At 42.1% G+C, this 230,686-nt stretch carries 214 protein-coding genes, 1 tRNA gene, 1 pseudogene and 3 riboswitches (2 of these 219 cut by a window edge); of the genes and pseudogenes, 157 read left to right on the top strand and 59 right to left on the bottom strand.

What is annotated here, in order from left to right:
- The 3 genes from EV146_RS04570 to EV146_RS04560 form a co-directional block, all read left to right on the top strand.
- A protein-coding gene (locus EV146_RS04570) for a glycoside hydrolase family 3 N-terminal domain-containing protein (protein WP_132002478.1) crosses the window boundary here: on the top strand, positions 1-869 show its 3' portion. It extends 1,417 nt beyond the left edge of the window; only the last 869 of its 2,286 coding nucleotides appear in the window; the start codon falls outside the window, past its left edge; the stop codon is at positions 867-869.
- A 240-nt stretch (positions 870-1,109) separates the two neighbouring features.
- Positions 1,110-2,333, top strand: coding sequence for an alpha-L-fucosidase (locus EV146_RS04565; RefSeq protein WP_132002475.1), 1,224 nt, complete (start codon positions 1,110-1,112; stop codon positions 2,331-2,333).
- Positions 2,334-2,374: 41 nt separating this feature from the next.
- Positions 2,375-4,108, top strand: a complete 1,734-nt coding sequence (locus EV146_RS04560) for a glycoside hydrolase family 35 protein (RefSeq protein ID WP_132002473.1) — start codon at positions 2,375-2,377, stop codon at positions 4,106-4,108.
- Positions 4,109-4,636: 528 nt separating this feature from the next.
- Here EV146_RS04560 and EV146_RS04555 read toward each other — a convergent pair.
- Positions 4,637-5,572 carry a ribokinase gene (locus EV146_RS04555; protein ID WP_199232655.1) on the bottom strand — a complete coding sequence of 312 codons (936 nt, stop codon included), beginning with the start codon at positions 5,570-5,572 and terminating at the stop codon, positions 4,637-4,639.
- Between the two features lie 12 nt (positions 5,573-5,584).
- Entirely contained in the window at positions 5,585-6,469 is an 885-nt protein-coding gene (locus EV146_RS04550) for an SIS domain-containing protein (protein WP_132002470.1), read from the bottom strand.
- A 257-nt stretch (positions 6,470-6,726) separates the two neighbouring features.
- Between EV146_RS04550 and EV146_RS04545 the strand changes: the two genes are divergently transcribed.
- The 9 genes from EV146_RS04545 to EV146_RS04505 all read left to right on the top strand — a co-directional run bounded on the left by EV146_RS04545 (position 6,727) and on the right by EV146_RS04505 (position 16,550).
- On the top strand, positions 6,727-7,683 hold the full coding sequence (locus EV146_RS04545) for a sugar phosphate isomerase/epimerase family protein (RefSeq protein ID WP_132002467.1): 957 nt from the start codon (positions 6,727-6,729) through the stop codon (positions 7,681-7,683).
- Positions 7,684-7,708: 25 nt separating this feature from the next.
- Positions 7,709-8,953, top strand: a complete 1,245-nt coding sequence (locus EV146_RS04540) for an MFS transporter (protein ID WP_199232654.1) — start codon at positions 7,709-7,711, stop codon at positions 8,951-8,953.
- A 442-nt stretch (positions 8,954-9,395) separates the two neighbouring features.
- Positions 9,396-11,504 (top strand): BglG family transcription antiterminator, encoded by a 2,109-nt coding sequence (locus EV146_RS04535; RefSeq protein WP_132002461.1) that lies wholly within the window; start codon positions 9,396-9,398, stop codon positions 11,502-11,504.
- 152 nt (positions 11,505-11,656) lie between these two features.
- Positions 11,657-11,965: a PTS sugar transporter subunit IIB gene (locus tag EV146_RS04530; protein ID WP_132002458.1), complete on the top strand. Its 309-nt coding sequence runs from the start codon at positions 11,657-11,659 to the stop codon at positions 11,963-11,965.
- A 33-nt stretch (positions 11,966-11,998) separates the two neighbouring features.
- A complete protein-coding gene (locus EV146_RS04525) occupies positions 11,999-13,288 on the top strand; it encodes a PTS sugar transporter subunit IIC (RefSeq protein WP_132002455.1) in 1,290 nt (429 codons plus the stop codon).
- 36 nt (positions 13,289-13,324) lie between these two features.
- Positions 13,325-13,723, top strand: a complete 399-nt coding sequence (locus EV146_RS04520) for a tetratricopeptide repeat protein (protein WP_132002452.1) — start codon at positions 13,325-13,327, stop codon at positions 13,721-13,723.
- A 38-nt stretch (positions 13,724-13,761) separates the two neighbouring features.
- Positions 13,762-14,628: a class II fructose-bisphosphate aldolase gene (locus EV146_RS04515; RefSeq protein WP_132002449.1), complete on the top strand. Its 867-nt coding sequence runs from the start codon at positions 13,762-13,764 to the stop codon at positions 14,626-14,628.
- A 106-nt stretch (positions 14,629-14,734) separates the two neighbouring features.
- On the top strand, positions 14,735-15,349 hold the full coding sequence (locus EV146_RS04510; protein ID WP_132002446.1) for a P-loop nucleotide/nucleoside kinase family protein: 615 nt from the start codon (positions 14,735-14,737) through the stop codon (positions 15,347-15,349).
- A gap of 868 nt (positions 15,350-16,217) precedes the next feature.
- Entirely contained in the window at positions 16,218-16,550 is a 333-nt protein-coding gene (locus EV146_RS04505) for a hypothetical protein (RefSeq protein ID WP_132002443.1), read from the top strand.
- A gap of 497 nt (positions 16,551-17,047) precedes the next feature.
- Here the strand turns inward: EV146_RS04505 and EV146_RS04500 are convergent, their stop codons facing one another.
- Positions 17,048-18,556: an MFS transporter gene (locus tag EV146_RS04500; protein WP_199232653.1), complete on the bottom strand. Its 1,509-nt coding sequence runs from the start codon at positions 18,554-18,556 to the stop codon at positions 17,048-17,050.
- 617 nt (positions 18,557-19,173) lie between these two features.
- Between EV146_RS04500 and EV146_RS04495 the strand changes: the two genes are divergently transcribed.
- The 5 genes from EV146_RS04495 (at position 19,174) to EV146_RS04475 (ending at position 25,260) form a co-directional block, all read left to right on the top strand.
- Complete coding sequence (locus EV146_RS04495; RefSeq protein WP_132002440.1) at positions 19,174-20,343, top strand: ROK family protein; 1,170 nt, start codon at positions 19,174-19,176, stop codon at positions 20,341-20,343.
- 623 nt (positions 20,344-20,966) lie between these two features.
- Positions 20,967-21,740 (top strand): sugar phosphate isomerase/epimerase family protein, encoded by a 774-nt coding sequence (locus EV146_RS04490; RefSeq protein WP_132002437.1) that lies wholly within the window; start codon positions 20,967-20,969, stop codon positions 21,738-21,740.
- A 45-nt stretch (positions 21,741-21,785) separates the two neighbouring features.
- Positions 21,786-22,949 (top strand): Gfo/Idh/MocA family protein, encoded by a 1,164-nt coding sequence (locus EV146_RS04485; RefSeq protein WP_132002434.1) that lies wholly within the window; start codon positions 21,786-21,788, stop codon positions 22,947-22,949.
- Positions 22,950-23,334: 385 nt separating this feature from the next.
- On the top strand, positions 23,335-24,039 hold the full coding sequence (locus EV146_RS04480) for a DUF1961 family protein (RefSeq protein WP_132002431.1): 705 nt from the start codon (positions 23,335-23,337) through the stop codon (positions 24,037-24,039).
- Positions 24,040-24,648: 609 nt separating this feature from the next.
- Positions 24,649-25,260, top strand: coding sequence for a type 2 periplasmic-binding domain-containing protein (locus EV146_RS04475; RefSeq protein ID WP_132002428.1), 612 nt, complete (start codon positions 24,649-24,651; stop codon positions 25,258-25,260).
- 297 nt (positions 25,261-25,557) lie between these two features.
- On the opposite strand, the gene EV146_RS04470 is transcribed toward EV146_RS04475, so the two are convergent.
- Positions 25,558-26,202 carry a serine/threonine protein kinase gene (locus EV146_RS04470; RefSeq protein WP_132002425.1) on the bottom strand — a complete coding sequence of 215 codons (645 nt, stop codon included), beginning with the start codon at positions 26,200-26,202 and terminating at the stop codon, positions 25,558-25,560.
- 359 nt (positions 26,203-26,561) lie between these two features.
- On the opposite strand from EV146_RS04470, the gene EV146_RS04465 reads away from it, so the two are divergent.
- Together EV146_RS04465 and EV146_RS27410 are read left to right on the top strand one after the other, a co-directional pair.
- On the top strand, positions 26,562-26,786 hold the full coding sequence (locus EV146_RS04465) for a hypothetical protein (RefSeq protein ID WP_132002422.1): 225 nt from the start codon (positions 26,562-26,564) through the stop codon (positions 26,784-26,786).
- Positions 26,787-26,974: 188 nt separating this feature from the next.
- Positions 26,975-27,151, top strand: a complete 177-nt coding sequence (locus EV146_RS27410; protein ID WP_181215821.1) for a hypothetical protein — start codon at positions 26,975-26,977, stop codon at positions 27,149-27,151.
- Positions 27,152-27,346: 195 nt separating this feature from the next.
- Here EV146_RS27410 and EV146_RS04460 read toward each other — a convergent pair whose 3' ends face one another.
- The 3 genes from EV146_RS04460 to EV146_RS26780 all read right to left on the bottom strand — a co-directional run bounded on the left by EV146_RS04460 (position 27,347) and on the right by EV146_RS26780 (position 31,192).
- Positions 27,347-28,789 (bottom strand): glycoside hydrolase family 1 protein, encoded by a 1,443-nt coding sequence (locus tag EV146_RS04460; protein ID WP_132002419.1) that lies wholly within the window; start codon positions 28,787-28,789, stop codon positions 27,347-27,349.
- A gap of 90 nt (positions 28,790-28,879) precedes the next feature.
- Positions 28,880-30,742 carry a beta-glucoside-specific PTS transporter subunit IIABC gene (locus EV146_RS04455; RefSeq protein ID WP_132002416.1) on the bottom strand — a complete coding sequence of 621 codons (1,863 nt, stop codon included), beginning with the start codon at positions 30,740-30,742 and terminating at the stop codon, positions 28,880-28,882.
- Between the two features lie 294 nt (positions 30,743-31,036).
- Complete coding sequence (locus tag EV146_RS26780; protein WP_158286995.1) at positions 31,037-31,192, bottom strand: hypothetical protein; 156 nt, start codon at positions 31,190-31,192, stop codon at positions 31,037-31,039.
- 197 nt (positions 31,193-31,389) lie between these two features.
- On the opposite strand from EV146_RS26780, the gene EV146_RS04450 reads away from it, so the two are divergent.
- The 14 genes and pseudogenes from EV146_RS04450 to EV146_RS04385 all read left to right on the top strand — a co-directional run bounded on the left by EV146_RS04450 (position 31,390) and on the right by EV146_RS04385 (position 54,366).
- The gene (locus EV146_RS04450; RefSeq protein WP_132002413.1) at positions 31,390-33,390 is read left to right on the top strand and encodes an IucA/IucC family protein; all 2,001 of its coding nucleotides are present in this window, start codon (positions 31,390-31,392) and stop codon (positions 33,388-33,390) included.
- Positions 33,387-35,501 carry an IucA/IucC family protein gene (locus EV146_RS04445; protein ID WP_241993802.1) on the top strand — a complete coding sequence of 705 codons (2,115 nt, stop codon included), beginning with the start codon at positions 33,387-33,389 and terminating at the stop codon, positions 35,499-35,501. The genes EV146_RS04450 and EV146_RS04445 overlap by 4 nt, the downstream gene beginning before the upstream one ends.
- Positions 35,502-35,605: 104 nt before the next feature.
- Positions 35,606-36,859: a type III PLP-dependent enzyme gene (locus EV146_RS04440; RefSeq protein ID WP_132002410.1), complete on the top strand. Its 1,254-nt coding sequence runs from the start codon at positions 35,606-35,608 to the stop codon at positions 36,857-36,859.
- Positions 36,860-37,163: 304 nt separating this feature from the next.
- A riboswitch (cyclic di-GMP riboswitch) is annotated at positions 37,164-37,251 on the top strand.
- 1,235 nt (positions 37,252-38,486) lie between these two features.
- Entirely contained in the window at positions 38,487-39,521 is a 1,035-nt protein-coding gene (locus tag EV146_RS04435) for a LacI family DNA-binding transcriptional regulator (protein WP_158286993.1), read from the top strand.
- Positions 39,522-39,688: 167 nt separating this feature from the next.
- On the top strand, positions 39,689-42,826 hold the full coding sequence (gene lacZ / locus EV146_RS04430; protein WP_132002404.1) for a beta-galactosidase, LacZ type: 3,138 nt from the start codon (positions 39,689-39,691) through the stop codon (positions 42,824-42,826).
- Between the two features lie 661 nt (positions 42,827-43,487).
- On the top strand, positions 43,488-44,357 hold the full coding sequence (locus EV146_RS04425) for an ABC transporter permease (protein WP_373566049.1): 870 nt from the start codon (positions 43,488-43,490) through the stop codon (positions 44,355-44,357).
- A gap of 15 nt (positions 44,358-44,372) precedes the next feature.
- On the top strand, positions 44,373-45,275 hold the full coding sequence (locus EV146_RS04420) for a carbohydrate ABC transporter permease (protein WP_121613394.1): 903 nt from the start codon (positions 44,373-44,375) through the stop codon (positions 45,273-45,275).
- Between the two features lie 72 nt (positions 45,276-45,347).
- The gene (locus EV146_RS04415; protein WP_132002398.1) at positions 45,348-46,910 is read left to right on the top strand and encodes an extracellular solute-binding protein; all 1,563 of its coding nucleotides are present in this window, start codon (positions 45,348-45,350) and stop codon (positions 46,908-46,910) included.
- A gap of 115 nt (positions 46,911-47,025) precedes the next feature.
- Positions 47,026-49,395, top strand: a complete 2,370-nt coding sequence (locus EV146_RS04410) for a glycoside hydrolase family 2 TIM barrel-domain containing protein (RefSeq protein ID WP_132002395.1) — start codon at positions 47,026-47,028, stop codon at positions 49,393-49,395.
- A 112-nt stretch (positions 49,396-49,507) separates the two neighbouring features.
- Positions 49,508-50,500, top strand: coding sequence for a glycoside hydrolase family 43 protein (locus tag EV146_RS04405; protein WP_132002392.1), 993 nt, complete (start codon positions 49,508-49,510; stop codon positions 50,498-50,500).
- A 361-nt stretch (positions 50,501-50,861) separates the two neighbouring features.
- Entirely contained in the window at positions 50,862-51,170 is a 309-nt protein-coding gene (locus EV146_RS04400; RefSeq protein ID WP_132002389.1) for a hypothetical protein, read from the top strand.
- Between the two features lie 480 nt (positions 51,171-51,650).
- Positions 51,651-52,586 carry an HPr(Ser) kinase/phosphatase gene (gene hprK, locus EV146_RS04395; protein ID WP_132002386.1) on the top strand — a complete coding sequence of 312 codons (936 nt, stop codon included), beginning with the start codon at positions 51,651-51,653 and terminating at the stop codon, positions 52,584-52,586.
- Between the two features lie 360 nt (positions 52,587-52,946).
- A complete protein-coding gene (locus EV146_RS04390; RefSeq protein ID WP_132002383.1) occupies positions 52,947-53,462 on the top strand; it encodes an RNA polymerase sigma factor in 516 nt (171 codons plus the stop codon).
- 428 nt (positions 53,463-53,890) lie between these two features.
- Positions 53,891-54,366: pseudogene (locus tag EV146_RS04385) on the top strand (small multi-drug export protein).
- A 294-nt stretch (positions 54,367-54,660) separates the two neighbouring features.
- Here the strand turns inward: EV146_RS04385 and EV146_RS27405 are convergent.
- Positions 54,661-54,834 carry a hypothetical protein gene (locus EV146_RS27405; protein WP_181215820.1) on the bottom strand — a complete coding sequence of 58 codons (174 nt, stop codon included), beginning with the start codon at positions 54,832-54,834 and terminating at the stop codon, positions 54,661-54,663.
- A gap of 568 nt (positions 54,835-55,402) precedes the next feature.
- On the opposite strand from EV146_RS27405, the gene EV146_RS04380 reads away from it, so the two are divergent.
- The 11 genes from EV146_RS04380 (at position 55,403) to EV146_RS04330 (ending at position 65,601) form a co-directional block, all read left to right on the top strand.
- Positions 55,403-56,062, top strand: a complete 660-nt coding sequence (locus tag EV146_RS04380; RefSeq protein WP_132002380.1) for a GntR family transcriptional regulator — start codon at positions 55,403-55,405, stop codon at positions 56,060-56,062.
- 24 nt (positions 56,063-56,086) lie between these two features.
- Positions 56,087-57,541, top strand: a complete 1,455-nt coding sequence (locus EV146_RS04375) for a circularly permuted type 2 ATP-grasp protein (RefSeq protein WP_132002377.1) — start codon at positions 56,087-56,089, stop codon at positions 57,539-57,541.
- Entirely contained in the window at positions 57,534-58,499 is a 966-nt protein-coding gene (locus EV146_RS04370; RefSeq protein ID WP_132002374.1) for an alpha-E domain-containing protein, read from the top strand. Before EV146_RS04375 ends, EV146_RS04370 begins: the two co-directional genes overlap by 8 nt.
- Positions 58,500-58,573: 74 nt before the next feature.
- Positions 58,574-59,428 carry a transglutaminase family protein gene (locus tag EV146_RS04365; protein ID WP_132002371.1) on the top strand — a complete coding sequence of 285 codons (855 nt, stop codon included), beginning with the start codon at positions 58,574-58,576 and terminating at the stop codon, positions 59,426-59,428.
- A gap of 414 nt (positions 59,429-59,842) precedes the next feature.
- Positions 59,843-60,640: an alpha/beta fold hydrolase gene (locus EV146_RS04360; RefSeq protein WP_132002368.1), complete on the top strand. Its 798-nt coding sequence runs from the start codon at positions 59,843-59,845 to the stop codon at positions 60,638-60,640.
- Positions 60,641-60,678: 38 nt separating this feature from the next.
- Positions 60,679-61,119 carry a YwnF family protein gene (locus tag EV146_RS04355; RefSeq protein ID WP_132002365.1) on the top strand — a complete coding sequence of 147 codons (441 nt, stop codon included), beginning with the start codon at positions 60,679-60,681 and terminating at the stop codon, positions 61,117-61,119.
- Between the two features lie 166 nt (positions 61,120-61,285).
- The gene (locus tag EV146_RS04350; protein WP_132002362.1) at positions 61,286-62,251 is read left to right on the top strand and encodes a bile acid:sodium symporter family protein; all 966 of its coding nucleotides are present in this window, start codon (positions 61,286-61,288) and stop codon (positions 62,249-62,251) included.
- Between the two features lie 158 nt (positions 62,252-62,409).
- A complete protein-coding gene (gene queC / locus EV146_RS04345; RefSeq protein ID WP_309136086.1) occupies positions 62,410-63,090 on the top strand; it encodes a 7-cyano-7-deazaguanine synthase QueC in 681 nt (226 codons plus the stop codon).
- A gap of 4 nt (positions 63,091-63,094) precedes the next feature.
- Entirely contained in the window at positions 63,095-63,577 is a 483-nt protein-coding gene (gene queD, locus EV146_RS04340; protein WP_132002356.1) for a 6-carboxytetrahydropterin synthase QueD, read from the top strand.
- The gene (gene queE, locus EV146_RS04335; protein WP_132002353.1) at positions 63,570-64,298 is read left to right on the top strand and encodes a 7-carboxy-7-deazaguanine synthase QueE; all 729 of its coding nucleotides are present in this window, start codon (positions 63,570-63,572) and stop codon (positions 64,296-64,298) included. The genes queD and queE overlap by 8 nt, the downstream gene beginning before the upstream one ends.
- A gap of 328 nt (positions 64,299-64,626) precedes the next feature.
- Entirely contained in the window at positions 64,627-65,601 is a 975-nt protein-coding gene (locus EV146_RS04330) for a VanW family protein (RefSeq protein ID WP_241993801.1), read from the top strand.
- Between the two features lie 65 nt (positions 65,602-65,666).
- Here EV146_RS04330 and EV146_RS04325 read toward each other — a convergent pair whose 3' ends face one another.
- Positions 65,667-66,077, bottom strand: coding sequence for a VWA-like domain-containing protein (locus tag EV146_RS04325; RefSeq protein WP_132002347.1), 411 nt, complete (start codon positions 66,075-66,077; stop codon positions 65,667-65,669).
- Between the two features lie 241 nt (positions 66,078-66,318).
- Between EV146_RS04325 and EV146_RS04320 the strand changes: the two genes are divergently transcribed.
- Positions 66,319-67,002 carry a uracil-DNA glycosylase family protein gene (locus tag EV146_RS04320; protein ID WP_132002344.1) on the top strand — a complete coding sequence of 228 codons (684 nt, stop codon included), beginning with the start codon at positions 66,319-66,321 and terminating at the stop codon, positions 67,000-67,002.
- A gap of 49 nt (positions 67,003-67,051) precedes the next feature.
- Here EV146_RS04320 and EV146_RS04315 read toward each other — a convergent pair whose 3' ends face one another.
- Entirely contained in the window at positions 67,052-68,155 is a 1,104-nt protein-coding gene (locus EV146_RS04315) for an NAD(P)/FAD-dependent oxidoreductase (RefSeq protein ID WP_132002341.1), read from the bottom strand.
- Between the two features lie 339 nt (positions 68,156-68,494).
- On the opposite strand from EV146_RS04315, the gene EV146_RS04310 reads away from it, so the two are divergent.
- The 5 genes from EV146_RS04310 (at position 68,495) to EV146_RS04290 (ending at position 72,814) form a co-directional block, all read left to right on the top strand.
- Positions 68,495-69,121, top strand: coding sequence for a TetR/AcrR family transcriptional regulator (locus EV146_RS04310; RefSeq protein WP_132002338.1), 627 nt, complete (start codon positions 68,495-68,497; stop codon positions 69,119-69,121).
- Between the two features lie 24 nt (positions 69,122-69,145).
- On the top strand, positions 69,146-70,030 hold the full coding sequence (locus tag EV146_RS04305; protein WP_132002335.1) for an ABC transporter ATP-binding protein: 885 nt from the start codon (positions 69,146-69,148) through the stop codon (positions 70,028-70,030).
- 3 nt (positions 70,031-70,033) lie between these two features.
- Positions 70,034-70,831: an ABC transporter permease subunit gene (locus EV146_RS04300; protein WP_132002332.1), complete on the top strand. Its 798-nt coding sequence runs from the start codon at positions 70,034-70,036 to the stop codon at positions 70,829-70,831.
- A 16-nt stretch (positions 70,832-70,847) separates the two neighbouring features.
- A complete protein-coding gene (locus EV146_RS04295; RefSeq protein WP_132002329.1) occupies positions 70,848-71,645 on the top strand; it encodes an ABC transporter permease subunit in 798 nt (265 codons plus the stop codon).
- 527 nt (positions 71,646-72,172) lie between these two features.
- Complete coding sequence (locus EV146_RS04290; protein WP_338419207.1) at positions 72,173-72,814, top strand: YitT family protein; 642 nt, start codon at positions 72,173-72,175, stop codon at positions 72,812-72,814.
- Between the two features lie 13 nt (positions 72,815-72,827).
- Here EV146_RS04290 and cysC read toward each other — a convergent pair whose 3' ends face one another.
- From cysC to EV146_RS04265, 5 genes are read right to left on the bottom strand one after another with little or no spacing between them, the layout of a single operon-like run.
- The gene (gene cysC / locus EV146_RS04285) at positions 72,828-73,427 is read right to left on the bottom strand and encodes an adenylyl-sulfate kinase (RefSeq protein WP_132002321.1); all 600 of its coding nucleotides are present in this window, start codon (positions 73,425-73,427) and stop codon (positions 72,828-72,830) included.
- A 13-nt stretch (positions 73,428-73,440) separates the two neighbouring features.
- A complete protein-coding gene (sat, locus tag EV146_RS04280; RefSeq protein ID WP_132002318.1) occupies positions 73,441-74,589 on the bottom strand; it encodes a sulfate adenylyltransferase in 1,149 nt (382 codons plus the stop codon).
- A gap of 55 nt (positions 74,590-74,644) precedes the next feature.
- Positions 74,645-75,355, bottom strand: coding sequence for a phosphoadenylyl-sulfate reductase (locus tag EV146_RS04275; RefSeq protein WP_132002315.1), 711 nt, complete (start codon positions 75,353-75,355; stop codon positions 74,645-74,647).
- 14 nt (positions 75,356-75,369) lie between these two features.
- Positions 75,370-75,909 carry a histidine phosphatase family protein gene (locus EV146_RS04270; protein ID WP_132002312.1) on the bottom strand — a complete coding sequence of 180 codons (540 nt, stop codon included), beginning with the start codon at positions 75,907-75,909 and terminating at the stop codon, positions 75,370-75,372.
- On the bottom strand, positions 75,866-76,660 hold the full coding sequence (locus EV146_RS04265) for a phosphosulfolactate synthase (protein WP_132002309.1): 795 nt from the start codon (positions 76,658-76,660) through the stop codon (positions 75,866-75,868). The genes EV146_RS04270 and EV146_RS04265 overlap by 44 nt, the downstream gene beginning before the upstream one ends.
- Before the next feature lie 191 nt (positions 76,661-76,851).
- On the opposite strand from EV146_RS04265, the gene EV146_RS04260 reads away from it, so the two are divergent.
- The 5 genes from EV146_RS04260 to EV146_RS04240 all read left to right on the top strand — a co-directional run bounded on the left by EV146_RS04260 (position 76,852) and on the right by EV146_RS04240 (position 81,667).
- Positions 76,852-78,072 (top strand): MFS transporter, encoded by a 1,221-nt coding sequence (locus tag EV146_RS04260; protein ID WP_241993810.1) that lies wholly within the window; start codon positions 76,852-76,854, stop codon positions 78,070-78,072.
- 98 nt (positions 78,073-78,170) lie between these two features.
- Positions 78,171-78,452: a hypothetical protein gene (locus tag EV146_RS04255; protein WP_132002303.1), complete on the top strand. Its 282-nt coding sequence runs from the start codon at positions 78,171-78,173 to the stop codon at positions 78,450-78,452.
- 121 nt (positions 78,453-78,573) lie between these two features.
- Complete coding sequence (locus EV146_RS04250) at positions 78,574-79,338, top strand: sulfite exporter TauE/SafE family protein (protein ID WP_132002300.1); 765 nt, start codon at positions 78,574-78,576, stop codon at positions 79,336-79,338.
- A gap of 355 nt (positions 79,339-79,693) precedes the next feature.
- Positions 79,694-79,791: riboswitch (yybP-ykoY riboswitch) on the top strand.
- A 74-nt stretch (positions 79,792-79,865) separates the two neighbouring features.
- A complete protein-coding gene (locus EV146_RS04245; RefSeq protein WP_132002297.1) occupies positions 79,866-80,564 on the top strand; it encodes a TerC family protein in 699 nt (232 codons plus the stop codon).
- Between the two features lie 284 nt (positions 80,565-80,848).
- A complete protein-coding gene (locus EV146_RS04240) occupies positions 80,849-81,667 on the top strand; it encodes an ABC transporter ATP-binding protein (RefSeq protein WP_132002294.1) in 819 nt (272 codons plus the stop codon).
- An 88-nt stretch (positions 81,668-81,755) separates the two neighbouring features.
- Here the strand turns inward: EV146_RS04240 and EV146_RS04235 are convergent, their stop codons facing one another.
- Positions 81,756-82,544 carry a TIGR00266 family protein gene (locus tag EV146_RS04235; RefSeq protein WP_132002291.1) on the bottom strand — a complete coding sequence of 263 codons (789 nt, stop codon included), beginning with the start codon at positions 82,542-82,544 and terminating at the stop codon, positions 81,756-81,758.
- 365 nt (positions 82,545-82,909) lie between these two features.
- On the opposite strand from EV146_RS04235, the gene EV146_RS04230 reads away from it, so the two are divergent.
- Positions 82,910-84,763: an LTA synthase family protein gene (locus EV146_RS04230; RefSeq protein WP_132002288.1), complete on the top strand. Its 1,854-nt coding sequence runs from the start codon at positions 82,910-82,912 to the stop codon at positions 84,761-84,763.
- A gap of 102 nt (positions 84,764-84,865) precedes the next feature.
- On the opposite strand, the gene EV146_RS04225 is transcribed toward EV146_RS04230, so the two are convergent.
- From EV146_RS04225 to EV146_RS04215, 3 genes are all read right to left on the bottom strand, one after another.
- Positions 84,866-85,390, bottom strand: a complete 525-nt coding sequence (locus tag EV146_RS04225) for a spore coat protein (protein WP_277873204.1) — start codon at positions 85,388-85,390, stop codon at positions 84,866-84,868.
- Positions 85,391-86,305: 915 nt separating this feature from the next.
- Positions 86,306-86,626 carry a hypothetical protein gene (locus EV146_RS04220; RefSeq protein ID WP_121613355.1) on the bottom strand — a complete coding sequence of 107 codons (321 nt, stop codon included), beginning with the start codon at positions 86,624-86,626 and terminating at the stop codon, positions 86,306-86,308.
- A 256-nt stretch (positions 86,627-86,882) separates the two neighbouring features.
- Positions 86,883-88,064 carry a polysaccharide deacetylase family protein gene (locus tag EV146_RS04215; protein ID WP_132002282.1) on the bottom strand — a complete coding sequence of 394 codons (1,182 nt, stop codon included), beginning with the start codon at positions 88,062-88,064 and terminating at the stop codon, positions 86,883-86,885.
- Between the two features lie 305 nt (positions 88,065-88,369).
- Between EV146_RS04215 and EV146_RS04210 the strand changes: the two genes are divergently transcribed.
- The 12 genes from EV146_RS04210 to EV146_RS04155 all read left to right on the top strand — a co-directional run bounded on the left by EV146_RS04210 (position 88,370) and on the right by EV146_RS04155 (position 101,790).
- On the top strand, positions 88,370-88,699 hold the full coding sequence (locus EV146_RS04210) for a hypothetical protein (protein WP_132002279.1): 330 nt from the start codon (positions 88,370-88,372) through the stop codon (positions 88,697-88,699).
- A gap of 147 nt (positions 88,700-88,846) precedes the next feature.
- Entirely contained in the window at positions 88,847-90,343 is a 1,497-nt protein-coding gene (locus tag EV146_RS04205) for a glycine betaine uptake BCCT transporter (RefSeq protein WP_132002276.1), read from the top strand.
- A 372-nt stretch (positions 90,344-90,715) separates the two neighbouring features.
- The gene (locus EV146_RS04200; protein WP_132002273.1) at positions 90,716-91,486 is read left to right on the top strand and encodes an IclR family transcriptional regulator; all 771 of its coding nucleotides are present in this window, start codon (positions 90,716-90,718) and stop codon (positions 91,484-91,486) included.
- Between the two features lie 374 nt (positions 91,487-91,860).
- Positions 91,861-92,685 (top strand): transketolase, encoded by an 825-nt coding sequence (locus tag EV146_RS04195; RefSeq protein WP_132002270.1) that lies wholly within the window; start codon positions 91,861-91,863, stop codon positions 92,683-92,685.
- Positions 92,686-93,633: a transketolase family protein gene (locus EV146_RS04190; RefSeq protein WP_132002267.1), complete on the top strand. Its 948-nt coding sequence runs from the start codon at positions 92,686-92,688 to the stop codon at positions 93,631-93,633.
- A 33-nt stretch (positions 93,634-93,666) separates the two neighbouring features.
- Positions 93,667-95,106, top strand: a complete 1,440-nt coding sequence (locus tag EV146_RS04185; RefSeq protein WP_132002264.1) for a four-carbon acid sugar kinase family protein — start codon at positions 93,667-93,669, stop codon at positions 95,104-95,106.
- Between the two features lie 19 nt (positions 95,107-95,125).
- A complete protein-coding gene (locus EV146_RS04180; protein ID WP_132002261.1) occupies positions 95,126-96,859 on the top strand; it encodes a thiamine pyrophosphate-binding protein in 1,734 nt (577 codons plus the stop codon).
- Positions 96,860-96,891: 32 nt separating this feature from the next.
- Positions 96,892-97,830, top strand: a complete 939-nt coding sequence (locus EV146_RS04175; RefSeq protein ID WP_132002258.1) for a sugar phosphate isomerase/epimerase family protein — start codon at positions 96,892-96,894, stop codon at positions 97,828-97,830.
- A gap of 127 nt (positions 97,831-97,957) precedes the next feature.
- Positions 97,958-98,251 carry a hypothetical protein gene (locus EV146_RS04170; RefSeq protein ID WP_132002255.1) on the top strand — a complete coding sequence of 98 codons (294 nt, stop codon included), beginning with the start codon at positions 97,958-97,960 and terminating at the stop codon, positions 98,249-98,251.
- Positions 98,232-99,473 carry an allantoate amidohydrolase gene (locus tag EV146_RS04165; RefSeq protein ID WP_132002251.1) on the top strand — a complete coding sequence of 414 codons (1,242 nt, stop codon included), beginning with the start codon at positions 98,232-98,234 and terminating at the stop codon, positions 99,471-99,473. Before EV146_RS04170 ends, EV146_RS04165 begins: the two co-directional genes overlap by 20 nt.
- A gap of 20 nt (positions 99,474-99,493) precedes the next feature.
- Positions 99,494-100,747 carry an ArgE/DapE family deacylase gene (locus EV146_RS04160; RefSeq protein WP_132002248.1) on the top strand — a complete coding sequence of 418 codons (1,254 nt, stop codon included), beginning with the start codon at positions 99,494-99,496 and terminating at the stop codon, positions 100,745-100,747.
- 176 nt (positions 100,748-100,923) lie between these two features.
- Positions 100,924-101,790, top strand: a complete 867-nt coding sequence (locus tag EV146_RS04155) for a class II fructose-bisphosphate aldolase (protein ID WP_132002245.1) — start codon at positions 100,924-100,926, stop codon at positions 101,788-101,790.
- 449 nt (positions 101,791-102,239) lie between these two features.
- On the opposite strand, the gene EV146_RS04150 is transcribed toward EV146_RS04155, so the two are convergent.
- Positions 102,240-103,616: a nucleobase:cation symporter-2 family protein gene (locus EV146_RS04150; protein ID WP_132002242.1), complete on the bottom strand. Its 1,377-nt coding sequence runs from the start codon at positions 103,614-103,616 to the stop codon at positions 102,240-102,242.
- A gap of 339 nt (positions 103,617-103,955) precedes the next feature.
- Here EV146_RS04150 and EV146_RS04145 point away from each other — a divergent pair, with 339 nt between their 5' ends.
- Entirely contained in the window at positions 103,956-105,149 is a 1,194-nt protein-coding gene (locus tag EV146_RS04145; RefSeq protein ID WP_132002239.1) for a PucR family transcriptional regulator, read from the top strand.
- 44 nt (positions 105,150-105,193) lie between these two features.
- Here the strand turns inward: EV146_RS04145 and EV146_RS04140 are convergent, their stop codons facing one another.
- Complete coding sequence (locus EV146_RS04140; protein WP_132002236.1) at positions 105,194-106,381, bottom strand: PucR family transcriptional regulator; 1,188 nt, start codon at positions 106,379-106,381, stop codon at positions 105,194-105,196.
- A gap of 258 nt (positions 106,382-106,639) precedes the next feature.
- On the opposite strand from EV146_RS04140, the gene uraD reads away from it, so the two are divergent.
- The 11 genes from uraD (at position 106,640) to selB (ending at position 119,713) form a co-directional block, all read left to right on the top strand.
- A complete protein-coding gene (gene uraD, locus EV146_RS27780; RefSeq protein WP_241993800.1) occupies positions 106,640-107,113 on the top strand; it encodes a 2-oxo-4-hydroxy-4-carboxy-5-ureidoimidazoline decarboxylase in 474 nt (157 codons plus the stop codon).
- Between the two features lie 12 nt (positions 107,114-107,125).
- Positions 107,126-108,100, top strand: coding sequence for a factor-independent urate hydroxylase (gene pucL / locus EV146_RS04135; protein ID WP_241993799.1), 975 nt, complete (start codon positions 107,126-107,128; stop codon positions 108,098-108,100).
- On the top strand, positions 108,100-108,462 hold the full coding sequence (gene uraH, locus EV146_RS04130) for a hydroxyisourate hydrolase (protein WP_132002233.1): 363 nt from the start codon (positions 108,100-108,102) through the stop codon (positions 108,460-108,462). Before pucL ends, uraH begins: the two co-directional genes overlap by 1 nt.
- Positions 108,463-108,491: 29 nt before the next feature.
- Positions 108,492-109,031 carry a thiol peroxidase gene (gene tpx, locus EV146_RS04125; RefSeq protein ID WP_132002230.1) on the top strand — a complete coding sequence of 180 codons (540 nt, stop codon included), beginning with the start codon at positions 108,492-108,494 and terminating at the stop codon, positions 109,029-109,031.
- Positions 109,032-109,128: 97 nt separating this feature from the next.
- The gene (gene hemA / locus EV146_RS04120) at positions 109,129-110,478 is read left to right on the top strand and encodes a glutamyl-tRNA reductase (protein WP_132002227.1); all 1,350 of its coding nucleotides are present in this window, start codon (positions 109,129-109,131) and stop codon (positions 110,476-110,478) included.
- A 69-nt stretch (positions 110,479-110,547) separates the two neighbouring features.
- Entirely contained in the window at positions 110,548-110,985 is a 438-nt protein-coding gene (locus EV146_RS04115; protein WP_132002224.1) for a Fur family transcriptional regulator, read from the top strand.
- A gap of 554 nt (positions 110,986-111,539) precedes the next feature.
- On the top strand, positions 111,540-111,740 hold the full coding sequence (locus tag EV146_RS04110) for a cold-shock protein (RefSeq protein ID WP_121613335.1): 201 nt from the start codon (positions 111,540-111,542) through the stop codon (positions 111,738-111,740).
- A gap of 424 nt (positions 111,741-112,164) precedes the next feature.
- Positions 112,165-113,310 carry an exonuclease SbcCD subunit D gene (locus tag EV146_RS04105; protein ID WP_132002221.1) on the top strand — a complete coding sequence of 382 codons (1,146 nt, stop codon included), beginning with the start codon at positions 112,165-112,167 and terminating at the stop codon, positions 113,308-113,310.
- On the top strand, positions 113,307-116,444 hold the full coding sequence (locus EV146_RS04100; RefSeq protein ID WP_132002218.1) for an AAA family ATPase: 3,138 nt from the start codon (positions 113,307-113,309) through the stop codon (positions 116,442-116,444). The genes EV146_RS04105 and EV146_RS04100 overlap by 4 nt, the downstream gene beginning before the upstream one ends.
- Positions 116,445-116,950: 506 nt before the next feature.
- Entirely contained in the window at positions 116,951-117,754 is an 804-nt protein-coding gene (gene coaW / locus EV146_RS04095) for a type II pantothenate kinase (RefSeq protein ID WP_132002215.1), read from the top strand.
- 75 nt (positions 117,755-117,829) lie between these two features.
- Positions 117,830-119,713: a selenocysteine-specific translation elongation factor gene (selB, locus tag EV146_RS04090; RefSeq protein WP_132002212.1), complete on the top strand. Its 1,884-nt coding sequence runs from the start codon at positions 117,830-117,832 to the stop codon at positions 119,711-119,713.
- A gap of 194 nt (positions 119,714-119,907) precedes the next feature.
- Here selB and EV146_RS04085 read toward each other — a convergent pair whose 3' ends face one another.
- Positions 119,908-120,591, bottom strand: coding sequence for a hypothetical protein (locus tag EV146_RS04085; protein ID WP_132002209.1), 684 nt, complete (start codon positions 120,589-120,591; stop codon positions 119,908-119,910).
- A gap of 533 nt (positions 120,592-121,124) precedes the next feature.
- On the opposite strand from EV146_RS04085, the gene EV146_RS04080 reads away from it, so the two are divergent.
- The 4 genes from EV146_RS04080 to EV146_RS26770 all read left to right on the top strand — a co-directional run bounded on the left by EV146_RS04080 (position 121,125) and on the right by EV146_RS26770 (position 124,087).
- On the top strand, positions 121,125-121,832 hold the full coding sequence (locus EV146_RS04080; RefSeq protein ID WP_132002206.1) for a DUF421 domain-containing protein: 708 nt from the start codon (positions 121,125-121,127) through the stop codon (positions 121,830-121,832).
- 228 nt (positions 121,833-122,060) lie between these two features.
- Entirely contained in the window at positions 122,061-123,065 is a 1,005-nt protein-coding gene (locus EV146_RS04075; protein ID WP_132002203.1) for a C40 family peptidase, read from the top strand.
- Positions 123,066-123,184: 119 nt separating this feature from the next.
- Positions 123,185-123,568: an SMU1112c/YaeR family gloxylase I-like metalloprotein gene (gene gloA2 / locus EV146_RS04070; protein ID WP_132002200.1), complete on the top strand. Its 384-nt coding sequence runs from the start codon at positions 123,185-123,187 to the stop codon at positions 123,566-123,568.
- A gap of 357 nt (positions 123,569-123,925) precedes the next feature.
- Positions 123,926-124,087: a hypothetical protein gene (locus tag EV146_RS26770; RefSeq protein ID WP_158286992.1), complete on the top strand. Its 162-nt coding sequence runs from the start codon at positions 123,926-123,928 to the stop codon at positions 124,085-124,087.
- Between the two features lie 95 nt (positions 124,088-124,182).
- On the opposite strand, the gene EV146_RS04065 is transcribed toward EV146_RS26770, so the two are convergent.
- Positions 124,183-124,608: a CBS domain-containing protein gene (locus EV146_RS04065; RefSeq protein ID WP_132002197.1), complete on the bottom strand. Its 426-nt coding sequence runs from the start codon at positions 124,606-124,608 to the stop codon at positions 124,183-124,185.
- A 164-nt stretch (positions 124,609-124,772) separates the two neighbouring features.
- On the opposite strand from EV146_RS04065, the gene ltaE reads away from it, so the two are divergent.
- A complete protein-coding gene (gene ltaE, locus EV146_RS04060; RefSeq protein WP_132002194.1) occupies positions 124,773-125,819 on the top strand; it encodes a low-specificity L-threonine aldolase in 1,047 nt (348 codons plus the stop codon).
- A 53-nt stretch (positions 125,820-125,872) separates the two neighbouring features.
- On the opposite strand, the gene EV146_RS04055 is transcribed toward ltaE, so the two are convergent.
- Positions 125,873-126,655, bottom strand: coding sequence for a GNAT family N-acetyltransferase (locus EV146_RS04055; protein WP_132002191.1), 783 nt, complete (start codon positions 126,653-126,655; stop codon positions 125,873-125,875).
- Between the two features lie 200 nt (positions 126,656-126,855).
- On the opposite strand from EV146_RS04055, the gene EV146_RS04050 reads away from it, so the two are divergent.
- From EV146_RS04050 to EV146_RS27400, 6 genes are all read left to right on the top strand, one after another.
- Positions 126,856-128,121 (top strand): S8 family peptidase, encoded by a 1,266-nt coding sequence (locus tag EV146_RS04050; protein ID WP_132002188.1) that lies wholly within the window; start codon positions 126,856-126,858, stop codon positions 128,119-128,121.
- A 145-nt stretch (positions 128,122-128,266) separates the two neighbouring features.
- Positions 128,267-129,487 (top strand): helix-turn-helix transcriptional regulator, encoded by a 1,221-nt coding sequence (locus EV146_RS04045; RefSeq protein WP_132002185.1) that lies wholly within the window; start codon positions 128,267-128,269, stop codon positions 129,485-129,487.
- A gap of 14 nt (positions 129,488-129,501) precedes the next feature.
- Positions 129,502-129,636 carry a hypothetical protein gene (locus tag EV146_RS28090; protein ID WP_258235849.1) on the top strand — a complete coding sequence of 45 codons (135 nt, stop codon included), beginning with the start codon at positions 129,502-129,504 and terminating at the stop codon, positions 129,634-129,636.
- Positions 129,637-129,750: 114 nt separating this feature from the next.
- A complete protein-coding gene (locus EV146_RS28085) occupies positions 129,751-129,879 on the top strand; it encodes a hypothetical protein (protein WP_257535595.1) in 129 nt (42 codons plus the stop codon).
- Between the two features lie 119 nt (positions 129,880-129,998).
- Complete coding sequence (locus EV146_RS04040) at positions 129,999-132,278, top strand: ATP-dependent DNA helicase (RefSeq protein ID WP_132002182.1); 2,280 nt, start codon at positions 129,999-130,001, stop codon at positions 132,276-132,278.
- Positions 132,279-132,480: 202 nt separating this feature from the next.
- Positions 132,481-132,627, top strand: a complete 147-nt coding sequence (locus EV146_RS27400) for a hypothetical protein (protein ID WP_181215818.1) — start codon at positions 132,481-132,483, stop codon at positions 132,625-132,627.
- 119 nt (positions 132,628-132,746) lie between these two features.
- Here EV146_RS27400 and EV146_RS04035 read toward each other — a convergent pair whose 3' ends face one another.
- Positions 132,747-134,429 (bottom strand): AAA family ATPase, encoded by a 1,683-nt coding sequence (locus tag EV146_RS04035; RefSeq protein ID WP_132002631.1) that lies wholly within the window; start codon positions 134,427-134,429, stop codon positions 132,747-132,749.
- 824 nt (positions 134,430-135,253) lie between these two features.
- Positions 135,254-136,156: a YsnF/AvaK domain-containing protein gene (locus tag EV146_RS04030; protein WP_132002179.1), complete on the bottom strand. Its 903-nt coding sequence runs from the start codon at positions 136,154-136,156 to the stop codon at positions 135,254-135,256.
- A 177-nt stretch (positions 136,157-136,333) separates the two neighbouring features.
- Between EV146_RS04030 and EV146_RS04025 the strand changes: the two genes are divergently transcribed.
- Entirely contained in the window at positions 136,334-137,080 is a 747-nt protein-coding gene (locus tag EV146_RS04025; RefSeq protein WP_132002176.1) for a hypothetical protein, read from the top strand.
- Between the two features lie 135 nt (positions 137,081-137,215).
- Entirely contained in the window at positions 137,216-137,539 is a 324-nt protein-coding gene (locus EV146_RS04020) for a hypothetical protein (RefSeq protein ID WP_132002173.1), read from the top strand.
- 323 nt (positions 137,540-137,862) lie between these two features.
- Here the strand turns inward: EV146_RS04020 and EV146_RS27775 are convergent, their stop codons facing one another.
- Together EV146_RS27775 and galU are read right to left on the bottom strand one after the other, a co-directional pair.
- Complete coding sequence (locus EV146_RS27775) at positions 137,863-137,994, bottom strand: DUF6254 family protein (RefSeq protein WP_219916227.1); 132 nt, start codon at positions 137,992-137,994, stop codon at positions 137,863-137,865.
- A gap of 117 nt (positions 137,995-138,111) precedes the next feature.
- A complete protein-coding gene (gene galU / locus EV146_RS04015; protein ID WP_132002170.1) occupies positions 138,112-138,972 on the bottom strand; it encodes a UTP--glucose-1-phosphate uridylyltransferase GalU in 861 nt (286 codons plus the stop codon).
- Between the two features lie 144 nt (positions 138,973-139,116).
- Between galU and EV146_RS04010 the strand changes: the two genes are divergently transcribed.
- The 4 genes from EV146_RS04010 (at position 139,117) to EV146_RS03995 (ending at position 143,673) form a co-directional block, all read left to right on the top strand.
- On the top strand, positions 139,117-140,811 hold the full coding sequence (locus EV146_RS04010; protein ID WP_132002167.1) for a DUF6044 family protein: 1,695 nt from the start codon (positions 139,117-139,119) through the stop codon (positions 140,809-140,811).
- Positions 140,812-140,846: 35 nt separating this feature from the next.
- Entirely contained in the window at positions 140,847-141,905 is a 1,059-nt protein-coding gene (locus EV146_RS04005; RefSeq protein ID WP_132002163.1) for a glycosyltransferase family 2 protein, read from the top strand.
- Entirely contained in the window at positions 141,841-142,305 is a 465-nt protein-coding gene (locus EV146_RS04000; protein ID WP_241993798.1) for a GtrA family protein, read from the top strand. The genes EV146_RS04005 and EV146_RS04000 overlap by 65 nt, the downstream gene beginning before the upstream one ends.
- 507 nt (positions 142,306-142,812) lie before the next feature.
- Positions 142,813-143,673 carry a manganese catalase gene (locus tag EV146_RS03995; RefSeq protein ID WP_132002160.1) on the top strand — a complete coding sequence of 287 codons (861 nt, stop codon included), beginning with the start codon at positions 142,813-142,815 and terminating at the stop codon, positions 143,671-143,673.
- Positions 143,674-143,727: 54 nt separating this feature from the next.
- Here the strand turns inward: EV146_RS03995 and EV146_RS03990 are convergent, their stop codons facing one another.
- Positions 143,728-143,880, bottom strand: a complete 153-nt coding sequence (locus tag EV146_RS03990) for a YpzG family protein (protein WP_121613313.1) — start codon at positions 143,878-143,880, stop codon at positions 143,728-143,730.
- Between the two features lie 111 nt (positions 143,881-143,991).
- Entirely contained in the window at positions 143,992-144,678 is a 687-nt protein-coding gene (locus tag EV146_RS03985; RefSeq protein ID WP_132002157.1) for an FMN-dependent NADH-azoreductase, read from the bottom strand.
- Positions 144,679-144,875: 197 nt separating this feature from the next.
- On the opposite strand from EV146_RS03985, the gene EV146_RS03980 reads away from it, so the two are divergent.
- The 3 genes from EV146_RS03980 to EV146_RS03970 all read left to right on the top strand — a co-directional run bounded on the left by EV146_RS03980 (position 144,876) and on the right by EV146_RS03970 (position 147,370).
- On the top strand, positions 144,876-145,808 hold the full coding sequence (locus EV146_RS03980) for an ABC transporter ATP-binding protein (RefSeq protein WP_132002154.1): 933 nt from the start codon (positions 144,876-144,878) through the stop codon (positions 145,806-145,808).
- Positions 145,805-146,749: an ABC transporter permease gene (locus EV146_RS03975; RefSeq protein ID WP_132002151.1), complete on the top strand. Its 945-nt coding sequence runs from the start codon at positions 145,805-145,807 to the stop codon at positions 146,747-146,749. Before EV146_RS03980 ends, EV146_RS03975 begins: the two co-directional genes overlap by 4 nt.
- An 84-nt stretch (positions 146,750-146,833) precedes the next feature.
- Positions 146,834-147,370, top strand: a complete 537-nt coding sequence (locus EV146_RS03970) for a DinB family protein (protein ID WP_132002148.1) — start codon at positions 146,834-146,836, stop codon at positions 147,368-147,370.
- 47 nt (positions 147,371-147,417) lie between these two features.
- Here the strand turns inward: EV146_RS03970 and EV146_RS03965 are convergent, their stop codons facing one another.
- From EV146_RS03965 to corA, 3 genes are all read right to left on the bottom strand, one after another.
- The gene (locus EV146_RS03965) at positions 147,418-149,559 is read right to left on the bottom strand and encodes a PBP1A family penicillin-binding protein (protein ID WP_132002145.1); all 2,142 of its coding nucleotides are present in this window, start codon (positions 149,557-149,559) and stop codon (positions 147,418-147,420) included.
- A 181-nt stretch (positions 149,560-149,740) separates the two neighbouring features.
- Positions 149,741-150,577: a manganese catalase gene (locus EV146_RS03960; protein WP_132002142.1), complete on the bottom strand. Its 837-nt coding sequence runs from the start codon at positions 150,575-150,577 to the stop codon at positions 149,741-149,743.
- A 940-nt stretch (positions 150,578-151,517) separates the two neighbouring features.
- Positions 151,518-152,468 (bottom strand): magnesium/cobalt transporter CorA, encoded by a 951-nt coding sequence (gene corA, locus EV146_RS03955; protein ID WP_132002139.1) that lies wholly within the window; start codon positions 152,466-152,468, stop codon positions 151,518-151,520.
- A gap of 120 nt (positions 152,469-152,588) precedes the next feature.
- Here corA and EV146_RS03950 point away from each other — a divergent pair, with 120 nt between their 5' ends.
- The 9 genes from EV146_RS03950 to EV146_RS03910 all read left to right on the top strand — a co-directional run bounded on the left by EV146_RS03950 (position 152,589) and on the right by EV146_RS03910 (position 162,724).
- Positions 152,589-153,575: a DUF3231 family protein gene (locus EV146_RS03950; protein ID WP_132002136.1), complete on the top strand. Its 987-nt coding sequence runs from the start codon at positions 152,589-152,591 to the stop codon at positions 153,573-153,575.
- A gap of 306 nt (positions 153,576-153,881) precedes the next feature.
- Positions 153,882-154,115, top strand: a complete 234-nt coding sequence (locus EV146_RS03945; protein WP_132002133.1) for a group-specific protein — start codon at positions 153,882-153,884, stop codon at positions 154,113-154,115.
- Between the two features lie 235 nt (positions 154,116-154,350).
- Positions 154,351-154,929 carry a glycerol-3-phosphate acyltransferase gene (locus EV146_RS03940; RefSeq protein ID WP_132002130.1) on the top strand — a complete coding sequence of 193 codons (579 nt, stop codon included), beginning with the start codon at positions 154,351-154,353 and terminating at the stop codon, positions 154,927-154,929.
- Positions 154,913-156,523, top strand: coding sequence for an aminotransferase class V-fold PLP-dependent enzyme (locus EV146_RS03935; RefSeq protein WP_241993797.1), 1,611 nt, complete (start codon positions 154,913-154,915; stop codon positions 156,521-156,523). The genes EV146_RS03940 and EV146_RS03935 overlap by 17 nt, the downstream gene beginning before the upstream one ends.
- A 115-nt stretch (positions 156,524-156,638) precedes the next feature.
- The gene (locus EV146_RS03930; RefSeq protein ID WP_121613301.1) at positions 156,639-156,905 is read left to right on the top strand and encodes a phage holin; all 267 of its coding nucleotides are present in this window, start codon (positions 156,639-156,641) and stop codon (positions 156,903-156,905) included.
- Between the two features lie 86 nt (positions 156,906-156,991).
- The gene (locus EV146_RS03925) at positions 156,992-157,189 is read left to right on the top strand and encodes a hypothetical protein (RefSeq protein ID WP_121613300.1); all 198 of its coding nucleotides are present in this window, start codon (positions 156,992-156,994) and stop codon (positions 157,187-157,189) included.
- A gap of 262 nt (positions 157,190-157,451) precedes the next feature.
- The gene (locus EV146_RS03920) at positions 157,452-160,658 is read left to right on the top strand and encodes a DEAD/DEAH box helicase (RefSeq protein ID WP_132002127.1); all 3,207 of its coding nucleotides are present in this window, start codon (positions 157,452-157,454) and stop codon (positions 160,656-160,658) included.
- Between the two features lie 148 nt (positions 160,659-160,806).
- A complete protein-coding gene (locus tag EV146_RS03915) occupies positions 160,807-161,622 on the top strand; it encodes an STAS domain-containing protein (RefSeq protein WP_132002124.1) in 816 nt (271 codons plus the stop codon).
- Between the two features lie 733 nt (positions 161,623-162,355).
- Positions 162,356-162,724 carry a carboxymuconolactone decarboxylase family protein gene (locus tag EV146_RS03910; RefSeq protein ID WP_132002121.1) on the top strand — a complete coding sequence of 123 codons (369 nt, stop codon included), beginning with the start codon at positions 162,356-162,358 and terminating at the stop codon, positions 162,722-162,724.
- 58 nt (positions 162,725-162,782) lie between these two features.
- Here the strand turns inward: EV146_RS03910 and EV146_RS03905 are convergent, their stop codons facing one another.
- Both EV146_RS03905 and EV146_RS03900 read right to left on the bottom strand, forming a co-directional pair.
- The gene (locus EV146_RS03905) at positions 162,783-162,968 is read right to left on the bottom strand and encodes a type Z 30S ribosomal protein S14 (protein WP_132002118.1); all 186 of its coding nucleotides are present in this window, start codon (positions 162,966-162,968) and stop codon (positions 162,783-162,785) included.
- A gap of 155 nt (positions 162,969-163,123) precedes the next feature.
- Complete coding sequence (locus EV146_RS03900) at positions 163,124-163,885, bottom strand: SDR family oxidoreductase (protein WP_132002115.1); 762 nt, start codon at positions 163,883-163,885, stop codon at positions 163,124-163,126.
- 252 nt (positions 163,886-164,137) lie between these two features.
- Here EV146_RS03900 and EV146_RS03895 point away from each other — a divergent pair, with 252 nt between their 5' ends.
- Positions 164,138-164,323: a hypothetical protein gene (locus EV146_RS03895; RefSeq protein WP_132002112.1), complete on the top strand. Its 186-nt coding sequence runs from the start codon at positions 164,138-164,140 to the stop codon at positions 164,321-164,323.
- Between the two features lie 231 nt (positions 164,324-164,554).
- Here EV146_RS03895 and EV146_RS03890 read toward each other — a convergent pair whose 3' ends face one another.
- Entirely contained in the window at positions 164,555-164,821 is a 267-nt protein-coding gene (locus EV146_RS03890; protein WP_132002109.1) for a DUF2188 domain-containing protein, read from the bottom strand.
- Between the two features lie 120 nt (positions 164,822-164,941).
- Here EV146_RS03890 and EV146_RS03885 point away from each other — a divergent pair, with 120 nt between their 5' ends.
- The 3 genes from EV146_RS03885 (at position 164,942) to EV146_RS03875 (ending at position 167,606) form a co-directional block, all read left to right on the top strand.
- A complete protein-coding gene (locus tag EV146_RS03885; protein WP_132002106.1) occupies positions 164,942-165,535 on the top strand; it encodes a dihydrofolate reductase family protein in 594 nt (197 codons plus the stop codon).
- Between the two features lie 184 nt (positions 165,536-165,719).
- Complete coding sequence (locus EV146_RS03880; RefSeq protein WP_309136085.1) at positions 165,720-166,718, top strand: NAD(P)H-dependent flavin oxidoreductase; 999 nt, start codon at positions 165,720-165,722, stop codon at positions 166,716-166,718.
- A 351-nt stretch (positions 166,719-167,069) separates the two neighbouring features.
- Positions 167,070-167,606, top strand: a complete 537-nt coding sequence (locus tag EV146_RS03875; protein ID WP_181215817.1) for a ribonuclease H-like YkuK family protein — start codon at positions 167,070-167,072, stop codon at positions 167,604-167,606.
- A gap of 61 nt (positions 167,607-167,667) precedes the next feature.
- On the opposite strand, the gene EV146_RS03870 is transcribed toward EV146_RS03875, so the two are convergent.
- Together EV146_RS03870 and EV146_RS03865 are read right to left on the bottom strand one after the other, a co-directional pair.
- Complete coding sequence (locus EV146_RS03870; RefSeq protein WP_132002100.1) at positions 167,668-168,234, bottom strand: DUF2238 domain-containing protein; 567 nt, start codon at positions 168,232-168,234, stop codon at positions 167,668-167,670.
- Positions 168,235-168,254: 20 nt separating this feature from the next.
- Entirely contained in the window at positions 168,255-168,821 is a 567-nt protein-coding gene (locus EV146_RS03865) for a DUF2238 domain-containing protein (RefSeq protein WP_132002097.1), read from the bottom strand.
- 140 nt (positions 168,822-168,961) lie between these two features.
- Between EV146_RS03865 and EV146_RS03860 the strand changes: the two genes are divergently transcribed.
- The 6 genes from EV146_RS03860 (at position 168,962) to EV146_RS03835 (ending at position 173,199) form a co-directional block, all read left to right on the top strand.
- Positions 168,962-169,312: a hypothetical protein gene (locus EV146_RS03860; RefSeq protein ID WP_132002094.1), complete on the top strand. Its 351-nt coding sequence runs from the start codon at positions 168,962-168,964 to the stop codon at positions 169,310-169,312.
- Between the two features lie 268 nt (positions 169,313-169,580).
- Positions 169,581-169,997 carry an aminotransferase yhxA gene (locus EV146_RS03855; protein ID WP_241993796.1) on the top strand — a complete coding sequence of 139 codons (417 nt, stop codon included), beginning with the start codon at positions 169,581-169,583 and terminating at the stop codon, positions 169,995-169,997.
- 23 nt (positions 169,998-170,020) lie between these two features.
- Positions 170,021-170,419: a DUF350 domain-containing protein gene (locus tag EV146_RS03850; RefSeq protein WP_132002091.1), complete on the top strand. Its 399-nt coding sequence runs from the start codon at positions 170,021-170,023 to the stop codon at positions 170,417-170,419.
- A 31-nt stretch (positions 170,420-170,450) separates the two neighbouring features.
- A complete protein-coding gene (locus EV146_RS03845; RefSeq protein ID WP_132002088.1) occupies positions 170,451-170,909 on the top strand; it encodes an RNA helicase in 459 nt (152 codons plus the stop codon).
- Positions 170,910-172,184: a glutathionylspermidine synthase family protein gene (locus tag EV146_RS03840; RefSeq protein WP_132002085.1), complete on the top strand. Its 1,275-nt coding sequence runs from the start codon at positions 170,910-170,912 to the stop codon at positions 172,182-172,184.
- Positions 172,168-173,199, top strand: a complete 1,032-nt coding sequence (locus tag EV146_RS03835) for a potassium channel family protein (protein WP_132002082.1) — start codon at positions 172,168-172,170, stop codon at positions 173,197-173,199. Before EV146_RS03840 ends, EV146_RS03835 begins: the two co-directional genes overlap by 17 nt.
- A 43-nt stretch (positions 173,200-173,242) precedes the next feature.
- Here EV146_RS03835 and EV146_RS03830 read toward each other — a convergent pair whose 3' ends face one another.
- A complete protein-coding gene (locus tag EV146_RS03830) occupies positions 173,243-173,761 on the bottom strand; it encodes a MerR family transcriptional regulator (protein WP_132002079.1) in 519 nt (172 codons plus the stop codon).
- A gap of 270 nt (positions 173,762-174,031) precedes the next feature.
- Here EV146_RS03830 and nadE point away from each other — a divergent pair, with 270 nt between their 5' ends.
- Positions 174,032-174,850 carry an ammonia-dependent NAD(+) synthetase gene (gene nadE / locus EV146_RS03825; RefSeq protein ID WP_132002076.1) on the top strand — a complete coding sequence of 273 codons (819 nt, stop codon included), beginning with the start codon at positions 174,032-174,034 and terminating at the stop codon, positions 174,848-174,850.
- A gap of 51 nt (positions 174,851-174,901) precedes the next feature.
- Here the strand turns inward: nadE and EV146_RS03820 are convergent, their stop codons facing one another.
- Positions 174,902-175,465: a GNAT family N-acetyltransferase gene (locus EV146_RS03820; RefSeq protein WP_158286989.1), complete on the bottom strand. Its 564-nt coding sequence runs from the start codon at positions 175,463-175,465 to the stop codon at positions 174,902-174,904.
- A 463-nt stretch (positions 175,466-175,928) separates the two neighbouring features.
- Between EV146_RS03820 and EV146_RS03815 the strand changes: the two genes are divergently transcribed.
- From EV146_RS03815 to EV146_RS03775, 9 genes are all read left to right on the top strand, one after another.
- A complete protein-coding gene (locus tag EV146_RS03815; protein ID WP_132002070.1) occupies positions 175,929-176,906 on the top strand; it encodes a ring-cleaving dioxygenase in 978 nt (325 codons plus the stop codon).
- 489 nt (positions 176,907-177,395) lie between these two features.
- Positions 177,396-177,521, top strand: coding sequence for a hypothetical protein (locus EV146_RS28080; protein WP_277873203.1), 126 nt, complete (start codon positions 177,396-177,398; stop codon positions 177,519-177,521).
- A gap of 344 nt (positions 177,522-177,865) precedes the next feature.
- Positions 177,866-179,818 carry an elongation factor G gene (locus tag EV146_RS03805; RefSeq protein ID WP_132002067.1) on the top strand — a complete coding sequence of 651 codons (1,953 nt, stop codon included), beginning with the start codon at positions 177,866-177,868 and terminating at the stop codon, positions 179,816-179,818.
- Positions 179,819-180,017: 199 nt separating this feature from the next.
- On the top strand, positions 180,018-181,265 hold the full coding sequence (gene urtA, locus EV146_RS03800) for an urea ABC transporter substrate-binding protein (protein ID WP_132002064.1): 1,248 nt from the start codon (positions 180,018-180,020) through the stop codon (positions 181,263-181,265).
- 78 nt (positions 181,266-181,343) lie between these two features.
- A complete protein-coding gene (gene urtB, locus EV146_RS03795) occupies positions 181,344-182,243 on the top strand; it encodes an urea ABC transporter permease subunit UrtB (protein ID WP_132002061.1) in 900 nt (299 codons plus the stop codon).
- Between the two features lie 15 nt (positions 182,244-182,258).
- Positions 182,259-183,332 carry an urea ABC transporter permease subunit UrtC gene (gene urtC / locus EV146_RS03790; RefSeq protein ID WP_132002058.1) on the top strand — a complete coding sequence of 358 codons (1,074 nt, stop codon included), beginning with the start codon at positions 182,259-182,261 and terminating at the stop codon, positions 183,330-183,332.
- Positions 183,307-184,050: an urea ABC transporter ATP-binding protein UrtD gene (gene urtD / locus EV146_RS03785; RefSeq protein ID WP_132002055.1), complete on the top strand. Its 744-nt coding sequence runs from the start codon at positions 183,307-183,309 to the stop codon at positions 184,048-184,050. The genes urtC and urtD overlap by 26 nt, the downstream gene beginning before the upstream one ends.
- Positions 184,051-184,052: 2 nt before the next feature.
- Positions 184,053-184,754 (top strand): urea ABC transporter ATP-binding subunit UrtE, encoded by a 702-nt coding sequence (urtE, locus tag EV146_RS03780; protein WP_132002052.1) that lies wholly within the window; start codon positions 184,053-184,055, stop codon positions 184,752-184,754.
- 106 nt (positions 184,755-184,860) lie between these two features.
- Positions 184,861-185,043, top strand: a complete 183-nt coding sequence (locus tag EV146_RS03775) for a hypothetical protein (protein WP_121613273.1) — start codon at positions 184,861-184,863, stop codon at positions 185,041-185,043.
- A 98-nt stretch (positions 185,044-185,141) separates the two neighbouring features.
- Here the strand turns inward: EV146_RS03775 and EV146_RS03770 are convergent, their stop codons facing one another.
- On the bottom strand, positions 185,142-186,209 hold the full coding sequence (locus tag EV146_RS03770) for a D-alanyl-D-alanine carboxypeptidase family protein (RefSeq protein ID WP_132002049.1): 1,068 nt from the start codon (positions 186,207-186,209) through the stop codon (positions 185,142-185,144).
- Between the two features lie 480 nt (positions 186,210-186,689).
- Positions 186,690-187,517 carry a Cof-type HAD-IIB family hydrolase gene (locus EV146_RS03765; RefSeq protein WP_132002046.1) on the bottom strand — a complete coding sequence of 276 codons (828 nt, stop codon included), beginning with the start codon at positions 187,515-187,517 and terminating at the stop codon, positions 186,690-186,692.
- A gap of 222 nt (positions 187,518-187,739) precedes the next feature.
- Between EV146_RS03765 and EV146_RS03760 the strand changes: the two genes are divergently transcribed.
- Complete coding sequence (locus EV146_RS03760) at positions 187,740-188,594, top strand: glycerophosphodiester phosphodiesterase (protein WP_132002043.1); 855 nt, start codon at positions 187,740-187,742, stop codon at positions 188,592-188,594.
- Between the two features lie 52 nt (positions 188,595-188,646).
- On the opposite strand, the gene EV146_RS03755 is transcribed toward EV146_RS03760, so the two are convergent.
- Together EV146_RS03755 and EV146_RS03750 are read right to left on the bottom strand one after the other, a co-directional pair.
- Complete coding sequence (locus tag EV146_RS03755) at positions 188,647-189,018, bottom strand: DUF2500 domain-containing protein (protein WP_181215816.1); 372 nt, start codon at positions 189,016-189,018, stop codon at positions 188,647-188,649.
- Between the two features lie 137 nt (positions 189,019-189,155).
- Entirely contained in the window at positions 189,156-191,219 is a 2,064-nt protein-coding gene (locus EV146_RS03750; RefSeq protein WP_132002040.1) for a peptidoglycan D,D-transpeptidase FtsI family protein, read from the bottom strand.
- A gap of 122 nt (positions 191,220-191,341) precedes the next feature.
- On the opposite strand from EV146_RS03750, the gene EV146_RS03745 reads away from it, so the two are divergent.
- Complete coding sequence (locus tag EV146_RS03745) at positions 191,342-192,106, top strand: TatD family hydrolase (protein WP_132002037.1); 765 nt, start codon at positions 191,342-191,344, stop codon at positions 192,104-192,106.
- A 195-nt stretch (positions 192,107-192,301) separates the two neighbouring features.
- Positions 192,302-192,485: riboswitch (Lysine riboswitch) on the top strand.
- A 165-nt stretch (positions 192,486-192,650) separates the two neighbouring features.
- Positions 192,651-194,237 carry a Na+/H+ antiporter NhaC family protein gene (locus EV146_RS03740; protein ID WP_132002034.1) on the top strand — a complete coding sequence of 529 codons (1,587 nt, stop codon included), beginning with the start codon at positions 192,651-192,653 and terminating at the stop codon, positions 194,235-194,237.
- A gap of 94 nt (positions 194,238-194,331) precedes the next feature.
- Here the strand turns inward: EV146_RS03740 and EV146_RS03735 are convergent, their stop codons facing one another.
- Entirely contained in the window at positions 194,332-195,213 is an 882-nt protein-coding gene (locus EV146_RS03735; protein WP_132002031.1) for a VanW family protein, read from the bottom strand.
- A 198-nt stretch (positions 195,214-195,411) separates the two neighbouring features.
- Between EV146_RS03735 and EV146_RS03730 the strand changes: the two genes are divergently transcribed.
- The 12 genes from EV146_RS03730 (at position 195,412) to EV146_RS03675 (ending at position 207,269) form a co-directional block, all read left to right on the top strand.
- On the top strand, positions 195,412-195,801 hold the full coding sequence (locus EV146_RS03730; protein ID WP_132002028.1) for a GntR family transcriptional regulator: 390 nt from the start codon (positions 195,412-195,414) through the stop codon (positions 195,799-195,801).
- Positions 195,794-196,693 carry an ABC transporter ATP-binding protein gene (locus tag EV146_RS03725; RefSeq protein ID WP_132002025.1) on the top strand — a complete coding sequence of 300 codons (900 nt, stop codon included), beginning with the start codon at positions 195,794-195,796 and terminating at the stop codon, positions 196,691-196,693. Before EV146_RS03730 ends, EV146_RS03725 begins: the two co-directional genes overlap by 8 nt.
- On the top strand, positions 196,668-198,647 hold the full coding sequence (locus tag EV146_RS03720) for a DUF6449 domain-containing protein (RefSeq protein WP_132002022.1): 1,980 nt from the start codon (positions 196,668-196,670) through the stop codon (positions 198,645-198,647). The genes EV146_RS03725 and EV146_RS03720 overlap by 26 nt, the downstream gene beginning before the upstream one ends.
- A gap of 64 nt (positions 198,648-198,711) precedes the next feature.
- Positions 198,712-199,233: an RNA polymerase sigma factor gene (locus EV146_RS03715; protein ID WP_158286988.1), complete on the top strand. Its 522-nt coding sequence runs from the start codon at positions 198,712-198,714 to the stop codon at positions 199,231-199,233.
- 83 nt (positions 199,234-199,316) lie between these two features.
- On the top strand, positions 199,317-199,856 hold the full coding sequence (locus EV146_RS03710) for a GNAT family N-acetyltransferase (RefSeq protein ID WP_132002016.1): 540 nt from the start codon (positions 199,317-199,319) through the stop codon (positions 199,854-199,856).
- Positions 199,857-199,936: 80 nt separating this feature from the next.
- Positions 199,937-200,749, top strand: a complete 813-nt coding sequence (locus EV146_RS03705; RefSeq protein WP_132002013.1) for a hypothetical protein — start codon at positions 199,937-199,939, stop codon at positions 200,747-200,749.
- 1,368 nt (positions 200,750-202,117) lie between these two features.
- Positions 202,118-202,570 (top strand): NUDIX hydrolase, encoded by a 453-nt coding sequence (locus EV146_RS03700; RefSeq protein ID WP_479684628.1) that lies wholly within the window; start codon positions 202,118-202,120, stop codon positions 202,568-202,570.
- Positions 202,571-202,644: 74 nt separating this feature from the next.
- A complete protein-coding gene (locus EV146_RS03695) occupies positions 202,645-203,736 on the top strand; it encodes a metallophosphoesterase (RefSeq protein ID WP_132002010.1) in 1,092 nt (363 codons plus the stop codon).
- Between the two features lie 95 nt (positions 203,737-203,831).
- On the top strand, positions 203,832-204,569 hold the full coding sequence (locus EV146_RS03690; RefSeq protein WP_132002007.1) for a class I SAM-dependent DNA methyltransferase: 738 nt from the start codon (positions 203,832-203,834) through the stop codon (positions 204,567-204,569).
- A 225-nt stretch (positions 204,570-204,794) separates the two neighbouring features.
- Entirely contained in the window at positions 204,795-205,286 is a 492-nt protein-coding gene (locus EV146_RS03685; RefSeq protein ID WP_132002004.1) for a hypothetical protein, read from the top strand.
- 120 nt (positions 205,287-205,406) lie between these two features.
- Complete coding sequence (locus tag EV146_RS03680; RefSeq protein WP_132002001.1) at positions 205,407-205,754, top strand: hypothetical protein; 348 nt, start codon at positions 205,407-205,409, stop codon at positions 205,752-205,754.
- A gap of 264 nt (positions 205,755-206,018) precedes the next feature.
- Complete coding sequence (locus tag EV146_RS03675; RefSeq protein WP_158287003.1) at positions 206,019-207,269, top strand: CYP152 family fatty-acid peroxygenase CypC; 1,251 nt, start codon at positions 206,019-206,021, stop codon at positions 207,267-207,269.
- A 58-nt stretch (positions 207,270-207,327) separates the two neighbouring features.
- Here EV146_RS03675 and EV146_RS03670 read toward each other — a convergent pair whose 3' ends face one another.
- Positions 207,328-208,032 (bottom strand): YwaF family protein, encoded by a 705-nt coding sequence (locus EV146_RS03670; RefSeq protein WP_132001995.1) that lies wholly within the window; start codon positions 208,030-208,032, stop codon positions 207,328-207,330.
- 548 nt (positions 208,033-208,580) lie between these two features.
- Here EV146_RS03670 and putP point away from each other — a divergent pair.
- The 5 genes from putP to EV146_RS03645 all read left to right on the top strand — a co-directional run bounded on the left by putP (position 208,581) and on the right by EV146_RS03645 (position 214,253).
- The gene (putP, locus tag EV146_RS03665) at positions 208,581-210,056 is read left to right on the top strand and encodes a sodium/proline symporter PutP (protein ID WP_132001992.1); all 1,476 of its coding nucleotides are present in this window, start codon (positions 208,581-208,583) and stop codon (positions 210,054-210,056) included.
- 173 nt (positions 210,057-210,229) lie between these two features.
- Positions 210,230-211,771, top strand: coding sequence for a spore germination protein (locus EV146_RS03660; RefSeq protein WP_373566045.1), 1,542 nt, complete (start codon positions 210,230-210,232; stop codon positions 211,769-211,771).
- A 26-nt stretch (positions 211,772-211,797) separates the two neighbouring features.
- A complete protein-coding gene (locus EV146_RS03655; RefSeq protein WP_132001986.1) occupies positions 211,798-212,958 on the top strand; it encodes a Ger(x)C family spore germination protein in 1,161 nt (386 codons plus the stop codon).
- 3 nt (positions 212,959-212,961) lie between these two features.
- On the top strand, positions 212,962-213,183 hold the full coding sequence (locus EV146_RS03650) for a hypothetical protein (protein WP_132001983.1): 222 nt from the start codon (positions 212,962-212,964) through the stop codon (positions 213,181-213,183).
- Positions 213,183-214,253: a GerAB/ArcD/ProY family transporter gene (locus EV146_RS03645; RefSeq protein ID WP_132001980.1), complete on the top strand. Its 1,071-nt coding sequence runs from the start codon at positions 213,183-213,185 to the stop codon at positions 214,251-214,253. Before EV146_RS03650 ends, EV146_RS03645 begins: the two co-directional genes overlap by 1 nt.
- A gap of 113 nt (positions 214,254-214,366) precedes the next feature.
- On the opposite strand, the gene EV146_RS27770 is transcribed toward EV146_RS03645, so the two are convergent.
- The 4 genes from EV146_RS27770 to EV146_RS03630 all read right to left on the bottom strand — a co-directional run bounded on the left by EV146_RS27770 (position 214,367) and on the right by EV146_RS03630 (position 216,295).
- Positions 214,367-214,441 carry a hypothetical protein gene (locus tag EV146_RS27770; RefSeq protein ID WP_241993805.1) on the bottom strand — a complete coding sequence of 25 codons (75 nt, stop codon included), beginning with the start codon at positions 214,439-214,441 and terminating at the stop codon, positions 214,367-214,369.
- A 23-nt stretch (positions 214,442-214,464) separates the two neighbouring features.
- Positions 214,465-214,611 (bottom strand): hypothetical protein, encoded by a 147-nt coding sequence (locus tag EV146_RS27765; RefSeq protein ID WP_241993795.1) that lies wholly within the window; start codon positions 214,609-214,611, stop codon positions 214,465-214,467.
- Positions 214,598-214,810, bottom strand: a complete 213-nt coding sequence (locus tag EV146_RS03635) for a hypothetical protein (protein ID WP_309136083.1) — start codon at positions 214,808-214,810, stop codon at positions 214,598-214,600. The genes EV146_RS27765 and EV146_RS03635 overlap by 14 nt, the downstream gene beginning before the upstream one ends.
- Before the next feature lie 315 nt (positions 214,811-215,125).
- Positions 215,126-216,295, bottom strand: a complete 1,170-nt coding sequence (locus EV146_RS03630) for a pyridoxal phosphate-dependent aminotransferase (protein ID WP_132001977.1) — start codon at positions 216,293-216,295, stop codon at positions 215,126-215,128.
- 88 nt (positions 216,296-216,383) lie between these two features.
- Between EV146_RS03630 and EV146_RS03625 the strand changes: the two genes are divergently transcribed.
- The 3 genes from EV146_RS03625 to EV146_RS03615 all read left to right on the top strand — a co-directional run bounded on the left by EV146_RS03625 (position 216,384) and on the right by EV146_RS03615 (position 217,925).
- Positions 216,384-217,160 carry a carbon-nitrogen family hydrolase gene (locus tag EV146_RS03625; RefSeq protein ID WP_132001974.1) on the top strand — a complete coding sequence of 259 codons (777 nt, stop codon included), beginning with the start codon at positions 216,384-216,386 and terminating at the stop codon, positions 217,158-217,160.
- Positions 217,161-217,402: 242 nt separating this feature from the next.
- Positions 217,403-217,476, top strand: a tRNA-Arg gene (locus EV146_RS03620).
- 206 nt (positions 217,477-217,682) lie between these two features.
- The gene (locus tag EV146_RS03615; protein WP_121613246.1) at positions 217,683-217,925 is read left to right on the top strand and encodes a hypothetical protein; all 243 of its coding nucleotides are present in this window, start codon (positions 217,683-217,685) and stop codon (positions 217,923-217,925) included.
- Positions 217,926-218,014: 89 nt separating this feature from the next.
- On the opposite strand, the gene EV146_RS03610 is transcribed toward EV146_RS03615, so the two are convergent.
- Both EV146_RS03610 and EV146_RS03605 read right to left on the bottom strand, forming a co-directional pair.
- Positions 218,015-218,833 (bottom strand): GDSL-type esterase/lipase family protein, encoded by an 819-nt coding sequence (locus EV146_RS03610; protein ID WP_132001971.1) that lies wholly within the window; start codon positions 218,831-218,833, stop codon positions 218,015-218,017.
- Positions 218,834-219,077: 244 nt separating this feature from the next.
- Entirely contained in the window at positions 219,078-219,956 is an 879-nt protein-coding gene (locus EV146_RS03605) for a DNA/RNA non-specific endonuclease (protein WP_309136082.1), read from the bottom strand.
- Between the two features lie 995 nt (positions 219,957-220,951).
- On the opposite strand from EV146_RS03605, the gene EV146_RS03600 reads away from it, so the two are divergent.
- Complete coding sequence (locus tag EV146_RS03600) at positions 220,952-221,302, top strand: avidin-fold protein (protein WP_181215815.1); 351 nt, start codon at positions 220,952-220,954, stop codon at positions 221,300-221,302.
- Between the two features lie 63 nt (positions 221,303-221,365).
- Here the strand turns inward: EV146_RS03600 and EV146_RS03595 are convergent, their stop codons facing one another.
- Entirely contained in the window at positions 221,366-222,562 is a 1,197-nt protein-coding gene (locus EV146_RS03595) for a chromate transporter (protein ID WP_132001965.1), read from the bottom strand.
- Between the two features lie 329 nt (positions 222,563-222,891).
- Between EV146_RS03595 and EV146_RS03590 the strand changes: the two genes are divergently transcribed.
- Complete coding sequence (locus EV146_RS03590; RefSeq protein WP_132001962.1) at positions 222,892-223,518, top strand: metal-dependent hydrolase; 627 nt, start codon at positions 222,892-222,894, stop codon at positions 223,516-223,518.
- A 240-nt stretch (positions 223,519-223,758) separates the two neighbouring features.
- Positions 223,759-224,409 carry an RNA polymerase sporulation sigma factor SigH gene (gene sigH, locus EV146_RS03585; RefSeq protein ID WP_121613239.1) on the top strand — a complete coding sequence of 217 codons (651 nt, stop codon included), beginning with the start codon at positions 223,759-223,761 and terminating at the stop codon, positions 224,407-224,409.
- 62 nt (positions 224,410-224,471) lie between these two features.
- Here the strand turns inward: sigH and EV146_RS03580 are convergent, their stop codons facing one another.
- Positions 224,472-224,708 (bottom strand): helix-turn-helix domain-containing protein, encoded by a 237-nt coding sequence (locus tag EV146_RS03580; protein ID WP_121613238.1) that lies wholly within the window; start codon positions 224,706-224,708, stop codon positions 224,472-224,474.
- A gap of 124 nt (positions 224,709-224,832) precedes the next feature.
- Complete coding sequence (locus EV146_RS03575) at positions 224,833-225,678, bottom strand: YitT family protein (RefSeq protein ID WP_373566048.1); 846 nt, start codon at positions 225,676-225,678, stop codon at positions 224,833-224,835.
- 282 nt (positions 225,679-225,960) lie between these two features.
- On the opposite strand from EV146_RS03575, the gene EV146_RS03570 reads away from it, so the two are divergent.
- The gene (locus EV146_RS03570) at positions 225,961-227,028 is read left to right on the top strand and encodes an FUSC family protein (RefSeq protein ID WP_132001959.1); all 1,068 of its coding nucleotides are present in this window, start codon (positions 225,961-225,963) and stop codon (positions 227,026-227,028) included.
- Between the two features lie 233 nt (positions 227,029-227,261).
- Here EV146_RS03570 and EV146_RS03565 read toward each other — a convergent pair whose 3' ends face one another.
- Genes EV146_RS03565 through EV146_RS03555 form a run of 3 tightly spaced genes read right to left on the bottom strand, consistent with a single transcriptional unit; the run spans position 227,262 to position 229,555 of the window.
- On the bottom strand, positions 227,262-227,996 hold the full coding sequence (locus EV146_RS03565; RefSeq protein ID WP_132001956.1) for an amino acid ABC transporter ATP-binding protein: 735 nt from the start codon (positions 227,994-227,996) through the stop codon (positions 227,262-227,264).
- Between the two features lie 28 nt (positions 227,997-228,024).
- A complete protein-coding gene (locus tag EV146_RS03560; RefSeq protein WP_132001953.1) occupies positions 228,025-228,726 on the bottom strand; it encodes an amino acid ABC transporter permease in 702 nt (233 codons plus the stop codon).
- Entirely contained in the window at positions 228,713-229,555 is an 843-nt protein-coding gene (locus EV146_RS03555; RefSeq protein ID WP_277873202.1) for an amino acid ABC transporter substrate-binding protein, read from the bottom strand. The genes EV146_RS03560 and EV146_RS03555 overlap by 14 nt, the downstream gene beginning before the upstream one ends.
- A gap of 260 nt (positions 229,556-229,815) precedes the next feature.
- Here EV146_RS03555 and EV146_RS03550 point away from each other — a divergent pair, with 260 nt between their 5' ends.
- Complete coding sequence (locus EV146_RS03550) at positions 229,816-230,625, top strand: AAC(3) family N-acetyltransferase (RefSeq protein WP_132001947.1); 810 nt, start codon at positions 229,816-229,818, stop codon at positions 230,623-230,625.
- A 59-nt stretch (positions 230,626-230,684) separates the two neighbouring features.
- Here EV146_RS03550 and EV146_RS03545 read toward each other — a convergent pair whose 3' ends face one another.
- A protein-coding gene (locus EV146_RS03545; RefSeq protein WP_132001944.1) for a glycosyl hydrolase family 28-related protein crosses the window boundary here: on the bottom strand, positions 230,685-230,686 show a 2-nt sliver of it. The gene runs 1,690 nt beyond the window's last position; just 2 of its 1,692 coding nucleotides fall inside the window; the start codon falls outside the window, past its right edge; the stop codon is cut by the window's right edge — 2 of its three bases fall inside, at positions 230,685-230,686.

Raw genomic sequence — 230,686 nt, 5'->3', positions numbered from 1 at the left:
AGAAGGCTGTTCATCTCGCCGGCGATTCAGACGTGGCCATCGTCGTTTTAGGCGGTTCAAGTGCAAGGAATTTTGATGCACAGTTTGACCTGAATGGAGCGGTCGTCAATACAACCGGTGAGGAAGAAATGGATTGCGGTGAAAATGTCGATGTCGCGAATTTAGAATTGGGTGGCCTTCAGCTCGAGCTGCTGCAAAAAGTGATGGAAACAGGAACACCAACAGTAGTTGTGCTGATCCAAGGCAGGCCACATGCGATTCCATGGATAGCGGAACATGCCCCAGCCATTTTATCTGCATGGTATCCCGGACAAATGGGGGGCCAGGCCATAGCAGAAATCTTATTTGGAGACGTAAACCCTAGTGGACGATTGCCCGTTTCGATCCCTAGGTCATCCATGCAGCTGCCTGTTTATTATAATTACAAGGACGGGGGATACAAGAAGGACTTTTTTGATATGTCCGGAAATGCCTTGTATCCGTTTGGCTTCGGACTGTCCTATACGGAGTTCAACTATGAAAATCTTCTGGTCACCAAGCCAACAATTTCAGCTGACCAATTGTTGGCTGGAGAAACGTTCAGCATAACCGTTGACGTTACCAATAAAGGGAATCATGATGGCTATGAAGTGATTCAGCTTTATCTGAAGGGGAAGGGCTCTAGTATAACAAGAAGAGTCAAGGAATTAAAAGGTTTTAAGAAGGTATGGCTTGCCGCCGGGGAAACAATAGAAGTAACGTTCGAGCTCGGAGCGGAGGAACTACAAGTATTCAGCAGCCGAAATACCTATGAGCTTGAACCGGGATTGTTTGAAATTGAAGTTGGAAACCCTGTGACCTGCTTAAATGCCATTTTGAAAATTGGCTAATTTACTTGAAAAAATGCAACCATTAGGATTGAGCGGTTCCTTAAGATCGACGTAATGCTTCATCATGATAATATAGACATAAAACCCTCGTTGGCTCCAATAGGATTTACCGAGGGTTTTATGTAATTATGAAGTGGTTCATATAAATGGCCAGAGGATTTAGATTAGTGTAGAAGCCGTGATACTAGCGAAATTTAAGGTTAATCATTAAAGGTTTTCTACTGGAAGGGAGCAGTGAAAATGAGTTTTGAGGAGCTTGCACTTCCAACGAAAAATCAAATTGCCTGGCAAAACCTGGAGCTGGGTTTTTTTGTTCACTTCGGAATGAACACCTTTTGTGATCAAGAATGGGGAGATGGTACGGATTCTCCAGAAAAATTTAATCCCATTTCTTTAGATGCCAGACAATGGGTGAAGCTGGCGAAAAAGGCTGGATTTAAGTACTTTATTTTAACTGCAAAGCATCATGATGGATTTTGTTTATGGCCAACTAAGACAACGGATTATTCAGTAAAGGCCAGCCCTTGGAACCTTGGAAAGGGTGACGTTGTCTTAGAATGTGCAAAGGCGTGTAAAGAGGAGGATATGCCATTCGGGGTCTACATTTCCCCTTGGGACCGTCATGAAAAATGTTACCCTGACAAAGAGAAGTATGATGATTTTTACTGTGAGCAGTTAACAGGGATCTTGACGCAATACGGCCCCCTAGTGGAACTTTGGTTTGATGGAGCGGGTTCAGAAGGACGGGAATACGATTGGGCAAGAATTATTGGCATCGTGAAAAAGCATCAACCAGACGCCATGATCTTTAATATGGGGCAGCCAACTATCCGCTGGGTCGGAAATGAAAATGGAGTAGCTCCGTATCCTTGCTGGAACACACGGAGTAACGCAAAGATTAGTATGTTTTCAGATGATAAGGTTAATTGGCTTCCGGCTGAATGTGATGTTCCGATCAGAGGGGATCATTGGTTTTGGCATCCGAATGATGAACAAAGTTTACGCTCCTTAGACAATTTACTATCGATTTATTATCAGTCTGTTGGGCATGGAACAAATCTATTATTGAATGTTGCACCAGATAACAGGGGACTAATCCCTGAGGAAGATTTTAACCAGGTCTTGGAATTTGGAAATGAGATACGCAGAAGGTTCTCGAATCCAATTGCTGTTACAGAAGGGAAAGGACATGAACATATTTTGGAACTCCCTGAAGAGATATTCATTAATACAATATCCCTGCAAGAAGATATAGCCCGTGGAGAACGCGTACGAAAATACGAAATCGATTTCTGGCAAGAAAACCAATGGACAATCATTGCGGAAGGTTCAGCCATTGGGCATAAAAGGATACAATGTTTACCAAGAATAAAGACAAGTAAACTAAGATTGAGAGTATTAGAGAGTATCGCCGAACCATTAATCTTATCATTTTCATGTTTTAATACAACGAAAGATGTGTAATCCCATTCATCCAGGGAAGATTTATACTTTGGAGGTTTGTAATGCCAACATTCAAAACGAGAAACCAACATTTTATCCTCGATAACGAGCCAATTCAAATCATTTCAGGAGCCATCCATTATTTTAGAATTGTTCCACAATATTGGGAAGATCGATTACTAAAATTGAAAGCCTGTGGATTTAATACGGTAGAGACATATGTACCTTGGAATCTTCATGAACCTCGAGAAGGAGAGTATAACTTCGAAGGAATCCCAAATGTAACTGAATTTATTCAGACTGCTCAGAAATTAGATTTAATGGTCTTTGTTCGGCCAAGTCCCTACATATGTGCCGAATGGGAGTTTGGAGGGCTGCCATCCTGGTTGCTAAAAGATGCGAACATCAAGCTGCGATGTTATTACGAACCATATTTAGAAAAAATTAGAGCCTATTATAACGTATTACTCCCAAAGCTAAAGCCGTTTCTTTGTACAGAGAACGGACCGATTATCGCGATGCAAATTGAAAACGAGTATGGCAGTTTTGGTAACGATACAAGGTATTTAGAATATATAAAAGATTTATTTGTTGAACATGGAATAGATGTTCTATTATTTACATCCGATGGGCCTGCGGATCATATGTTACAAGGAGGAATGGTACCCGGAATTCTTGAAACGGTAAATTTCGGCTCTGCAGCGAAAGAAGCGTTTAATAGTTTGCGTAGGTATCAACCGGATGAACCCATCATGTGCATGGAGTTTTGGAATGGCTGGTTTGACCATTGGATGGAAGAGCACCATGTTAGGGACCCAGAGGATGTGGGAAGAGTTTTTGAAGAAATGTTGGGCATGGGTGCATCGGTCAATGTTTACATGTTCCACGGGGGAACGAATTTTGGTTTTTATAATGGTGCCAACCATATTAAACGATATGAACCAACCGTCACAAGCTATGATTATGACGCGCCGCTTAATGAGTATGGTGAACCAACGAAAAAGTACTTTTTAATGAGAGAAATCCTGACAAAACATACCGGTAAAGCACCACTAGATTTACCCAAACCCATTGAACGAAAGAGTTTTGGGACAATAGAGATGACCAAGTCTATTAACCTTTTTGATTCCTTACACCAATTGAGTGAGCCGATTACATCCGTTTTTCCTAAGACGATGGAGGAACTTGGACAAGATTATGGGTTTATTTTGTATGAAACCATGATTTCAGGTCCAAGACCTAAGCAGCAACTGTTTATACGAGAAATACATGACGGTGCCCTTATCTTCTTAGATAACCAATTCCTTGGTACCTACGAGCGGTGGGAAAATAAACAGCCACTCACACTCGAGATTCCTAAAGAAGGCGCAAAACTTTCTATATTAGTAGAAAATATGGGACGGATCAATTATGGTCCCTTGTTAAAAGATCATAAAGGTATTATAGAAGGTGTACATTTAGATAATCAGTTACTTTTTAATTGGACGATGTATCCATTAAGACTTGATAACGTAAATCAACTTCATTTTGCCAAGAATCCTTCTATAGAATATGGACCGACGTTTTTTAAAGGGGAGTTAATCATTGATAAACCGGCGGATACGATTGTTCATCTAGACGGATGGGCAAAAGGGAATCTTTTTATCAATGGTTTTAACCTCGGACGTTATTGGGAGGTGGGTCCGCAAAAAACACTCTATTTACCAGGTCCATTATTAAAAAGTGGGATGAATGAAATCATCCTATTTGAATTGCATGGTACAAAAAATAAAAAAATACATTTTGAATGTAATTAAGCTTTAATATCTAGTGTTCCATTTATCTTTTGTACCTTTAAAAGAAAAATAGACAGCCTAATCTAAACAGAACTTTTTTCTGTCATGGGTTACCATCGCAATTTTATGGGGACGTAAATAATAATGCGTTGATCGTTGTTAAGAACCTATAGCAAGTACTAGCAGAATTCTACCAGGTACTATTAATAGGAATTCATTGTTCCAGGTCTTGCTTTATGGTTCCCTGCTTTAGTTATAAAAGGAATAATAAATAGTTAAAACTATTGGGCTCCCTAAAATGGGAAGCTCTTTTTCTGTCTGCCCCATTATAAATTCCCTCGCTTTCAGGAAACTTCCCCAAGGCGAAAGTTAACCTATTGGCATCTTCCTTAAATTTCGTAAACTCGAATTAACTAGAGGGTCATCAGTCATCGTTTGATCTACACTATTTGGAGGGGAAATTAGACAGCTATTATTCCAAAGAAGCTGAGTAATAGCCGTCTAAAGAGTGTAGATGTACCTTATATCTATAGTTGAAAGTGTAAGGTATTATGTTTCTAACGGTTGATGGATTGACGCGAGTTTTTTTAACTCACTTAAAGTTGGAAAGGATTCACTTCCCCCGGTTATTGACACCGTAATGGAGCTTGCTAAAGTAGCTAGTTCAGTGGCTTTTTGCAAAGTGTATCCTTCTATCAATCCGAACACAAATGCTCCGATGAAAGAATCTCCAGCCCCCGTAGCATCCACAGCTTCTACTTTATTAGCAGGAGTATAAATAGATTCCTCTCTTGTGGCGACAACAACGCCCAGTGCACCTAATGTTAAGATAACCGTGTTCTTAACTTTTTGTACAAGATTTTGAGCTACTTCATGGGCAGATTCAACTGAATTGACTTTACATCCGCTCATGAATTCAGCTTCTGTTTCATTAACAACAAGAATATCAACAGCAGCAAGACTTGTCTCACTTATGTCACGGGCAGGTGCATTATTTAATACAATTTTGCATTCTGAATCTCGTGTTTTCTCAATAATATAATCTACAATTGACTGTGGTATTTCTTGCTGCAGCAAAATATATTGACAGCCAGTAATGACTTCTAGGCTTCGATCGATATCTTCTTTTGTAACTAAATAATTTGCTCCTCGTAATAACGTACTGTGATAGTCTCCATCAGGAAGAACATTTACAATACCCATTCCGGTTGTTCCTTTTTTGCCTACATGATCAACATTTACTCCGAAGGCTTGCAAAGACCCGATCAAAGCGTCGCCAAATCGATCTTCACCAACCTTGCCAATCATTGATGTGGATAATCCTAATTTAGCGCATTGAGCAGCTTGATTTGCTCCTTTTCCTCCCGGTCCTTGAATCAAGTCATGAGCCGTGAACGTCTCCCCCTTTTTAGGTAAGCGCTCCTGCTTTAGCAATAGATCGTAGTTAAGGCTGCCAATAACAGCCACTTGTTGGTTTTTCATCATCTTTTTTCCTCTCTATTCACGATATTGTTTAACTGCATCACTTGTCAGCGATAATTTTTTGTAGGACTCCCCAGAATCCTTTAAGGCTAAACTCGTATATAAAGCATCTAAAATGCTAAGCTGCACAATTCGCGCTGCGGCGTTTTCACCAGTAATTGGATTATTTTTTGCGGTAGAAACCAGACTCACCTCAGAAACTTCAGTGATCGGGCTGTTCATATAATTAGTAAGGCTGATTGTACAAGCCCCTTGAAGTTGGGCCAATTTAAGTATTTGTACAATGTTTTTTGTGGCACCTGTATGGGAAATCCCCAACACAATATCTCCTTTTTGTATGAGAGAGGTAGCCATTAATTGCATATGTGTGTCTTTATAAACATGAGCAAATATGCCAATCTTTAGCAATTTATGCTGGAAGTCTTCACAAAGGATAGCGGAGCCGCCTTTTCCGACTAAAAAGATCTTATTGTCCTCGGGTTTATTACGAAAGATCTCCGCAACCTTGTCAAACGCTGCATAATCTACAATGTCCAGCATGTCCTGGACAGCGACAATAGCATTAATTAAAACCTTCTCCAAGATGACTTCATTGGAATCCTCTAAAGTAAATTCTGAGTCTAAATCACTGCTATCTTCTTCTTTCTGTCCATTTACGTATAATTCAATCGCTCTTTTCAATTCATAGAAGCCCTTACATTTTATTTTTTTGCACACCTTTGTGATGGTTGCTTCGCTGACATTCAGATGGAGAGCCACTTCACTGATCGTACTTTTTGCTAATTCTTGATAGTTATTGCTGATAAATTGTGTAACTCTTCTCTCCTTATTACCAAGAGAGGGAGAGATGCTGCGCGCAAATAGGATACACTCTTTACCTGACAGGGGCTTATTGCTCATTCTTCTAGTAGCTCCTTTCTATAGATTAATTTGAGTTCATCATATCATCATTTCAAATAAATGAAAACAATAAAATTACTATCATAATTACAATAGTAAAATTTTTATGTGTATTTTCGGGTAATATAAATATTTTCGGTAGTTTATTTTATTTTCGTTTACAAATAAGTAAAATATTTATAGACTGTGAGTACATTCATATCGAGTTGCTTAGGCAATCTGATATGTAATCTTAAAGCGAAAGGTGATAAAAAGGTATGATATTTTCTACACGATTGAATTCATTTAAGGCACAAAAAGAATTATTCTTTCCCCGGGATAAACAGCTTACCACAGTCGATCTCATTAAAAGAATGGCCACAGTCAGTGGGTTAACACACGTCGAGCTAAACTATCCTGAGCACTTTAAAACGAATACGCTGGATGAAATTAAGGATGTAATTTCTCAATCAGGGCTGCAAGTAAGCGGTATCGCTTTACGATTTGATGATACTTACTTAAATGGGGAATTTACAAATAGCAATGAAGAAATCAGAAGGAAAGCAATCAACACGACAAAAGAAGCAGTTGAAGCGTGTCAACAGCTTGGAGGGAAAACCACAACGATTTGGCTTGCGAATGACGGATTTGATTACTCTTTTCAGCTGGATTATGAAGAAGCATGGAATCAAACTGTATCCGCTTTAAAAGAAGTAGCTTCCGAATATCCAGAAACGGATATCAGCTTTGAATACAAGCCTTACGAACCAAGATCGTTCTCTCTCGTTGGAGATATTGGTTTATCTCTTTTACTCGTAGAAGAAGTAGGACTACCGAATGTCGGTATTACATTAGACTTTTGTCACATGTTAATGAAAAAAGAAAATCCTGCTTACTCTGTTGCACTTGCTGCCCGGAAAAACCGTCTAATGGGCTTCCACTTAAATGATGGGTACAAAGACGCGGACGATGGAATCATGTTAGGCAGCGTTCACCTTATGCAAACATTAGAATTCATCTATTATGCAAAAAAATATAACTACACAGGGCTGATCTATTTTGATACATTCCCACTTCGAGAAGATCCTGTTGCCGAGTGCGAGCAAAATATAAAAGTGTACAAAGCACTGGATACATTGATTTCAAAAATTGGAATGGAAACGATCGAGCAATTAATTAAAGAGAAAAATGGTGTGAAAGTACAGCAATTTTTGCTAAATTCTTTCCTTGCATAACATTTAACCTAGCCAAAACACGGAGATGATAACAATGATAGAAAAAATCGGATTACCTAAGAATCTATTGTGGGGATACATCGGTTTAATGCTATTTATGATTGGTGATGGTATTGAGCAGGCATGGATTGTTCCGTATTTGGTTGAGGAGGGCATGAGTGTCACTCATGCCTCCTTGCTAATTACTGTATACGGTGTCACAGTTACAATTTCCGCGTGGCTATCAGGCGTCTTCGTTCAGACACTTGGGCCGCGTAAAGCCATGCTGTTTGGCTTTATCGCATTCTTTATAGGAAGTGTTGGGTTTATTGGATTAGGAATGTATACACTGAATCTTTCTATGATGATTCCATTCTATGCGATTAGAGGGTTTGGATATCCTTTGTTTGCTTATTCTTTCCTTGTATGGATTAACTATAGTACGCCAATAGAACGTCGCAGCAGTGCTGCAGGCTGGTTTTGGTTTATGTTCTCTCTAGGTCTTAGTGTAGCAGGCCCATTTTATGCCTCTCTCTTTATCCCGGTCATGGGTCATATTAATGTGCTTTGGTCAGGTATCGTATTCACTGTAGTTGGTGCTTTTCTAGCGATTGTTGTAAACAAGGACAGAGTTCCAGCTTCTGAAATTACAAATTTCTCTTTATCGGAATTTGCGAAAGCAATAACAATTTTAAAGAGACCGGTTATTGCATTAGGCTTAGTAGTAAAATCAATAAATGGCTTTGCCCAATACGGGTTACTTCTATTTTTGCCAATATATCTGCTTGATTTTGGTTATTCAACAACAGAATGGCTTCGTATGTGGTCCACAGTTTTCACTGTCGCTATATTTGCGAACCTATTGTTTGGTTATCTAGGTGATAAATGGGGCTGGAGAACAACGATTAAATGGGTTGGTGGATACTTCTATGCCGCCGTTCTAATCTTAGTATACTTTATGCCGCAAATGGTTGGTCATAACTACTGGCTCATGACGGCAACCCTTAGTTTATGTGGTGTTGCAATGGCTGGATATGTGCCACTTTCAGCATTGTTCCCATTATTAGCACCGGATAATAAAGGTGCCGCAATGTCGATCCTTAACTTAGGAGCAGGGCTGGGTACATTTATTGCGCCAGCTATTGTAACCCTTTTCTTTGAACCGTTTGGTGCCGGCGTTGTCATTTTCATTTATGCAGGATTCTATGTTTTAAGTGCTATCTTAACACCTTATCTTAAAACTCCAGAAGAACTAGAGGCGAGTGCCAAACCGAAAGCAAAAGTAAGCTAACAAATTTTATTAAAACAAAATAAAAAAACACCTCCTGAATTTGTTTTACCAACTAAACGATTTCGGAGGTGTTTTTTAAATGGATAAAATTCAAGGGAAGATACTCTGATTAAAGAGGTAACCGCTATGGATGGACTGGATGCCGAACTGGCAAAATGCGAACATAACACCAAACTTCAAGTTCAAGTGATCCATGTCGGTCGCAAGATATCTTTCTTTTTTTTCGTCAGTTGCATCGACAGTGCCAAGTACCATGCATTCAATGGTCCTGCGGAATATAATTTGATCGGGATTAAAAGCATTTCCCTGTGTTTCCGATAACAGGAATTTATAGTCATAAATTTGTTAACGCTTACACTTTTGCAAATTGAAGTTGCAAAAACATGTACTAAACTATTTAAATATTACAATTTATAATCAGATTAAGAAAGGAGTTACTCTTATGAAAGATCGGACTCAACGAATACTAACTAGATTTTTATCAGTAAATACCTTTTTGACTTGTGAGGATTTAAGTAAAGAATTCTCTATTAGTGAGCGTACTTTTCGTAATGAATTGGTTGTGATTAATAACTATTTGGATGAAAATAATTATCCCTCCATTACGACTACAAGAGGAAAAGGGATGAAATTAGTCCTTTCTGATTTAGAACGTGAAAAGCTCCTGGCGAAAATAAGTGATGATAAGGAAACAGATTATTTAAGGCCCAATGAACGGTTCCTTGCCCTGCTTTTAGATATTGCCGATACCACAAAAACGACACTGCTCTATGAAATGGAAGAGAAGCTGCAGGTATCCAAAAGTACAATGGATGAGGATATGCGAAAACTCCGTCAGTTTTTAAAGGAATATGCCATTTCTGTTGTGAGTTTACCGAAACAAGGGATTGTATTAAAAGGTGATGAGCGATCGATACGGTCCATGTTGTACGACGTAATTAACAGTTTGACAGATATAGATTATTTAATGGGCTATCGAGATATCGAAGCAGTGAATTCTTTTGCTGATCAATTGGTATTGGATTATATGGATGCAAATGTATTAAGGCTCATTGGAAATCTTTATGACGACGTCTTGGAAATGTCCAGAGTTGAGATTAATCATGTATATCGAAACCAAAGCATTCTTTTCTTAGGAATATGGGTAAGACGGCTGCAAGAAGGAAACACCCTAAGTGAATTATCCAAAGTGAGAGCAGAAATAAAAGAAGATCCTATCAGAAATTTTATCGATTCCATCTGTATGGAGTTTGATTTATATCCATCATTAAATGAAATCAAATATACCACCTTCACAATCGAATCGTTTAATCCCAAAGACATGAATAATTCATTCGATTGGGTTACGGCCCAATTATTAGCCATTCAATTAATTGATCATGTAGAGAAAATAACCAAAATTCCTTTTTCGCAGAGAGAAGAAGATCTATATGAAGGTTTGTATAAACATATCACAGGTTTGTTGAGCCGGGCTAAGAACGATTTACAGGTATTTAACCCCTTAAAAGACACTATTAAGGAGTCCTATGCCGAGATTTATCAGGCAGTCAACAGCTTCAATAAGCGAATTAAGGATTACATCAAGAAACCATTATCTGAAGATGAGATTGGGTTTTTGACCGTCTATTTTTCAACTTCTGCCAGTCAGATCAAACAAAAAGAACAATATGTCTATCAGGCGGTTGTCCTTTGTAATCATGGAATTTCGACTGGCAAGCTGTTAGCAGCGAATTTGAAAGAGCAATTCAATATCGAGATTGTAGCAGTGTTGAGCTCATATGAATTAGACTTTATCGACAAGTTGGATGTTGATTTGGTTTTTACGACGATTTCCATCGATTTTCCGAGAAAACCAGTATTATTCCTTAATCCTATATTAAGAGAAAGTGATAAAAAGGAAATCAATGCCTTTTTGCTGGAAAATTCGAATAAGAGGAGAACCGTATCCAAAAAGTTAGATGCAACAAGTTTAATGCAGGATATCCTCAAGTTAATTGTAGAAAGCGGCGGGACCGTAACCAAGGAAAGCTACCAGAAAGTAGAAGAGACGTTCAAAGAACATCAATTGAAAATAAATACAAGGGAGATACAGCCGATGTTACAGGATATTTTGAGGGATTCCAACATACTGCTCAAGCAGGAATGTAAAGATTGGCGAGAAGTGATTGCAAAAGCGGCTCAGCCATTGTTAGAAGAGGACATCATTGAAGAGCGATATATAGACGCGATGATTAAGTCCGTCGAGGAGTACGGACCATATATCGTGGTAGGAAAGCACTTGGCGCTAGCTCATGCCCGGCCTGAAGATGGTGTAAATAAATTAGGCGTTAGTGTCATGACTTTAAAGGAACCAGTGAATTTTGGAAATCCCGAAAATGATCCCGTGAAAATTGTTTTTTGCCTAGCAGCAGTGGATTCATATTCCCATCTAAATGTGATGAAAAATTTAATTGAATTAATTAATGATGAAGGCAGATTAGATCAGTTAATTACTTCGCAAGATGTAAGCCTGTTTAATCAGGTGTTATACGGAAGCGAAGTAATCGAGTGAGTCACATCAGTTATTGAGTCTAAGTTACTAAGGAACATACAGTTATAGAGCTGTACGTAATGGTTATCTCATTTCGTATAACTGAAAACAAGGGCTTAATAGAAACAAATGAATATATGCCAAAAAAATGATGGATTAAAGGAGAGAGTGTTATGAAAAAGGTCAATATTTTATTTGTATGTGGAGCAGGTTTAGGAAGCAGTTTTGCTTGTCAAATGGCGGCAGAGGATGTATTAAGCAAGTTAGGTGTCAACGCGAAGCTGGATCATAGTGATATTTCATCTGCCATTTCAGTAAAGCCCGATATTATTATCACAGCCCAGAATTTCCGTTCCCAATTTGAGAAATTCTCCGTTGACCCCAAACAGACCACCATTGTCTATTTGAAAAATATTGTATCAAAACCTGAGATCGAAGAAAAAATTGCTCCGGTCTTAAAGGAAAAAGGGGTTTTAGTTTAATATAACGGGACAGCAGAGATGGAGGGGTAAAAAATGAGTGTAGTGAACTTTATTATTCAGAATATTTTGACTCAGGCATCCGTCACCATTGCCTTGATTGCTATGTTGGGTTTAATCCTACAGAAGAAATCGGCAGGACAAGTTATTTCTGGATCGTTAAAGACTATGCTAGGGTTCATGGTTTTGTCAGCCGGCTCCACCATTATTGTAGGGAGTCTGACGTATTTTGGGGAGATTTTTACTGAAGGTTTCAATATGCAAGGGATTATTCCTTCGATTGAAGCCATAAATGGTCAGGCAATGAATGAGTTAGGATTGGGACGTGATATCGCCTTAACATTCTTGGCTATCTTTGTCTTCAATATCATAATTGCTCGGTTTACTAGATGGAAATACATCTTTTTAACGGGTCAGGCTATTCTTTGGATGGCTACTATGACAACTGTATTTGGGTACTTTGCCGGTTTGCGTGGTCTTGCACTAATTTTAGTCGGAGGATTCATTGGGGGCGTTTTTGCAGTAGCCATGCCTGCCATTGCACAACCATTTGTCCGAAAGATCACTGGTATGGACGATATTGCCTTAGGACATTTTTGTACTGTCGGATATGTGTTTGAAGCTGGTGTAGCGAAACTATTCGGAGAGAAGGGCGAAAAGAAAAAATCGGTTGAAGACCTAAAATTACCCGCCCAATTTGAGTTCCTACAAGATACCTATCTGTCCTTAATGGTGGTTATGATTCCTCTTTATATTGTTACCGCTGCGTTTGCGGGTGAAGCGTTTGCTTCGGAACTGTCGGGAACTACCAACTATTTAATGTTCGCCTTCATACAATCCATCCAATTCGTGGTAGGAGTGTATGTATTATTATCAGGGGTTCGACTATTACTAGGTGAAATTGTTCCAGCATTCAGGGGAATTGCAATGCGCCTGGTTCCCAATGCAAAGCCTGCGTTGGATTGCCCAGTGCTGTTCCCATATAGTCCGAACGCAGTCATTGTAGGGTTTATCACAACGACTATAGGTTCAGTTGTAGCCATGTTAGTGCTGCCTGCCTTTGGCTTGGCCATGATCCTACCAGGAATGCTGACAGCTTTTTTCGCGGGAGGCACCGCTGGCATCTTTGGTAACTTAACAGGTGGTGCGCGTGGCGCTATTATCGGTGGTGTTGTACATGGGTTCTTCATTACATTGTTACCTGCATTGTTAGTAACGACGTTCAACTCTATGGGTTTTGTCAATGCTACCGCAACCGACGTGGATACAGTAACATCTGCATTACTATACGCATGGATCATTGGGCCACTTTTAAAAGCGCTTTAAAATTTGAGAAAGAGAAAGAAGGAGGTTCTTCTAAGAATGTTTGGATTCGGTAAGAAGAAAGCGAAAGAACCGAAAATTGAAAGCACTGAATTTGTACTCTTAACCGCTGAGCGAAAAGAAGAATTACAACAGACCATTTCCATTAAGAAAGAAGAAATAAATCATAGCACTGGAGAGCAACAAGCAAAAATTTATGAGGAGATTGGTTTAGCGTTTTATGAGCTTGGAGAAGAAGACAACGCTATTGACTCATTTGAAAAAAGCATCCAGGCCAAAAAATCACTAGGCACTGCCTACAAAACCTTATTAAAACTCTATAACAAGAAGCGCGCAGAGGCAGCTCAAGCAAATGATGAAGAATCGTTACAGTTATATTTGAAGAAAATGGATCAAATGATGCAAGTTTCTAAAGAAGTTACGCGTGGTGTGTTCTGAGCAAACTCAAGACTAATGTAAAGGGAGAGGTATAGATTATGTATACAACACTAAAGGAAGTAACACTTAGAGCGGAAGAATTGAATTATACAGTGGGGTCCTTCAATGCCCATAATTTAGAGATGCTACCAGACATGATCCGAGCAGCAAAGGAGCAAGGGGCTCCAATTATTATTCAAACGAGTGTAGACACTGCAAAGTATATCGGCCATGAAAATATTGTTGCCGTATGTAAATCTATGGCTACGAAAGAAATGGTAGACGTAGTATTGCATTTGGACCATGCAAGGGACTTTGATGATATTAAAGAGGCAATCGATAAAGGATATACGTCAGTCATGTATGATGGTTCTCATTTACCATTCAAAGAAAATATTATGAAAACAAGTGCCGTAGTTGAATATGCACACAAATACGGAGTTTCCGTTGAGGGCGAATTAGGGACGATTGGTGGGACCGAAGAAGGGATTCATGTAGACGAGGATGATAAGGTTTATACGGACCCAAAAGATGCAGCAGAGTTTGTAAGAGCAACTGGGGTAGATGCGTTGGCTATTGCAATCGGTACGAATCATGGTCAATATAAATCCAAAACAGAAGTAAATGTACCTCTTTTAAAAGAAATCAATGCTGCAGTGGACGTACCATTGGTTATACATGGAGGTACTGGTGTTAAGGAAATGGACATTCACGAATTAATTAATAATGGGATCCGTAAATTTAATGTAGGCACTGAGTTGTTGGTAGCATGGACAAAAACCGCCAAAGAAACATTCGGCGAAACAAAAGTAACAAAATCTTTACGGCATAATATTATTCCGTGTAATCAGGCGGTAAAAGAAATTGTCAAACATAAAATTGGTATCTTCATGAATAAAGAAGACCGTACCCTTCAAGTAAGATAATCACAAAAGCAAAAAGTATTTCTCATAGTGGTTAAGATGATGTCAGTCAGAGTACGGGGAGTTCCTTGTACTCTTTCTTTTATTAGGAAGATGATGAGGTGGTCATATGGATAAAGTCTTGATTTTATTAGCAGGTTTGCCTGGGACAGGGAAAACCTACCTAGGTGATATCATCAAAAATGAGTTGGGTGCGTTTTATCACCTATCTCAGGATGAGTTGAAAGAAAACTATAGTGATACTTATGGATACCGAAATTTAGAAGAAAAGCAGTATGTAGAATTGATGGCATGGGCCAAGTACTATGAAATAATGGAACAGAAGATGCAAGCTGGTAGCAATATAATTTCTGACTATCCTTTTAGCCAGAAACAGAAACCTCATATTGAGCGGTTAGTAGACAAATATGGCTATAAAGTTGTTACTATTCGATTAATTGCAGACTTAGATGTATTGTTCGAAAGGCAAAAGAACCGAGACCTAGATCCAACAAGGCATTTGAGTCATATTGTCACTTCTTACAAGAAAGGGGATCATTTAGCGAATAGAAGCATTGCAGATAATCTATTGACCTATGAAGATTTTATTGAAAGATGTACAACCAGAGGATATGACACATTCGAATTAGGAAGTTTATATGAAGTGGATGTAACAGATTATTCAAAAGTAAATTACCCTAAGTTGTTGAAAGATATAAGAGAAAATTTAAATTCAATAGTATAGCTCATATAGGCAATAAATTACTACTCCTTCTTTGTATAAAAATAAAGCTTTTGTGATTGGCTATGGAAAGGACAAGAACTTAGCTGTAGTAATATCAAGCGACATAGTATCAACAAAAATATTAATGAATGAATCTGTATAAAACTTATGCCAAAGAGTATTTTGATGGCACTGGAGAATTCGGCAATGAATCGAGTCATTGGGATGAAAGGTTGAAAGGTCTTTAACGTCTAATTTAACAATGTTTTGAAAATAAAAAACAATGCTCATTCCGGCATTGTTTTTTTAAATATATTAATATTAATACTATTAAAGATGTTATTATCATTAGTTTTTTAGGAGAAAGGAGATCGTTCTTCTATATATATTTAACACAAGACGAAACCATCTTTTTAGGACTGTTTGCTGCGTTGGCGGTTAATAGTCCAATGTTTAAAAACTAAGGCAAAACTAAGATTCGTTTTGGGCTACCAATAGACATTTGAACACAAAAAGAAACCCATTGCGAAAGTGATCAATGGATTCCTATAAGGGGAATACACTATTATTATTACCAATCTATAAAGTTATTATACATTCATAGGTTTATCAAAATTTGGTAGCAGGTACCTGATTGCTAATCAATAACCATTTACATAATTATTCCCAGAAACTACAGTAGCTAATGGTGGCTAGTTAGTGAATTTGAGAAACAGGTGTAAGAATAATAGCAAAAATTAAGAGTACCTTTAAAGCGTTTATTTTTAAATTGAAGGATGAAGCTCTAGAAGATTATTTAATTCGTTCCTTAAATATTAATACTTCAAAGGGGTTATGAAAACAACAAGCTAAATTAGTTAATAGCAAAAAAGACAAGGAGGGCATAGGCTTGAATCCGTTTATGAAATTCGTATACTATTACGGGAAAACGATCAGTATCACCTTGATTGTGGTGGGAATCCTTGGAGCCTTGGCAGGGGTGTCCGCCTATGTGGTGGGGGCAATCCCCGGGTTGCTAATGGCTTGGCTAGGGTGGAAAGGGTACAAATTAACGTCCAGGCAGGAAGAGCTTTCCCTGAAAAATGGGGACGCAGCCGAAAAAAAGAACCGTTGGATCAATGGGGTGCTCGCGGTTTCCGTCACTGGCATTGTGATTGCAGGAATTATTTTTGGTGTCATGCTCGTGCTGGGCATCTATGCTATCGTCACATATAAACCCTGACGATTGCGGGTCTCTTCTAATGGTCAAGGAAGTAGTTGCGCCTTTATTTTTTCCAAAACAGAGGCTTAAAAAATATCAACTGTTAAACCCCTATTTGTTTATAGTCTATATTTACTAGTTATTAACCGGGATGAGATAATGGAGTCCCTGGAATTTTATAGATTATGAGGGGAGGAAAATTCCAAATTCATGGACTCCTTTTATTATTATTCATGAAGGTTTTAGTAAAGACTTTATGTTTAAATCGCTGAAAATTCCTGCATAGGGATACTGGAATTATTTTAAATGATGGGCTGTCTTATGTGTTGGTCAAAGGATAGGGGATGTTTTCCTGAGAGGGATTCTATATTTTTTTAAATGCTATTAGACAAAATTAATCAGAGATAAAGGCCAGGTATCTAAACCTGGCCTTCTTTTAACACAGTCATTTCTTTCTTAGAAAGCTGCTATGCAGGGATATATTTCTTGTTGTTAAGAAATAAATTCATGCTAATAACTTATTCAGCTGCTTTTGCTTTAGCGCGAAAAGCATCGAGTTTTTTATTGATATCCCTGACGTCTTTATCTGACAGTGGGTAAAGGGCCATAACAATCATTGCAACGATAGCAAGCGCTATTGGAATCCAGATAGCCGTTAAATTGATACCGGAAAGAGCGCTTGCTGTTTGCTTCACTGCATTTCCATCGAAGCCGTAGGCCGCAAGCACCCAGAGTGGAATGGCACCACCAAGAGTAAAGCCTATCTTGAAGAAGAGACCCATGATAGCGTTGATGATAGCAGCGTTACGTTTGCCAGACTTCATTTCACCATAAGAAACAACTTCCGGAACGAGAGCCCACATAAAACCGGTTGCTGAAGTGAGACCCCATTGTTTGATGAAGGTTGCAACATAAGCAAGGGCGAGTGAGTCGTGCATTCCTTCTAACGACCATACCCAAGTAAGAAGTTCACCAACAATAAACATACCTAGGAAGAAATAGAAGAATCCCTTTTTACCAAAGATGTGCTTCACTTTTGGCCAGAAGACTGGGAAGAGGATACCAGGGATAGAAGCGATAAGACCTACAGCACCCATCCAGTCTGAGTGATTGACCGTGTACTGGTTAAAGAAACCATTTACTGTGTTCATGAAGAACATGAAGGTGAAAGAAAGCATGAAAAACAGACCAAGAATAACGAGTGGCTTGTTATGCTTCAATTCAACGAACAGGTCGTATGCTTTCACTTGTGCAGTTTGTTCAGCAGTTGCGACAACGGTTTCTTTCGTGAGACGGTAGCAAGCGAACAAAGCGATGGCCCCGATGACCATGTAAACCATAAAAATCCAAAACCATGCGTTACCTGCTGATGCATCCGTATAAGTCCCCATGTTGAGCTTGAGACCAAAAAAACCTGTGTCTTTCAGTTCGCGGTCTTTTGGTGCAGCCATTTGGACAAACATTGGGAATAGTGTGTAAACCATTAGGTTAGCAACATTTGACAGCATCATACGAGTCGTTGTGATTTTATCTACTGATTGCGGATTTCGTGTTAGTGATGCATTCAGTGAACCGTAAGGAATATTTACGAGAGAATAAACCAAGTCAAGCAGCAAATAAGTGATAAAGGCTACTGTCACTGAACCGCGAATGGCTGGAATTGGAATAAAGAGCATCGCGGATAAGATCACAAGTGGAATACCTGCATACAGAAGCCAAGGACGATATTTACCGCTCTTGAACGTTCGTTTATCGACGTAGGTTCCAACCATCGGATCCCAGACAACGTTGACGATACGGACAAACAAGAAGATGAACCCTGCTGCTGCCGTACCAATGGCATTAACGGTAGTCAAGTAGAGTGCAAGGAATCCTCCGACTGTACCAAATACGAGGTTTTGGGCAAAGTCCCCCAGACCGTAACCGATACGTTCAGCAAGGCCGACCTCGCGATACTCGTTTTCTTGAATGTTGTGTGTGTTTTCGCTATTGTTCATTTGTTTAACTGTTGATTCCATTAAACCCATGTCATACATCTCCTTTTCGGATAAATCTTAGTCCGATTTATCCGCTTACAATAATAAATAGAAGAAAATTGTCTATTTGAAAAATAAGCCTCTCGAACTTTTTAAGACAAAAATTTAAGGTTAATCGCTTTCAATGAGGATTAAAAATAAAAAACTTTAGATTACCCAATAATAATAGGTAAATATAGTAAGTGAATGATTGATTCCATAGCCAACTAGAAATATGTCGGTTAGGGGATTAAAAAACAATCATATACTTTCTTTGTTTATTTGTATAAACAAACTATTAGATCTTTATACAAAAAACCAAATATCTTTAACCAAATCTGAAAAACAAGTAAACGGTAAATATGCACCGAATTTTAATTTAAAGCCTTTTTTCACCTCGTTCACTAGTAATTTTACTTTGAAACCGTCTTCACTTTGTTAAAAAAATTAAACCATTAATCTTTACTTTGTTTGTTTATCCAATAAACTAACTGTTGTTTTATGCTAGCATATATTTTTAAAATAAACAATATACTAATTTATAAATTTTTTGGATATAATAAAAGAATAGTCAGAAAAAGGGTTAGGTACTTTGTTTTAATGGGATAAATAAAGAGAGGAGGCGTATAGTGAATTTAATAGATGAAAATCATGTTAAGATGCATAGCCAAAAAGTTATTCTAAGTACCATTATTAAACACTACCCGATCTCCAGAGCAAAACTGTCGGAAATTACAAACCTAAACAAAGCAACCGTTTCTTTGCAAACGCATTCATTAATCCAAAAACATCTCGTTTCAGAAATTGGGGTTGGCGTTTCGAACGGGGGGCGAAAACCTATCTTGCTAGTTTTTAATAAAAATGCGGGTTATGCCATCGGAGTTGAGCTTGCTGCCAATTATATTTTTACAATTTTAATTGATTTAGAGGGGAATAAGCTTTTCTCTGATTACCTTGAATTTGCAAATGAATCAATGGAAACGCTTAAATCCCTTTTAATTGAAAGAATTGATCTGGTGGCTAATCATGCACCGGAATCTCCGTACGGCATTATTGGTATCGGGGTAGGGGTACATGGATTTGTTAATGAGAATCAAACAATCGTATATACTCCCCATTCAAATTGGGATAAGTTGGACTTGAAAAATTTGCTGGAAGAACAATTTCACCTTCCTATTTTCATTGATAATGAAGCGAATGTCGGAGCATTTGGCGAGAAATTGTATGGTTTGATAAAGAGTAACGAGAGCAGCATTTACGTAAGCGTGGGAACTGGTATCGGTCTGGGGATTATTCTAAATGACAAACTTTACCGTGGCTCTAATGGATTTTCAGGCGAAATGGGACATATGACCATTGAATCCAATGGGAAAAAATGCGGCTGTGGTAACCAAGGATGCTGGGAACTGTATGCATCTGAAAGTGCATTTTATAAGAATCTTTCCAGATTAAAGAATGGAGAGGTAATAACACTCGAAAAGGCTAATAAGATGATAATGGAGAACGATGGGGATATATTGATGGAAATAGAAAAATTCGGTCATTATTTAGGGATTGGGTTAATGAATTTAATCATCACTTTTAACCCTGACTCGATTATCCTGAGAAGCAACTTGATTGAGGCTAATCCAATCATATTAAAGTCGATTAAGAAGGCGATTTCAAATAGGATATCAAGATATATACCACTAAAAAGTGAGGTTTTCATTTCCCAACTCAATAGAAATGCTGCAGCTCTCGGAAGTGCTTCGTTTATGATAAAAAAATTCCTCATGGAGTCCAATGAAAAAGGGATTTGAGACCTCGCCCTTCAGGCAGCAGTCCAGTAAAAAAGACCTTTGAAGCTAGTAATGAGCTTTTTTCAAGGTCTTTTTATTATGTATTAATTGACTTTACTTATTATCTGCTCAATTTGAGTAAGGTGCAATAGCAGATCCTTTCCTGTGGTCGGTTTGCATCAAATGTAGACGCACACATACAGGTCCATCCAGACTCACTTTTATTTTTGATTTGCAAATCGGTTCTTGAGATTTTAGTCTATTTAGATCACCAAAAAAGACTCTCAGATAATTTTGGGTAATGAATATACTGACTATTTAAACTATAATGATAACTATAATGATAATAGTATTTGAGGGTTGGTATTATTTCATTGAATCGGTAAAGCTGTTTTTCGGTTAAATGTGATACTGCGTTTCCTATTTTAAATGATCCTTGGGAGGATTTTCAAAACATTTGTTGAAAATAGATTCTCCTGAAAACATCATCATGATTATGATCACTGGTCATAGATATTCCGGTTAAAATGTAAACGCTTCATGCCTCGGCGAGAGAAACTGGTTTAAAAAACGCTACAGTGATTTGCTATCCAATACCATTGCCAAGTCCTTAACTAAAATTCTTGTAAGGGGAAGTGTTTAGGGTGGACCACAAATTTGCAGCACAATTATATACGGTTCGAGAACAATTAAAAGAAGAAGGAATCCGTCCAGTATTCAAAAAACTAAAGGAGATGGGCTGGGCAGGCGTTCAAATTTCAGCCTTGCCAAAGGACTATGATCTGAATGAGGTTGCTTTGGCTTTAAAAGAAAGTGATTTACAGGCAGCAGGCATGCATGTGTCGTTAACTCGTATAAAAAATGATCTTAAGGGTGTGTTAAGAGAAGCAGATTTATATGGCACGAAAGATATCATCCTTCCCTTTGTAGCAGAGGATTTACGTCATCCTGAAACTTATAAAGAAATAAAAGAATTATTGAACGAGGCTGCAAAGAAAGCATCTGAATACCGATTTTCTTACCACAATCATGCATTTGAGTTTGATATTGAAATAGACGGTCAGGACGCTCTTCGCTATATGCTTGATCCTTCAGATGATAATCAAATTTCAGCAGAAATTGATGTCTATTGGCTGAAAAAAGCCGGTAAAGATCCGTTGACCTACATAGCTCCATATGCAAATCGGATGCCAATTATTCATTTGAAGGATATGACAAATGATCATCGGCAAACCTTTGCAGAAGTGGGGGAAGGCATCATAGATTTCATTCCGATTTTACAATGGGGAGAAAGGAATGGAGTCGAATGGTACGCCGTTGAGCAGGACGTCTGTGAAGGACCGCCATTGGAATGTCTGGAGACTAGTTTAAGAAACCTGAAGAAAATTGCAAAACAAGCAGGCCAAATAGTTCGTTAAAAATATTAAAAAGTGAATTCAATAAACGTGTATGGGGTGAAATAGTTGAGTGTAATTAAAGTTGGTGTTATGGGCATTGGAAATATGGGAAGATCGCATGTTCAGCTGTTAGGTAAAGGGAAAATAAATGGAGCGATTCTGACTGCCGTATGCGACCCTTTTCAAGATAACCTGAAAGAGTTACTAAAAGATACAGCAGGTGATGTACAGATTTTTAAAGATGAAGACGCATTTTTGAACGAATCCGATATAGATGCAGTTCTTATTTCCACACCTCATTATGATCATCCAAGGCTGGCCGTGAAGGCATTCGCAAAAGGCATGCATGTTCTCGTTGAAAAGCCGGCTGGTGTTTATACGAAAAGTGTAGCGGAGATGAATAAAGCAGCCAAAGAAAGCGGCAAGGTCTTTGGCATCATGTATAACCAGCGCTGCAACCCGATCTATCAAAAGTTGCGCGAATTGATTCAATCTGGCGAACTCGGTGAAATAAAACGGACCAATTGGATTATTACGGATTGGTACCGCTCACAAAGCTACTATGATTCTAGTGAATGGCGGGCAACGTGGAAAGGGGAAGGGGGCGGAGTTTTACTAAACCAGGCACCGCACCAGCTGGATTTATGGCAATGGACGACAGGTCTTATGCCTAAGAAAGTCCATGCTTTTTGCAGCTATGGAAAATATCACGATATAGAAGTTGAGGACGAGATTACTGCCTATGTAGAATATGAAAACGGTGCGACAGGAATTTTCATTACGTCGACGGGTGAAGCACCTGGAACAAACCGTTTTGAGATTTCGGGCGACCGCGGAAAAATGGTTGTTGAAAATGATAAACTCATCTTTCACCGATTGACTCAATCAGAACGTGAATTCAACGCGACTTATAAAGGCGGATTTGGAAAACCAGAATGCTGGACGATCGATATTCCCATAAAGGGAGAAAGAACCGATCATCAGGGAATCATGCAAAACTGGATCGATTCAATTGCCAAAGGCACGCCTCTATTGGCACCAGGTGAAGAAGGAATAAAAGGGCTTGAAATTTCAAATGCCATTTATTTGTCGTCTTGGTTAAAAGAGCCGGTTGAATTGCCGATTGATGCCGAGCTTTTCTATAAAAAACTGCAGGAAAAAATAAACCAATCTTCTTTTCAAAAAAAGAATGTGGAAAAAGTGATTTTCGATGTATCGGAAACACATTAAAAACCAGGAAAAGAGGTTCTTATTTTTAGAGTGAAAGAGAAAGGTTTTGTCAATTTGAAACTAAAGTGGCTAAATCAATCCCCCCAAAAACGACCGGCGTTTCCTGGGGGGCCATGGGAGAGGGGTGCTCTAATAGGAGAAGACTTTTTAACGATGATCGACGAGCAATGTTATGGGTTCAATTAAAGGATAACACCGGCAAGGCAGGGAATTAACAAGTCTGATACCGTTAATTATTCAAAGTGCAAAACTGGCGGCTACTTAAATTAGCCGTCTATTTGTTTGTTACACAGTACAAATTAAATAAGCGTATAGGACCTGAAAGCAATTTCATTTAAGATAGGAATAGTAGTTGGTTTTTTCATTTACGAGGAGGGACTTGTTTATGGTGCATAGTCATTTTTTTGAAAGAGGGAACAGCTTATATCATAACGCATTAACATCCGCAGCGGACATTGCTGATTGGGAGCTGGAAGGTAAGGCCAGAACTAGTTTTGAAGAAAGTCGACTCATTCTGGAAAATGAATTATCTCCTTCTTTGCATGGAGACAATGCCCACTGGGTATTATGGTGCCCGGTAGAATTTCCCGATAAAGTGATGATTGAATGGGAATTTTTCCCGATCAGAGAACCTGGTCTCTGTATGATATTTTTTTCTGCGAAAGGACGTAATGGTGAGGATTTGTTCAGTTCCAGTCTTTCTGAACGAAATGGTAGGTACCCACAATATCATTCAGGGGATATAAATGCCCTGCATCTCTCCTATTTTCGGCATAAACATGCTGACGAACGCGCATTCCGAACATGTAATTTGCGGAAAAGCCATGGCTTTCATTTAGCAGCCATGGGGGCTGATCCATTGCCCCCAGCAGATGATGCAATTCCACCCTATCATATGAGACTGGTTAAATATGAAGGAATTGTTCAATTTACCATCAATGATCTTCCTGTCCTTGAATGGGAAGATGACGGAAAATCCTATGGTGAAATTTTATCCGGCGGGAAAATTGGCTTTCGACAAATGGCTCCGATGAAAGCAGCTTACAGTAATTTTCGTGTCCATGAGGCTGTTTTAGTTAACAGCAGATAAGTAGAGTATAGATAAATTCCGGGGGAACCAAACATTAGGGAACTATAATAATATTATGTAAACATTCATCCCGAAATTCAGGGCAACATCCAAATTTGAAAGGCACAGTGAAACAGCTTACTAAATCATTATTTTTTTCTCGGAACCATTTTTAGTATAAATATTGCTCTTGTTTATCATAATATTGTAATCTACAGAAAAAAATCAATAAAACAATAAAGGCTTTAATAGGTGTTGAATAACTTTTGCAGCTCCTAACTATAATCAACCTTTAAATTGTTTAAAATACATATAGAAAAGAAACTTTTCCAGTAAACTTATTGGTATAATAATAGTTAAGTGCAGTTTACCTTTGAATATTAATTTTAAGTTCATTCTTGCATCCTAATATCTTTATTAATGTTTACATTGGGTCTGTTTGAAGATAAAAATTAAAAGTGATAGACTCTTATCTTTTTTAGTAATTATATAATTCATATTGAATGTTTTTCATGACTATAAATTTAGCTAACCCTATAGAATCCTAGTGTAAACCACAACAGCAGTGCTGTTCATTAATTAGTACAAACAACAGGATACCCAAGAGCTGAAGTATGAGGTGAATGAGATATGCCAAAGTTAACAGAACAACTGAAAGGTATGACTTTTAAACAGAAAGCAGAACATATATGGGAGTATTACAAATTGCATATGATTGCGACATTGGCTGTGGTGGTCCTAGGTATATTGTTTGTGAGCTCCTTTACTGGAAAGGAAGAAAGTTTCGATATTACTGTAGTTGGTAGAAGCCCGGTTGTTGATTCAATTACTGCTTCCGATCAGTTAAATGATTCCTTTAAGGATTTTAATATTGCCGTTGATGTCATTCATTCTCCGGAATCCACCTTTTCGTCTATTTCCAATCAGCAAGCACAAAAGATGTTAGTAAGAGCAGCTGCTGGAGAGATTGACTTGTTGATTCTGGACGAGAATATTTATCAAGAATTAAGCCAGCAAGATCCATTTACTCCATTGGAGGATTTCATCGCCTCGAGTAACCTGGAGATACCCGATGAATCTCTTTACTCCGGCAAGCAAAATATGGTTTACGGTATTAATACTTCAAGTATTCCGTCTTTAAAAGAATTTAGTTATTTACAGAATAAAGTTTTGTGCGTTTTTAGTAGTGCCAGTGAGAAGGATGAAGTTAAACAATTTTTAACTCTGATACTAAAAGAATAGAAAAAACTATGGTCTTCTCTGGCCACCATTGTTACATGGAATATTTCATTCGCATTGCCATTCAGTCTTTGGAATGAAGACAAAACGGTTGATGTTCTCATATAGAATACGGACTCCCCCCTATCCAACAGTACAGGAAGGGGGAATCCTATTTTGTTGAGATAAATAGCGATACCACATTTATTTTAAATACTATTGCCCTTAAATTAGTAAATCTAAATGATTAGAACAAACAATTATATTTTTAGGTTGAGTATAAACCGTACGTTCAAAATTTTATATACTTATTGATGATGCTTACATAATTTTAATCCTTCGATATAGTCTATAAGAATGTCTGATAAAATCCAGTAATTTTAAAGGAATTGGTACAGGATATTTATATAATGTTTTTTTATATATTTTATAATAGGCCTTTACTAAATCATTCCACTTTTCGTCTTTTCCTTCTTTGTAAAAGTCCGATACATCCACGACATATCCTTTTCCATCCTTCATCATTACATTCCTGCCATGAACATCATAGGGATTAAGATCTCGTTCAATGGCATATTCCAAAGCATGATTGATATCTTGAATGACTGTTTCAGGTATGCGAATCCCTCTTGCAACAGCATCATAAAGGGTGATGCCTTCCAGCCTTTTTAATACTAGATAGGTTGGTCCCTGGTGTATCAGCCTGGAGTATGCTTGGTGATCACCCAACTGTCTGTAGACATTTGCTTCTTTTTTCAATGCTTGATCATCTATGGCTGCTACTTTCACAACAAAATCATGCTCTGACTTATGAACAAAAACAGCAGCATAATTGCCTGTTCCAATACATGTCCACCCTGTAGGAATATTGTGAACGATAATTGGATCGTGCACATTTTTACTCTCAAGACTAATATGATGGATTAACTCTTTTTCGATCATTTTCACAAATTCTTCCTTGTGCATTTGTTAGAACCTCGTTTGCTATTTCATTCATTCTTCTTAATATACCCAATCCGACGGTGCCAGGGCTCCGTTTTTATTTTACCCATAACCAATATTCAGGAATGAAAGAGAAAAGGCTTTCTATACTGGATTTTAACTATGGTTCATACAAATTTTCCGTTTAGACAATTATTAAGTATATACCTTAAATAATGCTTAAACATTATTATTTTGGTCCTCAATTTTGATCATTAAAATTGCGTAGAGCAATCCTCGACATGATTCTTCGTATTTTGTTTGTGAGAAAATCTGACATGAAGCTATTCTTTTTTTCAATACTTGATATGTTTATATATAAAACTGTAAAAGGGGCTGAATATATGACTTTATATGATAAGCTGCCAAATGACTTTTTAATACAGTTTTATGATGAAATTAAGAGGAACATTGAAAGTGGCATTGTGTCGAATAGTATGTATTATGAATTAGCCTTATTGATTACAGTGGCCTTGGAGCGGGGGCTTGACTTGGAGGAACCTCAGGGATTTGAACGTTTTATTGACCAGCAAATATTAAATGCTCTAGCCAATGGTGCAAGTCTTTAATACTACCCCTTGGAAATGGGGTGAAAATTCGGTCCGTACAGCCAAACAAGGTATTTTATATAAACTTGTGATTTACCACAAATTCCTGGGATCCAGCAAACAACTAAGATGGAATAACATTAGAAGGATCATAATAGAGAAAGTAGTTCGGGCACACAGAATCATTTAAATGAAAGGAGAAGGGGAATATGCTAACCTTAAAACGCTATTTTCTTAAGGATAATGAAAGGTATGCGATGGAAGAGATCATTCTAACCTATAATAGTGAACTAAGCAGGGAGGAAGTTTACAAAATGGATGATAAGGAATTAATCACGATGTATAAAACATGTAAGAATGAAGACTGTATTGCATCCTCATATTAAATATATTCTTAAAGATCGAACAAAAAACGATGATTAAGCAAGTTCAACACATAAAAATTCGGTAGAGTTAAATCATGAGCAAGAAAAAAAGGAAAGAATGAAAAAAGGATGGACAAGAACGATTTATAAAGGTGGAATAATAAATAATTTTGTACATAAAAAAGAGGGGAGACCCCTCTTTTTTAGTGATGTGATTTAAAGTTTTTTCCCGTTTGTTTCGATTACTTCCTTATACCAATGGAAAGATTTTTTCTTTTTGCGATCTAAAGTGCCGGTTCCGTCATCTTGCTTATCAACATAGATAAAACCGTAGCGTTTAGACATTTCTCCTGTAGAAGCACTTACCAGGTCAATGCAGCCCCAAGGTGTGTAACCCATTAATTCCACACCATCTTCAATTGCCTCTCCCATTGCCTGAATATGTTCGCGTAAATAGTCAATTCTGTAGTCGTCGTTAATGGAACCATCTTCTTCAACTTTGTCATAAGCGCCAAGCCCATTTTCTACGATGAACAGAGGCTTTTGGTAGCGGTCATAAAGCTGGTTTAAACCGATGCGCAATCCCGTCGGGTCGATTTCCCAGCCCCAGTCACTCGCATTCAGGAAAGGATTTTTTACGCCGCCGATTAAATTGCCCTGTCCAATTTCCTCTGGTGTTTTATTCTTTTTCTCTGTACGTGACATATAGTAACTCAGTGAAATGAAATCAACTGTTCCTTCTTTCAAGAGTTCTAAGTCGCCTTCTTTAATATCAAGGGTAATGTCGTTTTCCTTAAAGAAACGATTTGCGAATGCTGGATATTCACCTCTGACTTGTACATCGCCGCAGTAGTTGTTAAAAAGGCGTTCCTCTTGCAGGGCGTGCATGACATTTTCCGGATTTGAGTCATAAGAATAAGTTGGTACATACACCAGCATACAGCCGATCTGGCTTTCTGGAATGATTTCATGTCCAGCTTTCACGGCGAGTGCACTTGCTACGAATTGATGATGCAGGCCTTGGAAACTATCCTGTAATTTTGTTTCTTCGCTCTCTGGCGAGAAACCCAGTCCCAAGATAGGCATGTGTGTTGCACCGTTGATTTCGTTGAATGTTAACCAGTATTTCACTTTGTTTTTATAATGCTTGAACAATGTTGTAGCATAATGCTCAAAGAATTCAATTACTTTACGGTTGCGCCATCCACCATACTCCGTAATCAGGTGCAGTGGAATCTCATAATGAGAGATGGTGACAACCGGTTCAATGTCGTATTTTTTTAATTCATCAAATACACGGTCGTAAAAGGCTAAACCTTTTTCGTTTGGTTCTGACTCGTCGCCATTAGGGAAAATCCTGCTCCATGCAATACTCATTCTGTATGTTTTAAATCCCATTTCGGCGAAAAGAGCGATATCTTCTTTGTAGCGGTGATAGAAATCGATTCCATCATGATTTGGATACACATATTTTTCTTTGTCGATTTTAAAATCAAAACCTGGTTCGGAAATCACTTTTAATCGCACTTTTCCGCCTGGCATGACATCCGCCAGGTTCATGCCTTTTCCATCTTCAAGATAGGCTCCTTCCAACTGGTTGGCAGCTGTAGCTCCTCCCCATAGAAATCCTTTAGGAAAATTATAAGTAGTTTGTGTCATCGTCTGTTTCCTCCTAATTTTTATCGGAAAGACATCCGTTATGATACCGGAAATCCTTCAGGAATTTTGCAATCATTTATTGTAAGTTAGTTAACTAATTGCCAATAATTTTTCATTTCTATCAACATGGTCTTTCTTTAGTGCTGTAATGTCTGTGTAATCGGGGGTATTAGTCACGATGATTGGAGTAACCACCTCGTATCCAGCTTCTTTAATCGCCTCGATATCAAACTCTACCAATAGCTCTCCAGCTTTTACAGTTGCATCCTGTTCGATGTGAGATGTAAAGTGTTTGCCGTCAAGCTGAACTGTATCGATCCCTACATGGATAAGAACCTCTGCACCGTTATCGGTTTTGATTCCAATCGCATGTTTAGTAGCAAATAAGGTTGTTATGACTCCGTTTGCAGGGGCTACAACTTTTCCTTCACTTGGAATGATTGCAAGGCCTTTTCCCATTGCTTCAGAAGAGAAGACTGCGTCCGATACGTCCTTTAATTCAACAACTTGACCTTTAAGAGGACTTACTAATTCTTCTTGAGTAACACTCAATACTTCTTTATTTAGTTCTGTTTTTGTTACTGTTTCTTCAGATGTTTCTTCTTCTTCAATGTCATCAAAACCTAAAAGGAATGTAGCAAGAGCACCAGCGATAAAGGCAATAGGCACACCGAGCAGAGCCAGGAAGAAAGTATCGCCAATAAAAGATGCAAGTCCTGGCAAACCAACGTTTCCGCCTAAGATGAAGTATTTAACTCCTACGGCACTAAAATAAGCTCCACCAACTGCGCCGCCGATTAAAGCACCAATGAATGGCTTCTTTAATCTCATATTAACTCCGTACATGGCAGGTTCAGTGACACCCATCAAAGCGGTAATGCTAGTACTCATAGCAATGGATTTAAACGACCTGTTTTTGGAACGCAATGCTACAGCAAAGGCAGCACCAGCTTGTCCCATGTTAGCGACCAACATATGAGGAATAAGCATGTCATATCCTTTGGTGGCTAGGTTATTTACGATGATTGGAGTAAGTGCATAATGCATGCCAGTCATGATAATCAACGAAAAAGTTCCGCCGAGCAGCAAACCTGCCAGGATTCCTGTGTGCTCAAACAAGAAATCAACACCGATTGACAGCCAGTTGCCCAGGATGGTTCCTAGCGGCCCGATTGCAATCAATGTAACAGGAACCATTACTAATAAGGTAAAAGTTGGAACGAAAATCAGCTTTAACATACTTGGGATGATTCGGTCGAAAGCCTTTTCTACATAAGTAGTCAGCCAGATTGCCAGTAAAATTGGAATGACGGTTGAAGAATACGTCACCGCCGTTACCGGTAAGCCAAGAAATTCAACAGGCTCGCCTGCACCTAAAAGCGCTGTCATTGTTGGATGCAATAACGAAGTTGCAATCGCACCCGCTACATAAATATTGCTTCCAAATTTTTTAGCAACGCTTAGAGCCAGTAAAATCGGCAGGAAGTAAAACGCTCCGTCTCCTATGGCATTCAGGATAATGTAAGCCTGACTTTCGGGAGAAACCCAATTAAGTGCCGCAAGAATGGCCAGGATCCCTTTTATCATACCTGCGCCCGCGATCGCTGGTAAGAGCGGGGTAAAGGAACCGGAAATGACATCAAAAATCGAACTGATCACATTAACCTTTTTCTTTTCGCCATTTCCTCCAGACCCGGAAGAAATGTGAGCAATCTTTGTAAGTTCCTCATAAACCTTCGGGACATCATTACCAATGATGACCTGGAATTGGTCTCCGCTTACGTTGACACCCATAACTCCTTTGATTGCTTCGATTTTTGCTTTGTTTTGTTTTGCTAAACTTTGGTCGTGCAGATTGAAGCGCAGCCTTGTTATACAATGGATAACATGCTGAATGTTTTTTTCTCCGCCAACTAATTCTAAAATTTGTTCTGCCGTTTTCTGATGGCTCATGCCACGACACCTCCGAATAATGTTGACAATAAAAAAAACCCAAACCGCTCACTATGTAAAAGACGCTGCGTCTCATTACAAAAAAAGAGCGATTTAGGTTTTGCCTGCATAACCAGTAACAATCCTGAGAGTAATTTTATTGTTCGCGTTAAATATACTCGCATAATTTTTAAATGTCAACGGTTTCACCCGAATTTTTTTTCGCTTGCTGCTATTATATTAAAATATTTGTTTGCAGAGTGTTATAGGAACACTGAAAATTATAGGAAAGCTATGAAGTAGAGTAATGTTCACCTAATCTAAAATAATATTATTCCAAAAACCAAATTCAAGAAGGCTTACTATGAGAATTTGCGAGGGATGGGCATACATTTTTTTGCATTCCTTTCGCTGCAAATCACCATAAATTCTTCTTTCCTTGATGGATCTATTCCTGTATTCATTGACCATTGGCCTCCCTCCTTTTAAGCTATAAATATATGTACGTATTGTGACCTTCAAAATCATCTTTTTTACTACTTAGACTGTGGTGAGTTGACAGTAGGAATCTATATCATTTAACATGAAACCGATTATATTGATTGATAATAATTATCATTATCAACTTAAACGTTATAGTGAAAATTGGGGGCAAAGGAAGAGAGACTATGAGTACGATAAAGAATGATAGCACTCCGAAGATACAAGAAAAGGTTTTAGATGAGGAAGAAGCCAAAACCATAGCCTATCTTCAAAGTGTGGACCCTGAATTGGAAAAAATGTACCTATTGAATCTTCACTTAGGAAGGAGAGGGATCCTTCAACGACTTTTCCAGTCACTCATACGGGAAAACCTAATACATGAAAAAAGAATTTCATGGGAAGAGGGAGGACCAATGAGAATCTCCATTGAACTTCCAAGTGGGAGAACACTGCAGGCTGCCGTTTCGAAATGCCATTCACTTGGAAGGTTTGATGTGGAGGGAGACCCTGTCGTCCATGGCGATGATGGTTCATCAATGCTTGCTCACCCCGCAGAGCTCCTGGAATTGTTAAGGGCGGAAGGTTTGTTGGGGGAAGCAACGGAAGAACAGTTTAATAGATTTAAAATAGAAACCCAAAACGGGGTGGCGAACCTGACACTGGCACTGGCAGGGGCTAACCAGAGAAAGAATGAGTTAACCGCCTTAACCCGATCTCATCAAATACATACATCTTTGGATTGGGCACTTCACCAAAGAAAAGAACAGATGAACTTTAGCATCCTTGCTTTTTATGAGCAATGGGTGGTTGAGGGGCATCCTCTGCACCCTGGAGCCAAAACAAAGCTGGGTCTTAAACCGGATGAGGTCATGCAATATTCACCAGAATGGGGGACAACCCTCAAACTTGCCCTGGTGGCTGTTCACAAACAATCCTGCATAACCAAATCGATTGATGGACAGAACTTAACTTCCCGTCTTTATCGTGAATATCAGGGGTTGCAATCATCGGTAGAAGAGACAATGAATGCCCAAGGGCTGGATGCCGCTGATTTCGATCTGATTCCTGTGCATCCATGGCAGTTTGAACATTCACTGAATTCTCTTTATGGAGAGGAGATAAGGCAAAAAAAGATTGTTCCGATCACCGAATTCCATATTCTCGCCCAGCCATTGGTATCGTTCCGCTCATTTGCTCCAATTCAGAAGCAGGGGCAGGAAAGGCACCATATAAAAACAGCGGTGAATGTACAAACGACGAGTGCAGTGCGCACGGTGTCACCTAATTCTGTTGAGAACGGGCCTGTTCTCTCAAGAATATTGGCGGGCATTCATAAAAGGGAGAATGAATTTAACGGCCGTTTCATTGTCCTGAAAGAAGTAGCTGGAAGCCACTTCAATCCCGGAAATCCAGATCTGCCAGAAGATGAGCGTTGGACCCTGCAAGCCAACTTGGCGTCTATCTTACGGGAGAACCCCGAAAATTATATCAGGGATGAAAAAGAAATTCCCATGCCAGCCGCAGCCTTGCTTGCAGAGTCACCTGTTAGCGGAAAGTCGATTGCTATTGAATTAATTGAGCAGATTGAGAAGAAATATAATTCGAGAGATTTAACTGAGGCCGCTATATTATTTATTCAAAGGTATGCCGAGACCTCGCTGCCAGGCTTCTTGTCACTGATGGTAAGGTATGGGATCAGCCTGGAAGGCCATATGCAGAACAGCGTTGCAGTGTTTCTTGATGGCGAGTTAACACGGATCCTTCTAAGGGATTTTGGAGGCGTACGGATTTTAGCTGAAAGGCTCATCAAGCAAGGGTATCATGCAGAGTTTTACCCAGGCTCATCAATTGTGACAAATGTAGCCGAAGAAATGCGCAGCATCATTTCATATTCCGTCATGCAAAACCATTTCGCTGAATTGATTTCCTGTATCGTCCGGGAATTGAATATTGAGGAAAGTTGTCTCTGGAAGCCAGTTGCAGAGGTATGTAAATCGGTGTTCAAGGAACTAAGGAAAGACCCGAACATTGCAGAACAGGCTGCCGAAGACGAGCTAAGCCTTTTTCATCCGGTGATACACTTAAAGGCTTTGACGACCATGAGGTTACGAGGGGATAGCACAGCCTATTCCTTCGCGAAAGTCCCTAATCCTTTAGCGGAATGGAAAGGAGAGATCCACTTTTGAAATTCAGCACAATGGCAGTACCCCAGGATGAACTCAGCTGCGCCTATGAAACGGTAAGGAACGGGGACCTGCTGGAAGAGGAAATAGAAATCCTATCATTTTTGAAGGTTCTTTATCCAGATCGTGTTTTGAACTATAAGCCCTTTATTAATAAAGGTCGCCAAGGAATACTACTCAGGCTGGCAGGTTCTATGTTGCGTGAGGATATCATGGGCCTTACTTCAAGTTCCTATGACTTATGTGCAGCTGACGTTGCCCATTCTTTAAATGTCCCAGCCCTGGATGAGTCTTTTCGCAAAATGATGGAAGACGTCCTTAAGTTATACGGATTAAATAGAAAAAAAGTCTATAAGTTATATCCACTTTCAGGTGAGGATTGTCTCGTTTTTCCTGTTATTAATATGTATGCATTTGATCGGACAGAGGTTGACAGGGACATTTTATATGTTTCCAGAGAAGGAGTCAGAACGATCGAACATGCCATTGAATTGCTTCAGCTTATGAGGACGAAAGAAAAAGCCAACCACGCTGGAGAGAAAAACTCATGGGTAAAGCTGGCTTCAGAAGTGAGGAACGGAAGTGCAAATCTCGCCCTTTCCTATGCCTATTGGGATTATAAAAAAAAGGACCTTCAAAACAATGCCTCCGAGTATGGTGTGGCCAATGTGATTGATTGGGTATTTCTCCAAAAGAAAAGAAATCATCAATTCGATTCAAGCTTATTTTTTGAACAGTTATCCTTAGAAGGGCATAATCTCCATCCTGGTGCCAAAACGAAAATTGGCCTGGAACCGGACGATGTTTTTCGTTACTCTCCTGAATTTGATGGTGTAGTTGGTATTCAGTTTGTCGGAATTCATAAGGATTTTGCCGAATGGAGCTACATAGACAAAGAGGAAGAGAAGCCAAATGCTTTTCTCTTTAAGCAGTATCCGCAATTGCAGATGGCTGTCGAACAGCAGTTCAAAAGGGAGTTGGCTGACGATTACGTATTTGTCCCGGTCCATCCTTGGCAGATGGAAAACACGTTACCTGTGATCTACAAACAGGAAATCAAGGAGGGGGTTGTAATCCCTGTCGACGGGATGAGCATTCCGAGCGGGGCGACATCTTCTTTCAGGACACTCGTTCCCCAAACGGGGGAGGGAGGGACAAAATATGCGATAAAGGTAGCTGTCAACAGCCAGATGACATCAACGGTTCGCTCCATATCGCCCAATACAACAAATAATGCAGCGGTATTTACCTCTATGATCTCTTCCATTTTGAAGAAGGAAAAGAGCCTCTCGGAAACGTTTGTACCAGTGTGTGAATGTGCGGGATTTAACTTTAAGGTGGGAGATGAGGAGAAGAATAAAGAACTTCATGAGCTGAAAAGCCGAAACCTGTCCGCCGTGATCCGTGAGAATGTTGAAAACTTTGTTGGAGCCGACGAAGTAGCAATTGTAGGAAGCTCACTGTTTGCGGAGTCACCCTTCTCGGAGGGTCCAGTATTTGCTGAGATTGTTCAATACTATGCCGAGGAACGGGGAGAGCCGTCCCTCCAAAAGGCGGCATTTCAATTTGTATTAGATTATCTTTCTGTCGCCTTGCCGGGTTTCCTCACCCTTATGGTTAAGTATGGTGTAGGATTGGAAGGTCATTTGCAGAACAGCGTAATGGTTTACAGGAAGGGACGCCCAACCCGGATGCTTTTCAGGGATTGGGGAGGAGCAAGAATTTATCAGGACAGGCTGCAGCAGCATCAGATAGAACCTCCGTTTTATCCTGGCTCAGCAACTGTGACAGACAATCTTAAGGACATGCACAATAAGGTGTTTTATACGGTATTCCAAAATCATTGCGGTGAATTGATTTTGCAGGCATGTGAACATTTTGGACTCCAGGAGGATGACCTGTGGAAAGAGGTTTACGACATCTGTGAGACGGTGTTCGACAAAATCGAAATTATTCCGCGATATGCCGAACAGGTGCGCATAGACAGGGAGACCTTGTACCAGGCAGAAGTAGACCATAAGGCACTGACAAAAATGCGGCTGGAACCAGAGGGGCATGGATACTCGTACTCCATCGTTCATAATCCCCTGCACAAATATTGGGGGCAAAAGTAGTTGTGTATTTTTAACAGATCCCCTTATAACACAAAGGTTCAACATTTTTTTGTGGCAGCCTGCTGAGAAGTTATTTTTACTAAATTGGAGTGAATGGAACGACGATGGAAACAATCATACAATCTCTGAAGGCGGAAAGGGAGAAACCTTTTTGTGCTTATTTATATGATTTGCCGAAATTGCGGCAGCATGTCAGTCAGTTACTAGCCACCATGCCACCACCATGTCAATTATTCTATGCGATTAAAGCTAACTCCGATGCTACTCTGCTGAAAACCTTGGCTCCCTTAGTCCATGGGTTCGAAGTGGCTTCATTGGGAGAGATTGAAAAAGTAAGGGCAGTGGATAAGAACATAGCTATTTTGTTTGGCGGTCCCGGTAAAACCCGTGAGGAAATGGAAGGAGCTATCCATCACAGGGTGCAGCTCCTGCATGTGGAGAGTCTTCATGAATTGCAGCTGCTCAATCACATTGCCGGTCAAAAGGGAGTCGTTGTAACGATCTTGCTCCGGGTCAATTTACGTGATGCAGTTCCAAACGCCAAACTTAAAATGGCAGGTGTACCGACACAATTCGGCATCGATGAATCCGATATTCATGCGGCAATTGCATTAGCAAACCAGCTGCCAAATATCAAACTTGCTGGTTTTCATTTTCATGCAATGTCCAATAATTGTGATGCCAGAACTCATGCCGAGTTTGTCGAGCATTGTTTTGGAAAGGCGGACAAATGGGGAACGGAATGGGACATCGACATTACTTATGTAAATGTTGGCGGTGGAGTCGGAATCAACTACAAGGATATTGAAAATCAGTTTGACTGGGCTGACTTAATGGCGCGTCTGGAAAAAACATTGGCAAAGTATCAAGGCTCAAATTGGAATGTGCTTTTTGAATGCGGCCGTTTCATCACTTCGTCTTCAGGCTATTATGCAGCAGAGATTTTAGATATTAAAAAGAACCATGGTCATCATTTCTGTGTCATTCGCGGGGGAAGCCATCATTTTCGACTGCCGGCAGCCTGGAAACAAAGTCACCCTTTTACGATTGTGCCTATAGAAAACTGGCCGTATCCTTTTGTTCGCCAGGAAGTGAGTGGTGCTTTGGTTACAGTGGCAGGGGAGCTGTGCACCCCGAACGATATACTTGCGAGGGATATAAGAGTTCCAAAAATGAGGGTGGGGGATATTCTTCTGTTCAGTTATGCAGGGGCCTACGCATGGTCGATCTCCCATCATGATTTCCTGAGCCACCCGCATCCCGAGCACCTGTACATTGAAGAGGATTCAATACTCGGCGAGGAAAAAGCAGCAGGCACAAATATATGGGCATTACATGATAGTATCAACCTCGTTTAGAAATTCAAAAGAGATTGAGTGACTTTAAAAAATCACTATAGGCGGAATTCTTATTTTAATAAAATAGAAACCAAGTGAATCTGCCTGTTGTCTATATGAGAGATCCAAGTCTATAAAAACAATTTTGTAAGTTCCAGATAATATTTTATAATAAAGAAAGCAAAGTATGAGATTCCTCGTTTTATATATGGTAAACTAAATTTAAGAACACATGTATGCAGAGGTAGGATAAACACTGAAGTGAATTGAAGAAGAACTATTCCAAAAAGCATAATAGCAAAGAGAATACTTATAAAATTAAAACCTAAGATAATGGCAAACTTATTGAAAAGTAAGGACGCAAAGCTACGGGTCTAAAGCTAATAATTAGCAATGATCGCCGGGTTACCTAATATGGTTGGATGTAAGCTCACCAATCTTATTTGGTGAGCTTTTATTTTTAATTAAAATAAAGCAATAAAATTTTTTGTGAGGTATTCTATGCATTCAGAAGAGTATTATTTATATATTATTGAGGAAATAGGACGGCTTATTAATGAATACAAAAAGATTACTTGCCCTAAAGCAAAATTGGCGATCGATAAAAAACTAAAACTGTTAGGCGATGAATTGCTGGTGTAGGATTGTACTTCATCAGGTTTGGCTTTTCTAAATGTGATTGATGAGGGAAAGAACATTCCCTATTCAAGGATGATTCTATTGTAATTAACTTATAAAGATGAATAACATTATTGAGAAGAATCGCTGTAAAGATACTTTTAAAAATGGTTTTTACAAATTTAGGTGAAACTGAAATTCATATTTTAGCCGCGATCGCCCGTTCCTATGCGCCCGAGGTAGTTAAATTTATAGGATTGCTCCAGGTACAAGTTCTTCTTGTTATTTTCACAAGCTGGACACAGGTTTTTCAATAAAGCAGAAGAATCGATGCATAAACGAAAATAATCAATGCATAAAGTCTAATAATCTATGCATAAGTTGAAAAAATCGAAGCATAAAAGCCAGTAACGGTTTTTATAACGCTCAACAATTCAATTAAAAGTGTTCTCCTCACCCAGTTTTGGCCACTAAACTAAGGCACCACCCTGCCTAGTCCCCAATGGATCAGCTGCAAAGCTGGTCCTTTACCTGTTTTCACAGGCCGGACACAGGTTTTTTAATAAAGCAGAAGAATCAATGCATAAACGAAAATAATCGATGCATAAAATTCAAGAATCGATGCATAAGTTGAAAAAATCGATGCATAAAGACTAGTAACCGTTTTACAACGCTCAATAAATCAATTAAAAGTGTTCTCCTCACTCAGTTTTAGCCACTAACCTAAGGCACCACCCTGCTTAGTCCCCAATGGATCAGCTGCAAAGCCGGTCCTTTACCTGTTTTCACAAGCTGGACACTGGTTTTTCAATAAATAAAGCGGTTTTTTACTCTTATTAGCTGACATAATTGTTTCTGGAATAGTTAATTGAATAATTCTATACCAAGGGTCCCAAACAGGTTCTCCCACCTTGCCGACATACCGATTGTTTTGTGTTGACTAATGGCTGATATCGCATTACAATTGGGTGAAATCGGTTTCATTTCCTATACGGAAACGATGAAATCATCCTGGCGGTGGAGGATAGTTATGAAGAAGGAAAATGTAACAATATATGACATTGCTAAAGAATCTAATGTGTCCCCAGCTACTGTTTCGAGGGTTTTAACCGGAAATGCGAAAGTTCGGCCAAAGACCATGCAGAGAATCATTGATGTTATTGAAAAACATAATTTCAGGCCTAACAGTTTAGCAAGAAGTTTATTGCATAAGTCCTCCAAAACAATTGGTTTTATTTTGCCGGACATTAATCATCCGTTTTTTTCAACACTGGTTCAAAAAGGAGAAGCATATGCTTTGGAACTAGGGTATACCACATTTTTGTGCAATACCATGAACAATTCAGAAAATGAATCTAAATATTTGCAGAGTTTAGTAGAAAAACAGGTGGATGGGATTATCTACCTTGGCGGAAGAATCAATGCCACGGACACCGATGAGCAATATGCCGAGGAAATAAAGAAAGTGATGGAAAGGGTTCCTGTTGTTTTTGTTAATGGCCAAATGACGGGGGTAGATGCCCATATTGTCAGAACGAATGAGGAAATAGGGATTGAAAAGCTTGTTGAACTATTGGTCAATTTAAATCATAAAAAGATAGGCTTTCTTGGCGGAGTAGAAGGAATCAGTTCAACGGACCTTAAAAAGAATACTTTTTTGAATGTGATGAAAAACAAAGGGTTAGTCGTCAACAGCGATTGGATGATTGGTGATGGATTTAATATTGAATCAGGTGAGGAAGTTGCCTCAAAATTGCTTTACTTAAAAGAAAGGCCGACAGCAGTAATCTGTGCGAATGATTTAGTCGCCATTGGGGTCATAAGGGTTCTTACCAAATTTGGGTTAAAGGTTCCAGATGATATTTCAGTTGTGGGCTTTGATGATATCTATTTGGCACAGTATTTCCCTCCTGGTATTACGACTGTAAACCAGAACTATGATCAGCTGGGTCAAACGGCCATTAATGTATTAGTAGATTTGATTAATGGGAAAGAAGCAGAGAAAGAAACGGTTGTTCCAACATCACTCATATTAAGGGATTCTTGTAAATTTTACACAAAGTGACAAAATAGTATATTGAATTTTTCTAAAATTCGGTATACTATTTAGTGGTAAACATATTTACCAGGAAAAGAGAAATATCTCTTTTTTCGGTCGTAATGAAACGGGTTTCAAAATTTAAACCTTAATAGGGAAGTAGGCAAGTCAATATAGGGAAGAGGGGTAGTTTTATGCTCAAACAGTTGAATAAATATAGGTATACTCCACCTGAGAATGGTTACCCAGAGTGGAATAACAACCCGGAAATATTTCAGTTGAATCGGTTGGATGCTCATGCCACCTTAATGCCATACCGGACAGTTGAGGAAGCATTAAAAGGGGACAGAACTTCATCGGACTTTTATCAGTCGCTGAACGGAAACTGGAAATTTTCCTTTTATGAGAATCCTGAAAAGAGAAATCAAGATTTTTATAAGATGGACCATGATGTCAGTGAGTGGGATGAGATTGAGGTGCCTTCACACTGGCAGTTGCAGGGCTATGATTATCCACAATATACGAATGTCAGATATCCATGGGAAGGAAAAGAAGATATAAAGCCGCCTTTTGCACCAATTAACTATAATCCTGTCGGGCAGTATACTCGAAATTTTACGGCACCGGAGGATTGGAAGGACCAGCCCGTCTATATCAGCTTTCAGGGAGTAGAATCGGCCTTTTATGTATGGGTGAACGGCGAATTTGTTGGATACAGTGAGGATACGTTTACACCGGCTGAGTTTGATTTAACACCTTATTTACAGGATGGAGAAAATAAATTGGCCGTTGAGGTCTATCGATGGTGTGACGCGAGCTGGCTGGAGGATCAGGACTTTTGGAGGATGAGTGGAATCTTTCGTGATGTCTACCTTTATTCCACCCCGCAGGTTCATATTAATGATTTCTTCGTGACTACAGAGCTGGATCAGGAATACAGAGATGCTGAATTGAAAATCAAGGCAAAAATCAACAATGCGTTTGAACAAAAAGTTAGTGGCTATACAGTTGAAGCGATGCTTTATGACCAGGAAAATAACCCGGTTCTGGGGAATCCGCTTCAAATAAAGGTGGACATGGATCATCAATCCGTTATTTCAATCTCTGAATCTGCCATTGTACGAAACCCTTTTAAATGGAGTGCAGAAAGTCCATACCTGTATACTCTTGTTTTAATTTTAAAAAATGAAAGCGGAAACATTGAAGAGACGGAAAGCTGCAGGGTAGGATTCCGTACATTTGAAATAAAAGACGGGCTCATGAAAATCAACGGCAGACGAATTGTTTTTAAAGGTGTCAATCGCCATGAGTTTGCATCAGATAAAGGTAGGGCAGTTGGTTACGATGATATGCTTAATGATATTACATTAATGAAGCAGCATAATATTAATGCTGTCCGCACTTCCCACTATCCGAATAATCCGTTATGGTACGAATTATGTGATCAGTATGGTTTGTATGTGATTGATGAAACAAATCTTGAAACCCACGGGACATGGAAATACGGACAAAAAGAGGAAGGCGATGCGGTCCCGGGAAGCAAGGCTGAATGGCGGGAAAATGTCCTTGATCGGTGCAATTCTATGTTTCAGCGAGATAAAAACCATCCTTCGGTCATTATCTGGTCCCTTGGTAATGAATCGTTTGGCGGGGATAATTTTATTGAAATGCATGATTTTTTAAAGGAACATGATCCAACCAGAATCGTTCATTATGAAGGAGTTTATCATTATCGCCAATCAGAGGCAGCTTCAGATATTGAGAGCACGATGTATATAAATCCGGAAGGCGTCAAAAAGTACGCTGAGAATCCAGAAAATTCAAAACCCTATATCCTCTGCGAGTATAGCCATGCAATGGGAAATTCCTGCGGAAACCTCTACAAGTACACAGACCTTTTTGAACAATATCCTATTATTCAGGGAGGGTTCATTTGGGACTGGAAGGATCAAGCCTTGCTGACAAAGACAAAGGACGGGGTGCCTTACTTAGCGTACGGCGGTGACTTTGGAGAAACTCCCCATGATGGGACTTTTTCAGGAAATGGTTTAATCTTTGCGGATGGTACAATCTCACCAAAGATCATTGAGGTGAAGAAATGTTATCAGAACGTTCGTTTTACAGCAAACAATTTGGAAGAGGGCCTTGTTGATGTAGCCAATTATAATTTGTTTACCAACCTTAATGAATACGAACTGGCCTGGCAGCTGGCAGAAAACGGTGTGGTTATCCAGAAGGGCACTTCAGAAATTGATGTGAAACCTTGCTCTACAGAAAGTATTCAGCTGGCCTATTCTGTTCCGGAAGCTGGTAAAGGGTCAAATGAATATATTTTAACTGTCAGCCTCCATTTGAAAAATAGCACTCTGTGGGCTCAGAAGGGCCATGAAGTTGCTTTTGAGCAATTTGTGATTCCTGCCGTGAAAGCAGACAACGACAGCAGGAAGATCAGCTTGCCACAAATAACACTATTGAGGGAAGAAAATTACGTAACGGTATCCAGTACTGCCTTTAAAGCCGTTTTTAACAGTAAGAATGGCGCCCTGTTGTCCTATACCTTCAATGGCCACCCACTGTTCGAGAACGGGTTAGGTCTAAATTTCTGGCGTGCATTGACAGACAATGACCGTGGAAATAAATTGAATGAACGCAGCTCTGTCTGGAGAGAAGCGGGGATGAATAAAGTTCTCACATCATTTATAGCGGAAACGGACAGCAACTCGGCGGCTGTCGTTACAACAGAATTCAGTATGCCAACAGCCATGTCCTCCTGCAGGATTGTGTACACGATTACAGGGGACGGAGAAATATCAGTAGACTATCAGCTAAAACCAGGAAATGGACTTCCCGAAATACCTGAGATTGGAATGATGACCATATTAGATGGCCAGTTTGACACCATCACCTGGTATGGAAAGGGCCCATATGAAAATTATTGGGATAAACAGACAGGAGCAAAAATTGGAATCTATACTGGTAAAGTAATAGATCAGTATGTACCATACTTAAGGCCACAGGAATGCGGAAATAAAACAGATGTCAGATGGGCATTGCTGTCCAATCAGCAGGGTACAGGACTGAAGATTTCCGGAAGTCCTACCGTTGAAGTTAATGCTTTACCATATACTCCTTTTGAGCTTGAAGAACACGATCACGGATATAAGCTGCCGCCGAGTGCCAAGACGGTTGTAAGGATTAATTATAAACAAATGGGCGTAGGCGGAGATGATAGCTGGGGACAAAAAACACACCCTGAATTCACTCTTTTTGCCGATCGCTGCTACTCTTATGCTTTCAAAATTAAGGGGGTTCATCTAAAGGATTTGCAATAACATGAATCCGTGTGTTCCCTTGGCTTCTTTATTCGTAGGCTAAGGGGACATGCGATATACTATTGCCTGTTTAATTGTCATGAAACCTATTTAATACATATCCAAGCGCTATAAGTAAGTTTGTAATATTATAAATTTAAAAATAATTTGAATTATTAAAAATAATATTATTTACTTTTAATAGGAGGCGGACTATAATTAGGGCATAGTAACCGTTTTCAAACAAGTTGATTTTAAGAGATACTATGGTGGTACAAAAGTAGCTGTATCAACTCAAAAATGTTTGAAACCCGTTTCATTTCGGTAGCTGGAACGCATGAATATAATCTAAGTTTGATAGGATGTGGGGAAAATTTCTTAATATTTTTGAAACCCGTTTCATTTATCAGCCGATTTTTTGCCATTATTCATTTTTATGAAGAAGTTTTCCTTTAAAAGGGAAACCTTTTACTAGTCAGGGAAGGCAGTAGATTAGTTGTTTACCAGGTCACCTTGTCATTCGCTTATTTCATCGTTTTTGGTCCAGATCATGTTGTTTATTCAGGGGGGGATTTAAATGAAAACTGAAGCCGTTACTGTGCAATCACCGACCGTTGTTGTTAAAACAAAAACGAAAGAGTCTGTTTTTAAAAGGCTGTGGAAGCACCGTACCCTTCTACTTATGTGCATGCCTGCCATTATTTTCTTTGCTATATTTGCTTATCTGCCAATGCCGGGTCTGTATCTTGCATTTGTAAATTATGATTACTCGCTCGGGATTTTTGACAGCGCTTTCGTTGGGTTTGATAATTTCAAATTTTTGGTTATGACTGGTGACCTTTGGAAGCTGACCTTTAATACGATTGCTTACAACCTGGCTTTCATTGTACTGGGAAATATCCTGCAAATAGCAGTAGCTATCATGCTTAACGAGCTCACAAACAAATGGTTCAAAAAAGTTTCACAAACCATCATGTTCCTTCCACACTTCATTTCCGCGGTTCTGGTTGGATTACTGGCCTACAACATCCTTAGTTACGATTATGGTGTTCTGAATTCATTTTTAAAAATGGTTGGCCTGGATCCAGTGCAGACTTATTCAAATCCAGAAATTTGGCCTTACATAATTGTCATCACTTTCCTTTGGCAATCCACAGGCTACGGGTCAATCGTCTATTTTGCCGCCATCATGGGTCTTGATAAATCCATTTTGGAAGCAGCTGAAATCGATGGGGCCAATGCTTTCCAGCGTATTAGATATATCATCATCCCTTGGCTTAAGCCCACGTTCATCATCTTGCTGCTGTTCTCCTTAGGCGGAGTATTAAAAGGTAATTTCGGTTTGTTTTATAACCTTGTTGGTGCAAACAATACGATGCTCTATCCAACAACAGATATTATTGAAACCTACGTGTTCCGAACATTGATGACTAATTTTAACTTCTCATTGGGAAGTGCCGTAAGCTTATATCAATCTGTTTTTGGACTGGTCATTGTCCTCACAGCCAACTGGATTATTAGAAAGGTTTCACCGGAAAACTCACTGTTTTAAAGGAGGGGCGTACTTATGGAACAAACATCCAGACGAAATATCGATACTTCTACGATAATGGTCCGGATCATCGGATATGGTTTTATTGGCCTTTTTGCACTATGCTGTCTATTCCCATTCATCTTGATCGTGTCGTCATCCTTCTCATCCGAGAAAGCAATTATGGAAAGTGGGTTTGCTCTTTGGCCAAAAGAATTTTCCACGTTTGCCTATGAAATTGTTTTTAAGAATCCAAGACTTGTCATTGGATCATACTTCGTAACGCTGGCTATTACGATTGTCGGGACAGCAGTAGGTTTGTTTATTATAGCGATGACAGGTTATGCCCTGCAGCGCCAGGATTTCCTGTACCGCAATAAAATATCTTTCTATATCTACTTTACAACCCTTTTTTCAGGTGGACTTGTCCCGTTTTACCTTCTGATGACGAAGTACCTTCATCTTCAGGATAATTACCTGGCCGTACTGCTTCCTGGATTGCTGAGTCCTTTTCTGATCATTATGATGAAGGCGTTTACAAAGTCGATTCCGCATGAAATTACGGAATCCGCGAAAATGGATGGAGCCGGTGATTTCACCATCTTTTTAAAAATCATCCTGCCAATGTCCACTCCAGCCTTGGCGACAATAGGACTATTCATCGCACTGGGGTATTGGAATGAGTGGTATAATTCCATGCTTTTTCTTTCACCCAATATGGAGTACAGGCCATTGCAGCTGTTTCTTTATAACGTAGTCACAAGCGCTGACTTTATCAGGAACTCGGCTGCCGCCTCTAATGTACCGGCGCAGGATATACCTTTGGAAACGATGAAAATGGCAACAGCAGTAGTAGCCACTGGACCGGTTATCCTATTTTATCCGTTCGTGCAGAAGTACTTCATTTCAGGTATCACCATTGGTGCCGTTAAGGGGTAATTGAATATGATTGAGGAATCTTCCTTGTTTCATAGAGAGCAAAAATAAAAAAGATAAAGGGGAGGAAATGAAATGGTGAAGATGAAAAGATTCTTGGTGCTAGTCATGGTAATGATGCTGACCTTCAGCCTTGTAGCCTGCAGTGGATCCAGTGAGACGAATTCAAGTACAAAGACTAATGCAAATGGAGATGATAAGTCTAAATTTGTAACCATTACGATGATGGTGTTGGGAGATAAACCCACCAATGGTCAATTAGAAAAAGTAATGGAAGAGGTTAATGCAAAATTAAAAGAAAAAGCAAACGCAAAGCTTGAGCTTAAATGGATTGAATGGGCTGATTATATGACAAAGTATAATCTGACTCTCGCTTCCGGGGAACCTGTTGATTTAATTATCACGGCAACTGACTGGCTGGATGCCTGGGGCAATGCGAAAAAAGGTGCCTTCATGGATATAACGGACCTCCTGCCGAAATATGCACCTAAGACTTGGGAAGAAGTATCAGATGAAAATTGGGAACAAACAAAGTACGACGGAAAAATTGTCATGATTCCTGAGGATTCTTTTACTCAATGGGTCAACCACGGCTTTTTCTACCGTACGGATTGGGCCAAGGAATTTGGAATAACAGAACCTATTAAAGACTTTGAAACACTGGGTAAATACTTCCAGGGAATTAAAGACAATAAACCTGGTGTCATTCCTTGGGATTCGCCGGGAACAAATGTGACCACAGCATGGGGTTATACTAGTTCCTATTCGGATGCGATTGAACTTCCAATCACGACAGGAGTTTTCCCGATTTACTGGGGCAAATCCCATGAAGATCCGTATACCGTTACTAGTCCAGTGTTCGAAGATATTTTTATAGACTATGCAAAGCTGATGAAGGATTGGGCAGATAAAGGCTATTGGCGTGATGATGTATTGAACTATAAAGGTGACACCCGGGCTTTATTCCAGGCAGGGAAGACAGGCGCTGACCAGCATCATACGGAAACATTCTCAGGTTTGCGTACACAAATGGATGCAAAACAACCAGGATCAGAAATCGATATGTTTGCTTGGTCCGATACCCGCAATAATCTGATTTCAATGTCAGTTACTCACGGTGCTACCGCGGTCGGTGCTCACAGCAAAAACCCTGAGCGTGCCCTGATGGTATACGATCTCATTCGTAACGACGAGGAGATTTACAAATTATTCAACTACGGACTTGAAGGAGTACAATACGAAATCAAAGACGGCAAACGTGTTCGTCCTGAAGGGTATGACGAGACAAAACATGCGTTCTCTTCCAACTTCTGGGGTGGCCGTGTAGACAAGTTTGAAATTCCAAGTGCTGACAAGTGGGAAGGTATTTCTGAGATGTACGCAGAGTACGATAAAATAAAGAAACCGTATCCTTATGGACGATTTGTTTTTAACAGCACCCCAGTTGAAGCCGAAATTTCTGCTCTGTCACAGGTTACTGCACAAATGGTGCCAGCCATTGCATTCGGCAAAGCCGGAGATCCGGAAAAAGCGGTTAAAGATTTCCGCAAGAGGTTGAATGCGGCAGGTTACGAAAAGGTATTAAAAGAAATTCAAAAACAAATGGATGAATATAAAAAGCTTGTAGAAGGGAACTAACAAATTCCTTTGAAGGGGAAAGAGGGCTATCATGCATGCTTGATAGCCCTTTATTCATCCTTCCTCAAATTCTAATTAATTAATTACAATTCATAGATAAGGGGTGCACTCTTTTATGGCAAGAGTTTTAACTCAGGAATGGAATCTGTCTGTTAAAAGCAGAAAGTTTAACTTTGATTGGAAGTTTCAGAAAGGTGACTATTCGGATGCCAGTAACATTCAGTTTGAAGATTCCTATTGGCGTACATTAGACTTGCCGCATGATTGGAGCATTGAAGGTCCCTTCAAGCAGGAATATGCCAGTTCAACAGGGTATTTGCCAGGAGGAACCGGCTGGTACCGGAAGAAATTCAGTGTACCTGATGCTTTAAAAGGAAAGAAAGTGTTTATTCAATTCGATGGAATTTATAAAAATAGTGAAGTTTGGGTGAACGAACAATACCTTGGCAAAAGACCTTATGGATACAGTTCGTTCCATTATGACTTAACTCCATATTTAAAATTTGGAGACGAAGAAAACGTGATTGCCGTCAAGGTCGATCACACCGATTTTGCCGATTCCCGCTGGTATACAGGATCCGGCATTTATCGTAATGTATTTATCCATTTGACTGAACAAGTATATATCAAGCCGTATGGCGTATTCATCACAACCCCGAACATTTCCGCATCAGAAGCAGAAATCCAAATACAAACAAGTATTAGAAATGAATTCGGTCATGAAGCAGAAATCCAAATTCAACATCACATTAAAAATGCGGAAGGCAAAGAAGTGATCTCTTGCTCATCCGCTGAAATCATACCAGCACAGGGGGAGCTAGATTGTTCCCATACTATTTTCCTTGAGCATCCAAATCTCTGGTCGCCGGAAACTCCGTATTTATACCAGGTCGAAACAAAGGTGATAAAAGGCGGTGAAGTGATCAATCTTGAAACTACTCCATTTGGTGTTCGGCATTTTCATTTCGATGCAGATTCAGGATTTTACCTTAATGGGAAGAATTATAAAATGAAAGGCGTATGTATTCATCATGATGCAGGCTGCCTAGGAGCGGCTGTTCCTGAAAAGGTTTGGCACAGACGTTTGCAGCTATTAAAAGATGCTGGTGTAAATGCCATTAGAATGAGCCATAATCCGCCTGCACCGGAGCTGCTGGATATGTGCGATTCTTATGGATTTTTAGTACAGGATGAGGCGTTTGATGAGTGGGAACATCCGAAGAACAAGTGGGTGGAAGGCTGGAATAAAGGACAGCCTGCACTGGATGGATATGCTTCCGATTTTTCCGAGTGGGCAGAGATTGATTTGAGGGATATGATCTTAAGAGACCGGAACCATCCGTCCATTGTTTTCTGGAGTATCGGGAATGAAATCGATTATCCAAATGATCCTTATTCCCATCCTGTCCTTGAAGACCGTTATAAAGCAGACAAACCTGAAGCAAAGGGAATGGGTGAAATTGCGAAAAGGCTGGCAAAGGTTGTAAAGCAATATGATTCGACCCGGCCGGTTACATCAGCTCTTGCAAGTGCCAGGATGTCAAATGAAACGGAATTTCCTGATGCTCTGGACGTGGTTGGATACAACTATCAAGAGCTTCGTTATGCGGAAGATCATGAAAAATACCCTAAGCGGGTGATTTATGGAAGTGAAAACGGAAGGCACCATGATGCATGGCTGGCTGTCGAACATAATGACTTTATATCAGGACAATTTATCTGGACCGGAATTGATTACTTGGGAGAAGCCCGCGGCTGGCCTCTTCGTCATGCTACCCCCGGCATGCTCGACCTGGCTGGTTTTAAAAAACCTTTATACTTTTTTAAACAAAGTGAATGGTCCAACGAGGATATGGTCTATGCAGGCCTGACTTCTCTGAAAGCAGATTCACCTGAGAAAATTAATTGGGACCATGAAGTTGTCAGCAAATGGGAAGGAACTGAAGGTGAAATTGTAAGGGTCGCTTGTTGTACCAATTGCCCCGAAGTGGATTTAATTTTAAACGGTGAATCCGTTGGTGTAAAAAAACGTGAAGATTTCCCCCGCGGAACGATCTTCTGGGACATTCCTTACAACAAAGGCACTCTAAAAGCTGCTGGCATAAGAAACGGAGTCATTTGCTGCACTCATGAATTAAAGACAGCTGGTGCACCAGCTAAGGTGCGACTGACACCTGATCTCAACGTTCTTAAAGCAGACAAACAGGATGTTGCCCACGTCGAGGTGAATATCCTGGATCAGGACCATAACCTTGTATTTGACGCTGATCATCTAATAGATTGTACCATTGAGGGGCCTGGCGAAACTATTGGAATCGAATGCAGCAACCCGGCGAGCCATCAGGACTATAAAGCAACCTGCAGAAAGGCTTTCCATGGGAAACTGTTAATTTACGTGAAGGCTGCCGATCAACCGGGGACCATTACATTAAAAGCTTCAACAGCTGGCCTGGAAAGTGCATCTGTCATCATAGAGGTGGAATAAAAACGCACGAATACGCGGGTATCTATGAAATCAACTGATACCCGATTTTTTTATCTTTTATATATAAGCACCAAGGCTGACTGGGAGAAAATTATGAACAGGAGATGTTTAAATGCCGTATAATCATGCTTCTGATACATCTAATCCTGGAAAGGGGCACCAGCTAAGAGATATTCCTGCACATGATCCGTTCGTCCTGCCGCATAAGGAAACCAATACCTACTATTTATATACAACTGGAATTCCAGAATTAACAGACCGGGAGAGAAATGGAGTATTAGTTTATAAAAGTAAAGATTTACTAAATTGGGAGGGACCTTATGTTGTTTTCGAGGTCCCTGATGGAACGTGGGCACACCCGCAGCATGGCACTTGGGCACCAGAGGTTCACGAATACCGTAGTAAATACTATTTATTTGTTACTCTTCATAATCGGGATACGATACTGGCAGAGCCGCCAGAGGTTTGGAAAACCAATCATCTTCGCGGGACAAGCATTGCAGTATCGGATTCGCCGGAGGGTCCTTTCGAATTATTAAAAAAAGATGGGCCGGTGCCGCCTGAAAACTTCATGACCTTGGATGGAACCTTGTATGAGGATGAGGACGGCAAACCATGGATGGTCTATTGCCATGAGTGGATTCAGACAATCGATGGTACGTTTGAGGCCATTCCGTTAAAGCCGGATTTGTCTGCAGCCGATGGTGAACCGCGCCATCTTTTTAAAGCTTCGGATGCACCATGGATCAATGCCGAACGAAAACCTGATGTAAAGCCTTATGTTTATGTATCGGATGGGTGTCAGTTATACCGGACAAAAGGCGATCACCTTGTAATGCTCTGGTCAAGCTATAACCATGAAGGCTATGTCCAGACCATCGCCAGGTCAAAATCTGGCAAACTGGAGGGACCCTGGGAACAACTGGATCCGCTGGTTGCCGGCGACAGTGGGCACGGCATGCTGTTCAAAACATTTGAGGATGCCTGGATGCTTATTCTCCATCATCCATTCAGTACACCTGAATCCCGGGCGAAGATTTATGATGTAGAGGAAACAGAAGATAGCTTTAAGGTGATCAAATCCAGGGATGAATTGCATTCTTAACTGTTCTGTCGCTTAAATAAATGAATCGCTGGCGAATCACAGTGAAGTCTTTGAGATGGTCAGAAGAATTGAAACCAATCAGCCAGAATAAGCAGGAATAAAGTTTTGAAAGTTGAGACTGCCTATAAAAGTCCCTTCGGTTTGAGGGGGCTTTTTTGGTGCTGCACGCTGGCCATTAAATTTAAAACCAGCTGATCGGCACTCGCCCGCCTGGTACAAAGTAAACCATTTTATATGCTTTTCCGGTGGGAAGGCAGGAAAATAATTGTTAAATAGAGATAATTGTTATATCATGGCCAAAGGGATCGTTTTCCGGATTAAGATTAACTTGCTAAAGGTATTGATAAGTAAGGAGTTTAAGATGAAAAGAGATATTAGTGTTATCATCCTGTCTGTATTATTGGTTTTTGCATTAGCAGGGTGCCAGAAAAATGAGCCTGCTGAAAGTATGATGAATCATCAGCAGTGGAATACTTTATCAACTGACCAAAAACATATAAAAGTGGCAACTGAACTAAAAACGATTGAAAGCGCCGGACTAACCGTTAGCGCGAATGAATATTATTTTACCGACAGGCTTGATTACTATTTTAAAGAAAATCCAACTGATGAAATCTTCCTAAAAGAAGTGATAATCAGAATTGGATTAACAAACGGTGTGATTCATTGAGGCCCTCTACACGATGCAGCAAAAGAATAATAAGGCGTATTACAAGACCCCTGAAAGTGCGAAGGTAATTTTCGTGCTGTAGGGGAATGTTAAGAAGAGTGAGCAGGGTATTTGTCAGGTACACAAAGGATCAGCTGAATAGCTGATTTTTTTTTACCTTCACAGGGTAAAAGGAAAAGCGTGACCAAGTCCCAGGGAATGGCATCACCTCGGGAACGCATGTGAAAAGCGAACCCTCAGGACTGTTTATCATTAAATATAAATAATCACTGCATAAACTAAAGACTCCCAATATTAATTCCAATCATCGATTGATAACTCTCATCGATTCATAAGTGACCAGGGAGACTCGTTTTTGACCGATATAGCCAGTATTGAACGTTACAACCACCGGCATTTCGGAAAAGAATTCGTTATTGATGACGTTTGCAACAATCTTAAGTATAATTCATGTTAAAAGCTATAGGACGTGAGTATAGAGTGAAAGAAATCACAGTTGAAAACTTGGTTCGAAAGTTTTCATTGAAAGTGCTGGCCGGTGAAAGCCAGTTGCAGAAAAAGATTACACAGCCGCGTGTGCATCGTCCCGGCCTGGAATTTGTCGGCCATTTTGACTTTTTTCCAACAGAACGAGTTCAGATTTTAGGCAAAAAGGAAATAACGTATTTACATAAATTAAGCAAAGAGGAGCGCAAAATCCGAATCGGAAATATTGTCCTCTATCATCCTCCTTGTTTTATTGTAACCGCTGGAGAAGAAGGGCTTACGTACTTAATGCACCATTGTACAGAACAGGGAATCCCTTTGTTAGTGACAAGCAAGCCAGAGATAACTTCTGAGTTTATCACCCAGTTGGATACATATCTGATAAAGGAGTTAGCACCAGAAATGGCGGTGCATGGCGTTTGCATGAATGTTTCCGGCATCGGGATCCTGCTTCGCGGAAACTCGGGAGTGGGGAAAAGCGAAACGGCACATACTTTAATTCGGCGAGGGCATCGGCTTGTTTCGGATGATATGGTTGTCCTGAAGAAGCTTAGTCCGCAAACCATTCTGGGAACTCATGATGGGAAAACGAAGGAATTTTTGGCTCTTCGCAGCATCGGTTTGCTAAATGTCGTTCGCATATACGGGCGCAAGGCTTTTCAGGATGAAACCCGAATTACCCTTGATATTCATTTAACGAAGTGGGAAAAAGACGCTCTTTATAATGATTTAGAACAGGAAATTCACTATACGGACTATATGGGAGTTAAAATTCCTTCGATTGAAATCCAGCTCCAGCCTGGACGCGATGTGGCGGGATTAATTGAGGCAGCAGCAAATAACTGGTATTTAAAGCAGCAAGGCTACAGCGCCGCAGAAGAGTTTATGAGCCGCATAGAGGCTGATATCATGAAATCCGGCATGGAATAACATCAAAACCTGATGAGTTGACACTGTTTATCGGTGTCATTTTTTTATAAAAGAGTCGCCGGTTAAGCAGGTGGGTATATTTGAACACAAAAATGGATGTTAGATTTCCCCTCATTCAGCATCCGGCCTGATCAGCCTAGAGCCGCACGAGAACGAGGAGCTGGCAAACTTTAGCTCTTAACATGCAAATTATTTAGGGTGTTCATTTTTTTACCGACAAAATATTAAGAGATTCTTAAGAATTTTAACCATAAAAAATTCATATTTTTCTTCTATTATTAAAGACATCCGAATAAGGGCCAGCTCAAAACCTCTGAAAGGCTTAAGAGACGGATACACTTCGAATAGGAGAAAAATAAGATGTCAATGAATGATTTAGCGTCGCTATACCGCAAGTTTTACCCAATGATATTTAAGATCGGATATGCAATGACAAGAGACAAATATTATGCCGAGGATATCGTGCAAGATACCTTTTTAAAAGCGATAAAGAAAGCAGATACCATTAAGGAAAATGAGAAAGTGGGAGCCTGGCTTGCTGTTATTGCAAGGAGGACCGCTATAGATTTTCTAAGAAAAGAAAAAAATAAACCCTGCATGCTAATTGAGACAGAGCATCTGGACTGGTTAGGGAAGGAAACAAATCAAAATGTTGAGGAAGAAGTGGAAGCAGAGTTTTTGACAGCAGAAATAAATGAAGCAATCGGGAAACTGTCCATTAACTATCATGATGTAATGTTGCTTAAAATGAGATATGGTTTTAATGATCAAGAAATCGCGGATATCCTCGAATTAAATTTCTCAACCGTTAAAACAAGGATATTCAGAGCCCGGCAGAAGCTGAAATTGATGATTAATGAACAGGTAAGTGCTTAAGCAGGAAGCAAGAAATACAAGAAAAGTCTATATCATACAGAGCCTAAAATTTTCGGCTATATCCTTGAGGCAAGGCGTTTGTATGAGTTGTGCTGGCTTCCCGCAACTTTGGCCTGGGCGGGGAGGTTAATTAAAATCAATACAGTACAATTTCTAAGATTAACCAAGATCCTGGCAAATCAGGATCTTTTTATAGTTTAATCTAAAAAAATTGCTACATAAATCTTTTTTTATCCTATTTCTTAAACAAATTTTAACCTTGTCAAACCCGGAATTTAACCATGCGGACATATTATATACAGGAGAGTAACCATACACTAAAGTTATATAAAGCCTAAGAAAAAATAAGAAGATGGTTAAAAGAGAGGAACTAATTAGAAATGTTGTTACAGTACTGACATTTTTAAAGATGAATTGGAGGTGAAACCTTGTTTGAATGGGCACAAGATCAATCCGCTATATGGCAATTTATCATCATTTTTGTCATTGCATTTGCTCCCTGGATGGATGTATCCATAGTTGCTCCTCTTGGAGTTGCATGGGGACTCCCTCCGCTTGGTGTCGCGATTACAGCCTTCAGCGGAAACTTCCTGCTGGTTTTATTACTAGGATATTTCTTTAAACAATTTAACAGATGGAGAGAGAAAAGGAGAGAAGCCAAAGGGATAACGGCGCCAACCAAAAAAGAAAAAAATCCAGGGAGATTTGGGACAAGTACGGTATTCCTGGATTAGCGCTCCTCGCGCCCATCCTTGTTGGTACGGATATTGCTGCTGTTTTAGCTTTAACATTTGGTTCATCCCGCTTGCAAGTGATTAGCTGGATGACAGTTAGCCTGGCAGTTTGGACAGCCATCTTCACTATTGGTTCTGTGTACGGCTTCAGTTTTTTAAACATAATTTAACAGCAGGGGGGCCAGCTATCTTCATTCTCTAAGGTTCTTCTCGGGACCATCCCCAGAACAAGGGGATGAATAAATTGATTCAGTTTACTTAAAGACGGAATTCTGCCGAACAGAAAGCGCCCTATGGTACATGCTTGATTGTATGAACATTGATTGAAAACTGATCCAGTGTGAATGGGGACTGTTTTTTTCTCCTTTTTATAATTTAAATAGCAATGGGTGTTCCTAACAACTGGAGAGGGGGCTCAAATGTGTGAGTCTCCCTGCTCCATAAAGCCTTAAAAAGTAACGTGATTAATGTAGGGTGTTTTGCCGGCCGCGTGAACCGGACCCAGTTATTCCAGATACCAATGGCATAACAGCCTGCATGGCCTGGCCGATATTTTTTCCTTTGGTCATACTGTAATAAGCTGCTGCTCCAATACCCGCTGATGCCAATATAGGAAGCCACATACCTTGTCTCCGCATATGAAACACCATCCTTTGGTTAACTTTTTAAAGCCTTTTTAGCATTTGCTTATAATAAAAAAGTATTTAAGAGAAACATTGCCAATGATAAAAAACGAATATATATATCCTTATTTTGACTAGTTCCTGTACATTCTCTCCCTCTGTTTGGAACGGGAAGCTTTCCTTCTTCGCTTTTATGCTCCCATCCTGCTATCCTTTGTTACGTTAACAAACCAACGCGGGTCAGACCCCCTTTTCTGCGTTACCGAACTGACGCGGGTCAGACCCTCTTTTGCTGCGTTACCAAACTGATGCGCAAGTCCGCTCAAAAAAACCTCATATTGCGAAAAACTCCAATTGCGTTTTCGGAAATATTCATTCCCCCTAGTAACCATAGCAGACAGTTGACCTACCCATTTCGTGAAACTATGTAAGATTTTATGACATGAAGGATGACGGACATGTCAGATTATTTTATGCTTTTAAAAAAGAACCTTGCCGATTGTGCTGTCGATCCCAGGGCAGCGGCATGATGATTATTTTTGTTGTGATCACATATCACATATCACATGGAGGAAGGTGAAAGATGAAAACTCAATCAATCAAAGTATCGACGGTAAATAAGGAGGTATACAAACAGCTCAGATTGATGATCAGCAGAGGGGAAATTCCTCCCGGCCATAAAATCACCATAAGAACATTGGCGGAGAAATTCGGCGTTAGCACAATGCCCGTTCGGGAGGCTATTCGTCGGCTTCAAGCCGAAGGGTTTTTGCAAATCAGGGACAGAAGCGTGGTTGTACCTAACCGCTCACTGGATGAAGTGAGGCAAATCTTCTTCATTCGGCAGCAGCTGGAAACTCTAGCGGTGGAATGGGCTTATTACAACTTTAAGATGCAGGATATCGAAAGATTAAAAATGATTCTGCTTGAAATGGATGCGGAAAATATTCCTTCTTATGATTGGCACCTTCTAAACCGCAAATTCCATCTGGAGCTTTATAGCAAGGCCCAATCAACTCCGCTCCTGCAGCTTATAAAGAATGTATGGGATACATCGGCTGCCTATATACATCTGTTTCAGGAGGGGGGAGATTCCTTTGAAGAGAGACAAGCCCAGCATTATTCAATGATTAAACTATTGGAAGAAAAAAATGCAGCTGGCCTTATGGCCCTGTTAACACAGCATCTTACTGACTCGTTTAATAGGATTAAAAAGGAAATGGACATGTTACAGCAGACTTAAATTCGAATGTTCAGGAGGTTTCCCATGTTTAAACCATATGAAACAAATTCCTATTTTGATGAAATGCTCAACCCAAATGGCCAGCCTAAAGACCATTACAAGTCTTTTCATTCCATGCTGCTGGAAGTTTCTGAAGAAGAATTCAAGGAAAAGCATGATACGGCACAACTGAGCTTTCTAAGGCAGGGAATCACTTTTACAGTTTACGGCGAGGAGGAAGGGACAGAGCGGACCATGCCGTTTGATTTCGTTCCAATCATTATTCCCGCAGAAAAATGGAATATGATTGAAAAAGGCATGATCCAGCGTGTCGAAGCCCTTAATCTCTATTTGGAGGATATTTATAAGGACCAGCTGATTGTCAAGGACGGTGTCATCCCAAGAGTGCTGATTGAACAGAACCCATATTACTTTAAACAGGTTGCCGGGGTGGAAATTCCGTTAAAAAACCATATCTTCCTGGCAGGGATTGATTTAATCAGAGATGAGCATGGTGTGTACCGTGTTCTTGAGGATAACCTGCGAAACCCGTCCGGCCTTTCCTATGTGTACCAAAACCGGTTTGTCATGCGCCAAGTGTATCCGGAATTCTTTTCGGAACATTCGCTTTATACCCTGGAAACCCAGGTCACTCATCTTGAGTCAGCTTTGCTGTCCCATAGGCCATTAAACCTGCCTGAATACTTGGAGCCCCGTGCCGTGCTGTTAACAGCGGGGATGTACAATTCGGCTTATTATGACCATGTATTTTTAGCACAGCAATTAAATATTGCCCTCGTTGAAGGCCGGGACCTGCTGGTTAAAGACCATGTTGTTTATATGAAGACGATACGAGGACTTAAACGAGTGGATATCATTTACCGAAGAATCGATGATGATTTCCTTGATCCAGAAGCCTTCCGCAAGGATTCTCTATTGGGAGTGCCCGGGCTGATTGAGGCCTATAAAGAAGGGAATGTTTCCATTTTAAACGGTGTCGGGAATGGAGTGGCAGATGATAAAGCGATGTATGCCTATGTACCGGATATGATTCGCTATTATTTGAATGAGGATCCCATCATCCCGAATGTCGAAACGTTCATTTTAAGTGACCCGGACCAGCGGGAATGGGTACTTGAAAGATTGGATCAGTTAGTCGTAAAGAATGTTGGGGCTTCTGGAGGCTATGACATGCTGATTGGGCCGCACGCATCTGAAGAGCAGCTTGAATTATTCGGGAAAAAAATAATGGAATCACCTCATCAGTACATTGCACAGCCGACAATCAAGCTTTCGCGGGCACCTGTTTATCAGCAGGGAAGATTTTATCCTTGCCATATTGATTTACGTGTTTTTGTCATGAAAGGGGAAAAGGTGAACGTCCTGCCGGGAGGACTTTCCCGTGTTGCTTTAAAAGAAGGCTCCCTTGTCGTCAACTCTTCGCAGGGCGGCGGAGGAAAAGACACTTGGGTATTGAAGGAGGAGACACAGCATGCTTAGCAGAGTAGCTGATTCACTGTACTGGATGGCCAGAAATTGTGAACGGACTGAAAATAACGCCCATATTCTTGGCGTTCAGCTGATCAGGATGCTTGAAGTATCGGAGCAGGACCGGATCACTCATGGAGATTGGGAAACGATTCTTGAAATTTGTTCTTCTAAAATGGAGTATGAAAGGATGTATGGGGAAATAACTGTACAGAACCTGATTCACTACCTGGCATTCTCTAAAGAAAACCCAAACTCATTATCCAATACGCTTCTTCACGTCAGAGAAAATGCCAAAACGACAAGGAATATTATCCCTAATGATTTGTGGGAGGTTTGGAATGATTTTTATCTGGCTTCGCTAACGAATGTAAATAAGAAGGATTGCTCGCTGAAAGAAATCCATTCCTTCCTTAAGCAAATCAAAATCACGTCTATGACTTCAACAGGAATCATCGACTCTGCGATGTCCCGAGACCTGCCCTATCAATTCATGAAAATCGGCAAATGGCTGGAAAGGGCAGAAAAAACAGCCATTATTCTAAAAGTGAGCGTCGAGCGGTCAAAGCCTTTTCAGGAAAGCGGCCTTACTGAGTATTATTGGCGGTCCGCCCTCCAGCTGGTAAACGGGTACGAGGATTATTCGAAAAAATTCCGTCCTCTTATGAATCCTAAACTCATTCTGCAATTTTTACTGTCGGACAAGAGCTTTCCCCGTTCCATTCGCTATTGCATGTCACATGTCAGGAAAGCAATCATGGAATTGGAAAGCGAGAGAGTGTCTCATTATTCATGGAAGATGTACGCAGCACTGGATAAATTAAGAACGGATTTTGATGAAACAAGGATTGAAGAAATGACCTTTGAAGAAATAGAGTCCTTCGTAAATCTAACATTGGGAAGGTGCAGCGAATTTAGCCAAATCTTCTCTGAAACCTATTACTTAATAGAAGCTGATTCTGTACAATGAAGGGATAAAAGCTGTCGTTTAACCTGTCACTTTGCAGAACAGTGACGAGCAGTTCCTAGGGAGTGGAATGGATCTTGAAATATGAAATTGTTCATACGAATACTTTTTATTATGATAACTATGTGGACCAAAGCATGAATACGATCCGGTTAAAGCCCCGGACAGATGAATGCCAAAGGCTGCTGTCTTATCAAAATCAAATCACTCCAGCATCAATGACAAAGGAGCATATTGATATTTGGGGGAATAACGTCGAAACCTTTTTTATCCCTCAAAAGCATAATTTTCTCGAAGTAAAAACGACTTCCATTGTCAGTATTCAAAGAGCCCCGTTTATTCGGCGAATTGATTATTCTCCGGAGATGAAATCCATCTTTCATTCACAGCTCTTCCATGACCATTATTTGTACTTTCTTCACGATACCTTTTATACATATCTGGAAAAGGATCAAATCGAGGAAGCTGTCACCAATATTGGAGATATTGAGGATCCAGTGCAGTTTTCTCTGGAATTGATGCGGTACCTTCACGAAGTATTCACATACGATACCCTATCGACCAATGTAAACACCAATGCAACTGTGGCTTTTTCATTGAAAAAAGGAGTTTGTCAGGATTATACGCATGTAATGCTGAGCATCCTTCGAGCGAGGGGAATTCCTGCAAGATATGTGAGCGGCTATCTTTATGTCGGAGAGAATTCAGCTTTGGTAGGAGATTCAGCCACACACGCCTGGGTTGAAGTCATGGCCCCGGGAATTGGGTGGATCGGGCTTGATCCAACAAACAATGTGGAGGCGCTTGAAAACCATATCCGCATCGGGACTGGACGGGATTACTCAGACGTCAGCCCTTTGCAGGGAGTCTACCGAGGCGGGAAGCAGCGCCTTGATGTAAAAGTAAGTGTCACCATGCTGATGCATAATTAATTGAGTATCACGAAAAGGTGCCAGGCCTCATCTATAAGGATGAATGTCAGGGCACCAGGTGGGCGGGCACGTAAAATCGATTTGCGTTCCTTTGTATTCGGAAACTAAGGGTGGAGAGTACATATCTCCACTTTGATTGTTTATGCTCATATTGACGGAATTACTAGTCTTCTATATAATATAGATATAACTTAATACTCCTAAAGGGGAGTAGCTTTTACAGCAAGGTCGTCATTACGGAGCATCAGGCTCTCGGCTTTGCTGGCAACTGATGTTGTTAGCAAGACCTTTATCAATTGTCAATATTGGTAGAGGTCTTTTTGTTTATAGGACAAGACATTTAGACTTCTGCCACTACCGGCGGAAGTCTTTTTCATTGGCTGCGACCGGAACATAGGAATAGGGAGGACAGCCATGCTCTACTTTAAAACTTACGAATTAAGTCCTTCTCATGAATGGGTGGTGCTGATCCATGGGGCTGGAGGAAGCTCCTCGATCTGGTACAGGCAGATAAAGGATTACAAGAGTCAGTTTAATCTCTTGCTGCTGGATTTAAGGGGGCACGGTAAATCCAAAGATCTTCCAAAACCGAAGCAGCCATACACGTTTGATGAGGTCAGCCGGGATGTAATTGAGGTGCTCGATCATTTAAAAATAAAAACCGCTCACTTTATCGGAATCTCCTTAGGAACAATTTTAATCAGGAACATAGCTGAAATGGAACCAGAAAGAGTAAAGTCCATGGTGTTAGGCGGAGCGGTTCTCCGTTTGAATACACGTATCAAAACACTTATGTTCCTCGGGAATATGTGCAAAAAAGCAGTTCCCTATATGTGGCTTTATAAATTGTTTGCCTGGTGTCTGATGCCAAAAAAGCGTCATGAAAGCTCACGCCTATTATTTGTTGAACAGGCAAAAAAGCTCTGTCAAAAGGAGTTTATCCGCTGGTTCAAGCTTACAAATGACGTGGCCCCGCTTCTCCTGCAGTTTGAACAGAGTCCGGTTGAAGTGCCAACCATCTACATTATGGGCAAGGAGGACTATATGTTCCTTCTGCCTGTGGAGGAGTCAGTTAAAAGAAGCAATAACGCTTACCTGGCGGTGATTCCTGACAGCGGGCATGTTTGCAATGTTGATCAGCCTAAAGTCTTTAACAGGATCACACTGGATTTCCTGCATCGCCAGGCTAAGCAGTCCAGCTTTATATCCTAAGCTAAACGAATAAAATCAATTTGAAAGGACCGAGGACTATGAACCTTTTTATGAATCAAATGCCTTCTAATATTAAAAGAGAAATAGAACAATTACAAAAAATACTTTCTCCATTGATGAAGAAAATATCAAAATATGCATTCTGGACAATGCCGCTGATGGGGATTTCGATTATGAATCTTGGTTACCTTTTATTCTTCGGACAGGTAACCCGTGAAAGCATTCCTGCGGTTTTAATCTTTGCCGTCATCGGTGCTCTCGGCTTTGCATTATTTAAAGAAGTGAAGCTGCAGCAGAAGGAATTGCAGAAGCTGAGCTCCCTCTATATCATTGAACGGATTAACAAGAGTGAAATAGCGACTGATTATCACAAAAAAGAGTACATTAGTCTTATCAGGGAACAGCCTGAGTCAAAGGCGATGAGCCACTTCATCAACTTCCTGATGGAGGAGGACCAGCGGAAGCAAATGCTTCAGTAAAATTCCGCACCAAAAGCTCCCATGATCAGGGAGTGCGGGGACAACTCCCTATACATTCGATGGCCTTGTAGTGTATATTAATAGAAGAGTTTGCGCCAGCTCAAGGGGGCTGGCGTGTTTTTTTAGTATTCAACTTTTCAAGGAAGTACAGGAGTGATCGAAAAAGATGCTGGGCAGGATCAATAAACAAATGGAAAAAATCATGCCGATTATCACTCCGGTGAGTGTGGTCCTGGGTGTGATGCTTTCAGCTTATTTAATAGATTTTACGAGTTTAATACCATGGATCTTTGCGTTTATGACGTTTGCAGGAAGCCTCGGCTCTAATTTCCGGGCCTTGAAGAACACCTTGCAGCACCCATTGCCTTTATTTCTCGTTTTGATGATCCTGCATATTCTAATGCCTGCATGGGCATGGGGAATCGGTCATATCGTGTTTGAAGGGGATGCTTATACGATTACAGGGATTGTGCTGGCAATGGCCATTCCAACGGGAATATCCAGCTTGCTGTGGGTGACCATCTATCGTGGAAATATTGCTTTAACCCTGTCAATCATTCTGCTGGATACCTTTCTGTCGCCTTTTATCGTGCCGCTTACCCTATCCCTGCTTGTCAGCGGAAGAGTGGAAATGGATGTTTACAGCATTATGAGCGGGCTGTTCGGAATGGTAGTCCTTCCGTCCATATTGGGCATGCTGCTGAACCAATGGACGAAGGGAAAAGCCAAGGAAAAGCTTAGCCCGGCACTCGCCCCATTTTCCAAGCTGGGGCTAAGTATTGTAGTCATGATCAATGCTGCAGCTGTAGCTCCATTTTTAAGCGATGTCGACCTGAAATTGGTGCAGATCGCCATCACAGTTTTCTTGATTGCATTTACGGGATATCTATTTTCCTTTTTTATCGGGAAGTTGTTTAAAGGCGAAAGGGATACAGTCGTTTCCTTAACTTTCACCGGGGGGATGAGGAATATCAGTGCTGGTGCTGTACTGGCTGTATCGTATTTTCCTGCGCCGGTTGCAGTCCCTGTTGTGATTGGAATGCTTTTTCAGCAGGTTCTGGCATCAACATTCGGCTACCTGGTAGACAGGCATTTCAGCAGGCAGGTCTTTGAAAAAGAACAAACAATGTAAAGCGTAAAAAAGAAAAAGCTATGCCAGGATAAAAAATATGATAAAATAAATATCGAAAATTAAAGCGAGTAGGTTTCTATATCGCAGGAGGTTCTAGCTACCCTCTCGAAAAAACTAGGGAAAACAGTGCTGCTTTTCTTTAGTAGTGCTGTTTTTTCATTGAAAAGGAGCATTTTTACATGAAAAAGGAAAAAGCAGTGGTCGTATTCAGCGGCGGCCAGGACAGTACAACATGCCTGTTTTGGGCAATGGAACAATTCTCGGAAGTGGTTGCAGTCACTTTTGATTATAATCAGCGGCATCAGCAGGAAATCGATTGTGCAAAGGCCATTACGGGGGAACTGGGAATTCAGCATCATATTCTTGATATGAGCCTGCTTAACCAGCTGGCCCCAAATGCATTGACACGTGATGATATTGAAGTGAAGGATGGGGAAAACGGAGATCTTCCTTCGACTTTTGTTCCAGGCCGCAATTTATTATTTATGTCCTTTGCAGGCATTCTTGCCAGGCAGATAGGGGCAAGGCATATCGTAACAGGAGTGTGTGAGACAGATTTCAGCGGCTATCCGGACTGCAGGGATATATTTATTAAATCCTTGAATGTCACCTTAAATCTATCCATGGATGACAATTTTGTGATTCATACCCCATTGATGTGGCTAAATAAGGCTGAGACCTGGAAGCTTGCGGATGACCTGGGGGCTTTTGAGTTCGTCAGGGAAAAAACCCTGACCTGTTATAACGGAATTGTCTCGGATGGGTGCGGAGAATGTCCTGCTTGCCGCCTGAGGAAAAATGGGCTGGATGAATACTTGAAAATGAAAGAGGGGCTGTAATTTCATGTATGGATTCAGGATCGTGGAAAAGCTCCAGAAAATCGATGAAGACATTCAAAGAGACCAGCTGAAGTATCATCATAAACGGGTCCTCGTCAGCAAGGAATTCACTTTTGATTCGGCCCATCATCTTCATGCCTACGAAGGGAAATGCAAAAATCTGCACGGCCACACCTACCGGGTCATATTCGGACTGAGTGGGTTTGTTGATGACCGGGGGCTCATGATTGACTTTGGTGAAATTAAAGAAATCTGGAAATCAGAAATAGAGATTTACCTGGACCATCGATATTTAAACGAAACCTTGCCTCCAATGAATACGACGGCAGAAAATATGGTGGTCTGGATTTATGAAAAAATGGCTGAGGCTCTCCGAAGCGGAGACCGTAGGCAAAAATATGATGGGGCAAGAGTCGAGTTTGTCCGTCTCTATGAAACTCCTACAAGCTATGCAGAAGCAAGACGGGAGTGGATGGAAGTTGAGTAAGATCCCTGTTATGGAAATTTTTGGCCCGACGATTCAGGGCGAAGGGATGGTCATCGGCCAGAAAACGATGTTTGTCCGGACGGCTGGCTGTGATTACTCGTGTTCATGGTGCGATTCAGCCTTTACATGGGATGGATCCGGTAAACACTTGATCAGGCAGATGGAGCCAGAAGAAATATGGAAACAGCTTCAGGAGCTAGGTGGAGTAGGGTTCTCCCATGTCACCATCTCAGGCGGAAATCCGGCTCTCTTGAAGAACATGGACGGACTTGTTGAATTATTAAAGGGAAATGGAATTAAGCTTTGCCTTGAAACCCAGGGCTCCAAGTGGCAGGACTGGATGATGGAGATTGATGAATTGACCATTTCCCCGAAGCCTCCGAGCTCTGGAATGATCACTAACTATGAAGCTCTTGATGGCATTATTGAAAGGCTTAGTACCCCCAGCTTCAAAGGTAATGTGAGTATTAAAGTGGTTATCTTCAATGATGATGATTTTGAGTATGCCCGGAATATTCATAAGAGATACCCTCATTTGCCGTTTTTCATGCAGGTTGGCAATGAAGATACCGTTACGATGGACCGCAGCGAGCTTGTATCCTGCCTGCTGGCACAATATGAAAGCTTAATAGAAAAAGTGATTGCAGACCCAGAGCTTAAGGAAGTAAAAGTTCTGCCCCAGCTCCATGCGCTAGTGTGGGGAAACAAACGGGGAGTCTAGCATTCCAGTCAAGTGTCCCCATTTCAATTGGGGGCACTTTTTTGTTGTTGCCGCGCAAGAGGGGATACTCTGAAATTTTCCGTTGTTCAAGGTGAATTATTTTGCTGGCGGGGCTATAAGGGTGAAAAAATACTTTCCTGTTTCTGGGAAAGAATCACATTCTTTTTGCAGGAATACCTTAATAAAGAACGGAATATAGTAGGTAAATGTAAATCGTTCTTTTTACGGCAAGGCTGTGTGAAATCCATAACAGTCCAGCCAAAAATTAAACAGAAAGCCGGGTTGCAGGGGAATGTTGAAGCTTACCAGGGGAGTATCGTTATTGTTGATGTGTAGTCTAATCGGATTATCGGGATGTGCGGAGCAAACAGCGACAGAGGGGAAGACAGAGAATAAGGACCCTAAAACAGAGGTGAAACAGGAAAATAAAGAGAAAACAGCTAAGGAACCTGCCAAACAAAAAGCTGAAGAAAAGCCAATTGTGGTGAATATAAAAGACCCTGATAAAGGCAATGTTATTAAAACCTTTGAGCCATTGAAAATGGGATATGGAAAAGACAACAAAAAATACAAAGAAGAAATTGAAAAGTGGGCTCACGAACTGGCAAGGGGGACGGATGAAAAACCTGGCTATGATAAGAGGAACACTCCTGACCGTATTGATGGCAACGGCCAGGTTGTTAAGGGGACTCCACGAGTGATTTTGGAGGAGGAAGAACTCGTCGAAAAGGTAATGGAAGCATCAGCAAAAGGCGGAGAAGTCAGTCTGCCTTTGTATGTCAGCGCGAGCGGGTACAAAGCCGAAGATGCGGAACACTTGAACGAAGTGGTAGTGGCTTCCTATAAAACCTATTTCAACGCGGGTGTTGCTGGCAGAACCAAGAATATAGAGCTTTCGGCCAAAGCCATCAATAATGTAATTGTAGGCATTGACGATTATTTTTCGTTTAATACAACCGTCGGTCCAAGCGATGAGGCCCACGGGTACCAGCCTGCCGAAGAAGCGATAAATGGAAAGCTGGTAATGGGAATTGGAGGAGGAATCTGCCAGACATCCTCTACATTGTTTAATGCAGTCGATCAGTTAGGCGTGGATTATGTTGAAAAACATCACCATTCCGTTACGGTAGGCTATGTGCCTAAAGGAAGGGATGCGACCGTGTCGTATGGAGGCAAAGATTTCCGGTTCCAGAACAAGTCTGGCGCTCCATTTTTGGTAAAAGCGATTGTTGGGAATGGAACATTGACGGTGGAAATCAGAACGTCTAAGAAATTTGAGGGCCTGATTAAAAAGCAGGTTTAGCTTTTTATCAATTTGATTGTAATCGCAGAAACCTCCCGGCAATCACCTGGAGGTTTCAATTTGTTCTAAATGACATTCAAAAGCTTCCCAAAAGGGACTTTAGGCTTGAATTGGGCAGGAATCAGCCAATAGACATATGGTTTGACCTCCAGCTCTTCATACAGGAATCCTGTAACATCCGTGATATAAAGCAGTGTTTCTATTTCTGCTTCATTGGCCCATTCAAAGGCTTCCGTATAGGAGGATTTCCCATGAGTATAATATTTAATTTTAGTATCTTCTTTAATATTTGAAATGCTTCGGACCCTGAAATCAGCTTGAACCAAGGTTGCATCAGGATTCATTTCCCCGACAAACTTGATGACATTATTAATTATTTCCTGATCGGTTTGGTTATTGGAGGTATCAATCACCAAAGCCAGCCTTTTCTCTTTGTTGTTTTGCATGATTTTAAGCAATTCTCTTTGCCATCTCATTCAAATCCCCCTTTCGTTCACCTCCTTTAGTATCTCTTCAAATGAAGGAGGTATGACGACATTTTTATCAATATCTCATCATAATTGTTCCTTTTGTCCATGCGGTGTCACCATACCAATTTCGGCATTCATGCTGTTTGACTAAAAGATGATGAATACCCCTGGAAAAAACAGGTTTAAAAAGAGGGGAAATTCAGTTATTTATCGAATGTAATAATAATGAATAAAAGTGGGGTGGCGTATGGAGGAAATCATTGATCTGCATTTGGGCTTTTTTAAAAAAGCGGAAACGAACGTAGCAATCTCGAAGTTTTTTAAAGAGGAGAAAATCACAATCCTGGAAGGTTTTCATGAGAATGTAGATTTAGTGAGGGCGTTCTACCAAAAATATTACTCCAAATCAGCTGCACGGGTTGTATTGTGCGGGATTAACCCTGGGAGGAAAGGCGCCGGCAAAACCGGTATTCCTTTTATTGACTTTAAGGGTGTTTCCAGGCTAATGCCGAACGTGAATGAAAATGATTGGGAATCAAGCTCTCAATTTGTATTGGCTATTATTGAAAAAATGGGAATCGATAACTTTTTCAAAAAGGTCTATTTAACCAACCTCTCTTGGTATGGCTTCAAAAAGGAACGTAAAAACGTCAATTACTATGAATTGCCTGTGAGCATTCAAAAATATTTTATCAAAAATTTTATAAAAGAAATGGACATTGTCCAGCCCAGCCTAATCATCCCATTATCCAAGGAGGTGGAGGCGACTCTCAAGGTGATGAAGGAAGGAGGTTTGCTGCCTTACAGGATTGGAAAGCGGCTTCCTCACCCCTATTGGTGCTCAATTGGCAACAGGGCGGATGAGTATATCAACGAATATAGCCAGTCGTTGGAACGTCTTTCTGCATTCAGGCAGCTTACAAACAGCTAGCTAAAAAATAGACAGGCATGATCCATACTGGGTCATGCCTGTCTTCTTTTTATTCCATGGAATAAAGGCTTAAATCAATATCCAATTCTTCCCCCATTGCAAGCTTGGCTAGCTGTGATCCAATATATGGGCCCATCGTCAGCCCGGATGCACCTAAGCCATTTGCGGCTAGAATTCCCTCCCAGCCAGGCACTTGACCAATCATAGGCAGAAATCCCGGTGTAAATGGGCGGAAACCCGTCCTTGTTTCCAGATAGGTTGCTTGAGACAAGCCGGGAGCGATCTCCAGTGCTTTATTCAAAACTTCCTGCATCCCGCCTGCTGTGATTCTGGTATCAAACTCTTCGGTATCTTCATGGGTGGCACCAGCAACCAATCTTTGGTTTTCAAAAGCCAGCAGGTACTGGCTTCCGGGAGGCATCACAACCGGCCAGTTATCTGTGTTCCCCTCAGGCATTTGCATATGAATAATTTGTGCCTTCTGGAAAGTGACTTTCAGATCAATCCCTAAAGGGTGCAAGAGCTCGTTTGCCCAGGCTCCCGCACACACAATGACAGCATCAGCATCGATGAATCTGCCATCCGTTTTGATTCCAATGACCGTTTTGTTGTTAAATTCTAATTGGGCTTCTCCCTCAATAAAGACAGCGCCATTTTTTTTGGCACCGCTGATCAGGGAGTCGCGAAGGGCCCTGCCATCCACCCGGGCAGCTCCGCTAACCTGGACGGAACCAAATTCCTTGTCAAGCAGAGGGAACAGGGTTTGAGTTTCCTCCTTGGACAGCTGGGTGATTTCCCCCATTTCCGGGGCATCCGGCTTCCTGGCAGAAGCTCTTTCCATCATTTTTAGCAACTTATCCTCGTCCTTATGTAAGCTGATTGCCCCTACACGGGCATATCCAGTTTCCGTTTCTCCATCACGCTCTAGCTCTTCAATCAGCTCGGGATAAAATTGGGCACCGGATTTTGCCAGCTGATACCAGGCTTTATTCCTCCTCTGGGAAAGCCATGGACAGACGATGCCTGCAGCCGCATCAGTAGCCTGTCCTTTATCCCTTCGGTCGACAATGGTCACTTCTGCGCCTTTTTTAACAAGCTGGTAGGCGGTGGAAGCGCCGAGAATGCCTCCGCCTACAACAATAAATTTTTTCAAGCTAGGCCTCCTTTCTTTTAAAAAAAGTCACTACTATCATAACTTACTTCTCCGTAATTGACACCCAGACGAAGGGCCAGTTTTAGAAGGAATGTTCCGTCATATTGCTTTTAACACTCTATAGATAAGAGGGAAACGGGCTTACTTCGTCGAGAAGGGGGGATAAAAATGGACCTTAACCGAGGTGATAATCTCCTGGGAGGCTCGTGTGTTTTTAGAGGGCGGAATTGGAGGAAAAAAAACAGAAGTGCCGTTGACCATAGTGGTCAAATGGGAATATAATGAAATTGACCAGTTTGGTCAATATTAATAAGCGTCATGAAAGAAAGAGGGTCTTCCATGATTTCTAAATTTTTAAGCTTAAACCAGGATAAACAAGAACGAATATTGAATGCAGCGGCACAGGAATTTGTCCAAAAAGGCTATGCAACTGCCTCTACAAATGAAATCGTTAAGGCCGCCGGGATATCAAAAGGGCTTCTTTTCCATTACTTCAATAATAAGAAGGATCTTTATCTGTTTTTGTATAGCCATTTCGTGGACGTGTTAATGCATGAGTTCTTTGCGAATCTTGAGGATACAGAACAAGATATCTTTTTTAAAATCAAGAAAATTATGCTTCTAAAAAGTCAACTAATGAAGAAGCACCCAGAAATCTTTAATTTTATGATGTCTGCCTATATGGAGGACTCGACAGAAGTCAAGAATGATTTGGATCAACGTCATAGTGAAATGCTCCAAAACAGTTATTCGACTATTTTTAGCAAGATCGATCCATCTCTCTTTAAAGAAGGAACGGATGTCAAAAGGGCAATCAATATTATTCTTTGGACCCTTGAAGGCTTTAGCAATCAGGTCCTGGAAAAAGCAAAATTATCCAGCGAGAGAACGGACGGCGACTTTTCCGCTGAATTTAAGGAAGCTGATCTTTATATCGATATGCTGCGTGATGCATTTTATAAATAGAGCGAAGTACCGGGAGGGGTTAGAATGAACGTTATTGAGATTAAGAACCTTACGAAAACATACGGAAAATCCAGAGGGATTATTGATGTAAGCTTTAATGTTGAGGAAGGTGAAATCTTTGGGTTCATTGGTCCAAATGGTGCAGGGAAATCGACGACGATCAGAACCCTGTTATCGCTTATTTACCCCACCAGCGGTAGCGCCAGGATTTTTGGAAAAGACGTGATAGAATCTACCCCTGAAATAAAGAAGCACATTGGCTACTTGCCTGCAGAGGTTTTTTATTATGACAATATGAAGGTGAAAGATCTTCTAAAATACTCTGCAAGCTTTTATAAAAAAGACTGTACAGCGAGAATCAACGAGCTGGCTGATTTACTGGAGCTGGACCTGAATAAAAAAATAGACGACCTGTCTCTGGGAAATAAGAAGAAAGTAGGCATCGTCCAAGGCTTGCTTCATGAGCCTAAACTCTTCATTCTGGATGAACCGACAAGCGGGCTGGATCCGTTAATGCAGCAAAAATTCTTTGAGCTTTTGGAAAGAGAAAATAAAAAGGGGGCAACCATTCTCTTTTCTTCCCATATCTTGAGTGAGGTACAGCGATTGTGTGACCGGGTGGCAATCATCAAAGAAGGCAGGATCGTCAAGGTAGACAAAATTAGTACGCTCAAGGAAACCACCTATAAGAAGTTTAAACTTGAAACCACAAAGACGATAGATGCCGATTATTTCAGCCTCCCAGGCGTAAACCAGTTCGAGGCGGAAGGGAATAAAGTTACATTTATTTACAAAGGGAATATCAATGACATTTTATCTAAAATCGCTGGAATCGAGCTGTCGAATCTTTGGATTGAGGAGCCTGATTTAGAGGAAATTTTCATGAACTATTATAAAAAGGAGGAATAAGAAATGAATATGTTTCTCCACGAATTAAGAGTCTATCGGAAATCTACCCTGGTCTGGTCAATTTCCTTGATGTTCCTGGTGGTTTTATTTTTGCTGTTATTCCCTTCGTTTTCCCGGGATGCGGAAGAGTTTATGCAGGTGCTTGAAGGATTCCCGGAAGAACTCAAGCGCGCAGTCGGCCTTTCCATTGAAACTCTTGCTACGCTGCTCGGGTTCTTTTCATATGCATTTCTTTACATCAAGCTGGGTGGAGCCATCCAGGCAATGAACCTCGGTATTTCGATTGTTTCCAAAGAAACCCGGGAGAAAACAGCTGACTTCCTGCTGACAAAGCCTGTTACGCGTTCTCAAGTCTTCTTCTCTAAGCTGTTCGCTGCGCTTACATCCCTTTTCCTTACGAATATTGCATTTTTTATTACTGTTTTGGCTATGTCATCGTGGGTGAATACGGAGAGCAATAATGAAAAAACCTTGTTCCTGATATGTTCGACTTTATTCTTCCTGCAGGTAATCTTTCTGGCGCTGGGCATATTGACAGGAATAATTTTTCCGGGAATTAAGTCTGTGATCGCCGTTTCGCTAGGCAGTGTGTTCGCATTTTTTATCCTTGGGATGATTAGCTCAAGCACGGAGGATAAAGGTCTCCGATACCTGACTCCCTTTAATTATTTTGACAATCAATATATTATCAAGAACTTAAGCTACGTGGCTCCATTTGTGTGGACAGGAATGTTCATTGTTTTTGGAGCAATCGCAGCGGAAATGCCCATATATCAGAAGAGAGACGTTCACGCTGGATAAAAAGGAGGGGATTACGGTGAATATTGTTACCCGCGAGCTAAATGGAAACCGGAAGTCACTGATCATTTGGAGTGTTGGAGTTTTGTTCCTGATTGCATCAGGCATGGGAAAATATGCCAGCATGGAAGGTGCAGGTGAGACCATCAATGAGTTAATGAACGAAATGCCTGAATCCCTCCAAGCCATCATGGGTACGTCAGGGTTCGATCTTTCTTCGGCATTAGGATATTATGGCATGCTCTATTTATACCTGACGGTGATGACTTCCATCCATGCTGTTATGCTTGGATCCGGAATTATTGCCAAGGAAGAGCGGGATAAGACGGCTGAATTTTTATTAGTTAAACCCGTTTCCAGATCTGTCATTATCACAGCAAAAATGGCTGCGTCATTGATTAATATCCTGCTCTTGAATGCTGTTGCGTTTTTAACATCCATTTCGTTCCTTCAGCAATACGCAAGAGGCGAAGAAGTATTCGAAAGCGTGACTCAGTTAATGATGGGAATGTTTCTTTTGCAAGTCATCTTTTTAGTGATCGGTACTGCAGCCGCGGCCGTACACCAAAAGGCAAAAAAAGCAGGGGAACTGTCAACGGGAATACTTCTGCTCGCCTTTGTCATCTCCGTAGCAATCAACTTGAATGAAAAGCTTGAGATTTTGAAATATGCCACACCCTTTAAATATTTCGAGGCCGGCCCAATTATCAACGGCGATGGACTGGATTTAACCTATCTCGCCATATCAACTATCTTAATCATATTGCTTATTGCCGTGACATACCTTTTTTACGAGAAGAAAGATATGAATATATAATAGAGAAAATGGCGGCCTGCTGATCTAAGGCTGCCATTTTTCATTATGACCTGGCATCAAAACAGGAGGGGATCGGGGATTTGATGTACGGATTGACTTACTTGTTTAGTTCAAGGTGACAAAAGGTGATAAAGACCAAACATAGCAACAGTTAGATAAAAGCGGTCTTCATCAGGCCGATGAAAGCCAACCGCCGCGACAGTTGGAGAAAAAAAGATCTTCATCAGGACAATGAAGACCAAAAGCCGCGACAGTTAGATAAAAAAAGGTCTTCATCAGGACGATGAAGGCCAACCGCCGCGATAGTTGAATAAAGAAAGGTCTTCATCAAGGCGATGAAAGCCAACCGCCGCGACAGTTGGATAAAAAAAGGTCTTCATCATTTGCCCGTTACGATCAGCTTCAACACTCTGTTCATCCCGCCCAATATTTTAACGTTTCAACATATTCTGATTTTCCTTCTCATAATATGGACAAGGGGAGATTGTCCTTGGGAGGGGAATGAATGTGTCGATCACATATTTAAAATGGAAGGAACACGACCATTAACGATGAATAGATGGCTTTTGACCTATGCTTGCCTGCTGAGCGGGGCCTTTCTTCAGGGCCTGGCAATGTCTTTATTTTTATTCCCGCATTCGATACCCTCTGGCGGCGGGGCCGGCCTTGCCCTTCTGATGAATCACTTTTTCGGTTTGCCACTCGGCTTTTCCTTGTGGCTCGCCAATGCGGTTTTCCTCCTTTTCGGTTTAAACTATTTTGGTTTCAGGTGGACAATCCGGACAATCCTGGCCGTTGCCATTACCTCAATTACCGTCAGCATCCTGATTGCCCATGTCCCGCATACGCATGTTCATATCTTTGTTGATATGGCAGCAGGCAGCATCTTTTTTGGCATCGGTGTCGGAATCTTGATCCGTGCAGGAGCTTCAAGCGGGGGGATGGTCATACCGGCTCTGATGATTGCCAACTATAGACATTGGAGTCCTGGAAAAGTGATGATGGGCATTAATTTAATCATCTTTATGCTGACAGCACTTGTCATCGATTATAAAATTGTGATCTATGCGGTGATTTGCCAATTTTTCTCCACCAATATTATTGATTTCATTTATGAACTAAGGATAAGCAGAATCAGGATTTTGACAACAAATTGGCGGAAAAGGTAAGAAGATCCTTTGATTAAAGGATCTTCTGTTCTTTTAAGATGGATAATATCTTATGGGCCGATTCATCTATGGTCATGGTATTGGTCTGGATGATGATTTCAGGCCGGTCCGGAGTCTCATAAGGAGAGGAGATCCCAGTAAAATCAGGAATTTGCCCTTTCCTGGCCTTTTCATATAAGCCTTTAGGATCCCGGTCTTCACATACATCGAGGGGGCAGTTCACAAAGATTTCCATGAATTCCCCTGGTTCGAACATGCTCCGCACGAGTTCTCTGTCTTCCCGGTAAGGGGAGATGAACGCAGATAAAACAATCTGGCCGCTGTCCACAAATAATTTCGCCACTTCACCAATTCTCCGGATATTCTCTTTCCGATCCTCTTTCCCAAAGCTTAAATCACTGTTCAATCCATGGCGGATATTGTCGCCATCCAAAACATAGCTCCTGATTCCAAGCTGATGGAGGTTGAGATTGACCGCATTGGCAAGGGTGGATTTCCCGGAACCAGAGAGACCAGTGAACCAAAGAACACAGCTTTTGTGCTGGTTTAAGAGATGACGGTCTTCTTTCGTTACTGCAGACTGATGCCAGGTTAGATTGGAACCCTTTTGCAATTTTGTCCCTCCTTTAATGTTTAATATAGACCTTCTGCATCCCCTGGATAAGAATTTCCACTACTTCAGGACGGCTGAATTCCTTTGGAGGCTGAACACCGCTTTTAAGCATCCCGCGGACAGCTGTACCGGATAGTATCACATGGTGTTTCCGATCGTGAGGACAGGTTTTTTCAGACGCCATGTTTTCACATTTCCGGCAATAAAAGCTATGTTCATAAAACAGAGGAGTAATGCCAAGTTCTTCTGGTTTGTAATGGCTGAAGATCTTTTGGGCGTCATATGTTCCATAATAGTTCCCGACTCCTGCATGATCCCTTCCGACAATAAAATGGGTGCACCCAAAGTTCTTCCGGACTATGGCGTGAAATATGGCTTCCCTTGGTCCAGCGTAGCGCATGGCCGCAGGGAACACAGACAGAAACACTCTGTCTTTTGGATAATAGTTTTCAAGAAGCACCTGATAGCTTTTCATCCGAATATCACTTGGGATATCATCAGACTTCGTTTCACCGACAAGGGGATTTAGGAAGAGGCCGTCCACGTTCTCCAATGCCGTTTTTTGGATATATTCATGTGCTCGATGGACAGGATTGCGGGTCTGGAAGCCAACGACTGTATCCCAGCCAAGTTCCTTAAATTTTGCCCTCGTCTCGATGGGGTCTAAATAGTAGGATGTAAATTGGCTTTTTTCAGGCCTCCTGACTAGGGTGACAGGTCCCCCAATATAAATGTCAGGGCGTTCCAATAACTTTTTAACCCCTGGGTGGGCGGTATCCGTTGTCCTGTAAACCAATTCTGCTTCAAGTTGTTTATCAGGTGTGTAGATGTCCTGAACGTCCATCACTCCATAAACACTTCCACTGTACATCAGGTTGACTTTTTTGACCTTTTTTAATGCTGCAGCTGTCTTCTTGGTTACAGCAAGGGTAATCGGAATGGACCAAGGAAGCCCCGATGAGAGCCTCATTTCCCGCACAACAGAGTCATAATCTTCTTTTCCCATAAACCCTTCCAATGGACTATATCCGCCGTTCGCAATCAGCTCCAAATCGCTTAAGCTCATTTTATCAAGCTCAACATGCGGGAGAGAAGGATTGATGGGGTAGTCACGATCGATCCGGTTCACCAGGCTTCCGCCATGTGGTACATTTTCACTCATAGTTTCTCCTCCCAATTTTGTGATTTCGTGATTCATACTTGTGTCCTGGTACTGGCTATTTAAGATGCAGCCCGCATTCAGACTTGGACTGACCTGCCCAGCGGCCGGCGCGCGGGTCATCTGTATCGCTGACAGGCTGGGTGCATGGTGCGCAGCCAATACTTGGGTACCCTTGGTCATGCAGCGGATTATAAGGCAATTTATTTAATTGGATGTACATCTTAATATCTTCCCAGGACCAGTGGATGAGAGGGCAAACCTTAATATTTTGGAATTTATCATCTTTGTTAATATACTGTGTCTGGCTCCTTAAGGGAGACTGTTCTCTTCTCAAGCCGGAGATCCATGCCTTGACGCCAGATAAAGCCTCTTTCAGTGGAACGACCTTCCGCAAGTGACAGCAAAGATTCGGGTTATCCTTCCAGAGTTCATCCCCATACCATTTTGTTTGTTCGGCTAAAGATATTTTCGGTTTAATCATGTCAATGTTCAGGGTAGGATATCGCTTCTTGACTTCTTCGATCAATTCATAGGTCTCGGGAAAATGGAGACCGGTATCAAGAAAAATAATTTTAGCTTCTTTATTAACCTTATGGATTAAATCAATTAATACGATGCCTTCTGCACCAAAGCTGCAGGCATATACAATTTCTTCTTTATATTCTTTAAAGGCCCATTTTAAAATATCCAGGTAATCCGGATTCTGGTTCAGAATATGAGTCAATTGATCTTCAGTCCAGTTCTCGTATGTTAACACCTCTGTCATGATGATTTCCTCCTCTATCCAACAGTTGCAAAATCCAGTGTAATACACTGATTATTTTCCACCGTCACTTTGTTCATGGAGTTTATATGGCCAAAGTGGAAATAAGAATGAATGGCCCTGATCCATGAACCGTGACCAAAAATGAGCAGATTAGAGGAGTGCTGGTATTTAGTTAAAAAAAGAATGATTCGCTGCTCCAGATTGGTCAAGCTTTCTCCCAGCACGAGGTCTTTGGGCTTTTCAATCCAGGTCTCACCATAAGCCTTTAACAGCTGTTCTTTTGGGCGCCCCTCAAATGGACCAAAATCCAATTCATCGAGCAGGGCTTCAGACTTCGGCTGGAATCCGTAATAGCTCGCTGTTTGATGGGTTCGTTTTAGAGAGCTGGCCAATATCAAATCAAAGGGTTCCTTCTTTTCCAGAATCCTTTTGTTTTCCTGGATCCTTTTCAAGTCTTGTTGGGTCAGGGGAGCAAGTTCAATATCCTGTCTCCCTTGCAGCCACGTTTTTTTATTCCATTGAGTGGGCAGGTGTCTGATTAAGGTGATTTGCATGGCAATCCTCCAGATAAAAGGTTTCACTTCGCAATCCACAGCGCTGAGATTCTAAAATTAACACATCTTCCAGTTTTACATTTCCCAGATTGACATTCGCGCCAATGGCATTAATAAAAAACATTTGGTGTTTAGGGGTAGGGGCTTCAAAAATAATCCTTTTGGTGTCAATATCTTTTATTAGTTCACTGATTAAGTCAGATTTGACTGATCCGCCTTTTTCATAGATGCCGGAAGTGCCTGAGTCTCTTCCTTCCGTAATGACATACTCGCAGCCTGCCTCCAGGAATAGGTTCATTTCTTCTTTCCATTCAGAGATGGACATCTCCAGGCTGGAGTCCTTGGAGCCAACCTCGGCTATGACATGAAAGTGCTCCCGGGCTTTTGCAATAATCTCCAGGCGCTCCTTCAAAGGAATATCGAGGGTTCCATTAGAGACTTCAACCCACTCGATCCCTAATCTACGCAAACATGACAGGTATTCAGGGATTTTATTTTGCTGGTAGCATTTCTCGAATAGAGTTCCTCCGCAGTAAGGCTTAATTCCATGCTCCTTATAAAGATCAATTTTCCTTTGTAAATTAGGTGTAACATATGCGGAACCAATGCCTATTTTGGCAATATCAATGATATGTCCGTAATCATCTAAAATACTTTTAAGTTGGCCAAATGGGGTCCCGAAATCGGCAATCGATGTTAAACCGTATCTTCTGTTTCCTGATGTCCTTTTCGGCAGCTGTAGAAAATCCATAGGGAATGCGCCCTCCTCCATTTTTCTAGGATAGAGTATTCAATTCTTGGGCTTTTGTGTATATATTAGGCTTTTTTCACAGAAATTAGGCAAAAGCCCTTGTATAAACCGGGAGTGTATTCCAAACAATAGAAAGGCTTATTCTTACAGTTAGGAGTGTGCATCCATTGCCAAAGCAAAAAAATAAAGGCATGACGATTGTAGCTATCGGATCGATTCCACTTATTCTTGTTTTAGGAAATTCCATGCTGATACCCGTTCTGCCCAGAATGAAAACAGAACTCGGTATATCACAATTTCAGGTTAGTATGGTTATCTCGGTCTTCTCCATCGCGGCTGCCATCATGATTCCTGTATTAGGATACCTGTCTGACCGGTTCTCACGGAAGGCCGTGGTTATTCCTGCACTCATCTTATATGGTATCGGAGGAATTTTGGCAGGTGCAGCTGCAGCCTGGTTCTCGAGCCCATATATGTGGATTATTGCAGGCCGGATCATGCAGGGGATCGGGGCCGCTGGTACAACATCAATGGCAATGGCCCTTACAGGAGATTTGTTTAAAGGCGGAGAACAGAGCCGCGTCCTGGGGCTGGTCGAGGCTTCCAATGGCTTCGGGAAAGTTATTTCTCCGATTATTGGTTCGCTTGTAGCTCTCCTTTTCTGGTATGCGGCTTTTTGGGCATTTCCAATTTTTTGCCTTGCCTCTATTTTGTTAACGGTTTTCTTTATTAAGGAAAAGAAAAAGGAAAAAGAGCCGCCGCCTGTCGGGAAATATGTAAAAGGTCTGTTATCGGTATTTAAGACGGAGGGCCGCTGGCTGTTCGCAGCCTATTTGACAGGGGCCACCTGTTTATTTACCTTATTTGGAATCCTGTTTTACATTTCCGATATTTTGGAGAAGGAACACCAGATTGATGGTGTCTTAAAAGGGGCCATCCTGGCCATACCGTTATTGTTTATGACCACCACATCGTACATTACAGGAAGTAAAATAGGGAAAAACATGAGGCTGATGAAATCATTGATCATTCTGGGCTTGATTTTAATGACCGCCTCATTTGCGTCACTGGTGCTTTTCACAAGCCTTGTTCCCTTCTTTGCAGTCCTGGCGGTAAGCTCAATTGGCACCGGGCTGGCACTGCCTTGTATTAATAGCTTCATCACCGGTTCTGTACCGGCCGACCGCCGGGGATTTGTCACTTCCCTGTACGGGTCCGTCCGGTTCCTGGGGGTTGCGATCGGCCCTCCAATTTACGGCGCACTCATGGAATGGTCCCGTACCGGCATGTTTTTAGTTACAGCGGGCCTGACCCTCTTTGTCGCCTTGCTTTGCCTAATGCTGATCCATGTTCCGAAAAAAGAACCAGCCAAGCACAGGGACAGCTTGTTTGACAAAATGCAATTCAGTTAATGGACCGACACGCTGATCATGGTAAATCCAATTGAACGATTCATGGAGTATATCTTTATGCTGGGCGTTAAGGCTAGATATTAAAGGAGCTGATATGAATGCAAGTTTATTTTTCTCCTGAGGTGATAACCCCTCATTATCAAGTATTGAATGTAGTGGATTCGGAACACAAAGCAGTCGGTAATGTGGCATTTTTATTTGATGAAAAAATCCTGTATGTTTATGGAATCCTTGAAGAAGAAGGAGTAGGGGAAGATTTTAGGGATTTGGTGACACCTTATATCAAAGGGTTGGCTAAAGCAAAGCACGGAATCAATATCCTTACCTGCCTGTATGTAGGATGCAAGAAGATTGAGTTAAAAGATAAAGAAAATGAATAAGCTTTGAGAAGAAGCTCAGCGGCCATTGCTGGGCTTCTTCCGTTTTTATGTTCGGTGTAACAAGGCGTATGACTATTTCATAAGTTAATCTAGATTAACGGTAGTCTGGAGTGTACGCCTAATGAGTATCGGTATGATCGTTATGGGGTTTTTGGTGGGGCTTATGGTGGGCCTGACTGGTGTGGGAGGTGCCTCATTGCTGACCCCAATATTAGTATTAATGGGCATTAGTCCTTCCGTTGCGGTTGGAACCGATCTTGTCTATAATTCCGTAACCAAATTATTCGGTTCCATTCAGCATTGGAGACAAAAGACGATAAACCTTAAGCTGGTCAAGTATCTGGCAATCGGGAGCATTCCAAGTGCCATATGCGCAGTCGGGACCCTCCATCTGTTCGACACTTTTTTTCAAAATCAGGAGCAAATCATCAAACATGCGCTAGGATATGTACTGATTTTAGTGGCATTAACAACATTGATTAAAACGTTTTTAAAGGACCGGTTAAAATTGAACCGGCTTCAAATGAAGCCATTGAGTGAAAAGCGGGGATTAACAATAGGTGTAGGTGCAGTGCTCGGTTTTATTGTAGGCCTGACTTCGATCGGTTCAGGCTCCATGTTTGCCCTAGTCATGCTTTATCTATATAAAATGCGACCTTCAGAGCTGGTTGGAACCGATATAGCTCATGCCTTCTTGCTGGCTACCGCCGCAGGCCTCATGCATGCAGGAATCGGGAATGTCGATTACCTCCTAATGGGCAATTTACTGCTGGGCTCTATCCCGGGCGTTATTTTCGGGAGCACCTTATCCTCCAAGCTGCCAGAAAAGCCATTGAGAGCCATCATGGCTTTACTGATTTTGATTAGTGGGTTTAAGCTGATATAACCTGAGATGGAAGTTTTAAAATTGTGAGCCAAATTTTTTTGGCTCATTTTTTATTGGACGTATTCGCAAAATGGGTTCGTTCATGTTTCAATGTATACAGAACAAAGGAAACAGAGCGATATGTTATGTCGTGCTGTAATAACTTTTTTGAATAATTTATTGGTGGGGAAATAAGTAATGTTTTAATAAAAATTCAGAGCAGAAATTCCATTCCAATAAGGATAAAGTTACAGCTTAGATGTTTCCATGCTGGCAACTTTGTTGTAATCTGCGAAACACGCAGAGCATATCTTATCGAACTAACGATAAAAACTTTAACATTATTGCTGTAATTGGGCATATAGATTTATAAGGAACTACCTGTAAAGGGGAGTAGCGTCAGGTGCAAACCTGAAACAAAGTCGTCAATACATGGTGCTAACCATCGGCTTTGTTGGCATAGTCACTATGCTCAGCGAGACCTTTGCCTATTTGGCGAAGGTCTTTTTTGTGTCCATTTTAATTGCTAAAACAAGGGGGGCAGACTTATGGAATTTGATTTTATCACTGCACTGTTAACCATTATTGTCATCGATCTAGTACTGGCGGGAGATAATGCGATTTTAATTGGATTGGCTGCGAGGAATCTCCCTAAACCACAGCAAAAAAAGGTCATCCTTTGGGGATCGGTAGGTGCGATTGTCATTCGCACGATTGCGACTCTGGCAGTAGTATATCTGCTGGCTGTTCCAGGCTTGCGGTTGCTGGGCGGCCTTTTATTGATCATGATTGCTTATAAATTGCTTGTTGAAGATAAGGACCATTCGAACGTGAAAGCAGGAAATAGTTTCTGGGCAGCTATTCGGACAGTTATGATTGCTGATGCCTTAATGGGGCTCGATAATGTATTGGCGGTTGCGGGAGCGTCCCATGGGAATTTCCTTCTTATTATATTGGGATTGGTCATTTCAGTGCCAGTCGTTATGTGGGGAAGCACGGTTATATTAAAGTGGATTGAACGTTACCCAGTCATCATTACAATCGGGGCAGCCGTCTTAGCCTGGACGGCTTCCAAGATGATTGTCGCCGAACCGTTCTTAACAGGCTACTTTACAAATGGTTTTGTTAAATACGGTTTTGAACTCCTGGTCATTGCCGTTGTCATCCTATCGGGATTATATAAAATGAGCAGTTCTTCGAAACAAGTGGCAGAAACTAACCCCGAGATTCTGGTAAGAGCCAAATAACCGAGAGGGTGACTGTAAATCGTTCAGTCACCTTCATTCATACAAGAAAGGGACAAGTTTTCAATTCGATGTTGCGCTGAGGAACTGATAAGGCTGTTTCTTTCGATGTAAACAATCTTTATAGAAACAAGGTCCAGGATATTTGGGGAAGTCTCTATATAACATCTCATGTAAAATGAACATCATTAAAATTTACAGCTGGATTAGACCTGTTGGGCTTTCTTTTGTTTTCGCGGATTTTGGAATATACTGAATATAGACATCGACTATTTAGGGGGAACACAATGGAAGAGACAGCTAATAGTGTTATTTCGCTCAGCAATATCCATTGGCACCGAAGCGGCAAGGACATCTTAAAGAATGTCAGCTGGAATGTCCAAAGAGGGGAACATTGGGCATTGTTGGGGCTGAATGGGTCCGGGAAAACGTCCATTTTAAAAATGGTCACTGGCTATCAATGGCCAAACGGAGGAGAAGTCTCGGTATTGGGCCATCTTTTCGGAAAGACCAATATACCTGAACTTCGTAAATCAATCGGCTGGGTCAGTTCCTCTCTTGATGACCAGTTTCATACCCGACCGAGCGACTCGGCGCTGGAGGTTGTTCTCAGCGGGAAATTTGCCTCCATTGGCCTATACGAGGAGTTTTCCACGAAGGATGCTGAAAAAGCCCTGGAGCTTATGGAACTGTTAAAAATCAGGCACCTTGCCGAACAAAATATTACTTATCTTTCCCAAGGGGAAAAAAGGAAAGCCATGATTGCAAGGGCATTAATGGCATCCCCGCGCCTGCTGATCTTGGACGAGCCTTGCAATGGCCTCGATATCTTCTCAAAGGAAGAATTGCTGTCAACGATTGAGGATTTGACTGCTGCTCCTGAAGGTCCAACGGTTTTATATGTAACACACCATATTGAGGAGATTGTCCCTTCGATCTCCCATGCGCTGTTAATCCGCAGAGGGGAGGTCGTTGCACAAGGGGATAAGAAAGCCACGCTGACTGAACCTTTGCTTGAGGAAACCTTTCAAGTCCCTCTGTCACTGGAATGGGAGAATGAGCGGCCGTGGATCAGGATCAAAACTTTTTCTAAGAACAGGTGGTAAAAGCAAAAACCCGGTTCTCATTAAAAATGACTAAAAGCCTGCTGACTTTCTGCAGGCTTTCCAAAATGTATTAAGTACTTAAAATGGATTAACGGTCGCCGCCAATGATGTCAAACAGGCCCCCAAGACCGCCTTCTCCTTTGGAACCGCCGTTTTGCGGCATAGCGGCAAAGACACGGCTAGCCAACCTGCTGAATGGAAGCGACTGAATCCATACGCTCCCCGGGCCGCGCAGAGTCGCAAAGAATAAACCTTCGCCGCCAAATAACGCTGTTTTTACTCCGCGAACCATTTCGATATTATAATCTACGTCACGTGTCATCGCCACAAGGCATCCGGTGTCAATGCGAATAATTTCCCCAGGCGATAGAGTCTTTTTAATAATAGTTCCTCCAGCGTGCACAAAAGCCATTCCATCTCCTTCAAGCTTTTGCATAATAAACCCTTCGCCGCCAAAGAATCCTGCACCAAGCTTGCGCTGGAACTCGATCCCTACGGATACTCCCTTTGCCGCGGCTAAAAACGCATCCTTTTGACAAATGATTTTGCCGCCCTGCTCGCTTAAGTCCATCGGAATGATCTTCCCGGGATAAGGGGATGCAAAGCTCACATGTTTTTTGCCGCTTCGCTCGTTGGTGAACATGGTCATGAAGAGGCTTTCCCCGGTCAGCACACGCTTTCCTGCACCGAGCAGCTTGCCCATAAGGCCTCCGCCGGAACTTGAGCCATCTCCGAACACCGTTTCCATTTGAATGCCATCATCCATCATCATTAAACTTCCTGCTTCTGCTATCACTGTTTCGCCAGGATCCAGCTCCACCTGTACAAATTGCATATCATCGCCAAATATTTCATAATCAATCTCATGGTTATTCATCTTCTCATCCCCATTGTCATTTTTCTTTTCCATAGATGTACGATTTATTGTGTTAAAAAGTTTCAGTATTATCATTTGCTTTTTTACAATTTTTTTAATGGGATCACTGTTGGGACACCAGATCGCAAATGCGGCATAAATGCGGATAAATCTTTCAGGAAAAACGGGCTTGGCATGCACATAGTATAAGAAACAATATGTTTGAAACTCTTTTTGACTTTCATTCGTTAAACATAATGCTGGTAAATTGTGCAAGGCATAAATGATTGGTAGAATAGGAGTTTAGCAGTATGAAATGAGGGTACTATCAATGAAAGGTAAAATGGCAGATTTATGTTCATCTACAAGAAAGGTATTGACCGCTGATGAAAAGAATTAAAGCTGATTCTTTAACTTATCACCCACTGACATTCATTTTGTCAGCAATAATCGCCCTTTGGCTTAAGACAGTGGCCGTCGGACTGATCGGCTTCAATCTAAGTTTGCAGTCTCCATTTGAGCTGCTAATGATTGTTTTTAGCCCACTTGGTTCCTTACTATTAGTGCTGGGAATTTCTTATTATGTAAAAGCAGGCAATTTCAAAGTGATCTTATTTTCCACAATGACCATCATTACGCTTCTTCTCTATGGGGATCTACTTTATTACCGTTTTTATACAGACTTCGTAACTGTTCCCATTCTATTTCAATTTAAAAATGTTGGTGGACTTGGCCCAAGTACGTTGGAGCTTATGAGCCCGTGGGATCTACTGTTATTTGCGGACTTAATTATTTTCTGGGTTCTCCTCAGAAAATTCAATGTACAGAAAGACCGTACAATGCGGGTGAAATATCTATACGTAGGTATTAGTCTCCTTCTTACTGTCATTTCAGCAGGGCTCGGCCTGGTAAAATCTCCCCATTTATATACGGCCTCCTATGACCGCGAACAGATGGTAAAAACCATTGGACCTTATAATTATCATCTTTATGATATATCACTGGCTGTTCAGGCGCCGTTCAGGCGGCTATTAGCCTCGAAAACGGATACAGTAAAAGCTGAACAATACACTTCCTCAAAAGAGGAGAAACGTACAGAGTATTTTGGATTGGCAAAGGGTAGAAATCTTGTTTTAATCAGTATGGAGTCAACCCAGAACTTTGTGATCAATCAAAAAGTCGATGGAGAAGAAATAACCCCATTTTTAAATTCGTTAATTAAGGATAGCTTTTACTTTGATTCCATTTATGATCAGACGGCCCAGGGAAAAACATCGGACTCGGAATTCATGATTGATACAGGGCTATATCCATTATCAAGTGGATCCGTGTTTGTCAGAAAGCCGGAGAATGTGTTTCATAGCCTTCCAAAAATTTTAAAGGAAGAAGGGAACTTTTACAGCTCTGTTTTTCATGGGAATGACAGTACGTTCTGGAATCGTGAACAAATGTATAAAAGCTTGGGCTACGACAAGTTTTTTTCTAAAAAAGATTATGAAGTAACAGAAGAAAACTCCGTGAATTATGGAATAAAAGATATACCGTTTTTTCAGCAAAGCGCCGCTCATCTGGCAGAGTTGCCGGAGCCCTACTATGCGAGGATGATCACGCTGACAAATCATTTTCCATTTTTGCTAGACGAAGAGGATAAGCTAATTTCCGAGCCGAAAACGAACCAGGAAGTGGTCAATCGGTATATCACCACTGTCCGTTATCAGGACGAAGCCATCAAGACCCTATTTAAAAAACTGAAAGAAAAGGGCATGTATAAAGATACGATGTTTGTCCTTTACGGAGATCATTATGGCATTTCCGAAAAATACGAAGTCGGTATCCATCAATTGCTGAATCTAGAAAAAAGTCCCGTTCAGCATGCCGAGCTTCAAAAGGTTCCAGTCATCATCCATATTCCAGGTGTGGGCGGGAAGACATTTTCGGCTCCGGGAGGAGAAATTGATATTCGGGCGACCATCCTGGAATTATTGGGGATACAGCCTGAGAACACATTATCTTTTGGACATGAGCTTTTTACCAGGAATTCCGACCACCCGGTTATTTTTAGGGACGGAGGGTTCATAACAGAGAACTATGTCTATATCGATAATGTTTGCTACGAGAAAAAAAGCGGAAAGCCAATCGAGGAAAGTGCCTGCGGGCCTTTTCAGGAAAAAGTTCGAAATGAGCTGGGGCTGTCCGATGAAATACTTGCCGGTGATTTGCTAAGGTTTATGGAGGATTGAGAGCAAAGCGCTGATAGCTATAAAAAGGCAGCCGAAGATTCGGCTGCCTTTTTAGCAATGATTTATCCTTTTGGGAACCAGGTGTTACTTATGAACCCGTTTCTAGTAATCCATTGATAGTGCCTTTTGGGCATTATTAAGATCATTGGCTAATAATTGTCCTAAATCATAGGAAGGGTAGTAGCCTTTTTTATACATGTACCGAAAGATTCGCTCGTGGCCTTGGATAGAGCGTAAAAGGTGGTCGGTCAGGATCTTTCTGACAGCTGGCGTGGCGGTTTCGGTAATGGCAATCGAGTAATTGCGTACAGACGTTTTCATTAGTGCCAGCAGGTCGCCAGCGTAAAAGGCCAAATCGCTGGTCAATGGCTCATTTCGATCAGGGGAGACTGGAGCCGCAGGGTAAAATTGGACGAGCTCTTTTATGTTTATTTCTAATCCCTGGATTGTTTTTTCATAAATTCCTCTTAATTCAGGATCATTGATTTTCCTGAATGCTTTTTTCAATTTGATTAATCCAATCGCTTGAAAAGCAGTTAACTCATGGATTTCAAGGGTTTCATGCCAGGCTAGGGTATCCCGTTCCTCAGTGGACATATACAGCTCTCCTATCTTTTTTATCGTCATTCTAAGCTATGCAGAAAAAGGCAAATGGTTATTTGTCCTCCAGAGTTCACACATGTACGATTTTTGAAACAAAATTAAGCTGGCAAGATATGACTTAATGCTTAAATGGGACATTATCAATATTGAGCAATTGTTAGAAAAGGAGTCTTTGGTGAAGGCAGACCTGAAAATCAGGGGCAGATGGGGCGAAGGGTAGCAAGATACCTCTGTCCTGCGAACGCAGGGAAAGGGGGAGGTAAGGAAGATAAAAACTGTCAAAATGCATCATAAAAGATAGCATCATTCGGTAATGCGAGCCGGTCCCATGGGAATTACCGAGTGAAGTAATCATAGGGGAAATGCGAGCCAATCCCGGGTAATATCATAGGAGAAGGTCACGCAAAAAGTAAATGCGAGCCGGCCCTTGGAGAAAACATAGGGGAAGGTCACGCAAAAAGAAAATATGAGCCGAACCAAGGGGAAACCATTGGGAGGGGAACGTAAATCGATTTTACAAGCACCTGCTTCCCTTTAGATTCCCCAAGCGAAAATAACCTACATAGTAAAAATAAAGAAATTCTACGTGACCCAGCCTGTTAAAAACCAGCGCTAGAGGGAATGTACAGGGGTTCTACGTGACCCAGTCCGGTAAAAAACAGCGCTAGAGGGAATGTAGAGGGACTCTATGTGACCCAGCCCGGTAAAAACCAGCGCTAGAGGGGATGTAGGGGCACTCTACGTGACCCAGCTCGATAGAAAAACGGGCTAGAGGAAAGGTAGAGGGGCTACACGACTATACTCGGCAAAACAGGCATAAAGGAAAAATAGAAGGATTTAAGCGACCGTTCCCGGCTAACCGAAAGGGAGAAATCGACGGCATATGATCTGGCTTCAAAAAAGGGCGTGCATAAACTTCATTGCACGCCCTTCCATTCGTTATGATTTTTTGCCGTTTGTATTTCTATATATTTGTGTGTGCATGCTGCCTTGAACGATGTTTTTCAGGAAAAAGTCCCCAATCAGCTTCAGGTATTTTTCATCATCGAACATTTTTTTATCCTGAAGTTCCATTTCAGCAAGTCCTTCATAGGTCGAGAGAAGTGCATAGGTATGATCGTGCCCTGATACTGGAGAGAGAATTTCTACTTTGTGGTTAAATTCTTCATTGCGGAACTTCTGTATCTCTCCCAGATTCTGAAGGGCTTCTTTAAATTGATCTTGTTTAATCTCGAAAGTTTGGTAAACAAAAACTGTCATCAAAGAGCACTCCCTAGAAAAAAATCACCTTATTCTATTCTTATATTGGTCTTATGGAGAACAATTTATTCTGCCGTAAATTCACTAGGCAATTATTATTGGAACGATTCCAGTAGAGCTCGAATCCCTCCCCATAAGCTTATACATTTTATGTACAAGTCCTACCACAACTTTCGGGGTCAGGCACCGTTTAGTACTGCAGTAGGGTGAAGGGATAAAGCGCACCTTTAACAGCAAGGGCGCTTTGCTCCCCTGATTAGTTCATCAGCTCGGTTAATGTCACTAGTCTGTAACCCTTGGCTTTTAGCTTGGGAATCATCTGGTCTACGGCTTCTGGCGTATGGATCCCTCCAATGTGCATGAGGACGATGTCTCCATTGCTGGCTCCTTTTTCTATGCTGTTTATGAGTAACTCTGTACTAGGCTGCTTCCAGTCTACGGTGTCCAGCGACCAGTAGATACTGTAAGGATAGCCTGCTTGGCCTGCAGCTTTTAGTGCAGCTTCATTAAAAGACCCATAGGGGAAACGGAAGTAGGGCCGGGGTAATCTGCCAGTTGCTTTAAGAATCGCGGCTTCTGCTTGTAACAAATCTTGTTTAAATGTTTCCATATCCACTTTTAATGCATCCAGATGGTTATAGCCATGATTCCCAATTTCATGCCCTTCGGCGGCAATCTGTTTAGCGTAGGAAGGATACTTTTCTACCCATTTTCCTGTCAGGAAAAAGGTGGCTTTAACCTTGTTCTTGTTCAGGACATTTATAATGTCGATACCAGCAATATCGCTTCCCGCATCAAAGGTAAAAGCGATTTCTTTTATCTTGGTGCTGCCCTGTGAAATCGATCTGGATGAGGCAGAACCTGAAGGAGCTTCCTGTGTTGGAGGAGGGACGGGAGATGATGGGGCTGCAGCATTTTTACCATACAGCTTGATCGTTTGTCCGGTGTATATTGCATTGGTAGTCAGGCCGTTCCATAGCTTAAGGTCGGTTACCGTGAAACCTGATCTCCTGGAAATGCTGTATAAAGTATCCCCTTTAGCGACTGTATACTCTACTGTACCGCCATCTGGGACTATGATTGGAGCAGGAACAGCGGGCGGGGCATGCTTTTCATCCTGGTAATCTTGTTCGTCTCCAGGCTTGGCTGGCGGCGTTCCTTCGTTTTTGGGAGGATGTTTCCCTTCCTGGCCTGGTAATGGGTATTGATCATCTGGTGAATCCTTCTTTTTTTTAAAGTCAGGACTCTCATGGAAAGATGAGTCTCTGACCTCCCCAATATCCTGCTTGTGCCAATAAATGAATGAAAAAGCAGTCATGAATAGGCAAATAATCGTGATAAATACCGTCTTGTAAAAGAACTTATTGTTTTTTGCATACTTTAAAAATAAAAAGCTTGAAGCCAGAAAGAATAAAAAGAAACCCAGGATTTCCTTCATTAAATCTCCCCCCGTTTAAAAACATGCAGATCAAGAAGAAACCAGCTGGAAAAGGTCCCTCCCTGGTTTCTTACCTATACACCAATATATGATAAATTTCCATAGTGGTTATTAAGCCCCCATTACGCACCTCTCTAGTCACTACAGTTTCCAGCTAAATAAGGTAGAAGCAAAATTTTTAAATTACTAGATATCAGCCTGAACAGCTTGTACTGCCGGTACATAGGATACAAGGTAAGGCTATAAAGTGTTGTGGAAGGAGGGAAGAATGATGGGAAAATGCAGAAAAGCTGCAGATATCAGGGATGACAATCATCGAGATCATCGAAGGAACAGGGATGACCGAAGAAACTGCGATGACCGCAGGAACAGGGAAGACCGAAGAGACCGCGATGACCGCAGGAACAGGGAAGACCGAAGAGACCGCGATGACCGCAGGAACAGGGAAGACCGAAGAGACCGCGATGACCGGAGGAACAGGGAAGACCGAAGGGACCGCGATGACCGCAGGAATCGGGATGAAAGAAGAAACGAGTATGATACGAGACATCAGAATAATAGAAGCTGCCAAAATGAACGAAAGCAAACCGAGCAAAGAAGAGACCCATTTTCAGATTGGTTCTGTTTTTAACTAGGTATCTCCTTCCTGACTCGAAAGGACCACTTTCGAGTCTTTTTACCGCTTAAAAATTCGAGTTGTAATTATTATACTCTCATGATTTTCCTTTTTCTGTACATAATGAAAGCATGGAAAAAAATAAGGAAAGAAAGTGAGCTAATAAATGAAGCAGGTTACTAAGGTTTTTTGGATTTCTTTAGTCGTTTCCCTGCTATTTGTTTTATGGGGAGTCATTTCGCCTGCCCATCTGGGTGAAACAATGGATGTTTGGAAACAATTCTTTTTGGTTAACTTCGGCTGGTATTACCAGCTGATTGCGACTTTTTTTATCCTCTTTGCGCTATTTCTTGTATTTGGTCCTTATGGGAAAATCAAGCTTGGCAAGGATGAGGATAAGCCGGAATTCAACCGTGCAACCTGGTTTGCGATGCTTTTTAGTGCGGGGATGGGAATCGGTTTATTATTCTTTGGTGTTTCAGAGCCAATCTCGCATTTTACAACTCCCCCGTATGGAGAAGGCGGAACGGCGAATGCTGCGAAATTAGCTATGAGATATACCTATTTACACTGGGGATTTCACGCATGGGCTATTTATGCCACGATCGCCCTGGGACTAGCCTATTATAAATTCAGGAAAGGGCTCCCTGGGCTAATGAGTGCTGCTCTTTATCCCTTGATCGGTGAGAGAGCGAAAGGTCCAATTGGGACAGTAATCGACATTATAGCGGTGTTTGCGACCATTTTCGGTGTTGCCGCATCTTTAGGTTTGGGTGCAGCGCAAATAAATGGAGGGCTAAGCTACACTTTTGGAATTCCGAATAACTTTACAAGCCAATTGATCATCGTTGCAGTTGTAACAATACTGTTCATCCTCTCGGCAGGTACAGGTGTTCAAAGAGGGATTAAATATTTGAGTAACGCCAATTTGATCCTGGCATTTTTGCTTTTAGTTACATTGCTGATTGTGGGTCCAAGTGTTTTCCTGCTTGATCTGTTTGTTACTACTTTAGGAAGCTATCTCCAAAATCTGCCTAGCATGGGCCTGCGCCTTGCACCTTTTAATAATGAAGATGCATCCTGGGTTCAAAACTGGACCGTTTTCTACTGGGCCTGGTGGATTGCATGGGCACCTTTTGTAGGCACTTTTATTGCCCGTGTATCAAAGGGCAGGACGGTCAGGGAGTTTGTCATTGCAGTTCTGGTGATTCCAACTCTGGTATGTGCATTTTGGTTCGCGGTATTTGGAGGGACCGGCATCCATTTGGAGTTTAACGAGAATGTGAAAGTCTCGGAACAGGCACTGGAAACAGCTCTTTTCTTTGTCTATCAACATCTGCCATTTACGACTGTCTTAATTATCCTGACTTTATTTCTGATTTCTACCTTTTTCATTACATCCGCCGATTCGGCAACCTTTGTATTGGGCATGCAGACAACGAACGGAAGCTTGAACCCCCCTATAGTCGTAAAAGTTGTCTGGGGTCTGGTCCTATCGGCATCAGCAGTTGTTTTAATGGTTTCCGGAGGACTTGATGCAATGCAGACCGCCATCATTGTCAGTGCATTTCCGTTATCCTTCGTCCTTTTATTAATGACATTTGCCATGCTAAAATCGTTTAAGGGTGAAGTAACCGGGAAAAAGAAAAAAACGGTTCTTTAAACAAAAGGACAAACCGCACTGGCTCAACAGCCTGTGCGGTTTTTTCAATTACTGACTGTTATTTGAACTCATTTTATTTTATTGAAAAGTCAGAAAATCGTTGCTGGAAAAAATATATTTTGGTAGAATAAAGTCCGTGGAGATGATTTTGCTATATTAGGGAAACAATGTTTTATATTAAGCAACGGAATGATGAAAAGTAATCAGCTAAAATAATATAGAATCACTTTCCTATATAGAACAACTGCCCGGCTGATTTTCCGTCAACGAATTCAGAACAGCAAGGTATACAGCGCCGTTTTAGGAAAACATTTGAAAATAAATCAAAGAGGAACATCCTTTTCAAGAAATATTCACCACTGGAGGATAAAAATGGTTCAATCCGTAGACAGAGCCTTAACAATCATATCACTAGTCAGCCAGAATAAAGATGGAATGGGAGTTACCGAACTAGCTTCCCATCTTGAACTAAACAAAAGCTCAATCTTTCGGCTATTGGCTACTCTCGTCAGCCACGGCTACATCGAGCAAGATTCTGAAACAAAGAAGTACAAGCTTGGGTATAAGCCATTGGAACTGAGCTCGATTCTGCTGGAATCCATTGATTTGCGTTTAGAGGCAAAGCCTTTTTTGAAAGAATTGGAAACCCTAACAAATGAAGTCATCCATCTTGTTGTCTATGATGAAGGAGAAGTCATTTATATTGAAAAACTTGAGGGCAATGAGACCCTTCGTACCCATTCCAAAGTCGGCAGGCGAGCACCTCTTCATTGTACGAGTGTAGGCAAAGTCATCCTAGCCCATTTACCTCAGGCGGAAGTCGTTTCAATTCTTGACCGAAAAGGGATGCCAAAGCACACAGAAAATACCATCACTGATAAAGAAAGCTTCATGGTTGAACTTGATAAAATCCGAAACCAGGGTTATGGGATTGAATTTGAGGAGAATGAACCTGGTATAACCTGCATTGCAGCACCGATATTTGACAACAGGGGAGTGATCGTAGCTGCAGTCAGTATTTCAGGACCTTCCATTCGAATGAGTGAGGAACGACTGACAGAACTAAGAAATTATATTACTAGTATTGGTGGGAAAATTTCCAGTCGTCTGGGATGGAGGGCTATTTCCAGGCAGCATCGATAGAAAAGACAGACCATATTGGTTTGTCTTTTTTGAGTTTGGAAAGTAAGAAAAAACTAAACTTTTTTTTAAATAATCGTTGTAATTTTCAGAAAAGGATGATAATCTTTAACTAAGATCAAACACGGTTTCTTAATAGACAACTGCAATCGGATTTTCATACCTAGTTTCAAAAACGTTGTTGTTAATTAAGCAACAATTATCCTTATTTTTTACCATTTGGTAAAAACGTCGTTTCATAATAAGCAACAAAAATAGAAATTCTTTTTTTACCTATGACTAAAAACGCAGTTGCGCGATAAACAACTGCTCCTTTTTTACCACCATTCCGAAACATTGTTGTTTATTAAGAAACCTATCTATAAGGAGTGAGAATCTTGACGATCACTGTAGAAAAAAATGCTTATCTAAAGGATTTAACAAAAAAGATTCGCCGTCACATCGTAAAAATGACGCATCACGCAGGAAGCGGACATCCAGGAGGTTCGTTATCTGCAACAGAGCTATTAACGGTCCTGTTTAATGAACATATGAGGGTAGATCCGAAGAATCCCGACTGGAATGACCGGGACTGCTTTTTCCTTTCTAAAGGACACTGTACCCCAGTATATTACTCGGTACTTGCTGAAAAAGGGTTCTTTCCGGTGGAAGAACTTATGACATTCAGGGATGTAGATGGAAGACTCCATGGGCATCCGTGCGGTGAACATATACCAGGAGTCGATATTTCTTCAGGATCATTGGGCCAGGGACTTTCAGTAGGGAATGGAGTTGCTTTGGCTGCCAAGCTTGATGGGAGTGAGCGGAGGTCCTACGTCATGATAGGGGACGGGGAATTGCAGGAAGGGCAGGTCTGGGAAGCTGCGATGACGACAGCCCACTATAACCTTGATAATGTATGCGCCATCATTGACTGGAATAAAATCCAGCTGGATGATTTCGTTGAAAATGTAAAAGGTGTCAAGAATCTGGGAGATAAATTCAGGTCCTTTGGCTGGCATGTCATCGAAATCGACGGGCATGATCTTGAACAGGTGGATGAGGCTTATAGAGAAGCCGAGAGGACAAAAGGAAGGCCAACTGCCATCCTCGCCCATACGGTTAAGGGGAAAGGAATTTCTTTTATGGAGGACACACATGAATGGCATGGTTTAGCCCCAAATGATGAACAATTAGAAATCGCTTTGAAGGAGTTGGAATAAATGGCAGAGATGATTGCACCACGCCAAGGATATGGAGAAGCACTAGTACGGCTTGGAGAGAAACATAATGATGTAGTCGTTTTGGATGCGGATTGCGCAAAGGCAAATTTAACTACGATGTTCAAAGGAAAATATCCGAATCGTTTTTTCAATATTGGAATTTCCGAATGTGACCTGGTTGGAACAGCAGCTGGTTTGGCCGTTGCCGGGAAGGTTCCCTTTGCTAATGCCTACGCAAACTTCCTGACAGGGCGGGCGTTCGATCAAATGCGTGTGTCAGTGTGCTACTCAAATAACAATGTGAAAATTGTCGGCCACAATGCAGGGACTTCAGCTGCACAAGAAGGGGCCACCCATCTGCCGCTGGAGGATATCTCTCTGATGCGCTCCCTTCCGAGAATGACGGTCATCGTACCTGCTGATTCACTTGAAATGGAAAAAGCGGTGGAAGCAGCCTATCACTTTGAAGGCCCAGTTTACCTTCGTGTCGGGAAATTGCCTGTACCAGTAGTCACTAAACGTGAGGATCCGTTTGTCATCGGAAAAGCAAAGTTTTATAAAGAAGGCGGAGATGTTTCCATTATCTCTACGGGGATTATGCTTGATGAAGCATTGAAAGCAGCTGAAGAGCTTGAAACACAAGGGATCAGTGCAGAAGTCATTCATGTTCATACCATTAAGCCGATTGATGCGGAGGCAATCATAAAAACGGCCTCTAAAACAAAGCATGTAGTGACAGTTGAGGAGCATTCCATCATTGGCGGACTTGGCAGTGCGGTAGCAGAGGTGTTATCTGAAAACTGTCCGGTCCCTGTAAAACGTGTGGGAACAAATGACCGTTTCGGCGTATCCGGCAAAATGGATGAATTGCTTGATTTCTTTGAATTAAGATCCCACCGGATTGTCTCATCCGCCTTTGAACTTTTAAAAGAAAAAGCTCCGGTTTAATCAACCGCACAGGTATAGAAAGGGGGTATTAGCTTGCCACAGCTTATCGATTATCAGCCTATCGAAAAAATCCTGAATCAGCTGCCTGAAAATACAGCCTGGGCATCGATCCGGCGGGATATACGGAAAAAGCTCAACAAGTCGAGTTACAAGCTGATTGTATTAGATGATGACCCGACCGGTGTTCAGACCGTCCATGATATTTATGTGATTACAGATTGGGAGAAGGATTGGATCAAGAAAGGGCTTAGCGATGACCGGAATGTCCTCTATATCCTTACCAACACTAGAAGCTATGGGGCTGAAGAGGCGGAAAGGATCAACCGGGAAATTGTCCAGAACCTTTGCAGTGTAGCACGTGAACTGAATATCCATTTTTCCATTATCAGCAGGGGGGATTCCACACTGCGGGGCCACTATCCACTTGAAATCGATGTTCTGGCGGACCAATTGGAAGAATCCTGCGGTGTATCAGTATCAGGGCATTTAATTGTTCCAGCTTTCTTTGAGGCCCACCGGTACACAATCGGCAATACCCACTACCTGGCTGAAAGCGGCAATCTCGTACCAACTTCGGATACAGAGTTTTCTAATGATGCTGTGTTTGGTTATTCCACTGCCCACCTTCCAGACTACATTTCTGAAAAATCAGGTGGACGGGTTTCTTCAAGCGAGGTGGTTTCGATCTCGCTTGAGGATATCCGGGAAGGAGGAGTCGATAAGGTCTACCAAACGCTTCTCAAAGCAGAAAACAATCAGCCAATTATTATTAATGCTGCGTCATATCAAGACCTGGATATCGTTTCACTGGCTGTTCTTCAAGCTCTGGAAGCGGGAAAGCACTTTTTGTCCAGGACTGCTGCGTCGTTTGTAAAATCATTGGGCGGATTTGAAAATCGCCCATATGTAAAAGCGGAAGATTTGCAAACATCCGGTACAAAGGGCCGTTATGGCGGATTGATCATTGTGGGCTCCCATACGAAGAAGACAACGGAGCAGATTCAATCCTTAATGGATCAAACTTTCGTGCAGAAAATTGAAATGAATGTGCCAAAACTGCTTGACCCGCGGGAACGGGACTCTGAGCTTCATCGGGTCATAGGTGAATTGGAGGTAAAACTGGCTTCCGGCCTGGATACGGTGATTTACACAAGCAGGGGTGTGATCAAGGTCGAGGGCAAGGAAGAAAATCTTCACATCAGCCAGTCGATATCCGGGGCATTGGTCGCAGTCGTCCAATCACTTGCAGTTAAACCAAGATTCATCATTGCCAAAGGCGGTATAACATCAAGCGACATTGCTACAAAAGGACTTGGAATCAAAAAGGCAAAAATACTCGGCCAGGCCATCGCGGGAGTTCCTGTCTGGTTTACCGGCAGCGAAGCTCATTTCCAGAATACGCCGTACATTGTGTTTCCTGGCAATGTGGGGAACAGGGAGTCCATATTAGAGATTGTTAGAAATCTACAATAAAAAACAAGGGGTGTCTAGAATGGCGAAACAAAAATTGACTGCAGGGGAAGTAATCGCAATTTACTTAGAAAAAAGAGGCGTTGAACATATATACGGCGTACCGGGAGCAGCTATTTTGCCTACTTATGATGCAATTAAAGAAAGAACCAATATCAAATCATATGTCGTCCGTCATGAGCAAACGGGAGCCTTTATGGCAGATGGCTATTCCCGAGCAACCGGAAAAGTAGGAGTATGTGCCGCAACCTCAGGTCCTGGGGGAACCAATTTCCTTACCGGGCTATATGGCGCATGGATGGATTCCATCCCTATGATTGCCCTGACAGGACAGCAGAAATCATCCTTGATCGGAACCATGCAGTTTCAGGAAGCTCCAATTGTCGAAATGGCCAGGCCGGTCACGAAGGCGGCCTATATTTTAAAAGATGGATCTAAAGTGGCCGAATTGATTCATGAAGCATGGGAAACTGCGACAACTGGACGAAAAGGGCCTGTTCTGATTGATTTGCCAGTTGACCAGCAGAAAGTAGTAGTTGAGATTGACCTTGATGAACTGATTGGTTCCTCCCAGCCTGAAGTGCTTCCTCAGGCAACGGATGAAGAGATTCAGCAGGTCCTCGAATTATTGGCAAAAGCCAAAAAACCAGTGGTAATTTCAGGCGGCGGTGTGAATCTTGCCAATGCAACTGCCGAATTGAAGGAACTGGTTGAAACGATTGAAGTTCCAGTTGTAACCACGGGCATGGGAATGGATACGTTCCCGAACGACCATCGCTTATTTGCAGGCCGTATGGGAACCATGCTTGACACCCCATTCGGAAATAAAACCATTCTTGAATCCGATTTGATTATTAACCTTGGTGGCCGCTTTGCAGACCGGAGCACAGGACATGTCGAAATTTTTAAACGGGATGCGACCATCATTCATGTAAACATTGACAGGAAAGAGCTTGGCAAAGTGGTAGAAACAGAACTGGGTATTGTTTCAGATGTTAAATCCTTCATGGCGAAACTGGCACAAACCTATAAGCAGCTTGGGGCTGGGGTGGCGGCTACGGCTGAAGCAGGAGCTAAAATCGACCTGACGGAGGAACGGAAAAAACATGCACGAAAACAAGACTATGAAACTCTTCCAATCAGGCCGGAACGTGCTCTGAAAGAGCTTCGTGAATTTCTTGACCGCGACGCTTTTGCATCACATGACTGCGGAATCAGCCAGATTTGGTCATGCCAGTTATTTGAAACCTATGTGCCGCGGTCGTATTTGTTAACAGGGGGCGCAGGAACCATGGGCTGGGGTCTGGGAGCTGCGATGGCTGCCAAGCTGGCATTTCCTGAAAGGCAAAGCGTCAACATCCTTGGGGATGGAAGCCTTGGAATGTCCCTTCAGGATTTAGCTACGGCTGCCAAGCATGATATTCCCATTATCGTATTTGTTATGAATAATAGCTTGTTAGGATTGATTCGCCAGCAGCAGAACTGGTTCTATGACGAAAGGCAGATTTCCACCGACCTAATTTATAGAAATGAACTTTGTGACAATGAAGAACGTGGAATTGACTTTGTTAAGACTGCCGCAGGGATGGGAGTCCGGGGAGAACTGGTTACACATTATGACGAGATCAAGCCAGCATTGCAGCGCGCGGTCGACAGCGGCAAGCCGTACCTGATTGAAGTAGTCGTTGATCCAACTGCAGTCTGCGGATTCTCAAACAACGGAACTCTTAAAGGATTCGAGTACTCTGAAAAATAATTCTAAGGAGGGAAGCCGATATCGGCGAATAAATGTCAAATCTTCATGATTCTATGAAAGTAGGGATTGTCCATTTTATGGCCTACCCCCAGACAATGGGGGGAGATGGGCCAACAGTGGAAACCATCAAAAAAATCGTGCTGGATGATTTCTTTTCAGGAATAGAAATCACTTCCATCAATAATCCTGAGGACCGCAAAGAAGCCGCAGGCATTCTTGAGTCCGGCAGAATGACAGTTGGATTTGGAGAGCAGCCCATTCTCCTGCGCAACAAAGGAAACCTGAACTCCTTTAATGAAGAGGAACGGAGATTTGCGATTGAACTAGTTAAGAGTGGAATTGACCAGGCGTATGAGCTGGGAGCATCAAAGTTTGGATTCCTTAGCGGCGCGAAGCCTGATTCTCAGGAAGATTTAGCCCTTCAGCTTTTAACGGATTCGATTAAAGAACTTTCTGCCTATGCAAAATCAAAAGGGAATCTTGTGCTATCTCTGGAAACCTTTGACGATGAAACCGATAAAAAATGTTTGATCGGCTCTAATGCGCTCGCAGTAGAGGTAGCGAAGGAAGTCCGGAAACAGGATCCGACCTTTGGTCTTATGCTTGACCTAAGCCACCTGCCAATGCAGCGCGAAACATCAATCGAAGCCCTTACAGTAGCTCGGGATTACATTAACCATGCACATATCGGCAACTGTTATATTAAGGATCCGGCTGATCCGGCTTATGGAGACCAGCACCCGCGTTTCGGCTACCCTGGAAGTGAAAACGATGTTGAAGAACTTGCTGAATACCTGAGAGCTTTATTGGAAATCGGCTATATAGGCGAAGGCATTAAAAATGTCGTTGCCTTTGAAGTTAAGCCTGTGGGCAATGAATCCCCCGATATTGTCATTGCGCAGTCCAAGCGCACGCTGATTGATGCCTGGAGCCTTCTGCACAGCAGGAAACCTGCTGTCAGTTTGAAGTAAACTTATTCTTCCTAATCCTATTTGCTCTGTTTGTTGAGTATAGCGACAGGCTCCCTGCCTGTCGCTACTTTTCTATTAAAAGGTAGGGCTCCGCTGTATACAAGGCTCCTGTTAAACACCGAATAAAATGATGGGAGAAAGAGTATCTGCTCAGCCTTCTGTTAATCGTCCGGGCTTGACACTGACTTTAATGGAATTATTTAAAAGATATGGGGGAGCAGGATCAATAGAGATCTATGCTAAAAAGGAAAAAAGAGAGTTTTGGATGAATATTTATTATTTAATAAATATTCTAAATATTATTGCCAATGCTATAATGAAAGTGATATTATGGATATGTAAAGAAACAACGTTCCGTTATAAGCAACGTTTTCAACCTTTTATCAAGGAAGTGAAGGATTTTGGAAAAAACACAGTTTAAAATCAACGGCAAACGGATCTATGAAAGAGCGGACGAGCTCGGTCTATGTTCCAGTCCGGGTTTAGGTGTTACACGATTGCCTTTTACTCCTGAAAGCTTGAGATGTGAAGCACTCATCGAACAATGGATGAAGCAGGCAGGCATGAAGGTTTGGAAGGATGGAGTGAACAATATCATCGGCAGATATGAGGGAAAAGATCCTAATGCTCCCGTTCTGTTGATTGGGTCCCACCTCGATACGGTGATTGAGGGCGGTAAATACGACGGCATGCTCGGGGTGCTGACAGGGATTGAAGTAGTCCAGACCCTCTTTGATCAAGGGTTGACTTTGAACCATCCGATTGAAGTTGTAGGCTTTTGTGACGAGGAAGGGGTACGCTTCCATTCTACCTTTCTTGGCAGCCGTGCTCTAGTAGGAACCTTTACAGATGAGGACCTGCAAAGAACCGATGATGCAGGGATTACTCTAGAGGCTGCATTAATCAATGCAGGGGCCGATCCCTCATCATATCCGCTGGCGAAAAGGAACAGGGAAGATGTTCTCGGATATTTGGAGCTGCATATTGAGCAGGGGCCAGTGCTCGAAAAGGAAAATGAGCCGGTCGGGGTTGTCAGCGGGATTGCAGGTGTAACGAGATTTTCTTTTGAAGTCTCAGGGAAAGCAGGCCATGCAGGGACCGTTCCCGGCAGATTAAGGCAAGATGCACTTGCAGGAGCAAGCGAAATCATTTTATTTATTGAGTCGGTCATGAAAAAATATGATCCTTTGGTCGCAACAGTCGGCAAGCTTACCGTTCTTCCAGGGGCAAGCAATGTTATTCCGGGTTTTGTCAAGGGAACCTTGGACATTCGGGATATTGATGAGTCCCGCAAGGAATCCGCCATAAATGAAATAATGAAAGAAAGCAGGGAAATTGCAAGCGGAAGAGGCATACAAGTGAAGTTTGAGGAAGTCATGAAAGCCCCCCCTACGTACTGCTCGGAGGAATTTACCTCTATCACTGAGCAATCGATTAAAGAATTAGGGGGAAGGCCAATAAAGCTGATCAGCGGTGCAGGGCATGATGCCATGGCAATGGCAGAACTCACCGATGTGGCAATGCTCTTTGTCCGCTGCAAGGAAGGGCTGAGCCATCATCCAGACGAAGCTTGCACGGAAGAGGATATAACGGCCGGGGCGAAAGTCCTTTTGTCTGTGGTTTTAAAGATTGCCAATAAATAATATTAGGAGAGATGAAGAAGATGGATACAAAGACATTGAGTGCAGAAAAGCAGCAAATATTGCAGTATATCGAAGAGAACAAGGATTCGTTGATAACATTCGTCCAGGAGTTAGTAGGAATTCCTTCCGATAATCCACCAGGGGACTGCCAGGACATTGCTGAATTTATTGAAGGGAAATTAAAGGGGCTGAATTTCAAGGAAGTATCCTTAAAAGAGGTCCCGCAAGAAGAAGTAAAAGCGGCTGGAATGATCCGTGCATCCAATGTCATTGCGTATGAAGTCTTTGGGGACTCTGATTTTGAAATTACTCTTAACTCCCATGGAGATGTCGTTCCTCCCGGGCTTGGCTGGACACAGGATCCTTACGGCGGGAATATCGTGGATGGCAGGATTTATGGCCGTGGTGCGGCTGTATCCAAATCAGATATTGCCACCTTTACTTTTGCCACTTTAGCGTTGCGCCAGCTAAGCGATAAGCTTTCGGGAAAAATTTCTTTAGCTTTTACTTTTGATGAAGAGACAGGCGGCGATATTGGTCCTAAATGGGTTCTTGAGCAAGGTTTCGTAAAACCGGACATGGCCATTTTTCCAGGGTTTACATACTCCCTGATCAATGCGCACAATGGCTGTCTGCACTTAGAAGTGAAGGTCAAAGGCAAATCGGCTCATGCTGCTGAACCTCAGACTGGTCATGATGCGATTGAAGCCACAACCCATCTTCTTCAGGCCCTGTATGAGCACCGCAAAACCCTGGGGGAGGTCGTTTCGGAGATTCCTGGCATCGGTACGCCTAAACTTACAGTCGGTTTGATTAAAGGGGGAATCAATACAAATGTTGTTCCGGATGAATGCACCATCCGTCTTGACCGAAGGATGATTCCCGAGGAAAATCCCGAACAGGTTGAAGCAAGTCTCCGCCAATTGCTTCAAGATTCTGTTGCCGGGCTGGAAGGAATCCAGGTTGAGGTCAATCGCATTCTGCTCGCCAACAGCTTTGGGCCAGTACCAAAAGATTCTGCTCTTGTTCAGACTATATCTGCCAACTGGAGCGAAATTATGGGCGGTGAACTTGAAGTCACTGGCTCCCCGCTGTATACCGACGCACGTCATTTCTATGAAGCAGGAGTGCCGGTTGTACTATTTGGCGCAGGACCAAAAACATTATTAGAGGCTAATGGGCACAGAGCGGATGAACATGTATTGGTCGATGACGTGATCAAAGCTACCAAGATAGTCGCATTAAGCCTGTTTGATCTTCTTCAAAAGAAATAGTCATCATTGAAATAGAATTGTGGCCCGGTAAAAGATTATCGGGCCGCAGCGCGTTTAGGGCAGGAGTTCAGGCAGTATAAATGGCAGGGGGATCATGATGAGGTCAGGACCGCATTTTACATCATAAAAGGGGCCTATTTTAAAAAAACTTGCAAATTGTGAACGTGGGGGTAAGTATGCTATTAAATACGATGGATATTTTAATTGATGCAGAGAAACATAATTATGCAGCAGCTGCGTTTTCCGTCTATAATTGGGAGACGGTCAATGCTGCTGTCGAAGCAGCTGAGAAAGCGAATACTCCAGTTATCCTGGCATTGGCCGAACGATACTTGGACTATATCGATATTGATGTCTTTGCAGCAATGGCCAGGGTCCGGGCTGAAAAAGCCATTGTACCGGTCAGCATTCACATGGATCATGCTTATAAAAAAGAGTCTATTAAAAAAGCTATAAGTGCAGGGTTTTCATCCGTCATGTTTGATGGGTCACATTTGCCTTTTGAAGAGAATGTCCAACAAACAAAAGAAATAGTCGAGGTGGCGCATAGAGCAGGGGTCTCAGTAGAGGCTGAGCTCGGTTCGATTGCAATAGGGAAGCATTCTGATGAAGAAGCAGCCGAAAATGTTCTTACCGATCCACAAATGGCGAGGCTCTTTGTGGAGGAAACAAAGATTGACTTTCTAGCACCGGCGATAGGGACGGTGCATGGGATGTATGCAGCTGAGCCCAACATTGACCTGGCTAGACTTTCTAAAATCAGGGAATGCACCGATATCCCCCAGGTACTCCATGGCGGCTCAGGTACTCCTGGGGATTTCATTCTCGCTGCCATTAACAGCGGAATCAGGAAAATTAATATCAATACGGAAGTTTCAATCGCAGCGGTGGAGAATGCAAGGAAGACCCTGGAGGATCATTCTTCTAAGGGAGCTTTACCGCATTTATCGGTTGTAAATAAAGACATGCAGGCGGCCATGATAACTGTGATGGAGAAGTACCTTCTCCTGTTTTCAAATGGTTTATTAGCATCGAATAACTAAGATCCATATAACAATGCCCCGGATGTTCGCTTCGGGGCTAAGTTCGCGGACAAAAGGGGATTGTAATGCTTACATTACAATCCCCTTTTGTTTTTTATTAGCCCTTTATTAAATTTTTAATATAGGCTGAATTTATACTGCTCTATTAAATTTGTACATCCTGTTGATTGGAGTGGAAGGAGAGAACTCTCCTGTGGCTCACCGCCAGCCTCGTGCAAAGCGAAGGCAACAGGCCCTATTTGCAAGAAAAGAAGACTGCGATACAAAAAAATTATCCGCAGTTTAAGCCCCGAAACGATTAGGTTTCGGGGCTTTCGTTGGAAGAAGGACAAGAAATTGCTGTTTAACATTTCCTTATCACATGATTCCAGTTATAATAGATGATGTTGGTTGCCTTAGCCAACACTCGCCCTTAGGGAATTGCCTAGTCCGCTATTTTCCTAAGGGTATTATATTTTAGCAGTCGGCGGAACGTCTGTTAGCTCAATTTCCTCTTTTGCAGCAGCCAATTCCAAATTCTCCTGTGCAGGTGGTGCTGAAAGTGTATGCTGGTAGGACTTGTTCGACCGGCCATTCAAAATTGCATTCAGGATCACCAGGACAAATGTCCCCATTACCACCCCGTTTCCGGCGATTAAATGGACTGTTTCCGGAAATTTTGCGAAAGCTTCCGGAACTCCTTTTACTGCCAGGCCGACACCAACTCCCAAAGCAATGATAATCTGATTAGAAGGTTTCTTTAAATCTGCCTTGGCAATCATTCCAAGAGATGCAGACAGCAGCATCCCAAACATTGGGATCATGGCCCCGCCCAGCACAGGCGCGGGAATCATCGTGGTAAGTCCTGCTACCTTAGGAACCAGACCGAGTAAGATGAGGATCCCGCCCGCGGTTATGACAACGGATCGCTGAGTTACCCTGGTTAACAGGACCAGCCCTACGTTCTGTGAAAAAGTAGAGTGGCTGAATGAATTGAAAACACCGCTGATCATACTTCCAACACCTTCGGCACGCAAACCTTTTGCAACATCATCCTCTTTAATATCCCTATCGCATACTTCTCCAAGCGTCATGAAAACGCCAATGCTTTCGACTGCAATAATCAGTGAAATAATGGACATGGTAATGATGGCCGACACATCAAATGTAGGAATTCCAAAATAGAATGGAGCAGGCATATTAAACCAGCTTGCCTGGGAAAAACCAGAAGTATCGACCATTCCCATGATGCCTGCAAGCAATGTGCCTAAAACCATTGCAGCTAATACAGAAACCGCTTTCAAAAATCCCTTTGAAAGTGTGTTGATCAGAATAAAGGCCATAAGAGTGAAAGCTGCCAGGAACAGGTTTTTAGGGTCTCCAAAGGTTGGTGATCCGGCTCCACCAGCTGCATTTCTCATTGCTACAGGCATAAGTGAAACGCCGATGATTAGAATGACGGAACCGGCCACAATTGGCGGAAAGTAAGGCACCATTTTGCCAATGTACTTTGCCACTAAGGCAACAATTAAACCGGAAACCATTACCGCTCCCATGACCCCCGTAATGGAATGAACCTTGCCGATCGCAATAACCGGTTCAACTACGATAAAGGAAACAGCCATCAAAGCTGGCAATTGAATGCCAATTCCTTTGCCTCCGATTACCTGAATCAATGTTACAATTCCACAAGCAAGTAAATCAAAAGAAATAAGCATGACAATTTGTTCCTGGGTTAATCCAATTGCAGGACCGACAATAAGTGGGACAGCTACGGCTCCTCCGTACATGACACAAACATGCTGGAAGCCAAGCATCAGCATTTTTAACTTGCTAAGATTCTCCATAATTTCCTCCCTGATAAAAGAATGGTTAGCCTGAAGTAAAGATTACACTTATTCATTTCAAAAAACGATCCTCCTCCCAATCAATAGTTTTGTAAAAAAGCGATCCCTGCAAGGAAGTAGTATATCGTTGCTTATTATGGAACGCGATTTACAAATAGGTAACTACGTTTTTTATGTTATCATCCCGAAAAAACTAAATCAAGAACAATTTTTAAAAAATTTAGAATATTCTTTGAAAGTAATACTTACTTAATAATTAATCCAAATAAAATGGTGTTAGATTAAATATCCTTTTTCCTTTTTAAAGTCTATAATGATAATTAATTAGGGGGGTAACTGATGAGTTTTACTGTTCAAAATGCTTTAAGTATGCCTGTTTTAGCAGAGGGAAAAGTTATTGCCGGGGAACAGGGACTTAACAGGGTCATCACTTCTGTAAGTATTATGGATCATCCCGATACATCCTGGATCAAGAGGGGAGATCTCCTGCTTACGACTGGTTATGTTTTCAAAGACGACCTTGATGCACAAACCCGCCTGGTTAGACAACTTGCCAAAAGAGGATGCGCAGGTCTGGCCATAAAATTGAAAAGGTTTATATCCGCTGTTCCAGATGAAATGATTCAGGAGGCCAATCGATATCGGCTTCCTTTAATAGAAATTCCCTTTGAGGCAGCTTTATCTGATTTGCTGGTCACGTTTACACATGAGATTGTCAACAGAGAGGACGAAGGAGATTATGGCAAAAGTGACCTTTCCATTTTTAAGGATTTGATTGACGGAAAGGCCAGCCTTGCAGAACAAGACTTTAAAAAATTGTCCAGTCTTGGATTTAATTCTTCTTATCCTTACAGTATCCTGCTTTTAACAGAACAACCAATCTCAGGGGAGGAAATATCCTCCATAGGCCCCGAGGAAATCCTTCATTTTGCAGCAGCCAAGAAAGACCTTTTCCGGATTTGGGTCGTTGATCATAAAGGCATTGCTCTGATCCTTCAGGGAGATGGAAACCTGCATGTTCGTGATAGAAGACAAGAAATAAAAGAGTTCGCGAATGGATTGCGAATGGATCTTTCCAAAGAATATCCCTATCTTGAATTTTCAATTGGCGTCAGTAAGGAGAAAAAGGATTTAACAGGAATGGAGACAGGATTTAAAGAAGCCAGCCGGGCCATTCTCCTGGGGTCAAAAGTTCACTCGCACGAAAGGACTACAATCCATGAATTTCACAATCTGGAGGCCTACCAATTAATTAGCCAGGTTTCAAGGGATACATTGACCGACTATGTAGAGTCAACCATTCGACCTGTGCTTGAGTATGACCGTGAAACGGGTGGAGAACTTCTAAAGACCCTTGATGTCTTTTTTTCAGCGCGAGGGAAAATCGAAGACACGGCCAAGGCGTTATATGTACATCGCAATACGGTTAAATTCAGATTGGCCCGGATTGAGGAATTATTGGCAATCGACCTTAAGGAACAAGACCAGTGGTTTCACCTGCAGCTAAGCATCCGGGCCGCGAAGCTCCTTTGACTCTAATATGAAAGGAAGACCACTGAACTGAACAGTGGTCTTTTTTATGTCTTTCCCAACAGCTTCATAGCATACAAAGCAAGCTGCAGTCTGAAAAGATAGGCTGATTCAATTAAATCATTTTCAAGAATGTCTTTGATGCAGTTTAAGCGGAAATGAACAGTATTCCGATGGATTCCCAATGCTCTTGCTGTCTCGGCAGGGCGGAGCAGAGAGTGTAAAAAGACATCAAGTGTACGGACGAGTTCGGTGTTGTGAGTCTGATCATGCACCAGCAATGGAGACAGGCAGCGGAAAACATAATCCTCCAGAACCTCGGGCGGAGAATACTGGAGCAGGGAAATTGCTTCCATTTCTTTAAAAGAAAACATTCTCTTTCCTGTTTCCACGCAATTCCCTATATGGATCGCTTTTGACGCTTCTGAAAAGCTTCTGGTAATCTGATCGATTCCTATGTGGTGGTTACCTATGCCGATGGAGTGCTTGATTCCTGGATATTGTTCCAAAATGAACTCATCCAGTTCCTCGGACAGCCTGTAAGCTTTAGCATTAATCTGATTTTCATTTATCTGATTTTTATTTTCTAAAATAAGGATCATGTCGCTATGGACCCAGCCATAGATAGAGTTTCCTATTCCAAGATGGCAAACCATTTGTTCGGTATGCAGCAAAAGCTGAGAACGGCCAATTTTACCTCCATGCCCGAAAAGTTTTAGAAGAATGCACATATAGCCGCTGTTTCGGGAAAGACCCAGACTCTTTGCTTCTTGAGTAAATATTTCAAAATCGGATGGATTTCCGCTAATGATCCTGGAAAGCAACTGGGTGTTTTTGTGAAAATTTTCATTTTGTTTTTGCCGGGCAACCAATTCCCTTAAAAGCGGGGTCATGATATCAGCCAAGGAAAATTGTTCAGGAATTCTCAGGAGAGGTAGATTGGCACTGTCCGCAAGCCTAATGACAGAATCCGGAATGGTTTCAGATTTAATGCCTAAACCGGCACATCCTTTAGCTGCGAGTTCTTCCACTAGCTTGAGCAAAAGATCCGGATTGCTGTTAAAGACATAACCGGTGGTAAGGACTAATTCATTCGGCTTCAGCCAGGAGACAACATCGGGTGCATCAAAGCTATTGACAGAATCAACCGGCCTGCTCAAACCACTTTTGCCCCCGATAACCTTGCACTCGCTTACTGATGGGATTTCCAATGCCTTTGCTACTGTCAACTTCATCTAGTTCACCTTCCAGTCTTATTTTTAATTTAGCGGAATTCCCTTTAAGAGACAATAGGGATTCCCAGATTAATCATTTGCTGTTGTGCTAAGCGCACAATGAAGATCCTGGATTATTGGCTTCTTCGGCTAATGACGTATTAGCACAATAGCCAATATAATTAACTTAAATTTCAAAACATTTGAAATTAAAAAATACCGGTAAAGGAGGAGGCAGAACTGACAACAGTAACAATAAGCCTAGAGCAGCTCAATAATATGGGTAAGAGCGAATTTACGGATGCCCTCGGCTGGGTATATGAGCATTCTCCATGGGTTGCTGAACGTGCATGGTGCTGTAAACCGTTTAAGTCCATTGAACATCTTCAGCACACAATGGCCCTGATTGTCCAGAGTGCAGCAGAATCAGAACAGCTTCATCTCATAAAAGCCCACCCCGACCTGGCTGCACGCATTGATATGGCTGATGCATCAGTCAAAGAACAAACAGCAGCAGGCCTGAACACACTCACCTCAGAAGAATACATCGAATTTCTCCAGCTGAATCAAAATTATAAAGACAAATTTGGTTTTCCATTCATTATTGCAGTAAAAGGATTAAACAAACATCTGATTAAAGAAGCAATGCAGCAGCGAATCCAGCTGAACGAAAAAAGTGAAAAGGCAGAGGCAATTAAGCAAATTAACTGTATTGCCCAAAACAGACTATCTGATTTTATCAATAATAATTAGGGGGAAAAAGAAATGACTAATGGTAAAAGAACAATGCTTTACGGGAAAGGCGATGTCTTTGTATACAGGACGTATGTTCCAAATATTAAAGGGCTTAGGCAGATTCCTGAATCAAGCTTTAATGAAAGAGACAATACCATTTTTGGCTTCAACTGCCAGATCGCCCTCAAAGGCGATGCCTTCCTCACTTCTTTTACTGAAGGGGATAACAGCCTTGTGGTTGCTACCGATTCAATGAAAAATTTCATCCAGTACGAGATGGCTAATTTCCAAGGAAATACAGCTGAATCATTTATTAAGTTTATTTGTAATCGCTTCCTGGACAAGTATGCCCATGTCGATGCCGTTGAGCTTACAGCAAACGAAATGCCATTTGAACATGTTCTTGTCCCAACAGGCACCGGACATGACAAAAGCCACCTGGTTTATAAAAAATCCAGAAATGAATATGCCACAACAACAATCGAGGTAGTCAGGACCGGCACTGGTAATAAAGTTGTCAAGCATACTAGCGGAATCAGAGATGTGCATCTTATCAAAGTCAGCGGAAGTTCGTTTTATGGCTTCATCCGTGATCAATACACCACACTTCCTGAAGCTTTTGACCGACCTCTCTTTATTTACCTCGATTTCGACTGGGAGTATGAGAATATCGAGGATGCCTCAGGGGCAAATCCTGAAAAGTATGTTGCTTCCGAACAAATTGCCGATATTGCAAACACGGTATTCCATGAATTGGATAACAAGTCCATTCAACAGCTGATCTATAAAATTGGGTTAAGGATTCTTGACCGTTTCCCTCAGCTGAAAAACATCCAGTTTAAGACCAATAACCGTACTTGGGAGACGGTTGTCGAGGAGATTCCTAATGCAAAAGGCAGTGTCTACCAGGAACCGCGCCCTCCATACGGCTTCCAGGGCTTTGAAGTGACCCAGGCAGATCTTAAAGCAGAAAAAGAAAAAGAAGCGGCCGAGGCTATCCAGTAATGGAAGGCAAATTGACCACACACGTACTTGATTTATCCAAAGGTTTGCCCGCCAAAGAAATAAAAATTGATTTGTGGCGACTGGGAGATCAGGAAGAACGTTCTTTAATCAAGACCGTGTTTACCAACGGAGATGGGAGAGTAGACTCCCCGCTTCTCCGCGGGGAAGAAATGAACCCGGGAGAATATGAACTGGTATTTCATGTCGGTGAATATTTAAGTCAGGAACCCTTAAATGCAGCTGCCCAGCTTCCGTTTTTAAATAAGGTTCCCATCCGCTTCGGAATAGGCAGCCAAGAAGAACATTATCACGTTCCTCTTCTGGTCGCACCAGGCGGATACAGCACTTATCGGGGAAGCTAGGGAAATAGATTGAGAAGGAGACTAGTTGGATGGCACAAGAACGTACGGGCGCCGTTACCTTGGCGGGCAATCCGGTTACGCTGATCGGCCCTGAAATTAAGCCGGGGAATAAAGCGCCAGATTTTAAAGTAATGACAAGGGATCGCATGGAGACAACCTTATCGGATTTTAATGGGAAAGTCATTATGCTTACGACCGTTCCCTCTCTGGATACAGGAGTATGCGATCTGCAGACGAAGAGGTTTAATGAAGAAGCAATGAAGTTAGGCGATCGTGTTGAAGTTCTGACGATCAGTGCTGACCTTCCTTTTGCACAAAACAGATGGTGTGAAGCTTCAGGCGCAAATTCAATTACAATTCTGTCTGATCATCTTGATATGTCCTTTGGTCTGGCATACGGAACTTATATCAAGGAACACAGGCTGGAATGCCGGTCCGTTTTTGTCATCGATTCGGAAGGCACCGTTGTGTATGCAGAGTATGTTTCCGAGGTTACCAACCATCCTGATTATTCTAGTGCCATACAGGCAGCTTGGAAAGTAATCGAGAATAAAGCTTCTGCCTATTAAATGACAGAAATGAAATGCTGATAGAATCAGGCAGGAATGCTTCACCAAAGTTTGCATTCCTGCTTCCATTCAGTCGGAACAGAAGAGGTGGCTGTTTATGCATGTAATAGCAATAGGGATTAATCATAAAATAGCTTCTGTCCAGATCAGGGAATCTTTTAATCAGGATTTAACGAAACGGCATGAATGTTTGAAAAGTTTAAGAGAAATAAAGGGTGTCAAGGAATGCGTAATTCTCAATACGTGTAATCGCTTCGAAGTATATGTGGCAGTGGAGTGTATCCGCACTGGAATGTCCCGGGTTCAGTCATTTCTTTCCACTTGGTTTGGTGGACAAGCCCAGGAAATTTTGGATTTGTTTTATAAAAAGGCAGATGAGGAAGCTTACCGCCATTTGTTTAAAGTGACTTGCGGTTTAGATTCTCTTGTCCTGAGAGAAACGCAGATTCTCGGGCAAATAAAAACTGCATTTTTTGAAAGCCAGCAAAGCGGAGGAACGTCGACGATTTTCAACTCTTTATTTAAGCGGGCAATTGTCCTGGCAAAGAGAGTGCACACAGAAACTGGGATTGGACATAGACCGGTTTCTATCAGTTATGCAGCAACAGAGCTGATGAAAAAGAAATTGCCTGCTATTGAAAATAAAACAGCTTTGGTGCTTGGTGCGGGAGAAACGGGAAGGATTGCCGCCAAGAATTTGGCTGCTCTTGCACTTCGGGATTTGATTATTGTCAACCGGACCTATGAAAAAGCGGAGTGTCTTGCCCAGGAATGCAGGGGGAGAGCTGTGCCGTTTGACAGGCTGAAGGAAGCTGTTATCCAGACCGATATCATTATAAGCGCTATCCGCACAGAGAGTCCGCTTTTAACAAAGAAAGTCTTCCTAGAAGTGATGAAAGCGAAGCCGACAAAAGAACTCCTGGTGTTCGATCTCTCGGTACCGAGGAGTGCAGAGGTGGGTGCAGCGAGCCTTGAGGGGGTCAAGATGTATGATGTGGATGAATTACAAGGGGTGATTGACTCGAACCTTGTGGAACGTGCACGGGAGTCACGAAAAATTGTCCAAATGATTGAAGATGAAATTTCTGAGTATAAACTTTGGCTTAAAACACAGTCGGTCATCCCGCTGATTTCAGCCTTAACGAATATGTCATTAAGTATACATAATGAGGCAATGAAGCATATCGAGAACAAGCTGCCAAGCCTTTCCGAACGAGAACGAAAGATTATACGAAAGTACTCGAAAATGCCGGGTAATCAGCTCCTCAGCGGTCTCATTATCGCGATGAAAGAACTGGCTGCAAGTGGAGATTCAATAGAAAAGGAGCAATTGTTTGATATTTTTGCCACAATTTTTTCAACTAATATGCCGTTTGAGAAACACGATGAGAGAATAATAGTAGAAGAAAGCAGAAATTTCCTGCACTCTCACCTTGTAAAATCATGATTGAGTGGGTAGCCATTTTACAGGATGGACTTTCCTGTTATCCAAATCAAAAGATAGAGGTGGACAAACATGAATGTAGTGGTAGAGGAAAGTATTAGTTTGTTAAGAAGACCGGGAATCAGAATGACACAGCAGCGACTAGCAATTATGGAGTATCTGACCACCTCAAACTCCCATCCGACAGCTGAAGAAATATACAGAGAACTAAATAAAAAATTACCTAACATAAGCAATACGACTGTTTATAATAATCTGAATTTCCTAAAGGAGCAGGGCTTGATTCAGGAACTAATCTTTGGCCAGAGCTGCAGCCGATATGAATGGAGAACAAGGCCGCATTATCATGTCATATGTACTGAATGTGGAAAGATAGACGATTTCGAGCTCCCTGAACTCAACCGATTAGAAGAAGCCGCACAAAGGGAATCAAACTTTCAAATATCCGGTCATTTATTCGAGCTTTACGGAATCTGCACCGAATGTGGACAAGAACCCTTACAGTCCTGAGCAATAAGAGAAACAAGGGGAGATGGATGTCTTCATCCAGTTCAGTTAATGCAGGGACTCTTAAAATAACAACTAGATAAAAATTCATTTACAGATTAATTAGCACGTAATTAATATGCAAGAGTAAACTCAGAGCAGTATTGACCTGTAATAATTGGGGTAAGGCGTTTAGTTATCTATGGCACCCGATACGATTATAAAAGTTTTATGCCTTTATCTAATGTACAGACAGTTTTTCAATTGTTTGTATTTTTTTAGTCCATTCTGAATGGATATTGTGGAACAAGGTAGACTGCCTGTACATCTAAAAAGCATCTATCAGGCAGAGCGATTGAATATAAAAAAACGATTAAAATGTAAGCGCTTATATTGACAGTTTTTATAGAAAGTGTTAATTTTAAATAGAAGCCGGTTGCACGATTTAGAAGGATGGCTTTTCGTTTATTCTTACTGTAAACAGGGAATAAACTGAAGAACGACAGGTAAAACTAAACGCGTAATTTGGTTAATTTCAACACGGCTTGTACAAGCCAATCTAGGAGGATTTTATTTTTATGAAAAACGGTAAAGTAAAATGGTTTAATGCTGAAAAAGGTTTTGGATTCATCGAAGCTGAAGATGGAAACGACGTATTCGTTCACTTTTCTGCGATTCAGTCAGAGGGCTTTAAATCTTTAGAAGAAGGCCAGGAAGTATCTTTCGAAGTTGTAGAAGGAGCTCGCGGACCTCAAGCGGCTAACGTTACAAAGCTATAATCCAACCAAATTTAACCGCTCAGCCTCCAGCAGGCTGGGCTTTTTATTTTATTGCTTTCATCAAGGAGAAGCAGCTAACTGGACATTAGATATGTTCTGGTTTTTGTTCCGGCCTCCCCCTCCCAGGAAATAGTTCCTTTTTCTCACTTCTATGACAGAAACTTTCATCCATGTATGTAAATTTCTGCTATGACTCTTGATTAGCAACTCATTATCGCAATATATTAAAATAGAAGGATATGCGCTACATACCAACCATTTGTTCCTGAGTAAAAGGAAAAAAAGGTAGAATAGCTGGACAGCTGTTGTTAGAATTGGAACAAATGTTCCTGGTGTTACCTGATTTTATCAAGCTGTGAATGACTGTCAGTTTGTTATAATGGTAGCATTGCAATTATCGGAAAAAACTTGAGGGGGATAAAAAATGAAATTTATCCATACGGGGGATTGGCATCTTGGGAAATTGGTCCACGGCCTATATATGACAGCCGATCAAAGAGCCATCTTGAATCAATTTATTGAACTTGTAGGGGAAGAACAGCCAGATGCTGTGATTATAGCAGGAGACTTATATGACCGATCGGTACCGCCGACAGAAGCAGTTGAGCTCCTTGACGAAGTCCTGTTCAAGATTAATGTTGAACTTAATATACCAATAGTGGCAATAGCGGGAAACCATGACAGTGCGGAACGATTATCTTTCGGAAGTTCCTGGTATCGCCATAATCATTTTTACCTGACAGGAAAGCTGACAAATCAATTTCATCCAGTGCGAATCAATGGAGTGAATTTTCATCTGGTTCCATATGCAGAACCCGGTCTTGTCCGCCATTTGCTGGATGATGAATCGATCCATTCCCATCAGGATGCCATGAAGTCTGTCATCGGAAGGATCGAAGAAACAATGGATCATACCGAGCCCAATGTTTTGGTTGGACATGCATTTGTGCTGGGAGGAGAATCCTGCGATTCAGAAAGGACACTGTCTGTTGGCGGTTCCGGGTGCGTTACATCCGACCTGTTCGCCCCATTCTCCTATACCGCGCTTGGACATCTGCACAGCCCGGATGCCATCCGCCACAATAAAATAAAGTATTCTGGCTCACTGATGAAATATTCTTTTTCAGAAGCGAAGCAGCGAAAATCTATTTCCATTATAGAGATGGATGAGAAAGGCGAGTTTGGGATCAGATACCGAACGCTCGCTCCCCGCCAGGATATGCGTGAGGTAGAAGGATATTTAGAGCAGCTTCTGGATCCGGACTTTTACCAGAATCAAAATACGGAAGACTATTTGAAAGTAACTCTTCTCGATGACGGGTCTTTAATTGACCCGATTGGAAAACTGCGTCAGATTTATCCCAATGTTCTCCATCTTGAACGGAAGATTGAAACCATTGACCAGAAAAAACTGAAAAGCTTTGCAACCGCTAGAGAAGAAAAAAAATCGGAGCTCGATTTATTTGCACAATTTTACAGCCAGATGACGACAGCAGATTTTACTGATGAGAAACGCGAGATAATGGCTGGAATAATTAACAAGGTCCTGAAAGAGGAGGGACTCAAATGAAGCCGCTAAAGCTCACATTGCAGGCCTTTGGGCCATATGCAGAAAGTGAAACCATTGATTTTACTACACTTGAAAACCGGACAATGTTTGTTGTTTCCGGGAAAACGGGCTCCGGAAAGACCACTATATTTGATGGAATCAGTTATGCCATTTACGGGAAAGCAAGCGGCGAAGACAGAAATGGCCCCGATTTGCGAAGCCAGTTCGCGAGGGATGAATTGTTGACGGAAGTCTCCCTTGATTTCTCGCTCAGGAATAAAACGTACCGCATCACACGCTCACCGCAGCAGGAAAAAAAGAAGGAGCGGGGAGATGGGTTCACCACTGTCGGTGCGAAAGCGGAGCTGTATCTTCTGAATGATGGATCATCTCAGCTGCTTGCAGCTAATGTACGTGATGTGGATGAGAAAATTAAAGAAATCATGATCATTGACAGCAATCAGTTCAGGCAAATCCTTATGATTCCTCAGGGAGAATTCCGAAAGCTGCTTACTTCTGACAGCAAAGATAAAGAAGTTATTCTTCAAAGGCTGTTCCACACGGAAATTTATAAACGAATTGAAGAAAGGCTTAAGGTAGAAGCAACGGAACTAAAGAAGCTCGTTGAGGCACAGGCAGATGAAAGAAACTCCGCTTTAAAAAAAGTACATGCCTTTGGAAATGAAGAATTGCAAACCTATCTCGAATCCGGAAACATGAATGATGCCTTGATGGTTCCCCTTATAAAAGCAGGAATTGCTGCGATGGAGGAAGAGCTGGAATCTTTAAATGTAGGTCGTAATCGCCTGCAGCATCAACGGGACCAGCTTCAGCAAAAACTTTTTGAAGCCGAAACAATCATCAAACAAATGAAGGCATTAGAGGAGCTTACACAGAAAAAAGCGGCTCTTGAACAACAAAAAGAGTATTTTAATGAGAAGGAGCGGGAAGCAAGGCTTGCCAATAAGGCTGCTCTTCTCGCAAGCCAGGAAGAGCTTTGTCACCGCCTAAAACAGGATTCAGACCAGCTTCAAGCAAGAATTTCGGTCATGTCTGATCGCATAGAGGCACTTAAACAGAAACAAATTTTATGTGAAGAAGAGCTGAACAGACAGACGGGAAGGGAACAGGAACGCAAGGAAGCTGCTGATGCAATCAATCATCTGGAGCATATTAAGGAAGATGTAAAAGCATACGCAGGTCTGCAAATGGAAACGGGGAAATTACACCAGTACCTTGAAAATGTAAAAAGGCAAAAGCAGCTGTATGATACAGAAACCATTAAATTGGAAGAAAACTTAAAAAACCTCCACAGTGAAAAAGAGGAAATCGAAAAAGTTCAGTTCCAGTCAGTTGAGGTAGAACGAAATCTGGAAAAGCTCCAGGCTGAACTGGACAAACTGTCCAAATATCGTTCTCAACTAGGGCGAATTAAACAAGCCTCTGACCACTTTGAAAAAAAGAAAGCCCTGTATGAAAAAGCCGAAGAAAGGCTGCAGGACGGTAAAGCGTTAGTCCGGGAACTGGAACAAACATGGCTTCATTCTCAGGCAGCGGTCCTTGCCAGCACACTTACAGCAGATGAGGCCTGCCCGGTCTGTGGTTCGGAGCACCATCCCAAACCAGCTTCAGGCAATGAGGGGCAGTTTCCAACACAAGAAGATTTAAAGATTGCCAGAGAGCAGGCGGGGCAGCTTGAAAAGGAGAAAGGGAAAGCAGACAAGGATTATATTGAATCTAGCACAAGTTTAAAAGCACTCCGGGAAACCGGCCGGGAACTGCTTGATGAATTGCAGAACATCCGTCCCGGGTTTGAGGAGGAACAGCTTGATGCTGCCATAGATTCTGTAAAGGGTGACCAAAACAGGCTGTTGGAACTGCAGGCAGCACTTGCTGCAAAGGTTAAGAGGCTTGGGCATGTAAAGGAAGAAATCACAAAAGCAGATTTGAAAAGAATCAGCCATCTGGAAAAAATAAAAAAGCTGGAGGAAGATTTCCAAAATATCACGATTCAATATACAGAAAAGAAAACGACTCTTTCCAGAATGACAGATTCAATTCCAGAGAACCTCCGATCATGGGATGCTTTTGAACAACAGCTTCAGTTTGCCAGACGCCGTGTGGATAAACTGGCCGAGGAATTGGAAAAGGCACAAAAGCTTTATCAGGACGCAAAGGAACTGCTTGATGCTGAAAACACCAGGGTAGAGGAAGCCGATAAGCGGATGAAGGAAATTAAGGACAAGCTTGCCGAGGAACGGGAAAGCTTTAGGGCCAGCATGATTCATCAAGGCTTTGAAAATTATCCACAGTACAACCAGGCAAAACGGACCGATGCCGAGATTGAGGACTTGGAAAACTCTGTAAGCCGTTATCGTGAAGAGCTCCGTTCTGTTTCGGATCGGGAAGAAGAATATTCTAGAATCTTAAAAGACATCCAAAAGCCTGATCTGGTATCCTTAAAATCCAGCCTGGCTGACCTCGATACAAAACTGTCCCAGCTTACAGAAGAGTATCAGAACATCTATATCCAGAAGCGGGAGAATGAAAATATTATTTCCACTGTCGAGAGAATTAATGAGAGCATCAAGACGCTTGAAGAACGATACCTGCTGATAGGCCATTTATATGAAGTATCCAAGGGACAAAACACACACCGGATTACTTTTGAGCGCTACGTTCTGGGTGCTTTCCTGGACGATATTTTACGCGAAGCCAACGGAAGGCTGGCCAAAATGACAAGTGGCCGATACCGTCTCCTTCGTAAGACCGACCGATCAAAGGGGAATGCCCAAAGCGGTCTTGAACTGCTTGTTTTTGACCAGTATACTGGCCAGGAACGCCATGTGAAAACACTCTCGGGCGGGGAAAGTTTTAAAGCAGCCCTTTCCTTAGCCCTAGGGTTGGCCGATGTTGTTCAAAGCTATGCAGGCGGTGTCTCTCTTGAAACGATGTTTATAGATGAGGGATTTGGCACCCTGGATCCCGAATCCCTGGACCAGGCCATTGAGACCTTAATTGATATTCAAAGCAGCGGAAGGCTTGTCGGCATCATTTCCCATGTACCCGAACTGAAAGAGAGAATTGATGTTAGACTGGAAGTAACCGCAACCCAATCAGGAAGCAAAACTAAGTTTCATTTCCTGAACAGTTAAGAAAAAATGAGGGCCCTGCATGTTGCTGCAGGGCTCTTTTGTATGCTCCATGATCAGCGAGGAGTCTGCTTGAAAAATAAACTGAGGGATTTGTAAAATAAAAGTGGTACTTTGGAGAATAAAAGAGAGAGTTTGGAGAATAAATCAGGAATTTGAACAATATCACCTACAGTTTGGAAAATAAAAGATTCTGCAGGTGCCCGGGTTCCCTGCCTGAAAAATAAACTGAGGGATTTGAAAAATAAAGGCGGTACTTTGGAGAATAAAAGAGAGAGTTAGGGGAATCAGAAATTTGAACAATATCACCTTCAGTTTGGAAAATAAAATGGTTTCCTAGTTACCCAGGGTGCCCCCTATAATAATAAAAATATAAGCAGAACTGCCTCATAAAAAGGAATACAAGCCAAGGTTATCGAACTATTCAATGATAACGATAATTTCACTAGGACTCCAGAAAAAATATACGATAAATAAGTTTTTGATGATGATTGTGAAGGAGGCTTGAAATGAGAGTGAGAAGGGTCGGAATTGATGCTGGGGGATCTCTCCTTAAAATGGCCATTGAGGAAGCGGGACAATATCATTATAAAAAGTATCCAGTTACCCAGATGGAGGAGGCCATGGGGTGGCTTTCCTTTATGGCTCAGGGGGCTTCGGTCGGATTAACTGGTGGCAGGGCCCATGTACTCCAAAATAAATTTTTTCCTTCAGCGAGAGTGATTCCTGAATTTGAGGCAACCTGCGCAGGGGCGAGGTTTCTTTTACATATAGAGAATAAAAAAGTTGACCAGCCATTTATGCTGGTCAATATCGGGACAGGAACCTCCTGGTATTTGGTAGATGGGAAAGAGGATCAACGAATTCTTGGCAGTGGTATTGGCGGTGGAACTTTTATGGGATTAGGTCAAATCGTGGCAGGGGCCAACGATTTTCAAAAGCTTGTTGAGCTTGCCAAGGCAGGCGAAAAGGAGAAAGTGGATCTTTTAGTAAAAGATATTTACCCTCCTGAGATATCTCCTCTGGAAGGAAATCTGACAGCAGCCAACTTTGCAAAAGCATCCTTCTCATCCAATCTAAAGGAAGCTGACATGTCAGCTTCGGCATTAAACCTGGTTGCTGAAACCATCATTCTTTTAACCAAACAGACTGCCCAGCTTCACGGGGTAAAAAATATTATTTATATAGGCAGCACACTTGCTGGGAATGCCCCGCTGCAGGACGGTTTAGTGGAGCTCTCCAAAATGGCGGGACTCCAGCCGGACTTCCTTGAAAAAGGAGAATATTGCGGAGCTTTGGGGGCAATTATGTAGTCTGCCATGATTCTTGAACTCCTAACGGATTCAGTATAAAGTTAAAGAGGTAAGCTAATTAAAGAAGGTGTCAACTTGGAAAAAAGATATTTTACGATAGGAATGGCCGGGCATATTGATCATGGCAAGACTTCGCTGACAAAAGCGATGACGAATGTAGATACCGACCGACTCAAGGAAGAAAAGGAACGTCAAATTTCAATCGAACTTGGGTTTGCTCCTTTATATGAGGATGAGGAAATCCAGGTTTCTGTTATCGATGTTCCAGGACATGAACGATTCATAAGGCAGATGATCGCGGGTGTTGCAGGAATTGACCTGGTGGTACTGGTGGTAGCTGCCGATGAAGGTGTCATGCCGCAGACAAGGGAGCACCTTGATATTTTGGGATTTCTGGGTATCCAATCCGGGATTGTCGCGATCACCAAGATTGACAGAGTGGACGAAGAATTTATAGAACTAGTCAAGGATGATATTTTAGGGGAACTAACGGGGACGGTTTTTGAGACATCGCCGGTGGTTATGGTGGATTCCCTGTCAAAAAAAGGAATAGAGGATGTTAAATCCCTCATTATAGATACATTAAAAACAAAGGAAGTCCGTGAATTCCGCGGGGCCTTTCGTTTGCCGATTGATCAGGTATTTACTGTAAAAGGGCAAGGTACAGTAGTAAGGGGAACAGTGTACGAAGGAAGCATTGAAGAAGGGCAGGCTCTGCAGGTGATGCCGAAAGGCCAAGAAGTTCGTGCCCGGCAGCTCCAGGTACATCATCAGCCTGCAAAATCCGCGTTTGCCGGGCAGCGAGTCGCGGTTAACCTTTCGGGAGTGTCCAGGGAAGACGTAGAGCGCGGTAATGTGCTTGTTTCATCTCAGCATTTTATTGTGACAAAAACCATAGATGTCGCTATCACTGTAGTCGAAGATCTAGAACACTTGGTCAAACAGCGTACCCTTATAAAATGCCATATTGGTACTGCAGAAGTAATGGGGCGAATCGTCTTCTTCGACCGAAATGAGTTACAATCAGAAAATGGCGAGGTTCTTTGCCAGCTGCGCCTGGAAGAGGAAATTGTAACAAAGAGGGGCGACCGGTTTATTATCCGGCGGCCGAGCCCTCAGGAGACAATTGGCGGGGGCTGGGTTATTGACCCCAGAGGAAACAAATACCGGTTTGGCCAAGGGACCATTGCCGAATTGGAAAAGAAAAAGGCCGGCACACCTGAGGAACGAATAGAAGCAGCCTTGCTGGAAGCAAAAGGACTTACACTTTCTGAACTGATTAAAAGGACAGCGCTGGAAGAGCAAGAACTGCTGGACAACCTTCAGAGCAAAAAGTTTCTCTTGTTTAATTCGAAAGAATACACGCTTGCCAGTCTGGTCGATTTAATCGAAGAAGACATTGTTGACAAACTGAAGTCTTTTCATGAAAAGCATCCCATGCGTCCAGGAATAAACAAAGCAGAGCTCCTTCAGGGAATACAAAAACAGGTTCCAAAATCACTGGCTGAATTTGTAATTGAGAATGGATTACAGAAGAGAATGTTTAATCGAAAAGAACAGTTTGTCTCGCTCGAAAGCTTTAAGCCTCACGTTCCAAAAAGCTGGGACAAACGGACGGATAATTTACTGGAGGAGTTAAAGGGAGATGGCTTCAAGGTCCGCCATCTTCGCGATTATTTAAATAGTGCCGGGATACCGGAAAGTCTTTCAGCCGAACTGGTGCGCTTTTTGGAAGAGCAGAAATATATCGTTTCATTGGATGAGCAATATTATTGGCATTTTGACAACTTCAGGGAAGCGGTGGATACCCTAAGGAATCATACTGGAAGCGAGTTTGAAGTGGGTGAAGCTAAAGAAGCCGTGAATCTTTCCCGTAAATATATGATTCCATTCCTGGAACGGCTGGATGCGCTGGGTGTTACAAGGCGGGTTGAAAACAAAAGGATATGGAAGAAATAATGCAGCAGATTTGTAACTTAATGGGTTCGGTTCCGAGTACAAAATTTTTAAGGCAGAAGCTGAATTACAGTTCAAAACACATTTCAATTAACTAGCGTATTAACACACAGTAATCTTCGAAAAAAATGCTCAGGGAATGAAACTCTGAGCATTTTACTATTATTAGTTTCTTGAACAAAAACACCCTTTAACTACTACTGAACATTAACTTTTAGTAATTTGATTAATTCTATGATTTTTTCATCGTCACCCTGCTCAATAGACACTAGCTGTGTATTCTTAATAATATCCGTATAGAATTTTTTTCCAGCAGGGTATTGCCCATCCCAGCGTAAAGGAACGTTGTAAACATTAATCGTACCATCCCCATTACTGCTATAAGTTACTGAACCGTCTACTAAGCGAGAACCTGCTAACTGGATAACAGCTTCCGGATAACTAACACTGGTGTCATCATTAGGATTGAGCGGTGTGCCCGCTGGAATGTGCTCAACATGCAATCTATCTATAAATTGATTGGCACCAAGTTGCAGCCAGACTCTTGCGTACTCGATTTGTTCATTAGAATACTGAGATCGTGTTTCTACTTCTTCTGGGTCACCTGTATCTGAGTCACTATGTTCACCAGGGGGGCCATCTTCTAAACCACTATTAACAGAGTCTTCTGACGAGGTGTCACCAGCATCATCAGTGTCTGTTTCCTCAACCTCACTTATTGACATACTTTCAGACGTTTTGGTTGCATCTTCTTCAGTTGATTCTGAAACTGACCTGTTTTCTGAAGACGCAGTTATGGACTCTTCGTTTGTATTGTAAGTACATCCGGATAGCATTAATAAAGCAACATTGAAATAAAGAGTCTTTGTTAGCTTTTTCATTCTTCAACCTATTCCTTTCATAATTGTAAAACCGTTTAAAGTTCGATCGGTACATAGAATCTAATAAAATTGACCTGGCCGTTGCTTGGACCTGTTGACTCAGTCTCTTATGACTTTAACAAAAAAATCCAGCAAACAAATACCAAAACCTCTCAAAGGCAGCTAACCGTATAAACATAAAAATTCACATAGTGAGTCTAATTTCTGTCATCCTTCTAAAAGTGGTTCAATATATGATTGCACTTTACCTTAAAATGGCCAAGACCCTCGCCGGAACAATTTATAAAGGTCTGATTCTTATGTGAAAACGGGCTGCTGATTAGTTTGTGTTTAATTTCTTGCTCCAAAAAAACAGAATCTCGATAATTGAAGGCGAAAGATACGTTGTTACATTCTAATTGAGGATTAGGCTGATCTAACTCATATAACAAACAAGAAGTTTCCTGTGCCATTTCCTCTGCATACGAATCGTCAGGGAGTTCATACTACTAAATAACTATGTTTCCTGGGTTATGAACTGAGGTGCGAAATCTATGCTGCAGCTTGTCTTGAGGGCTATTATTTTTTTAGTCATGCTGTTTCTTATCACAAAATTAGTCGGAAAGAAACAGCTTGCAGAACTCTCGTTTTTTGAATACGTCTCGGGTATTACGATTGGAAGTATTGCCGGAGAGGTGATAATGGGACTGGAGAGAAATATCTGGCATGGCATCAATGCGATTTTAATTTTTGGCATTGCTACCTATCTTGTGGATGCTGTCTCGATTAAAAGCAAGAAGTTTAGGGATCTAGTTGAAGGGAAGGCGGCCGTTTTGATTGAAGACGGTAAAATCCTTGAGGATAATTTAAAGAAAGAGAAATACACGATAGATGAACTGAATGCGCTCCTGCGTCAGAAAAATGTTTTTAAAGCGGCTGATGTAGAGTTTGCGGTGCTGGAAGCAAATGGGGACCTTAGCGTCCTATTAAAGAAGGAGCACCGGCCCTTAACACCTAAAGACCTTAACATGAAACTCCCGCGGGAGAGAGAAGCGATTACAGTTATTATGGATGGAATCATACTCAAAAATGCCCTGGAGAAAACGGGCAAGACCAGGTCTTGGCTAGAGAAACAGCTTCGAAGCAAGGGCACGGAAGTCGATAAAGTATTCTTTGCCCAGGTCGATTCGTCAGATACTATTACATTTGATCTATTTAATGACCATTTTCCGGGTCCCAGGAAGAAAAAAATGAACAATTAATGTATTACATTTTATTAAGCTTATGTTTCAATAGTGTTACAATCGAATAAAATAAAAATGAAAAAAGAGCTGAAAACCTTAATATTCCAAGGTTTTGGCTCTTTTTTCTGTGAAAGTGCTATTTTTACCATAGGAAAATAATACCTTTGAAGGGAATTTTTATGGGTACAAATCTATTAAAGGAAACTTTAGTATATTCTTGTAATGAAAATAAAGGGAGATGCAATCATGAAAAAACAGCTAGTGACCGTTGCCGCAACCGCTGGAATCTTGTTTTCTACATTTAATGGAGCTGCAAGTGCTCATGAAAGGGTTCATACGGTTCGATCCGGAGATACTCTTTGGGGACTTTCAAGAACTTATGATGTTTCAGTTGATAGTTTAAGAAACTGGAATAAACTATCCTCTTCAACTATATATGTAAATCAAAAACTATCGGTTATTGCGCCGCACAGTCATACAGAAGCTCAAAAAAGTTCAGTAACAACAGCTTCTGGCAGTTCAACATATGTTGTGAAATCCGGCGATACATTATGGGGAATTTCAAATAAATTTAATGTCTCTGTCAGTACATTGAAGTCATTGAATGGATTAACATCCGATTTGATCCGCCCTGGACAAACCCTTCGCGTATCTGGAACTTCAGCCACAAAGCAAACAGTTGCTCCAACAACTGCCGGCACAGGTACTTACCGTGTTCAAAGTGGTGATACGCTATCAGAAATTGCAGTTCGCCATAGCGTATCGGTATCACAATTAAAATCATTGAATAACTTAACATCGGATTTAATTTACGTTGGACAGGTCTTAAAAGTTTCCGGCAGCACATCCGGAACTGCATCAACAGCAACAACAACTGTAGTATCATCATCATCAAAAGTAGATGCGCTAGTTGCTGAAGCAAAAAAATATATCGGAGTTCCTTATGTATGGGCTGGAAGCACACCTTCTGGTTTTGATTGCAGCGGATACCTCCAATATGTCTTCAATAAAGTCGGAGTATCCATCCCAAGAACAGTAGCGACGATTTGGGGTGCAACAAAATCGGTTTCATCACCAAGAGTAGGCGATATCGTATTTTTTGAAACCTACCAGCCGGGACCGTCCCACGCGGGAATCTATCTTGGGAACAATAAGTTCATTCATGCGGGATCTTCACGCGGCGTCGAAATCAGCGATATGAATAATACGTACTGGAAGCCGCGCTATCTTGGTGCAAAAACTGCTTTTTAATTATATATAACCAGACTATCAGATTCTAAACCTCCTTTTTGGAGGTTTTTTATTTTTTTTCGTTCTATACGCTAACTTTTGATAAAATAGGGTTATTCTTTTGTCACGGAGGTTCTAATATGTTTATTTCGAAGATTCATCATGCGGCAATCATTTGTTCGGACTATCATGTATCAAAAGAGTTTTATGTCAATACTCTTGGCCTCCCTATTATATCTGAAACCTACAGAGCGGACAGGGAGTCCTATAAATTGGACTTACAAGTCGGAGAAAGCCAAATTGAACTTTTTTCCTTTCAGGATCCCCCGGCACGTCCAAGTTATCCAGAAGCACGGGGCTTACGGCACTTGGCTTTCTCGGTTAGCAGCATCGACAGGGCGATAACGTCACTTTCAGCAAAAGGAATACAGGTGGAACCAGTTCGCGTAGATCCTCTGACGGGCAAACGCTTTACATTTTTTGCAGATCCAGACGGCTTGCCAATTGAGTTGTATGAGGACTAAAAAAGAATGTGCATCAGTTTTTTACATGTTAAAGGCGGTTTAAATATGTTTTAGCGTTCCATCTCCAGGTTTGTCCATGGTAACCTTGCCGTTCCATTTTTGACAAAGGCATTATAAGCTTATCGTACTTCTTGTACGGCAGTGCATTCCTCGCATTTATTAGCAGTTTTACTGATAAAAATCGACCAGCAATCAAAAGGAGTGCAGGAGGTACTTAAAGCTTTAACCAAACGTCCTTCTTCTGCATGAAAACGAACATGAAGACATCTCCTGAATAATTCCCGGCTTATTACATAAGATATAAAAAACTGAGGAATAGATAGTCTGCCAAAAGTGAGTTGGAAGGAAGCAAATCTTTTGGTGCATTTGAGGAGCATGCAGATGATTTATGAAGATGAAAAGCTCATATTTATTAAAGAGCTTGGACGATTAATTGAAGACTACCAAAAATGTGAGGATCAAAAATATAAAGAACTTATATATGATGATATTATGCAGCTGATAGAGGTCATTAATTAATAATGTAAAACATGGATTAATAGGGGACTCTTGAGCAAAAAAACGCACGGTGCTGTGGTCGACAGGCGCCGTGCGTTTTTATTTCCATAAGATAGCTAGTTGTTTGGCTCGGAAGGGACTGAAATGTCTTCAAGTGCTTGCCCTGCATCATCATTTACTTGTTCGTTAACGGCCAGGTCGCCAAGAGAAACAATGCCGAAAAGCTTCCCATCATCGACAATTGGAAGACGGCGAATTTGCACATCAGCCATTAAATCGGCTGCTTCCTCCGCTGACATATGAATACTGCCTCTGACGGGGTCGCCAGTCATCACCTGAGAAACTGGAGCATCAATCGGGAGCTGATCCGCCATTCCCTTAATGATCAGGTCTCTGTCCGTGGCCAGACCAACTAATTCATCATTTTGACAAATTGGAATGACTCCTACATCTAATTCTTTCATTTTTGAAGCAACCTCGTACAATGGCGTATCAGGATGGCAGGTTTCTACATCTGTTGTCATTACTTCCTTGATTTTCATTGGATACCCTCCTATTAATGGACTTAAGGTTCATTACCACGAAGCACGTACGGGAAAACTGTTAGTTTTTTGCAGAAATATTGGTATTATAAATTGGATAGCCTGCATGTGATTTCATAAAGGTTTGAATTCATATGACAGAGAAAATGAATGGGGGACCAAAAATGATAGACCTTAGAAGTGATACAGTAACAAAGCCTACGGAAGAAATGAGAAAAGCCATGTACGATGCTGAAGTGGGTGATGATGTATACCAGGATGACCCGACAGTGCGGCTTCTGGAAGAAACCGCAGCGGATATTCTGGGAAAAGAATCCGCTTTGTTTGTTACCAGCGGCACGCAGGGAAACCAAATAGCGGTCCTCACGCATTGCCGCCCTGGACAGGAAATTATTCTGGAGGCAGAATCACATATATTTTACTATGAATCTGGCGCAACAGCAGCTCTTGCAGGTGTCCAGACAAGGACCATCCAGGGGACGCGGGGAGCGATGGACCCCGCTGCAGTAAAGGAAGCGATCCGGGGAGTAGACATACACTATCCTGAAACGGGATTGATTTGCATTGAAAATACCCATAACAGGGCAGGGGGTGCGATAGTTCCTTCTGAAAATATGAGGGAGATATATGAAATGGCAAAGTCCGAAGGGATCCCTGTCCACACTGATGGAGCCAGGCTCTTTAATACTGCCGTTGCTGCAGGAGCAGACGTCAAAGAGTTTGCACAGTATTCCGACACAGTCCAGGTCTGCCTTTCCAAAGGCCTTTGTGCACCGGTTGGATCCATTATTGCGGGAAGCAAAGAATTTATCGCTATTGCAAGGAAATGGCGGAAACGGCTTGGCGGCGGAATGAGGCAAGCAGGCGTCATTGCTGCGCCAGGATTAATTGCCTTGACGAAAATGAAAGACCGATTAGCTGAGGACCATGCCAATGCCAAACGTCTCGCAGAGGGTATAAGGGAGATAAGCGGGCTTCAAGTCGTTAATCAGGTAGACACCAATATTTTGGTTGCAGATGTAAGCGGGCTTGGGGTAACCTCCGGGGAGTTCGTCCGCCACCTTAAGGAGCAAGGCATTCTGGCTGGCAGCGCAGGTTCTGCTACCGTACGGTTTGTTACACATTTTGATGTAAAAGAAAACCAGATTCAAAACGCTGTATATTCGATTTCACAGGCAGCACGGAAAGCTGCCGGGAAAATAACAGGATAAAAATTGACTTCCTTCTATTTGAAGGAAGTCTTTTCAGTCTTAAACTACCTATTTTAACGGTACATGGTCCACATCCCAATCTCCTTGAATCCCAGCCTTTTATAAATTCGTCCTGCGTCCGGGTTATCATAAAATAGACAAAGGATCCGCCCTTCCTCTAAAACATCTTTAAACAGTTTTTGCATCACAGCCGTTGCGTGGCCTTTTCGGCGGTAATTCTTATGAGTGCATACACCAACAACCATTGCAGACATCGAATTCTCCGCAGCAGTTGACGCACAGGCCGTCATTGTTCCATCCTCCTCTGTATAGAACGTCCTCCCGGTACCCGATTCCATCGCTTGAATCAGCATTTCATGTGCGTTTTCATTCACCACAAACTCATCAATTGTTGATCGAAGTTGAATAATCCTGTCTACATCAGAAATAGCAGCCTTTTCCACCAGCAGATCTGTACTCCCCAAATGATCAGTTGTCCGGCATTCCGCAAAAAAGGTTTGCTGCTTCCGTCCAAGGGACAGACCCGCCGCTCTTTCAAATTGTTCGACAATAGCAGCCTTTCCGGAAAGAACGGGTCGATCCGAATACAACTTCATAATTTCTGCAAACTGATGAACGCTGAAAGAACCTTTTGCATAGGGGATAAATGAGTTATGGAACCGAAGAAATACGGCAATCAATGTTCCATCCTCTGTAAACTCTCCCCATAGCTCCTGGAAAGATGTATCATACCCAAAAGCTTCAATGTCCCCAATAATAAACAGGTTGATGGATGGTTCATCACTCAGGAAATCCATCACTTTTCCATTGTCTTCGCCTGTCAACTTTCTGATCATTCCGGCTCACCTTTTTTCTGTCATTTTTAAATGTTTAAAATTTGTATTCTATTTTAATATAAAAAAACCATCCTATGTTAATAATCTTAAAAATTTTCCCAATATCAAAAGGACGACCTTTTATTGATTTAGACTGAAAATTTAAAATATACTTAAGGCGCAGCAACAGGCTGCAACTATTTCCTGAGAGGAGCTAAAAGATGAAAAAGCGAAAAGTAGCTGGATCTGCCATTCTTAGTGCTGTAATGGGAGTCGCAATGTTTGCCGCAGGTGCTTTTAGTCAGGAAGCGATGGCTGTAGAAAAGAACGAAATGATCCGGGTACATATCCAGGGTCCAAATTCCGAAAAAGTAAAGGCAAAGCAAAGCGTTGGGACTCGATGGGACTTTGGGGAAAAAGGTTTCACTGCAGAAGTGAATGAAAAACAGTTTCAGGCTTTATTGAAAAATAAAAATTTAAAGATTGATAGAGTGCAGGAGGTACAATTAGAAAGCTCTGTGGAGGCGAAGCCAGGTTCCGGTGCCCAGGCACTCCCTGCCGATCAGCTTCCATGGGGAATTGAGGCAATCTATAATGACAGCAACCTCCAGGCAACTTCTGGCGGAAACGGGATAAAAGTTGCTGTGCTTGATACGGGAGCCAATACGGGCCATATAGATCTACGCGATAATGCCGAACAATGCAAGGATTTCACACAATCGAGCAACCCATTGGTAAATGGCTCCTGCAATGATCGCCACGGTCATGGGACACATGTTGCGGGAACTGTTCTTGCCAATGGGGGGAACGATGGCCTGGGCATTTATGGAGTAGCCCCAGAAGCAGAATTGTGGGCTTATAAGGTCCTTAACGATAGAGGATCCGGCTACTCTGATGATATTGCGGCAGGAATACGCCATGCAGCCGATGAATCTGCCCGTACAGGGGCTAAGGTCGTTATCTCCATGTCATTAGGGTCGAGTGCAAAGGATTCATTAATTGCCAGTGCAGTGGACTACGCGTACAATAAAGGCACTCTTGTTGTAGCAGCCGCGGGGAACAGCGGACCAAGCAGCAATACAATTGGCTATCCCGGTGCCCTGGTGAATGCAGTTGCTGTTGCTTCCCTGGACAATAGTATCGTGAACGGGACCTATAAGGTTTCTGATTTTTCTTCTCGCGGCAACCCTGCAACCGATGCTGATTACGTTATACAGGAAAGGGATGTTGAAGTTTCAGCACCAGGCGGCGCCATCTATTCCACAGCTGCAAGTGGAGGTTATACGACCATGAGCGGAACATCCATGGCGACTCCGCATATTTCCGGCCTGGCAGCAAAAATATGGGCCTCGAATAAAACATTGACCAACAAACAGCTGCGAACAGAGCTCCAGAACCGTGCGAAGCTTTATGATGTCAAGGGTGGAACAGGAGCAGCAGCCGGTGATGACTATGCTTCAGGATTCGGGTTTCCAAGGGTAAAATAAAAGACTGCTGGGAGCTGACCCAAACCGGGCAGCTCTTTTGCTGGTATTATTTTCCGAATATACAAAATAGTATAAAAATGAGTCTTTTTAACTGTTTAAGTTTTGAAAAAAGGTGATAGATTATTAAGAAAAGGCTGGTGAGCAAATGCACTATGGTCCTTTGATAAAATATCACCGCATTCAAAAGGGTTTGACTCAAAAAGAACTGGCAAATGGAATCTGTTCGATTCCGCATTTAAGCAAAATTGAAAGCAATTCAAAAGAGGGGAACCTGGAAACAATCAGGCTTTTGTTAGAAAGATTGGATATAGACCTGGAGGATATTGACGGTCAGGAAGTCAAAATCGGTGAGTTAGTTGCCAAGCTGAACGACAGAATTAATTATCATCTGAAAGAAGAGGCAGACTCACATATGGAAGAACTGAATCAACTGAAGGGCACCATTCCATATTCATCCATGCTTTATTCCATTGAACTGACCAAGCTTCGCTATCTGATATTCTCAGGCAGCTTGAAGGAGGCAGAGGCTCTGAAAGACAGGTTGAATAAACAAAAAAAGAATTTTTCCCAACATGAATTCCGTTTATTTTGTTATCTAAATGCCTTATTTTTATTAAAAAAGGGAGCGTACAAACAGGCCAATTCCATCCTTCAGAGCCTTTCGGAGGATATGCTCCCGGGCATTGACCATGGAGAGTTCTATTATCACCAGGCACTGTCAAAGACATCGCTTGAGCAGTCCGGGTATGCAATCCATTATGGCAAAATGGCTTTGCAGGCGTATACACAGGATTTAAACTTCATCAGGATCCTCCATACGCTCATGCTTCTAGGCATTAATTATACTCACGCAAAGATATACGAGGAAGCTTTGAACTGCTTCAACCACCTAATCAGGAATGCTGCACTTATGAAAGATATCCAGTTAAGAGCACAAATCTATCATAATATGGGGTATTTACAAAAGAAAATTGGAGAGAAAGAGGAGGCACTCTCCTATTTTAACCATAGTCTTTCCCTGGCTGAGAAGGACACTCACCCCTATATGATTTCCCTTTACTCTGTGGGGGAAATCTATTATTGGAATGGGCAGTACTTACAGGCATCTAATTATTTTAAAAAAGTAAAGGTCCTCGCAAAAAAGCTGCAAATAAAAAAATATCAAATCCTCTCCACCTATTATCTGCTTTCAATCGAACGTCCTTCGGAATCGTGGGATTATCTTGAGTCCAAAGTGATTCCTGCAGTAGAAGAAAGCCAGGCGCATTATGAAGAACTGCACAGCTTTTACAAACTGCTTTCCAGTCATTACATAAGTATAGGGCGGGTTGAAAAAGCAGTTGAATATCTAGGGAAAATCAGCTAAAGGAGGAAATAAGAATGAAAAAACTATTATTAAAAATCATGGTAATTGGAGCCTTACTCATCGTCATTTCTGGGGAAGCCGGTGCTATGCGGGGGCAGGAAAGCACCGAAGGCAGTCCCGTCGGTCATCCTATTCTGCCGCCTGTCTGACAGTAATAGTGAGTTTTTTGGTAAAATAAAGCTGCTGACCGACACAAACAAACATCCCCGTTCGGACTCTTTATTGATGTCTTTTTAGACAGATTTCAAAAGAGGAGGTTCGGTATGGGGAAGTTAAGCACTGATATTGACGAATTGCTGGAAGAGACTGAACATATTGATGGGGAAGATGCATACTTGATGCTGAACCAAATCGAAATTGATGTTTTGCTGGAAAATACTCGTGACTGGTAAATAGATATCCGCTTCTTTAATGAGGGCGGATTTTTCATTGCATAGATCCTCGAACGTATGTGCTATAATAGAGGAAGAAAAATTCAACGGATAACAGCATGGCTTTGCGGGGTGAAAAAATGGACAATGAGTATAAAATATCGGTTAGGGCACTGGTAGAATATGTGTTCAGCTCCGGAAGCATTGAATCAGGGTTTCGAACAGCCTTGTCCTTAACGGAAGGGACTAGGGCCCATATCGAACTGCAGAAAGATTACCAGGAATCGGACCAGCGGGAAGTCCCTCTGCATACAACTCTTCCGCTTGACGGTATCAGCCTGCATATCGATGGGAGAGCAGACGGGATTCTTTTCAGAAACGGGGAGGTGACGGTTGATGAAATCAAATCAACAGCCGGCAGACTCTCATTGGTGAACGAGGATACATATCCTGTACATTGGGCCCAGGCAGACTTTTATGCCTACATGTATGCAAAAGACCATGAAATCTCTGCAATGAATATCCAGCTGACCTATAAACAGGTTCAGACGGGAGAAGTGAAACGGTTTGCCAAAAAGCTCCTGTTCAAGGAACTGGAAGAGTCCATTCATGATTTGGCAAGCCGTTTTGTGCCATTTGCCAGACTACGGCTTGCTAATATCGAAAAAAGGAATCGCAGCATAAATGAACTTTCTTTTCCTTTCGAGGATTACAGGAAAGGGCAAAGAATGCTCGCTGGTGCTGTCTATAAGACCGCATTGGAGAAAAAAACCTTATTTGCCCAAGCTCCCACTGGAATAGGTAAAACGATTTCAACGATTTTTCCGTCTGTAAAAGCAATTGGTGAAGGCCTCATTAATAAAATATTCTATTTAACTGCCAAAACGATTACCAGGCAGGCAGCAGAGGAAGCCTTTAGGCTAATGGAAGAAAAAGGGCTGTTTTGCCAGTATGTAACCATCACAGCGAAAGAAAAGGTGTGTCTTAAAGATCACACGGTCTGTACAAAAGAGCAATGTGAGTTTGCCGATGGCTATTATGACCGTATCAATGGTGCAGTGCTGGATATTTTGGAGAATGAAACAAGAATGGACCGGGAAATAATTGTGCGCTATTCCAGGGTACACAGAGTTTGCCCTTTTGAATTTTCACTGGATCTGGCTTACGTTTCGGATGCTGTTGTATGTGATTACAATTACGTATTCGACCCTCGAGTATCAATCAAGCGGTACAGCGAGGAGTACAAAAAACAGAGCGTTCTGCTTGTGGATGAGGCCCATAACCTGGTTGACCGGGGGAGGGAAATGTATTCTGCATCTCTGAATAAAGCCCCGTTCCTTCAATTAAGGAGACAGTACAAAGAAATCAACGGGAAAATCTATGAGATTTCAAAAAAACTGAACGAATTTTTTATTTCCATCAGGAAGCAGGCAGGGTCTGAAAAGACAATGGTTCTAAAAGATACCCCGAAAGAACTTAACGGTCTGGCCGATCAGTTTATAAGCGAGTGTGAGCTTGAACTGCTTAAAGGGAAAGAGGAAGAACCCCTATTATTAGAAGCTTTTTTCGCTGTCCAAAACTGGGTCAGGATCGGAAAGCTGTATAGTGAAGAGTTCACTACCTACTGTGAGATCAGCAATAAGGATGTCAGCATAAAACAATTCTGTCTGGATCCCTCAAGGCTGGTCCGGAAGTATGCCAAGTCTTTTCGTTCCCGGGTTTACTTTTCAGCTACTTTCACACCTTTGGTCTATTACTTAAACATGCTGGGAGGAGGAGAGGAAGATTACAAAATTACGCTGCCGTCCCCATTTGTGAGAGAACAGAACGATGTCCGCATCTGCCCGTTGTCAACCCGTTACAGGGACCGTGACCGGTCGATACTTCCCATTGTCCGGACCATAACAAATCTTGTTCATGAGAAACCCGGAAATTACCTCGTTTTCTTTCCGTCGTATCAGTATATGTCCTCTGTCCTGGAGAAATGGGAGGGGGCAGGAATTGAGACGCTTATCCAGGGTACGGGAATGGATGAAAGGGAGCGGGAAGCCTTCTTAGAAAATTTTTCGCCCAAAAATGAAGTCTCGTTAGTAGGTTTCGCCGTACTTGGCGGAATTTTCTCAGAGGGAATTGATTTAAAGGGAGACCGGCTGAATGGAGTGGTTATCGTAGGTGTGGGCCTTCCCCAGATAGGGTTTGAGCGTGACCTGATCAAGGGATACTTTGCAGAAAAAGGAATGCATGGCTATGATTATGCGTACGTTTATCCTGGCATGAATAAAGTGCTCCAGGCAGGCGGAAGGCTCATCCGGTCAGAGAATGACAGAGGAACAATCATGCTGATCGATGACCGCTTTCTCCTTCCTAAATATCAGCAATTAATTCCAAATGAATGGATGGACTATAAAATAATAAATTAAAGTAATCTTTTTGTAAAAAGAAGGTTTCAGCTGTTTTTTACAGGGGTAAAACTACAGGTCACATCTTATTGGGACATGATGAGTTCAAAAGAGGATGCGAGGAAAAAGTTTCCCATCATAACCTTAAAAAGGACGATCTCATCCAACAAATGATTATAGTCCGATTAGTCTTCTGGGATTAAACTCACAAAGGGGTTAGCAAATGGTGGAGACAGAAGAGGTTTTAATTTTTATTGAAGAATTAGGTCGTCTTTTCAAAGATTACAAAAAATGTAATGACAAAAGAATCAGAAGGCAGATTATTGAAGATATCCGCCTTTTAGGCGAAGCAATAGATCCCAATCACTAGTTATAATGAGGCCTTGGTCTTACTGTCGGAGTCTTGCCAATCATTACGTTAATTGCCAGGACCCTGTTGCTGTAACGATAAATAAGGACCGAAAGTAAAATTTCGGTCCTTTTCGGGTATTATGCAATAACCATTTCTTCCAGGTCAGAGGTGACGGTGTTGTTCACAATGGCCTGAACTTCTGCCCCCTCGAGTGTTTCCTTCTTTAACAGGGCTTGTACCAGACCCTGAAACTCTTCTTCATATGAGCGGATCAAGTTTTCTGACAGCTCAAGCGCTTCCTGGAACAGCTCCTGCATTTTTACTTCTTTTTGCCCCTTGCTGAAGGTCAGAGTAAATCCATCCTGCAAAAGGCCAGTGTCAACCATTTGCTCAATGATTTGTTTCGCCTGCTGAACATCCCCGCTGACACCGATGCTATGCTCGCCAAGGAACATTCGTTCAGCTACACCGCCGGCGAGGATCATCGCTACTCGATCCAGAAGGTCACTGGTTGTAGATAAATGCAGTTCCTTCGGGATCGGGGCTACGTACCCAAGCGCCTGCCCGCGAGGAATGATAGTGGCTTTTCGGACAGACCCTGGTTTAGTAACAGCTGACACAAGTGCATGCCCCGCTTCGTGGATTGCCACTCTCCGTTTAGTGTCAGCATCCTGAAGGGCTCTTGTTGTGCTCCCAAGAATTGTTCTGTCTAAAGCATAATCTAGATCGCTTTTTATTAGATAATCGCGTCCTTTTCGAAGTGCAAGCCTGCTGGCCGTAGCAAAGAGCGAAGCGAGTTCGGCGCCGGAAAATCCGGATGTGCTTTCTGCCAATTCGTCCAGTGAAGCAAGTACTTCCTCTGACAGATTTTTTCCTTTTACATTGATATCGATAATTTCCTTGCGTCCTTTTGTATCGGGAAGCGGAACCTGAAACGTGAAATCAATCCTGCCCGGGCGAAGGAATGCATCGTCAAGCATATCTTTCCGGTTCGTCGCAGCAATAAATAAAATCCCATCATTCGAATGGCCGCCATCAAGCTGAACCAGAAGTTCGGTCAGAGTCTTTTCGCCTTCCTCGCCGCCATTCGGTTTCCTTTTGCCTGCAAGAGCATCCACTTCATCAATGAAAATCACTGCCGGCCCCTGTTTACGCGCATTCTGGAAGAGGCTCCTCACACGTGAGGCACCAACACCGATGAACATTTCGTTAAAGGCAGAACCGCTGGCCGAAAAGAAATTGGCATTTAGTTCATGTGCGATAGCTTGTGCCAGCAATGTCTTTCCTGTTCCAGGAGGGCCGTATAATAGGATGCCCTTCGGAGGTTTAATGCCCATTCTTTCAGAACGGTCCGGGTCTTTTAAAATCGATAATGTCTGGAGTATCTCCTCTCTCATTTCATCCTGCAGTCCGCCCACGTCTTTCAGGGTAATCGAGGGGAGAGGGAGGGGCTTGGAGATACTGTTCTTCATTTTGTTCCCCATGCCAATTCCACCCTGGGTTTTCTTCTGTACAATCAAAACTGCCGCCGTTAACAAAATCAATAGGCCGCCAATGATCCAAGGGCCGTATTTGCTGTTATTGGAATAAGTATAATGTATATTATTTGTGCCAACCAGTTGATCAACCATTTGGCTATTTGGAGGTACTTGAGAGATATAAGTAGCATCTTTCGTTTTTAATTCAAGCGTGCCATCCTGCTGCTCGGTAAGTGTAGCCGTTTCTGTATCAAGCCCTTCAACTGTTTTCACCATATCAGAAAAAGGAACAGAAATCTCATGGCTGGCTGTATTAACAAACCAGGTGATACTAACCGCCATAATGATGATAAAAAACGCAAAAAACGGGAGTAGTTTGGAAACAAGTTTAGAATCGTGCAAATTCAATCAATTCAACTCCTCATTCATTCTACTTCCCATTATAAAGCAAGTGGAAATGATATAAATAGGAAAGAGCCTGGTAAATATATGAAAATAAGAATCTGGTGTTTAAATGCCGGAAAGGAGAGGGAAGATGTCTGAACACTGCTGTAATAAGGTTTTTTCAAAAAAGTAAGGGGGAAAGTACAGGGTTCCTAAAAACAGAAAAGTGAAGAATTTGTGAACGATTCCACTGATAGCAAGCATTTAATTAAGGAGTGAAAGATGAACGGTAATTTTAAGGGCCAAGGCAGCCGAGTATACAGGGAGGATCAACGGTAAACTAATTGCAGGGGATGGAGATGGCTTCGGCTTCATGACACTAATGATGTCATCTTGCCACTGTTTTCAGCTTCCTTTTCATGAACTTTATGATGGCATTTTCCCGCTGTTTTCCGCTTTCTTTTTCGTCTTCATCGGTAGATAATGTTTCCTGCGCACTGATGTTTACTTTGCTTTGGACTTGTCAACGGCATGATGTCATTTCCCGATCAATTCGGCTTCAGTGTTTAGGCAGTCAGTCAGTTGTCCTACTGGTTATCCACAATAAACTAACCAGGTTTATTACAGTTCATGGGAACAAGGATTTTTAGTTTCCCCTAAAAACAGTTGCACAGTAAAAAAATGAGGCATGACTCCCCTTTGGGAAATCACGCCTTAAGAATAAAATTTGTCGCTTGTTATAGCTAACCTGGAAAGGGCAATCCAAGTAAACCGGGGGATGATCATAGATCATTATTTTTTTGGCGATACCCTTTATTTAAATTCCGGTCTTGAGAAATTCTGCCATCCTCTTCAAGTCTGACCTCTTCTTTTCTGACGGTTTCGGTTACCTGTTCCGTATCCTGCACCTGCCGTTTTCCTATGACGAGTTCTTCTGTAACCATTTCTTGCTTGCTTACGTTTACCTTTTCTTCCTTGATTGGAATCCTGATGGTTTCCCCATCTCCAATCGGGGCTCCGTCCGGGCTTGTTCCGTCTGCTTTTCTGCGTTCAATGTAAAGCTCTTCACGAGTTACGGGAACTTCAATGTTCTTTTGTTCCTCGATTACGTCTTTATGAACGGTAACTTCCCCAGTTTTCACAGGGTTCTTGGTAACATTAAGTTCCTCTTCTCTAAGCTTCATGGTTTGTTCCTGGTCATCTGTATCCCATAATGTTTGCTGAGTGTCTGCATGTATGCCTGTACCCGATGATAAACCTCGACCTGAACGTGTGTCCGAGGTAATATTGTAACCGGAAACAGCTGTGCCATTTCCCGTACCCGGGCCCTGGTTTTCATTGTACAGAATGATTTTTCCGTTTTCGACATACGAAGCATATTCCCTTGCCTGCTCACGGGACAATCCCAATTCTAAAAATCTTCCTATTGTTCTTTCCTCGTTAAACTCTACATCATCGTAAAGATGGGCAAGAGTATTGACTAAATCATCATCGTTATGGTGGTTTTTGTCTGTCTCAAATTCCAGGGCATTTGCTCCAGTTTCATCTTCAATTGTTGACTCTCCATTCGCAGTACGGGCAATGATTCCAAGGTCCCTGACTCTGAAACCATCGTCTTGCAAATCCTGAATGGCACTCATCACTTCTTGCTGGGAATCATAAACACCAATAATGTTTGAATTCATTTTAATTCAGCTCCTCTTTTGGCTTATACATTTTTCCTTTTCCCGACTTAATAATGGTAAAAACATGGGTTTCTTGGGTGGTTTGCCGATATGTGGAAATTTGGATATATATGTTAGGGCAATTCTAGCCTAAGTAGGAGATAGTAAAGAGGAACATATTGAAAGGGTGTGAGGTGCATGTCATTGGAATGGTTTGACAGAGTAACAGGTGAATTGCAGGATCATCTTGAGTCTATTTGTGAAAAATACGATCAGACAGGGCATATGACAATTGACCGGAGTGCAAAGCATCCAAGGATTGAGTTTTTTGTGGAAACATTAGATGATGAAAGAGAATATTTTTGCTCTTTGTTTTTTGATCCCCATAATGAAGAATTCTATGTGGAAACCTTTGATGTGGACCTGGAACAGCCGTCCAGAACCATACTTGCTGATATAGATGATATTGTAGACGCCGTCCATGAAAGCTTTCACGAATTCATGAATGATGATGATGTAGAAGAAGTTTATTTTGTGGATGATGAAGATGACGATGGTGAAGAAGTCTATTTTGTCGATGAGGACGATGAGGAAGTTTATTTGGCAGATGGCGATTTGATTGAGGATGAGGAAGAAGAGTATTTCGTTGGTGAACTCAATGATGGCGATCTGCTTGAAGAAATTGATGTAGAGTGGGAAACACCAGAAGTGACGGCATTCCAAAAGGAAGATGAGGTAGAGGTTACCTATCAGTTTGGTATCGTCAGTGACACCGGAGATGGAGTCCTTCGCAGGGTAAATCGGATATGGACTGAGGATGATGAACTATTAAAAGACGAATCGAATTTCATCTTCACAAAAGAAGAAGCAAGCACGATCATTGCCATGATTGCCAGTCATATGGATAATCTGACTGGCTATGATGATTTTGACATTGTTGAATGAAAATGTGGAGGCAGCCCGGAGCAGCGGGCTGCTTTTTAATTTATACAGTTTCATAACGCTGAGCAATAATTTGTTTTGAATTTGAATACAATTACCAAGACACTCTTTACTTATGACAGAAGGTAGGTAGATGAGATGAAGTGCAGGATCTATAGGTGCAACTGCCGAAAGGTTTGGTCTGTCCAGACAAGGAGAGGGAAAATCACAGCTCAGTCCATTCTTTTAACTGGTGAATGGACAACGGAACTGAGACCCGACAGGAACTGTAATCCAAAAGGTTTTGTAACAACACTACAAAGCCGCGATATCATCCTCGATCCGGACCTTGGACTTGTTAAGCCATTTGAAAAGGCCTCAAAGCTTATTTATGATAAACATTTGGTTGAATTCAATATCAGACAGGGGAAATACTTGTTTTTTGCAGAGGATGGAAGCTGCTATATCCTTAAACGATGTTAAAACGTCGATGTAATGGGAGGGGACCTCTTTTTTTACTCAGTAATGGAGACTCCACATGTCATTATTTTATGAAAGTATTAATGCCATCCCGTGGTTGTCAGCAGCATCCTTTTTTGCAGGAATGGTTTTAATAATAAGGATCAGTTTTTCCCTTGTGTTCACAGCCGGGAAACAGGTTTTTCAATAACCGCAAAGAATCAATGTATAACTATAAATAATTAATGCATAAACCAAAACAATCAATCAATAACTGGCAGGGATCGATGTATAAATGAGAATTATACTGAAGCAGACCGCAGTTTGGCCCTGCGGTCTTGAGTTTTTTACCTGTTTTCAGTCTCCGTTTTGCCTGCTTCTTCCGCAAGCTGATCAAAAGACTTAATTTTTCCGTGGGCGTTCTGCTGCTCTTTTCGTTCCCGCCATTGCCTTTCTCTTTGCCGTTGAGATTGGGTCATCCTAAAAACTCCTTTGCATAAAGTTATTCACTTGATAGGATAACCCATGTCCTCGATTTCAAGTCCATTCAGGTTCAAACTCAATCAGAAAAGAAGAGACAAAAACATCCTGGGCAGCTAAATGTTTAATTCCCTTAAATAATTTTGCAGCTGCTCCTTCAGCTCTGGCCGTTTTAGGGCGAAATCAATATTTGCCTGTAAAAAGCCAAATTTATCCCCAACGTCGTAACGTTTCCCTTTTATGAGATAGGAATGGACAGGCTCTTCCTTCAAGAGCAAATCCAGAGCATTGGTCAGCTGGATTTCACCTTTCATGTCCGGCTTGGTTTTTTCCAGTATTGGAAAAATAGCAGGAGTAAGGATGTATCTGCCAATGATCGCTTGTGTAGATGGCGCGGAAAGGGGCTCAGGCTTCTCGATCAGTTGTCTGACCCGGTAAAGCTCTCCGTTGTGACCATCATGGCCGACGATGCCGTATTTGTTTACCTCCGAAATAGGAACTTCCTTACAGCCTAAAATCACAGTTCCTGCTTTATTGTATTTTTCAATCATTTGGGACAAGGCAGGGACCGTGCTGTCGATAATATCGTCCCCTAGAAGGACGGCAAATGGTTCGTCTCCAATAAACTTTTTGGCACATAGTACAGCATGCCCCAAGCCAAGAGGTTCTTTTTGCCTGACATAATGAATGTCCACGAGGTTTGAAATCTCTTCGACCATTTCAAACATTTCTTTTTTTCCCGTTCTTTTCAGTAAAAGCTCAAGTTCAATGGATTTATCAAAATGATCTTCGATGGCTCTCTTGTTCCGGCCTGTGACAATGATGATATCTTCTATGCCGGAATGGACAGCTTCCTCAATAATATACTGAATGGTCGGCTTATCTACGATGGGGAGCATTTCCTTTGGCTGAGCCTTTGTGGCCGGAAGGAATCGTGTGCCAAGCCCGGCTGCTGGTATGACTGCTTTTTTAATCATAATAATCCCCCTGTACCTTATGATTTGCTTCTATGTTTATGATAACACAGGCTAATCCTATCCCGCGGAAATTGGGATTTAAGGGAATAGTTTCATAAAGAAAAGCAAAACTTAAAAATGGCTCTCTCCCAGATTATTCGAATTATGAGGTGTAAACTATTGGTTTTAAAAGAAAGGGATAAAGAACAAACACTCATTCTTGCAGCTCTGGTCATATTGGCTTTGTTTCTCTCCCCATTGTTCCTGCTAGGCGAAGACGCCCATATTCGAGTTCATGATAATTTAGATTCAAATCTTGCCTGGTATAAAGTGCTGGTTGAAAGTGGCGAGCTCACAGGGTCAATTGATGCCAGAATTCCACAGATTATTAACGGCGAACTGCAAAGAAATGCCTTTGGAACAGAATTCAGTGTCATTGTCTGGCTGTATGCCCTGTTTCCGACCATGGTTGCTTATGGTTTAAGTCAAGCCTTAACCCGCTTTGTTGCTTTTATAGGGATGTATTTGCTTTTAAAGAAACATATTGTCCCTGGGCCGCAACGGGCTGCTATTCGTGTTGGGACGGCACTGGCTTTTGCCATGACCCCTTTTTGGCCTTCAGGAATGCTCAGCACACTGGGGATGCCGATGGCCCTATGGGCGTTCCTTAATATCAGGCAGGGAGAAAAGAGTTGGAAGAATTATTTAGTCCTGACCCTCCTGCCATTTTACTCAAGTCTTGTTTTAGGTTTTTTCTTTTTCCTTAGTGCGATGGGGCTGTTTTGGCTGACAGATCTTATGAGGGGAAAAGGATGGAACTGGCGCTTTTTATTTTCCATTGCTTATATGACGCTGATTTATATGCTAGTTGAGTATCGGCTGTTTTACTCGTTTTTATTTGATCATGAACCAAACAGTCGGGATGAATATTTTCATGCGCGGCTCTCATTCCTTCATTCAATCAGACTGACGTTTAAAAATTTTGTCCTCGGCCATACCCATGTCCTTACGGTTCATACTCTTGTCATTCTCCCAATATTGTTGATTGCCTTTTATTATATCTGGCTCAACAAGGGCTGGAAGCGTGAAAAGGTGTTTGTATTTTTGTTCGCATTCAATTTCCTTTTGTCTGCCTGGTATGCTTTTTGGTTTTATAAGGGATGGCTCCCGTTGACGGAGCGCTTTCATTTTTTGGATACCTTCAATTTTGCGCGGTACCATTTCTTAAGACCTCTTGTCCTGTATCTTTTATTTGCATTAGGGCTGGGAATATTGTTGGGGCAGGGGAAGGCATGGAGGAAAATCGTCCCCTGGCTGATTGCTGCCCAGATTCTTGTTTTATCATTTTCAAATGAAGAAATAGTTTATCAGAACAAGCCTACAGTCGAACAGTTTTACGCGGAAGAACAATTCATGGAGATAAAAGAACATATTGGCCTCCCGCAGGAGGATTACCGGGTGGCAAGTATTGGACTTCACCCTGCCATCGCCCAATATAACGGGTTTTACACACTTGACACCTACAATAATTTCTATCCATTAAGCTACAAAAGAGAATTCCGGAAGATTATCGAGAAGGAATTGGCGAAAAATATAACCATACGAACCTATTTTGATGAATGGGGAGGCCGCTGTTACCTTTTCACCGATGAATTGGGGAAGCATTATATGTTCAAGAAAAAGACTAAGAAGACTCTTAAAAATCTAGAGCTGAATATCGATGCATTTAAGAACATGGGGGGAAGATACATTTTTTCGTCGGTGCCAATTGAAAATCCCGGGTCAAATGGTCTTTTTTTGGAGGAGGTCTTTGATTCCAAAAGCTCCGCGTGGAAAATTTACTTATATAAAACCTTATAGTGCCAACAACTAACAACAACATGGAGGATGCAGCTATGGACGAGCCAGTATTAGCAATTGTAGTACCATGCTATAACGAAGAAGAAGTTTTGACCGAAACCATGAAACAATTGACTGGCCTTTTGGCGGATATGGTCAGGGAAAAGCAGGTTTCTGAAAAGAGCAGGATTTTATTTGTTGATGACGGAAGCAGAGATGACACGTGGAAAATGATTTATAAGGAAAGCATTAAAGGAGAATTTATTAGAGGGATAAAACTCGCAAGGAATGTCGGCCACCAAAATGCGCTCCTGGCTGGTCTGTTTGCAGCTAAAAAGACCAGCGATTGTATCGTCAGCATTGATGCGGACCTGCAGGACGACATTGATGTGATTCAAAAGTTCATCCAGAAGTTTAAGGAAGGGTATGAGGTTGTCTATGGGGTAAGGGACAGGAGGGATACGGATACCTTCTTCAAAAGGACTACAGCTGAGGGCTTTTATAAATTGATGAAAAAAATGGGAGTTAATCTTGTGTACAATCATGCTGATTACCGGCTGATGAGTAGGCGAGCTGTCGAGGAACTTGAAAGATTCGGGGAAGCCAATATGTTCCTCAGAGGGATTGTTCCACTGATCGGATTCCAGTCCACTTCCATTTACTATGATCGAAAAGAAAGGGCTGCCGGGGAGACAAAATACCCGCTGAAGAAAATGCTTGCTTTTGCACTAGATGGAATTACCTCTTTTTCTGTGACGCCCATTCGTATGGTCCTGTTGGTTGGGTGTCTGTCGTTTTTGGTTAGTTTATTGTTCGGAAGCTACTTTCTCTCACTGAAATTCTTTGGGCACACGGAATCTGGCTGGACTTCCATGATTACCTCCATATGGCTGATTGGAGGCCTGCAGCTCATCGCCATTGGCCTGGTGGGGGAATATATAGGGAAAATCTATAAAGAGACTAAAGGACGGCCAAAATATATCATCGATATCGATACATTTAATTTAGCTGTCCCACAACCATTACTGGGTGAAGAGGGGGCCTTTGAGCATGACGGAATCCAGGAAAGGGACGCATTTAGCTATGCTGCTGGAAAACTCTCTGAAACGAAATAGCTATTTTATCCGCTTTTTGCTTGTAGGAGTGCTAAATACCATAATAGGATTATCGATTATGTTCATCCTATTAAATCTTTTTGGCTGGTCTTATTGGCAATCAACATTTACAGGGAACTCCATCGGTGCTATCATAAGCTATTTCTTGAACCGGTCTTTTACCTTCAATAGCAGGGTTGGAGCATCTGAAGGGATTCCTAAATTTGCGGCGGTTATTGTTTTCAGCTACACAGTTTCATATTCTGTAAGCGGAGCTGCCGCAGAAATCCTGACAATTCCGGCGTGGGCAGCAAGTGTGGTTTCATCGGATGAACTAGGGATCCTCATTGGTACCGTTCTTTACACAGTTACGAACTATCTGGGCCAAAAAGGATTTGTCTTCAGGAGGGTGACTGAATAATGTTTCTACATTTACGGGCTGACATCAGCCCGTTTTTAATTTCTATAAATTCTTGATCAGTGAGTATTAATGGCAAAGTAAATTCTTGAGGGGAAAAGATTTTTAAACGATAACGAAGTGGTGCAAATTCAGTTGCCCCCTCAGATGCAGATGATAATAATGGGGGAAAAAGTGATAGTGCAATTACATATGAAATGATTCTTGGTATCGGACTGATTTTGCCGTTGGGAGTGCACTATTAGCTCTTACAGTTGCCTGCATGTTCATCTCCTGGATATGGTTTTTCTCTCTGGCAATGATGGGAAGCTTGACTGGCAAGGTGGATAAAACAAGCAAAATCCCAGGAAGGCTAAATAAAAATCTCTGCTTTTATCATGTGGGGAACAGATGTATTTCTATTATAAATTGATTGAGCAAGGCAAAATCGCTGCAAGACATACACCCAGCCCATAATGGATGCATACCCTGAAAGGGCACAGCATTCAAAGTTAGGGGTGTGAAGTAGTCTTGTTTTATCATATAAAAGAATTACAGTACAGGGCAAAGCCCGAGCGGCCCGATCCACTTTTCGCCAAGCAGCTGCAGGAGGTGCTCGGAGGCCAGTTTGGAGAAATTTCTGTAGCAATGCAGTATTTGTTCCAGGGCTGGAGCGTCCGAGGGAACGGAAAGTACAAGGATTTGCTGATGGACACGGGTGCAGAAGAGCTGGCCCATATCGAGATGCTCGCAACCATGATTGCGAGGCTGCTAGACGGGGCGCCAGTGGGTGATTTGGAGGTTGCGGCCAAGGATCCGGTCATCGGAGCCATCCTGAGCGGAATGAATCCGCAGCACGCAATTGTTTCAGGCCTGGGCGCAATGCCTGCGGACAGTGTGGGAAACCGATGGACAGCTGACTACATTATTGCCAGCGGAAACCTGCTGGCTGACTTCAGGGCAAACCTTAATGCAGAGTCACAAGGCAGGCTGCAGGTAGTACGACTGTATGAGTCTACAACGGACCGCGGTGTTAAAGATATGCTATCGTGGCTGATCGCCAGGGATACGATGCATCAAAACCAATGGTATGCTGCCATCTGCGAGCTTGAGGCGAAGGAGAATATCGTGGTGCCTAGTACGTTCCCTCGCGAATTGGAGAAACGCGAAGTATCGCATGTACTCTTTAATTTTTCTGCTGGGAATGAGAGTGCTGAAGGAAGATGGGCGAGCGGACCGAGCATGGATGGGGAAGGCGTCTTCCAATATGTCGAGAATCCAGTTCCATTAGCGAAGAAACCTGTGCTTAAACCAGCACCGCCTTATATACATGATACGCCTCCTGCGGTAGTAAAAGGCAGAGAAGATCAAATTCCACCAAGTCTATATTAACAACTATGTGAAAAAAGACGCATCTCGGCGTCTTTTTCCACGTTTTCGTAATCCTTACCAATGGTGTGCCTTGGCATTGCTCCTGGTGATGATGGTCTTCTGGGTCCGCATCGTCTGACCGTTTACCTGGGAATTCAAATGCTTCGGCCTTGTCCAATTATAGTGGAAAAGCTGAGATTGTTGATCTAATCGATCTCTGTAGCTCATCAAATCACCTCTTGGATAGGATGGTAGAAAACAGATGATATTCTTCCTGAGAATATCATTTATATCCTTTGCTTTATGGGAGGATATTATCCAGGTCATGGCGAATCAAGGCTATACGTGTGAGCACTCCTCTGCTGGACATAACCCTTCTGCATCCTGTGCTATTTTTGCGGCCGCAACGGCTGCCTTCACTTTTGCAGAAGCAACAATTTGATCAGTCTTATGTGGAAAACGGTCAAACCCCTCGGCAACCACGGTGGGCATCATCCTGATTCCAAGAAAGCCAAGAGCAATCTGTAAATATCGGTCACCTGATTCCAGTCCTTTCATTGGACCCTCCGAATAAACGCCTCCACGAGTCTGGATATGGATGGCCGTTTTACTGGCAAGCAGGCCTTTGGGACCGTCCGAAGTAAATGCAAAGGTTTTCCCATGAACAAAGAGATTGTCGAGATAGGCTTTTAATACCGGGGGTGAACCCAGGTTCCAGACGGGTGAAACAAATACATAACAATCAAAGTCCAAAAAATGATCCGCCACAGCATGCATTCTTAACAGCTTGCTGCGTTCTGGTTTCGTCAATTGTTCGAGGGACAACCCGCTGCCCGCTGTCTTTCCTCGTGCAGAGATTAACTCGGCATCCATTTCCGGTATGTCCAACTGGAATAGATCTAGCCTCGATACTTGGGTATCCGGGCGGGATAAAAGAAATCCATCGAGGAATGCTTCGCCAATTTGCAGGCCTTTTGATTGTTCAAGCCCTTTTGGTTTAGCAGTGATATAGAGCAATTTAACCATAGGGTACCTTCCATTCTTAATGTATTGTATCAACCAAATTATAGTAATAAATTTAGGGAGAATGGTGTCTGAAATGTGAAGATCGTGAAGATTATCTGACAAATTTAAAAAGATTACGACATTCTGCAACTATTTCAAAGATGCTATCGTATATAAACTGGGACCTTAAATCAGGAAAACGAAATGAGGAGAAAGAGATGTCGCAATATGCACTAGAAGTCAGTTCGCTGACAAAGCAGATCGGGAAGAAGACCATTGTCGACAATGTAAGCTTTAAGGTGGAAAAAGGGGAGATCTTTGGGCTGCTTGGTCCCAATGGGGCTGGAAAAACCACCATCATTCGGATGATCGTCAGTTTGATTAACAGAACGGGCGGGACCGTCACAATCAATGGCTACAATCTTGATGATTCCTTCAAGCTGGCAATGAATGAATTGGGAGCCATAGTTGAAAACCCGGAATTCTATAAATATTTGAGTGGATATAAAAATTTGCGCCACTATAAAAGAATGGCTTTGGCCGATATCAGTGAAGAACGGATTTCAGAAGTAACAAGATTAGTGGGGCTGGAGAATGCCATACATGATAAAGTTAGAACCTACTCGCTGGGGATGCGCCAGCGCCTGGGAGTTGCCCAGGCCATTCTGCATAATCCCTCCATCTTAATCCTTGATGAACCGACAAACGGCCTGGACCCCCAGGGAATAAGGGAATTTCGGGATTATCTCCGGGAGCTGGCAAGTCAGGGAACCTCGGTCCTGGTTTCTTCGCACTTATTATCAGAGATGCAGTTAATGTGCGACCGTTTTGCCATTATCGAGAGCGGGAAGCTCATTCATATTGCCTCGATGCATGACGAAAAAGAGACACTGACGTCAAGGATAGAATTTGAGGTCAGCGCAATTGATGCTGCTGTCGAGCTTATAAGGCAGCACTTTGCTGAATTTGAAATATCCAGGATTAGTGGAAATAAGCTGTCGATTTTGGCTCCGCGGGAGAAAGTTCCACTCCTCAATTCCATGTTCGTAAAGAATGAGATCGATGTCTTTCAAATTCAAACTGTTAAAGCAACCCTTGAGGACAGATTTCTTGAAATTACCAACAGAGAGAAGAAGGAGCAAAACTTATGATCGACTTAATACAAAATGAGCTGATGAAGATTTTTGGCAAAATGGCCGGCTGGCTTTTTATGGTCGTTGTGGTCCTGGCTGTTTTAATTGCCGGTATCATTTATTTAAAAGTTGAAGGTCCAGAAGACCCGAATTGGCGACAGGGGATTGAAACCGAAATTTCCAATTTGGAAAGCCAGCTTGAACAAGCCCCCGATGAAGAGGGGCGATGGATCGAGGATCAGATTAATGAACTGCAGCTATATCTGGACCAGAATATAAATCCTGATGCAACCTCCAACTGGCATTTTATGAACGACGTTGTCACTGGAGTCGGTTCTTTAGTTACTTTATTTGTAGTCATCATCTGCAGTTCCAACGTAGCCGCGGAATTTTCTGACGGGACAATTAAACAGCTTTTAATCCGACCGCATAAAAGGTGGAGCATCCTGCTGTCCAAGTATGCAGCAACCATCATTTACGCCTTGATGATGGTCGCAGTACTCGTGATTTCCGGATATCTGGTTGGATTGCTCCTTTTCGGCAGCGGTGACTTTTCCATGAGAATCTTTGAAGTAACCCTGGAGGGCAGGATGGAAGCACAGGTAGGGCCTCTGTTTTTCAAAAAGATATTCCTTTACCTCCCAGGTTTGTTAATGATCATGACGATTGCATTCATGCTTTCTACCTTGTTTAAAAGTCAGGCGCTGGCAGTAGGAATTGGTATTTTTGTGTTATTCTTCTCCTCGACGCTTGGCGGCATCATCCTAATGCTTGCAGATAAGTATACATGGGCTAAATATTTGATATTCCCTCATTTGGATTTAACCGTTTATGCTTTGGAGGAGCAGATCATGGAAGGTATTACAATGCCATTTTCCCTGGCAGTGCTTGGGATTTACTATGTGATTTTTATATCGCTGACCTTCTCATTCTTTCAAAAACGGGATATCAGCATTTAAGCAAAATGGGCAGGCCTGCCCATTTTGCATCTTTAAAAACCTGCTAATGGAAATGATAGGATCATTATCAAAGGAGTGATGGATATGACAATAAGACCAAAGACAAGAGACTACAATTCGTACTATGCACCATATGTGAGCATGGTACCGAATGGGGAGATTGAAGCCATTCTTGAAGAACAGATCAATGAAACCATTCAACTTCTTCAACCTATTACTGAAACACAGGCCCTTTTCCGTTATGGACCAGACAAATGGACCATAAAGGAAGTGATTGGCCATGTCACGGATACTGAACGGATTATGGGCTATCGCCTCCTGTGCATTGCGAGGGGAGAAACCGTTTCTCTTCCTGGCTACGACGATAACAAGTATGTGCGAAACGCAGAATTCAACTTTTTAAGTGTTCAGGAACTCCTGGAAAATTTAGCTGGGGTTCGGACTTCAACCATCCAATTATTAAGAGGTCTGCCTGAAAAAGCATGGAACCGCAAAGGGAATGCAAATGATTCGGAAGTTACCGTTCGCGCCCTTGCCTACATCATTGCTGGCCATGAACGGCATCATAGAAAAATCCTCATCGAGCGTTATTTAGGTAATGAAAAGTATTTGTCGCTATAATAAACAAAACGCTTGGGATGAACAATCCCAAGCGTTTAAAAACTATTTTATGGAGCGAATTCCTCGACTTTTTCTTTTAATTTATCGCCAAGGGTACTGGCGTCACGCCGTGCTTCTTCAAGCACTTTCTTCCATTTTGGAGCTTCCTCTTTCAATCTTTCCTCTACTTTATCAGCTGTTTTCTTTAATTCTTCCTCCAGCTGCTTTGCCTTTTCCGTTAGTTCTCTTTCACCGGAATCCTCTGTTTCAGTCTGGTATTTACCGAGCTTTTCATTAACCGACTTCACGTCAAATTCAGTCTTTTCAATATGGGGGGCTGCTTCCTCCATGATTTCCCTGAAGATAGGCACAACGGTTTCAGAGCTGCTGCTGGACAGATAGTGCTCCCGGTCTGTTTTATCGTAGCCTATCCATACTGCACCAACAATATTTGGTGTATAACCGGCAAACCATTGGTCCTTTGTCCCATCAATATCACTATATGGAAGCTGGGTCGAACCAGTTTTCCCGGCAATTTGCAAACCGCTGATGTTGGCTGCCCGGCCAGTCCCTGTTTCAACTACATTCAGCAGCATTGAGGTCATTTCATTGGAAACGCGCCTGGAAGTTACTCTTGTTGTCTTATCCTGATGTTCGTCAATGATTTTCCCGGTAGGACCGACAATTTTGGTTATAATGTGGCTTTCTTCCCGTTTTCCGCCGTTTGCAAAAGTGGAATAGGCTTCCGCCAAGTCCTGGGGTGAAATTCCCTTATGCATTCCGCCGAGAGCAATGGCCAGGTTCCTGTCCTCCTCCTGAAGAGGGATCCCGAACTTCTTAACAGATTCCAGGCCTTTTTCCAGTCCAATTTCATTCAAAAGCCAGACTGCAGGGACGTTGATTGACTTTTCTACTGCCTCATACATTGGAACTTCTTCCTGGTAGGTTCTTGAAAAGTTCTTTGGTTTATATTTCCCAAATGTCATTTCTTTATCGACGAGCATCGAGTCATAATCGTATCCTTCTTCAAGAGCCGGGGTATAAACAGCCAGCGGCTTCATCGTGGAACCCGGCTGTGCTTTTAAGTGCGTAGCGCGGTTGAACCCCCGGAATACATGTTCACCCCGTCCTCCGACCAAAGCTCTGACGCCCCCGGTTTTTGGGTCAAGAAGGACAGCACCGCTCTGCACAAGCTGACCGCCTCTGCCCTGAGGGAAATTGGCATTGTTTGCATACACTCTCTCCAGGTCAGCCTGAAGGTTTTGATCCAGTTGAGTATGAATGACATAGCCTCTTGTTAAAATTTCTTCCTGTGTAAGTCCATACTCATTGATGGCCTCATCTAGAACAGCATCCATATAATAAGGAAATTTGCGGTCAACAATGCTTCCGCCGCCGTCCTCAAGAATGATTTTTTCATTCACCGCTGCCTTGTGCTCTTCATTACTGATCATTCCGAGTTCATTCATTTTGCCGAGCACTACATCTCTTCGATTCATGGCTTTTTCATAATTATTGTACGGATCGAGGGCGGATGGCGCCTGCAGGAGTCCTGCAAGTAGTGCCGCTTCGCTTATTGTGACTTCCTGTATATCTTTATTAAAATATTTTTTGGAAGCATTGCTGATGCCCCAGGCACCGCTGCCGAAATAAACCTGATTCAGGTACATTTCAATAATTTCATTTTTTGTATAGGCCTTTTCAATTTCAACCGCAAGAAATAGTTCCTCTACTTTTCGTTTATAGGAACGCTCAGGTGAAAGGAGGGCATTTTTAGTCAGCTGCTGTGTAATGGTGCTTCCTCCTCCAGTAATCCTTCCAGCAAATAAATTTCCGAAGAAGGCCCGGGTTATTCCTTTGATATCAAATCCGTTATGTTCTCTGAACCTTTCATCCTCAATTGCAATCACGGCATTTGGGACCTGATCAGGAAGCTGTTCGAAAGTAATCCCCTCGGTCCGGTTGGTCGCAACTTTTCCAGCGACATCGCCGTCCTTATCATAAATAATGGTAGACTGCTTTAATCCGTCCCTCAAGCTTTGGACATTGGCTCTGCTCGCGATGAAGGCGAACCAAAGAATAGACAGGAGGATGACCACCAATCCGGCCAGCAGGATGATTTGAGTAATATGTTTTCTTCGCCAGAAGCGGACGATTGAATTCCATAAGGCTCCCAGCTTATCTTTTATTAGTTGTTTAAACTTGTCCATTAGATCTCCTAACTTTCTTGATGTTCTACCTATTATACGTAAAAAATCTCGAAGAAGTTTCATCGGTACCCTTATCTAAGATATTATATAGGAAATGAATGCTGGTAGGAAAGGGGGGAAGCTGGGGGCATTAAACAAAAACAGCTGCCTGACGGTGAGGCCAGGCAGCAGGTCTTTTAATCTAGCGGTGGAGCTTGCCGTCCATCGGCAGTGTATTATGAAGGTTGGAAGGAGCCGGCTTAAGGTTAGGCCGTTCACCCTCAGGTACAGGGGAACTGACATATTCGTATTCGCCCTGGCCATCGAGAGCCTGCCCTTGTGCCCAGCGGCCAGTACTGCTTTCTTCTCCTTCTGAAAAGTTATACAGCTTGTAGGATATGTCCAAACGTTCTTTTTCTCTTGGGAAGGTGCTTGGCACAAGAAGGCCTTCTTGCTCCTCAAGCTCGGCGATTGCTGCTGCCCATTGGTTCTGGTGGTAGGAATCCCTGGCAATCAATACGGAAAGAAGGTCTTTCACTCCACGGTCATCGGTCATTTCATAAAGGCGGACAGCCTGAAGACGCCCTTGTGATTCTGCATTTAAATTTGCCCTGAAATCTGCCAGAAGGTTTCCACTGGAAATAATGTAGCTGCCCATCCACGGGTTGCCAACACTGTCACTTGGACGGGCGCCAAGCCCCGCCACGATGGCATGCTGTGGATTCATACCGCCCATAACGGCGCCAATAACAGGATCTTTAGCGGCTTCCTCCTGAAGATGGACAGGTGCATCATCTAGTAATCTGGAAACCATTGTAGCCAGCATTTCAATATGTCCAATTTCTTCTGTACCAATATCGAGAAGCAAGTCTTTATATTTATCATTCCCTCTGACAGACCAGCCCTGGAATAAATATTGCATCGCTACACTCATCTCGCCGAATTGACCGCCGATCAGCTCTTGAAGTTTCTTTGCATATAACGGATCTGGTCTCTCAGGTTTCGCTTCAAATTGTAGTTGTTTGATATGGCTAAACATATTCATTCCTCCTATTAACTTTTTAACCAAGCTTCCTTCGCTTGTCCCAATGGTCTATTCCCGTTTATGGTGAAAAATAACAGCCAAAATACATTGGTAATTTTTACATATAAAAAAAGACTTAGAGATAAAAGATAGATCCGTGTGAAAAATATTAGAAATAAAGAAAGAGATTTGGAAATGAAATGGGGAATTATGCAAATTAGAGATCTAGCATGAAAGATAAAAAAGAGGAAGGTCCAGTTAAAAAAGACTGGAAAAATAAAACGTGCAGTTTGAAAAATGGGGAAGAGGAGATCCAAAAAATCCCAAGGAAAAATTAGAAACAATATATATTTGAGGAGTAGTTTAAACCCGGACAACAGGTTGCAGGTCCCAATATAGATTTTTTCCATACAAAGCAACTTACATAATGAACCGAGGAGATTAAAATGACGAAATATCTTCGCACGTTTGGCGTATAGGGAGTTTGCGTTGAGAATGATACTCTTCTTGTTGTATACAAAAGCCGTGGCTTATGGAAACCATTTTGATATTCCCGGCAGCAGACTTGAGGATACAGAGGGCTAAAATGTGGCTCTAAAGAGATGTCACTGAAGAAACTGGATGAAGTTCAGAGATTGATCGCAATTTGGGGATCGTGGATTTTTATGTTTCCGGCAAAATGGAAAGATTAGACCCATGTCCATCATATTCCTGCCTTGTATAAAATCAGAAGAATGCAAGGAATCGTAAAGCCCATTAAAAAGGGAGAGGATTCAGCCGGAGCAGAGTTTATTACCTTTGAAAACTCCATTTCGACAATTCCTCGCCTCTTGTAATGAAGGCCGCAGCCTGGTACGAATCTGGCTCAGTAGGATATGAAACAACCAAATTCAATCATTGGGACATAAAAGATTAGGAACCATGTATTTACCCCTAAGGCGTACCTGGATTTAAGCTATTTAAACCAGCCTTTTTTCCTGAACCATAAAAACATTCCGAGGCCAATGACGAGCATGAGGATCAATGTCGCCAGGTATCCATATTTCCATGATAACTCAGGCATATGCTGAAAGTTCATTCCATAAATGCCGGCAATAAAGGTCAATGGCATAAATATAGTGGTGATGACAGTCAGAACCTTCATCACCCTATTCGTTTCATGTGAATTCAGAGAGAGATAGCTGTCCCGGATGTCCGTGGTAAGCTCCCGATTGGCATCGACCATTTCAGTAAGTTTTAATAAGTGGTCGTGAATGTCAGAAAAGTATTCCCGGTTGGCTAACTGTCCTTGCAGCCGCTGAGAATTGATCATCCTGTAAACAAGGTCCCTCATCGGTCCAATTGTATGCCTCAAGGATAGCAGGTCATGCCTGGTATCAAACAGACTGTCGAGCAGGGACTCCATTGACTGTTCCTGGGAGTTTTCATCAAGGTCGTTCAAGATATCCTCAATACGGTAAATTGGCGGGAAATAGTTATCAACAATTTTATCCAGGATATGATAGAGAACAAGACTTGGCTGCCATATGCTGGCATCCGTCGATAATTTAAACCTTTTCCATACCTCATTTATTTCTGAAGATGGTTTCTGGTGATAGGTGACAATATAATTGGCGGATAAAAATAAATCAACCTCTTCCTTTTCCAGGCTCTGCTGGTTGAGGGCATGTGTAACAAAAAAGGTGTAATTCTCGTAATAATCGAGTTTTGGTCTTTGCAGCGTGTGAAGGCAGTCTTCAATCGCCAGTGGATGAAATTGAAGGGGCGTCCTCAATACAATTGATTCTTCTTGTGAGGGCTGGTGAAAATCGATCCAGTACCAGCTAAAATCCCCATTTACCAGTTCTTCAACAGCGGTATTAGTCACAATCGCATTGTCTTTCGTAACAGCTAGCGTTCTAATCATGAGTTCTCCTTTATTCCCTAAAAGCTGTTCGTTCAATTATTATATGCTTATTCAGAATAAATCTTAGCTATTTATCGCAGACTATGCAAGGAGTGGATAAAAAATATTTAGAGGTGCGGTATGGATCATAAAAGCTCAATTCCTCTTACTTCTTCTGAAATTGCCTATCTTTGGACCAATTTTATGGGGGACAGCATGGCTGAATGTGTACTAGGCATGTTTCTAAGGCATGCTGAAGATTCTGATGTCAAAGAAATGCTGGCACTGGCTCTTCAGTTGTCAAAGAACCACCTGGATACAGCAAGAGCTATTTTTCTTGAAGCAGAGATTCCGGTCCCGAAGGGCTTCACGACTGAAGATGTCAACCCGGAGGCGCCTCCTTTGTATTCTGATACGTTTTATTTATATTACATAAGAAATATGACAAAAGGCGGCCTAAGCTCTTATGGTTATGCACTTCCCAATACATACAGGGCTGACATCAGAAAATATATGTCGGAAGCTCTTGAAAGTACTATTGAACTGTACAACCGTGTGACTGAAACCCTTCTGGAAAAAGGATTAAATGTCCGTTCCCCAGTGATTCCGACTCCTTTGGAGGTCGATTTTGCCGGTAAACAGTCATTTCTTTCTGGCTGGTTTGGACCGAAAAGAAGCTTGAGTTTTTTAGAAATCAGTCATCTTCATTCAAATATTGAAACCAATGTACTTGGACAGGCACTGATTGCAGGATTTGCCCAGACAGCAAAAACAAAGGAAATCAAAGAGTACTTTGAACGAGGCTGGAATCTCTCTCTAAAAAATATCAAAGTGCTTTCGGGTATTCTGACAAAAGATAAAATTATTGCCTCTGGGTCTGTACACTTATCACCCTTAAACTCACAGGAGCCCATTTTCTCCGAAAAGCTGATGATGTATCACTCAGGACTTGCAAGCATTACGGGAGTTGGCAATTACGGCGTGTGTGCTGCACAAAGCCAAAGGCGGGATCTTATTGCGGATTATTTAAGGCTGGCAGCAGAAGTCGGCTTATATACTGAGGATGGAGCTAATCTTTCGATCAAGTATGGCTGGCTTGAAAAGCCACCTTTATCACCCGAAAACTAGTAAAAATAAGCAGCCCTCATACTTCAATGAGACAGGGTTGCTATTACTTTTGCCTTTCTCGAACTGTATTTTGCATCTTTTAGAGGTGTACACTTTAACAAAAGCTTCTACCGGTGATAATTGCAGTTTAATCGCCGCTCAACCAATCCCCAATTAAAATGTTACGAATACATAGGTAATGATGGTTACCCGGATACATCCGTCAATTCGAATCCCTGGAATCTGTTTAATGAGGCGTTTTTTAAGGTAATTGATATAGGAAACTGATATTCTAAAGGTGATTTGTTTGAAGAGGAGGGAATGTCCGTGGGTGAATGTAAATTGAATCACAGTCACGAAGATGTCAGGAGAAAATACGAAGAGCAGGCCGCATACTTACCAGAAGAGTTGAAGCCATTATTTGGAACCTTTTTTGAAGGGGAACATACACAGGAAATTCTTAACGAGGTCTTCCATTTGCTGAAAAAGTATGATTTAGCGGTTGAAGAGGAGAAGGAGGAACGAAATAACAGGCTGTACATGGTCGTAAAAAACGTATAGCCGGAATTTTTAAGAGGCGCCGTTCTGGCGTTTTTTTTATGCTCATTTCAAAATTTATTTCTTTTACACCGTTTCAGGAAAGATTTACCTTAATGGAAATAGAATAAAACATAGATTGATTGAACATTGGGTTTTGTAATTGATGCACCAAATGACATAATTTTTACAGAAAAAAGGAAAAACATGGAGAAATGTCGAATATAATAGATTAGAGGATAGATTGAGGTAGAGAATCATGAACGTATTCATTTATTTATTGGCTGCCTATATTGTTGGGAACTTTATATCAGGCTATTTTGTTTTGAAGATTTTTGTAAAGAAGGATATCCGCGAGGAAGGAAGCGGGAATGCCGGGGCACGAAATGCTGGACGTATTTATGGTAAAAAAGCTTTTATCCTGACATTTTTTGGTGACGCATTGAAAGGCGCGATTGTCATTTTGGCAGGGAGGGCATTTGGCTTGTCTGGTGACATTTTGCTGCTGGGATTGGGAGCTTCAGTTCTTGGACATATTAAACCGGTATGTTTCGGACTTAAAGGCGGTAAAGGCATTTCCACTTTTATCGGTGGCATCCTCGCATATGAACCGTTCACTGCACTTATTATTATTGGTGGATTTTTGCTCCTGTATCCATTTGCCAAAAGCTTTACTGTCGCGGGGTTAGGAGCATTTTTATTCATTCCTGCCTTCTTCCTCTGGTCCATGGAAACAGGCATGGTTATATTTGCTGTACTGCTGTTAATTTTAGGGTTGATCCTCGCCCATAAAGACAATATCATCGAAAGGCTAGGTCATCATGATGGAAATAAATGATTATTTATTTAAGATTGCGAGTCATCCGGAAGAGTTTGAACAGATCCATAAATTAAATTATCAGACGTTTTCCGAGGAAATTCCCCAGCATGAACAAAATTCAGAAGGGGTATTGGTCGATAAATTCCATGCAGAAAATACATATATTATTTGTTTGAAGAACAACGTCCTCGCTGGGATGCTCTGTGTCCGGGGGAAAAGGCCGTTTTCTCTCGATGGAAAAATTGGCGCCGTAGAGAATCATCTCACTATCCAAACTGAAAATATTTGTGAAATCAGGCTGCTGGCAGTAAAAAAAGAATATCGGAATGGCCGGGTTTTTCTTAAGCTCGCACAATTTATGGCAGCCTATTGTCTGGAAGCAGGTTATGATACCGCTGTGATTTCCGGAACAACCAGAGAGCTTAAGCTATACCGCCAAATGGGTTTCCTTCCCTTTGGACATCTTACAGGGACCCCTGAAGCTTCCTTCCAGCCATTGTATTTAACAGAATCCAGTTTTAAAAAATCGCTGGCAGGCAGGCTGCTTAAGGATCCTGCAGCTTTTTTGCCAGGCCCTGTCAATGTGACCAGGAAGGTAATGGAGGCTCTCGGCACCAGGCCCTTTTCCCATAGATCCCAGAATTTTTACCGGAAAATGAAGCAAGCACGACAACAGCTTTGTAGGCTGGCTTCAGCAAAGGATGTCCAGATTCTATTTGGTTCTGGTTCACTTGCCAATGATGTAATTGCCGGCCAATTGTCTCTGCTTAAAGGCCGGGGGCTCATATTAATAAATGGGGAATTTGGCCAGCGGTTAAAAAAACATGCTGAGCGAATGGGGCTGCCGTTCGAAATCCTGGAAAAAGATTGGGGACAGCCTTTTGGCAAAGAAGAAATCGAAGCCGCTGTTACGGAAGAAACCGAATGGATCTGGGCCGTTCACGGTGAGACCTCGACAGGAATGCTGAATTCAATGGAAATGCTGAAGCAGATTGCTTCACTAGCCGGCTTGAAGCTTTGTTTGGACTGTATCAGTTCAATCGGGGCTGTTCCAATCAACCTTGAGGGGGTATATCTGGCTTCCGGGGTCAGTGGGAAGGCTATAGGGGGATTGACCGGACTTTCTTTTGTATTCCATGAATCAGAGCCTAAATATTCATATACGATCCCGTCTTATCTGAATCTGGCACTCTATCACCAGGCAGAAAGCACCCCGTTCTCCCAGTCCTCAAATCTTCTGGAAGCTCTTATTACTGCATTGGAGGAGTGCGGAGAACAGAGAATGGAATTAATAAGCTCAGAATACGCCTATATTCGGTGTGAACTGGAGAAAAGAGGTTTTTCTGTAATGGCTTCTAGAGAAAACAGCTTTCCTTTTATTCTCACCATACTGATGCCTGAGTCTGTCTCAGCAGAAGCAGTAGGGAAAACGTTAAGATGGAACGGAGTAATTCTTCATTATGAAAGCGGCTATTTAAAAGAACGAAACTGGCTGCAAATCGCCTGTAACGGGAATGGAAGGAGAGAGGAAATAGACAGGATGATAGCAAAATTGCACCAAAGCATTCGCTACGAACAATCTCTTGCAACATCCATAAGACTGTTGAACTAGTTGCTAGAAATATTTGCAAGAAATAGAAACGAAGAGAGATACTAGCGGATAATCCCTGGCCAGCTCTTGCATAAAATAAAGTAAAAGCTTTATAGCAAGAAAGGGGTTAGGGAGAATGGTCAACTGGAAGGTCCGCTTAAAGAACCGGGGCTGGGTAATGGCATTCCTTTCGCAAGTGATGCTGGTAGCACAAATTCTATTACAGGGATTAAATAGTCTTGGAATCACAGATTTTCAGCTTTCCGAACAGATCCAGAGCGAGGTATTGACACTTGCAAACAATATCTTCATTATTCTGGCAATGCTCGGGATTATACAGGATCCAACAACAAAGGGTTACAAAGATAGTGATAGAGCGAAAAAATACAATAAACCAGAATGAGTTTTCTAAAATAAGAGAAAGGCAGGCCTGAAGTGTTAATCATCGTGAACAAAAGGGAAGGTATTCACTAAAAGGGGTTGATGAACATGATGAAATGGGCGATTATTGCCATCTCTGTGCTTTTGCTGCTACTTATTGTTGAGGAGGTCAGCAACTTCTTTTGGAGAAGATATGTAAACGAAGCAGGAGTAAAAAAAGAAGGCAGCCAACGAAGACTCTTCAAGACCTCTTGGAGGAAAATCAAAATTTATCTGAGTAAGTACAGGAAGGACCCTTCACATTGACCGAAGGGTCTTTTTATATTTTAATACTTATATCTCAAAGCTTTTCATTTAAGAAATTCTGCCGAAAGTGTATTTTAATAGTGGCAAAAGAAGTTTAAAGCTTATTAATTGGAAATATTTATTCAGGTCCATTTATCGATAAACCCGAGGAACTAGTGTATGATTCAATTACCCATTTTTGGACGGCTGAATGCGTCACGACTCAAGATTTGCTTAATCTAATTAAGAGCATTTTATTATTTCCTCAGGAAGGAGCGGAGCATTGAATATAAAATTAAGCCACAATCTCATTAAAGAAAAATGCGGTACAGTCTCCTTCAAACGGGGGGATGCTTTTTTTCGTGCTGATAAAGTAACATTTAAACAATATGGCTCCGAAGGCTGTGAAGCAATCGTATCGGCAAATGAGGAGTTTTTAGTGAAAGTGTGCGCAGATGAAACCGGAACGATACTGACTGAGTGCAGCTGTCCTAGATTAGCCTCCTATCAAAAAGACTGCCAGCATATTGCGGCGGTTTTACTCGCAGTTCTCAATCATCTGCGCCAGGGAACTTCACCTATGGAAGCCGTAATAGTTGATACTCCTGAAGATGTAAGGCTAGCCAAAGGACTGCTGACACTTTTCAATAATAGTACGCCGCGGTCAAAGAGCCGCCAGACTCTCCTTGAAAAAAGAGAAGTGCTGAAACTGGTGTTTAGATGTAAACCGGTCGCTGTTCCGGATGGCCATATGCTAGGAATCCAACTGAAAATTGGCGGGACCTCGGTAGGTGATATCAGGGAATTCCTGAAACGTGTGCAAAAAGGCCATCCATATACCATTTCCCCTCATTTTACATACGACCCAGGAGAGCATTGCTTCTCGCGAGAAACAGATGCTGTTCTCCAAGAGCTCTTTAGAATGGTATATGATGAAAAAACCTATTTTGAGGCATACGCACAGAGTTCATGGCCGGTCATGGATAATCAAGTAACCATCATTTCACCGACCTCCTGGCTAAGGCTTGCCCCTTTGCTGGCAAATGCGCCTTTTGTAGAACTTGAACATCATGGCCAATTATTTTCCGGACTGCAGCACGTGAGTGAATTGCTTCCATTGCAGTTCGCTTTTTATGAAAATGATGTTACTGGTTTCTGGATGGAAGTAAATGGCCTGGAAGAGACAATCCTCCTGAATCCCTACAGTATGGTACTGCATGAAGGAAAACTGGTTCAGCTAAAGGCAGAGGACTCGGAGCGGCTGGCGGAATTAAAAAAAATGCTGGATCGTTCCGGGAAGAATAAAATTTCCATCCCGGAAAACCAGATTCAGTTATTTCTAGAAAAGGTGATCCCAGGCTTAAGAAAACTTGGAGATGTTCATATTTCACAAAGTCTTACCAAAAAATACTTAAGAACTCCATTAGTTGCCAAGCTGTATCTTGACAGGGTAAATAACCGTCTTTTGGCAGGGCTTGAATTCCATTATGAGAACATTGTGATTCAACCCTTAGAAAGGCGGGTATTCAGCCCGGATGCCTTGATCATTAGGGACAGGGTCAAGGAAGATTCTATATTGCAGCTGATGGAAGAGAGCTCATTTACCAAAACAGATGGCGGCTATTATTTGCAAAATGAAGAATTAGAGTATGAATTTTTATATCATGTTTTGCCAAGGCTTCAGAAGGTCGCTCAAATTTATGCTACAACAGCCATAAGGAATCGCGTATTCAAGGAAAACCCACGCCCGCGGATAAGGATAAAGGCCATGAAAGAGCGAACAAATTGGCTGGAATTTAAATTCAATATTGATGGGATACCTGAGAAGCAAATCCGGGAAGTATTAGCAGCCTTGGAGGAAAAGCGAAAATATTACAGGCTCCGCAATGGCTCACTCCTCTCCTTGGAAACAAGGGAGTTTGAAAAAGTTCAGCAATTTTTAAGTGCTTCCGGCTATGCCGGCGAGCTGGAAAAAGGGCTTAAAGTTCCTCTCATTCAAGGACTTAAGATGCTTGAAACTGTCGAAGAACATGCATTAACCGTGGATGAAACTTTCTATGAGTTTCTTGATGGGATGAAAGATCCCGGAAGCTTGAAGTATGAGATTCCAGGGCAATTGGAGTCTGTCATGAGAGATTACCAAAAAACTGGCTTTAAATGGCTTAAACAGCTGGCCAGCTACGGGTTCGGAGGGATCTTGGCAGATGACATGGGATTGGGTAAGACACTTCAAAGTATCTCTTTCATTCTGTCAGAATTAAGCGAGATCCGGAAACAGAAATTGCCCGTGCTGATTGTCTGCCCTTCGTCCCTGACTTATAACTGGCTGAGCGAGCTGATAAAATTTGCACCTGAAGTACAAGCAGCCGTGATTGACGGCAGTAAAGAGGAAAGGGTGAAAGCCCAGGCACAATCAGGAGGATTCGATGTTGTCATCACTTCCTATCCTTTGCTCCGAAGAGATATAAAATGGTATGAAAGTCAGTGCTTCCATACGGTTTTTTTTGATGAGGCCCAGGCTTTTAAAAACCCCGGTACACAGACGGCAAAAGCAGTGAAGAAAATAAGGGCTGAAAACTCCTTTGCCCTTACGGGGACGCCTGTAGAGAACGCAGTTGAAGAGCTGTGGTCCATTTTTCACATCGTCTTTCCAGAATTATTTTTAGATTTGAAGGAGTACAGTCAGCTGACTAGTAAAAATATTGCCCGTCGTATACGTCCGTTCCTCCTTAGGAGGCGAAAAGAGGAGGTTCTGCCTGATCTTCCTGAAAAAACAGCAAGTATTGAATCTGCAGAGCTGAACCCGGATCAAAAAAAGCTCTATGCTGCTTACTTGGCGAAATTGCGCCATGATACACTTAAACATTTGGATAAAGAAACAATCCGGAAAAATCGGATAAAGATACTTGCCGGTTTAACGAGACTTCGCCAGATCTGCTGTCATCCCTCCCTGTTCGTGGACGGTTACAGAGGGAAATCTGCGAAATTTGATCAGTTAATGGAGATTGTCGAAGAATCCCGGGATTCTGGCAGAAGGCTGCTGATTTTCTCCCAATTCACGAAAATGCTGGAAATCATTGGCCACGAACTGGCCTATAAGGGTATTGACTTTTTCTATCTGGATGGACAAACCCCTTCGGAAGAACGTGTGAGGTTGACCGGACGTTTTAATTCTGGGGAACGAGAGGTATTTTTAATTTCTTTGAAGGCGGGAGGAACAGGATTGAATTTAATAGGGGCTGACACCGTTATTCTCTATGATCTCTGGTGGAATCCTGCGGTCGAAGAGCAGGCTGCCGACCGTGCACATCGCTTTGGACAGCAAAACCCGGTTCAAGTCATTAAACTCATTTCAGCTGGCACGATAGAGGAGAAAATCCATGCACTCCAGGAGAAAAAAAAGGACATGATTGGAGAACTCATTCACTCAGGTGACTCTTTATCATCCTTTTTGACCGATGAGGATATTCGTGATATTTTTACAAACTAGATTGAACAATTCAAGGTTTTAAGCTACATTAAAATAAAGACCATGAATATAGTCCCACCCTTTCAAATCCAGTATCAGGATTACAGCACTATCTGAATTTTAATAATTTGGGTCTCTCATTATAAAAATAGAAAAGGTGAAATTAGATATGGCCCCGATTTCCAATGTTTCCAACCATTTAATTAAAAATGCAGATACCCTGGCCAATGAAATTGTCAAAGGAGTTCTTGAACGGCTGAGGCTGGTCATTCCAACAGAAGAAAAAGAACGGGCAATACAGATGTATACAAGCTTTCTGGGGTTCCTGGGGAAATCCCTGATTACTGAGGAAGAAGGTGTGCCCGGGGACCTGCTGGAATGGAGTAAAAAAAATGCAGAAGATCTTGTGGCTGCGGGCGGGAAACTTTCCGAAATTGTTGCCCGTTATCCGGGGACAAGGGAATTCTTTACTGAATTCCTCACAAGCATTGGGACAGAATTCAAACTTTCTGCACCAGAAACAATATTCCTGATCAAACGGGTAAACGTTCTTCTGGATATTAGTATGAATGAAACAGTGTACGCATTTGAACGCCTTTCCGATAATTTAATGGCAAAGTCTCAGAAGGAAATAGCCGAACTGTCCGCCCCCATTGTACCGATCAAGGACGGAGTTGCCGTACTTCCACTGATTGGAGTCCTTGACGAATATCGAGTTACCTATATTTTTGAAAAGGTTGTTCCCAGGATTGTCGACCTGCAAATCAGACAGTTAATTACCGATTATTCGGGGATATTGACCATTGATGAAGATATTGCAAGATACCTCTCCCAGTTTGAAAATATCTTGAGCCTTCTCGGAATTCAAGCCATTGTCACCGGGCTTCGGCCTGAATTGGCACAGACCATTGTTCATGCAGGAATCAATATGTCGGCGACTCGAACATTCGCCCACGTGAGACAAGCACTGGAGAGCATCGAATAAACAATATAAAAAACGGAAAGACGCTTAATGGAAAGAGTCTTGATTGTCGGCAAAAGGGGTTCGGAATGCTCATTCCGAACCCTTCTTTTTGTCTCTTAATGAGTTTTTACCTCAGGTTAGATTCCTCCTCAATTTGGGCTGCGGCTTCGTTTTTAAATGGAAATAAATAACGCTTAAGGGGTTGGCTGTACTGCACATTGACTATTAAAACCCTGTTGATTGGAGTGGAAGGCGTGAAGACTTCTCCGGGATCAGCGGGATAGGCAAGATCCCGCAGGAGCAGCTGTGACGAGGAGGCTTCCAGTCCGCTCCGTGAAAAGCGAAACGCCTGGAACGGAAGTCAACAGACCAGTTTTACAACCAGACAAAATAAAAAATGACTGTTCATTGAATGGGTCTTTCTATCTAATGCATGTTCAATTTCCCTTGACTACTGTCATTCGTCAGCGAGACCAACTGCGGCGTGCTCCAATGGCTGACCCTCACACTGTGCGGTAAATACACCATGCTGTTCGTTTAACGCTGCTTTGGTTCATAGTGATTCGATGTTTATAGGGTTCAGGTGCTCAAAATTCATTATTAATCCTCGACGAAATGGTAATAGGTATTTCCAAATGATAGTATTGCCAGGAGGTCAAAAAATACCCAAGTTATTCTGATATCATTCAACCGAATAACTTTCCTATATTTAACCATACTAAAGGTGAAAAATAGGGAATGGAGTTGTGACAATATGGAGCATAATGAACCGCGAAATGAAACAGAAGCAGCCCTCTATGATTTTAAAGAGGGTTTAGGAACGTTTACACAGAAAATGCCTAAAATTGCTAAACATTTTAATGCTTTTACGGAAGCATGCTTTGAAGAAGGGAAATTGTCGCAAAAAGAAAAGCAATTGATTGCATTGGGGATCAGTATCTTTTCCCAGGATGAATATTGCATTATTTATCATACCAAGGGCTGTCTTGATCAAGGCGCAACGGAGGAAGAAATTCTGGAGGCGATTGGTGTATCGGCCGCATTTGGCGGTGGTGCAGCCATGAGCCAGGCCGTCACGCTGGTGCAGGAGTGCATGACAGATTTAAATCAGTATAAACAGTAATTGCTCGACAGAAATGCAAAAACCCCCAAAGACATGAATCTTTGGGGGTTTATTTATATTACCAGCTCGCTTTTTTGATACCAGGCAGCTGCCCTTTATAGGCAAGTTCCCGGAAACATATACGGCAAAGCTTGAACTTGCGCAAAACTGAATGAGGACGGCCACAGCGCTCACAGCGTGTATATTCTTGCACTTTATATTTTTGAGGCTGCTTTTGTTTTATGATCAGAGCTTTTTTAGCCATAAATTAAACCTCCTTAAATGATGGTAGGCAGGAGAGTTTTATTATTATAGTACAAGTCAGGTTCTTGTGTATATGGTACTTACTGTAAATATAGGGATGGATTGTTAAAGCATCGAAACGGAGCACTAATTAGATGGTTTACACTTCTTTTATTACTAAAAGTCAGGATTATTTTTAAGAAAATTCCTCCATGCTTCGATGGCTCCTTTGTCATTTTCTGCTTTTGATGCCGTTAGCCTGGCTTCGGAATCACCATATCCAATTTCATGGTCTCCTTCCTTCAGACGGGAAAAAACCGAATCAGCAAAATCCTGCAATGGTGCCCCGAATGTATGCAACCCAGCTCCGCCAAGGTCGGTATTGACAGCTGGAGGGAATACCTCAGTTACTTTGACATTCGTTTGTGCCAATTGAATCCTAAGTGAGACTGTAAATGAATGCAAGGCTGCTTTTGTTGCACTGTAAATTGGAACCCAGACACCAGGACGTATGGCCAGCCCTGATGAAATGTTAATGATCGCTGCATGTTCCTGTTGAATGAAATGGGAAGCAAAGAGCATGGAAAGATGGATGGGTGCATCAACATTGATGGAGATTTCTTTCTTGTAGTAGTCCCATTCGTGGGCTTCCTGTAAAAGGTTCACCCTTTGCTGGATACCTGCATTATTAACCAGAACGTTTACCTGTGGAAAATCGGTGTTGATCCAGTTAAACAAAGAGGTCCGTTCGGCTTCTATGGAAATATCACATCCTTTTATGTGCAGGTCAGGATGCTTGTCCTTAGCCTCTGTTAATTTGTCCTCACGCCTTCCAACGATAATCACGGTATTGTCCGCCAATAAGAACCGCTGCGCTAATGCAAATCCAATACCGGTTGCTCCTCCGGTAATTAAAACCGTGTTGCCTGATATTTTCATGAAAGTTCCTCCATTTATCGTTTTAAGGGAATATCAACCCTAGAATTCCACAATTTCAAAATGGCAAACATACAGATTTGAGAATTAAACCATATGATTTATGAATCTCTTAGGGGATGTGAATTTAAGTGAAAGGTTTCATCACACTATTAATGCGAGGTCCTTTATTCTGAAGATTCATTACCTTTCTTGGTATAAGAAAATAAGATAAGCGGACAATAAAAATGAAATGAATAGTAAGGGGGGGAAAGTATGAAGCAAAAAAATAAATTTCCTGAACATTCTCCGGGAAGGGATCCTTTGAAACAGCCTTTAATGTCTACTGGGACCACTGAACCAGGATTTGATAAGAATACAAACGATAAACAAAAAGCAGAAGCGCCAAAGATTGGCGAAACTTTAATCGGCGATGATGGAATCACCGGCCGTATCCGCTAACCTGGTCTATTAGGGATAAAACAGCTAATTAGAATACCGGAAAAATAAAGGAGGAAGAAAATGAAAACGAAGGATAATTTTATTGAAGGTGCAAAGGTGACTCAGGATAATCAAATATTTCCTACAAAAAATAAAAACTCCAAAACAAAAGGAAATAAGGCAGACAGGGAGAAATAATTATTAAAGCAAAAACGCCATTTCTGGCGTTTTTTACATGGGAATGGTTTTCCATCACTCTTCATAATTATGCTGTTCTTCAATCCTGCCTTCTTCATTGTGGATGATGGCCATTGTTCCTGCTTCTTCAGCCATTCTTTTTGCTTCCTTCACCGCCTTGGATTTGGAATCGGTCGTATAATCTGGTTCATCGTTTCCTTCGGCTTTTACAGCCCAGCCCTCTTCATCATGAGGAACGACGTGGAACCTGGCCTCATCAGTGCCAGCCCGCTCTTTAAAATACTGTTCGCGTTCGTTATTATTATTTTTATCCTGTGCCATATGACAACCTCCTATCTGTTGTTTGTCATTTCTTTTCCCCATTTGTTTATGGTAAAACATTAGCCTGTGAGAGCAGATTTGATACCTGTGATAAAACTTTAAGACTAGGAAGTGATCACATTGAAAAAAGAGAGAAAAGTAGTTTTATATATCGCTATGAGCATGGATGGATATATTGCCAGAACTAATGGCGATATTGACTGGCTGCAGGAGGCTGAACGTCTGGGGGAAGGGGATAATGGATACACCGATTTTTATGACACCGTCGATACTGTCATCATGGGAAGGAACACGTATGAACATATCCTTTCCCTGGTCGAAGAGTATCCCTATCCGGATATAAAAAATTATGTTTTTTGCAGGTCTGAAAAGAAAAGTCATCCTTTTATTGAATTTATAAACGATGATCCAGATCGTTTTGTTCAAAAACTAATGAAGCGGAAGGGAAAGAATATCTGGCTGGTTGGAGGCGCAGAACTGGTGAATTCGTTTTTAAAGGAAAATCTGGTCGATGAGATGATCATTACAGTCATTCCCATATTGCTCGGGGAAGGAATCCCCTTGTTCAAAGAGGGTATTCCCGAGAATCTCCTGAGCCTTAAAGGAACCGCGAAGTTCGGGGAATTTGTACAGCTTCACTATGCGTTGAATGAAGCGTTTTTAGAAATAGCAGGAGAACGGCAGCATACAACAGGGCTAAGGAATCCTATTTAACTGATGAAAAAATAAGTCAAGAACAGGCTAGATTAACTGCAGTCTCTATAATCTTGCTTATCCTTTTTATTTTAAAAACAACGGACTCGCTGGAACGGTATTTTGTATGATAAATAACCTTTTTAGAAAATTATGAGTAGATAGATTTACTAATAAATATGTAATGACAGGAGAGAGAAAATTGGTGAAGACACTCCCCAAAAGCTGGCTGAATTCGTTATCAATTCCCGCTATTGCTGCACCAATGTTTTTAGTATCGGGTCCGGAGCTTGTGAAGGCTGCCTGCCTAAATGGTGTAATTGGTTCATTTCCGGCCCCCAATGCCCGGCCGATTGAAGTTCTTGAAGGCTGGATGGCCCATTTGAATGAAGAATTAAGCAAGGCAAAGGAGCTAAATCCAAACCAAAGAATTGCTCCCTGGGCCATGAATATGGTGGTTCACAGTTCGTACAGCCGCCTTGATGAAGAAATTGAACTTATAAAAAAATATCAGCCCCAGCTTGTCATTACCTCTTTAGGCAATCCAAAGAAAATAGTGGACATCGTGCATGAATATGGTGGTCTGGTATTTTCTGATGTCAGCGATCTAAAGTTTGCAAAGAAGGCGGCGGAGGCAGGTGCAGACGGTTTAATCCTGGTTGCAAGTGGAGCGGGGGGCCATGCGGGTGAGATTAATAGTTTTGCCTTTGTGGATATGGTCAGGACATTCTGGGATGGCATTATTGTTCTTGCAGGATCGATCTCGACCGGGAAGGGAATCCTTGCAGCCCAGGCAGCGGGTGCAGATATCGCTTATATGGGAACAAGATTCATTGTGGCAACAGAAAGCATGGCGAAGGATGAATACCGTCAAATGCTCGTGAATTCAACCCAGGAAGATTTGATTTTTACAGATGCATTCTCAGGAGTCAAGTCCAATATGTTGAAGCCAAGTATCGAAAGAGCTGGGATTGACTCTGCATCCCTGACAAAGAAAGAGAATGTTAATTTTGATGAAATGCAAAAGGAAAACAGTGCGAAGGCATGGAAGGATATCTGGTCAGCAGGGCATGGAATCGGTTCAATCAAAGAGATACAGACCGCAGGAGAAATTATTGCACAATTAAAACAGGAATATAAAGAGGCTTACCTTCATGTACAGGCACAGGCCGACAGGTTTATGAACATAAAGATGGTAAAGTAAAGACGTATGCACGGTTCACATAAGGTGAAAGAGTTTTGAAGGAAATTGGTCAACTGGATGGAAGAGAAATCCGCACAGCTACCGTATATCCTTCAATTTGCCGGGATGAATTTCTGATACCCGGGTAAAAGAAGACAGCATAGCAGGGAGACTTTCCAGCTGCCAGACAAAGCAGTGGTGGAAGAACCCTGCTTTTCTGCAATTTTAAAGAAGGATATCGTAAAAAGCTAAAATGAATAAAAAAGTAACAACAATGTCCCAATAGCTCAATATACTGATTATATAAGCTGTTTTTTATCAGGCTGACTAGCAATTAGTATGAAGATCCCAATGTGGTGTGGTGATATCTAAATGGGGAAAGCAATTAACAGGGACGGAAGGTTTCAAAATTTACAGGAACAGGAATTGACGTTTGAGCAGGTTTTTGAAAGAATACTCAGGTTTATGTACCGTCATCCAGGCGGGAATTATCGTCTTATGGTAGGGACTGATTCTCAAGTACATTGTGATCGTACCGTTTTTATTACCGGAATTGTCATCCAGAATCAAAGGAAAGGTGCCTGGGCCTGCATTCGAAAGCACATCGTGCCCAGGAAGATGCTTCATTTGCATGAGCGGATTAGCCTCGAGACCTCATTGACCGAAGAAATCGTCTACATGTTTACGGAGGAACGAAAAAACAGGATGATTGACATTGTTCTCCCGCATATTTATAAAGGGGCCACTTTTACTATGGAGGGACATTTGGATATTGGATCCGGAACAAGAAATAAAACAAGAGAATTTGTAAAAGAAATGGTTTCCCGCATTGAATCAATGGGGGTAGAACCAAAAATAAAACCGGAGGCATTCGTTGCTTCGAGCTATGCGAATCGATTTACCAAATAGAAAGTGGACACCTGCATCAGAAAGACGAAGCAATACAGCATTAAACAATGGTAACAGGTATTCATTTCTTTATTTTAGTCCTGATTCCTGCCCAGAGTGCAATCAGAAAGCCCCCGACAGCGTCAGCAATCAAATCGACCATTGTGTCCTTATTCCCTCCGCCCTGGAGGGTCATGTCGAAAAACTGATCCCCGCTGAATTCATAAATCTCCCATATAACGCCGCCCAGTACGGCAAACGAAAAAGTGAAAAGGAAAATAAACCATGAGGATATTTGGCTCCCGGCATTTCGATGGGCCATTCTTTCATATAAAGCAATCCCAATAAAAGCCAGAAGGCCGCCTGAGATAAAGTGCATGAGGAGGTCCCACCAGCCCAGGCCATACCAGCCAAGGATGGAGCCCAGGTATTGTGAACCAAATAAAAAAATCAAATAAGAGGCAACAATTGGCAAGTTAAATTTAAATTTCGTGAAGAACCCCAGCAAGAGCGGGAGTGCTCCACAAGCAATACCGCTGGCGGCAACCAGTGAATTAAAGGATTCTCCGGTATTTTTGTAGTAAATGGATAAAGCTGCCATGAAAAGGGCGTAAATCGAGCATAGCACGATGATAAGGATTCGCTTCATTCCTTCACTCCTCGCAATTCCTATACTGTCCGTTTTTTTAATAAAGCATAAATCGCAACCAGCAGGCCACCTGCAAATCCGGCAAGCAAATCATACATCGTATCCTTGTTGCCTCCTCTTTGCATGGTTTCCGTATAAAAGAGGTCGCCGGCGAATTCGTAAATTTCCCATAGCACGCTTGCCGTTACCGCAAGTGATAGGACAAAGAGGAAGATAATCCAGCGAGACACGTCCCCCCATACCTTTCCAGGGATACAGATTTTACATAGAGTAATGGCAACAAACCCTACATAACCCCCTTTATACAAGTGAAGTGTCGTGTCCCACCATCTTACATCCACATAAAACTTGGCAATCGAACCTAGTACCGTCGAACATGTAATAAATACAAAGTATCCTATGATAATGGAAATCGAAAAGGGAATGTTTTTTAATCTTAACAATAAAAGCGGCAAAGCACTGACCAATATCCCGCCCAGGGCGACCTGCCAGCGGGAGGTATCATCCTTTGTTAAAAAGTAAATTAGCAGGGCAGCCATAAAGACCATAAAAACTATACTTAAAGTCATAATGATTTTTCTCTTCATTTCAACACCTCAATAATAAAATTATAACCATTTATGAAAAATGAAATTCTCAATGTACCTGTGCTTTTTGATAAAACTTCAAAAGTATAGGCACATTTGTTTTTATACTGAATAATATGGCTGGGCGAGGAGGGATAATCATGAATGATATGAGTCAATACAACTATGAATTTGTAAATGAGAACATGAGAGACATCATGGGCACGTGCAGGCGGTACATGGATTATCACGTGGTCGGGCAGACAAGAGAAGGCTATAGAATTGATGGAATACTGGAAGGGATGGACCAGGAAGGTGTAACCATGCTGGTGGCTGAAGAAGTCGAAGAGTCCCCTGACGAAAGCAGACAATTTGGGGGTTATGGAGGATACGGCGGTTATGGAGGTTATGGAGGCAGAAGAAGATTCCGCCGTTACCGCCGCAGGCGTTTTCCTTACAATGTCTTTGTATTTCCATACTTTGTGCCGTTCCCTTACTATTATCCATACTAAAAAGGACCTGGCTAAAAAGATTGCGTAAAAGCAGAACAAAAGGGGCGGATAAAGAATCTCTTTATCCGCCTTATACGTTTGCTATTAAAGGGTGTCGGCGGGAATTATCCGTCCTTTTTTAAATTTTTATTAAAATTCTCTTTTCAATCCTGACAAAATACGAGATTATTAAAATGGTTTTTACAAAACTGGTGAAAGCTGGAATCGTTTTTGAATCTTTTTCAAGTTTGATTCGTAAAATATTCCATGTGAAAAAGGGGTGAAAGCAGTGAAAAAAACACAAAGAGTAATGGCAGGCATTTCCTCTGCAGCGCTCATGCTGGGATTGGCTGGCTGCGGTTCCTCTGCACAGGAACAGTATGCCGAAGAAAGCGATCTTCCGCCTGTGCCGGATGACCAGAGCTGTTCGGAATGGGAATGGGACATTGATGACGGAGTTTGGGAGTGTGAAGACTCGAGTTCCGGCCATTATGGCCATTATTATTACGGAGGAAGGTATTACTCCAGCAAGCCGATGCTGAATAAAAGCCAGGACTATATGAACTACAAAAACAGTGCGTCTTTCAAAGGCAGCAGTTCATCGGTTTCGTCCACAAGCAACGTGACGTCGGGATCTGGCAGTGACGCACCGAGTGTAAAGGGTAGTACTGGATTCGGGAGCGGGTCTAAAAGCTACGGCGGTTGATTTAACGAAAGAGGGGAAAAGCTGTGAACTTATATTTGAATTTTGCTTCTTATTTAGGATTGGCCTTACTGCTATTATTGATCGGAACAATCCTTTTTGAAATCAGCACTACTAAGGTTAAGGAATTTAAACTGATTGGCCAGCATAATGTGACGGCCGCACTTTCGCTTGGGGGCAAGGTATTTGGTCTTGCCATTGTTCTAGGTGCCGCTGCCGAGTATTCCATATCACTCCTGGATATGGCTATATGGGGCGGAATCGGAATTATTTCACAAATCATTGCCTTTTTCATTGCGGAAATCATTACCATCCGCTTTAGCATCTCCGAGGCGATTCAGAAAGATAACAGGGCGGTCGGTGTCGTGCTCTTCACTCTATCGCTGTCCATCGGCTGGATTGTCGCAAAGTGTTTGTCTTATTAACTAAAACAATGTCTGAAATCAGAGGTGGAATATGAAAAAACTAACCTATTACATACATGGTGGCAATGGACGCTACGAACCCTTCTATGAATATTCCACCAAGGATGTTGGAGTCGATGAGCTATATGCAAGGCAGCTTTGCACGTATTTTATTATGCGGGGCCGAGAATATCAGCTCATTTCCAATGAAATGAGCGGAGAAGAGGAGATTCTGGTCCTGGAGGAAATCGGGAGAAATGTTACAGTCAAAGACGAAACAGGGTTTCGCGGCAAAGGGCTTCATGTTGAGATACGGAGGTGCAGGGAAGAAGAAAATTACACCCGTCTTGCTCTTATTCCGTGCGCAACCCATTTTGAAATCATCCGGTACTTGCTCAAGGATATAGTGGATGTTCCCGCTTTAGGCCAGATGGAAACGACCTCTACTGAAATTGATGAGGACCGCGGGGTGTATGTAATTTATGTGAAGAACATCGGGGAGGATATTTAGGTGGATGTATATGCCTACTCAAAAAAGCGACAGAATTTTTACCAGGGAATAGAGCGTTTCTGGCATGATTTATATGGAGAGGAATATGCTCTTTATGATATTAAAGCAGTGAACACTGATGAAATCGCCGACATCCGCTTAGCAGGTGATCGAATCGGGCAGATATTTTTCAAGGTTTGCAAGCTTTTAAGAAAGGTTTCTGACGAGACTCTGGCGGAAATGGGCTTTCCTTCAGAGTCTTTTCCTGTACTGAGGCAGAAGACTTTGTCCACTGAAAGTGTTATTTCAAGACTTGATCTAATTCCAGTGGGAGACGGATACAAATGCATTGAAATCAATGCAGATACGCCAACCTTTATTAAAGAGTTATTCTCAGTCAACGGGTTAATGTGCAAGGAATTTAAAATGGCGGATCCCAACGCGGGGATGGAAACAAAGCTTGCAGAAGCTGTAAGGTCCTCTGTTTTTGAATCCGCCAGGCATTTGCAGCAGCCGAAGCCGTATATTGTATTTACCGCACATGAGGATCATGTGGAAGACAGGGAAACGGTCACCTATCTGCAAAACATTTCCAGGCTTCCGTCAAGGTTTGTCCCTTTGCATAAATTGCAGATTGAAGAGGGGAAAGGGCTTTATGACGAATACGGTACCAAGATCGATATACTTTATCGCCAGACATTCCCAGTAGAAAACTTGATTTTAGACGAGGATGAGTCCGGGAATCCAATAGGAAAATGGCTCCTGGACCTGGTAGCTTTAAAAAAGGTTGCGATCATCAATCCACCCTCTGCGTTCCTGCTGCAAAACAAGGCTGTCCAAGCTGTTATCTGGGGACTCCATGTGGAGCGCCACCCTATGTTTACTCCGGAAGAGCACTCTTGGATTGAAAACTATTTCCTGCCGACCTATTTGGAAGCCGATGCATTTAAGCAGCAGAATCTATCTTATGTAAAGAAACCAGCTTTTGGAAGGGAAGGGGATACCGTTGAAATTTATGATGGAAATGGAACACTTCTGACAGCGGATCCTCAACAAAACTATGGACAGTATCTTGCCGTTTACCAGCAATATGCAGAGCTTCCTCGGGTTGAGTTCATGAGTGAAAAAGGAAAACAGGCAGGTCAGCTGCTTATAGGCTGTTTTTTACTGAATGGGCGTGCTGCCGCATTTGGTTACCGTGCAGGAGGAAAAATAACCAACAATCTATCCTACTATTTGCCTGCAGGCATAAAAAGGGATAGCAGAAGGGGAGAGCCGGATGTGGATTTTACATAAAATATTTTCAAAGGTGATCAAGTTCAGTCTGTTTAAGGCAATCTGGCTTGCCTTATTCCTGATTCTCCTCAGTTCTGTGACGGTAAGAGTCCTTGAGCCGGAAACATTTCCACGATTTATTGATGCGCTGTGGTGGACAATGACCACCCTTTTGACAGTTGGGTACGGGGATTATTTTCCAAAGAGTGATGCCGGCAGAATTTTCACCATGCTCTTGATTTACACCGTTGGGATTGGTGCAATGGGGATTATTCTTGGGAAGATTTTTGAAAGCCTGACCCTGTACCGGAAGCTGAAGGAGGAAGGAAAATTGACTTATAACGGAAAAAATCACACCATCCTGATTGGATCATCAAAGGAAAAACTTGAAAATGTATTGGAAGAAATTCTTCATAGCGGGCAAAATGGGGATATTGTCATTGTCGATCACGCAGAAAAAGCCCCTATTGAACATGAGCGTGTTCATTTTATTTCCGGAAATCCTGCTGATGAAGACGTCCTTTTAAAAGCAAATATTCTCAACGCAAAATCCGTTGCCATCTTTGCCGACGAACGGGATCAGCTCTCCGAGTATGCAGACGGGAAAACTTTGTTGATTGCATCGAGGGTAGAACATCTTTCCAAGAAATATAAACAATCTCTCTATACCATTGTAGAAGTTAAGAAAGAAAAGCATATCGCTTTGTTTGAGCATGCGAATGTGGACGAATTCATTCTTTCCAATGACTCCGTTTCCCGTTTAATGGCTCAGGCTGCGATTCACCACGGCTCAAGCAAGATTTTTGAACAGCTCTTGAGCAACACTCAGGGTGAAAATCTTTATGAAATCCGAAAGAAACCACATTGGGTGACCTATAAGGATGCTGCGATGGAGCTTTTTGAAATGGGCGCCGTTTTAATTTCTGATGGAAGCAGCCTTGACATTGCCCGCCGTCATACAGAAAAGATTGCGGAAAATACAAAAATGTTTATCATTTGTGATGAGGAAACATACCAGAGAATCAAGCGATACTGAAAGAAAAAGTTCGAACAAGCACAGCTTGGATGGCCATGCTTGTCTATATCCCCAATATGGAACTAATTAATTTTGTTTTCTTTAGCTTTTTAAAGAAATTCTCTTCAGCGCCTGCTGCAATTAAGCTTTCAGCTTCCAGCTGATCTTTGGCGCTTTTGTTTTCCAGCACTTCAATCCGGTCCTTCAAATGGTCAATCGTCTCATTTAATTCCTCGATTTCCCGTCGATGCTGCAGCAGCTGGTAGGAAACGATTTCATCGGCTTTTCGTTCAAGCTTCGCCTCAAGTTCGCTGATTTTGGCTGTAAGCTTGTCGAAATCCGGATGGGCCACTTCCGTTTTTACGGCAGCCTGGCGTGTCTTTTTCGCAGCTGCGGCAATATCCTGCAGCAGAACGCCATTATTGACTTTCTCCTGTATACTCTTTAATATCTCAATACTTTCGTCGGAAAAGACGTAATGGCCAAGTTCATTGCGCTTCATTCTTAAATTGGCTTGCTTCACCCAACGCTGGATGGTACTCGGTGAAACCCCCAACAACTTTGCAACTGCATTTGTATTCATCTTCATCCCTCCCGTATTGGGTACATTCGCTCCTTGGGAACCTAAATCCTCTATTGGCGACAAAACAAGTTTCTCTTCGGCAAAGATAGTGGTTTTCCATTGAATTTCTTCAACTCTCTGTCGAAATCAATGTTAGTGGGGTCCAGGTTGAATAGGAAAAGTTTAAAAAAACCGGGAGAAGGTTATCAAAAGAGAAGAGTTAATACCTCTGATTTGTGTCTCCATGAATAAAGTATTAAACTTTTATTATTAATAAATGAGGTGAATGCGATGAGAATGCAGGAACAGATTATTAAGGATTTAAATGTGAAGCCTGAAATTGACGCAAAGCAGGAAATCCGGGACCGGGTTGAATTTTTAAAAGCTTATTTGAGAAATTCTGGAGCAAAAGGATTTGTCCTTGGAATAAGCGGTGGGCAGGATTCAACACTGGCAGGCAGGATAACCCAGCTTGCTGTGGAGGAAGCTAGAAAAGAAGGCTATGATGCCAAGTTCATTGCCGTCCGCCTTCCATATGGAGTTCAGCATGATGAAGATGACGCCCAGGCGGCGCTGGATTTTATCAAGGCAGATGAGGAATATATCTTCAATGTAAAAGAAGCAGTTGATGCAGCCAAAACGGAATATGATGAAGCTGCACGCAAGCCTTTGAGTGATTTCCAGAAAGGGAATATTAAAGCAAGGGTTCGCATGATTGCCCAGTATGCGTTTGCCGGGGAAGATGGACTGCTGGTTGTCGGGACAGACCATGCGGCCGAAGCAGTCACCGGCTTCTTTACAAAACACGGGGACGGGGGAGCTGATGTCCTTCCGCTTACAGGATTGAACAAGCGTCAGGGCCGTGCCTTATTGAAAGAACTTGGAGCAGAAGAAAGGCTCTACCTAAAAGTGCCGACCGCCGATCTTCTTGACCAAAAGCCCGGACAGGCAGATGAGACGGAGCTTGGTATATCCTACGATGAGCTGGACGATTACCTTGAAGGAAAAGAAGTTTCACCCGAGGCAGCAGAAAAAATTGAAAAGCGTTATAGAGTCTCAGAGCATAAACGCCATGTTCCTGCCAGCATGTTTGATGAATGGTGGAAATAGCACCGAGGAAACCTAGAGGCAGCTTTCTTAAAATGAAAGCTGCCTTCCTGATTACCTGTGTTTGTTTAACTCCCACTCTTCCCTTAAAATGCCCAGCTTTACCGTATCGTAATATCTGCTCCTGTAAAGCCGGCTCTTCCGTATCCGTCCTTCAACCATCAATCCCAGCTTTTTAGCAACGGTAATCATCCTCTCATTTCCCGACCAGGTTGACAAGCCTATGCGAGGAATGGAAAATGTTTCAAAAAGATGATCCATCCAGGTTTTCAGGGCATCGATTTCAATTTCTTCACTCCAATATTCAGGCCTATAAATGGCAAGGCCGATTTCTAGGGAATTGGATGATTCCTGTTCCCAATTATAAAAAACAATCCCAATTATTTCATTGTGTACTTTTATGGCATATTGCCGGTCAAACCCCTGCTTCAGGAGGTTGACCATTTGATCATAAAACCTTTCATACTCCATCGGCATTAAAGGCAGACAGGGGATATCCCATTTTGTCCATTCTGGGTGGTCTTTCTCATAAACGAGATCCCATAATTCTTTAAGATCCTTCTCTGCAATCTTATCCAGCTGCACGCTGCTTCCAATTAATGGTCCACTTGTGTGCATGCCCAGCACCTCCAATTTTAGTAATTGAGGCATAAAATCTTCTTCAACCTTACATATTCCATATAATTAAAGAAAAATCCTCTTATTTCGATTCATTCACACAAAATTCTTGAAAAAGGCATTTATTTTTAACAGTTTTAAAACGGGGGAATATTACGCTGCTTAATTGAAAATGACAAAATAAATATCAACATCTAAAATACGGTGATCGTTGCCTATTATTTTGAGGGCTTATTAAATAGGCTAAGTTATTCGCGGAATGTTAAAAAAGAAGAAGGTCAATCTAAAAAGTATTAATTATTTTTGGGAAGGAGCAGGACTAATAATTGGTTTCTTATGCAGCCCCGGGATGGATTAACCGTAAAGGAATGCTGATGATCACCAGCGTGCAAATCCAATCCCCTTATTGGAAACGAGTGACCTGGTGATTTACAATAGTAAAAAACGGAAGTGAGGGAAAGTTATGCAGCTTAAGCCGCTAAAAGGGCAGCACCATGTTTCTGCCCTTACTGCAAATGCCAAAAAGAATTATCATTTCTATACAAAGACACTCGGGATGAGGCTTGTTAAAAAGACAGTCAACCAGGACGACACTTCCGTTTATCATTTATTTTATGCGGATGAAAGAGGAAATCCAGGTACTGATTTAACCTTTTTTGAGATCCCGAATGCTGGCCATACCTATCCAGGAACAAATAGTATATCCTTGACCACATTGAGAGTGCCCAATGACGAATCGCTGGTTTTTTGGAAAAAGCGCTTCGAAGAACTTGGAGTCGATCATGATGACATTGACCAAGTAAATGGACGTAAATCCTTATTTTTCCGCGATTTTGAAGATCAGCGTCTGGCTTTAATTTCCGATGAGAACAACAGCGGAGTGGCAGGTGGCAAACCCTGGGCCAAGAGCCCTGTGCCTGTGGAGCATGGCATTATTGGAATTGGACCAGTGATGCTGACGGTTGCAGAGCTTGGAGCCACTAGCACGATCATGACGGAAATAATGGGCTATCGTAAAAGCAGCAAATATAAAATGCCGGGAAGCGGGCATGAAGTGACCGTGTTCCAAACGGGGGAAGGAGGGAACGGTGCCGAAGTCCATATCATTGAACGCAGCGATCTTCCCAGTGAAAGACCAGGACGGGGGAGCGTCCATCATGTTGCATTCCGGGTAGAGAGCGAGGAAGAACTTCGAAAGTGGGTTTCCCTGTTAAAAGAAAAGAGGATTGCTAGTTCAGGTTTTGTTGAACGCTATTATTTCCGTTCTCTTTATTTCCGGGACCCTAATGGCATATTGTTTGAACTTGCCACCGACGGGCCAGGCTTCGAAGGAGATGAGGACTTTGAACATTTAGGGGAATCCCTTGCTCTGCCTCCTTACTTTGAGGATCAGCGGGAAGCAATAGAAGCGAAGCTCAAGCCGCTTGACACAAAAGAGTAAAATAGTTGGCGTGGGTTCCAAATGAACTCACGCCAACTATTTTTTTATTGTTTCTGAACTACCTTTCAATGAAGGCTCAATACAATTAATATAAATATGAAAGGGTTTTTATAATGACGGAGGCCACCAAAACTCTAGGACAAGACCTAAAAAAGCAGCTGGAGAAAGTCGCAAAAAAGCCAATGAAGAAAAAACTCAGGATTCATATGCGGAAACAGGTCATGCTGCAGAGGATACCCAAGAAAAGATCTGGGGAACCGGACATCATAAAGCAATGAAGACGAAGCCCGGGAGTGGTTTGGCAAAATCGGATATTATGAAGGCTTTGGCTTTTCTTCTATCATTTTTGTAGGAGAATTGAATCCTGCTATTCAAGCATACTTTCATGATATAAACTCGAAGGATAAGGAACTTCAGCATGAAGCCTGCCAAAACATACTGGCGGCAACGAATGAAAGAGCGGATTGGGCCTATGAGGTATGAGATCTATTGAAACAAGAATTAACCTACTCCGATCATCATAAAAGGTCCGGAGCAGCGCAGGTTCTCTGTAGTCTCGCAAAGAGTGATCCGGAAGAAGAATCCTTGATGATTTTGAGGCCATTATGGATGTGACCAAGGATAAAAAAGTTTGTTACAGCCAGAGACAGCCTGCAATCAATATGGAAAGCGGGATTAGCTGGGGCTAGAACAAAAACGAGATCTCAGTTAACAGCCTGGCGGACCGTTTTATTCATTGTGAAAGGGAAAAGAACAATACGCTGATCCGATATGACATCGTCAAGACTTGAAGAACTTATATTTGAAAACAGGAATGAAGAGAATAATTGCACAGGATCCCATACATAAAGGGGAAAAACCAAAATTTCAAAAAAAGTATGCAGCTGTCTGGAAAAAGGTAGGGGAATTGTCCCGGAGCTGGTCATGGCGAATAGATTAATTGAATCAGAGGGAGAAAAATGAACAAAACAGTTGGAATTTTAGCTCATGTAGATGCCGGAAAAACAACCTTTTCCGAGCAGCTTCTCTATCACACTAAAAGCATTAAACATAGAGGCCGGGTCGACCACAAGGATGCCTTTCTGGACAGCCATGAAATCGAAAGGCAGCGGGGCATCACGGTTTTTGCCGATCAGGCATTATTTTCCTATGGAGAGTCTGATTATTTTCTGATCGATACACCGGGCCATGTGGATTTTTCTCCTGAAATGGAACGGACTCTTCAGGTTATGGATTATGCTATTGTGATCATCAGTGCGGTGGAAGGAATAGAAGGACATACCGAAACGATTTGGGAGCTATTGAAGAAATATAAAGTTCCCACGTTTTTCTTTATCAATAAAACCGATCGTACAGGTGCAGATGTTGAGGAGGTTTTTGCCGAGATAAGGGAAATGTTGACACCTGATGTCTTTAGCCTTGACAGCATGGATCAGGATGGGGATATGACTGATGAGCTGATAGAATTTGCAGCAGAACGAAATGATGTTTTATTTGACTATTATATTGAACACGGCTTTAGTAAAGATTTATGGAAAAGTACAATGTCAGAGATGATCAAAGAGCAAAAATTGTTTGCGTGTGCCAGCGGGTCTGCCCTTCAGGATACTGGCATTAAGCCCTTCCTCGAAAAGATGGAGCAATTGACTGCAACGAGCTATTCAAGCGAGGAACCATTTGCAGGGCATATTTATAAAATTCGGCACATGGAGAACGGGACAAGAGTGTCATTTATTAAAGCTGTGAGCGGTACGTTGAAAGTCCGGGATGAGATTCGATACGGGAAGGGAGAAAACAATAAAAGAGCAAAAATCACCCAGATACGCATTTATAATGGGAGCAGTTATAAGACCTGCGAACAGGCCGAGGCGGGACAGATTTTTGCTGTAACAGGCCTGGCAGAAGCAGAGATAGGAGATGGAGTGGGCGGTATGGCTGGAATGGCTCCTTATGAAATGGTGCCTGCTTTAAAGTCCAGGGTCCAGCTTGAACCGGACATCAATAAAAAGGAAGTATTGAAATATTTCAAGATTCTTGGTGCAGAAGATCCTTCTTTAAATGTGATCTGGGATGAGAACCTGCAGGAAATACATATCCATGTCATGGGGGTCATTCAGCTTGAGGTTCTGGAAAATCTTGTGCTGGAGCGATTTCAATTAAAAACCAGTTTTGATGAACCGACTATTGTTTATAAAGAAACAATTGGTTGTGCTGTAACTGGCTGTGGCCATTTTGAGCCTTTAGGCCATTACGCTGAAGTTCATCTAAGGATCGAACCAGGGGAGAGAAATACCGGTATCCAGTTTGAAAACAGTTGCCATAGCGATGATTTGTCAATCGGAAACCAAAATCTGGTCCGGCAGCATCTGATTGAAAAGGAGCATCGTGGTTTGCTGACGGGATCGTCTCTAACTGACATCAAAGTGACGCTGTTGACCGGACGCGCCCATAATAAACATACATCCGGCGGAGATTTTAGAGAAGCGACCCTCAGGGCTTTAAGGCAGGGGCTGGAAAAAGCAGATAATATTCTCCTGGAACCCTATTATCATTTTAAAATCAAAGTGGAAACTGAACAGATGGGAAGGGTTATGTCAGATATTCAAGGCGCATATGGAACCTTTGATCCTCCAACCACGGATGGAAGCAAGACCATTCTGACAGGTACTGTACCAGTTGCAACCTTTAAGAATTACAGTATGCAGCTTGCGGCCTTCACCCATGGGAGGGGAGCCCTGAGCCTCATTTTCGCGGGTTATCGACGTTGCCATAATGAGAACGAAGTCATTAAAAACATAGGGTACAACAAGAATGCTGATCCCCACTATACCTCCTCTTCCATCTTTTGTGCAAAGGGACAGGGATATACGGTGCAATGGGACAAAGTCGAGGAACAAATGCACTGCCTATAGTTCCACATAGATATATAACTATATTACTTACGTGCTAACACGCCTAATAAAAAAGAGGCGTGTTTTTTACTGTGAAAAGGAAAATATCGAGTTCCTTTCTAAAGTATGTAAGATTTTGTAACAAGGTTGTTACGTTAAAGCAGAAATGAAAGTACATTTATCTATATTAAGTTTTAGCAATCCACTACAAAAGGGGGAAATGAAATTGGGAAGAAAAAAAGGATTGTTGGCAATCGTGGTGATGAGCATGCTGCTTGCAGCATGCTCATCACAGATAGAGACAGCGACAGAAGGAACAGAATCAGCCTCAAAGGCAGCAGTCTCTGATGGAGACAGCGTAAAGGTGGGGATTTTACATTCTTTAAGCGGAACGATGGCAATAAGTGAGGTTTCTTTACGTGATGCGGAACAAATGGCGATTGATGAAATCAACGCAGATGGCGGTGTACTTGGAAAACAAATTGAGCCTGTCATTGAAGACGGTGCGTCCGACTGGCCTACATATGCTGAAAAAGCTAGAAAACTCCTCCAAGAGGACAAAGTAGCGACAATCTTTGGAGGCTGGACTTCAGCCAGCCGAAAAGCCATGCTGCCGGTTGTCGAGCAAAATAAAGGCCTGCTCTGGTATCCAGTCCAATATGAAGGAATGGAAGCATCACCTAATATTTTTTATACAGGAGCAACTACGAACCAGCAAATTGTCCCTGCCGTTGACTGGCTTCTCGAAAACGAAGGGATAAAGTTTTTCCTGATTGGTTCCGACTATGTTTTCCCTAGAACGGCGAACCAAATCATTAATGCTCAGTTAAAGGCGAAGGGCGGTAAAGCCGTAGCGGAAGAATATACCCCAATGGGACATACCGATTACAATACGGTGATAAGCAAAATAAAATCTTCGAAGCCGGATGTCATTTTCAACACATTGAATGGCGACAGCAATGTAGCCTTTTTTAAACAATTAAAGGATGCCGGAATTACAGCTGAAGATATTCCTGTTTTATCCGTAAGTGTTGCGGAAGAAGAAATCAGGGGGATTGGAACAGATGTCCTTGAAGGGCACTATGCGGCCTGGAATTACTATCAAACAACTGACACCCCTGAAAATAAAAGCTTCGTAGATAACTATAAAAAGAAATACGGGGAAGACAGGGTTACAGCTGACCCTATTGAAGCAGCCTATACCGCTGTATATCTTTGGAAGGCTGCTGTTGAAAAGGCAGGATCATTTGAAGTTGACAAAGTGAAGGCTGCCGCCGGCGGAATCGAATTTAAAGCACCAAGCGGAGTCGTGAAAGTTGACGGGGAAAACCAGCATATTTATAAAACGGTCCGCATCGGTCAGGTCCAGGGCGATGGCCAGTTTAAAGAGGTATGGAACTCAGGAGAAGCAGTCAAACCAGATCCATATTTAAAAACATATGACTGGGCCAGCGGATTAAAGAAATAGAAATGCACCAGCTGCCCTTTGAGGTTCTTTCCGGTAAAAGGGCAGCAAAATCTTTCTTGGAAGGAAGGAGGAAGGACTATGTCAGTTATTTTAATGCAGTTATTTAACGGGATCAGTCTAGGATCCATACTGTTGCTGGTTGCCTTAGGCCTGGCCATTACATTTGGACAAATGAACATTATCAACATGGCCCATGGTGAATTCATTATGATAGGGGCCTATACGACCTATGTTCTGCAGCAAGTGTTTCAGCAGCAGTTTCCAGACGCATTCGGCACTTACTTCTTACTAGCGATCCCGGTTGCCTTTCTTGTCGCAGCCTTTATAGGACTATTAATGGAGAAGACAATTGTTAAATTCCTCTACGAGAGGCCGTCAGACAGTCTTCTGGCAACCTGGGGAGTCAGCTTGATCCTTCAGCAGACAGCCCGTTCCATTTTTGGTGCTCCGAATGTTGCGGTTGCAGCTCCAGAGTGGTTAAACGGAGGCCTGTCTCTGGCAGGCATGACGTTTCCCTATAAGCGCCTCTTTATTCTCGGCCTCGTTCTATTAAGTGTTCTGTTCTTATTTATCTATCTTTATCGTACGAATTCGGGAAGAAGAATGAAGGCAGTTACCATGAACCGGGAAATGGCATCCTGTCTTGGGGTGTCTACCAGGAAAGTGGACAGTACGGCTTTTGCCATCGGCAGCGGTCTGGCCGGAATTGCAGGATGTTCATTGACCTTGCTGGGCTCGATTGGACCTACGCTTGGTACCGCATATATCGTCGATGCTTTCATGATCGTAGTTTTAGGGGGTGTAGGGAAATTGAAAGGGACTATACTTGCGGGGGTGATGTTAGGCATCTTTAGTACATTTGTTGAGTTCTCAACCAGTGCCACCATTGCTAAAATGATCGTTTTTGCGGTTATCATTCTTTTCCTGCAGTGGAAGCCAACAGGTTTTGCGGGAGTAAGAGTGAGGGCACTGGACTAATAGGAGGTGCAAGCCATGATAAAAAAATACCGTCAGGGAGCTTATTATGGAATATTCTTTTTATTTCTGAGCGTGGCTCCGTTTTTTCTTACAGATTTTAGGGCAGGGCTTCTTGCGAAGTTTCTATGTTATGGAATTATTGCTGTGGGAATCAGTCTGTTATGGGGATATACCGGTATATTAAGCTTAGGCCATGGGGTGTTTTTTGGATTAGGGGCCTATTGCATGGCCATGTATTTGAAACTAGAAGCATCCCCAAGCGGGATTCCTGATTTTATGGAGTGGAATGGGATAACGGAGCTCCCGTTTATATGGACTATGTTTAAAAATCCGGTCTTTGCGATAGCCGCTGCAGTGCTGGTGCCATCTTTGATTGCAGCGTTTATTGGGTACGTAACTTTTAAAAATCGGATTAAAGGTGTCTTTTTCTCAATCATTTCACAAGCAGTGGTTGTCGTAACCGTCACACTCTTTATCGGCGCCCAGCAAATTACGGGCGGAACGAGTGGCCTGACCAACTTTTTTACGGTTTTCCAGGTTCCCTTAACCGATTCCGGGACGAAAACGATCCTATATTATGTTACAGTATTCACTTTGTTTTTAATCATGGCACTTTCCTTCGGTTTAACTAAAACGAGATTCGGAAAAATTCTTATTGCCATCCGGGATGGGGAAAACCGCCTTCGATTCCTGGGCTACAATCCAACCGGCTATAAGGTGTTTATTTATGCTTTATCAGCCGCCTTTGCAGGACTGGCAGGCGTTTTATTCGTCCTGCAGGTTGGAATCATATCACCGGAGATGATGGGAATCATCCCCTCGGTTGAAATGGTGTTATGGGCAGCAATCGGCGGCAGGTTTTCGATCCTTGGTGCCGCAGCTGGGGCTATTTTAACCAATAGTGCAAAAAGCTACCTAAGCGAATCCTACCCTGAATTTTGGACCATTTTTTTAGGTGCATTGTTCCTCGTGGTCGTTTTATATTTGCCCAACGGATTAGCAGGATTGGTTGAAAAAGTGAAGCTTCGTTTCGCCAAAAAGGAGAAAAAGGAGGAAGTGAAGCATGCAGGAGATTCTCTCGTGTCGTAATGTAATGGTCGACTTTTCTGGATTTAAGGCACTTCAGGGAGTGAATCTGGATGTGAAAAAAGGAGAAATCCTTTTTTTAATCGGGCCAAATGGAGCAGGAAAAACAACCTTGCTTGATGTTATTTGCAAAAAAACTAAACTGACGGCTGGGACTGTCTTATTTGATGGCAAAATTTCTTTAGAGAAACTCCCTGAATATAAGATTGTCCATGAAGGAGTTGTCAGGAAGTTTCAGGCTCCCAGTATATTTATCCATTTAACACCATTTGAAAATCTGGAAATCGCCATGAAACAAAAGAAAGGCCTGTTTTCCATTTTACTTGCTAAAATGTCCAGATTGGAAAAAGAGAAGATTGACTCTTTACTAAATAAAATTGGTCTTTTCGATGTCCGTAATGAAACTGCAAGTTCTTTGTCACATGGGCAAAAGCAGTGGCTGGAAATAGGGATGCAGCTTATTCAGGAACCTAAATTGTTGCTTTTAGATGAGCCAATCGCGGGAATGTCAGGATTGGAGAGGACAAAAACAGGAGAATTAATGCAGGAAATCTCCCAAATCTGTACAGTTCTAGTTGTGGAACACGACATGGATTTTGTCCGAAAGTACTCAACGAGGGTTATTGTAATGCATGAAGGCAAGGTTCTCAGTGAAGGAACCATGCAGGAAATCCAGGAAAATGAAGAAGTGAAGAATGTATATTTAGGGAGGAGCGGGTAGGCTTGCTGTCAGTTTCAGATCTTAAGGCGGGATATCACGAAACGATGATACTTCAAAATGTACATATAAATGTACCTGAGGGAAAAATTGTCGGCCTTCTCGGCCGAAATGGTGTCGGGAAGACAACATTGTTAAAAGTAATAATGGGTTTGCTGCCGACAAAACAGGGGACCGTGTCATTTAAAGGCACAAAGTGGGAAAAGGAGAGGCCTGAACATCGGGCGGGCATGGGGATTGCTTATGTTCCTCAGGGGAGGGAGATTTTTTCCGATTTATCTGTGAAGGAAAACCTGTTATTAGGAAAGGAAGCCTTGCCTAAATCCCAGCGCTCTAAGAATATACCGGAAGAAATTTTTAAATGGTTTCCTGTCCTAAAAGAAATGATTGGCCGTAAAGGTGGGGATTTAAGTGGAGGGCAGCAGCAGCAGCTGGCGATTGCAAGAGCGCTAATATCCAATCCGAGACTGCTATTGCTTGATGAACCAATGGAGGGGATTCAGCCCTCGGTTGTCCAGTTGATCCAGAATGTTCTAGTGAAAATCTCTAAAGAAAAAGGAATTTCTATCTTGCTAGTCGAGCATAAGCTGGATGTCATCCTTTCATGTGCAGAGGAATTTTATATTCTCGACAAGGGCAGGATGGTGGCGACTGGGCGATGTGATGAAATAAACGCAGAGGACCTTCATTCGCATCTTGCCGTCTGAGGGTGGGAGCAGGATGAAATTGGATTGAGCCTTATGGAGAGGCTGGCTATCTATGCGGTATATTTCCTTCTTCCGCTTCCATACTAAAATGGAAGGAGGGATAACCATGGCAAAACGAACAAAGAAAAACGATGCTGCCCAAAAGAATAAACAAGGTTTCAATTCCAGCAAGACGGATTCAGAATTTGGAAACATAAGTGGCAGTGCTGCGGCCAATCGGGCACATAAAGAAAAAATGAAGGAAATAAATTCCTTGAAGAACCAGGGTGAATGGAAAGGTATGCATTAAACAAATAAATTAGCCTCCCTTGCAGAAACTTGATAGGGAGGCTTTTGTCATAAAGAGAGTCAGATAAGGGAGAAGTATTCCTTTCCAGCATCAATGATTTAAATACCAGTGAAGCTGTAATATTCCTCCAATGACTTTTTGCTGTTATAGATCTTTGTTGCGCGCTCCACACCTACATATCTAAAGTGCCATGGTTCATACATATAGCCGGTTACAGCTTCCTTGCCTTTGGGGTATCGCATGATAAAACCAAAGCGGTGTGCATTTGCAGCCAAATATTTTCCTTCAGCAGTTTTATCAAAGGATTGTTTAAGCCAATGAGTCTGGCTGGTGCCACCGATATCATATGTTAATCCTGTCTGGTGTTCACTATGCCCTGGCTTCGCACTGAAACGTGACGCTTCTTTTTCCCCATAGTTTTTTACATACCGATTATACAAATTCTTTTGATAGGTGTAGCTTCTAGTCCCGCTTATCACCTGAATTTTCAGTTTTTTCTTTCCCGCATCAGCTGCCATCCTATTAAAAGCAGCGCGTGCTTCCTTGCTTTCACCTGGATGGTAGGAAGGTGGCAATGAATACCGTTTATTCACTATAATAATGCCATCAGCATAAGTGATTCCGTTCCTAACGGTTAATTTTGCTCCGTGCGGCTTTGCAGGTGCCCCTATTTTTCTAAGATACTTGGAGCTCACATAGCCAGACTTTGCAGAGTACTTTACCTTGTACCATGACCCATGCTTGGAAAGGAAGGAAACCTGTTTGTCTTTCGGGATGACAATCAAAACTTTGTGGGTTGTGCCTGCACCGGACCGCAGATTAAGATTGGCAGTAGTGGCATACTTTATGTCCGACACAGTGGAAGATGGCTTCAGATAGGCCGAACTGACATAGCCTGTTTTGTTCCAAAACCTGATTTTATACCAGGAACCATGCTTGGAAAGAAGGGAAACCTGCCCTGCTCTAGGAATTATTGTCAATACTTTGTTTCGCGTGCTGGGACCGCTTCGCAAATTTAAATTTGCTGTAGTTGTATAGATGCTGCTTGCAGCCTTGGCCTCCGAGGTGTCACTTAGCGGCAATAGAGAGTCTTTTTGAGGGGAGAATGGAAAAAGAATTATGAGCATAGCGAAAGAGACCAAAACCTTTTTTATCGTGTCGATCATTCGTTATTCTCCTTAAAATTAAAATCTTCGAGATTCATAAAAACTGAAGAAGCAATGAATTTCTTCCTTAATGATTTACATTGTATTCCTCCTTTCCAGTTATTAGACGAGAAATGGGAAGTGTTTGATTCAGATTCAAGCTTAAAATGGGCAGCCTTCTTTAACGGTAAAGAGGGTGTACACTATAGACAAACTTTCAGTTATGACTGTCTGTAGTCAGTAATTTAGCCGTCAATCAGTTTGTTGATTTCCGTTCCGGGCGCAGCGTTTTCCAGGGGTGGACCCGGGGAACTGGGGAGCCTCCTCGGCGCTTTAAACCTCTGTGGGGCCTCACTTGCCCAAGCTACCGCAGCAGTCTTCACACCTTCAACTCCAATCAACAGGGTTTCTCTAAAAATAAATTACAAAATTAAATAAAACAGGGTTCGGAATGAAATCATTCCGAACCTTGTTTGTTGATATATTGAATAAGTTTAGCTTTTACAGCAGGGTAATCTCTTCTTCGCTCCTGGTTAAACGCAGCAATTCACGGACAGCAAAGGCAAATCCATCCTCATCGTTTGTCCTGGTGATAACATCCGCTTGCTGCTGAATGGAGAGTGGGGCATTTCCCATCGCAACAGAGGTAGTGGCCACTTCAAACTGTCCCAGATCATTTCCCCCGTCGCCAAAGGCAATGATTTCATCGAAAGTTAAATTGAGCATTTCCTGGTAGCGAAGAATCGCCTTCCCCTTATGGGCCTCGCTTGAGGTGATTTCAACATTATTTGGGAACGAGGAGGCAATTGATAGATCGAATCTCCCCTCCAATGCCGATTTTACTCCTGCAATTTTATCCTGGTCATCCCGATGCACCAATGCTATCAGCTTATAAATTTTAAGATTGGGTTGCTCAAGAATCTGGCCATAATTGAATTCCTTAAAGAGTGTGTCGAGCTCCTCTTTGCTTTTATGATGCAATGGAGGCAATGTGGAGGGGAAGCCGCCGTAATTGGTATACACCAGGATTCCTACGCCCAATTCCTGCAAGAAAGAGAAAAGCTCTTTATAGGTAGTAATATCTATAGTTGCTTCATATAACAGCTCTCGGTCTTTAGAATACAGAACAGAACCATTAATGCAAAAGATAGGTACCTTCATGTCCTGAACTGCCTTGAGTTTGATGACATCTCCGAACGCCCGGCCTGTATTTAAAATGATGCTGTGCCCAAGCTCACTCAGCTCATTCAAAGCTTTGACACTGGCTTCCGTAATTTCGTGCTTTGAATTTAATAAGGTGCCGTCTAAATCAATTGAAATACATTTCATTCTGCAATCTTTTCCTTTCTTTTCACTCTTGGTCTTAGGATTTACTATATCAGATATTTCAGCAAGAAAGAATTCATTATTTTAAACTTGAAAGTCGATATAGGATCAGCTTTACTTTCTTGTAATCTATCATTTACCAGTTTTTACATTACTATAAAAGGGAATTAATATTTTATCACTATCCTTATAGGTGAATCTTAATAGGGATAGGAGTGGAGCAGCTTGAGTACAAAATGGCTTGCAGGCATTGGAGTTCTTGTGTTTAGTCTAAATGTTGCAGTAAACGGGGGGACCGCATTGGCATCCGAGAAGCATAAAGATATCGTAAACGTTTCCCATCGGGGGGCCTCCGGGCACGCGCCAGAACACACAATTTTGGCTTACGAGATGGGCGAAAAAATGCACGGTGATTATATTGAAGTGGATCTGCAGATGACAAAAGATGGCAAATTGATTGCCATGCATGATGAAAAACTGGACAGGACTACAAACGGTACCGGTTTAGTGAAAGAATTTACGCTCGATGAAATTAAAAAATTGGATGCAGGAAGCTGGTTTAATGAGCAATATCCCCAATACGCGAAACCGGAGTATGCAGGATTACAGGTTCCTATGTTAGAAGAGGTTTTCCAAAAATTTGGAAAGAATAGAAGCTATTATATTGAAACCAAATCACCTGAGGTTTATCCCGGGATGGAAAAGGAACTGTTGCGCCTTGTGGATAAGTACAGCATCAATAAAGAAAAACTGCTCGTTCAGTCGTTTAGTTCATTAAGCCTGAAAACGATGCATCAATTGGATCCATCGGTTAAACTAGTTCAGCTGCTTAGCTACAAAGGAGACGCAGTAATTTCTGATGGAGAAATAAAAGAAATTAGCAAATATGCAATTGGAATCGGGCCAAACCATACATACCTGAATGAAGCTTATGTTCACAAAGTGGTAAACAGCGGTCTTGAGCTGCACCCCTATACAGTAAATACAAAAGACCGGATGAAAACCTTAATTGACTGGGGTGTGACAGGAATGTTCACTAACTTCCCGAACCTGCTCCATGAGGTGAAGAAAGGCAAATAGATGATCGAATTCGAATGTAAGGCCCTTGCACATCATCCGCAAGGGCTTTTTTCTATTGACTCCGCTGAAAACCAAGGTATCTAGTCCCTTGAAAACTTAAAGTGCCCCTGTCCCCTTCCGCAAGCTTGCCATATTCTGAACCGGATAGAACGAATTCTGTGCGATCGCCACTTTCAAATTCAAAGGTTGCATAATAAGTGGTATACGTCGAATTTAATTCATTTTCTGCACTTCTCGACACATTCGTCCGCTTTGAAGTAACGATAGCAGGAACGGAAAGGCGCGGGGAGTCATTATTCTTTTGCCATTGGCCTACACCTTTAACTGCAGTAATAATAACAGATCCAATAACGATGATAAAAATAATGCCAATAAAAATCGGGACAAACTGGAACATCAAATCTCCAGTGTACATATTATCCATCGGGACACCTTCTTTCTCGGATTTTTAATTTAATACGTTTTTACATTCCCCAGGTTTCATGATAATCAGAACAGCATGAAAAAAAGCCCGCCAATAATTTTTTGGCGGGCTTTCATTCATACTTCAAATGCACCTTTTTAATTTTTTTTCGAATGTTTGAGGCTAAAATAAGTGTCCATGACTTTTCGGCCAATCTTTAAATTTGCCTTATGGTCATTTTTTCCTTGAAAAGCCCATGGGACCAGTACCGCCATGGCGACTTCCGGGTTTTCCGAAGGAGCGTATGCTACAAGGCTTAAATTCATTACTTCTGGGGGGAGCTTTCCAAAATTGCTTCGAAGTGGTCCATCGTAAAAAGCTTCGGCTGTTCCTGTTTTTCCTGCAGGTGAGTAAGGTGCGCTGCCAAAGTAACTTGCACCTGTACCGCCTGATTCAGACATCACTTTTCGAAAACCAAGCTGAACTCTCTCAAGCCATTCCTTTTTGGCATCAATAGAATTCAGGACGTTTGGCTGAATCGATTGGCAGAGTGGTCCCAGCTTCTTCTCATGGGTCTGCGGCTCGCGAATTTCTTTTACGATATGCGGCTGCATCCGGTAGCCTCCGTTAGCAACGGCTGAAACATACTGGGCAAGCTGCATGGAAGAATAGGTGTCGTATTGCCCGATGACAAGGTCCAAAGCGTGCCCTGGAAGAGTGCTGGATCCTTTAAATCCAGATTGTTCGTTGGGGAGGTCAATCCCTGTCCTTACACCGAGACCAAATACTGCAAAATTATTTCTGATTGCATTAAATGTCTCCGGTTTCAGGCTTAAAGGCTCGCCATATCGGTAATTTCCTGCCCCAATTTTTATAGCAGTATGGAACATATACACATTTGAACTCTTTTTTAAGGCGTCCACTTCATCCAAAATCCCAAGGTAATCATAGGATTTTTTCAAGGGCGTCGCCTGGATCTTGATTGGTTTATCATCAAATTTGGTTTTGGGAGTTATTGCCCCTGTTTTATAGCCTGTCAGGATGGTAGCCCCTTTAATTGCGGAGCCTACATTGTAAGTGGTTGTGATGTTTCCCAGTGCATCATCGTCCATTTCGATAGTGCCCGTCCGGCTGTCCCGGACCATCCGTTTCCCGGCCATTGTCAATACCTCTCCGGTGAACGGGTCCATTAGAACGACATAGGCTCTGTCAAGCAAGTAGGTCCCCGCATTGCGTTTGGCAGCCTTAAGCTCATCCTCGATGATTTTTTCAACCTTTTTCTGAAGCTCCATATCTATGCTCAAAATAAGATCTTTGCCTCTTTGCCCTTTCGAAACTAGCACCTTGTCCACCAGGTTTCCGCTTTTATCCGTGATATGGACCACTTTTTCCTTCTTTCCAAGAAGGACGTCCTCATACTGCTTTTCCAAATAGCTTTTTCCTACACGGTCATTCCGGCTGTAACCCTTTGAAACATAGTCATCCACCTGATCAGCAGGCAGTCCCTCCTTTGACGAACTAACCACTCCCAGTACCGACTTTAAGGTTTTGCCAAAATGGTAGGAACGTGCCCAGTCTACTGTTGCATTTACTCCTGGAAGACTTGGCAAGTGTTCGCTTACCATGGCAAATTCTTTCCGTGTAACCCCTTCGTTTTTGATCATCTGGGGAGAGAAGCGATAGCCGTTGCTTAACTCTCTGAAAACAGCCAAAACTTCAAGGTCGCTTTTGGTTAGCTGACTTAATTCTTTTTCTGTTATCCTGTCAAGTTTCAGTTTATACAACTGGCTATCGTTTAGTTTTTTCTTTTTAAATAATTCCATTTCCTTCTCGGAGATTAATTGGTCACCAAGCTCTGGATATTTTATCAGCCAAAAATCTTTCTGATCTCTTTGCCTGATTCTGTTCGTGTCCTGGTGGATGAGTTTAGCCAGATCCTCTGAAATTCTGAGCATTTCTTCTCGGCTCGAACCTTCATTTGTATAAGTAATGGCGTTTTTTGCTTCGTTATCTACAATAATTTTATAATGGCGATCGAGCATTCTTCCCCGGGGCACAGGATTATGAACGGTGATATCGTCCTTTCTGTCAATTTCGCGCTGGTAATTCTCCCCATGAACGATTTGGACAATTCCCAATCTAAGGACCAGCAGGGAAAATAACATAAAAACGAGAATGAATATGATATTGACTCTTACAGGAACCGGAGATTTCTTTGTCATATTTATATACCCTCCAAGTAAGAATGAGATTAAAAAATTCAGTTTACACAGAATTCCTTCGTGAATTTTTCCGGGTTTAGCCGGGAAGATGAATCAAAGGAAGGATAGAGGAGGTACAGTTTGTGAAGATTATCGATGCCCATATTCATTTGGACCAGTATAAGAATCAGACCATTGAAAGGATTATCAACGACGCTGAGGCCGAAATCGCAGTTTCGACAAATCTGGAATCATCGAAAAGGACGGCCAGGCTCTCAAAAAATTACAAACAGATCAAACCAGCTTTCGGATATCACCCAGAACAATCCCTCCCCTCTGAGCGGGAGTTAGCACAGCTTATTTCCTGGATAAAAACGAATGGCAGGGAGGATGCTGCGATTGGCGAAGTAGGTTTGCCTTTTTATTTGAGTAAAAAAAATCAGCTGCATCAGCCTATCGGTCAATATATAGAAGTTTTGGAAGCTTTTATCATGACAGCGAAAGAACTTGATCAGCCAATCGTCCTCCACGCTGTCTACGACGACGCATCTATTGTATGTGATTTATTGGAAAAAAATTCAGTAAGGAAGGCACATTTTCACTGGTTCAAGGGGAGTAAGGCTGTTGCAGCGAGGCTCATCCGGAATGGGTATAATATTTCAATTACCCCTGATATTTTATATGAGGAGGAAATACGGCAGCTCGCTGAGACTTTTCCAATAACCTCCATCATGGCCGAGACTGATGGACCTTGGCCTTTCAATGATCCCTTTAAAGGAAAACTCACCAGACCGAACATGATACATGCAGTCATAAATGAGATTGCCAATATTAAGCACCTGAATCGTAACGAAGTTTATGTACAGATTTTCGTCAATACACGAAAATTTTATTTTAGCAGCCAATGATTAAATCATGATGGACACTAATTGAATTGGCGAAGTATTTCAAAAATAATATTCTTTATAACGCGTTTGAAGGGATGAGCTTTTGTTTTTTTTCGCTTAATATCAGTTTTTTTCAGTTTTATTCAATTCAAGGTTGATTAAATAGAACTATATTGCTATATTAATAGAGACAATTTGATAATAACCTTATCATTCCGATGGGGTAGAGGTGCAGTATTTAAGAGTAGGCTGTGTGAGAATGACAACGAAGACCACAGCTGAAAGGGAAGACTGCCGAAGCCATTAGAGCCTGTCCAGGCCTGCATGGCTGGGGTTACTTTGAATAAGAGTAACACTGTCATTATGAAGGAAACCTTTATAATGAGGAGCTACAGATCGTGATGGAGAAACTAGTTGCCAACAAGAGCAGCGATAGATTTTTCTCTATCGTTGCTCTTTTTTGTTTTCATATTAATGGCCATGGGAAAATCTGGCCAAAATGAACCTAGTTTAGCTCCGTTCATGGGAAGTTCCCCCCCTCAAAAAACAGGAGGAGGACATAGGAATGGAAAATACAATTTATTCATTAATACCGCCATTGCTGGCAATGGTCATGGTCATTGCAACAAGGAAGGTGCTGCTGTCACTTGGGGCTGGAATCCTGGCTTCAGCATTTATGCTTGCAGACTTTAATATTGGAAAAACAGCCTCCCTGGTTTGGGATGCTGTAAAAGGAATCTTTGTTTCAGAGGGTGCATTGAACACATCAAGTGTCTATATCATCCTGTTTCTGCTGATGCTTGGAGCCATCACCGCCTTCATTTCTATCACTGGCGGAAGCAGGGCATTTGGCGAATGGGCTATGAAACGTGTAAAAACAAGCGTAGGTGCACAGGTTGTCGGTGCTGTATTAGGAATCCTTATCTTTATTGATGATTATTTTAATGCGCTTGCGGTGGGACAGGTAACTCGTCCGATCACGGACAGACAAAAGGTTTCAAGGGCTAAGCTTGCCTATATTATTGACTCAACCTCTGCACCTGTTTGCGTCATTTCACCTGTCTCAAGCTGGGGAGCGTACATCATCGTCATGATCGGGACCATCCTCGGGTCCCATGGCGTCACGCAATACAGTGCCTTTTCAGCTTTTATGCAGATGGTGCCGATGAATTTCTATGTATGGTCAGCTCTGGTCATGGTGTTTATCGTTGCATTCAGAAATTTTAATATCGGTCCAATGAAAATCCATGAGGAGAGAGCAAAAAAAGAAGGATTAATGTATGATCCGGAAAAGCCTATTCCAGGCGAATTAAAAGATGATCTGCCTACCAGCAGCAAAGGGAAAATCGGGGATCTTATTTGGCCAATCGTAGCTCTGTTTGTTGGTACAATCGGTGCCATGATGTGGACGGGATATCAGGCAGTGGATGGCAATGCAACAATATTAAAAGTTTTTGAGAACACCGATGTTACTAAGTCTCTTGTATTAGGCGGCTTGCTGGGCCTGATTGTTTCAGTAGCAATGTTCATAAGACAGGCTTTTTTCCTTCGCGGTGTAAAAGGCAGTATATTTGGCAAAGGCTTGCTCGCAGGGGTTAAATCCATGATGCCAGCGATTTATATCCTGCTATTCGCATGGACGATCGGGGATTTAATTGGCAGGCTGGAAACGGGGACCTATTTAGCAGGCGTTGTTCAAAACTCCAACCTGAATGTGTCGTATCTCCCGTTAATCCTGTTTATAATCGCAGGATTCATGGCTTTCTCAACTGGCACTTCCTGGGGTTCATTTGGAATCCTTTTGCCGATTGCTGGAGAAATGGCTGCAGCAACGGATATCTCTCTAATCCTTCCTGCTATGGCAGCCGTACTGGCAGGGGCTGTATTTGGAGACCATTGTTCACCGATTTCGGATACAACCATCCTTTCGTCAACAGGCGCTGGATCTAACCATATCGACCATGTCATGACCCAGCTTCCATACGCACTGATTTGTGCAGCTATATCAATTGTAGGCTATTTAATCATCGGATTAACAAGCAGCACCTTGCTTGCAATGGCAGCGGTAGTGATCCTATTAATTGTAATTGTGCTTGTGTCCGGGAGGAATCAGAGTAATATAAAGAGTCTTGAAGAGAAGACAATACAGTAATTATGAAAACAGTAAAAGCCAAGCCGAGCACATTTGCTCGGCTTTTTTTATGCAGATTATAAGCCTTTCTTACACCTGGCCTGAAACAGGAGAGTCAGCGTGCTTTATGGTTAATTTCTCTTGGCTTATAATTAACGGCTTCAGAAGAATACAGCATCACGGACATCTTGCCGGATCTTGCCTTTGCCCGGATAAGGACAGGCTGATTGTAATTATTTTTAAAAGTAAAATCGGGTCCATACCAGCTGACCGTTGCATCCCGGCCTGGAGGTACATAGGGTACGCGTTTGCTGTGGGAATAACGTTTCATAATATGCATGCCTGAACGGTCCGCAGCATTGAACAATGTGGAGGATACCTGGCAAATTCCGCCTCCAATCCCTTCGGAAAGTTCCCCTCGCACAATAATTGGCGCCGGCAGATACCCCTTTGCCTTCGATCTTATTCCTACGGTCTTATTGAAAGAAAATGTCTCCCCGGGAAAAATGACTTTATTATTTATAGCTTCGGCAGCAAGGGTGATATTATGGGACCGTTGCTCGTTTGCACTGTTAAAGAAGGTTACATAGTGCCCGATTGACTTCGTCTTAATGCTGGACAAAAGTTCACTGTCCACCCTGGGATGCAGAGTCCTCACTGGGAGGTCAATAGCAGCAGGGCCATTTCCATAGAAAAAGGAATAAAACCTTTCTCTGAATGCCTCTTTATTTAAATCGACTCCTGGGCGTTCCGGAATAATGCGGCCGTGTTCATCTAAGACGGCATCCAGGGGATCTTTTCGGACTTGATCAGATACCTGTTTGGTTAGCTGGTCCAGCTTAACAGAATCGATCATGGGGAGACTCTGCAGGGAGTGGGAAAAATCTGACCGATTCACCTTTATAATTGCATCATCTTCATGATACATGGTTAAACTCTCCGCTTCAGGAGCCTGCTGGATAAACAGGATAATGGCAAATATCCATGTTAATTTCATTCTGCTCACCTCCCGTTTAGTATGAGACAGATCTATTTTTTAATGTGAGGAAATTGACAGGATAATGCAAGTGGAAATAAGATAGAAAATTTAAAAAAGGACTATCTTTTTGGAAAATCATACCTTATAATCTAACTGTATTAAGATTAGTAATACACTTAGTACAATTAGTACACCTAGTACAGATTGGGGGTCGCTATGTTTGAGCTTGATTTAAGAAGCCGGAAGCCCATATATGAACAGCTTGTCGACAAACTAAAGGAACTTATCATAAATGAAATCCTTAAGCCTGATGAGCAGCTGCCGTCGGTTCGGACGCTGGCACAGGAGCTGACAATAAATCCAAACACGATTCAGAAGGCCTATCGTGAACTTGAAACCCAGGGCTTTATCTATTCTCAACAAGGTAAAGGCAGCTTTGTTAATCCAAACAATGAATCCAGGGATGCAGGAAAAGTCAACAGTATTAAAACAGAGCTCGAAAAATTGATTCTGGAGGCGCTGTACCTTGGTGTAAAGGCTGAGGAATTAATACAATTGATAGAAAATTTGAACGCTTCAAAAGGGGGAGGCGACAGCAATGATTGAAATCATAAATGTAAGTAAAACATTCGATACTTATATGGCAGTTAAAAATATCAGCCTAACTATTCAAAAAGGGTCGATCTATGGGCTGATCGGTTCAAATGGTGCTGGAAAAACTACACTGATTAAGCTTTTGGCAGGGATTTACCTTCAGGAACAAGGGACGGTTTCAATCGACAAAGAACCAGTTTTTGAAAATTTGAACCTGAAAGAAAAAGTATTTTATCTCCCTGATCAGCCTTATTTTCTTCCGCAATACACAACTAGGCAAATGGGCAGCTTCTACAGGAGCTTTTATCCAAATTGGAATGAAGAACGATTCAAGCAATTGGCTGAATGGTTCGAGCTTGATTTACATAAAAAAATCCACTCTTTTTCCAAAGGGTGGCAAAGGCAGGCGGCTTTCATTCTGGCTCTTTCAGCAAAGCCGGAAACGCTGATTCTTGACGAACCAATGGATGGGCTGGATCCAGTTGTAAGAAAAAAGGTCAAAAATCTGCTGATTCAGGATGTTGCAGACAGAGAGATGACCATTCTCATCTCATCCCATAACCTAAGAGAGATTGAAGATCTTTGTGATCACATTGGAATTATCCATAAAGGAGAAATTCTTCTAGAAAAAGAACTGGATGAGCTTAAGGCGGATATACACAAAATACAAGTCGCCTACAAAGAAGGAATGCCGAATCATTTAGTAAAAAGCTTAGACATCCTCCATACAGAAAAAAGAGGGAGTGTGACCCTTTTGATTGTCAGAGGAAACGAGGATGGTATTGCTGAACAAATCAGGAAGACGAGGCCAGTCATCTTTGATATACTGCCGCTCACCCTAGAAGAAATTTTTATTTATGAAATGGGGGATATCGGCTATGCCATCAAAAACATCATTGTTTAATAAGGAACTTATCCTGGATATTTTACGGAGCACCGGCTGGATTTCCATTGTCTATTTCCTTGGGCTCACTTTCGCTCTTCCAATAAGGATGCTGATGATGTATACAGATGATAATAATATGCATCATCTTGTGCCAGTAAGGAATCTCTTTGAATATGATTATGCGATCCAGCTGGGCTTGCTGATGGTCGTTCCTATCCTCCTCGCTGTATTCATGTTTCGCTATTTGCAAGTAAAACCAGCTGCCGATTTCATGCATAGCCTTCCGGTAAGAAGAGAGAAAATTTTTCACCATTATGCCTTAGCGGGGATGGTCGGACTCATATTGCCAGTAGCCATCATTGCTGCAAGTGTATTTTTCCTGCATGGGGCCCTGTCCCTCGATCGTTATTTTGGTTCAGAGGATATCGTGTACTGGGCTGCTGCCACTGTCCTGCTAAGTCTCCTATTATTCACGGCTGGAGTATTTGTCGGGATGATGACCGGAATATCCGCCGTACAGGCTGTTTTGACTTATATTTTTCTCGTTTTTCCGGCAGGCATCACGTTGATGGTCTTTTACAACCTTAAGATTTTGCTCTTTGGATTTCCAAGTGATTATTACATGACAATCAATCTGGAAAAGCTGTCTCCGCTGACGACTGCTGCGCTGCTTAATGAAAGGATCCTTCAAGGATGGGAACTTCTTCTCTTTGCAGCTTTGACTGTATTGCTTTACTGTATGTCACTGTATCTTTATAAAAGAAGAAAAATAGAAAGTTCCACCGAAGCGATTGCCTTCCCAAAACTTCGATTCCTTTTTAAGTATGGGGTAACCTTCTGTACCATGCTTGTCGGGGGGATGTATTTTGGCGAGGTACAAAATAACAGTATCGGCTGGATTGTGTTTGGGTATGTCATAGGGGCGATTTTAGGTTATCTAGCTGCCGAGATGGTCCTGCAAAAATCCTGGAGAGTTTTGGGAAAGGTTAAAGGCTTGGCTGTCTATGGAGTAGCGGTAGCCATTCTACTAACCATTGTACAGATGCTGGGAATCTATGAAAATAATGTTCCAGGGCAGGAAGAAGTTAAGAGTGTTATTTTGGCAGACACACCGCATATTTACCCTCGCCCAGAGAACTATGGCTTTAATTACTCACCTGCCCCTATTAAAGGTGAAGATAACATAGAAGCCGTCCGCAAACTTCATGAGCAAATTGTATCAGATAAAAAAGTCGACCAGTTTGCCGGCGGAGAAGAACCAGTCGAAACGGCCTTCTTCCTGTATGAACTGAAAAACGGTGACAAAGTGATCCGGCAATATCGTATTAATAGGCTGCTTTATGAAGACTTTTACAAATCGATTCATGAAAGTGAAGAGTACAGGCGGGCATCTAATGAAATTTTTAACATTAGTCCTGAAGAGGTTAATCATTTGACGATTACATCAAATGGTCCTTCCAATCACTTTGTTACAATCAATATGCCGCAAGAGATAAAGGAAATCATTGCGGCAATCCAGTCAGACATCCTTCAGGAATCCTATGCTGACAGCCGATACTTTGGGTATTATCAGCCATCTATTGAGGTGGTTATTCAGAAGGATCATTTTATCCAGCTTAATTTAAATCCTTCGTATAAAAAACTGAATAAATGGCTGGAGGATAAAGGCCTTATTGAAAAGGTAAAAGTGATGCCGGAAGAGGTATCATATGTTCAGATTGGAAAATACGAAAAAGAAAAACATGATTCATTTGAAGTAAATGTTGAACAAATCGCTCACGATTTTGAAAAACATGCGGATGTCCTGAAGGTAACGGACAAGAAGCAAATTAATGAGATACTCAATACAGCTGGTATGGGAGATAAACATCAATATGTGGCGGTCCTACATTTTGAGGGAAGAGTCTATCCAGAATTGCTTTACTTTGATGAGGAGCATACACCTGATTTTATCAAAAAGGCTATTAAATAGTAGGATCCGTCAGCTTGGTTAATCAGGCTGACGGACTTACAATATGAGAAAAGGGGATGGAGCCATGGTCAATGAAGACTTTGACCAGATGTATACCAAGTACTCCGGGCGTATATGGTACATAGCTTATTCTTTTATAAAAGACTGGCATAAAGCCGAGGATGTTGTTCAGGAAGCTTTTATCAAAGCCTATAAAAAAGTCGCCAGCATTGAAGATACAGAGAAAATGGATGCCTGGCTAGCGCAGATTACATCCAGGACCGCTATCGATTACCTAAGGGCAGAAAATCGAAGCAAGATGTTACCAACTGACTTGTGGGTTTTTGATCATTCCGGATTTCATTCAAAAATCGAGCTGTCAACCGAAGCGGAGGTTGAGATTCTGCTGTTCAAGGAAGACATAAATAAAACGGTTCATCATTTATCCAATGAGTACCGTGAAGTGCTTGTCCTGAGGCTGCAATACGGACTAAAAGAAAACGAAATTGCCGAAAGGCTCCGCTTGAAGTCATCGACTGTTAAAACAAGACTCCACAGAGCTAGAAAGAAGTTGAAGGAAGCGATTTCCATAACGTACCCTGCGTAATTAATAGCAGGAAGAAAGGGTGCTGCTGCACTCTTTTTCTGCTATGTTTAAAGATAGGGTTAAGTTTAAGGAGGGGAATTTACATGGAAATAAGGCCAGCAGCCAAGGAAGATGCAAATGGAATTGCAAAGGTCCATGTTGAGAGCTGGAAAACAACTTACAAAGACTTGTTGAGTTCAGAGTATCTTGCTAATCTAAGCCTAGAATCGCGCAACGAAATGTGGGAGAAAATTCTGGAAGAAGAAAGTTCAGTCTCCTTTCACGGTGTGGCAGTGGACGAAGAAGGGAAAATTATTGGATTCATCAGTGGTGGAGGGGACAGATCCGGGGACCCTTATATAAAAGGTGAACTATATGCCATCTATATTTTGGAGAGCTGTCAAAGGCAAGGGCTCGGCCAAAAGCTGTTATTGCTGCTGGTAGAACATTTGCAAGGGCTTGGGATCCATAATATGCTCGTTTGGGTGTTAAAGGATAATCCTGCAAGGCAATTTTACGAATCTCTGGGTGCTAGCTTCTATAAAGAGGAAGAAATTGAAATAGCTGGCAGCAGTCTTATTGAGCTGGGGTTATTATGGGACGACCTTACTCTATTGAGGGAAAAACTATTGTCTAAAAGGTAGGGCTTATTTAATTCTTGCATATCATCCTGCCGATTAGGAAAAAATACCCTTAACTATTTTAACTGAAGGGGGGATTTTCCTTGAAGCAGGCAATCTCTATGTTCTTTATACTTTTGTTTCTTGCCCCAGTGCATACAGCTGCAGAAGATCCCGCTGGTTTATATGAAACAGTCAAGGAATATCTGCCCCCGGAGGCCGAACTGATTAAACCGAATGAACCTAAAAAGGCAAGCTCGATCCAGTCATACGATTTTGACAAGGATGGCATCGATGAAATCGTCGTTACCTTCAGGATAAAAGATACATTAAAAACTTTGAATATCATGTTGCTGAAGCAAGAAAATAATAGCTGGAGAGCTGTCTGGGAAAAAGCAGGCGAGGGTTTTGACTTTGAGTATTCAGGGTTTGAAGACATTACTGGGGATGGAACAAAGGAGTATGTTGCGTCCTGGGGCATAGGTGCTTCCGCCGGGAGCCGGTTGGAGATTTTTCAATGGCAGAATGGATCCTTTAACCAGATCGGCCGTTCGCTTTTCTATCATGAGATGGAGCTGATACAGGAAGGGCAGGGAACTTCCCTGGCTATATGGGAGCGCTATTGCTGTGATGCGTTTATTGTTGATGTCTTAAAGTGGGATGGGAAAGAACTGGTCCCCGATGAAATGACATATTCGAAATATTATCAAAAAGTTGAAGACTTTTATGAGGCAAAACTAAAGGAAATGGACGCCTGGTATTACTGGTTTGTTTTAGCAGACGCACAGCTTAAGGCCGGCCTGCTGGAAAAAGCGGAGGCGTCCATCAAGAAAGGATATTCATTTGGACTTGCGGAAGAGAAGTTCAATTCTTTGCGGAAACAGCTTGAAGAACAGAAAGCTGCCCTCCTGAAGTAAGACTTCGCAACTACTTTGATTTAACACTGTAATGAAAAGTGTTGGGGACTATTAGCAGCCTAAATAATACACGGGATACTGCTGCAATTTGGACATTGGATAAGTCAACCTAAAGTCCATTTTAATAGTTTTAACGGATGCTTGTTCCATTAAATCCTTTTGCCAAGCACGTTGAGTATGAACACAGCACTCCAAACCAGCCTGACAATTTTATAAAAAAAGCAAATCTTTCTTCATTTCTAAATTGGTTTGCTTTTTCATTTCCGAAGGATTTGATTGCAAATGTAATCGCCTATGGTTTTTCCTCATCATAAGATATTAGCTCATTTACAAAACCTCGAGTTGGCACACCATTCGTGAACCATGCCTGAAATGAGCAAACCGGCGTGATTTGTTCGACATATTCGTTATTTCCCTTATGAGTAAGCCTACGTACATTTTTTTCATCTGCAGATTAATTTTACTCAAATTGCCAAGCTTCATCTTGAATTCTATACAGCCTTCTTTTTTCTCGATGTTCTGGGGTTTCTGTTACTTCCACTCCAAAATGAAGAAGTGATTCTCTTTTTTTGCCAGGAGTATTAGATCAGGGTAAAGAATCCTCTCCATTCATCGTAAAAGTATTTCCACACTTTTCTTTAATTCCTTCGTCGTTTCGTGCCCATACTCGTCACCTTTCAGCTAAAAGCGCAATGAGCAAAAGATAGCTGCTTCCTTTATTAAACACCGTCCCGATTTTATCCACTTTGTAATAGAAGGTACATCGATACATGAGGCAGGGGTGAAAAGTCTGATTTATTATGAAAAATCTAGTTTCTTGGTAAAATGGTATTATGACAGAAACTGCCTTATGGAGGTAAAAATAGTCTTTATAAAAGCTTCATACTGACCTAAAGGGAGACAAGGCAAAAAGCAGGGGCGTTATGGAGAATCTCATATGCCCGTAATCAAGGAGGAAGAGGGCAAAGGGTCATCATAAAAGGTTTATAACGCCAAAACCAGCCTCATAGAGTAGTTAAAGAACCCTCGTAGTTACTTATGGTAGGAAGGCAAGAAGCGGCTCGTTATAAAAAATCCTATAACAACCGTCATCTCTGGAGAAAGAGATATGATCATGAAAAAGAATGCAACAAATATTAAATTTTTTTAAAAATATAAGACCAAGAAACATAGGAGAACCGCTATGGAAGACGAAATTCTGGCTATATCGATGAACACTATAATCGCATCGGGACTTCACCGAGGAAGGAGGTCCACAAGTCAGGATATTGGCATGAAACCTTTCATTGCTGGCTTGTTGGCAGGGAAAAACAAAAGAACTACCTCTACTTCCAGCTCCGCAGCAAGACGAAGAAGGACTTTCCTGATTTGCTCAATATCACTGCGGCTGGTCATCTTCTGCACAATGAAAACATTTCAGACGGAATTAGAGAGATAAGAGAAGAACTTGGAATCTCCGTCTGTTTTGACGATCTACATAGGCTTGGTGTTTTTCCATATTCCATTAGGCATGAGGACATAATCGACAGAGAGTATGCTAATGTATTCCTATATGAACACTGCTTTACTCATAAGGATTTTTTGCTGCAGGGAGAAGAGGTTTCTGGACTGTACAAGATCGAACTGGAAAGCTTTGCGGAGCTTATATCCGGATGCAAAACCGAGATTCTCGCTGAGGAATTTGTGTCCGCCAGTGAGGACCGAGTTCCTTCCAATATAATAAGTGCAAGATTAAAACACTTTGTACCACATGAACCAGCCTACTATAAAATGGTTATAGCAGAAGTAAGAAAAAAAATGGCTGCAGGATTAAAAATCTGAAACTTTCCCGAACTGTACACGTACATACGTAGAGGTTTTAAATATTCACACACTAGAGAAGGGTAACAATCGACATGTCTATTCTTTCAATACTAGCAGGTATATTTTTCATCCTGCTTTATGCCGCGATTTGCTTTTATGTAGGATATAATGGCTGGGTCTGGCTGAAAACGACTCGTATGAAGGTTAATAAATGGTTTTATATTGGTTTGCTGGTGATGCTGTCAGCTTCCATCATCCTTGGTCAATTTATTACCTTCCAGCCATTGAAGATTGTGGGCGGCTTTTGGATGGTGGTTATCGGATACAGTCTTTTCCTCATCCCGATCGCCAACCTCCTGGTTTATTTTTTTAAGAAAAAGGGCTTATTTTGGATTGGCCTTTCAATTGTGCTGTTTTTTTCCTTCGTATTTATTTATGGGTCCTATAATGCCTGGAATCCTGTTATTAGGTCCTATGATATTTATCTTAATAAACAAGAGGAAAGCAAGGATTTGAAGATTTTAATGGTGTCTGACATACACCTTGGGCAAATAGTAGGCGTGAAGCACCTTGAGCGTCTCGTTGACAAAGTAGAAGAGGTGAATCCTGATATTGTGCTGATTCCAGGCGATATCATTGATGATCATATCGAGCCTTTCATAAAGGAGGACATGGGAAAAGTCCTTGAGAAAATAAATGCACCTCTTGGTGTATATGCAATTCCGGGTAACCATGACTATTATGGCAATGACCTTAATAAAATGGTGGTTGAGGTTGAAAAGGCTGGAATTGATGTACTAATGGATGAAACGGTCCTGATTAATGATGGTTTCTATCTTATTGGCAGAAAGGATTTGACAGATGACCACCGGAAAAAGGTTAGTGACCTTACCAGGAATCTGGACCAAAGCAAACCTGTCATCATGATGGATCATCAGCCGTACGATTTGGATATTGCCGAAAAAAATGGAGTGGATTTGCTATTATCTGGCCATACCCATAGAGGGCAGCTTTCACCTGCACATTTAATAACAGACAGGATTTATGAGAATGACTGGGGCTACCTGCAGAAAAAGAATCTCCATTCACTGGTTTCATCCGGCTTTGGCACCTGGGGCCCTCCGCTTCGGCTGGGGAGCAGATCAGAAGTAATGGTTATAAATTTAAAATTCGGGACCCGCTAAAGGTCCATTATGAAAAGGCACCACCAGCTTTTCGTTGTTTTAAAAGAAAAACAGTAACCTTTGGGCTGGCCGATTGTTACATGTGGAGGATGAAGATGGACTTTAAGGGTGCTCAAGTATATGAAGATGATGATTTTTTCAGGGGTTTTTTGAACCGCAGGAACAGGGAGGAAAGTCCTAATAATGTACTGGAAAAGCCTGTAATCATGGAACTGTCAGGGAGTGTGGAAAATAAGGCTATACTGGATCTTGGCTGTGGCGACGGGCGGTTTGGCATGGATTTAATTCAAAGAGGCTGCCTTTTATATGAAGGAGTGGATGGTTCTAAAAATATGGTAGAGGAGGCTAAGCGGCATTTAACAAATACAGCCAGCCTGATTCATCACTCAACATTGGAAGATTGGGATCCTCCAGTGGAAAAATATGACCTCGTCTTTTCGAGGATGGTCCTTCATTATCTGGAAGATATTGAGCCGATTATAAGGAAGGTTTATCTTTCTCTTAATACAAATGGGGTGTTTATTTTAAGTATACAGCACCCTGTATTGACGTCCTGCATGGCAAGTGCTGATCAGGGAGGGAACCGGACTGATTGGATTGTAGATCATTATTTTCATACTGGCATTCGGTCAGAACCCTGGATTGGCAAAAAAGTAGTCAAATATCACCGAACGATTGAAGATTACTTTCAATGCCTGTCTCAAACTGGTTTTAGGATAGACGCTTTAAGGGAATGTGCTCCCTCCCCCGAATACTTTGCATCAAAAGGGGAATATGAGAGACGGAGGAGAATCCCGCTGTTTTTAGTCTTTTGCTGCTCTAAACCGCTCTAAACCACTCATAAAAAGAGTCAGCTTAGATGAATAGGCTGCCTATTTCTGGCTATTTCTGTGTTTTAGGCAACCCACTCGAATAACGATGTTTAAAAGATAAAAAAATAGGGAATATTGAGGAAATTTGAAAATTACACAGGGATTTAGGGCGGGTATGTTGAATAAAGTAGTAGCAGCCGTATTTGATGACACTCCAATGATATAAGGAAGAAGGTAGGAATTAAAATGAGTGAAAGGTTTTTTGCTGACTACAAAAAATTTATCATCATCCCTGAAGAGGAACACAAGGTTGGTAAAAAGGCCTTTGACCCTGGTGATTATGCCTCTCACTATATCCTTACGCTGTCTATCTTTGATGCAGTTATTTCGGAATGGAGACAAGCAGCCAAGCATGATATTGATGTTAAACAAAGCGTTCATAATGTACTCACCGAGTTCAATTTGAAGCATTATAGCAACTTTCACCTTCAATTGCTGGAATTGGATATGGATAAGTCCTATTTTGTCCTCGCCCTTTCCTCCCGCAAGCAAATAGAAGCTGAGGCAGCACAAACCCGAGTGAGCGACATTGTTGAAAAAATGATTACAAACCCGTTTTATATTGGTCAATCCTGGTACAAGCTTACCAGTGAACGAGGAAGGGTTGAACGCAAACTTTTCAGCTTTTCATATAAAGAGTATACATATGAATTCAAAGATGAGAAGAGTGACCTGTAGATTGCTTTGTAATCCTTATTCTTTTATGATTTCTTTGATAGAAATAGAGAATATCATTCTTCCGAAAACATACAATCTTCTTAGATACGAAAGTGTTGGGACAGATGGGGAGATGAACATATGGAATTTGAGAGGCAGAAAGTGAATTTATTGGCGAAAAGCATTCAGGGATTCGTCAAGTTTGTTAATAGAAGCTACAAGGGCCAATTCCATCATATCTCAAATCCGGAAAAATTGTACAGGCTTAAGCTGATTGTTGAAGAATATAATTTTAGTGGAATTGGCAGTGAGCTTGCAAGGGTTAACAAGCATGTCTGGGATGGAAGGGCTACTGGTATGCTGCTGGATCGGTTTAAATCAGCCCTTGGTACAGTTGCTGAGTACATAGAAAACAATGAGAATGATTTATTTATCTTCACTGCGAGAGTTTATACAATAAAATCATTAATGTCCTCTTTGAGGGAATAACTGATTGGCCAAATTGGATGCTGACAAGTCAGCATCTTTTATTTTTTCGATTTTAGGATTCAATCTGAATCCTGCCCTTTTCGGTACCAAGTATTCCAGGAACCTGCCAAATTCTTTGGTTAAATTTCTGTGCTTTTTTCATACTAATTATACATTGTTAACTCTTAGATGTTTAAAGTAATTTGATTGGTGTAAAAGGATATCAGGCTGAAGGGCCCTGAAAAGGAATGCTCGAGGGAGAAAAGGGAGGATCAATTGATGTCCATGAATGAACAAGTTCCGTATGATAAAAGTCTAGACAACAGCCTAGCTTTGATGCAGGAAGGCTATCAGTTTATTGGGAATAGGGTGGAACGGTATCAGTCTGATCTCTTTGAGGCCCGGCTGCTGGGCCAGAGGGTTATCTGCATGAGAGGGAAGGAAGCGGCAGAACTTTTTTATGATTCTGAGCGGTTTCAGCGTAACGGAGCGGCCCCTAAGAGAATACAAAAAACCCTTTTTGGCGAGAATGCCATCCAGACAATGGATGGGGATCCTCATATACACCGCAAGCTTCTCTTTATGTCTTTGATGACACCGCCGCAGCAGAAGGTGCTAGCAAATCTTGTGATGGATTTGTGGCACCACTCCTTCAGGGATATAGCAATGAATAATGAAATCGTCCTTTTTGAGGAGGCAAAAAAGGTCCTTTGCACAGCCGCCTGTAAGTGGGCCGGGGTTCCACTGAATGAATTAGAAGCAGAGGAGCGTGCAGATGATTTTTACTCGATGGTAGACGCATTTGGTGCCATTGGTCCTAGGCATTGGAAAGGGCGAAGAGCGAGGCCTAAAACGGAAGAGTGGATTCAGGGAATCATAGAAGACGTCAGGTCGGGAAGACTTGAGACTGCAAAAGGTTCAGCTATCCATGAGATGGCCTTTCATAAGGAGCTTGATGGAAAGGAACTCGACGCCAGGATGGCAGCGGTCGAACTGATCAATGTGTTGAGGCCTATTGTAGCAATCGCCACTTTTATTACCTTTGCTGCATTGGCAATTCATGAGAATAAAGGATGTAAAGAGAAGCTTCAGAGTGGTGACAGGAAATATCTCGAGATGTTTGTCCAGGAAGTAAGGCGATTCTATCCATTTGGGCCCTTTTTAGGTGCAAGGGTTCGAAATGATTTTATCTGGAACCAGGCAGAATTTGAAGAAGGTATGCTGGTGCTTTTGGATATATACGGGACAAACCATGATCCAACGATATGGGAAAAACCGGATGAGTTTAGACCTGAGCGTTTCCTGGACTGGCAAGGAGATTTATTTGAACTTATACCGCAGGGCGGCGGTGACCCGGCGAAGGGACACCGCTGTCCAGGTGAGGGGATAACCATTGAAGTTATGAAGACCAGCGTTGAATTCCTGGTTAATAACCTTGAGTATGAAGTCCCTGGACAAAACCTGACCTATAGTCTTGTCAGGATGCCGACCCTCCCGGAGAGCGGATTTATTATGAAATCTATCACTTTAAAATAAGGTTAAATTTGCAAGGAAAGCTGCCTGTTAGGAAAATCAGGCAGTTTTTTTTGTCGGCCTATATTTTTCTATCCCGGAAAATCCACCAAATGAGCAAGCTGGAGGCGATGAATATAGTTTCCAGCGTGAGAATGTACCAAGGGTGGGGGCCTAGAAAATCCAGTAGGCTGGCAGTCTTGGGTTTATGGCTTAAAAACATATAATTGCCGCCCACAAGCTCGTTTAGCAGCATGACAAAGGGGACTAGCAAATTTAAAAAAATAACTGCCTTTTTAACAGAGGACCAAGTAGGGCGGATCCCTTTTACCCACATATAATAAAGGACAGCCCAGATCATCAGCATATGTGTCCAGAAAAAATGGAAAAAGCGAAAATGAGGAAAATCATAATAAAGGACAGGGGTAGCCAAAGCCTGGGATGCTCCTAATATGGCTGTGAAAAATAACAGCTCGAATAGAAGTTTCCTCCCGGTCAGGAGCAGCAGGATGGTCAGGAAGAGAGAGATATTGCATAACTCTGCCGGAATGGAATGTCGTAGTTTCCACAGTCCATTCATATAAAGCCAGGAATGGTAGCCAGCCTCCCAAATGATTAAGGATATCGCCAAACCTATCTCCAGCTTTCTCAAACTCAGCCTCTTTAACGTTTCCTGATACTTAAAAATAGCAAACGATACGGCAAAAAAAATGCCTAACATAGCAAAATGACTCGAAGAAAACATTTCAAAGCCATAACCGAGATTAGTACCGCCGAACCATTTCATGAAATCCCCCCATAACTGCATTTTACCACTTTTAATAAAACCTTCCATTTTTTAATATTTTTCTTGATACTTTGGCAATTTACAGGTATATGTTCATTAGGACAGCCTTGCCGAAATTCCATGGGAGATAAGAAAAGTTGTTTATTTCTTTAAGATAAGCCTGGTCAAACATGGAAGTATATCTTTGGGGAGTAATTGACAGGAGGAAGCATATGTTTCCATAGGTGTTTTTTAAGGGTGTCTTGAATTAATCAATTCAATAAATTTAGCTTTAAAAAACTAGTTCTGAATCAAAGAAAAGGAGGAATGATGAAGGGATAGCGGACTACCTGTATTTATTAGAATATTCACAATATATTTACTTTAATTTATTTTGTAATCGCTTTCATTGTCTTGAGGTTGGGGTATACAGTCAACGATCCATATTTCTCTAATGTTCAACTGCCCTTGAACATAGGGGTATTCCTTGTTAGTGTTATAGATACAGGCTGAAACAAAAACAAAACAGCCAAATTTATAGCGTAAAAAATTAAAAAGGGAGAGATTGGGTGCAGGTAGAAATATTTATTTCGTTAGGTGTTTATTTAGTTGCGATGTTGCTGGTTGGTTATTATTCTTTTAGGAAAACTTCGAATTTAAATGATTATATGCTAGGCGGGCGCGGACTTGGACCGGCCGTAACGGCTTTATCGGCCGGGGCTTCCGATATGAGTGGCTGGATGCTGATGGGACTGCCGGGAGCCATGTTTGCGACTGGTATCTCGAGCCTATGGCTTTCTGTTGGATTAATGATTGGTGCGTATTTAAATTATTTAATTTTGGCTCCCCGTTTACGTACGTATACGGAGGTGGCAAATGATTCAATTACCATCCCGGACTTTTTGGAAAACCGGTTTGAAGATCGTTCAAAGGTGATACGTTCAGTATCAGCCATTGTTATTTTTATTTTCTTTACCTTATACACGTCTTCAGGACTTGTTGCAGGCGGTCGATTATTTGAGTCTTCTTTCGGCGCTGACTATAAGACCGGATTATTTATTACAGCAGGTGTTGTCGTTGCCTATACATTATTTGGTGGCTTCCTCGCTGTAAGCTTGACCGACTTCATTCAGGGTGTAATCATGTTTACTGCTCTTGTGCTGGTTCCGCTGGTTGCCTTTACTGATTTGGGCGGGATGAGCAACGCGATGGATGAAATCCGAAGTGTAGACCCTTCATTGCTCAATTTCTTTAAAGGAACATCCTTTCTTGGAATTGTCTCTCTGCTGGCTTGGGGTCTTGGATATTTTGGCCAGCCACACATCATTGTCCGCTTTATGGCGATCGACAGTGTAAAACAATTAAAAACAGCGCGCAGGATCGGCATGGGCTGGATGGGAGTCTCCATCATCGGTGCAATGCTGACAGGCCTGGTCGGAGTTGCCTATCATTCAGTAAATGGGAAAACATTAAAAGATCCAGAAACGATTTTTATTTTCTTCTCTGATGTACTTTTCCATCCGTATATTACTGGATTCTTGCTGGCTGCTATCCTGGCTGCAATAATGAGTACAATATCTTCACAATTATTGGTTACATCCAGTTCACTGACAGAGGATTTTTACAAAACCTTCTTTAGACGAAATGCAACCGATAAAGAATTAGTTCTGGTAGGGCGGCTTGCGGTTCTGACTGTAGCTCTGATTGGAATTGCTTTATCCCTATATCCAAACGACACCATTCTTGGGCTAGTCGGCTACGCTTGGGCAGGTTTTGGTTCTGCATTTGGACCAGTAATCCTTCTCAGCCTTTATTGGAAACGAATGACTAAATGGGGCGCGCTGGCAGGAATGGTCATAGGGGCTGCGACAGTTCTTGTTTGGGCAAATATCCCTGCTTTAAGTGAAATGATGTATGAAATGATTCCAGGATTTTTCCTAAGTCTGCTTGCTGTCATTCTTGTAAGCTTATTTACGAAAAAACCTGAAAAGGCAGTCCGAACGAAGTTTGATGAAATGAAAATAGCTTTAGTTAGTGAAGCATAATCGCACTGAGGAAGCCGGCTGATATCAGCCGGCTTTTCTTTATGTGCCTCATTATATTTTACTAATTTTTCCGTTTATGGGGAAAAGTAATTCCATGAAGAGGGATTAGCTTTTGAATGATAACCAAACTGAATCGTTAGGAAGCAGGAAAATTTCCTTAAAAATGGGATGGGATGCAAATGAAAATCTCCAGAAGAAAAAATACAAAAACCAGCGACCTCCATACGGATAAAACGGAACAGCAAATTGAATCAGAACTTGATCAAAACATTAAGGTACTCAAGGAATTGTTTAAGGATTGTTCTGATATTGTTTTTCGATCTTTTAAAGCAGGGGAAAACAAGGCTTACATCATCTTCGTCGATGGATTGATTGATACCAAGAGCATTCAGTTTCATGTTCTGGAAGCTCTTGAAGAAATAGAACAAGAATTACATAGTGCCAAAAGTGTTAAAGAAAAAATGCTTTCTGCAGGTACCGTTACGGAAACAGAAAAGCTGGATGAATTAGTAAAACAAGTACTTTCAGGAAATACCGGATTAATGATCGATGGTCTTGAAACAGCATTGGTGATCGATGCAAAGGGAGGATCGAGGCGCAGTGTCGCAGAACCTGAGACGGAAACAGCAATCCGCGGGTCGCGGGAAGGATTTACTGAAAGCCTTCGTGTAAATACCTCGTTAGTCCGCCATAAAATCCGGTCAAACCGACTAAAAATTATCGCAAAAACGGTGGGAGAAGAGACCCAGACCAATATCGCCATTTTATATATCGATGGTTTATGTGCCCCGGAGCTTCTTAAAGAAGTCGAAAAGAGGATCGATCGAATTAAAATCGACGGCATCCTTGAAAGCGGGTACATCGAGGAGCTAATAGAGGATAATTCGTGGAGCCTTTTTCCCCAGATTCAGAATACCGAGCGGCCGGACACAGTTGCAGCGAACCTGCTTGAAGGAAGAGTTGCGGTCATTGTCGACGGCACGCCATTTTCTTTGGTATTGCCGGCAACCTTTTGGCAGTTCCTCCAGGCAAGTGAGGATTATTATCACAGGTTCCATATCTCCATTTTCCTGCGGGTGCTAAGAGTCCTTTTTATTTTTCTGGCATTGGAGCTTCCGGCCATTTACGTGGCCGTTACTACCTACCATCAGGAAATGATCCCGACAAACCTGCTGTTCAGTGTGGCAGCGAGCCGGGAGGCCATCCCGTTTCCTGCTTTTGTAGAAGCGCTCATTATGGAGATTTCCTTTGAAGCATTAAGAGAAGCCGGAATCAGGCTGCCAAAGCTTGTTGGCCAGGCAGTCAGTATTCTTGGGGCATTGGTAATTGGGCAAGCGGCTGTTGAGGCAGGCATCGTTTCTGCTCCCATGGTCATAATTGTTTCGATGACAGGAATCGCTTCTTTTACGATTCCACGGTTCAATATGGCAATTTCCATCAGGCTGCTGCGTTTTCCGATTATGATACTTGCAGGGATGTTCGGGCTTTATGGGATTGTTCTGGGTTCTTTGGTCATTCTTACCCACCTATGCAAATTAAGATCCTTTGGAGTGCCATACTTTTCTCCGCTGGGTCCTTTGCAATTCAGGGAATTAAAGGATGTATTCATCCGGGCTCCATGGTGGGCCCTTGATAAACGGCCGACTCAGACCATCCAGCATGATATTACCAGGCAGAAAACACACTCAAAGCCGAGAACACCAAATGAAATCTAAAATAGAGAGCTGGAAGGAGGGAGGACGTGAAAAACCGAACACTCTTGCTGTTTATATGGACATTGCTTTCGTCCATTTTATTAACAGCTTGCTGGGACCGTAGGGAAATTAATGATTTAGCCTTTGTTATTGCAACTGGTGTTGACACAGAAAAGGAAGGCAAGTACAGAACAGCTGTACAGGTGCCGCTGCCCAGTGCCATGGGAGGGTCAGGCTCAAGCGGTGGCGGAGGAGGAACCGGTGGCGAAGGCCCATACTATGTCGACTCGGGAACTGGGAAGAATATTCGCGACAGCAATATGAACCTGCAGAACCGAATGTCAAGAAGCCTATATTTTGCTCACAGGAGGGTTGTTGTGATTGGAGAAGATCTTGCTGAAAAGGGGATGGAAGGAGCCATCAATGTCATTTTAATTCAGCCCCAATCAAGATTATCCACCTTTCTGCTTATAAGCAAGGGCGATGCCAGCGAAATTTTGAGTACACAATCCAAGCTCGAACAGCTGCCTGGAGAAGCGATAAGGGAAATGGCCAAAAACGGGATCGGAATGACTGTAAAAGACGTCCTGCAGGATTTGGAGCGTCCTGGAAAAGAACCAATTATTCCAGTGATTGAAAAAGCCAAAATTGAAATAAAAGGGAAGGCGACAGAGGAAATGGAAATGAGCTCTTTCGCCATTTTAAAAGGGGATAAGGTTATTTTCACGACGAATTCTAAAGAATCCCGAGCTGTTCTCTGGCTGCTTGACAGTATGCGCGGAAAGAGCGTTACCTTTCCCTATGGAGATGAAGGGGAACTGAACATTAAAATTATCCAAAGCAAGCTTAATCGACAATTCAGCATCGTCCGAGGGAAGCCCAGGTTTACACTTACGGTGAAAGCAACTGGCACATTAATGGAAAATGAACCCAATGTCAGTCTGGAGGATCCGAAGGTGTATACCAAAGCTCTTGCCAGTTTTGAAAAGGAAATTAAATCCGAAATCAGTGCCTTGCTGGATCATTCACACTCTGAAGGCAGCGATATTGCAGGTTTTGGCTGGTACCTTTATAAAAATCACAATAAACGCTGGGAGAGAGAGTGGAAAAAGGACTGGGGCAACAGCCTCAAGGATATGGAAGTGAAGGTTACGGTTGATGGAGAAATTCAAAGATTGACGAACACAGGGCTCAAATTTAAGGAGTAGCTAATGGGTACAGGCACGATACTAGTCAGCGTTGTTCTTTTTATTTACCTATCGAAGATTTACAATTCCAAACCGTTCAACAGTAAAAAACGAAAGATGCTTTACTCATTTGTACTGTTTACTTTCGGACTGAGTATAGTAGTTACCTTTCAGGGGAATTTTGGGTCACTGATCCATTGGATGAACCTGACAATCGGAGCAATGGTCAAAATGGTGGTGAAATAATGAGTGAAAAAATATCTTCCTTTGAGCTGGCGATGCTCGTTGCCAATTTTCTTTTTACAGGAACTCTTATCAGCTTGCCTCAGGCACTGGTCGAAGCCTCTGGACAAAATACATGGATGGTCCCGATTGCTGTTTTTTTGTTTATGAGTTTGTTTGTATGGGTGGTGATGGGACGGAAAGAAAAGCTGGCAGGATTTTCAAGGCGTTTTCTTTCAGGGAGGCGAACCATGCTTGAGAAGCTGTTCCTTGTCAGCTTCGGACTTCTCTTCGCAACGGCGTACATACGGGATGTAAGAGCAATGGTTGACTTTATCGCTACGGTTCTTTTGCCGACAACGCCGATAGACATCCTGACGATTCTTGCTGTCCTGGCAGTTATTTATCTGGCTTCATCAGGGCTTGAAGTAATAGCCCGTGTCACAATGATTCAATTTATTGTGCTGGGAGCAACAATTCTCTTATTGCCTTTTATGGTGTTAAATGAAATTACGTTTGGGAATTTCCAGCCAATCGTCGGGAAGGAATTAATTATAGGAGTGGCCCAATCCTCTTTCTTATTGCTTGCCTGGATTGGTGAAGGGATTTTTATCCTGATTCTGTTAGCTAATATGAACAATGCCCCGAAAGCAAGGAACGGGGCGATTACAGGAATTGGGATTGCCATGTTTTTGCTTACAGTACTGATCGCTTTACAGGTTTCAGTTCTCGGTGTCGAAATTGTAACAGTGTCACCTTACCCCTCTCACCAATTAATTCAGCAAATTAATCTTACAGACTTCCTTGACAGACTGGACCTTGTGATTGTGACCGTCTGGATCCCGACTTTTTTTGCCAAAGTTGCGCTCGATTTATATTTGCTGAACCGCTGCCTTACAAGTGGAAGAAGCGAGGATTTTAATATTTTCATGATTCCCGTTGGCCTCTGCCTTGGGCTGCTGTCCATCCTGTTATTCCGAAACAACATGGAACATATCCAATTTTCTTTCTACACCTGGGCTGTCTGGGGACTGGTCGTGGAGTTGTTAATAGGGCTATTATTCATGATGCGAAGAAAATTCTCCAAATCCTGAAAAGAACCGGCGATTAGCATTGCAGGGGCATCTTCCACTATAAAAGCGGAAAGAGGCTAGGATTGTTGCAGATTCATCGCAGTCTGGGAAGCTTCAAGATCTAAACTGTTAAGCTAAATTTTTGGATGATAATATCCTTTGGCGACCATATGTTTGAATATTTGTTCATGCGTATCAACTGCATCCATTAAATATTGCTTCAAGGTATCCCTTACTTCAGGAGTTTAAGATCAGTAATGGCCATTGCGATGTTGATTACACCAGTTCTTGCTTCAATCAAGAAGTCTGTTGCAATCACCTGATCAGTCATTTCACCCATGCCAGTCATATTATGGACGTTCCATTCATGATTCATCATCTCTGTTTGTGATAAATTCCTGGATACGCTGAATTTGGTCTTTTGATTTAGTTACATCCTGGTCAAGAATTCTCCCTGATTCAGCATCCTGGACCTGCTTGCTCATTGTTGTCGACTTTATAAGGCAAAGGTTTTTAAATGTCAGTAATTCATGGAGATCATATGTTTCGTGGGAAGCCATATAATCTGTGTTGTTCACTGCATTCCCTCCTAATTCTATCTTTGCAATACAAGAACATTATGGCCCGGACATGGTCTGCTATTAGGGGAAATGGAGGGGGCTTGCCCGTAATTTGATTATTAAAATAACTGCCTGATGTACAAAAATAAGCCTGCCGCTATCTTGTTTTGGACAGGCTACTGGATTTCGTTTATGTATATAATCAGTAAAGCGGCTTCCTCGCCGCTCTTGCACCGTAAATGGTGCTCTTGGGATTGCTTTCTCCGCAGGAGACAGGAGACCTGTTCCTTGGTAGCATACATAGCTTTCCTTAATAATCGAATAAACTCAGGCTTAAGATTGAAACAGTCCCAGTTGACCGATGCGTTCCACTGCTTCCACAAGGCGATCCTCATCGACTAATAACCCGACCCTGACATATCCTTCTCCAAATTCCCCGAAGCCATTCCCTGCGGCAACAGCTACATCGGCCTTTTCCAATAAATAATCTGCAAATTCTTCTGAAGTAAAATGTTCTGGAACAGGGAGCCAGGCGAAAAATGAGCCGGCAGGAGCGCACAGGTCCCATCCAATCTGTCTGCAAGCCTTTATAAAGGTATTGCGGCGTCTTTCATAGCGGGTTACGAGCTCATCCACACATGTTTGATCCTCGGTCAGAGCTGCTGCAGCTGCCTTTTGGATGCCCGGAAACAGGCTGCAGTATAAATGGTCCTGAATTAGATTAATCGCTTCGATGATCACTGGGTTTCCAATGGCAAAGCCCACGCGCCATCCGGCCATATTATAGGTCTTTGAAAGAGTGTACATCTCGACGCCAATCTCTTTGGCACCCTCAATTTCCAGAAAGCTTATCGGTTTTTTGCCCTCGAATCCAATGGCACCATAAGCAAAATCATGGAGAATGGTGATCCGATTTTCTTTTGCAAATGCCACTGTTTTTTCAAAGAAGGCCCGGTCTGCGGTTGCACCAGTAGGATTATTAGGATAGTTTAAATACATAAGTCTGGCTGTTTCCCTCTGTTCTTTAGGAATAACACTGAAATCAGGTAAAAACTCATTCTCTGCTTTTAAAGGAAAAGTTTCGTATCTCACATCGGCTAGTACCGTTCCCGAAAGATAATCAGGGTATCCAGGGTCGGGAAGCAGCATGAGGTCGCCTTTGTTTAGCAGGCACATCGGCAGTTCTGCAAGGCCTGCTTTTGTACCGAAAAGAATGGCTACTTCACTCTGTGGATCAATCTCGACTCCATACTCCCGCAGGTAAAAGGCTGCTGCTGCTTCTTTTAATTCGTTTATTCCGCGGAAGGGAGAGTATTTATGATTTTTAGGATCCTCCGCTGCAGTCTGCAGAGCCTTGATAATATGTTCAGGTGTGGGCTGATCAGGGTTGCCCTGACCCAAATTGATGATATCGCGGCCCTCGTCTATTGCTTTGTTTACTTTATTAACAAGAGTGGCAAAGAATTGTACGGGCAATCTCTTTAAACGCTCTGAATACTCCATGTAATCCACCTTTTATGAAAAAACTTATTGAGATAATATTTCAAATTTTATAATCTTTAAATAAAATTGTCTAGAGGGAGGCGATATTATGAAAATAGCTTGTGTACAAATGGATGTAGCATTTGGGGAACCCGAACAAAATTTTGCAAAAGCGGAAGAGTTTATTAAAGAAGCAGCGAAGCACAAGGCTGATACGATTGTTTTGCCGGAAATGTGGAACACTGGCTATGCACTTGATCAGCTTGGCCGGCTGGCTGATGGAAATGGTGAACGGACAAAAAAGCTTTTAAGGCGGCTAGCTAAAAACCTAAAGGTAAATATCATAGGCGGTTCAGTTTCTACAAAAAAAGAAGCAGGTTTTTATAATACGATGTTTGTCGCGGACCGAAATGGAGACATCGCAGCGGAGTATGACAAAGCCCATTTATTCAAACTGATGGACGAGCACCATTTCATGAATGCCGGCAGCAAAGCAAATTTATTTAAACTGGATGACATTGTGTGCGGCGGACTCATCTGTTATGACCTTCGATTTCCTGAATGGGCAAGGCTCCACACCCTAAAGGGGGCAAAGATCATGTTTATTGTGGCGGAGTGGCCCGAGAAACGGGTAGACCACTGGCAATTGCTGCTGCAGGCACGGGCGATAGAAAACCAATGCTATGTTGTGGCAGTGAATCGTGTTGGAAGCGACCCCAATAATGAATTTAACGGTCATTCCATGGTTATTGCGCCCTGGGGAGAACGTCTGCTCAGTGGGGAATCGAGAGAAGGAATTTTTTATGCTGAACTAGATTTGGATGAAGTGGATAAAGTCCGGAAAACAATTCCTGTGTTTCAGGATAGAAGGACGGATTTATATTAAAATTACTTTTTCATAGCCTCCTGAGAGCCAGGCTGACAGGATAAGGACCTGTCCGGAAACACATGATTGTCTGGCTCTTATGATATGAAGCGAAAAAGAACGTATTTATGTAGAGTTTTTAATTAATGTAAGCCAGATTGGAAATAACACGGAGTGAAATTAGAAAATTTATCATATTTTTTTAAAATACCTACTTGCATTTTTTATTATACTGGCATATAATAAATGAGTCGTCAGGAAATGTCCCAGTAGCTCAGCAGGATAGAGCAACAGTTTCCTAAACTGTAGGTCGGGAGTTCGAATCTCTTCTGGGACGCTAGCCAATGAAAAAACGCCGGGTTTTCATTAACCTGGCGTTTTTTATTTGCAAACAGCAAAGATGGCAAGTAGGGGAAGTTTTAATCTTTCGCAAAATTGGGTACATATGAAGGAATGTCCCATCTAGTCTAGTAAATTAGTAGTAATTTTTACATACATGCGGTTTTCACAAACCAAATTGGCAGAAACGAGGAGGGTGAAAGGATGAATATTCTTGAATATCAGGTTAGAGAGCATTATACCCTGACCATCGATGACCTTGATGGGAATTCAAGGAAGATATGGAATTGGGAGATACTGATTGCTGAAAACTCTGCTGAAAGATACAGAGGAAAGGCTTATGACTCCGTCAAAGGGATTGAAATACCGTGGGCGATGCTTACGAACGCAAGGAAAACCCCATATGAGCAAATGCTGGATAAAATTATTGCATATATAAACGAGTAACTAAAGCAGTCTTTCTTTTGGGAGGCTGTTTTATTTTATATGCATTCCTCTGCAATAGAAAAACCAGCACCTGATCAAAGGGCTGGCTCCTATACAGCTTGCCTCCGGTACTCCAATGCAAACTGTTTTAGCATCTGTTCAGTTATCGCCGTGTATCCATTGGGATTGGGGTGAACCCCATCTGGAGCAATGTTCTGGATGTTGTCCCCGTTAATGACCTTGGTGGTCTGGACAACGATGGATGAAGGGATTTGCTGGGCTGCCTCATATATTTTAAGATTCCATTTTGGAAGCAGCTTATCGGCAAGTGTGTAGAATTGATCGTTTAAAGGCAGAGGGTTATATAATTCTAAAAAGATAATCGTGGCCTCCGGGTTTAATTTTTCAATCGTATTGGAGATGGCGCTCAAATTTCCTGCAAAAGTGCTTTGCAGTTCTTCGAATGAATTGAAAGCTTGAGAATAATCAAGATGCCTTGCAGTTTTTAGAACATCGTTGCCGCCTACGTTGATGGTAATAATATCGGCATCCTTTATTTTTTGATCAAAGGTGCCATCCTGAACCAGCTGGTTTAATTGAGTGGAAGTTATCCCGTTGATTCCCTCATTATTATAATGAACGGATTTATTGAGTTGTTCCCCTAATTGACTGGAAAACTTATAGACTAAATTCTCCGTCTCACTTGCACCGTAACCATGGATGATGGAATCACCAAGTGCCAGATGATTGATATCCTTATCGCTGGACAGTCGATAGTAATCCAAGTAGGTTAATTTATGCTGATCGGAAGATGCTTCGATAGCTTCTGATTTCATCCTGTTTATTTTATATTGGGGATAATACAGCCAGGCTCCCAAACCCATACCTAGAAACAGAAAGAACGCGAGTATATATTTTAGAACTTTCATGTTAATCTCTCCTCCATCTATTCTCTATTATATCAAGGAATATACAAGAAATACCTATGTAGTATTTTCCTTATATAGTAAATGAATGCAGGGCAAAAGGAGGAGACTGAAGAATAGATGAGGGCGTTGGCCCAGAGTATCTTTGAATACTGAGTATTCAAAGATATTCCAGAAACATTTTGTTTTTAACCCTTGTATCTTAAAGAAAAAAACTGCCAATAAGGCAGCCCACATTTGAATATTTTTAAAGCAATGGCAAATGGTTTTCATGTTCGAAATCTACTATCCGCAGCATGGCAGCTCGAGGTTTAGCCATAGGGTCGTGTTTGCGAAGCTCTCCGAAATCAAGTCCGGTTAATTCCTCTATCCTTGTAACAGGTACTTGGTAGGTTTTATAATCTCCAAAGGAAAAGTCCAAATCTCTTATCAAATTCGCCTGTGACTGCAAATATGCGGAGGCACTCAGGTTTCCATCTTTTTTTACCATTACAGCAAGCTTCCAGAATTCCTTAGGGATTCGGATTCCTCGATAATCAGGATCATCGCTGCCGAATACCGGACCCGTGAAGACAGTTGCTTTTAGTTTGAAGTTTTCTGTGTTATTCAACAGATAATCTTCTAGATCCAGCCAGGTCTTTTGATTTAAATCCTTATGCTGGGGAGAGCAATTCGTAAAATGAAAGGTATCTTCATTTGCCTGATTGGCCTCTTCTCCCCATATTGGATCCTGCCTTCTGACTAGGTGGCCCCGGTCCAGGTCATTGCCTGCATACAGCTCCGGTCCTGTCTGCTCACAAGCATCAATCCTGGGATCTATATACCAGCTGTCTTTTCCTCGCTTCACTTCTTTAAGCAGAGCCCCATCAATATTTACCACTGTGTAGTAGGCTAAACGCCGTGATTTACTCATAACAATTGAAAAATGCGTGTAGTCAAGGATCGTACTTCCGTCCTTAAGGAGCGCTATATCCTCTTTTAAGTCGGGACGGAAATAGGGATGAGGGACTGAATAAGATGATCCCAGGAAATCGGGATTGTATCCTAATCTTTTATCATAATCATAAATGCTTAATTGTTCAATCTCGGCAGAAAAGTGAGTGGATTTCAGGTCATTATTCTTCAAAAATTCTCCCTCCCAAAATCTATTTTGGTTTATTATACCATTTTTGAGGAAGGATTTTATATAATAGAGATAGAAGGTCTCAAAATGGGATGAATGGTTGGAATCTGACAGGCTGAAGCAAGCATTCAAAAGGGAGGACTATAGGGACATTCTGCAATCAGTTAAGGTAATGATGGTTCGGTGAGGGAACAGAAAATTTTAATTTCGTCTATGCTTGGTCAATTCAAGCAGGGCAGGCAGCAGGGACCCTTCAGCATTCGGTGATTGGAATGCTAGCTGGAAATCCGGTGCTCCTTCCTAATGCGGGCCAATCTGACATGCCCAACTGGCATTCTCATAAAATAGCAGAATTGAATCTGTATATTTTAGAAATAGAGGTGGAGTCGTGGAAATATTCATCGGGATTGCGTTCATGAACGTGATTATATTTATTACTGTTTTATTTCTGTTTAGATTGTATTATTTGGCGCAAAAGAAAGAAGAGTTAAGTTTACGGAGACTGCTCATGTATACGACAACGACATCGGCAGCGGGGATTTGCGCTTCGCTTGTGGTGTCGGCAGGATGTTACTATTTTTTAGCTGTTTAATGTAAGGCTGAGGACGTTATATGCAATTGAAAGTTACTTAATGATAAAAAGGGATGATAAGTGCTTAGGAGCTCCTGATACGGCGTAAAATCTGGTATGCAAGATATAAACCTGCATGCCTCCATTTTCCTCTGCGATGGCAGCTTTATTGAACGGTGCCCTCTAATGTATCTGAAAAAACTAGCAGACTGGGTTCTGGGTGATCCTTTGGCGAAATTCATAAGTATGTCCGACGCTCAATTACATTGCCTCAAAAAAGAGCATCTTAAACTAAAATTGTTAAACTTCGCGAGTAAGATAAAGGTTGAATGGCCATGGACGCCAATATACAGGTAGCGTATGAATTTAAGCCTCAGAGTAAAACAGGTTTCCCATATACATAACGATGAAAAGGAGATTTAACCTAGTGATTAACTACAATGGAAGAACATTCGTATCAATTGAGAATACATCTAACGGCGAGGTCTCATCAAACACCGTTTTTCACTACCTCCAAGAGGGGAATATCCTGACAGCCTCCTATTCGGGAGGGGAAATAGTCAAAGGAACCTTGATTGGGATTGTTCAAGAAAATGGGTGTTTAAAGTTTAGGTACAACCATATAAATCTTAGAGGTGAAATAAGGGGGGGACAATGTGTTTCTGTTCCCGAGATATTGGAAGATGGCAGAATACGGCTGAATGAAACCTGGAAATGGCAGGACCGTGACCAAAGTAAAGGGGAATCCGTTGTCGAAGAAGTCCTGAATGGATTTTAATCTCCAACGCGAGAATTCGTCTTAACCAAAGCAGGCTGCCAGAGACTGACAGCCCATTTTCAATCAATATAGCATCCCGATGAGCATGCCGCCAATGACACCTGTCAGTACAACCACCCACGGCGGGAGTTTCCAGTACACCAGCAGGCTAAAGAGAAGTGCAGCAAAGGCAAAATCAACTGGAGCCAGGATCGAACTGGTCCAGATTGGGTGATAAAATGCAGAAATCAGAATTCCCACAACTGCAGCGTTCACTCCCATTAATGCACCCTGAATTTTGGGATTTTGGCGCAAACTGGCCCAGAACGGCAATGTTCCGAAAATTAATAAAAATGCAGGGAGGAAAATAGCAGCTGTTGCGATTAATCCCCCAGCCCATCCATCCATCACAGCCCCCAAATAAGCGGCAAAGGTAAACAAAGGGCCAGGAACTGCCTGTGTTGCTCCATAGCCGGCCAAAAACGCTTCTTCGCTCATCCAGCCTGTCGGGACAAACTCACGTTCAAGCAATGGGAGCACAACATGTCCGCCTCCAAAAACGAGTGATCCAGAACGATAGAAGCTGTCGAACATCGCTACCCAGCTTAAGGATGTGGCTTCCCTTAAAACGGGCAATAGGAGGAGCAGAGCAAAGAACAGGGTCAGACAGACAGCTGCAAACCTGCGAGAAATAGGAAAATCAATCTTGGTTTTGTCTGGTACCTGATGGTTTCTGTACAGGAGGAATCCCAGAAATGCAGCGAATAAGATCATTCCAACTTGAGTAAATGCTGTTTGCCACAGCAAGGTGATGATCAATGCGGCTAAGGCAATTCCTTTTCTTTTTAAATCAGGTACTAGTTTTTGAGCCATTCCCAATATCGCGTGGGCAACTACCGCAACTGCGACTATTTTTAAGCCGTGGATCCATCCTGCATGGCCAATAACGAGACCTTGAAGAAGCAGCGCAAACAGAATTAAGGCTATGACGGATGGGAGAGTAAATCCAAGGAAGGCGACAATGGCTCCAGGCAAGCCCCCGCGCATAGCTCCGATTCCAATCCCCACCTGGCTGCTTGCTGGCCCCGGAAGGAACTGGCACAGCGCTACCAGGTCCGCATAGCTTTTTTCATCCATCCACTTCCTTCTCCTGATATACTCTTCATGAAAATACCCCAGATGGGCAACTGGTCCTCCGAAAGAAGTAAAGCCAAGCCGGGTGGAAACCAGGAGTATTTCTAATAAAGAGCTTTTGGTTGTTTGTTTGTTATTTTTACTCATATCCAGCTCCTTTATGTTTTTAAAATAAGCAACCGCTTATATGTTCTGAATTATAACAAGTATGAAGGTTTTTCTGAACTGATGGGGCTGACAGTTTACACAAAATTTACATTGTCATCTCATTTTAATATTTTCTATATAGAAAATTTCACTCTCTTCACTAAAATGATTTATTTTCTTTATGCTGACTCCATGAGCATTAGAGTAACTAAGACTTTGGTAGGAGAATTTATTTTCATGTATACATAGCGGGTTTCCACAATTATACTGGTATATAATAAATAGGCAGAATAAAGATAAATTTTTAGAGGGACAGGGGTTTCGGAAAAATGAATGGCACATTACATACAGCAATAGGAGCGGCATCTGGTTTCATTGTGGCTAACTCTCTGCAAAGTGACCCCATGACAACTTTGCTGCTGGTCGGGCTGGGGGGAATATCCGGGCTAATGCCGGACATTGATATAGACGGAAAATTGAGCAACAAAATAACGCTTTCTGCAGGAATGATCCGCACCGTGGCACAGTTTATTGGAATTTTGATGATGGTGTACAGTTATTTTGAAGGTATGGACAAGGAAAAGTGGATTGGAATCTTTTTAGGCCTAATGATGATCGTGGCCTCATCCTATCTTACCCAAAGGAGGATGCTGACAGTTACAGGGGGCGGCGTCCTGGCTGGCGGAATCTTCCTTCAGGAGACCTGGCTTTCCTTGCTGGGGATCTATATTATGATCGCTTCCTTTATCCCCCATCGCAGCTATACGCACTCTATTGCAGGAATCCTCTTTTTTGCTGCCATCGCTTCCCGCTTTGAAGCCTCCCTGGGTATCGATGGTGTTTTTATGACCTGCATGGCTGGATATATCAGTCATTTAATTGCTGATATGAAAATCCTGCCCGTTAATAAAAGGGGAGTGAAATACTTTTTGCCGTTCTCATCAAAAGAATTCTAAAAAGTGTACAAGAAAATTCGACAAGAACATTAAAGAATATCTCTTAAAATAGCTCCGACTTGTTTATACAATTACAATCCAGGTGATGAATTACGATTCATGTAAAAAAAAGTCGATATTTTTAAATTTCTTTCAACGCCCTGCTGGGTTACTATTAATTTATAAATTATGTCGGGTGTTCAAACCTTAAGGATCAGTTTTGGAACATCAAATCAAAATAAATTTATCGGAGGTAACAGTGTGGGAGTGGTCACCGAAGAAAAGCTGATGAAAAATTATGCGCAAATGAATGATGAGATATTAGTCCAGCTGTTCCAAAATGGAGATGGAGAGGCTTCGGAATTTTTGATGAAGAAGTACCGCAGCTTCGTCCGGGCCAAAGCCAGCAGATATTTTTTGATAGGCGGTGAAAAAGAGGATATTGTTCAGGAAGGGATGATTGGATTATATAAAGCAATACGTGATTTTAAAGAGGACAAACTGTCTTCTTTCAAAGCTTTTGCGGAACTGTGCATTACAAGGCAAATTATCACTGCAGTAAAGTCTGCAACTCGCCAAAAGCATACCCCTCTAAATTCCTACATTTCCTTAAACAAACCAATCTATGAAGATGAATCCAATCATACACTTATGGACATCATCACGGGTCCCGCGGAAATGGATCCGGTTCAGTTGATTATTGATCAGGAAAAAGCCAATGATCTGGAGCAAAAAATGGCTGAAAGATTGAGCGATTTGGAAAAGCGGGTGCTGGAACTGCATATGGCGGGTCACTCATATGTAGAAATCTCAAAAAATGTTAATGCACACGTTAAGTCCATTGATAATGCCTTGCAGCGTATCAAAAGAAAGATGGAAAGGTACCTGGAACGGAAAGAGGTCATTTTATAGTCCCTGAATAGGAAGAGGAGCTGCTTTCATGGCAGCTCTTTTTTCATTGGAAAGAACCGCCGTTAGATAAATGGCGGTACTCCGTCACTGATGCCTTTTATGATTGCGGTAATCGACTGGATTTGATTTTCATCTAGATCGAATGCTTCTTTCACTTTGTTTTCCAGATTTGAAGTGACTCGCCTTTTGCCTACTTCAACTAAGGCTATAAGGGCAAAGCTACAATTCACAATCCGGGCAAATTCTCGCTGGTTTAAATTATAGCTTTTTCTTAAAAACTTTATAATATCCTTGTTCAACTATAACACCCTTTCAGAAAAAGCTATTATAAAATTACCGTATAGAGAGAAGGTTGTCAAAGTGTTTATAGTAAAAAAAGCTGATTTCATTAGAATAATAGAATGTAAACGTATTCTTTATCATTTAATGGATATCCCGTTTTTTGAAACGTCCTCCTCTTACCTCCGATATATTTGCAAATGCCAAAAAGGCGGTTGGGTCATGTTCCTCAACGATTGATTTCAGCTTAGCTTCTTCTAGGCGGGTAATGACACAAAAGATTACTTTTTTATTGTCTCCGGTGTAGGCACCCTCACCCTGTAAATAGGTTACCCCACGCCCCAATCTGGCAAGAATTGCCTCTCCAATGTCTGAGGCGTAGTCGCTGATAATCCAGGCTGATTTGGATTCATCCAGACCTGCAATCACAATGTCAATCATCTTGAAGGCTATAAAATAGGCAAGGATTGAATACATGGCCCGGTCCCAGCCAAACACGAATCCTGCCGTTCCGAAAATAAAAATATTAAAAAACATAATGATTTCTCCGACTGAGAAAGGGAGCTTTTTATTGGCTAGAATAGCCATGATCTCAGTCCCATCGAGTGAACCTCCGTAGCGGATAACAATTCCAACCCCGGTGCCAAGTACAATGCCGCCAAAAACGGTGGCTAGCAATAGATCTTCAGTAAAAACCGGAACATCGTGCAGGAGGGTGGTGGTTAGTGACAGCACCGTAATGCCAAGAAGGGTCGACAAAGCAAAGGTTTTGCCGATTTGCTTATAGCCGATAAAAAAGAAAGGGATATTCAGCAGGAAAATGAACAGTCCAAGGCGCCACCCTGTGAGGTGGGCAAGGATGATTGATACTCCCACAATGCCTCCATCGAGAATTCTGTTAGGCACTAAGAATTCTTCAATGCCAACCCCCATCAATATCGCGCCAAAAACGATGAAAAAAATCCGTTTTGCGAGTTTTGTTTTCGGCATTCCTTTGTGTGAGACATGTGGAACTGTTTCCATTTGCAATTCAGTTGGACTCATCTTATTCCCCCAATAATTAGAAAGCTTCCGTGATGTTTTCGCCAAGTAAACAATTGTATTTATACATAAAACAATTTTACCATAACTTTACTCTCTTCGCATAAAGATAATGAAATTAATGATTGAATATTTAGTAAACTTGATCCTCCGTTTGTAAAGCTTATTGCTGGGTATCATCCTCTTTTTTGATAAAATATAGAATACATATAAAAAATTGGAGGCAATAAAATGGTTACTCTCGGTCCTCGTGTCTTAAAAACAGGGATATCCGTCACTCTTGCCCTGTACATCACAGAATGGCTCAGCCTGGAACCTCCAATGTTTGCTGCTATTGCAGCAACATTCACCATCCAGCCTTCCATCTATCGCTCCTGGAGACAGGTGCTTGAGCAGGTACAGGCAAATGCGATTGGTGCTTTGATTGCCTTGGTGTCCATTTATCTGTTCGGACATAACCCGTTTATCATCGGATTTGTGATGGTAATTGTCATACTTGTTTGTTTGAAGCTCAACATGGCCGGCACCATTTCGCTGACTCTTGTTACAGTAGTCGTCATGATGAGTCAGCCAGCGTATACGGGTTTGTTGGCCGCTGCCGATAAATTTCTCATTGTCCTGGTCGGGATGGGATCTGCATTTTTTGTAAATATCCTGATTTCTCCGCCGAATTATAAACAGAACTTTTTCACTTTGGAGCAAGAGGCACTTCGGGGCATATCCCTGCTCCTGCGGACAGCCATTTCCGATGAATTGACAGAAAAATCCTTCCAGCAGCAGTGGGGGAAAGTAAAGCAGGACCTGTCAAGGCTCGAAGACTTATATAAGTTGCTTGATGAAGAGAGAGAAAATATATCAAAAATCAAGCCGCTGGATGTAAGGGAAATTGTTGTAATGAAACAGAGGCTTGAATGCCTGCAGCTTGGGCTGAAGCTTCTGGATACAATTGAAGAACATTTTTTTCAAAGTGGGCCAACTTCTGAGGAGAGGGAAATGTTTGACCAATACATTGAGAAACTGACCATGCAGCACGAAATGGCTTTGTTGAAGTTTGAAGGTAAAATTAAATACGATCTTGATTCTGACCCTGATCTTATTCAAGAAAGCAGCCTGTTCCTGGAAAATGTCGTCCATACTAATCAGACAGAAAAGGGGCAGAGGGTGCGGCTGATTGTGATTGCTTCCGCCCTGTATGAATATGCTTTTCAGCTGCAGCGCCTGAATGATCTGACAGAAATTTTTCTCAGGAAGAAAAAAATTGCGGAACAGACTAGGGAAAAAAGGCGCTTGCGGAAATAGGAGAAGGGATTCTTTCAGGGCAGAGATTTAAGGACTAAAACGGGACCAATGGCTTTGAAATTTTCATTTATTCCATTTGTGCCTGAGATCATCCGTATTGCTGGGCAATCAATCATTCTTGCTTAGAGTTGTTTTTCTGGGCTGAACACAGTAAGGAATTTGTTTATGGTTAACGATTTTTTTTAAATCATAAAATGAAAAAAGGATCCGTCATTGTAGGCGGTTGTTCTTTTTTACTGAATTAATCGCAGGAACTGTCTGGTTCGTTCTGCTTTAGGCTGGCTGAATATTTCTTCTGGCTTTCCTCTTTCAATGATTAAACCATCAGCCATAAAGATTACTTCGTCGGCTGCTTCTTCGGCGAACCGCATTTCATGCGTGACGACCATCATTGTCATTCCTTCTGTGGCAAGATCCTTCATTACTTTCAGCACTTCTCCAACTAGCTCAGGATCGAGTGCAGAGGTAGGCTCATCAAACAACATCACCTGAGGCTCCATGGCCAGGGCTCGGGCAATTCCAACACGTTGCTGCTGGCCCCCTGAAAGCTGGAAGGGATAATGCTTCATTTTATCGGCAAGGCCTACCTTAGACAGAAAATATTCGGCCTTTTCGGCTGCTTTTTGCTTAGCTTCCTTTTTTACAGTGACCGGACCCTCCATGACATTTTCAATGGCCGTCATATGTGGGAAAAGATTATAGCTTTGAAAGACCATCCCCGTTAATCGTCTGAATGAAGAAATCTGCCTGGAGGATACTTTGCGGGAAAAGTCGATTTCTTGTTCTCCAATCGAAATTTTGCCGTCTGTAGGGGTCTCCAGGATGTTAACGCACCTGAGAAAGGTTGTTTTTCCAGAACCTGAAGGGCCAATCACTACAACAACCTTTCCTTTGCCTACTTCCAGATCAATTCCTTTCAGCACTTCAAGGCTATCAAATGATTTTGTTAATCCTTTTATTGAAATCAAATCAACCAGCTCCTAGTGATATGGATGTTTATCTGGACACATATCGATCAAACCGCATCTCCAGTCTTCCTTGGACAAGGGAGAGAAGAAAGCAGATCACCCAATAAATCAGGGCAGCCTCTGTATATAAGAGCAAGAACTCATAATTGGTTGTGGCAATTTCCTGGGCCCTTCTGAACATTTCGGTCACAAGGATCAGGGAAGCAAGGGAAGTATCCTTGACCAGGCTTATAAAAGTATTGGATAGAGGAGGGATCGATACTCTGGTAGCCTGGGGGAGAACAATTCTCGTGAGAGCCTGGCGATAAGACATCCCTATCGAGTAGCCTGCCTCCCACTGTCCCTTAGGAATGGAAAGAATAGAGGCCCTTATTATTTCGGAGGCATAGGCCCCAATGTTCAATGAAAATCCGATAATAGCGGATGGCCATGGGTCCAGTGTAATGCCCACCGTTGGAAGTCCGTAAAAGAGAATAAACAGCTGGACCAGCAATGGGGTTCCCCGGATGGCAGAAACGTAAATGCGTGCAATCATTTGCAAAAGCTTGATGTGAGAGATTCTTGCCAGAGCCGTAAGAACTGCAAGGATGATTCCGCAAACAAACGTAATGAGCGTAAGCGGGATTGTATAAAAAATAGCCCCCTTCAGCAAAGGCTCAAGGGAACTTTGGGCTATGTCAATTAGCCGGGCGGTTCTGTCAGGATCAGCAAAGATACTATTCAAGTACATTTTCGCCAAACCATTTCTGGGAGATTTTTTCGTAGGTCCCGTCTTCTATCATGGACTGAAGTGCCTCATTTACTTTATCTACTAATTCTTCGCTTCCTTGCCTGAACATAAATCCGCTCCTTGAAGCGTCTTCGCTTTTTGCAACGATTTTGACAGCAGCATCTGGCTTTGATTTCTTGAAATCCAAATAGGTAATATTATCATTGATGGTCACATCTGCACGTTTGGACAATAACAGCTCAATAGCCTGATTAAACCCGTCGACGCCCACAATTGTCGCCTCATTGTTTCGTGCAATATCTGCGTAATTGCTGGTCATTGACTGGGCAGCCTTTTTGCCTTTTATATCTTCAAAGCTTACGATATCCTTATTTTCTTCATGTGTAATTAAGACTGCCGTGGATGTGATGTAAGGCTTAGAGAAAGCATACTTTTCTTCACGGTCAGGACGGATGCCAACCTGGTTGGCCACCATATCGAAGCGTTTTGCGTCCAGCCCGGCAAACATTGCATCCCATTGAGTCTCAAGAAATTCGGCTTTTACGTTCAGCCGTTTTGCCACTTCGCCGGCTACTTCCACATCGAAGCCTGTCAGTTTTCCGTTGTTACCGTGGAAGGTAAAAGGCGGGTAAGTGCCCTCTGTTCCAATCAGCAATTTACCTTCTTGTTCGACCTTGGCGAGCAAATTTTCTCCGTCTTCCTGGGCGGGGTCACCCGTATTGTTCTGTTCTTTATCTGTTCCTGCTTCATTATTCTCGTTGTTCCCGCAGCCTGAGATAAGTAAAGAAACGCTCATTAATAATGCTAAAAGGATATTGTATTTTCTCAAGTTTATTCCTCCTGACATGGGACTGTTTAACGATCCACTTATATAATTAGAACAGTTTTAGCGTCCCCAACGAACGATTTACTAAACCCATTGTTTAGTAATTATCTAGAATTTTCATTGGATTCCAGCCTCCAGGCAAGGGGAAAGGGGGCATGAGGATATTTCCTTTCCTGTTAAATAACATTCATCAGCCTTGATCAACTGTTTAGCCGGCAACCCCAGGAACTTCCTGTGGTATATTGAAAAAAGGGGGAATATATATGTCAGAATTTCAGAGCGTTGTACATACACAGAAATTCCAATCGAAAAGCTTGTTAAAAAAACAACTGTTACAGCTAGGCGTCCAGCCCGGAGATTCCATTATGGTTCATGCTTCGATGAAGGCCATGGGCTGGATTGCAGGCGGTCCTCAAGCTGTTGTGGAGGCTTTAATGGAAATGGTCACATCAGAGGGTACGATTGTGATGCCTTCACAGTCTGCTGATAATTCGGAGCCTTCTTATTGGATGATGCCGCCCGTTCCTGAGGAATGGAACCAGCCGATCCGAGATCACATGCCAGCCTTTGATCCTCATTTAACTCCGCTTCGGGGGATGGGCAAAATTGCCGAATGCTTTCACCGCCATCCCAAAACCTTAAGGAGCATGCACCCGGCTCATTCATTCACTGCCTGGGGGAGACGTGCCGAACACTGGATGAGTGAACATCCGCTCGAGGATTCGTTTGGGGAAAGCTCACCTTTAGGAAAAATGATGAAGGAACAAGTAAAAATTGTTCTGATTGGTGTTGGCTTTGATTCGTGCACAGCGCTCCACTTTGCGGAGTATGCACAGGAGAACAGGAAAGCGTCCCCTCAAGGCGCCGCCATAATGGTTGAAGGAGAGCGCCTATGGCAGACGTATGCCTGTGTGGACATGGACTCTGACAGATTTCCGGAGCTGGCGAGCGAATACCCGGGAGCAATACTTAAAGGGAAGCTGGGGCAGGCAGAAACGATGATTGTTGACATGCGCTCGCTGGTTGAATTTGGAATCAGATGGCTGAGGGATCATCCGGCAGCGGCAGAATAAAGAACAGACCCTGCATGTACATGCTAGGGTCTGTTCTTGTAGATGCGCTGAAAAATGCTTT

The sequence above is a fragment of the Mesobacillus foraminis genome (genome assembly GCF_004340465.1).
In the GTDB taxonomy this organism is placed as follows: Bacteria; Bacillota; Bacilli; order Bacillales; family Cytobacillaceae; genus Mesobacillus_B; species Mesobacillus_B foraminis.
This window is presented reverse-complemented; position numbering and strand designations above follow the sequence as displayed.

Excerpts from the sequence above, each read along its gene's own strand:
- EV146_RS04565 (WP_132002475.1), top strand. The coding sequence starts at position 1,110 with ATGAGTTTTGAGGAGCTTGCACTTCCAACGAAAAATCAAATTGCCTGG.
- EV146_RS04560 (WP_132002473.1), top strand. The coding sequence starts at position 2,375 with ATGCCAACATTCAAAACGAGAAACCAACATTTTATCCTCGATAACGAG.
- EV146_RS04555 (WP_199232655.1), bottom strand. The coding sequence starts at position 5,572 with ATGATGAAAAACCAACAAGTGGCTGTTATTGGCAGCCTTAACTACGAT.
- EV146_RS04550 (WP_132002470.1), bottom strand. The coding sequence starts at position 6,469 with ATGAGCAATAAGCCCCTGTCAGGTAAAGAGTGTATCCTATTTGCGCGC.
- EV146_RS04545 (WP_132002467.1), top strand. The coding sequence starts at position 6,727 with ATGATATTTTCTACACGATTGAATTCATTTAAGGCACAAAAAGAATTA.
- EV146_RS04540 (WP_199232654.1), top strand. The coding sequence starts at position 7,709 with ATGATAACAATGATAGAAAAAATCGGATTACCTAAGAATCTATTGTGG.
- EV146_RS04535 (WP_132002461.1), top strand. The coding sequence starts at position 9,396 with ATGAAAGATCGGACTCAACGAATACTAACTAGATTTTTATCAGTAAAT.
- EV146_RS04530 (WP_132002458.1), top strand. The coding sequence starts at position 11,657 with ATGAAAAAGGTCAATATTTTATTTGTATGTGGAGCAGGTTTAGGAAGC.
- EV146_RS04525 (WP_132002455.1), top strand. The coding sequence starts at position 11,999 with ATGAGTGTAGTGAACTTTATTATTCAGAATATTTTGACTCAGGCATCC.
- EV146_RS04520 (WP_132002452.1), top strand. The coding sequence starts at position 13,325 with ATGTTTGGATTCGGTAAGAAGAAAGCGAAAGAACCGAAAATTGAAAGC.
- EV146_RS04515 (WP_132002449.1), top strand. The coding sequence starts at position 13,762 with ATGTATACAACACTAAAGGAAGTAACACTTAGAGCGGAAGAATTGAAT.
- EV146_RS04510 (WP_132002446.1), top strand. The coding sequence starts at position 14,735 with ATGGATAAAGTCTTGATTTTATTAGCAGGTTTGCCTGGGACAGGGAAA.
- EV146_RS04500 (WP_199232653.1), bottom strand. The coding sequence starts at position 18,556 with ATGGGTTTAATGGAATCAACAGTTAAACAAATGAACAATAGCGAAAAC.
- EV146_RS04480 (WP_132002431.1), top strand. The coding sequence starts at position 23,335 with ATGGTGCATAGTCATTTTTTTGAAAGAGGGAACAGCTTATATCATAAC.
- EV146_RS04475 (WP_132002428.1), top strand. The coding sequence starts at position 24,649 with ATGCCAAAGTTAACAGAACAACTGAAAGGTATGACTTTTAAACAGAAA.
- EV146_RS04470 (WP_132002425.1), bottom strand. The coding sequence starts at position 26,202 with ATGCACAAGGAAGAATTTGTGAAAATGATCGAAAAAGAGTTAATCCAT.
- EV146_RS04465 (WP_132002422.1), top strand. The coding sequence starts at position 26,562 with ATGACTTTATATGATAAGCTGCCAAATGACTTTTTAATACAGTTTTAT.
- EV146_RS27410 (WP_181215821.1), top strand. The coding sequence starts at position 26,975 with ATGCTAACCTTAAAACGCTATTTTCTTAAGGATAATGAAAGGTATGCG.
- EV146_RS04460 (WP_132002419.1), bottom strand. The coding sequence starts at position 28,789 with ATGACACAAACTACTTATAATTTTCCTAAAGGATTTCTATGGGGAGGA.
- EV146_RS04455 (WP_132002416.1), bottom strand. The coding sequence starts at position 30,742 with ATGAGCCATCAGAAAACGGCAGAACAAATTTTAGAATTAGTTGGCGGA.
- EV146_RS26780 (WP_158286995.1), bottom strand. The coding sequence starts at position 31,192 with ATGGTCAATGAATACAGGAATAGATCCATCAAGGAAAGAAGAATTTAT.
- EV146_RS04450 (WP_132002413.1), top strand. The coding sequence starts at position 31,390 with ATGAGTACGATAAAGAATGATAGCACTCCGAAGATACAAGAAAAGGTT.
- EV146_RS04440 (WP_132002410.1), top strand. The coding sequence starts at position 35,606 with ATGGAAACAATCATACAATCTCTGAAGGCGGAAAGGGAGAAACCTTTT.
- EV146_RS04435 (WP_158286993.1), top strand. The coding sequence starts at position 38,487 with ATGAAGAAGGAAAATGTAACAATATATGACATTGCTAAAGAATCTAAT.
- lacZ (WP_132002404.1), top strand. The coding sequence starts at position 39,689 with ATGCTCAAACAGTTGAATAAATATAGGTATACTCCACCTGAGAATGGT.
- EV146_RS04425 (WP_373566049.1), top strand. The coding sequence starts at position 43,488 with ATGTGCATGCCTGCCATTATTTTCTTTGCTATATTTGCTTATCTGCCA.
- EV146_RS04420 (WP_121613394.1), top strand. The coding sequence starts at position 44,373 with ATGGAACAAACATCCAGACGAAATATCGATACTTCTACGATAATGGTC.
- EV146_RS04415 (WP_132002398.1), top strand. The coding sequence starts at position 45,348 with ATGGTGAAGATGAAAAGATTCTTGGTGCTAGTCATGGTAATGATGCTG.
- EV146_RS04410 (WP_132002395.1), top strand. The coding sequence starts at position 47,026 with ATGGCAAGAGTTTTAACTCAGGAATGGAATCTGTCTGTTAAAAGCAGA.
- EV146_RS04405 (WP_132002392.1), top strand. The coding sequence starts at position 49,508 with ATGCCGTATAATCATGCTTCTGATACATCTAATCCTGGAAAGGGGCAC.
- EV146_RS04400 (WP_132002389.1), top strand. The coding sequence starts at position 50,862 with ATGAAAAGAGATATTAGTGTTATCATCCTGTCTGTATTATTGGTTTTT.
- EV146_RS04390 (WP_132002383.1), top strand. The coding sequence starts at position 52,947 with ATGTCAATGAATGATTTAGCGTCGCTATACCGCAAGTTTTACCCAATG.
- EV146_RS27405 (WP_181215820.1), bottom strand. The coding sequence starts at position 54,834 with ATGCGGAGACAAGGTATGTGGCTTCCTATATTGGCATCAGCGGGTATT.
- EV146_RS04380 (WP_132002380.1), top strand. The coding sequence starts at position 55,403 with ATGAAAACTCAATCAATCAAAGTATCGACGGTAAATAAGGAGGTATAC.
- EV146_RS04375 (WP_132002377.1), top strand. The coding sequence starts at position 56,087 with ATGTTTAAACCATATGAAACAAATTCCTATTTTGATGAAATGCTCAAC.
- EV146_RS04370 (WP_132002374.1), top strand. The coding sequence starts at position 57,534 with ATGCTTAGCAGAGTAGCTGATTCACTGTACTGGATGGCCAGAAATTGT.
- EV146_RS04360 (WP_132002368.1), top strand. The coding sequence starts at position 59,843 with ATGCTCTACTTTAAAACTTACGAATTAAGTCCTTCTCATGAATGGGTG.
- EV146_RS04355 (WP_132002365.1), top strand. The coding sequence starts at position 60,679 with ATGAACCTTTTTATGAATCAAATGCCTTCTAATATTAAAAGAGAAATA.
- EV146_RS04350 (WP_132002362.1), top strand. The coding sequence starts at position 61,286 with ATGCTGGGCAGGATCAATAAACAAATGGAAAAAATCATGCCGATTATC.
- queD (WP_132002356.1), top strand. The coding sequence starts at position 63,095 with ATGTATGGATTCAGGATCGTGGAAAAGCTCCAGAAAATCGATGAAGAC.
- EV146_RS04330 (WP_241993801.1), top strand. The coding sequence starts at position 64,627 with ATGTGTAGTCTAATCGGATTATCGGGATGTGCGGAGCAAACAGCGACA.
- EV146_RS04325 (WP_132002347.1), bottom strand. The coding sequence starts at position 66,077 with ATGAGATGGCAAAGAGAATTGCTTAAAATCATGCAAAACAACAAAGAG.
- EV146_RS04320 (WP_132002344.1), top strand. The coding sequence starts at position 66,319 with ATGGAGGAAATCATTGATCTGCATTTGGGCTTTTTTAAAAAAGCGGAA.
- EV146_RS04310 (WP_132002338.1), top strand. The coding sequence starts at position 68,495 with ATGATTTCTAAATTTTTAAGCTTAAACCAGGATAAACAAGAACGAATA.
- EV146_RS04305 (WP_132002335.1), top strand. The coding sequence starts at position 69,146 with ATGAACGTTATTGAGATTAAGAACCTTACGAAAACATACGGAAAATCC.
- EV146_RS04300 (WP_132002332.1), top strand. The coding sequence starts at position 70,034 with ATGAATATGTTTCTCCACGAATTAAGAGTCTATCGGAAATCTACCCTG.
- EV146_RS04290 (WP_338419207.1), top strand. The coding sequence starts at position 72,173 with ATGGAAGGAACACGACCATTAACGATGAATAGATGGCTTTTGACCTAT.
- sat (WP_132002318.1), bottom strand. The coding sequence starts at position 74,589 with ATGAGTGAAAATGTACCACATGGCGGAAGCCTGGTGAACCGGATCGAT.
- EV146_RS04275 (WP_132002315.1), bottom strand. The coding sequence starts at position 75,355 with ATGACAGAGGTGTTAACATACGAGAACTGGACTGAAGATCAATTGACT.
- EV146_RS04270 (WP_132002312.1), bottom strand. The coding sequence starts at position 75,909 with ATGCAAATCACCTTAATCAGACACCTGCCCACTCAATGGAATAAAAAA.
- EV146_RS04265 (WP_132002309.1), bottom strand. The coding sequence starts at position 76,660 with ATGGATTTTCTACAGCTGCCGAAAAGGACATCAGGAAACAGAAGATAC.
- EV146_RS04260 (WP_241993810.1), top strand. The coding sequence starts at position 76,852 with ATGACGATTGTAGCTATCGGATCGATTCCACTTATTCTTGTTTTAGGA.
- EV146_RS04255 (WP_132002303.1), top strand. The coding sequence starts at position 78,171 with ATGCAAGTTTATTTTTCTCCTGAGGTGATAACCCCTCATTATCAAGTA.
- EV146_RS04250 (WP_132002300.1), top strand. The coding sequence starts at position 78,574 with ATGAGTATCGGTATGATCGTTATGGGGTTTTTGGTGGGGCTTATGGTG.
- EV146_RS04245 (WP_132002297.1), top strand. The coding sequence starts at position 79,866 with ATGGAATTTGATTTTATCACTGCACTGTTAACCATTATTGTCATCGAT.
- EV146_RS04240 (WP_132002294.1), top strand. The coding sequence starts at position 80,849 with ATGGAAGAGACAGCTAATAGTGTTATTTCGCTCAGCAATATCCATTGG.
- EV146_RS04235 (WP_132002291.1), bottom strand. The coding sequence starts at position 82,544 with ATGAATAACCATGAGATTGATTATGAAATATTTGGCGATGATATGCAA.
- EV146_RS04230 (WP_132002288.1), top strand. The coding sequence starts at position 82,910 with ATGAAAAGAATTAAAGCTGATTCTTTAACTTATCACCCACTGACATTC.
- EV146_RS04225 (WP_277873204.1), bottom strand. The coding sequence starts at position 85,390 with ATGACGATAAAAAAGATAGGAGAGCTGTATATGTCCACTGAGGAACGG.
- EV146_RS04220 (WP_121613355.1), bottom strand. The coding sequence starts at position 86,626 with ATGACAGTTTTTGTTTACCAAACTTTCGAGATTAAACAAGATCAATTT.
- EV146_RS04215 (WP_132002282.1), bottom strand. The coding sequence starts at position 88,064 with ATGAAGGAAATCCTGGGTTTCTTTTTATTCTTTCTGGCTTCAAGCTTT.
- EV146_RS04210 (WP_132002279.1), top strand. The coding sequence starts at position 88,370 with ATGACAATCATCGAGATCATCGAAGGAACAGGGATGACCGAAGAAACT.
- EV146_RS04205 (WP_132002276.1), top strand. The coding sequence starts at position 88,847 with ATGAAGCAGGTTACTAAGGTTTTTTGGATTTCTTTAGTCGTTTCCCTG.
- EV146_RS04200 (WP_132002273.1), top strand. The coding sequence starts at position 90,716 with ATGGTTCAATCCGTAGACAGAGCCTTAACAATCATATCACTAGTCAGC.
- EV146_RS04190 (WP_132002267.1), top strand. The coding sequence starts at position 92,686 with ATGGCAGAGATGATTGCACCACGCCAAGGATATGGAGAAGCACTAGTA.
- EV146_RS04180 (WP_132002261.1), top strand. The coding sequence starts at position 95,126 with ATGGCGAAACAAAAATTGACTGCAGGGGAAGTAATCGCAATTTACTTA.
- EV146_RS04175 (WP_132002258.1), top strand. The coding sequence starts at position 96,892 with ATGTCAAATCTTCATGATTCTATGAAAGTAGGGATTGTCCATTTTATG.
- EV146_RS04170 (WP_132002255.1), top strand. The coding sequence starts at position 97,958 with ATGATGGGAGAAAGAGTATCTGCTCAGCCTTCTGTTAATCGTCCGGGC.
- EV146_RS04160 (WP_132002248.1), top strand. The coding sequence starts at position 99,494 with ATGGATACAAAGACATTGAGTGCAGAAAAGCAGCAAATATTGCAGTAT.
- EV146_RS04155 (WP_132002245.1), top strand. The coding sequence starts at position 100,924 with ATGCTATTAAATACGATGGATATTTTAATTGATGCAGAGAAACATAAT.
- EV146_RS04150 (WP_132002242.1), bottom strand. The coding sequence starts at position 103,616 with ATGGAGAATCTTAGCAAGTTAAAAATGCTGATGCTTGGCTTCCAGCAT.
- EV146_RS04145 (WP_132002239.1), top strand. The coding sequence starts at position 103,956 with ATGAGTTTTACTGTTCAAAATGCTTTAAGTATGCCTGTTTTAGCAGAG.
- EV146_RS04140 (WP_132002236.1), bottom strand. The coding sequence starts at position 106,381 with ATGAAGTTGACAGTAGCAAAGGCATTGGAAATCCCATCAGTAAGCGAG.
- uraD (WP_241993800.1), top strand. The coding sequence starts at position 106,640 with ATGGGTAAGAGCGAATTTACGGATGCCCTCGGCTGGGTATATGAGCAT.
- pucL (WP_241993799.1), top strand. The coding sequence starts at position 107,126 with ATGACTAATGGTAAAAGAACAATGCTTTACGGGAAAGGCGATGTCTTT.
- uraH (WP_132002233.1), top strand. The coding sequence starts at position 108,100 with ATGGAAGGCAAATTGACCACACACGTACTTGATTTATCCAAAGGTTTG.
- tpx (WP_132002230.1), top strand. The coding sequence starts at position 108,492 with ATGGCACAAGAACGTACGGGCGCCGTTACCTTGGCGGGCAATCCGGTT.
- hemA (WP_132002227.1), top strand. The coding sequence starts at position 109,129 with ATGCATGTAATAGCAATAGGGATTAATCATAAAATAGCTTCTGTCCAG.
- EV146_RS04115 (WP_132002224.1), top strand. The coding sequence starts at position 110,548 with ATGAATGTAGTGGTAGAGGAAAGTATTAGTTTGTTAAGAAGACCGGGA.
- EV146_RS04110 (WP_121613335.1), top strand. The coding sequence starts at position 111,540 with ATGAAAAACGGTAAAGTAAAATGGTTTAATGCTGAAAAAGGTTTTGGA.
- EV146_RS04105 (WP_132002221.1), top strand. The coding sequence starts at position 112,165 with ATGAAATTTATCCATACGGGGGATTGGCATCTTGGGAAATTGGTCCAC.
- EV146_RS04100 (WP_132002218.1), top strand. The coding sequence starts at position 113,307 with ATGAAGCCGCTAAAGCTCACATTGCAGGCCTTTGGGCCATATGCAGAA.
- coaW (WP_132002215.1), top strand. The coding sequence starts at position 116,951 with ATGAGAGTGAGAAGGGTCGGAATTGATGCTGGGGGATCTCTCCTTAAA.
- EV146_RS04085 (WP_132002209.1), bottom strand. The coding sequence starts at position 120,591 with ATGAAAAAGCTAACAAAGACTCTTTATTTCAATGTTGCTTTATTAATG.
- EV146_RS04080 (WP_132002206.1), top strand. The coding sequence starts at position 121,125 with ATGCTGCAGCTTGTCTTGAGGGCTATTATTTTTTTAGTCATGCTGTTT.
- EV146_RS04075 (WP_132002203.1), top strand. The coding sequence starts at position 122,061 with ATGAAAAAACAGCTAGTGACCGTTGCCGCAACCGCTGGAATCTTGTTT.
- gloA2 (WP_132002200.1), top strand. The coding sequence starts at position 123,185 with ATGTTTATTTCGAAGATTCATCATGCGGCAATCATTTGTTCGGACTAT.
- EV146_RS04065 (WP_132002197.1), bottom strand. The coding sequence starts at position 124,608 with ATGAAAATCAAGGAAGTAATGACAACAGATGTAGAAACCTGCCATCCT.
- ltaE (WP_132002194.1), top strand. The coding sequence starts at position 124,773 with ATGATAGACCTTAGAAGTGATACAGTAACAAAGCCTACGGAAGAAATG.
- EV146_RS04055 (WP_132002191.1), bottom strand. The coding sequence starts at position 126,655 with ATGATCAGAAAGTTGACAGGCGAAGACAATGGAAAAGTGATGGATTTC.
- EV146_RS04050 (WP_132002188.1), top strand. The coding sequence starts at position 126,856 with ATGAAAAAGCGAAAAGTAGCTGGATCTGCCATTCTTAGTGCTGTAATG.
- EV146_RS04045 (WP_132002185.1), top strand. The coding sequence starts at position 128,267 with ATGCACTATGGTCCTTTGATAAAATATCACCGCATTCAAAAGGGTTTG.
- EV146_RS28090 (WP_258235849.1), top strand. The coding sequence starts at position 129,502 with ATGAAAAAACTATTATTAAAAATCATGGTAATTGGAGCCTTACTCATC.
- EV146_RS28085 (WP_257535595.1), top strand. The coding sequence starts at position 129,751 with ATGGGGAAGTTAAGCACTGATATTGACGAATTGCTGGAAGAGACTGAA.
- EV146_RS04040 (WP_132002182.1), top strand. The coding sequence starts at position 129,999 with ATGGACAATGAGTATAAAATATCGGTTAGGGCACTGGTAGAATATGTG.
- EV146_RS27400 (WP_181215818.1), top strand. The coding sequence starts at position 132,481 with ATGGTGGAGACAGAAGAGGTTTTAATTTTTATTGAAGAATTAGGTCGT.
- EV146_RS04035 (WP_132002631.1), bottom strand. The coding sequence starts at position 134,429 with ATGGCGGTTAGTATCACCTGGTTTGTTAATACAGCCAGCCATGAGATT.
- EV146_RS04030 (WP_132002179.1), bottom strand. The coding sequence starts at position 136,156 with ATGAATTCAAACATTATTGGTGTTTATGATTCCCAGCAAGAAGTGATG.
- EV146_RS04025 (WP_132002176.1), top strand. The coding sequence starts at position 136,334 with ATGTCATTGGAATGGTTTGACAGAGTAACAGGTGAATTGCAGGATCAT.
- EV146_RS04020 (WP_132002173.1), top strand. The coding sequence starts at position 137,216 with ATGAAGTGCAGGATCTATAGGTGCAACTGCCGAAAGGTTTGGTCTGTC.
- EV146_RS27775 (WP_219916227.1), bottom strand. The coding sequence starts at position 137,994 with ATGACCCAATCTCAACGGCAAAGAGAAAGGCAATGGCGGGAACGAAAA.
- galU (WP_132002170.1), bottom strand. The coding sequence starts at position 138,972 with ATGATTAAAAAAGCAGTCATACCAGCAGCCGGGCTTGGCACACGATTC.
- EV146_RS04010 (WP_132002167.1), top strand. The coding sequence starts at position 139,117 with ATGAGGTGTAAACTATTGGTTTTAAAAGAAAGGGATAAAGAACAAACA.
- EV146_RS04005 (WP_132002163.1), top strand. The coding sequence starts at position 140,847 with ATGGACGAGCCAGTATTAGCAATTGTAGTACCATGCTATAACGAAGAA.
- EV146_RS04000 (WP_241993798.1), top strand. The coding sequence starts at position 141,841 with ATGACGGAATCCAGGAAAGGGACGCATTTAGCTATGCTGCTGGAAAAC.
- EV146_RS03990 (WP_121613313.1), bottom strand. The coding sequence starts at position 143,880 with ATGAGCTACAGAGATCGATTAGATCAACAATCTCAGCTTTTCCACTAT.
- EV146_RS03985 (WP_132002157.1), bottom strand. The coding sequence starts at position 144,678 with ATGGTTAAATTGCTCTATATCACTGCTAAACCAAAAGGGCTTGAACAA.
- EV146_RS03980 (WP_132002154.1), top strand. The coding sequence starts at position 144,876 with ATGTCGCAATATGCACTAGAAGTCAGTTCGCTGACAAAGCAGATCGGG.
- EV146_RS03975 (WP_132002151.1), top strand. The coding sequence starts at position 145,805 with ATGATCGACTTAATACAAAATGAGCTGATGAAGATTTTTGGCAAAATG.
- EV146_RS03970 (WP_132002148.1), top strand. The coding sequence starts at position 146,834 with ATGACAATAAGACCAAAGACAAGAGACTACAATTCGTACTATGCACCA.
- EV146_RS03965 (WP_132002145.1), bottom strand. The coding sequence starts at position 149,559 with ATGGACAAGTTTAAACAACTAATAAAAGATAAGCTGGGAGCCTTATGG.
- EV146_RS03960 (WP_132002142.1), bottom strand. The coding sequence starts at position 150,577 with ATGTTTAGCCATATCAAACAACTACAATTTGAAGCGAAACCTGAGAGA.
- corA (WP_132002139.1), bottom strand. The coding sequence starts at position 152,468 with ATGATTAGAACGCTAGCTGTTACGAAAGACAATGCGATTGTGACTAAT.
- EV146_RS03950 (WP_132002136.1), top strand. The coding sequence starts at position 152,589 with ATGGATCATAAAAGCTCAATTCCTCTTACTTCTTCTGAAATTGCCTAT.
- EV146_RS03940 (WP_132002130.1), top strand. The coding sequence starts at position 154,351 with ATGAACGTATTCATTTATTTATTGGCTGCCTATATTGTTGGGAACTTT.
- EV146_RS03935 (WP_241993797.1), top strand. The coding sequence starts at position 154,913 with ATGATGGAAATAAATGATTATTTATTTAAGATTGCGAGTCATCCGGAA.
- EV146_RS03930 (WP_121613301.1), top strand. The coding sequence starts at position 156,639 with ATGGTCAACTGGAAGGTCCGCTTAAAGAACCGGGGCTGGGTAATGGCA.
- EV146_RS03925 (WP_121613300.1), top strand. The coding sequence starts at position 156,992 with ATGATGAAATGGGCGATTATTGCCATCTCTGTGCTTTTGCTGCTACTT.
- EV146_RS03915 (WP_132002124.1), top strand. The coding sequence starts at position 160,807 with ATGGCCCCGATTTCCAATGTTTCCAACCATTTAATTAAAAATGCAGAT.
- EV146_RS03910 (WP_132002121.1), top strand. The coding sequence starts at position 162,356 with ATGGAGCATAATGAACCGCGAAATGAAACAGAAGCAGCCCTCTATGAT.
- EV146_RS03905 (WP_132002118.1), bottom strand. The coding sequence starts at position 162,968 with ATGGCTAAAAAAGCTCTGATCATAAAACAAAAGCAGCCTCAAAAATAT.
- EV146_RS03900 (WP_132002115.1), bottom strand. The coding sequence starts at position 163,885 with ATGAAAATATCAGGCAACACGGTTTTAATTACCGGAGGAGCAACCGGT.
- EV146_RS03895 (WP_132002112.1), top strand. The coding sequence starts at position 164,138 with ATGAAGCAAAAAAATAAATTTCCTGAACATTCTCCGGGAAGGGATCCT.
- EV146_RS03890 (WP_132002109.1), bottom strand. The coding sequence starts at position 164,821 with ATGGCACAGGATAAAAATAATAATAACGAACGCGAACAGTATTTTAAA.
- EV146_RS03875 (WP_181215817.1), top strand. The coding sequence starts at position 167,070 with ATGGGGAAAGCAATTAACAGGGACGGAAGGTTTCAAAATTTACAGGAA.
- EV146_RS03870 (WP_132002100.1), bottom strand. The coding sequence starts at position 168,234 with ATGAAGCGAATCCTTATCATCGTGCTATGCTCGATTTACGCCCTTTTC.
- EV146_RS03865 (WP_132002097.1), bottom strand. The coding sequence starts at position 168,821 with ATGAAGAGAAAAATCATTATGACTTTAAGTATAGTTTTTATGGTCTTT.
- EV146_RS03860 (WP_132002094.1), top strand. The coding sequence starts at position 168,962 with ATGAATGATATGAGTCAATACAACTATGAATTTGTAAATGAGAACATG.
- EV146_RS03845 (WP_132002088.1), top strand. The coding sequence starts at position 170,451 with ATGAAAAAACTAACCTATTACATACATGGTGGCAATGGACGCTACGAA.
- EV146_RS03835 (WP_132002082.1), top strand. The coding sequence starts at position 172,168 with ATGTGGATTTTACATAAAATATTTTCAAAGGTGATCAAGTTCAGTCTG.
- EV146_RS03830 (WP_132002079.1), bottom strand. The coding sequence starts at position 173,761 with ATGAATACAAATGCAGTTGCAAAGTTGTTGGGGGTTTCACCGAGTACC.
- nadE (WP_132002076.1), top strand. The coding sequence starts at position 174,032 with ATGAGAATGCAGGAACAGATTATTAAGGATTTAAATGTGAAGCCTGAA.
- EV146_RS03820 (WP_158286989.1), bottom strand. The coding sequence starts at position 175,465 with ATGCACACAAGTGGACCATTAATTGGAAGCAGCGTGCAGCTGGATAAG.
- EV146_RS03815 (WP_132002070.1), top strand. The coding sequence starts at position 175,929 with ATGCAGCTTAAGCCGCTAAAAGGGCAGCACCATGTTTCTGCCCTTACT.
- EV146_RS03805 (WP_132002067.1), top strand. The coding sequence starts at position 177,866 with ATGAACAAAACAGTTGGAATTTTAGCTCATGTAGATGCCGGAAAAACA.
- urtA (WP_132002064.1), top strand. The coding sequence starts at position 180,018 with ATGAAATTGGGAAGAAAAAAAGGATTGTTGGCAATCGTGGTGATGAGC.
- urtB (WP_132002061.1), top strand. The coding sequence starts at position 181,344 with ATGTCAGTTATTTTAATGCAGTTATTTAACGGGATCAGTCTAGGATCC.
- urtC (WP_132002058.1), top strand. The coding sequence starts at position 182,259 with ATGATAAAAAAATACCGTCAGGGAGCTTATTATGGAATATTCTTTTTA.
- urtD (WP_132002055.1), top strand. The coding sequence starts at position 183,307 with ATGCAGGAGATTCTCTCGTGTCGTAATGTAATGGTCGACTTTTCTGGA.
- EV146_RS03775 (WP_121613273.1), top strand. The coding sequence starts at position 184,861 with ATGGCAAAACGAACAAAGAAAAACGATGCTGCCCAAAAGAATAAACAA.
- EV146_RS03770 (WP_132002049.1), bottom strand. The coding sequence starts at position 186,209 with ATGATCGACACGATAAAAAAGGTTTTGGTCTCTTTCGCTATGCTCATA.
- EV146_RS03765 (WP_132002046.1), bottom strand. The coding sequence starts at position 187,517 with ATGAAATGTATTTCAATTGATTTAGACGGCACCTTATTAAATTCAAAG.
- EV146_RS03755 (WP_181215816.1), bottom strand. The coding sequence starts at position 189,018 with ATGGATAATATGTACACTGGAGATTTGATGTTCCAGTTTGTCCCGATT.
- EV146_RS03750 (WP_132002040.1), bottom strand. The coding sequence starts at position 191,219 with ATGACAAAGAAATCTCCGGTTCCTGTAAGAGTCAATATCATATTCATT.
- EV146_RS03740 (WP_132002034.1), top strand. The coding sequence starts at position 192,651 with ATGGAAAATACAATTTATTCATTAATACCGCCATTGCTGGCAATGGTC.
- EV146_RS03735 (WP_132002031.1), bottom strand. The coding sequence starts at position 195,213 with ATGAAATTAACATGGATATTTGCCATTATCCTGTTTATCCAGCAGGCT.
- EV146_RS03730 (WP_132002028.1), top strand. The coding sequence starts at position 195,412 with ATGTTTGAGCTTGATTTAAGAAGCCGGAAGCCCATATATGAACAGCTT.
- EV146_RS03725 (WP_132002025.1), top strand. The coding sequence starts at position 195,794 with ATGATTGAAATCATAAATGTAAGTAAAACATTCGATACTTATATGGCA.
- EV146_RS03720 (WP_132002022.1), top strand. The coding sequence starts at position 196,668 with ATGCCATCAAAAACATCATTGTTTAATAAGGAACTTATCCTGGATATT.
- EV146_RS03715 (WP_158286988.1), top strand. The coding sequence starts at position 198,712 with ATGGTCAATGAAGACTTTGACCAGATGTATACCAAGTACTCCGGGCGT.
- EV146_RS03710 (WP_132002016.1), top strand. The coding sequence starts at position 199,317 with ATGGAAATAAGGCCAGCAGCCAAGGAAGATGCAAATGGAATTGCAAAG.
- EV146_RS03695 (WP_132002010.1), top strand. The coding sequence starts at position 202,645 with ATGTCTATTCTTTCAATACTAGCAGGTATATTTTTCATCCTGCTTTAT.
- EV146_RS03690 (WP_132002007.1), top strand. The coding sequence starts at position 203,832 with ATGGACTTTAAGGGTGCTCAAGTATATGAAGATGATGATTTTTTCAGG.
- EV146_RS03685 (WP_132002004.1), top strand. The coding sequence starts at position 204,795 with ATGAGTGAAAGGTTTTTTGCTGACTACAAAAAATTTATCATCATCCCT.
- EV146_RS03680 (WP_132002001.1), top strand. The coding sequence starts at position 205,407 with ATGGAATTTGAGAGGCAGAAAGTGAATTTATTGGCGAAAAGCATTCAG.
- EV146_RS03675 (WP_158287003.1), top strand. The coding sequence starts at position 206,019 with ATGAATGAACAAGTTCCGTATGATAAAAGTCTAGACAACAGCCTAGCT.
- EV146_RS03670 (WP_132001995.1), bottom strand. The coding sequence starts at position 208,032 with ATGAAATGGTTCGGCGGTACTAATCTCGGTTATGGCTTTGAAATGTTT.
- EV146_RS03660 (WP_373566045.1), top strand. The coding sequence starts at position 210,230 with ATGCAAATGAAAATCTCCAGAAGAAAAAATACAAAAACCAGCGACCTC.
- EV146_RS03650 (WP_132001983.1), top strand. The coding sequence starts at position 212,962 with ATGGGTACAGGCACGATACTAGTCAGCGTTGTTCTTTTTATTTACCTA.
- EV146_RS03645 (WP_132001980.1), top strand. The coding sequence starts at position 213,183 with ATGAGTGAAAAAATATCTTCCTTTGAGCTGGCGATGCTCGTTGCCAAT.
- EV146_RS27765 (WP_241993795.1), bottom strand. The coding sequence starts at position 214,611 with ATGATGAATCATGAATGGAACGTCCATAATATGACTGGCATGGGTGAA.
- EV146_RS03630 (WP_132001977.1), bottom strand. The coding sequence starts at position 216,295 with ATGGAGTATTCAGAGCGTTTAAAGAGATTGCCCGTACAATTCTTTGCC.
- EV146_RS03625 (WP_132001974.1), top strand. The coding sequence starts at position 216,384 with ATGAAAATAGCTTGTGTACAAATGGATGTAGCATTTGGGGAACCCGAA.
- EV146_RS03615 (WP_121613246.1), top strand. The coding sequence starts at position 217,683 with ATGAATATTCTTGAATATCAGGTTAGAGAGCATTATACCCTGACCATC.
- EV146_RS03610 (WP_132001971.1), bottom strand. The coding sequence starts at position 218,833 with ATGAAAGTTCTAAAATATATACTCGCGTTCTTTCTGTTTCTAGGTATG.
- EV146_RS03595 (WP_132001965.1), bottom strand. The coding sequence starts at position 222,562 with ATGAGTAAAAATAACAAACAAACAACCAAAAGCTCTTTATTAGAAATA.
- EV146_RS03590 (WP_132001962.1), top strand. The coding sequence starts at position 222,892 with ATGAATGGCACATTACATACAGCAATAGGAGCGGCATCTGGTTTCATT.
- EV146_RS03575 (WP_373566048.1), bottom strand. The coding sequence starts at position 225,678 with ATGCCGAAAACAAAACTCGCAAAACGGATTTTTTTCATCGTTTTTGGC.
- EV146_RS03570 (WP_132001959.1), top strand. The coding sequence starts at position 225,961 with ATGGTTACTCTCGGTCCTCGTGTCTTAAAAACAGGGATATCCGTCACT.
- EV146_RS03560 (WP_132001953.1), bottom strand. The coding sequence starts at position 228,726 with ATGTACTTGAATAGTATCTTTGCTGATCCTGACAGAACCGCCCGGCTA.
- EV146_RS03550 (WP_132001947.1), top strand. The coding sequence starts at position 229,816 with ATGTCAGAATTTCAGAGCGTTGTACATACACAGAAATTCCAATCGAAA.